This is a genomic window from Acidovorax sp. A1169, assembly GCF_030704685.1.
In the GTDB taxonomy this organism is placed as follows: Bacteria; Pseudomonadota; Gammaproteobacteria; order Burkholderiales; family Burkholderiaceae_C; genus Acidovorax.
The window spans coordinates 56,988-282,572 of sequence record NZ_JAUZDX010000001.1 but is presented as its reverse complement, the minus strand read 5'-3'; the positions used below and the strand labels follow the sequence as shown (position 1 = coordinate 282,572).

The window sequence follows — 225,585 nt, the reverse complement described above, 5'->3', positions numbered from 1 at the left end:
TGAAGTCGGGCAAGAGGATCAAGCCCAAGGATATCGCCCTGTTCACTCGCCAGTTGGCCACCATGATGAAGGCCGGTGTGCCTCTGCTGCAATCGTTCGACATTGTCGGCCGCGGCAACACCAATGCCAGCGTGACCAAGCTGCTCAACGACATCCGCACCGACGTGGAAACAGGGACCTCGCTGAATGCGGCGTTCCGCAAGCACCCGCTGTACTTCGATACCCTCTACTGCAACCTGGTGGAGGCAGGTGAAGCAGCCGGTATTCTGGAAGCTCTGCTGGACCGACTGGCCACCTATATGGAAAAGACGGAGGCCATCAAGTCCAAGATCAAGTCTGCGTTGATGTATCCCATCTCCGTGCTGATAGTGGCTTTTGTGGTGGTCACGGTGATCATGATTTTCGTGGTTCCAGCTTTCAAAGAGGTATTCTCGTCCTTCGGCGCCGACCTGCCAGCCCCCACCCTTGTTGTGATGGCCATCAGCGAAATCTTCGTCAAGTGGTGGTGGCTGATTTTTGGTGTCCTGGGGGGCGGTGTTTACTTTTTCATGGAAGCTTGGCGTCGAAATGAAAAGATGCAGAAGTTCATGGACCGCGCCTTGCTGAAAATGCCCATCTTTGGCGCATTGATTGACAAGTCCTGCGTGGCCCGCTGGACTCGGACCTTAGCCACCATGTTTGCGGCCGGCGTTCCTCTGGTGGAAGCCCTTGACTCCGTAGGTGGCGCTTCAGGCAACTCGGTTTACGTTGTGGCCACCGAAAAGATCCAGCAGGAAGTCTCCACCGGCACCAGTCTCACGGCGGCCATGGGCAACGCCAATATCTTTCCTTCTATGGTGCTGCAGATGTGCGCCATCGGTGAAGAATCTGGCTCCATCGACCACATGCTGGGCAAGGCCGCCGACTTTTATGAAGCCGAAGTGGACGAAATGGTGGCTGGCCTCTCCAGTCTGATGGAACCCATCATCATCGTGTTCCTCGGAACGTTGATCGGTGGCATTGTGGTTGCCATGTACCTGCCCATCTTCAAGCTCGGCCAGGTCGTTTAATGCTTCTTGATCCGTGGTGGAGCGCCGCGTTGGTCGGCGTCTTGGGTTTGTTGATCGGCAGTTTCCTGAACGTGGTCATTTACCGGCTGCCCAAAATGATGGAGCGGCAGTGGGATGCCGAAGTGGCCGCATACGCCACAGAGCAGGCGGCCCGGCAGACCCATGGCCCCAAGGTGGGAGAGGTCGCCGCAGGACAACAGCAGCCCGCAGCAGAACCATTCAATCTCATGGTTCCCCGGTCACGCTGCCAAGCCTGTGGGCACATGGTCCGTTGGCACGAAAACATTCCCGTCCTGAGCTATCTGTTCCTGCGCGGCAAATGCTCTTCCTGCGGGGTTCACATCAGTGTGCGCTACCCCTTGGTGGAACTGGGCACCGCAGCCCTGTTTGCCTTCCTGGGCCACTGGGGAGGGTTGTCGGCTCCGACCCTGGTCTGGTGCGTCTTTGCCGCTGCCATGGTGGCGCTTGCCCTGATCGACTGGGATACGACCCTGTTGCCCGATGACATCACCCTGCCCTTGCTCTGGGCTGGGCTGATTGCCTCCACTGTGGGGTGGACAGGCATACCGCCTGCGGCCTCGGTGGCAGGTGCTGCCGCCGGCTATCTGTCCCTGTGGCTCGTGTACTGGGGCTTCAAGCTGGTCACCGGCAAGGAAGGCATGGGCTACGGCGACTTCAAGCTGTTCGCCGCTCTCGGTGCCTGGTATGGCTGGCAGGCCCTGGTGCCCATCATCCTCATGGCCTCTGTGATCGGGGCCATCGTGGGCCTGGTCATGAAATTCAGAAACCGGTTGCGCGAAGGTGGCTACATTCCTTTCGGCCCCTTCCTGGTCGGCGCGGGCCTGGTGTCCATGGTATTTACCCCCGACGCCATCTTCCAGGCGGTGCTGGGCCTGATGGGGCTGTAGCCCGTGCGCATCGGTCTGACCGGGGGCATTGGCAGCGGCAAGAGTACCTTTGGCCAGTTGCTGGCGTCCATGGGCGCAGCACTGATCGATGCCGACCAGATCGCGCGCAGCGTCACAGGGCCCGGCGGTGCGGCCCTCCAAGCGATCCGGCAGGCGTTCGGCGCAGACTATGTCGATGCGACCGGAGCGCTCGACAGGGCCCGCATGCGCGCCCTGGCCTTCTCGGACGGCAATGCACGGGTGCGCCTGGAATCCATCGTGCACCCCCTGGTGACGCAACGCAGCGCCGACGAAGCCCGCCAGGCCCTGCAGGACGGCAGGCGGCTGATCGTTCACGACATCCCCTTGCTGGTGGAGTCGGGGCGCTGGGCCCGGCAGCTCGACGCCGTGGTGGTGATCGACTGCCCTCCCGAAACCCAGATCGAGCGGGTGGTGCAGCGCAGCGGCCTCACCAGGGAGGCCGTGCAGGCCATCCTCTCCCACCAGGCGAGCCGCCCAGTGCGCCGCGCAGCGGCCGATACCGTGGTGTTCAACGGCCCGCACTGCACATTGACGCAATTGCAGGCCCAGGCCGCGCAGCTTGGGCAGCTGTTCGGGCTATGATGCACGCACAGCCTGTTGCGCCCTGTTTTTGCCGGGTGCACGCCAACGGTGCCACAGAATACCCCTGAGAGCCCCGGGAACCCGCCAGCGTGATCCTTTACGAATACCCTTTCAACGAGCGCCTCAGAACGTACCTGCGTCTGGAGCAGCTGTTTCGCCGGCTCGGCGAACTGATCCCGCGCTCCCACGCACTGGACCACCATTTTGCGCTGGTCACGATCTTCGAGATCATGGACGTGGCCGCCCGGGCCGACCTGAAGTCGGATGTGCTCAAGGACATCGAAAAGCACAAGCACCAGCTCGACAGCTACCGCGGTAACCCCTCCATCTCCGAGGCAGCGCTGGACGCCGTGATCGCCCAGCTCGACCACTGCTTCACCGCCCTGAACACCCAGAACGGCAAGTCGGGCCATGCCCTCACCGAGAACGACTGGCTGATGAGCATCCGCAGCCGTGTCGGCATTCCAGGCGGAACCTGCGGCTTCGACCTGCCCGCCTACTACGCCTGGCAGCACCGGGACGTGGCCTACCGCCAGAACGCACTGCAGGAATGGGCCTCCACCCTTGCGCCCATGGCCGAATCCATCTACGTGCTGCTCAAGCTGCTACGCGACTCGGGCGTGCCGCAGAAGGTGGCTGCCGAGCGCGGCCAGTTCCAGCAGAACCTGCCCCAGGGTCGCACCTTCCAGTTGCTGCGCCTGCGCATGGACCCATCGCTGGGGCTCATTCCCGAGATCAGCGGCAACCGCCTGATCGTGTCGGTGCGGCTCATGCGCCAGGAGGCCGATGGCCGCCTGCACTCCTGCGCGGAGGATGCCGCGTTTGAACTGACCCTGTGCGCGTGAAGGAGACGCCCACCATGGCCCCCAAAACACCCCCTGGCAGCACCACTGCCCGCATCGTCGTCTGCCCCACCTGCGGGGGCGACAGCATCTACAGCCCCGCCAACGCCTACCGGCCGTTCTGCAGCCAACGCTGCAAGCAGGTGGACCTGGGCGCCTGGGCCAGCGAAGACTTCCGCATGCCCGCCGAAGCACCGCCAGCAGACGCGCAGTACGGCGACCCCAAGCTACAGCACTGAGCCGCGGGTCGGGGCCCTTGGCCTCAGGCTTTCGGAAGTTCCGGCGCCACGAACGCCAGGCCGCGCTCTTCGGACAGCCATTGCATCACCGGGTAGGCCCCTGGCAATACGGGGCTGACCTCCAGGGGCAACTGCTGCCAGGCCATCTCCTGGCCTTCGCGCATCTCGAATTCCCCGATCCATGCGTGCACCTTGCACCAGTGCAGGCGCACCAGCGCATGCGGGTAGTCATGCTCGGTAACCTTCCAGACCTCGGCAGGCCCGATGGTCACGCCCAGCTCCTCGACCAGCTCGCGCCTCAGTGCCTGCTCAACCGTCTCGCCAGCTTCCAGCTTGCCGCCTGGAAACTCCCAGTAGCCCGCATAGGGCTTGCCTGGCGGCCGGGTGGACAACAGCAGCGCGCCATCCGGGCGCACCAGGATGCCCACCGCCACGTCGGTGTGCTTGCGCACCGCCGCCTCGCCGGCCACGGCCTCAGCCACCCTGGCGCCCCGCATAGTCGCGCGCGAACTGGTAGGCCACGCGGCCGCTGCGCGAGCCGCGTTCCAGCGCCCACACCAGAGCCTGCGGACGCGCCGCAGCGATCTCGGCGGCGCCAACGTCCAGGGAGGACAGCCACTGTGCCACGATGGCCAGGTACTCGTCCTGGCTGAACGGGTAGAAGCTCACCCACAGGCCGAAGCGTTCCGACAGCGAGATCTTTTCCTCGACCACCTCGCCGGGGTGTACCTCGCCGTCCTCGCTGTGCGTGTAGGTCAGGTTCTCGGTCATGTACTCGGGCAGCAGGTGGCGGCGGTTGCTGGTGGCATAGATCAGCACGTTCGGCGTGGCAGCGGCCACCGATCCATCAAGGATGGACTTGAGCGCCTTGTAGCCCGGCTCGCCCTCCTCAAAGCTCAGGTCGTCACAGAAGACGATGAATTTCTCGGGCCGTGCCGAGACCACGTCCACAATGTCGGGCAGGTCCGTCAGGTCAGCCTTGTCCACCTCGATCAGGCGCAGGCCCTGTGGCGCATAGGCGTTCAGGCAGGCCTTGATCAGCGAAGACTTGCCCGTGCCGCGCGCGCCCGTGAGCAGCACATTGTTGGCCGGCTTGCCCTGCACGAACTGGCGCGTGTTGCGCTCGATCTTGTCCTTTTGTCCGTCGATCTCCTTGAGCTCATCAAGGGCCATGGCCGCCACATGGCGCACGGGCTCCAGCGTGCCGTGGCCGCTGCTGCGTTTGCGGTAGCGCCAGGCGATCGAGGCCGTCCAGTCTGGCGCGGACAGTGGCTGCGGCAAGGCCGCTTCAATGCGGGTGATCAGTTGCTCCGCGCGCGCGATCAGGTGTTCCAGTGCTTGGTGCATGTGCCAGAGGCTCGCGTGTTCAGGAGCGGTAATCCGCGTTGATGGTCACGTACTCGTGGCTGAAATCGCAGGTCCACACGGTGTCGGCCGCATCACCCCGGCCCAGCAGCACGCGCACGGTGATCTCGCTTTGCTTCATCACGCGCTGGCCATCTTCCTCGCGGTAGGCCGGGTTGCGCCCGCCCTTCACGGCCACGTGCACGTCGTCCAGGTACAGATCGATCCCGGTCTGGTCCAGGTCGTCGATGCCAGCATAGCCCACGGCTGCCAGGATGCGCCCCAGGTTCGGGTCGCTGGCGAAGAAAGCCGTCTTGACCAGGGGCGAATGCGCGATGGCATAGGCCACCTTGCGGCACTCGTCGCCGGTCTTGCCGCCTTCGACGCGAACGGTGATGAACTTGGTGGCGCCTTCGCCATCGCGCACGATGGCCTGGGCCAGCTTCTGCGCCACCTGCAGCATCGCGGCCTGCAAGGCCTTGCCTTCGGCACTGGCCAGGTCGGTGATGGGGGCGTGCGCCGCCTTGTTCGTGGCCACGACCACAAAGGAATCGTTGGTCGAGGTGTCGCCGTCGATGGTCACGCGGTTGAACGACCCATCGGCCAGCTCGCGCGCCAGCTGCTGCATCACCGAGGGGTGCACGCAGGCATCCGTGGCCATGAACCCCAGCATGGTCGCCATGTTCGGGCGGATCATGCCGGCGCCCTTGCTGATGCCGGTGATGGACACCGTCGTGCCCGCGATCTGCACCTGGGCCGAAAAGGCCTTGGGCAGCGTGTCGGTGGTCATGATGCCTTCGGCGGCGCGGGCCCAGTGGTCTGGCTGCGCATCGGCAATGGCAGCGGGCAGGCCGGCCTCGATGCGGTCCACCGGCAACGATTCCATGATCACGCCGGTGGAGAACGGCAGCACCTGCTCGGGCGCCACGTTCAGCTGGCGCGCCATCGCCACGCAGGTGGCACGCGCACGCGCCAGGCCGTCGGCACCGGTGCCGGCGTTGGCATTGCCGGTGTTGATCACCATCGCGCGGATGCCCTGCCCGCCAGCCAGGTGCTCGCGCCCGACCTGCACCGGCGCAGCGCAAAAGCGGTTCTGCGTGAACACGCCCGCCACGCTGGCGCCCTCGTCGAGCAGGAACACGGTGAGGTCCTTGCGGTTGGCCTTGCGGACACCGGCTTCGGCGACACCAATGCGGACACCGGCAATCGCATGCAGATCGGCGGCGACAGGGGCAAGAAGATGGACGGGCATGGGGGAAGCTCTTTCTTGAAGGAAAACTTGCGTCCGATTATGCGGAAAACCGTGGCGCGCCAATGAAAACACGGGCCGAAGCCCGTGTTGCAATCGTCAAAAGATCAGGCCAGCTTGCCGTGGCATGCCTTGTATTTTTTTCCGCTGCCGCAAGGGCAAGGGTCGTTGCGCGACACGCGCACGCCTTCGGGCAAAGGCAGCTCCTGGGCACCTGCGGCCTGGCGCTGCTCCTGCGTGGTTTCCACCTCGCCGGTTTCGGTGGGCGCCGTGTAGGTCACGTTGGCAATGCTTTCGGCGCGGCTTTCCATGTCCTGGGCCGCCTGCTCCAGCTGGGCCTGCGACTGCACCTGCACGGTCATCAGCACCTTGGTGACTTCGTTCTTGACCTGGTCGATCAACTGGCGGAACAGTTCGAAGGCTTCGCGCTTGTACTCCTGCTTGGGCTGCTTTTGCGCATAGCCGCGCAGGTGGATGCCCTGGCGCAGGTAATCGAGCGAACTCAGGTGGTCGCGCCAGTTGGAGTCGAAGTTCTGCAGCAGCACCACGCGTTCGAACTGCGTGAAGTTCTCGCGGCCGACCTGCTCCACCTTGGCATCGAACGCGGCCTGGGCGGCCTGCACGACCTTTTCCAGGATCTCGTCGTCGGTGATGGCGCTCGAGCCTTCCACCAGGGCCTTGAGATCGATATCGACCTGCCACTCGTCGGCCAGCACCTTCTGCAGCGTGGGGAGGTCCCACTGCTCTTCCACGGACTCGGCCGGCACGTACTGGCGCACCAGATCGGTCATGCAGTCGTCGCGCATGGCGGCAATCACGTCCGACAGCTCCGAGGCATCGAGGATGTCGTTGCGCTGCTGGTAGATCACCTTGCGCTGGTCGTTGGCCACGTCGTCGTATTCCAGCAACTGCTTGCGGATGTCGAAGTTGCGGGCCTCCACCTTGCGCTGGGCCGATTCGATGCTGCGGGTCACGATGCCCGCCTCGATGGCCTCGCCGTCGGGCATCTTCAGGCGGTCCATGATGGCCTTGACGCGATCGCCCGCGAAGATGCGCATCAGCGAATCGTCCAGACTCAGGTAAAAGCGCGAGGAACCAGGGTCGCCCTGGCGGCCCGAACGGCCACGCAGCTGGTTGTCGATGCGGCGCGACTCATGGCGTTCGGTGGCAATGATGCGCAGGCCGCCCAGGGCCTTGATCTTCTCGTGGTCCACGGACCAGTCGGCGCGCACCTGGGCAATCTGTGCCTCGCGTCCCGCTGCGTCCAGCGCCTCGTCGGCTTCAACAGCAGCGATCAGCTTTTCGATGTTGCCGCCCAGCACGATGTCGGTACCGCGCCCTGCCATGTTGGTGGCGATGGTGATCATGCCGGCACGCCCGGCCTGGGCCACGATGTCGGCCTCGCGGGCATGCTGCTTGGCATTGAGCACCTGGTGCGGCAGGCCTTCCTTGTTGAGCAACTGGTCGATGATTTCGGAGTTCTCGATCGACGTCGTGCCCACCAGCACCGGCTGGCCACGCTCGTGGCATTCGCGGATGTCCTTGATGGCGGCTTCGTACTTTTCGCGCGTGGTCTTGTACACGCGGTCGAGCTGGTCGTCGCGGCGGCTCGGGCGGTTCGGCGGGATCACCGTGGTTTCCAGGCCGTAGATTTCCTGGAACTCGTAGGCCTCGGTGTCGGCCGTACCGGTCATGCCGGCGAGCTTGTTGTACAGGCGGAAGTAGTTCTGGAAGGTGATCGAGGCCAGCGTCTGGTTCTCGGCCTGGATGTTCACGCCTTCCTTGGCTTCCACGGCCTGGTGCAGGCCTTCGCTCCAGCGGCGGCCCGACATCAGGCGGCCGGTGAACTCGTCCACGATCACGATCTCACCGTTTTGCACCACATAGTGCTGGTCGCGGTGGTACAGGTGGTTGGCACGCAGCGCTGCGTACAGGTGGTGCATCAACGTGATGTTGGCCGGGTCGTAGACCGAGGCGCCTTCGGCAATCAGGCCGTGGCTGGCGAGAATGCGCTCGGCGCTCTCATGGCCCTGCTCGGTCAGGAACACCTGGTGGGTCTTTTCGTCGAGCGTGAAGTCGCCCGGCTTGGTCACGCCCTCGCCGGTGCGGGCATCGGCTTCGCCTTCCTGGCGGATCAACAGCGGCACCACCTTGTTCATGGCGATGTACATGGCCGTGTGGTCCTCGGCCTGGCCGCTGATGATCAGGGGCGTGCGCGCCTCGTCGATCAGGATCGAGTCCACCTCGTCGACGATGGCGAAGTTCAGGCCCTGCTGCACGCGGTCTGCGGCCTCGTAGACCATGTTGTCGCGCAGGTAGTCGAAGCCGTATTCGTTGTTCGTGCCGTAGGTGATGTCCGAGCGGTAGGCGGCCTGCTTTTCCTCACGGGGCATGTTGGGCAGGTTGATACCCACAGACAGGCCCAGAAAGTTGTACAGCCGGCCCATCCACTGCGCATCGCGGTTGGCCAGGTAATCGTTCACGGTCACCACGTGCACGCCTTTGTCGGACAGTGCGTTCAGGTACACCGGCAGCGTGGCGGTCAGGGTCTTGCCTTCACCGGTGCGCATTTCGGCGATCTTGCCGAAGTGCAGCGCCATGCCGCCCAGCAGCTGCACGTCGAAGTGCCGCATCTTCATGATGCGCTTGGAGCCTTCGCGCACCACCGCAAACGCCTCGGGCAGGATGTCGTCCAGCGACTCGCCCTTGGCCACCCGGTCCTTGAACTCCTGCGTCTTGGCGCGGAGCTGCTCGTCCGTCAGCTTCTCGTAGTCGGGCTCCATCGCATTGATGTGAGTCACCGTCTTGCGGTATTGCTTGAGAAGCCGGTCATTGCGGCTGCCGAATATTTTGGTAAGGAAGTTGGTGGCCATGCGAACAGGACCGCTTAACCCGCTGCAACCAGCGCGCAAAGCGACCGAAACCCCTAAGATGAATTGTGATCAGGTGGGTCCGCCGCCGGGTATTGCAAGGACTGCACTACCCAGGGCTGCGAACGCCGGACCCGCGATTTTACCTGCCTGCCGCAGGGCTGCCGGAAGCAGCCACCAGACCCGGCCTTTGTGCCGTGGCAACCTGGCCTCCCGCAACGGCGCTGCCGGCACTGAGAAACTTCTGCGGGTCCTGGAAAACCCCTTGCACCAGCACTTCAAAGTGCAGGTGCGGGCCCGTGGAACGCCCGGTGGTGCCCACCTCGGCAATCTTCTGGCCACGCCGCACGATGTCCCCTTGTTTCACCAGGGTACGCGAGGCGTGGGCATAGCGCGTCACCAACTGGTTGCCATGGTCCACCTCGATCATGTTGCCGTAGGCCGGATGGTATTCCTGCGTCACGACCACGCCGCCGGCAGCGGCCAGGATGGCCGTACCCGTGTCGGCCTGGAAGTCGAGCCCCGTGTGCAGTGCCGACTGCCCGGTAATGGGGTCGATGCGCCAACCAAAGGACGACCCCGGCGCCTTGCCGGCCACGGGCGCATGCGTGGGAACCATCTTCTTGCGGATGTGCTGGTCGAACAGGCGCGATTCCATCACCGTCATCAGGTCCACGCGCTGGTTGGTCAGGCGCTCCAGGTCATCAAGCGTGGCCTGCAGCTCTTCCATGCTCAGGTTGTGGGCGCTCACCAGCGCACCGCCGCGCCCATCGCTGCGCAGCTCGGTGGCCGGCATGCCTGCCAGGCCCAGCACGCGCTCGCCCAGGGACTCCAGTTGCACCATGCGCGCCTGCATCTCGCCGACCCGCCGCGCCATGGCATCCAGGTTGGCGCGCATGAAGCGGTCGCGCTCGGCGAATTCATCCTTCACCACCAGGCGCACCAGGGTGCCGAACACCGGCCAGCCCTCGCGCGCGCCCTTGAGGAAGACCCAGTGGTACAGGCCGGCGGCCGTCACCATGAGTCCGAGGGAAAGAACCAGGCCCGCCAGCAGAAGGCGAACCCCGGAAAGGTGAATGGCGCGACTGCGCGCCAAACGAGCGTCCGTGATAATCAGGTGCACTACGACATCTCCACGCCCACCGGCGCATCCCCATGACCCGCCGCCACCACGCCGTCACCCTGCAGCAAGCCAGCGCGGAATCTCCCACGCTGCACATGCTCACCGCATTGACACGCGACTCCAGCGAACGGCTCAAGGCCATTGAATTGTTGATACCTGCCGGCCTGCGCCAGTCCGTCCAGGCCGGGCCCATCGATGGGTCCACCTGGTGCCTGCTGGTCAAGAGCAATGCCGCCGCAGCCAAGATCCGGCAACTGCTGCCTGCATTGCAGGCGCACTTGCGCAGCCGGGGGTGGGAGGTTAACTCCATTCGGCTGAAAGTTCAAACCTGAAAACAGGCGATAGGCCTGTCAGGTGCAGCGAATGGGCGAAAAAAGAGGCGAAAGATGGTGCCGGTTATCGGAATCGAACTGATGACCTACCGCTTACAAGGCGGGTGCTCTACCAACTGAGCTAAACCGGCGAAGGCTGGATTTTATCCTGCAAAAACAACCCGAAAAATGAACCGGGAAGGTGTGCGCTGGCTTATTTCACCCGCTTGAGCGCAGGGCGGCCACCGCCAGCGGGCGAAGGACGCGGCGGGTTGCCGTCTCCACCATCGGCGGCTGGGGACTCCCCTGGCACCAGATGCACCACCCGGTCGTCCGCAGGCGACGCCGACGGCACGGCCATCGGCACCTGGGACAGCTCGGCGGGCGCCGAGGACGGAAGGATCTGCGGCTGGGCACCGCCCGCCAGGTTGTCCACCGGCGGGGGAAACGCCATGCCCTGCCCGTTCTCGCGGGCGTAGATCGCGATCACCCGGCCCACAGGCACCAGGATCTCGCGCGGCTTGCCGCCAAAACGGGCCTTGAACTCGATGAAGTCATTGCCCAGCTGCAGCGAGCTGGTGGCGTCGTAACTGATGTTCAGCACGATCTCGCCATCGTTCACATACTCGCGCGGCACCTGCACGGAGTCGTCCACGCGCACCGCCACGTAAGGCGTGAGCCCATTGTCCGTGCACCACTCATAGAGGGCGCGGATCAGGTAGGGGCGTGTGGACGTGGATTCCGTGGCATTCATGGGCAAATGGCAATCAGGGACAGGCTAGGGACGCACACGCATTACTTGCGCATGACCTTTTCGGAGGGCGTCAGCGCTTCGATGTAGGCCGGGCGCGAGAAGATGCGCTCTGCGTACTTGAGCAGAGGGGCGGCATTCTTGCTCAGGTCGATGCCATAGTAGTCCAGGCGCCACAGCAGCGGGGCAATGGCCACGTCCAGCATGGAGAAGTTGTCGCCCAGCATGTACTTGTTCTTGAGGAACACGGGGGCCAGCTGCGTCAGGCGGTCGCGGATGTGGGCGCGGGCTTTTTCCAGCGCCTTCTCGTTGCCCTTGGTCGCGCGCGACTCCAGGATGTTCACGTGCACGAACAGTTCCTTCTCGAAGTTGAGCAGGAACAGGCGCACACGGGCGCGGTCCACCGGGTCACCGGGCATCAGCTGCGGGTGCGGGAAGCGCTCGTCGATGTACTCATTGATGATGTTCGACTCGTACAGGATCAGGTCGCGCTCGACCAGGATGGGCACCTGGCCGTAGGGGTTCATCACGCTGATGTCTTCGGGCTTGTTGTACAGGTCCACATCGCGGATCTCGAAGTCCATGCCCTTTTCGAACAGGACGAAGCGGCAGCGGTGGGAGAAGGGACAGGTCGTTCCCGAGTAAAGCACCATCATGGTGGGAGGCTCCTAAAAATCAAAAGAGTGGGGGCCTGAAGCACCCACTCTGTAAAGACCCCGCCCCACCCCGGCAAAGGGGCGTGGCATATGGATCTGGCGTGTTACTTGACGTCTTTCCAGAACGCTGCGTTCAGTCTCCAGGCGATGACCGTGAACACACCCAGGAAGAGCAGCACCCAGACACCGACACGGATGCGGGTGTTCTGCGCGGGCTCACCCATCCATTGCAGGTAGTTCACAAGATCGCCGATATTCTGTTCGAACTGCAAAGGCGTCACCGTTCCAGGGGTCACCTGCTGCCAGCCCTTGAAGACCTGGGTCTTGTGGCCATGGCTTTCATGTTCTTCGAACACCGGGCGGCGGTCGCCCTGCATTTCCCACAGCACGTGCGGCATGCCGACGCTCGGGAAAACCAGGTTGTTCCAGCCTGTGGCCTTGGTCTCGTCGCGGTAGAAGGTGCGCAGGAAGGTGTACAGGTAATCGGCACCGGTGCCGCCATGGCCGGCACGCGAGCGCGCGATCACGGTCAGGTCGGGCGGATTGGCGCCGAACCACTCCTTGGCCTGCTTGGGATCGATGGACGCCTTCATGGTCTCGCCGACCTTGTCGGTCGCGAACAGCAGGTTGTCCTTGATCTCCTGCTCGGTCAGGCCGATGTCGCGCAGGCGGTTGTAGCGCATGAAGGCCGCCGAATGGCAGCTCAGGCAGTAGTTGACGAAGATCTTGGCACCGTTTTGCAGCGATGCGAGGTCATTGGTCTTGTTGGGCGCCTTGTCCCATGCAATGCCGCCTTCAGCGGCCTGCGCCCCCGAAACAATGCCCAGGGCTGCGATCAGCGTGAGGATGAGTTTCTTCATTGTTCTTGTCTCCCGCTCAGTGCGCGGCAAAGGTCACACGGTCAGGCACCGGCTTGGGCGTACCCAGGCGACTCCACACCGGCATCAGGATGAAGAAGCCGAAGTAAAACAGCGTACCGACCTGCGAAACGCGCTCACCGATGGCCGATGGCGGCTGCACGCCCAGGTAACCGAGGATCAGGAAATTGATCACGAAGATACCGTACATGTACTTGTGCCAGTCGGGACGGTAGCGGATCGACTTGACCGGGCTGTAGTCCAGCCATGGCAGGAAGAACAGGATGATCACGGCACCGCCCATCACCACCACACCCCAGAACTTGGCGTCGATGGCCAGCATCAGCGCGGCGACCACCAGGGAGGCCACCACGGCACCGGCCTTGATGAAGCCCGGCAGCTTGAGCTTGACCGACGCCAGCACGGCGCCGCCCACCACGCACAGGATCAGCGCATACATCATCTCGCTGGTGATGGCACGCAGCATCGAGTAGAACGGCGTGAAGTACCAGACTGGCGCAATGTGCGCAGGCGTCTTCAGCGGATCTGCCGGGATGAAGTTGTTGTATTCGAGGAAGTAGCCGCCGAACTCGGGGGCGAAGAAGATCACCGCCGTGAAGGCCATCAGGAACACGCTGACGGCGAAGATGTCATGCACCGTGTAGTAAGGGTGGAAGGGCACGCCATCCAGGGGCTTGCCATTGGCATCCTTGGGCGCCTTGGGGCCCTTGATTTCCACACCGTCGGGGTTGTTCGAGCCTACGTCGTGCAGCGCCAGCAAGTGGGCGACCACCAGGCCCAGCAGCACCAGCGGCACCGCGATCACGTGGAAGCTGAAGAAGCGGTTCAGCGTTGCATCGCCCACCACGTAGTCGCCACGGATCAGCAGCGCCAAGTCGGGGCCGACAAAAGGAATCGCGGCAAACAGGTTCACGATCACCTGGGCGCCCCAGTACGACATCTGGCCCCAGGGCAGCAGGTAGCCCATGAAGGCCTCGGCCATCAGGCACAGGAAGATCGCACAGCCGAACACCCACACCAGCTCGCGCGGCTTGCGGTAGCTGCCGTAGATGAGCCCGCGGAACATGTGCAGGTAAACCACCACGAAGAAGGCCGAGGCCCCCGTGGAGTGCATGTAGCGGATCAGCCAGCCCCAGGGCACATCGCGCATGATGTACTCGACCGACTCGAAGGCCTTGGCGGCATCGGGCTTGTAGTGCATCACCAGGAAGATCCCGGTGACGATCTGGATCACCAGCACCAAGAGCGACAGCGAGCCGAAGATGTACCAGAAGTTGAAGTTCTTCGGAGCGTAGTACTCCGACATGTGCACGCGGTAGGCATCGAAAGCGGTCGGAAACCGGTTCTCGAACCAGTTGGTGACCTTCGCGCCTGCCGAGGCGTTGGGGGAGATGTCCTTGAATTCGTGGGCCATTTTTTATTTCCCTCAAGCCTTGTCTTCACCGATCAGGAGGCGGGTCTCCGACAGGTACATGTGGGGCGGCACTTCCAGGTTATCGGGAGCCGGCTTGTTCTTGAAGACACGGCCAGCCATGTCGAATGTGGAGCCATGGCATGGGCAAAGGAAACCGCCCTTCCAGTCATCGGGCAGCGAGGCCTGTGCGCCGGTCTGGAACTTGTCCGACGGCGAGCACCCCAGGTGCGAGCAAATGCCCACTGCCACCAGGATCTCGGGCTTGATGGAACGGCCTTCGTTGCGGGCGTACTCGGGCGTCAGCTCCGAGGGCTTGCGCTCGGACTTGGGATCCGCCAGCTGGCCATCGAGCTTGGGCAGCTCGGCGAGCTGCTCCGGCGTGCGCTTGACAATCCAGACGGGCTTGCCGCGCCACTCCACGGTGACTTTTTCTCCGGGCTTGAGCGCGGAAATGTCCACCTCTACGGCCGCACCTGCAGCCTTGGCCCGCTCGGAAGGCTGGAAGGTACTCACGAAAGGAACGGCGGTTGCCACGCCGCCCACCGCACCAGCACAGCCGGACGCAATCAGCCACGTCCGCTTGCTGGAGTCGATTGGGGTGTCACTCATGGGGATCCTCGATGTACATCGCTATTGGGGTCAACCGCGAATTGTAGCGGAGTGAAAAGGGGCATTGCAGGCGGACAGTCCGCCTTGACAGGGCACAGACCTGGGCAATACTCGGCATCTTGTCTATTATCAAGAGGGGTTATCCATGGGCATTGCACAAGAGTTCCGGGAATTTGCGGTCAAGGGCAACGTGATCGACCTGGCCGTGGGGGTCATCATCGGCGGCGCCTTCGGCAAGATCGTGGATTCGGTCGTGTCCGACCTGATCCTGCCCTTAGTAGGGCTGGTGTTTGGCAAGCTCGATTTTTCCAACCTGTTCATCGTGCTGGGCAATGTGCCGGCCGGCACGGCCATGACGCTCGATGCCCTGAAAAAGGCGGGTGTGCCGGTGTTCGCCTACGGCAACTTCATCACCGTGGCGGTGAACTTCATCATCCTCGCGTTCATCATCTTCATGATGATCAAGCAGATCAACCGCTTGAAGCGCGAAACCCCGGCCGCACCCGCTGCGCCCGCAGCACCACCCGAAGACATCGCCCTGCTGCGCGAAATCCGCGACAGCCTGAAAAACCGGCAGCCCTGACCGCCCCTGGCGCTACTGCGCCAGCTGCCGCGCCATGCGCACGGCCTCCACCAGACTGGAGGCATCTGCGATGCCCTGCCCTGCAATGTCGAAGGCCGTGCCGTGGTCAGGGCTGGTGCGCACCAGCGGCAGGCCCAGGGTCACGTTCACACCCTTGTCCACGCCCAGGTACTTCACGGGAATAAGGCCCTGGTCGTGGTACATGGCCACCACCACGTCGAACTCGCCTGGGTGGCCGGGGGCGTGGCGCGCGCGCATGAATACCGTGTCAGGCGCAAAAGGGCCATGCACGTCCATGCCCTGCGCCCTGGCCGCCGCGATGGCCGGGGCGATGGTGTCCATTTCCTCCCGGCCGAACAGGCCGCCCTCCCCCGCGTGCGGGTTGAGCCCCGCCACGCCGATGCGCGGCGCGCGGCCCAGGGTGCGCAGCAGGGCCGCATGGGTGATCTGAAGCGTCTGCGCCAGGTTGGCAGGCGTCACGGCCTCGATCGCATCGCGCAGCGACATGTGGATGCTGACCAGCACCGTGCGCAGTTCGTCGCTGGCCAGCATCATGCGCACCGGCATGGCGGCCAAAGGCACGCCCTGGTGCCGGGCTGCCTCGGCCTGCAGCAGCTCGGTATGGCCTGGATAGTCCACACCGGCGGCCGACAGCGCCTCCTTGTGCAGGGGGGCCGTCACCAGCGCCGCCACTTCGCCGTGCAGCGCGGCGCGCGCTGCCCACACCACGCAGTCCGCCGCAGCGCGACCGGCCTCGGCGCCTATCTGCCCCCAGGGCTGTAGCCCCGGCAGGCCCGGCAACGGCAACACAGGCACACAACGCGGCGGCGCCTGCAGGGCCTGCGCCGGTGTATCGATCACCGCCACCGGCAGGGTCGGCATGCCAGGGCGCTCGATGCACTGCGCAGCACGGCGCAGCGTGGCCACGTCACCCACCACGAAGCAGCCGCGCAGGTCGTCCGGCGCATCGCGAAAAGCCTTGGCAATGATTTCAGGACCGATCCCGGAGGGATCGCCCTGGGTAATGGCGATGGCGGTGCTCATGCGGGGTTGTCCACCTCAATGAAGACATGCTCCACACCCGCCTGCTGCGCCACATGCGCGGCCACCGCCGGGGCGCCGTAGCGCTCCGTCGCATGGTGCCCCGCCGCAATGAAACAGACACCCGTCTCACGCGCCAGATGCGCCTGGGGTTCGGAGATTTCGCCCGTGATGAAGGCATCGGCACCGGCAGCGATGGCCGGCTCGAAATAGCCCTGCGCCCCGCCTGTGCACCAGGCCACGCGACGGATGGGCCGCTGCAGGGTTTCTTCAGGCTGCACCAGGGTCACGGCACGGCCCAGCGCGCCGGCCACATGGTCGGCCAGGGCCTGGCCATCGGCAAACTGCGCGCTGGCCACACAGCCCAGCTCCTGCTCGCCAAAGCGCGCATCGGCCGCCAGGCCCAGCACGCGGCCCAACTGCGCGTTGTTGCCCAGTTCAGGGTGGGCATCGAGCGGCAGGTGGTAGGCAAACAGGTTGATATCGTGCGCCAGCAGCAGCTGCAGGCGCTGCTTCATCCAGCCGACCACGCGGCCGTCCTGCCCGCGCCAGAACAGGCCGTGGTGCACGAAGATCGCGTCCGCCCGCGCAACGATGGCGGCTTCGATCAGCGCGCGGCTGGCCGTGACGCCGCTCACGATGCGGGCGATGTCTGCCTTGCCCTCCACCTGCAGGCCATTGGGGCCGTAGTCCTTGAAACGCGCGGGCTGCAGCAGCGCATCGAACGCCTGCAGAAGTTGGGGCCGGGAAATGCTCATGCGCCTATTGTCGCGCGGGTGCGGAGCCCCCAGATCGCCACAGGCAGCGGGCATGGAGGACAATGTCAGCCCGGCACAGGCTGCACGCCCGTACCGCGAACGCCCCCGATCATTTTCCAGGCCCTCCCTCTCCGAACCCCATGAAGCGACTCTGGCTGCTGTTTTCCCAGACCGTGACAGTGCTTGTCGCGGCGTACTTTGTAGTGGCCACCCTACAGCCCGACTGGCTGCGGCGTGGTACCACCCGATCCGGCGCAGGCATCGCCCTCATCGAAGCACCCGCGAACACCGCCGCCACCGGTCAGCCAGCCGCCGGCAGCTTCAGCGCTGCGGCGCGCAAGGCCGCACCGGCCGTGGTGAGCATCAATACCAGCAAGGCCGTGCGCCACCCGCGCAGCAACGACCCCTGGTTCCAGTTCTTCTTTGGCGACCAAGGCAACAACAGCCAGCAGCAGGCGGGCCTGGGCAGCGGGGTGATCATCAGCCCCGATGGCTACATCCTTACCAACAACCATGTGGTGGAAGGCGCCGACGAGATCGAGGTCACCCTCACCGACAGCCGGCGCGCCCGCGCCCGCGTGATCGGCACCGACCCCGACACCGACCTGGCCATCCTCAGGATCGAACTCGACAAGCTGCCCGTGATCGTGCTGGGCAACTCGGACGCCCTGGACGTGGGTGACCAGGTGCTGGCCATCGGCAACCCCTTCGGTGTGGGCCAGACGGTGACCAGTGGCATCGTCAGCGCCCTGGGCCGCACCCAGCTAGGGATCAACACCTTCGAGAACTTCATCCAGACCGACGCAGCCATCAACCCCGGCAACTCGGGCGGCGCGCTGGTGGACGTCAATGGCAACCTCATGGGCATCAACACCGCCATCTACTCCCGTTCGGGCGGCAGCATGGGCATCGGCTTTGCCATCCCGGTCTCCACGGCGCGCCTGGTGCTGGACGGCATCGTCAAGGACGGCCAGGTCACGCGCGGCTGGATCGGTGTGGAGCCCAACGAGCTCTCGCCCGAATTGGCCGAAACCTTCGGCGTGAAGGCCTCCGAGGGCGTCATCATCACCGGCGTGCTGCAGGACGGCCCCGCCGCCCAGGCCGGCATGCGTCCTGGCGACGTGATCGTGAAGGTGGACGGCAAGAACGTGGGCAATGTCTCCGAACTGCTCACCGCCGTGGCGGCCCTCAAGCCCGGAGCGGCCGCCCCCTTCAACGTGAAGCGCGCCGATGCCCTGGTGGAACTGAACATCACACCGGGCCTGCGCCCCCGGCCGCAGCGCAACGTGAAGAGATAAGACCTTGAGGCGCCTCGCGCGCCCGACAGGGACCGCAGCCCGTGGCTTGGCAAGCCTGAATGCCGTTTTCTGGAAGCGCCTTTCGCTGGCGACCCCATGAAAAAAGCAACTGGCGCTTCGAGCGGCAGTTGCTTTTTAAACGGCCCTCAGGGGCGGCAGGTCGGTTTCCGATCAGGAAGACGATGAGGATGCAGCTTCGTCGGCATCTTCCGGCGCCTTGGTGTGCTTGATGAAGATCTGCGCGGCCCAGATGCCCACCTCGTACAGAATGCACATGGGCACGGCCAGCGCGAGCTGCGAGACCACGTCTGGCGGCGTCACGATGGCCGCGACGACGAACGCCGCCACGACGAAGTAGCCGCGAAAGCTCTTGAGCTTTTCCACGCTGACGATGTTCATGCGGGCCAGCACCACCACCGCGATAGGCACCTCGAATGCCATGCCGAAAGCCAGGAACATCGAGAGCACGAAGCTCAGGTAGGCCTCGATGTCAGGCGCGGCCGTGATGCTCTTGGGCGCAAAGCTCTGGATGAAGGCAAACACCTGCCCAAACACGAAGTAGTAGCAGAACGCCACGCCGATGAAGAACAGCAGCGTGCTGGACACCACCAGCGGCAGCACCAGCTTCTTCTCGTGAGAGTACAGGCCCGGCGCCACGAAGGCCCAGACCTGCCAAAGCACGACGGGCAGCGCCAGCAGGAAGGCCGACATCAAAAGGATCTTGAGCGGCACCATGAAGGGCGAGATCACCGAGGTGGCGATCAGCGTGGCGCCCTTGGGCAGGTGGGCCACCAGGGGCGCCGCCAGAAAGTCATAGAGCGCACCAGGGCCGGGAAAGAAGAACAGGATTGCCGCCGCAATGGCGATGGCAATGATGGCCTTGACCAGCCGGTCGCGCAGCTCCATCAGGTGCTGCACGAACGGCTGCTCGGTACCGGCCAGCTCGTCGTCTTTGGGGGGAGTTTCGGACATGTTGGATTTTCAGGGGCGTGGGGGCCGCCCATGCAGCGCGCACCAAAGGCTGCGCGGCATCGTCAATGGAATTTCTGGGGCCGGTACCGGGCGACGCGCGCCGCGCCGGACTGCGCCTTGGTGCGCACCCCGCTGCGCGACTTGTACCACTGGGGTGTGGCGCCACGCTTGAGGCGCCAGTTCTTGCCGGGGTTCTTGTAGGCGGGCACCACCACCGAGGTCTCGAAGGGCTCGGGGGTGGTCATGTCCGTCGCTGCAGCCCAGTCCTTTTCGAACTCGCTGGCACCGGTCTGGATGGACTGCTGCACGTCGCGTGCGGCGCCTTCCACCGTGTCCTTCATCTTGCGCAGCTCGTCGAGCTCCATGGACCGGTTGACCTCGGACTTGACGTCGGCCACGTAGCGCTGCGCCTTGCCCAGCAAGGTGCCCACCGTACGGGCCACGCGCGGCAGCTTTTCGGGGCCGATGACGATCAGCGCCACGGCGCCGATCAGCGCCATCTTGGACAGGCCAATATCAATCATGAAGCATGTGCCCGCTCAGCGGTCAGCTCTTTTGCTTGGCTTCGACATCGATGGTGGTCTTGTCGGCCGCCTGGCTGCTGGTCACCTGGCCAGCAGGAGGATTGACAGCACCGCTGTCGGTCGTGGAACCGTCCTTCACGCCGTCCTTGAAGCCCTTGACGGCGCCTCCGAGATCGGAGCCCATGTTCTTGAGCTTCTTGGTGCCAAACACCATGACGACGATCAGCAGCACGATCAGCCAGTGCCAGATGGAAAAAGAGCCCATGGAATATCTCCTAACGAATTGCAATCATTTTAGACCCCGGCCGTGACCGGAGTTCACACCCCCTGTAGCGAACCAGGGGTCTATCGGCCCTGAACGTCAGCCAGGGTCAGCCTTTGAGCCAAGGGCGGGGACCGCCCATCACGTGGATGTGCAGATGGTGGATTTCCTGGCCGCCTTCAAGCCCCGTGTTTACCACGATGCGAAAGCCGCCTTCCGGGTAGGGGTTGCAGCCCTGCTCCTGGGCCAGCTTCGGCGCCAGCGCCATCATGCGCCCCAGCACCCCGGCATCCGCCTCGGTGACCTGGGCCATGGAAGGGATATGCGCCTTGGGCACCATCAGGAAGTGCACCGGGGCCCAGGGGTGGATGTCATGGAAGACGAACATGTCATCGTCCTCGTGGACCTTCTTCGATGGAATCTGGCCCGCGATGATTTTGCAGAAAAGGCAGTTCGGATCGTGCATGGTGAGAAAAAAGGCGGTGTTGTCGTTGCCAGACGGCACATTCACGCATTGTCAGCGATCTTGATGCTCGGGCGCACGCCCACGTCCTTGCGGTGGGCCTTCATCCAGTTTTTACCCGCCTGGCGCCCCAGCTCGAACAGCTGGCGCACGAAGGCCGTGTCGGCACGCGCCTTGCTATCCGCACCCAAGGGTGCGAGCACCGCGCCCCCATCGATCCGGTGCATCAGCACGTTCTTGTAGCGGCGCGCGTCGAGCTTGCCCTCGGCCAGCAGCCGGCGAACGAACTCGATGGCCCTGAGCTCGGCCAGCAGGCTGGCATTGAAGGTGACCTCGTTCATGCGCTCCACGATTTCCTGCGCACTGTCGGGTACGGAGAAGTGCTCGATCGGGTTGATCTGCACCAGCAGGATGTCCGAGGTCTCGGTCTGGTAGATCAGTGGGTGCAGCGCCGGGTTGCCCGAGTAGCCGCCGTCCCAATAGTGCTCGCCATCGATCTCCACCGCCTTGAACACCATGGGCAGGCAGGCCGAGGCCATCACGGCGTCGGCACTCAGCCGCGGGCCCGAGAAGATCTCGCCGCGCCCCGTGCGCACGTTGGTCGCGCACACGAACACCTGCGGCACCACGCTCTCGATGCTGGAACGGGCCGAGCACAGCAGGCCGAAATCCACCTCTTTTTCGAGCAATGTGCGCAGCGGGTTGAACCCGAGCGGGTTGGTCTGGTAGGGCGAAAACCACTGGGCCATCATGCCCACCAGCGGGTTGGCTGCCGACAGCGGCGTGCCCCAGGTCAGGCTGCCGAGCGAGCCCACGCCCTCCCACAGCCGGGTGAGCGACGCGCGTGCCAGGGCGCAGCCGGCCTGGCGCGCCTCCTCGGGGTCCTTGTGGGCCCGCGCCGCCTGGGCAAAACCATGGGCCAAGGCCACGGCGTTCATCGCGCCAGCGCTGGTGCCGCTGATGCCGTCGATCTGCCAGCGCCCGTCTTCGAGCAGGGCGTCGAGCACGCCCCAGGTCAGCGCGCCATGCGAGCCCCCGCCTTGCAACGCCAGGTTCAGGCGCCGCAGTGCAGGCGGTTCAGCCATCCACCGCCTGGTTCTTGCTCATGGCCAGCATGCCGCGCACGATGCGGTACAGGAACCACAGCGAGATGATGCCCCAGGCGATCCAGCCGGGCAGCAGGAACAGCAGCCACAGCGGCGCAGTCACGGCGTACAGCGCGCCGGCCCAGAGGACGGAGCGGATGCGCCAGGAAAAATGGTTCTCCTGCCAGGTGCCCTGGGCATCGCCGCGCTTGACCAGGTCGAGCACCAGGGCAATCACCAGCAGCAACGCGCTGGCCTGCGTGCCCGGCAACACGGCGCCCAGCGCCACTATCAGGTGCAGCGCATAGCTGATCCAGCCGATGTTCTTGAGGCTTTCGGCCTTCTGGTCGTTGGTTCGCACGTCGATGATGTCGCTCATGGAGATCCTTCCTCGTGGGCTGCACGCGCAACGGCCTTGCGCAGGGCTTTTTCCTCGATGCCGCTGGTGCCCTCGCGGCGCTCCAGCTCGGCGACCACATCGGCGGGCGTCAGTCCATAGTGGGCCAGCGCGATCATGGAGTGGAACCACAGGTCGGCCACCTCGTAGACCAGCTTGCTGGCATCGGCCCCATGGTCCACGTCCTTGGCGGCCATGACCACCTCGGTGGCCTCCTCGCCGATCTTCTTGAGAAAGGTATCGGGCCCCTTGTGCAGCAGGCGCGATACGTAGCTCTTGTCGGGGTCGCCCCCGTTGGCGGGCTTGCGGCTTTCGATGACGGCCGCCAGGCGCGCCAGGGAATCGTTGGAACTCATGGTCTTACTTGTAGATGGATTCGGGGTCTTTCAAGACCGGATCGACGGCTTTCCAGGCGCCGTCCTTGAGCACGCTGAAGAAACAGCTGTGTCGGCCCGTGTGGCAGGCGATGCCGGGTTCATGGCCCAATTGGGTCACCTTGAGCAGCACCACGTCGTTGTCGCAGTCCAGGCGGATCTCGTGCACCGTCTGCACGTGGCCCGACTCCTCGCCCTTGAACCACAGCTTGCCACGCGAGCGGCTGAAGTACACGGCGCGGCCGAGTTCTGCGGTCTTTTCCAGCGCCTCGCGGTTCATCCACGCAAACATCAGCACGTCGCCCGTGCCCTGCTCCTGCGCGATCACGGGCACCAGGCCCTGCGCATCCCATTTCACTTCGTTGAGCCAGTTCATGGCCCGGATTGTCGGCGATTTGAATGACCGACCCCAGGCAGGGCATTGCGCGGGCCTCCCGACGCAAGCGGTCCACGCTCGCCCACACGGATGCGGGCGAAGGCGTGGACCGCGTGGAGGGAGGACCGCTCAGCGCAAGGTCAGCACGTTGGAGAAGCGGCCCGCGCGCAGCATCTCGTTCACGGCGGCCTGGGAATTCACCCCCAGGCCATAGCCCAGGAAGATGCTGCTGCCGACCAGCGCACTCAGGTCCATGCCGTTGATGTTGAGGATGGGCGCCGACACCGGCAGCGCCCCCACGTACAGCGCAGCGGTCGCGAAGGGGTTGTAGGGTATGAAGGTCGACTGCGCCCCGTCCAGCATGAGCACGCGGCCATCCGCCAGCGCCAGAACCACGAAGATCGCGCCCGGCTGGCCTGCGTGCGCCGCAGGCAGGGTCACGCCGGCCCGGGCCGTCAGGTTGTTCAGCGGGCCGCTCTGGGCGGTGCTGAAGGCGGGCTCGGTGCCCGGCGCGGGCGTGCCGGTGCCAGGGCCACCGGTTCCCGGAGTCCCTGGATTGCCGGTATTGCCCGGGTTGCTGCTGTTGTCCACCCCGGCGTTGAGCGCGATGGGCGTGGGTGTGCTCACGACGCCGTTGGAAGTGGTCACCCCATTGCCCAGCAGGCCACCATCGGTTCGGCCCCAGGTGTAGACCGCGCCATCGGGCATGAGCGCCGCCGCAGCAAAGGCACCCGTGAAAACGTACGACACCGGGCCGGGCAGGCCCTGCACCCGCACCGGACCCACCTTGGCGTTGGCGGGGACAGAATCCCAATTGGTGGAGACCGTCGTGCCATCGCCCAGCAGACCATTGCTGCCCTGACCGCAGGCAAACACGCTGCCGGCACCGTCGACGAACAGCGCGGAGCCCCCGCCCGCCGCGATCTGGCGCAGGTTGGACAGGTTCTTGATGGTGTAGGGCTGGGCCGCCGTCTGCGCGCTCTCCTGGCCACAGGTCAGCATGCCGCTGTTGGTGTCACCCCAGGCCAGCGCCTGGCCGTTCTTGATGCCGTAGTACAGACCGGCCGCGTTGCCCGTGGCCGTCGCGTCGATGAAGGCCAGGCCCGTGGGCTTGAGCGCCGTCACGCCCAGGGGGTCCGTGGCGGCCGCCACCGCCTGGATGGGGTTGTCGCGCACGGCGTTGCTGCCCCAGCCGATCAGGCTGCCGTCCTGGCGGCGGCCGATCATCTGGGTACCCGTCACGGCCAACTGCACGATGCCGGTAGCGCCGGCAACGGGTTGCGGCTGGCCCCGCTGCTGCGGCCCACCGGGGCCCAGGCCCAGGTTGCCGTAGCCATTGTCATAGCCCCAGGCCCAGATCTGGCCATTGCTGTCCGTGGCGTAGAGCGAATAGCCGTTGGTGGCGGCCAGCACCGAGACGATGCCCGACAGGCCCGGCACCTGGACGGGCTCGTAGCGGAACTGCCCGCCCGAAGTGTTGGAGCCGATCAGCCCGTCGGAGACATTGCCCCAGACCCATACGGTGCCGTCGCGCTTCACAGCTGCGGACAGTTGCCCCCCGGCGGTCAGGGCCACCACCTCCGTGCCCAGCGATGCGATCTTCGCTGGCGCGGGATTGCTGCGGTCGGCCTGGCCACGGCCCAGTTGCCCCGAATCGCCGCGCCCCCAGGAGGTGACGCTGCCATCGGCATGGAGCAGCAGCATGTGGTAGTCGCCGATGACGACATGCGGAATGGCGGCCATCGCCGGACAGGCCAGCCCGGCCAGGGCGCCTGCCAGCACGAGGGCCCGGCGCAAGAACCTGTTCAAGGAATCAGACATGGAGCAACTCCTGCGAGCAGTGAAGGTGCACGGATTCTTCCGCCACGCGCCGCGCCCGTCTGTCCCTCGAACACGGGACAAAACGGTTCATGTGCAAGCAGCTGTGACAGCAGGCCCCGCGTATCATGAAATCCACCGCCGCGCTTCCAAGGCCCGCCCCTCCATGTCCGCTCTGCTCTCCGTGCTCGTGATCGAGGACGACCCCCTGTTCAGGCAGCGCCTGTGCGACAGCATCGCCGCCGCGCCCGACCTGCGCCTGGTGGGCGCCGCCGGTGATGCAGCCTCGGGCCTGGCCCTGCTGGCCCGGCACCAGCCCCAGGTGCTGCTGCTGGACCTGGGCCTGCCCGACCTCAACGGCATCGAGGTGATCACGCGCAGCGCGGGCATCGCCCCGCACTGTGAGGTGGTGGTGGTCACCGTGTTCGGCGACGAGGCCCATGTCATGCTGGCGCTGGCAGCCGGCGCCACGGGCTACGTGCTCAAGGACACGCCGGCTCTGGACCTGGCCGAGATGGTGCGCGCCGTGCACGCAGGCGGCAGCCCCATCAGCCCCGTGATCGCCCGGCGCCTGCTGACCCGGCTGGCCCCTGCAGTCACCTCGCGCCAGCGCCCGCAGGCCAGCCCGTCGGACACCGTCGCCAGCGAGGCCGACGCAGGCCTGCTCAGCGAACGCGAATGCGAGATGCTCGGCATGGCCGCCAAGGGCTACAGCTACCGCGAGATCGCACAGATGATGGGCGTGACCCAGCAGACCGTGCTCACATACGTCAAGCGCAGCTATCGCAAGCTGCAGGTGCACTCCCGCTCCGAGGCGGTCTACGAAGCCCGCAAGCGCGGGCTGATGGGCGACTGAAGGCCCCCGCCCCGTGATTGCCGTGGCCCGCCCCCGCACCAGACCGATGTACCGACAGGGCCTGCGCTGGATGGCAGCCACCAGCCTGGTCCTGTGCCCCGTGCTGGCCCAGGCCAACACGGCCGCCTCCGAGACTGCCGAAACCATGGCCGTCACGCGCGTGGAGCACTGGGTGCAGGCGCCGGGGGCGGAGCCCTCCATCGGTCCGCCGGCGGACGCTGCGCAAGGCGCATGGCAGCCGGTTGACCTGCCACAGGCGGTGCGGCGCGACCCCACCACCCGCGCTGCCGTCAACCTGCCCCTGCCCACCGTCTGGTACCGCATGGCATGCCCGGCACCCGTGGCGCAGGAAACCCTGGCCCTTTACCTGCCGCGCGTCAACGGCGGCCCGCTGCAGGTCTGGATGCGCACCGCGCAGGGCACGCGGCAGTTGCTGGACAACAGCCCGGCATGGCCCTCGCAGTGGAACCAGCCCATCCTGCTGAGGCTGCCCAGCGCCGCCTCGCAACCGAACGGCAGTTGCCGGCTGTTCCTCGCGCTGCCGCCGCGCGCCGATGGCAGCTATGCCCTGAGCCGGCTGTGGATGGGGCCTGAGCCCGAGATTCAGGGCCTGTGGTCGGCGCGCCAGCGCTGGGTCGTCACCGTTCCCCTGGCAGCCAGCACCACGCTCGTCATGCTCGGGCTGTTCTCGCTGGCGTTCTGGTGGCGTCGCCGCAAGGACACGGCCTACCTGTACTTCGGCCTGGCATCGCTGGCTTGGTGGTTTCGCAACCTGCACTACGGCATCGATCTGCCGCAGAACCTCGACGCACTGCGCTGGTTCTGGTGGGCCACCGATGCCTCGATGACCTGGGTCATGCTGCTGGTCTATCTGTTTTCGCTGCGTTTTGCCACGCGCCGCTTCCCTTGGGTAGAACGCCTGCTGCTGGGCTTCGCTCTCCTGATCTCGGCCGTGTCCATGCCAGTGCTGCCCTGGGCCCTGGATACGCCGCTGCTGCTGCATACCGCCAACACCCTGGTGGCGATGGGCGTGACCCTGCTCATCGCCGGGTCGGCCTGGCGCGGCAGCCGCGAACTGCGGGTGCTGGCGCTGGCGCTGTGCATCTGCCTGGGCCTGGGCGTACACGACCTGGCGCTGCTGCAGCTGCGCATATCGCCCGAGAGCCTGTACCTCATGCCCTACGCCATGGTGCTGGTGCTGGGCGCCTTCCTGTACGCCGTGAACCGCCGCTACATCGGCGCGCTGGAGCACGCGGAAGGCGCGGCCCAGGTGCTGCAGGACAAGCTCTCGGAACAGCAGCGCGCGCTGCAAGGCAATTTTGCCCTGCTGGCCGAGGTGGAGAACGAGCGCGTGCGGCTGACAGAGCGCCAGCGGCTCACGCGCGACATGCACGATGGCCTGGGCGCCATGCTGGTGTCATCGCTCGGCCAGATCGAGCAGGGCCGCCTGTCGCAGCCCGAGGTGGCGCAGGTGCTGCGCGACTGCCTGGAAGACCTGCGCCTGACCATCGACTCCATGGAGCCCATCGACCAGGACCTGACCACTCTGCTGGCCACCCTTCGCCAGCGCGTGGGCCACCGGCTGGCGCAGGGCGGCATCACCCTGCACTGGCACATGGACGACCTGCCGCCGCTGCCCTGGCTGGATGCCCCCGCGGCGCTGCACGTGCTGCGCATCGTGCAGGAGGCACTGGCCAACGTGGTCAAGCACTCCGGGGCGGCCAACGTCACGCTGTCGGCCAGACTGGACGCAGGGCCGGGGGTGTGCGTGCAGATCGAGGACGACGGGCGCGGGCTGCAGGCCCGGCCGGATGGGCACCAGGGCCGCGGACTGGGCCACATCGAGGAGCGCGCACGGCAGTTGGGCGGCCATGCGCGGATCGTGCTGGGGGCCAGGGGCGGCACGGTGGTGCAGCTATGGCTGCCGCTGCAGGGCCCGCCCCCTTTGGCGGAGGGGTTCAGGCACTCGCGCTGGCCCGCACCCTGACCGTTCAGGGTTTCAGGGCTTGGCCACCGTCAGGAAGACCCGCTTGCGGTCCCAGTTCTTGCGGCCCAGGTACTTGATGGCGATCACGTAGCGGCCGGGCGGCAGGAAGTCCTGCGTCAGCGTCTCCTGCTGTGTGACCACGGGCTGGCCGTTGATGCGCACGCTCTGCTGCGCCACCATTTCGGTCTCACTCTCCAGATCCTGGCCATCAAGCCCGTAGATCGTGACGTCGGGCTCTTCCTTTTCTTCGCCCACGTGGGGCAGGCCCATGGCGTTGGGGCGGGTAAGCACGTCAAGCGCCACCTTGCCGTCCACCGGCTCGCGCACGATCCAGTAGACCTCGCGCACGTTGTCGTTGAGCTCGGCCAGGAGGGCCTTGAGCTTTTCGTACTCGGCCTTGTCGGCAATCACCTGCACCGCCTTGCCGCCGATGGTCGCGTCAAAGCAACGACCGATGCGGTCCACGCAGGGAATGCGGTCGAAATAGCCGCGCGCATAGGACGGCGCCGGCACCTGCTGTGCTGCGGCTGGCATGGCGGCAAAGCCGGCGCACAGGGCCATGGCAGCGGCCAGAGCCCGCAGGGAGCCCCTCATCACAGCCGCACGGGGATGCCGCGCCCCGCCATGTGCTGCTTGGACTGGCCCACGGTGTACTCGCCATAGTGGAAGATGCTGGCGGCCAGCACCGCGTCGGCGCCGCCGATCTGGATACCGTCGGCCAGGTGGTCGAGGTTGCCCACGCCGCCCGAGGCGATCACGGGCACGCTTACCGCGTCGCTCACGGCACGCGTGAGCGCCAGGTCGAAGCCGGCCTTGGTGCCGTCGCGGTCCATGCTGGTGAGCAGGATCTCGCCCGCGCCGCGGCGCGCCATTTCGGTGGCCCAGGCCACGGCGTCCAGGCCCGTGTTCTTGCGGCCGCCATGGCTGTAGACATCCCAGCCGGGGCCCACGGCCTTGCCGTCGGCACCGGTGCGCTGCGCATCCTCTTCGGAGCGGCGCTTGGCGTCGATGGCCACCACGATGCACTGCGCGCCGTACCGGTCCGATGCGGCATTGATCACGTCGGGGTCGGCAATCGCGGCCGAGTTGAAACTGGTCTTGTCGGCGCCCGCGTTGAGCAGGCGGCGCACATCGGCCACCGTGCGCACGCCGCCGCCGACGGTGAGCGGAATGAACACCTGGCTGGCCACCGCTTCGATGATGGGCAGGATCAGGTCGCGCCCATCGCTGGTGGCGGTGATGTCGAGAAAGGTCAGCTCGTCGGCGCCCTGCGCGTTGTAGCGCGCGGCGATCTCAACGGGGTCGCCCGCATCGCGCAGCTCGACGAAATTGACGCCTTTGACCACGCGGCCTCCGGTCACGTCCAGGCAGGGGATGATGCGTTTGGCAAGCATGGCAGTCAAAGGTAGTCGTTGGGGCGCGCTTTACGCGTCAGCCATTGAGCTCATCGGCACGCGCCTGCGCTGCCGCGAAATCGAGGTCGCCGCTGTAGATGGCGCGCCCGCAGATCACGCCTTCCACGCCCTCGCCTTCGACGGCGCAGAGCTTCTCGATGTCGGCCATGTTCGACAGGCCGCCCGAGGCGATCACCGGAATGCTCAGCGACTGCGCGAGCTTGACGGTGGCTTCGATGTTGATGCCCGAGAGCATGCCGTCGCGGCCGATGTCGGTGTAGATGATGGACTCGACGCCCCAGTCCTCGAACTTCTTGGCCAGGTCCACCACCTCGTGGCCCGTGAGCTTGCTCCAGCCATCGGTGGCGACCTTGCCGTCCTTGGCATCGAGGCCGACGATGATGTGGCCGCCGAAGGCGCTGCAGGCGTCCTTGAGGAAGCCGGGGTTCTTCACCGCCGCCGTGCCGATGATCACATAGCGCAGGCCGCCGTCGATGTACTTTTCGATGGTGTCCAGGTCACGGATGCCGCCACCGAGCTGCACCGGGATGTCCTCGCCCACTTCCTGGAGGATGGACTTGATCGCGGTGAAGTTCTTGGGCACGCCGGCAAAGGCGCCGTTCAGGTCCACCAGGTGCAGACGGCGTGCGCCGGCCTCCAACCACTTGCGCGCCATGGCGGCAGGGTCTTCACCGAAGGTGGTGGATTGGTCCATGTCGCCTTGCTTGAGGCGTACGCAGTGGCCGTCCTTGAGGTCGATGGCGGGAATGAGCAGCATGGTGGGTTCGGGTGAAAAAGGGCGAGGCCGGGCTCGGCCCGAACAGGGTTGGAAAATAAAGACTCAGGGGTTCCAGTGCAGGAAATTGCGGTACAGCGCCAGGCCGTGCTCCGCACTTTTCTCGGGGTGGAACTGCGTGGCAAAAATATTATCGCGTGCAATCGCTGCGGCGATCACACCGCCGTAGTCGGCCTCGCCCGCGCAGTGCGCTGGATTCTGCGGCCGGGCATAGAAACTGTGCACAAAATAGAAGTAGCTGCCGTCAGGCACACCGGCCCATACCGGATGTGCCGCACCGCCGTGCGCCACCTGGCGCACCTGGTTCCAGCCCATCTGCGGCACCTTGAAACGGCTGCCATCCGGCTGGGTGCGGCCGGCGAGGTCGAACTTGCGCACCTCGCCAGGGATCAGCGACAGTCCGGGCGTGTCGCCCTCGGCGCTGTGGTCCAGCAGCATCTGCATGCCCACGCACACGCCGAACATCGGTTTGCTGGCAGCCGCTTCGAGCACCGACTGCTGCAGGCCCGAATCGCGCAACTCGCGCATGCAGTCGGGCATGGCTCCTTGCCCCGGCAGCACGATGCGCTGTGCGGCGCGCACCTCTTCAGGGCGCGAGGTGACGACCACGGTCCAGCCCGAGCCCTCTGCCGCAGCCTGCACGGCCTGCGACACCGAGCGCAGGTTGCCCATGCCGTAATCAACCACGGCGACGGTTTTTGCTTCCATATTCATAGCTATCGGCGCTTGGCGAAAAATCGGTAGCGGCCTTTTTTCAGCGTGTGGGAATCAGAGACTGCCCTTGGTGGACGGAATGGTGCCGGCGGCGCGCGGGTCGCGCGTGAGGGCCGAGCGCAGCGCGCGGGCAAAAGCCTTGAACACCGTTTCGCACTGGTGGTGCGCATTGATGCCCTTGAGGTTGTCGATGTGCAGCGTCACACCCGCGTGGTTCACGAAGCCCTGGAAGAATTCGTAGGTGAGCTGCGTGTCGAAGCCGCCGATGCTGCCCGCCGTGAACGGGATGTGCAGGTGCAGCCCGGGGCGGCCCGAGAAATCGACCACCACGCGGCTCAGCGCCTCGTCCAGCGGCACATAGGCATGGCCGTAGCGGGTGATGCCCTTCTTGTCGCCCACGGCGCGCGCGAAGGCTTGGCCCAGGGTGATGCCCACGTCTTCCACCGTGTGGTGGCCGTCGATGTGCAGGTCGCCGTCGCAGTCGACCTCCAGGTCGATCAGCCCGTGGCGGGCGATCTGTTCGAGCATGTGGTCGAAAAAGCCGATGCCGGTGTGCAGCTTGGCCTGGCCGGTGCCGTCGAGGTTGATGCGCACAGTGATGTGCGTCTCGGCGGTGTTGCGGCTGACCTCGGCGGTGCGGTCGGCCTGGGGATCGGTCGAGGCGGAGGTTACGAGTGCAGAAGAAGTCATAGGGAGGCTTGGAGCGCAGCAAGCATCTGCGCGTTGTCGTCGGCGTTGCCCACCGTGAGGCGCAGGCAGTTCACCAGCATGGGGTGCATTGTAGAAACGTTCTTGACGAGGACCTTGCGCTTTTTCATGCCCTCGCAGGTTGTGGCGGAATCGGCCACACGCACAAGCACCATGTTGGCCTCGCTGTCCCAGCACTTTTCGATGCCCGGCAGGGCCTTGAGGGCCTGCACCAGCAGTGTGCGCTGGGCGCGCAGCTCGGCCGCCTGGTCGGCGAACACATCGGCATGCTCCAGCGCGAACAGCGCTGCCTCGCAGTTGAGCACGCTCACGTTGTAGGGCGGGCGCACCTTGTCGATCTCGGTGGTCACGGCCGCCGGCGCGATGAGGTAGCCCAGGCGCACCCCGGCCAGGCCGAACTTGCTGAGCGTGCGCATGAGCAGCACATGGGCGTTGCGCGCCGGTTCGGCGCGCATGCGGTCGATCCAGGTGCGGCTGGCGAAGGGCTGGTAGGCCTCGTCCATCACCACAAAACCGCCCTGCGCGCCCACGGCGTCGATGATGCGCTGCACCGCGCCCTCATCCCACAGCGTGGCCGTGGGGTTGTTGGGGTATGCGATGTAGGTGATGGACGGGCGGTGCTGGGCAATGGCGGCCAGCATGGCGGGCTCGTCGAGCTCGAAATCGGGCGTGAGCGGCACGCCCACGAAATCCAGGCCCTGCAGCTGTGCGCTCAGCGGGTACATCACAAAGCCGGGCATGGGCGCCAGCATGGTGGCGCGCTCGCCCGGCTGGGCGCAGGCCAGGGCCAGCAGGGTGATGAGCTCGTCCGAGCCGTTGCCCAGCACGATGCCATGGCCCTCGGGCATGCCGGCGTACTTCGCCAGCGCGGCCTTCAGGTCGTTCAGACGCTCGCCGGGGTAGCGGTTCAGCGCCAGCGCGCCCAGGCGCTGGCCCAGCGCGGCCTGCAGGTGGGCCGGCAGGCGAAACGGGTTCTCCATCGCATCCATCTTGAGCATGCCGGTGGACGGCTGCACGCCATAGGCGTGCATGGCGCGAACGTCGGCACGGATGCGGTTCAGGGCGGCCAAGGGCGGGGCAATGGTGGTCATTCTGCGGTATCCAGGTCGTGGGGGGCGACAAGAAAGGGGTTGATGCAGCGCACAGCGTCCAGCACTTGGTCGTGCGGCAGGGCTTCGGTGAGCAGGTAGCGGCAGCCCTGCTGGTGGGCCGAGGAGACGATGAGCGCATCCCAGTAGCCCAGACCGTAGCGGTCCTGCAGGTCCCAGGCGCCGTCCACGGTGTAGGCATCGAGGTGCGGCGGCAGCCACACGCGCAGGCGGCGCACCTGGGCGCGCACCAGCGGCACAGTGCGCGGACCCTCGAAGCGCTGGATGGCCTGGTTGTACAGCTCGTTGAGCACCTGCGAGCTGATGCGGCCGCTGCGCGTCTGCCAGCAGAAGCCGAGCCACTCGCGGGCTTGCGCCTGGCGCGCCGGGTCGCGGTCGTCCACGCTGGCGAGCAGCAACTCGGTGTCGACAAAGAGAGGGACGGTGGTACTCATCGCTTGAACAGAATCTCGCGCGGCACATAGGGGCCACTCGAGGCCCCCCAGCTCTCGAATCCCAGCGCCTCGCGCATGGCCTGGGCATAGGCATCTTCCTGGCGCATCTTCTCGGCCAGCCACTCACCCACCAGGCGCGACACGCTGCTGCCGCGCTTGGCGGCTTCGATGCGCACCCATTCGGCGGCGGCGTCGTCCATGGTGATGGTGACGTTTTTCATGGGAGCAATATTACACGAACTTCGTGTTCCACGAAGTTCGTGTGAAAAATTCAGGCTACTTTACGGCCGCTGGCCTCCAGCACGCGGCAGGCCATCTCGCCCACGGTGCGCAGGGCCACCAGATGCGCAGGGGTCCAGTCGCCGCCCACGCCGATGCGCAGGCAGTTGCGAAAACGCCCGCTGGCGCTGAACACGGTGCCGGGCGCAATCAGGATGTGCTCGGCCAGGCAGGCCTCGTGCAGCTGCACCGAGTCGAGCGCGCGAGGCAGCTCCACCCACAGCAGCATGCCGCCGGGCGGGTCGCTGACCCGCGTACCCGGTGGAAAGTGCGCGCCGATGGTGTGGCGCACCTCGTCGAGCCGGGCCGCCGCGGCCGCGCGCAGCTGGCGCATGGCGGCCGCATGGCCACTCTGGTTGATGAGGTCGGCCAGCGCCAGCTCCAGCACGGCCGACTGACCACCGGCCTGCATGTCCTTGATGCTGCGCAGCTGCTCCGTCCAGCGCCCGGCCTCGACCCAGCCCAGGCGCAGGCCGGGGGCCAGCGTCTTGGAGAACGAGTCGCAGAGCATCACATGGCCTGTGGTGTCGTAGGACTTGACGGTGCGGCGCATCTCGTCCGACTCGGCCAGGTCGGCGTAGATCGCGTCCTCGATCACCGCCATGCCGTGGCGCGAGGCCATCTGCGCCAAGCGCCGGCGCTCGGGCTGGGGCATGCAACTGCCCAGCGGGTTGCTCAACGTGGGCACCACCATCAGGGCCTTCACGGGCTGGGTATCGAGCGCCAGCTGCAGCGCATCGAGCGAGATGCCGTGGCGCGGGTGGGTGGGGATCTCCAGCGCCTTGAGGTGCAGGCCCTGCAGCACTTCGAGGAAGGAGAAATGCGTAGGCGACTCCAGTGCCACCACGTCGCCCGGCTGGGTGACGGCGCGCAGGCACAGGGCGATGCTGTCCATGCAGCCGCCAGTGATCACGATGTTCTCGGGGTCCAGGCTGCAGCCCAGGCCCACCGCATAACGCGCCAGGGCGCGCCGCGCCTCGTCCTGCCCGGCGGAGGACGGGTAGGTGCACAGCAGCTGGCGGTTGCGCTGCACGGATCGCACCACGGCGCGGCGCACGCGGTCGGGGTTGAGCATGTCGGGCCCCGGCGTACCGCTGCTGAAGGAGAGCATGTCCACCGGCTGGGCACGGCCCATGATGCGCTGGCCCAGCCAGTCCACCGACACTTCGCGCGGGCGGCGCAGCGGGCGTGGGGTGGTGGGCTCGGGCAGGTTGACCGGGCGCGCCGCCACAAAGAAGCCGGAGCGCGGACGGGCCGTGATCAGCCGCGCATCCTCCAGCCAGTGATAGGCCTGCACCACCGTGCTCTGGGCCACGCCGCGCTGGCGCGCCAGTTCGCGCACCGAGGGCATCTTCTCGCCACGCGCCAGGGTGCCGTTGCGCACCAGCTCGGCCAGCTGGGCCGCGATCTGCAGGTAGAGGGGGGTGGTTTCCACGGCGTCCATGGTTTCATTCTGTACTGGCATGGCCAGCGGTGACCAGTACAGATTGACCCCAGTCAATACGACACAGAGCCCCGCAGCGGGGGATCTGTACTGCACCAGCTCGCGCCGTGCTGTGGCTGGTGGCCCAGGGCGCGGGCGCGCACAGTGCAAGGCATGAACTCACTGCACACCCCCTCCCCCGCTTTGCCCACTGTCCCACCGCTGCGGCCACAGGCCCTGGCGCTGCAGTGGAACCGCCAACCCTTGCCGCCTCTGCAGGCCGTGCAGGCGCTCGAATTCCGCCTGGGCGAAACCGGCCTGCTCGAAGTCGAGCAGGGCCGGGTCTGGGTCACCTGCGATGGTCTGCTGGAGGACTACTTCCTCGATGCCGGCCAGCGCCTGTCGTTCGCAGGGCCAGTGCGGCTGCGCGTGAGCGCCGAGGGTAGCCGACCGGCGCGCCTGAGCTGGGCGCGGCACCGGAATTCGGATGTGTCGGACCGCTCAGCGGCGGCCGATGTGCCCGCGCCGGGCGCGCCTATCCGCTTGCAGGCGGCCTGAATGAAGGGTATCAGCCCCGGGCTGGCGGCACGGGCTTGAGCCGCAGCTCGGCAGCGCGCGCATGGGCCTGCAGGCCTTCGCCATAGGCGAGTTCGGCCGCAATGGTGCCCAGGGCCTGGGCGCCGGCCTCGCTCACCTCGATGAGGCTGCTGCGCTTTTGGAAGTCGTAGACGCCCAGGGGCGAACTGAAGCGTGCCGTGCCGCTGGTGGGCAGCACGTGGTTGGGGCCGGCGCAGTAGTCGCCCAGGCTTTCGCTGGTGTAGGCCCCGAGGAAGATGGCACCCGCATGGCGCAGCAGCGGCTCCCAGCGGTGCGGCTCGTTGCTGCTCACCTCCAGATGCTCGGGGGCGATGCGGTTGCTGATGGCGCAGGCCTCTTCCATGCTGCGCGTGTGGATCAGGGCGCCACGGCCGTTCAGGCTCTTGGCGATGATCTCGGCGCGGGGCATGGTGGGCAGCAGGCGGTCGATGGCCTCCTGCACGGCGTCGATGTAGGCGGCGTCGGGGCACAGCAGGATGCTCTGCGCCAGCTCGTCGTGCTCGGCCTGGGAGAACAGGTCCATCGCCACCCAGTCGGCCGGGGTGCTGCCGTCGGCCAGCACCAGGATTTCGCTGGGGCCGGCGATCATGTCGATGCCCACCGTGCCGAACACGCGCTTCTTGGCGCTGGCCACGTAGGCGTTGCCCGGGCCGGTGATCTTGTCGACCTTGGGCACGGTGTCGGTGCCATACGCCAGCGCGGCCACGGCCTGCGCCCCGCCGATGGTGAAGGCGCGCGTCACGCCGGCCACGTAGGCAGCGGCCAGCACCAGCTCATTGCGCTCGCCCTTGGTGGACGCCAGCTGCGCGCCCGAGCCCCCGGTGGCGACGCTGCCGCGCACGGGCGTGGGCACCACCATGATGATCTCCTGCACGCCGGCCACATGGGCGGGGATGGCGTTCATGAGCAGGCTCGACGGGTAGGCCGCCTTGCCGCCGGGCACGTAGATGCCCACGCGGTCGAGCGGGGTGACCTTCTGGCCCAGCAGGGTGCCGTCCTCGTCGCGGTAGCTCCAGCTCTCGCCCGAGGCCTTCTTCTGCGCCTCGTGGTAGCTGCGCACGCGCCTGGCGGCGGCCTGCAGGGCATCGCGCTGGGCCGCGGGGATGGCGTCGAACGCGGCCTTGAAATCTGCCTGCGTGAGCTCAAGCCCGGCCATGGATTCGGCAGCCAGCCCGTCGAAGCGGGCTGTGTAGTCGAGCACAGCGGCATCGCCGCGTTCCTGCACGTCGGCCAGAATGTCAGCCACGCGCTGCTCAATGGCCGCGTCGGTGTCGGCAGACCAATGCAGGCGCTCATGAAAGGCTGTTTCAAAATCGGCACTGTCGGTACGCAGGCGAACGGGCGTGGCTTTCATGGCTTTTTCTATCGCAGTGTGAAGACGGGAAGGCCCAAGCGTAAGCGCTTATTCGGTCTCTGCCGAAACCTCGCGCGTCTTGCGGTTGTATTTGAGCGTGATCTTGTCCAGCTCGCACAGGTTCAGGCCTTCCCACTCGATTTCCGAGGAGTCATCGGCGAAGACCACCTTGATGTCCTGCTCACAGTGCTTGGTGTCGCCAAAGCGGAATTTGCGTGCGGCACCATTGGCCAACTGGTTGCGGCCCAGGCGGTCCGAACCCCAGTTGTCCATCTTGGTTGGCGAGATGTAGACCTCATTGAGGGCGTAGCCCGTGCGGTTGACCAGGGTGAAGTCTGCATCGGCGGCAAAAGAAACCGTACAGCACAGTGCAAGCAAACCCAGCACCATCGACTTTTTGAACATGAAATCCCCAGAAATTAGATACAAAAGATGCACCTGGAAACAATTTTCCGGGCGCAGCCGGATTTTGCCGTGTGTTGGGGTTTCTGGGTAGCTCAGAAAGTCAGCAGGCCGGAGGGGGGTGCCGCATCAAGAGCGCGCTGCCGTGGCTGCGGCAAATGCATCGATGATGCGCCGCAGCGGCGCCTGCTTGAGCTTGAGCGCGGCCTGGTTGACGACCAGGTAGGAGCTGATGTCCATGATGCGCTCGACCTCCACGAGGTGGTTGGCCTTCAGAGTATTGCCCGTGGACACCAGGTCGACGATGGCGTCGGACAGGCCGATCAGCGGGGCCAGCTCCATGCTGCCGTAGAGCTTGACCATGTCCACGTGCACACCCTTGGTGGCGAAGAAGTCGCGCGCAATGGAGGTGTACTTGGTGGCCACCTTCAGGCGCGAGCCCTGCTTGACGGCGCGCTCGTAATCGAAGTCGTTGCGCACGGCCACGCTCACGCGGCACTTGGCGATCTGCAGGTCCAGCGGCTGGTACAGGCCCTGGCCGCCGTGCTCGATCAGGGTGTCCTTGCCGGTCACGCCGATGTCGGCACCGCCGTACTCCACGTAGGTGGGCACGTCGGTGGCGCGCACCAGCACCACGCGCACGTCGGGCTGGTTGGTCGGCAGGATGAGCTTGCGCGACTTTTCGGGGTCTTCGAGCACCTCGATGCCGGCCGCGGCCAGGAGCGGCAGGGTTTCGTCGAAAATGCGGCCCTTGGACAGGGCGAGGGTGATCATGGTCATAGGGGTTCTTTGAAGAGGGGTGGGCTCACCCTGTCAGGCCATGCGCTCGATGTCGGCGCCGATGCCGCGCAGCTTGGCTTCCATGCAATCGTAGCCACGGTCCAGATGGTAGATGCGGTCCACCACGGTCTCGCCATCGGCCACCAGACCGGCAATCACGAGGCTGGCAGACGCACGCAGGTCGGTGGCCATCACGGTGGCACCCGACAGGGGCGGATTCGCGGCCTCGGCGTTGCCCAGTCCCTCGATCACGGCCACCTTGCCATCGGTCTGGATGCGGGCGCCCAGGCGAACCAGCTCGTCCACGTGCATGAAGCGGTTCTCGAAAATGGTCTCGGTCACCGTGGAGGTGCCCTGCGCCACGCAGTTGAGGGCCATGAACTGGGCCTGCATGTCGGTGGGGAACCCGGGGTACTCGGTGGTGCGGAAACCCTGGGCGCGCAGCTTGCCGGCGCCGGGGCTCTGCACGCGGATGCCACCGTCCACAGCCTGCACCTGCACGCCGGCCTCGCGCAGCTTGTCGATCACCGTGTCCAGGTGATCAGCGCGGCCATGGCGCAGCAGCACGTCGCCGCCGGTGGCCGCCACCGCACACAGGAAGGTGCCGGCCTCGATGCGGTCGGCCACCACACGGTGCGTGCAGCCGTGCAGGCGCTCCACGCCCTGGATGCGGATGCGGCTGGTGCCGTGGCCCTCGATCTTCGCGCCCATGGCGATCAGCATCTCGGCCAGGTCGGTGATCTCGGGCTCCTGCGCGGCGTTTTCCAGCACCGTTTCGCCCTCGGCCAGCGACGCGGCCATGAGGAAGTTCTCGGTGCCGGTCACGGTGACCATGTCGGTGGTGATGCGCGCGCCCTTCAGGCGCGTGGCGCCGGCGGGCAGCTTGGCGATCATGTAGCCGTGCTCGACCACGATCCCGGCACCCATGGTGGCCAGGCCCTTGATGTGCTGGTCCACCGGGCGCGAGCCGATGGCGCAGCCGCCGGGCAGCGACACCGTGGCCTCGCCGAAACGCGCCAGCAGCGGGCCCAGGGCCAGAACCGAGGCACGCATGGTCTTGACCAGCTCGTACGGGGCCTCGGGCGTGTTCAGGCCGCTCGCGTCGATGCGCACCGTGCCGTCAGGGCTGCGCTCTGCCGCCACGCCCATGTTGCGGATCAGGGTGAGCATGGTGCTCACGTCCTGCAGCTGCGGCACGTTGAGCAGGGTGACGGGATCTGCCGTGAGCAGCGCGGCGCACAGTTCGGGCAGCGCGGCGTTCTTGGCGCCGGAGACCAGCACCTCGCCCTGCAGGGTGCGGCCACCACGGATGAGGAGTTTGTCCATCACGAAACCAGTGAAAAAGTAGTTGGAAGTGCAGGGGTTGCAGCCGATCAGCGCGGCTGCGCCGCCCATTCGGCGGGTGTGAAGGTCTTCATGGACAGGGCGTGCACTTCGTCTGTCTGCATGCGCGAGCCCAGCGTGGCGTACACGCGCTGGTGGCGCTGGATGAGGCGCTTGCCCTCGAACTCGGCCGAGACGATGGTGGCGTACCAGTGGCGGCCATCGCCCTGCAGGTCGATGTGCTCGCAGGCCAGTCCGGCGGCGATGAGGTCTTTGAGTTGGTCGGCGGTCATGGGTGGGGCGTGGTTGTCTGCATCCGGGGCGGGCGGCAAGGGTACCGCGAACCGCTCCCGGGCGGTTCAATATCGGTCAATGGCGGATCTTGTAGCCGGTGCGCAGCAGGTGCACGGCCAGCCAGCTGACCGCGAGCCAGGCCACGCCCACGATACCGAGGCTGAGCCAGGGCGAGGTGTCGCTCTGGCCGAAGAAACCGTAGCGGAAACCGTCGATCATGTAGAAGAACGGGTTCAGGTGGCTCACGGTCTGCCAGAACGGCGGCAGGGACTGGATGGAGTAGAACACGCCGGACAGGAAGGTCATCGGCACGATCACGAAGTTCTGGAACGCGGCCATCTGGTCGAACTTGTCGGCCCACAGCCCGGCGATGAGCCCCAGCGTGGCCAGAAGGCCCGCCCCCAGAACGGCAAATGCAATGATCCACAACGGCGCTGCGAACTCCGGTCGCGCGAAGGCGACGGTGACGATGAACACCCCCAGCCCCACGGCCAGCCCGCGCACGATGGAGGAGCCCACGTAGGCCACGAACCAGGCCCAGTGCGACAGGGGCGTGAGCAGCACGAACACCAGGCTGCCCATGATCTTGCTCTGGATCAGGCTCGACGAGCTGTTGGCGAAGGCGTTCTGCAGCACGCTCATCATCACCAGGCCAGGCACCAGGAAGGCGGTGTAGCTGATGCGGTCGTAGACCTTCACATGGTCTTCGAGCACATGGCCAAAGATCAGCAGGTAGAGCACGGCGGTGAGCACCGGCGCGGCCACGGTCTGGAAGCCCACCTTCCAGAAGCGCAGCAGTTCCTTGTAGAACAGGGTTTGCCAGCCGGTCATGCGTGGGCTCCCAGGGCTGCGGGAGCTGCAGAGGCCGCAGGCAGCGGGTGGGAGGCGGAGGTGCCGGCCATCACCTGCAGGAACACGTCCTCCAGGTCGGGGCGGCGGATCTCCATGTCATGCACCTCCACACCCGCCACGCGCAGCGCGGCCAGGTGCTCTTCGATCTCGCGCGCGTCGTGCGCCGGCATCTGCACGATCCGGCCGGTGACGCGCGCCAGGCGCGCGAGCGCAGGCGGCAGGGCCACATCGGCCTTGAACTGCAGCACATTGCCCGAGGCGGCCTTGAGCAGTTCGCTGGTATCGGCCAGGGCCACCACCTGCCCGGTCTTGAGCATGGCAATGCGGTTGCACAGGGCCTCGGCCTCTTCGAGGTAGTGCGTGGTGAGCAGCACGGTGTGCCCTTCCTTGTTCAGGCGGGCGATGAACTGCCACAGGGTCTGGCGCAGCTCCACGTCCACCCCGGCGGTGGGCTCGTCGAGCACGATGATGGGCGGCTTGTGCACCAGGGCCTGGGCCACGAGCACGCGGCGCTTCATGCCGCCCGACAGCTGGCGCATGTTGGCGTTGGCCTTGTCCGTGAGGCCCAGGTGGTGCAGCAGTTCGTCGATCCAGGCGTCGTTGTTCTTGACACCGAAGTAGCCGGACTGGATGCGCAGCGCCTCGCGCACGTTGAAGAAGGGGTCGAACACCAGCTCCTGCGGCACCACGCCCAGCTTGCGCCGGGCCTCGGCGAACTGCGCCTGCACGTCACTGCCCTGCACCAGCACACGGCCGCTGCTGGGCCGGGCCAGGCCGGCGAGGATGCTGATGAGAGTGGTCTTGCCGGCACCATTGGGGCCGAGGAGTCCGAAGAACTCCCCTTCCTCGATGTCCAGGCTGACCTGGTTGAGTGCCTGGAAAGGGCCTTTGGGCGTATCAAAGGTCTTGGAAACGGCTTGGAATGAGACTGCGGGCATGAGCCGCTGATTTTAAGGCCTGGTGCACAAACCTGCTGTGCCGGCCCCGTTAGCCCCCGCCAGATGGGTCAGGCTGCAGGCAGCAGATCTGCAACGCCGTACAGCCCGGCCATGCTCGTCAGCGCTGCGGGCAGTCCCTGCACGGCAAAGGTCTTGCGGTCGGAGAGCGCCTCGCGCCGGCATTCGAGCAGCACCGCCAGCGCGGAGGTGTCGAACACGGACAGCGCCTGGGCATCCACCACCACGCCCGGCTCCTTGTGCACCTTCAGGCCCTGCAGCAGCATGCGCAGGCACGCCGGTGCCTGGCGGTGCGTCAGCTCCTGCGGAAGGACCAGGACAGGCACGGTGGAAGGCCCTGTGTCAGCCCTTGGTGCCGGCATTGGATTTGTTGCGCGCTTCCAGCGAGGCAATCAGGCCATCCACGCCCTTGGCGTTGATTTCCTGCGCGAACTGGCCCTTGTAGGTTTCCACCAGCCACACGCCGAGCACGTTGAGGTTGTAGATCTTCCAGCCGGCGCCATCGCCCGGGGTCTTCTCCAGACGGTAGTCGAGCTGGATCGGGTCGCCGCGGCCCACGATCTCGGTGCGCACCAACACGTCCTTGTCGGCCGGATCGGCGCGCAGCGGCTTGACCATGATGGTCTGGTCGTTGACCTGGGCCAGTGCGCCCGCGTAAGTGCGCACCAGCAGGATCTTGAATTCGTCCTGGAGGCGCTTTTGCTGCTCGGGCGTGGCCTGCCGCCAGCCGGGGCCCACGGCGGCAGCGGTCATGCGGCGGAAGTTCACGTTGGGCATCACCGTCTTGTCCACGAGCGTGATCACCTTGCCGATGTCGCCGCCCTGGATGGACTTGTCGGCCTTGACCGTGTTGAGCACATCGGTGGACAGGCGCTTGATCAGGGCGTCGGGTGCTTCGTCGGCGGCCAGGGCCGACAGGGGCAGGCCCAGCGTTGCGGTGGCCGCCAGGGCCAGGGCGATATGGCCCACGAGTCGTCGATTCATCATCATGTCATCTGCTTTCATTGGGGCGGGCAAGGCACCCTTGATTTCATTGTGGGCCCGAGGGGCCATCCATATGCTTCGGCCAGGTTGCGGTTTGCAAGCAAGTGCAACACCCACCCAGCGGGAAAATCAGCGCTTCCTGGCGTCTGCAGGGGGCTCCTCGGGCAGCATGCCGTCCTTGGAGTCCTGGGCACCATCATCCTTGTCCTTGTCGTACGGCGCCTCGCCGGCCTGGCTGCGCACCTGCAGGAACACGTCGCGGGTGAAGCTGTACTTGTCGAGCGCGGCGCTGTCGAGCACGGAACCCGCACGCAGCAGGTTGGCACGCACATCCACCGCGCGCAAGGCATACAGCGAATTGCGGGCCGAGGTCGGGTCCACGTAGCGCACGGGGTTGCCCATCATGTCGACCGGCAGGGCAAAGGTATCGCGCACCGTAGAGGGCCCGAGAATGGGCAGCACCACATAGGGACCGGTGTCCACGCCCCAGCGGCCCAGCGTGAGGCCGAAGTCCTGGCGGTAACGGTCGATGCCCAGCTCGCTGGCGACATCCAGCACGCCACCCAGGCCGAGAAAGGTGTTCACGTTCACGCGCATGAAGCTGGAAGCGGCACCTTCGAGCCGGAACTGCAGCACGTTGTTCACGAAGGACCAGACGTCGGTCAGGTTGGCGAAGAAGTTGCTCACCCCGGTGCGCACCGGAGCGGGCGTGACTTCCTTGTAGGCCGTGGCCACGGGCTTGAGCAAGATGGCATCGACCTGCTCGTTGAACTTGGTGACGCCGCGGTTGTAGGGCTCCAGCGGGTCGCGCGGATCGTTGCGGGGGCCGCTCGCGCAGCCGACCAGCAAGGCGAGCCCCAGCACGGCCACCAGGGCTCGGCCGGTGCGCCGCAGCATTGCAGCGCCATCTGCGGGATGGCTTTCATCGTCGCGGGCCGTGCCCGCTTGCGTCCTGTTCATCATTTTTTGCTACCTGCCCCTGCGGGCTTACTGCCGTCTTCGGCTTTGCTGTAAAGAAATTGTCCAATCAGGTTTTCCAGCACCACGGCGGACTGCGTGGCGGTGATCATGTCGCCCGCCGCGAGGTTCTTCTCGTCGCCGCCGGCCTCGATGCCAATGTACTGCTCGCCCAGCAGGCCGCTGGTGAGGATCTTGAGCGAGCTGTCCTTGGGGAACGCATAGCGGTCCTGCATGGCCAGCGTGACGCGCGCCTGGTAGGTCTTGTCATCGAAGGCGATGGACTCGACCCGGCCCACGACCACGCCGGCGCTGCGCACGGCCGCCTGGGGCTTGAGGCCCCCAATGTTGTCAAAGCGCGCGGTGAGCTGGTAGCCGCGCTGGAAATTGAGGGTCAGCAGGTTGGCAGATTGCAGGGCCAGGAACACCAGCGCCGCAATGCCCAGCATCACGAACAGGCCTACCCAGACATCATTCTTGGAGCGTTGCATCGTTAAGGTCTCTTTTCTTCATCTGCCGGTCTTTGCCCGGCGTCAGATACTGAACATCATGGCGGTGAGGAGGAAGTCCAGCGCCAGCACTGCCAGCGAGGCCATCACCACGGTGCGCGTCGTGGCGCGAGACACCCCTTCAGGCGTGGGCTTGGCGGCATAGCCCTGCAGCAGTGCCACGAAGGTGACGGTGATGCCGAAGACAAAGCTCTTGGCGACGCCGTTGCCGACGTCCTTCCACACATCCACCCCACCCTGCATCTGGCTCCAGAAGGCGCCGGGGTCGATGCCGATGAGCACCACGCCGACCACCCAGCCGCCGATCACGCCCACGGCGCTGAACACGGCGGCCAGCAGCGGCATGGTGATGACGCCGGCCCAGAAACGCGGCGCCAAAATGCGGCGCACCGGGTCCACGGCCATCATCTCCATGGCGCTGAGCTGCTCGCCCGCGCGCATGAGGCCGATCTCGGCCGTCAGCGAGGTGCCCGCCCGGCCGGCGAACAGCAGCGCCGTGACCACGGGCCCCAGCTCGCGCACCAGCGACAGCGCCACCAGCATGCCCAGCGCCTCGGACGAGCCGTAGCGCTGCAGCGTGTAGTAGCCCTGCAGGCCGAGCACGAAGCCCACGAACAGGCCCGACACAGCGATGATGGCCAGCGAATAATTGCCCAGAAAGTGCACCTGGTCGCGCACCAGCGACGGCCGCATGAAGGTGGCACCGAACAGGCGCACCAGGCGCACGAACAGGTGCGCCGCAGCGCCGATGTCGGCCAGTTGCTGGCGCACGGCCAGGCCCACGTCAGAAGGTTGGTACCAGCTCACAGGCCTATCCCCCCGGCAGGGCCGAAGTCCTGCTCCGCAGTGGGCCCCGGGTAATGGAAGGGCACCGGCCCCGTGGGCAGCGCGTGCACGAACTGGTGCACCAGCGGATCCTTGCTGGCGCGCACCTCATCGGGCGTGCCCTGCGCGGCGACCACGCCTTCGCCGAGGATGATCACGTGGTCGGCTAGGCGGAAGGTTTCCTCCAGGTCGTGCGAGACCACGATGCTGGTCAGCCCCATGGCATCGTTGAGCTGGCGGATCAGTTGGGCGGCGGTGCCCAGCGAAATGGGATCGAGCCCGGCAAAGGGCTCGTCGTACATGACTAGCTCGGGGTCGAGCGCGATGGCACGGGCCAGCGCCACGCGCCGGGCCATGCCGCCCGAAATCTCGCTTGGCATGAGGTCGCGCGCACCGCGCAGGCCCACGGCATTGAGCTTCATGAGCACCACATCGCGCACCAGCGCCTCGGGCAGGTCGGTGTGCTCGCGCAGCGGAAAGGCGACGTTCTCGAACACATCGAGGTCGGTGAACAGGGCGCCGAACTGGAACAACATGCCCATGCGCCGCCGCGCCGTATAAAGGCCAGCCGCGTCCATCTTCCCCACATTCTGGCCATCGAACAGCACCTCGCCCTGCTGCGCTTGCTGCTGCCCACCAATCAGGCGCAGCACTGTCGTCTTGCCGCCGCCCGAGGCCCCCATGAGCGCCGTGACCTTGCCGCGCGGCACGGTCAGCGACACGTCGCGCAGGATGGCGCGGTCACCGTAGGAGAACGTGACGTTGCGCAATTCGGCAAAGGGCGAAGGCTCAGGCATGCAGAAGAAAAAGGGTGGTATGCAGAAACGATGGTCCGCGCACACGGCAAACCCTGCGCGCAACACAGCAGCGATGGTAGCCGAATCCACAAACATACATACATGTATGTTTGCACTTTCTCGATACGGGTTGTGCGAACCTGCCTAGGACATCAGTGTCTGGTATTCCCGGAGGGACATTGCTTCCAATTGTGCCTATATCCAGCGTCGCGCGTGCGCAACGGTCTTTCCCGGATGGGAACCCTGTTGCACGCCATGAAAAACGGCGCCACCAGGGCGCCGCTCTCAGCCTTGCCTTGCCAGCAATCAGCGCGGCAGATCCGAGTAGCCCATGAGGAACTCATCGACGGAGCGCGCAGCCTGGCGGCCCTCGCGGATGGCCCAGACCACCAGGGACTGGCCACGGCGGATGTCGCCTGCAGCAAACACCTTGGGGGCGCTGGTGGCGTAGCCGCCGTCGAACTCGGTGGTGGCGCGGGCGTTGCCACGGGCGTCCTTGTCGACACCGAAGGCTTCGAGCACGGCGGCCACGGGGCTCACGAAGCCCATGGCCAGCAGCACCAGGTCGGCCTTGAGGATCTGCTCGGAGCCGGCGACCTCGACCATCTTGCCGTCCTTCCACTCCACGCGCACGGTCTTGAGGCCGGTGACCTTGCCTTTCTCGCCGATGAACTCCTTGGTGGAGATGGCGAACTCGCGCTCGCAGCCTTCTTCATGGCTGGAGCTGGTGCGCAGCTTGATCGGCCAGTAGGGCCAGGTCATGGGGCGGTTCTCGACCTCGGGCGGCTGGGGCATGAGCTCGAACTGCGTGACGCTGACAGCGCCGTGGCGGTTGCTGGTGCCCACGCAGTCGCTGCCGGTGTCGCCGCCACCGATCACGATGACGTGCTTGCCATCGGCGCGCAGCTGGTTCTTGAGCTTGTCACCAGCGTTGACCTTGTTCTGCTGGGGCAGGAACTCCATGGCGAAGTGGATGCCGTCGAGATCGCGGCCGGGCACAGGCAGATCGCGGCTCTGCTCGGCGCCGCCGGTGAGCAGCACGGCGTCGAACTCGGCCTGCAGTTGCTCGGGGGTGATGGTTTCCTTGGCCCAGTTGGTGACCTTGGAGCCCTTGCCCAGACCGTCCTTGGCGGCACCGACGAAGACGCTGGTGCGGATGGTGACGCCTTCGGCCTTGAGCTGGTCGGCACGGCGGTCGATGTGCGCCTTCTCCATCTTGAAGTCGGGGATGCCGTAACGCAGCAGCCCGCCGATGCGGTCGTTCTTCTCGAACAAGGTCACGTCGTGGCCCACGCGCGCCAGCTGCTGGGCGGCGGCCATGCCGGCCGGGCCGGCGCCGATCACGGCAACCTTCTTGCCGGTCTTGTGCTTGGAAGGCAGGGGCTTGACCCAGCCTTCTTCCCAGGCGCGGTCGATGATGGCGTGCTCGATGGACTTGATGCCCACGGCATCGTCGTTCACGTTGAGCACGCAGGCCGCCTCGCAGGGTGCGGGGCAGATGCGGCCGGTGAACTCGGGGAAGTTGTTCGTGCTGTGCAGCACGGCGATGGCGCTCTTCCAGTCGGCCTGGTAGACCAGGTCGTTGAAGTCCGGAATGATGTTGTTCACCGGGCAGCCGCTGTTGCAGAACGGCGTGCCGCAGTCCATGCAGCGCGCGCCCTGCACCTTGGCCTGGGATTCATCCAGGCCGATGACGAATTCCTTGTAGTGCTTCAGGCGCTCGCCGACGGGCTTGTAGCCCTCTTCGATGCGCTCGTACTCCATGAAGCCGGTGGTCTTTCCCATGATTGCGTGTCCTTGTCTATGAATGCTGTGCAGGTGTGTGGTGGGGCCGCGCCTTACTTGGCGGGCACGGCCACGTTCTTGGAGGCCGGCGCCACCGCGGGGGTGGCAGGCTCCTCAAGCACCTTGCGTTCATAAATTTCGGCCAGCGCGCGCTTGTACTCGGTCGGGAAGACCTTGACGAACTTGCTGCGCGATGCCGCCCAGTTGTCGAGCAGTTCGCGCGCGCGCTTGCTGCCCGTCCAGCGGTTGTGGTCTTCCAGCAGCTTCTTGAGCTGGGCTTCGTCGGTCTGGCCGTTGTGCCAGATGGCGCGCGGCACGGTGGATTCCTGCTCGGACGAGGGCAGGATGCGTTCGAGCGTGACCATGGACATGTTGCAACGCGTGTCGAACTGGCCGTCTTCATCATAGACGTAGGCCACGCCGCCGCTCATGCCTGCCGCAAAGTTGCGGCCGGTCTTGCCCAGCACCATCACGGTGCCGCCGGTCATGTATTCGCAGCCATGGTCGCCCGTGCCTTCGACGACCGCCGTGGCCCCCGACAGGCGCACGGCAAAGCGCTCGCCGGCCACGCCGCTGAAGAAGGCTTCGCCCGTGGTGGCGCCATACATCACGGTGTTGCCCACGATGGTGTTGCGCACCGAGTCACCGCGGAAGTCGATGCTGGGGCGCACGACGACGCGGCCGCCCGACAGCCCCTTGCCCGTGTAGTCGTTGGCGTCGCCGATCAGGTACAGCGTGATGCCGCGCGTGAGGAAGGCGCCGAAGGACTGGCCGCCCGTGCCTTCGAGCTGGATGCGGATGGTGTCGTCTGGCAGGCCTTCGGGGTGGGCACGCGTCACGGCACCCGAGAGCATGGCGCCCACGGAGCGGTTGACGTTGCGCGCCACCTCGATGAACTGCACGCGCTCGCCCTTGTCGATGGCGGGGCGGCTGCGCTCGATAAGCTTGCGGTCGAGCGTGTTCTCGATGTTGTGGTCCTGCACGTCCACGTGGTAGCGCGGCACGTCGGCCGGCACGTTGGGCTGGGCGAACAGGCGGCCGAAATCGAGGCCGCGGGCCTTCCAGTGGGCGATGCCGGAACGCGTGTCGAGCAGGTCGGAGCGGCCGATCAGGTCGTCGAACTTGCGGATGCCCAGCTGGGCCATGATCTGGCGCACTTCTTCGGCTATGAAGAAGAAGTAGTTGACCACATGCTCGGGCTTGCCCGAGAACTTGGCGCGCAGCGCGGGGTCCTGCGTGGCCACGCCCACCGGGCAGGTGTTCAGGTGGCACTTGCGCATCATGATGCAACCCTCGACGACCAGGGGCGCCGTGGCAAAGCCGAACTCGTCGGCGCCGAGCAGCGCGCCGATGGCGACGTCGCGGCCGGTCTTCATCTGGCCATCGGCCTGCACGCGCACGCGGCCGCGCAGGCGGTTGAGCACCAGGGTCTGCTGGGTTTCGGCCAGGCCGATTTCCCAGGGGCCGCCCGCGTGCTTGATCGACGACCAGGGCGAAGCACCGGTGCCGCCGTCATGCCCGGCGATCACGATGTGATCGCTCTTGCACTTGGTGACGCCTGCGGCAATGGTGCCCACGCCGACTTCGGACACCAGCTTGGTGCTGATGCTGGCGTGCGGTGCCACGTTCTTCAGGTCGTGGATGAGCTGGGCCAGGTCTTCGATGGAGTAGATGTCATGGTGCGGCGGGGGCGAGATCAGGCCCACGCCGGGCACGCTGTGGCGCAGCTTGCCGATGTAGTTGGAGACCTTGCCGCCGGGCAGCTGGCCGCCTTCGCCAGGCTTGGCACCCTGGGCCATCTTGATCTGGATCTGGTCGGCCGAGGACAGGTACTCGGCCGTGACGCCGAAGCGGCCCGAGGCCACCTGCTTGATGCGGCTGCGCAGGGAGTCGCCGTCCTGCAGGGGCAGGTCGACCTCGACGTTCTCGGCGCCGATCACGCTCTTCAAGGTGTCCCCCAGCTTGATCGGGATACCCTTGAGTTCGTTGCGGTAGCGCGCGGCGTCCTCGCCGCCTTCGCCGGTGTTGCTCTTGCCGCCGATGCGGTTCATGGCCACGGCCAGCGTGGCATGCGCCTCGGTGGAGATGGAGCCCAGCGACATGGCGCCGGTGGCAAAGCGCTTGACGATCTCCTTGGCAGGCTCGACCTCGTCCACTGGGATGGCCTTGGCGGGGTCGATCTTGAACTCGAACAGGCCGCGCAGCGTCATGTGGCGCTTGCTCTGGTCGTTGATGAGCTGGGCGTATTCCTTGTACGTGTTCCAGTTGTTGGCACGCGTGGAGTGCTGCAGCTTGGCAATGGCGTCGGGGCTCCACATGTGCTCTTCGCCACGGGCGCGCCAGGCGTATTCGCCGCCGGCGTCGAGCATGGTTTCGAGCACGGGGTCGTCGCCGAAGGCGGCCTTGTGCATGCGGATGGCTTCCTCGGCGATCTCGAACACGCCGATGCCTTCCACGCGGCTGGCAGTGCCCGTGAAGTACTTGCCCACGGTGTCGGTGTTCAGGCCGATGGCCTCGAACAGCTGCGCACCGCAGTAGCTCATGTAGGTGCTCACGCCCATCTTGGACATGATCTTGGACAAGCCCTTGCCGATGGCCTTGACGTAGTTGTAGATGGCCTTGTCCGGCGACAGGTCGCCGGGCATGTTCTTGTGCATCTCGGTCAGGGTTTCCATCGCGAGGTAGGGGTGCACGGCTTCGGCCCCGTAGCCGCCCAGCACGGCGAAGTGGTGCACTTCACGCGCAGTGCCGGTCTCGACCACCAGGCCTGCCGTGGTGCGCAGGCCTGCGCCCACCAGGTGCTGGTGAATGGCCGACAGGGCCAGCAGCGCAGGGATGGCCACCTGGGTGGCGCTCACGGCGCGGTCGCTGACGATCAGGATGTTGGCGCCGCCCTTGATGGCGTCCACGGCCTGCGCGCACAGCGAGGCGAGCTTGGCTTCCACCCCCTCACGGCCCCAGTCCAGCGGGTAGGTGATGTCGATGGTGGCGCTCTTGAACTTGCCCTGCGTGTATTTTTCGATGTCGCGCAGCTTGGCCATGTCGGCAAAGTCGAGCACGGGCTGGCTCACTTCGAGCCGCATCGGCGGGTTGACCTGGTTGATGTCCAGCAGGTTGGGCTTGGGGCCGATGAAGCTGTTGAGCGACATCACGATGGCCTCGCGGATCGGGTCGATCGGCGGGTTCGTCACCTGGGCGAACAGCTGCTTGAAGTAGTTGAACAGCGGCTTGTTCTTGCCCGAGAGCACGGCCAGCGGGCTGTCGTTGCCCATGGAGCCGATGCCTTCCTCGCCATTGCGGGCCATGGGGGCCATCAGGAATTTGATGTCTTCCTGCGTGTAGCCGAAGGCCTGCTGGCGGTCGAGCAGCGGCAGCGTGGAAGCTTCGGGCGCGGGCGCCTCGGCCGCAGCGTCGATGCTGTCGAGCTTGATGCGCAGGTTCTCGATCCACTGCTTGTAGGGCTTGGTGTTGACGACGTTGGCCTTGAGCTCCTCGTCGTCGATCATGCGGCCCTGCTCCAGGTCGATCAGGAACATCTTGCCGGGCTGCAGGCGCCACTTGCGCACAATCTTGTTCTCGGGGATGGGCAGCACGCCCGATTCCGAGGCCATGATGACCAGGTCGTCATCGGTGATGCAGTAGCGGGAGGGGCGCAGGCCGTTGCGGTCCAGCGTGGCGCCGATCTGGCGGCCATCGGTGAAGACGATGGAGGCCGGGCCATCCCAGGGCTCCATCATCGCGGCATGGTATTCATAGAAGGCGCGGCGGCGCTCGTCCATGGTGGTGTGCTGCTCCCAGGGCTCGGGGATCATCATCATCACGGCCTGGCTGATGGGGTAGCCGGCCATGGTCAGCAACTCGAGGCAGTTGTCGAACGTGGCGGTGTCGGATTGATCGGCAAAGCTGATGGGGTAGAGCTTGTGCAGGTCGGCCGCGAGCACGGGCGAGGCCATCACGCCTTCGCGCGCCTTCATCCAGTTGTAGTTGCCCTTGACGGTGTTGATTTCACCGTTGTGCGCCACGTAGCGGTACGGGTGGGCCAGCGGCCACTCGGGGAAGGTGTTGGTGGAAAAGCGCTGGTGCACCAGGCCGATGGCCGAGACGCAGCGCTCGTCCTGCAAATCCATGTAGTAGGTGCCCACCTGGTCGGCCAGCAGCAGGCCCTTGTAGACCACGGTGCGGCTGGACATGCTGGGAACGTAGTATTCCTTGCTGTGCTTGAGCTTGAGGTTCTGGATGGCGGCGCTGGCGGTCTTGCGGATGACGTACAGCTTGCGCTCCAGCGCGTCCTGGACGATCACGTCGTTGCCACGGCCGATGAAGACCTGGCGCAGGATGGGCTCCTTTTTGCGCACGGTGGGCGACATGGGCATGTCGACGTTCACCGGCACGTCGCGCCAGCCGAGCAGCACCTGGCCTTCGGCCTTGATGGCGCGTTCCATCTCCTGCTCGCAGGCCAGGCGCGAGGCGTGCTCCTTGGGCAGGAAGATCATGCCCACGCCGTATTCACCAGCGGCAGGCAGCGTGATGCCCAACTTGGCCATTTCTTCGCGGTACAGCGCGTCGGGGATCTGGATCAGGATACCTGCGCCGTCGCCCATGAGCTTGTCGGCACCCACGGCGCCCCGGTGGTCGATGTTCTCCAGGATCTTCAAGGCCTGCGTCACGATGTCGTGGCGCTTGACGCCCTTGATGTGGGCGACGAAACCGAGCCCACAGGCGTCGTGTTCGTTGGACGATGAATACAAACCGTTTTGTTGGAGATGCTGGATCTCGGCAGCCGTGGTCATGGCGCACTCCTCATGAATTTTCGCAGGGAGTGCAAGATTAGTGCATTGCAACATGCAAGGCAAGCATATTAATTGGGGTCAGATTCTTATTAAATTATCCAACTGAATAAGTCGGATTTAATTGGGGACATGTTAAATCGAGGCGAGTTGCGGGCGCGAGCGCTTTGAAAACCCGTTCAGAACTCGATGGAGGGCGCGGGCATGGGTGGCCGGCCAGGCTTGGCCTTGGCCACCCGGCGGGGGGTCAGCTTCTGCAACTCGGCCACGAAGTCGGCTTCACCCAGAGCCCAGCCACTCAGGGCGGATTGCGTCAGCGCATGCAGTTGCCTCTCGCCAAGCCCTGATTGCACCAGTGCAGCATAGGCAGCCTCGCGCGCAAAAGGCGTGTTGCCCAGCGCCCAGTAAAACGCGTGGGTGGTGAGCAGCTTGTCGGTGCGCAGCCCCAGCCAGTGGCCATGGCTCGACCAGAGGTAATCTGCCGCGCGCGTGGCGATGCCGGCGCGTACAGGGTTGAGGTCGATATAGACCATACAGGCCAGCAGGTAGCGCTCGGCCTCTATCACGGTGGAGCGGTAGCGCCCTTCCCACAAGGTGCCCATGCGGCCATGGCGCTGGTTGAAGTAGCGCACGTAGCTGCGGCCGATGGACTGCATCATCTGTGGCAGACCATCGTCGGTGGACGGAGTGGCCAGCAGATGGAAGTGGTTGTCCATGAGCACGTAGGCATGCAGGGCCACCTGGAACTTGCGCGCGTTTTCATCCAGGAGTGCCAGCATGGACTCGAAGTCGGCTCGGTCCAGGAAGATCACCTGGCGGTTGTTGCCGCGCTGGATCACATGGTGGGGAAAGCCGGGCAGTGTCAGTCGGGGCAGGCGGGCCATGGCGAAGGCGGGTTGCTGGAGGGAACGGAGAGGCATGATATACCTGTCCCCCATTTCACCCAATGCGGTGCCCGCCGCCCACAGGCACCCAGAGTGGATTCTAGGGCGCGACGGCTTCGGCGCTGTCCGCTTGCGCCTCGGTCAGAGGCTGCAGTCCGAACCGCCCGGCCATCGCCTGCTCCAGCCCCATTTCGCGCAGGATGGCGCGCAGGCGCTCTGCGGCGCTGCGCTTCTTCTGGCCGGTGTAGCGCGCGATGATGAGCTCGTTCTTCATGCTGTGCTCCCAGCCCACGAGCTCGGTCACCGTGACCTGGTAGCCGCTGGCCTCCAGGTACAGGCAGCGCAGCACGTTCGTGACCTGGCTGCCCAGCTCGCGCGTGTGCAAGGGGTGGCGCCACAGCTCGGCCAGCGGCGTGCGCGCCAGCTGCAGCGCCTTGCCCTGGCGCAGGCAGGCGGCCATTTCGGCCTGGCAGCAGGGCACCAGGACCATGGCGCGGGCACGCTTTTGCAGGCCGAAGGCGATGGCATCGTCGGTGGCGGTATCGCAGGCATGCAGCGCGGTGACCACGTCGACCTGCGCTGGCAGCTCGGCGGCATCAGCGGATTCAGCCACCGACAGGTTCAAAAATGACATGCGGCCAAAGCCCAGCCGCTGGGCCAGCGCGCGCGACTTGTCCACCAGCTCGCTGCGCGTTTCGATGCCATAGATATGGCCGCGCGAGAGCGCCTTGAAATACAGGTCGTAGAGGATGAAACCCAGATAGGACTTGCCCGCGCCATGATCGGCCAGGCTGGGGCTGTGCCCTTCGGCCGACAACTCGGTGAGCAGGGGCTCGATGAAGTTGAACAGGTGGTACACCTGCTTGAGCTTGCGCCGCGAATCCTGGTTGAGCCGCCCTTCGCGGGTGAGGATGTGCAGCTCCTGCAGCAGCTCGATCGACTGGCCTGGCCGCAGTTCGGACAGCAGATCCGCTTGCGCAGGTGGGGCCCTCTTGCCCGCAGGCTTGGCGCTTTGCTTGTTGCGGGGCGCGTTCATGCAGCACCTCCCACCGCTGGGGCAGCGGCGCAGCCGGCACCAACCTGCAGAGCCCCCCAACCTGGCATGCCCAGCTTTTCAAGCACTTCGATATTGCGTTCGTAGATGGTCTCGGCCTCGGGGAAGACTTCCACCGCGCGGTCGATGCTTTCTTCTCGCAGCAGATGCAGCGTGGGGTACGGGGAGCGGTTGGTGCAGTTGGTCACGTCATCCTCACGGGTGCCAGCAAACTGGAACTGTGGATGGAAACTGGCGATCTGCAGCGTGCCGTCGAGTTCGAGTTCTTCCAGCAGAGCGTCTGCCTCGCCGAGAAAATCGTTGAAATCCAGGAAATCCGCCAGCAACGGCGTGGGCACGACCAGCAAGGTGGTGTCCCGGACGGCAGCCGCCATCCCCGCCAAAGCAAGCAGCTCTTCACGCAGATCGGCCAGCAGTTGCTGGGGATCGACGGCGGCACTCACCACGTAGTGGATCTGCCCCTTGGCGTGCACTCCCTTGGCAAAAGGGCACAGGTTCAGGCCGATGACGGCCCGCTCCAGCCATTGCACCGTGTCTCGAACGACCGGGTGCGCGGCAAGTGAGGAAGAGACCTCGGTTGATGGCAAGGCCGCAGAAGAAAGGGATTTCATGCAAAGGCGCTGGGCGCGCGCGTGGGGTGGCTGGCAATTTTAACGGGCGGGACCCAACCAGGTCTTTTGGCGCCCTTTCGACCGGAGTCGGCGCCCACCCGTCAGTCGAGCAGGCGTTGCCCCGTAAGGCGCTCGTGCTCCCGCGCGGCGAAGCGGTCCGTCATGCCTGCGATGAAGTCGGCAATCGCACGTGCCTTGACCGAGCCATCGCTGGTGTTGGCCTGCTGCGCAAATGCGGGTTTCATCTCGTGCGGCGCCTGCGCAAAGGCGGCAAAGAGATCCCGCACGATCTGCTGCGCTCGCCCGGTGGTCTCCATCACCTGGGGATGGCGGTACAGGTTCTTAAACAGAAAGCGCTTGAGCACCGTGGACTGCTCCCGCATGGCGTCGCTGAACATCACCAGCGGCGCAGACTGCCGCACCGCGTCGGCGCTGTCCGGCGCCGCCTGCACCAGCGCCGCCGAGGTGGCGTCGATCACGTCGTACACCTGGGCGCTGAGCATGAGGCGAATGGCCTCGAACAGCAGGCGGCGGTGCATGGCGGCATCGTTCAGGTGCGGGTGTGTGGCCTGGGCCGCATGGCGGTACTGGTCGAAGAGCGGCACCTCGCACAGTTGCGCCAGAGTGATGAGGCCAGAACGCACTCCGTCGTCGATGTCGTGGGCGTTGTAGGCGATCTCGTCGGCAAGGTTGCACAGCTGGGCCTCCAGGCTGGGCTGCTCGCGGCGCAGGAAGCGCCCACCAACCCCACCGGGTTCAGCGTCTTCGAGCTGTTGTGCGTGTGCGCGGGAGCAGTGCTTGAGGATGCCCTCGCGCGTCTCGAAGCTGAGGTTCAGGCCGTCGAACTGGGGGTAGCGCTCCTCCAACTTGTCCACGACCCGCAGGCTTTGCAGGTTGTGTTCGAATCCACCGTGGTCGGCCATGCAGCCGTGCAATGCGTCCTGCCCGGCATGGCCAAAGGGCGTGTGGCCCAGGTCATGGGCCAGCGAGATGGCCTCGACGAGGTCTTCATCGATGCGCAGCGAGCGCGCAATCGACCGGCCCAACTGCGCGACTTCCAGCGAATGGGTCAGGCGGGTGCGGAACAGATCGCCTTCGTGGTTGAGGAAGACCTGGGTCTTGTAGACCAGCCGGCGAAAGGCCGTGGAATGCACGATGCGGTCGCGGTCACGCTGGTACTCTGTCCGCGTGGGTGCCGGCGCTTCGGGATATCGCCGGCCCCTGCTCATGGCAGACAGGCTGGCGTAGACGGCAAGATCGGCTCTGCTGCTCACAATGCCAGCAGCTGTTCAGCGCAAGGCGGAACGCCGAAGCCGCAGCGCGCACAAGGCACCGACAACCCCGTCACGCGCAGCACGCATCAATAACATCCCGAACCAACTGGTCGGGAGCAGCACGGACGATCGCCTTGCCAGGACCATCAATGAGCACGAAGCGGATTTCACCCGCCTCGGACTTCTTGTCGATGCGCATGAGTTCCAGGTAGCGGCCTGCGTTGTCCGTCGCATCGAGGACAGGGCCCCTGATAGGCAGCCCCGCACGCTCGATGAGCGTGATGAGTCGCTGCACGAATGCACCATCGACCAAGCCCAGCCGACGCGAGAGTTCGGCTGCCATCACCATGCCTGCGCCCACGCCTTCGCCATGCAGCCACACGCCGTAGCCCATGCCCGCCTCAATGGCATGGCCAAAGGTATGGCCGAAATTCAGAATGGCCCGCAGGCCACCCTCGCGTTCGTCCTGGCTGACCACCCAGGCCTTGATCTCGCAGCTGCGGCGCACGGCATGGGCCAAGGCGGCCCGGTCACGGGAGCGCAGCGCGTCGATGGAGGATTCCAGCCACTGCATGAACTCCATGTCTGCGATGGGCCCGTACTTGAGCACTTCGGCCAGACCGGCGCTCATCTCGCGCGGGCTCAAGGTATCGAGCGTGGCCAGGTCACACACCACCAGCCGGGGTTGGTAGAACGCGCCCACCATGTTCTTGCCCAGCGGGTGGTTGATGGCTGTCTTGCCCCCCACCGAGGAATCCACCTGCGCGAGCAAGGTAGTGGGGATCTGCACGAAGGGAACGCCGCGCATGTAGGTCGCGGCGGCAAAGCCGGTCATGTCGCCGATGACGCCGCCACCGAGCGCAAACAGCACCGCCTTGCGGTCGCAGCCATGGGTCAGCAAGGCATCGAAGATGCGCTGCAGGGTCTCCCACCCTTTGAACTCCTCGCCATCCGGCAGTTGCACCGTGTGCACGACCGGGTAGCGCTTGCGCAATGCCTCCACCACCTGCGCCCCGTACAAAGGGCCCACCGTATCGTTGGTGACGACCAGTGCCGATGTACCGCTAGGGAGCTCCAAACCCTCTTGCAGGAGGCCGAGAAGGCCTGCACCGATTTCGATGCCGTAGCTGCGATCGCCCAAGTCGATGGAGACTCTGTACGAGGCAAACTCTGCCGGGGATGCAGACTGAGAAGTGGGGACCAGATCAACTACTGTTTCAGACATAGGGCCCTAGTTTACGAAGAATGGCGCAGGGACCGCCAAGGTGATGGCATGCAAGAGAGCACCCAAAAGGAAAAACCCCGAGGGTCCAAGACCCTCGGGGTTTTTTACTTCAGCTGAGATGCGCCCAGCAGGTCCGCGAACATCGAACCTTGCCGAACGCCCCCTGGCGGATTACGAAGCACAAGCCGCCGTGTTGGCACCAATCTGCACAGACACCTGCTGGGTCACGGTCACCGTACCACGGGTCGCAGTCACCAGGAACCTGGCGTTGCAAGATACAGTGGGGGTACCGCTGATCACACCGCTGTTGCCGGTGCTGCCACCCCTCAAGCCGGCTGGCAGGGGATTGGGAGCGTAGGTCCAGACCACGGGATCGGTTGAATTTCCACCGGAGACCGACATGCTGTACAAATAAGCTTCACCAACATTTGCTGCGGGCAGAGAGCATGTGGCGCTGCCGTTGCTCACACAGCCGTTGATCGTCAGGGGATTCGGGACTACCGCTCCGCCACTGCTGGCTACAGTGAACTTCACATTGCCAAATACCTTGGTGCCTACCGCATCGACCACGGTAATCACGCCACTGTACACACCAGCAGGTCCCTGAGGCGCGCCACTCACGATGCCATCATTGCTGATGCTCAGGCCCCCTGGCAAGGCCACTGCCGACCATGTATAGGGTGCAACGCCCCCTTGCACAGCGAAGGCGGTTGCAAACGGCAGACCGATAGTTACGTTCTGATCACCCAGTGCTGGCAACGCTAGCGGTGCCGCTGCGACCTGGTCGTTGACCTGAATCGATTGAAGCGACGTCACTGGATCCTGGATGCCGTTGGTGATGTCATTATCGAAGCGGTCGGTGACATACTCCAGCACGATCGGACCGCTAGTTGGGCCGCTGGAAAGCGAGAACAAACCCACGCCACCAATAGTGCGCACTTGCAACACGCTTCCCGACTGGTTGGCTTGGAGCAAGCGTGCGCCGACCGCAGCAGGACCCATAGGGCGGATACTTACTTGGAGGTTAGGAGCAGAAGGCGCAGGAATCGGCTGATTGGCATCATCCATGACAAATGCCTGAACGCTAATATTGTTGCGGTATGGCAGTCGCGCGCTGGCGTCTCGCGAGAGCAGCACGAAAGGCGAATTGGCGATACCCACCACGCTAGCAACCTTACCGGTGGCTGCGCCGACAACAATATCCACGCTCGCACTGTAAAGCTTGCGGTCGCGAGGATCGGTCACAGAGCAAACTATACGAGCCGTACCTGCTTGATCAGAAGAATGGAAGTGAAAGGAGGCGCCGCCAGAATTTGCATCGAGAACAACAGAACGGAATGCCGCCGCATTCCCATTGTCATCCTCATGCTCAGAATCGCCATCGAGATAATACAATGAACCAGAATCCAGGCCTTGAACAAGAGCACACTGGAAAATATCCGGTCCACCCGGGATGGGATTGGAACCGACTCGCGCATCCACATACAAAGTCGTAGTGTAGGGTGCAAATGCACCCTGACTGGCTCGCAAGTACTCGAGGTTAAGCGGCAACTGAGACTTTGCAGTAGTCAATGTAATACGGTACTGCAATGCCGCTTCACCACCGCTGCCGCCTCCACCGCCGCAAGCTGACAGAACTGCAGCCGATGCCAGAAGCAAACTTTTCCATAATTTTTTCATTGTCTTACCCATTTCAAAAAACTTCAACGGAATGCCGAGCGATCGGTAATAACCTTGGGCGTGATGAAAATCAACATTTCCTGCTTGTTGGCTGATTTCGTGCGTGTCTTGAACAAGTTGCCCACACCCGGAATATCACCCAACAAAGGAACCTTGGTTTCAGTATTGTCTTCAAACAGTTCGAAAATACCACCAATCACAACCGTTCCACCATTTTCCACCAGCACTTGTGTCTTGATGTGTTTGGTATTGATTGCTCGGACATTGTTCAGCACTTCGCCAGGGCTGTCTTTATTGACATCCAAATCAAGAATAATATTTCCCTCGGGAGTAATCTGAGGGAGCACTTCCAATTTGAGAACCGCCTTTTTGAACGCAATCACCGTACCGCCGTTCGGTGCCGTCACGGGATATGGAAACTCTGTGCCTTGCTCAATAGAGGCCTTCGTCTGATCTGCTGTAACAACCCGTGGGCTGGAAACAATCTTCCCCTTGCCGTCCGCTTCCAGGGCAGAAATCTCAAGATTCAGAAACCGATTGGCAGCCGAATTAAAAATAGAGATCGCGAAGCTGGATGGATCGTACCCGCCAATAGCAGTCGCAGGCAGGTTGACAAAGTTACCATTTGTGTTGATCGTGCCACCCGCAGACGTTGAGGCCACCGCGTTACTGTAGTTGGTTCCAAAGCCAATCCGATTGCCACTGGTACCCAACGAGTATCCACCATCTCCACCGCGTGCTGCGCGAAGATCTGTAGCGCCCAGCCGCACTCCAAGGGAACGTCCAAAGGTATCAGAGGCTTCCACGATGCGAGCTTCAATCATCACCTGCCGCACTGCCACATCCAAAGTCGCGAGAAGCTGGCGCACTTCTTCCAGCTTATTTGCGGTGTCAGTCACAAACAACTGGTTGGTACGAGGCTCTGCGATGGCGCTACCACGCTCACTTAGAAAACGATTGGAAGTACCGGCTCCGCCGGATGTAGCGGAAAGCTGTACCACCATATCCGTGGCCTTGGCATAGTTCATTTGAAATGCCTGCGTCCTCAATGGCTCCAGTTTCTGAATGGCCTGCGCTGCTTCAAAATCTTTCTTGGTCCTGTCGTCAATCTCGTCCTTCGGGGCAATCCAGAGCACTGAACCGTTCTTTCTCATGCCAAGGCCCTTGGCATCCATAATGATTTGCAGCGCTTGATCCCAGGGCACATCCTTCAACCGCAGAGTCAATGCACCCGTCACGGTGTCAGAGGTCACAATGTTGAAATTGGTGAAATCGGCAATCACCTGCAACAAAGAGCGCACTTCGATATTCTGGAAGTTCAGCGACAGTTTTTCGCCACTGTAGCCAGGCCCCTGCGTCAATTTGGTCAAATCGACCTTTTTCTGGCGTACTTCGATCACAAACTGGTTGTCGCTCTGGTAGGCACTGTGCTCCCAATCGCCCACCGGTTCGATCACCATGCGGACACGCTCACCCTGCTGGGTGGTCGATATGATCTGTACGGGGGTTCCAAAGTCCGTGACATCTAGGCGCCTACGCAAGCCTTCGGACAGGGAAGATTTCAGGAAATCAACTGTCAAGCCCTTGCCAACGGGCCGCAGATCCACACCGACCTGGTTGCTGGGCAGCGTGACGACCACCCTGCCAGAGCCATCCGCACCACGGCGAAAATCAACATCCTTGATGGCCATCACTTCGGCATTTGCGCTTTCTGCGAAACTCACCGGCTGCGAAGTGGTGGCGGCCACTGGGGTGGCAGTGGCATCCAGATAGACCAGCACAGACTTGCCCTGAAGCTCTGTGCGGTACGAAGACGCCTGCTTCAGATTCAGCACCACCCTCGATCGTCCAGGAGCCTGAACCAGATTGGCTGAACGGATATTTCCCTGGTTGATCTGGACTGTCGATTTGCTCAAGGCACTGGTCGTGTCCGGGAAATCCAAGGCAATGCGAGCGGGCGATTGAATCACAAAGCCGGTCGGCAATGCTGCCACAGGCTCTGAAAAGTCAATGCGGACAATCTCGACCCCCCCTTGCATCGCACCCGAGATATTTTCAATGGAGCCTTGCGCCCATGCCAGCGAAGACGCTGCAACCGACGCCGCAAAAAGTGCGCTTCGATTAAAAAATCGCACCATCCCAAAACTGTTCTGCTTCATTTTTTTACCCCTTCTTGCAACTCAAGCGACGTCGTACGTTCAATCCAGTCCCCAGTCGCATCCTGCACGATCTCACGCAGTTGAATGGCTGTTTCATTGATGGACGTGATTCGCCCATAACTCTGCCCAAGGTACTGGCCTACCGTGACCTGGTACAGCAACTTGTCGGCTGTGACCAAGGCGGCGGGCTGCCCTTTCTTTTGCAGGCTGCCAACCATCTTGATGGTGTCCAGCGGGTACGCCTCCAAGGGTTCTTTGCGGCGCGCCATCTCCGGCGCAATCAATGCCGCATTGGAGGCGAGTTGCGCCGAATCCCTGCGCAAAGCCTGAGTCAGCTTCAAGGGATTGAAAGGCTCCAACTGCGCATCAGCCGTATAGGCCTCGGGCTTGAACTGTTTGGGCTCCGTGATAGGTGTGACGCGGGATTTAGCCTGTGCGCGCTCTTCGCTGATCCACTGCCGCACCTCATCCTCACCCGAAGCCACACAGCCAGTCAGCACCGCAGCGCATGCAAATATCAGACCGCTTTTCAGAGCTCTCATTTTGCAGCCCCCTTCGCAGCCGTATTGCGCTGTGCTTGAATTTCCTCGTTGTCGAGATAGCGGAAGGTCCGCGCCGTGGCATCCATCACCAAAACACCATTGGCTAAATCCCGCTCCTTGCCTACCCCTTGGGGTGCGGCAATCGCCACATCGTTCAAAGTGACGATACGCGACAAATGCGCAATATCCGAGGCGAATGCCCCCATGTCATGGTAACGCCCAGTTACCCGAACTGCGATGGGCAACTCTGCATAGTATTCGCGAACGACAACCTGCCCTGGGCGGAAAAGTTCAAACTGCAAGCTACGCCCCAATCCAGACTGGTTGATATCGGAGAGAAGTGCAGCCATTTCCGCCTTACTTGGCAACTGCTTTTCCAATTGGATCACGTATTGCTGAACCTGCTCGCGCTGCTTCTTCAATGCATCCAGGCTCACTGCTTTTTGAAGCTTCTTTTTGTAATCCTCGCGCAGCGTCAGCTCGGTCGCCTTTTCCGTTTGCAATTCCGTCTCATAGTCCGTCAACTTGATGAACCAAAGCGCAGCAGCAACCGCTACAGCAATGAACAAACAAAGGATAGCCCGCGGAAGCGGCGGCCACAGCGAAGGGTCCTTGGTATCAAGATTGGTGAACTGGCGCTGCAGATTCGCAAACTGCTCAGATACATCGACTTTTTGAACTTTGTTTTTTGCCATGGGTCAGCCTTTAGCAGAACTTGCTGCTGCTTCCATCGCCTTGCGAGCTTCGCTGGATTTCACCAATTGGAAGCGAAGATTGAATGACGCGACCCGACGGGTATCCCGCGGAGTCAGCGCCACGTTGCTCGCCACAATCTCCACCAGTTCAGGCTTGGACAACCAGGGCGTGTTGTTGGAGAGATTGCGCAGCATTTCCGAGATGCGCTCATTGGATTGCGCAACGCCCTTGATTTCGATCGACTGGTTAGTCTGCTTCAAACTCGTCACATATACCCCGTCAGGCAGTTGCTTGACCAGCTCCGTCAACAAGTGAACCGGCAGATTGCGGTCTGCCTGCAGATCTTCCACGGCCTTCTGACGGGCGCGCAGCGCAGCGATTTCTTCTTCGATAGTGGCGATTTCCTTGATCTGGCCTTCAAGCACCTGAATTTCAGACTTGAGGACCCCATTCCTGGCCTGCTGGTCCGCAATCAGCGTCTGCAGAACCCAGTAAATCAGCCCAGCGATCAGCAGGCCAACTATGGCAGAAGCCACCATCGTCGCCTGAAATCCTTCGCGGCGGCGCTTTCTGGCGGCTTCCCGGTGGGGGAGTAAGTTAATCAATATCACTGCAGGAACCTCCGCATGGCAAGGCCGCACGATGTCAGATAGGACGGTGCCTCACGCACCATCTTCTTGAGCCGTACCGAGCTTCCGATTTCCATGCCATCAAAAGGATTGGCCAGACTGCAGGCGAAACCTGTTTGCTGGGTGACCGCTTCCGTCAAGCCGGGCAGCGGAGCAGAACCGCCTGCCAACACGATGTGATCGATGCGGTTGTGCGGCGTGCTGGTGAAGAAGAATTGCAATGCCCGGGCGATTTCCTGGGCCATGTTGTCCACGAAGGGCCGCAACACCGCCGCCTGGTAATCCTCGGGCAGATCGCCATTGCGCTTCTTGTTCTCAGCCTCTTCCACCGAGAAACCATACTGCCGGACAATCAGTTGGGTCAGTTGCGCACCGCCGAATGCCTGGTCGCGGTCATACACCACCTCGTCATTGCGAATGACCTGCATGCTGGTGGTCACGGCGCCCACCTCGAACAATGCCACGAGTGCGTCCGTACCCTTGTTGGGCAAGGCTTCGATCAGGCGGCTGGCGGCCAAGCGGGAGGCATTCGATTCAATGTCCACCACCACCGGCTTGAGTCCGGCGGCTTCTGCCAGCCCCTGCCGGTCCTGCACTTTTTCCTTGCGAGATGCGGCAATGAGCACTTCCACATCACCCGGGGAACTTTTGCTGGGGCCTATGACACAAAAATCCAGACTCACCTCGTCCAGAGAGAAAGGAATGTACTGATTTGCTTCAGACTCCACCTGCACTTCCAGCTCCTGCTCGGTCATGCCGCCAGGCAGCGTGATCTTCTTGGTGATCACGGCCGAGGGCGGCAAAGCGAGCGCCACATTTTTGGTGCGGGTGCCGCTTTTCTTGACGAGGCGACGCAGGGCTTCCGCCACTTCGTCGAATTTTTCAATATTGCCATCGGTGATCCAGCCGCGTTCGAGCGGCTCGATGGCGCAGCGCTCAAGGACCAGGCCTCCCGCCTTGTCCCGCCCCAACTCGACCAACTTGACGCTGGATGAGCTGATGTCGATACCCAGCAGAGGCGCAGCCTGGCGACTGAACAAAGATCCCGTTGAGATCAAGATGGGTCCCCTGTAACTTGTCTAAATGACGCAACAAAACTTAACACTTCACATGAATGCTATCAGCAAGATAGTTCACCGGCAAAGAATTTTCCCCATCTGATCCGTTCGAAGCGTTGCCAAAACCACACGATCTCCAGAGTGGCTTCAGCGCAATTGCAAGACCGCAAAGCGGCTGCCATGACCGCCGGTCGGGGCCTTTTGGTCGTTTGCACTGAAAGAGGCTCCGACATTTTTATAATGCAGGCTCCACCAATCGGAGCGATATGCCGCCGCCCTCTTCTCCTCAGCAAAAGCCAACCGACCCTTCGACTGCCGCTTCCGCGCCTTCCCGCCCCACCTGGCTTCGCTGGTTGATTCGCTTCGTGCTGTGGACCACGGGTCTTGCCGTCGCGGGCGCTCTCGGCCTGCTGCTGACCATTGCGGTGGCGCTGTCGGTGGCCTACCCCAACCTGCCGGACATCTCCGATCTGGCGGACTACCGCCCCAAACTGCCTCTGCGGGTCTACTCATCCGAGGGCGCGTTGCTGGGTGAATTCGGCGAAGAGCGGCGCAACCTCACGCCCATCCAGGAGATCCCCAAGGTCATGAAGGACGCGGTGCTGGCCATTGAAGATTCGCGCTTCTTCCAGCACGGCGGTGTGGACTACAAGGGTGTGATTCGCGCCGCTCTGGCCAATCTGGGCCGCGTCAAAAGCCAAGGGGCTTCGACTATCACAATGCAGGTGGCGCGCAATGTTTATCTGTCCTCAGAAAAAACATTTACTCGCAAAATTTACGAAATATTACTGACATTCAAGCTGGAACATATGTTGACCAAGGACCAGATCCTTGAGATTTACATGAACCAGATTTACCTAGGCAACCGCGCCTATGGATTTTCTGCGGCCGCAGAGGCTTACTTCGGTAAACCGCTCAAATCCATTTCGATTGCCGAAGCCGCCATGCTGGCCGGCCTGCCCAAGGCACCTTCGGCCTACAACCCCATCAGCAACCCCAAGCGTGCCCGCTCGCGCCAGCTGTACATCATCGAGCGGATGGAAGAAAACGGCTTCATCACCTCCCAGGAAGCCATCGCCGCCAAGAAGGAAGACCTCAAGATCCGCAGCGGCCCGGATGCCACCCGCATCCATGCCGAGTACGTGGCCGAAATGGCGCGCCAGCTCATTTTCACGCAGTATGGCAACGAGGCCTATACCCGGGGCCTGAACGTGTACACCACCCTGAATGCAGGGGAGCAGGAAGCTGCCTACACCGCGCTGCGCCGAGGCATCATGGACTATGAGCGCCGCCAGCAGTACCGCGGCCCCGAAAAGTTCGTGGCACTGCCCACCGCCGCCCAGGAAGTCGAAGATGCCGTGGACGATGCCTTGGCCAACCACCCCGACAACGGTGATGTGCTGGCAGCCGTGGTTCTGGAAGCCGGGCCGCGCAAGATCGTTGCTGCCCGGGCCAATGGCGACAACCTCGAGATCACGGGTGACGGTCTGAAGCCAGCCCAGTCCGGCCTGAGCGACAAGGCACCTCCCAATATCAAGATCCGCCGCGGCGCCGTGATCCGCGTGGTCAAGACCCCCAAGGGCGCCTGGGAGATCACCCAGTTGCCCGAAGTCGAGGGTGCGTTCGTCGCCCTCGACCCCCGCAATGGATCCATCCGCGCGCTGGTGGGTGGCTTTGACTTCGACAAGAACAAATTCAACCATGCGGCCCAGGCCTGGCGCCAGCCCGGCTCCAGCTTCAAGCCGTTCATCTACTCGGCGGCGCTGGAAAAGGGCTTCACCCCGGCCACGGTGATCAACGACGCTCCGCTGTTCTTCGACGCGGGCACCACCGGCGGCCAGCCCTGGGAACCCAAGAACTACGACGGCAAGTACGACGGCCCCATGACCATGCGCACGGGCCTGGCGAAGTCCAAGAACATGATCTCCATCCGCATCCTGCAGGCCGTAGGCCCCAAGACCGCGCAGGAATGGGTGTCGCGCTTTGGCTTCGATGCCGAGAAGCACCCCGCCTACCTGACCATGGCCTTGGGCGCGGGCTCGGTCACACCACTGCAGATGGCCTCAGCCTACTCGGTGTTCGCCAACGGCGGCTACCGCGTGAATCCCTGGCTGATCGCCAAGGTCACGGACCACAAGGGCCGCGTCATCTCCGAGGTCACGCCACCGACCGCTGCAGAACTGCCGCGCGCCATCGACGCGCGCAACGCCTTTGTGATGAACAGCCTGCTGCAGGAAGTCACCCGCTCCGGCACGGCCGCGCGTGCCCAGAGCACCTTGAAGCGGCCCGACCTTGCGGGCAAGACCGGCACCACCAATGACTCGGTGGACGCATGGTTTGCCGGCTACCAGCCGACCATCGCCGCCGTGACCTGGATCGGCTACGACACGCCACGCAACCTGGGCAGCCGCGAAACCGGCGGCGGCCTGAGCCTTCCGGTGTGGATCAGCTTCATGGAACGCGCGCTCAAGGGCGTTCCCGTGAGCGAGCCGGTCGTGCCGCCCGGCGTGGTCAACGTCGGCGGAGAATGGTTCTACGAGGAATATGCGCGCAACGCAGGCATTGCCAGCGTCGGACTGGAAGAGCAGCAGCGCACCAGCGGTGGCCCCGATGTGGCGCCGCACGCGCCGCCACCGACGGAAGAGCGCAACCGCATCCTCGACCTGTTCCGCAACTGAGCGCTACCGCTGGAGATCGAGGGCCGCCGCGTGCGGCCCTTTCCCATTGCGCGCCGCTGGCGCGCGTCAGGCGGAAAAGGCCAGCGGCATCCCCGACTGGGTGCGCGCATCCTCGGTCAGCCGCTCAAAGAACTCGCCGCCACCCTTCGTGTCCTGCCATGCCGAGCCATCGAACTTGTAGTGGTAGCCGCCGGACTTCGCAGCCATCCACACCTCGTGCAGCGGTTTTTGCAGGTTGATGACGATCTGGCTGCGGTTCGCAAAGCTCAGCGTAATCATGCCGCCCGAGCGCTGGTTGTCGATGTCGGCATCCGTGGTGTCATTGAGTTCGTCGCAACTGCGCTCAACGGCCGCCAGCAGTTTCTCGGCATGGTCCTGGAATTCAAGGTCAGTCATTACAATTCGCGCATGTTGAAAGCATCCCAAATTCTAGTCAGGACGCTTGTCCTTGCTGCCAGTGCGGCGGCCATCGTGGGTTGCGGTCAGCGCGGCCCGCTGTTCCTGCCCTCCGGTCCCGCGGCCGCCCAGCGCGCCACCCTTCCCGAAACCCTCACGCCTGGCGCCACTCCCTCGACGGCCACATCGGCGCCCCAGCCCCCCGCCTCTACGGCACGCTGACCCCGTCTTCGCCAACAGGGCATCCCCTGGCCCCTGATTGCCAATGGCTTGATTTCCATCAAGCCGCTTGGCCATGCGCCATCCTACAGTCGGTTTTTCACTGCACTGCGGCATTGCCATGGCCATCGAACTGTACCGAGACAAGAACCACGCCTGCCTGATGTTCACCGATCTGATCGAGGAGGATGGCCAGGCGGTACAGGCCAACCAGTTCCTGATCGTCGACGACGGCACCGGGGCCATCATCGACCCCGGCGGCAACCTCGCGTTCAACGAGCTGTTCATGGGCATGACCCAGCACTTCCCGCCGCACAAGCTGTCCTACCTGATCGCCTCGCACGCCGACCCGGACATCATCGCCTCGCTGGACCGCTGGATGACCATCACCAAGGCCTCGCTAGTGATCTCGCGCGTCTGGGAGCGCTTCGCACCGCACTTCACCAAGGTCGGCAAGACCGAGAACCGGGTGATCGGCGTGCCCGACAGCGGCGGCCGGCTGCCGCTGGGCCGCAGCGAGCTGGTGCTGCTGCCCGCGCATTTCCTGCACTCCGAAGGCAATTTCCACTTTTACGACCCCATCAGCCGCATCCTCTTCACGGGTGACCTGGCCGTGTCGATGACCTCGGGCGCGCAAGCGGGTATTCCGGTCACCGACCTGGCTGCGCACATTCCGCGCATGGAGGGCTTCCACCGCCGCTACATGGTCTCCAACAAGATCCTGCGGCTGTGGGTGCGCATGGCGCGGCAGCTGGACATTGCCATGCTCGTGCCGCAGCATGGCGCCCCCATCCTGGGCAAGAAGGCCATCAACGACTTCTTCGACTGGGTGGAGAACCTGATGTGCGGCATCGACCTCTTCGACGACCGCGCCTACCAGATCCCGACGGCCTTCATCGACCCCGTCACCCGCCAGATGCGGCCTGCGCTGCGTACCGTCGGCTGACGCCGCTAGCGCTGCGCCGCGGCACCTTGCCGCGTTGCTGCGACGCCGATAGCCGCCTTGGCTGCCCGCTTGCGCAAGGCCTGCCACACACGCCAGCCCAGCAGTACCGCCAGGATGGCCGCGTACACCGCCACCTCGCCGAAGTCGTTCTTGCCAGCGCGCATCCAGAAAAAGTGCAGGATCGCCAGGCCCGCCACGGCATACACCGTGCGGTGCAGCACCTGCCAGCGCTTGGCACCCAGCGCGCGGATGGCGCGGTTGAACGAGGTGGCCGCCATCAGGGTGAGCAGCACGAACGCCAGGAAACCCACCAGGATGAAAGGCCGCTTGGCAATGTCCACGGCAATGTCGTTCACCTCGAAGCCCATGTCGAACCAGCCATAGCTCAGCAGGTGCAGCAGTGCATAGAAGAACACGAACACCCCCAGCATGCGCCGAAAGCGCGCCAATTGGGGTGTGGACGTCATGACGCGGACAGGCGTCACCGCCAGCACCAGGCACAGCGCACGCAGGGTCCAGTCGCCCGTGGCGCGGATCAGCGCCTCGGCTGGATTCGCGCCCAGCTGGTTGGCCACCGTGGCATACACCAGCCACGCCAGCGGCAGCAGGCACAGCACGAACACCACAGGCTTGGCCAAGGGGTGGAGCAGGAACTTTCGCATGGCGGCGAAGGGGTCAGTTTCAGGCAGGCTCAGAAAAATTTCTTGAGGTCCATGCCCGCGTACAGCTGGCCGACCTGGGCCTCGTAGCCGTTGAACATCAGCGTCTTGCGCTTCTTGGCGAACAGCCCATCCTCGCCAATGCGCCGCTCGGTCGCCTGGCTCCAACGCGGGTGGTCCACGTTGGGGTTCACGTTGGAGTAAAAGCCGTACTCCTGCTGCGCCGCCTTGTTCCAGGCCGTACCCGGCTCCTTGTCGGTGAAGCGGATCTTGACGATGCTCTTGGCGCTCTTGAAGCCGTACTTCCACGGCACCACCAAGCGCACCGGTGCACCGTTCTGGTTGGGCAGCACCTCGCCGTACATGCCAAAGGCCAACATCGTCAGTGGATGCATGGCCTCATCCATGCGCAGGCCTTCCACGTAAGGCCAGTCCAGCACGCGCGAGCCCACGAAGGGCATGGTGGCCTTGTCCGCCAGAGTCACGAACTCCACATACTTGGCGCTGCCCTGCGGCTCCACCCGCTTGATGAGTTCGGCCAGCGAGTAACCCACCCACGGGATCACCATCGACCAGCCCTCCACGCAACGCAGGCGGTAGATGCGCTCTTCCTGCGCGCTCAGCTTGAGCAGGTCTTCGATACCGTACTTGCCCGGCTTCTTGACCAGCCCATCCACTTCCACTGTCCAGGGCGCGGTCTTGAGGGTGTGCGCATTGCGCGCCGGGTCGGCCTTGTCGGTACCGAACTCGTAGAAATTGTTGTAGGTGCTGGCGTCCTTGTAATCGGTCACCTTCTCCATCGACACCGCGCCCGCCACGGAAGATTTGCTGCCCGCCAGCGCCGCCAGCTTGCCGGGTCGGGCCGGTGCCTGCGCCAGGGCTTCGCGCCCGGCCCAGGAGGCCATGGCCGCACCGGCTGCGCCACCGGCCATCAGGCGCAGCATGTCGCGGCGCCCTTCGTAAGCCGCGCGCGGCGTGATGTCGGAGGAATGCGGGTGGTTGAAACCCGAGTCGCGGGAGTGAAATGGCATGGGGGGCTCCGGTCAGGCGGTGATGGAATCGTCTACGGGTAGAGCGATACCACCCCTAGTTCGTTCCAAATACGGATCAGGTTACACCGTGGATGCAATCTTTGCAGGACCCGCTCCCCGTATCCTCCGCCGTCGCGTGCTCGTCCTACAGCGTCCCGTAGCTGTGCAACCCGCTCAGAAACATGTTGACCCCGAGGAAGGCGAAGGTCGTGACCGCCAAGCCCACCAGAGCCCACCAGGCTGACACCGTGCCACGCAGGCCCTTCATGAGACGCATGTGCAGCCAGGCCGCATAGTTGAGCCAGACGATCAGCGCCCAGGTCTCCTTGGGGTCCCAGCTCCAATAGCCGCCCCAGGCCTCGGCCGCCCACAGCGCGCCCAGCACCGTGGCAATGGTGAAGAACGCAAAGCCCACGGCGATGGCCTTGTACATCACATCGTCCAGGATCTCGAACGAAGGCAGGCGCTCGGCGATGCGCCGGCGACCGAGCAGAATGCCCGCGACGATCAGCGCCGAAATGCCGAAATACACCATCCAGTAGCTGCCACCGTTCTCCGTCGCGCCCTGGCGGAACACGATGGGCTCGAAGCACAGTACCACGCCCAGCAGCCACAGCGGCGCCAGCTTGTACCAGCGCGTCTCCGTGGCCTGCTGCTTGATCAGGTAGGCAAATGCCACCATGGCCGACAGCGCGAACGTGCCGTAGCCGATGAAGTTGGCCGGCACGTGCAGCTTCATCCACCAGCTCTTGAGCGCAGGCACCAGCGGCTGGATCTCGTGCGCCTCGCGCACCACCGTGTACCACAGCAGAAAGCCCACCGCTGCACTCACCACCAGCATAACGAAGCCGCCCAGGGCGCGTGTCTTGTACTGGGCTTCGTAGTACAGGTAGAAGGCGGCCGTCATCCAGCAGAACAGCACGAACACCTCGTACAGGTTGCTCACCGGGATGTGGCCGATGTCGGGCCCGATCAGGTAGCTCTCGTACCAGCGCACCAGGGTGCCGATCAGCGCCATGCCGACGGCCACCCAGGCCAGGCGAGAGCCGATCAGATTCATGGTGTGGCCCTCGCCACGCGCGAACATGCCAATCCAGTAGAACGCCGTGCTCATGAAGAACAGCATGCTCATCCACAGAATGGCCGACTGGCTCGACAGGAAGTACTTGAGCCCGAACACCGTGTCGGCACGCGCCAGGCTGCCCACCCCATCGACCTGGTACAGGCCGATGGCCATCAGCGCCACTGCGGTCACCACCAGCATCAGCGTGCGCAGCGGGCGCCAGAACCAGCCCAGCCAGATGGTCGACGGAATGGCCCCGAGCAGGATTCCCTTTTCGTACACATCCATGAAGTTGCCATAGCGCTGCAGCGCATACAGCGCCCCCACAGCGACGATGGCCGCAAAGGCCCAGTCCAGCCAGTTGCGGCGGGAGAAAAACCCTTCGTTCAGGGTGATCGTGGTGTTGCGGGTGGCCGTGTTCATGGGTTGCCTTGCAGGGGCGGTGCCCCGATCAGTTTTTCTGCGAGCTCTACAAACTCCCGGTCGCCGTCCATGGTCTTGCGATTCGTCGAGAGCGCCATCATGGCATGCGTGCCATCCCCCTGCGGCGCCACCCAGACCCAGATGCGGCGTTCGCGGATGTAGAGCATGGCAAAAACGCCCAGAATGAGCAAGGCACAGCCCAGGTAGACGATGTTCCTGCCGGGCGCGCGGGCCACCTGGAACACGCTGGCCTGCACCTGCGTGAAGTCCTTGAGCTCGAAGGCCACCGGCGCCGGGTAGATCTGCGCATCGCTGAGCGACAGCACGGCCTGCGTCATGAAGCCGCGCGTCTTGTCGTCCGGCGGCAGGGGCTGCAGGCCCGCATTCTTGCGCGACAGTTGCGCCAACTCGAACAGGGTGCCGTTCAGGATGCGGATCAGCACTTCGCCTGCACGGCCCCGCTCGGCCTCCGGCACGTTGGATTCCATGAAGTCGGAAATCGCCTGCAGCCCGCCCGTGGGCTTGCCGTCCACAATGCCATTACCGGCAAACAGCGCCAGCGCGCGCAGGGCCGATTGCGCCAGTTGCTCGCCCACGTCGGGCCGCGAGGGGTCAATGGCCTGCGCCACATAGCTGCGCACCGCCTGCTCGCGCGCCGCCGGGTCGGCCAGTGCCACGCGCAGGCGCAGGAAACCGTCCATCCCGCCCTGGTCATCGGCAGGCACCCGCAGGTAGCGAAACGGGTCGGCCGGCATCTCGCGCACACCCAGCAGGTACACCGGCACGCCATCGCCCGTGTCCACGGGCAGCATGTAGTTGTGGAACTCTCGCGCCTGGCCTGCCGCATCGCGCAGCTTGTAGCTCACGCTCGGGCCCACGTTGCGCAGTTCCTTCTTGGTCACGGTCTTGTTGGCGGCGCCCAGGCGCGACTCTACGGCCTCGCGCAGGTCGACCTTGCGCACGTCCACACCCGTGGCGCCCGGGCCGGCACCACCGAAGTTCTCGACATTGATGGTGCGCAGCGCCGTGAACTCCAGCGTCATGGTGTCGCTGCCCGCCACACCGCCCTTGTTGGTCAGTTGGGTCGAATCACCCACCACCCCTTCGACGTCGAAGGCCTTGGCGCCCGGCGCCATGGGCACGGCGCGCAGCTTCAGGTGCGACCCGCCATCGTCGAAGCTCGACTGGTAGATCTCCACGCCCTTGTAACTGGCCGGGTGGTTCACCTCCACGCGGGCCGGCGTCTTCTCGCCCGTGGCCTTGTCGTGGATGATGATCTCGCTGGCAAACAGCTTGGGCATGCCCGTGGAATAGTGCTCCACGATGAATTTCTTGAGCTCGATGGCGAACGGCAGGTCCTGCAGCAGCACGCCATCGGACTGGTTCAGGAGGGCCGTGCTCGATTGCGTGCCCTCAGCCACCAGCAGGTTGCCGCGAAAGGTCGGATTGCGCTCGGACAGCCGGTGCTCGGGCTTCACGTCCGCGATCAGCCCGCCACCGGTATACGGCGTCTTGCCGCCCAGCAGCATCTGCGCACGCACGATCAGGTCCCCATCGAGCAGCCCGCCCACGCACACCAGCACGATGGCGCTGTGCGCAGCGATGTAGCCGATCTTGTTGGCCGCACCTGCCTTGGCCGCCACCATCCAGCCCGTGCCGGCACCGGCCGGCGTGTCGCGCTGCTGCAGGCGCACCTTCCAGCCGCCGCCGGCCAGCAGGGAGCCGATGCGCTTCGCCTCGGCCTCGGCGCCTTCGGGCAGATCGGCCTCGGCTTTGTGGTGGAAGGCCTTGAGACTCTGCTCACGGATGTTTTCCTTGTACACCCGGATGTCCACCAGGATCTTGGGCGTGTTGCGGGCGATGCACAGCGAGGTGCTCAGCACCAGAAAGGCCAGGATCAGCAGGAACCACCAGGCGCTGTACACCGCATTGAGCCGGATGGCGCCGAACAGCGCTGCCCAGAAGGGGCCGAACTGGTTCACATAGTTCGCCGCCGGCTCGTGCTGCTTGAGCACGGTGCCGATCACCGAGGCGATGCAGATCACCGTCAGCAGCGAGATCGCGAAACGCATCGAAGACAGCATCTCGATCACGGCGCGCAAGGCCTTGGAGCCGTACTGGACGCGAACGCCTTGGGTGTTGTCAGACATGGAGGAAAGAGGGGCGATGGGGCAGGCAAAGAAAAAGGACGGGACCATCTGTTCGATGGACCCGCCCTTTTTGGGTTTGTTATTGGCGGTTGGTTCCGGTCGGCCCGCGCTGTGTGGGCCTTGCTTGAGAAAGATCAGTCAGCCAGTCGATCCATCACCGCAGGCCGGCGATGTAGTCCGCCACAGCCTTGATCTCACGGTCGTTCAGCTTGGCCGCCACCTGCGTCATCTGCAGGCTGTTGGCGCGCTTGCCATCGCGGAAGGCGACGAGCTGCGTCGCGGTGTAGTCGGCATGCTGGCCGGACAGGCGCGGGTACTGGGCCGGGATGCCGGAGCCATTGGGGCTGTGGCAACCCGCACAGGCGGCGATCTGGCGGTCGGCAATGCCGCCGCGGTAAATGCGCTCGCCCAGGGAGACCAGGGCCTTGTCCTTGGCGAACCCGGGCTTGGCCGCCTTGGCCGTCACCCAGTACGCGATGTTCTTCATGTCCTCGTCGGACAGGGCCATGGCAAAGCCCTTCATCACAGGATCGTTGCGCTTGCCGGACTTGAACTCCTGCAGCTGCTTGACCAGGTACTCAGGATGCTGCTGCGACAGCTTGGGGTTGGCAGCGATGGCCGAGTTGCCGTCCGCCCCGTGGCAGGCCGCGCACACCGCCGTGAAGCTGGCTTCGCCCTTGACCAGGTCAGGCTTGGCAGCCGCCTTGGGCGGCGTCGCGGGTGTCTCGCCCGCAGAAAAAGCCGGAAAAGCAGGTGCTGCCAGCACGGCAGCCATCAGCATAGAGGCGAGCAACTTCATATCGAGGGTCTGTGTGTTTATGTGCGCAAAATCTCCGCGATTCTACAATGAGGCCCCACACGCATCTCAACTTCTCATGACGACCACCCCTATCGCGCCAGTTGCTGGCTCTCTTCCGCCTGCACCCGACGCCAAGATCGCCATGGGTTGGATGCACACGGCCAAATTCCTCACCACGGCTGCGCAACTGCACCACCTGCCACCCATCACGGTGCCTGAGATTGCTTTCGTGGGCCGTTCCAATGCCGGCAAATCCACCTGCATCAACACGCTGACACAGCAAAAGCAGCTTGCCTTCGCCTCCAAGAGGCCCGGCCGCACCCAGCACATCAACCTGTTTTCCCTGGGTAAACAGGGTGTGATGGACGCCGTGCTGGCCGATCTGCCCGGTTATGGCTACGCCGCCGTCTCGCGCTCGGACAAGGTGCGCTGGCAGCAGGTGATGGTCAATTACCTGGTCAGCCGCCCCGGCCTCACGGGCATCGTGCTGCTGTGCGATCCGCGCCTGGGCCTCACGGAACTCGACGAAGCCCTGCTCGAAGTGGTGCGCCCCCGGGTCGAGGAAGGGCTCAAGTTCCTCATCGTGCTGACCAAGGCCGACAAGCTCACCCGTGCCGAGCAGGCCAAGATACTGTCGATTACGCGACTGCACGCCGGCGGCGGCGACGTCAAGATGTTCTCTGCCCTCAAAAAGCAGGGGGTAGACGAGGTGGCCCAGCTGCTGTGGCAGTGGGCACACCCGGTGCCTGGTGCCGAGCTGGCGCAGGGCGACGAACCTGCGCCGGACGCCGACAGCGCCGACGACCAGGAACCCGAGGAAGATTGAACGCCAGTGCTGGACCCATGCGCGCTGGCAGCTACAAAAACGATAGCAATAGCGCCATGATCAGCAACCGCACCATTCCTTTACCCCACGGCACGACCCTGCAGTGCCGCGAAAGCGGCGCCACCGGGAGGCCCGTGCTGCTGTTCCTTCACGGGTTTCCCGAAGGCGCCTTCATCTGGGACGCCATGCTGTCGCACTTCGCGCAGCCCGAAAACGGCGGCTACCACTGCGTGGCCCCCTACCTGCGCGGGTTCGGCGAATCGAGCAGTCCCACTGCGGTGGATGCGTACCGCGCCAAGCACCTGGTACAGGACCTTGGCGCACTCATCGACACCATCAGCCCCGGCCAGCCACTCGAATGCCTGGTGGCCCACGACTGGGGTGGCGCCGTGGCCTGGAATCTGGCCAACCAGCAGCCGCAGCGGATGAAGCGCCTGGCCATCGTCAACTCCCCCCATCCCGGCACCTTTCTGCGCGAACTGCAGCACAACGCCGCGCAACAGGCCAGCAGCCAGTACATGCATTTCCTGTGCAGGCCGGATGCCGAAGCCCTGCTGGCCGAGAATGATTTCGCGCGCCTGTTCGCGTTTTTTGACAACCCCGAAGGCCGGGCGCCGCAGTGGCTGACCGACGAGGTGCGCGCGCAGTACCGCGCGCTGTGGCAGCAGGGCCTGACCGGCGCCTGCAACTACTACCGCGCAAGCCCGCTGCGCCCGCCGCGAGGGGACGACAACGCCATCGCCGGCATCACCTTGCCCGACAGCATGCTCAGCGTGTCGGTGCCCACCCTGGTGGTCTGGGCGATGGACGATCCCGCCCTGCTGCCCGGACTGCTCGATGGCCTGCCGGGCTGGATTCCACAATTGCAGATCGACAGGGTCGAAGGCGCATCGCACTGGGTCGTGAATGAGCAACCGGATCGGGTGGCGAGCGCGCTCGCGGGCTTTCTGCGCGGGAGCGGAGCCCCCGCTTCGCTTCAATAGATCGAAGGCTCGCCCTCAGGGCGGGTCTTGAAGCGCTTGTGCACCCAGTAGTACTGCCCCGGCGTCACATCGATGTACGACTGCAGGTGCTGGTTCATCAGCGCCGTGTCGGCCTCGGCGTCGTCCGTCGGATAGCCAGGCCAGGCGGGTGAGAGCTCGGCCACATAGCCCGTGGGCGTGATGCGCGTGACCATGGAGATCACCTTGGCGCGCCCCAGCCGGGCGAAGCGCGACAGCGAAGGCACCGTGGCCGCCGTCACGCCGTAGAAAGGCACGAACAGCGAGTCGTTGCGCCCGAAATCCATGTCGGGCAGCAGGTACAGCAGGCCGCCCTTGCGCAGCCCGCTCAGGATGGGTTTGACGCCATCGCCCCGGTTGAGCATGCGCACATTGCCAAAGCGCTGGCGCCCATTGCGGATCCAGACGTCGACCGCCGGATCGGGCTGGGGCGTGAAGATGGAGGTGAAGGCCCGGTCGGTGTGCAAGGTGAGGGCGGAGCCCCCTGCGTCCATGCCGTAGAAGTGCGGCGCGAAGATGATGGTGGGCGTGTCGCCCAGCAGCTCGTCCAGCGCGCCTTGCAGCTTCACACGGTCGAGCACCACCTCGCGCGGGGCGAACCACAGCCAGCTGCGGTCCAGCCAGGTCTGGCAGAAGCCCACGAAGCTTTCGCGCGCCCACTGGCGCCGCTGGGCCTCGGTGGCATCGGGAAAGCACAGCGCCAGATTGCGCAGCGCCACCTTGCGCCGCGGCGCCGCGAGCAGGTACAGCGCCTGGCCGATCAGCCAGCCCATGCCCCGCAGCACGCGCAGCGGCAGCAAGGCCAGCAGGCGCATGAACAACACCCCCAGGCGCCCGGTCATGCGGCACCTCCGGCAGGCGTTGCAGCAGTGGCAGCGGCTTCCACCCGGGGCTGCTTGTAGCGGCCATAGCCCCAGAGGTACTGGCCCGGGGATTGTCGTATCAGATGTTCCATGGCCTGGTTGATCTGCAGCAGTGCTGCGTCAGCGTCCTGCGCCAACGGGGCGGCGGGCAGGGGTTCAAAATGCACCACGTAGCCACGGCCCCAGGACAGGCGCTCGCAGCGCGCCAGGACGACCACCGCGCCCGTCTGGTGCGCCAGGCGCACGGCCAGCGTCATCGTGTAGGCGTCCTTGCCGAAGAAAGGGCTCCACTGGCCCTGGCCCTGTGGCGGCACCTGGTCGGGCAGCAGGCCCACGGCCTCGCCCCGGCGCAGCGCCTTGATCATCTGGCGCACGCCCGAGAGGTTGGTGGGCACGGCCTGCATGCCGGGCCGATTGCGAGCCGTCTCCATCACCTTGGCCAGCCAGGGCTGGCGCGCAGGGCGGTAGAGCACGGTGATGGGGCCGTGATCGGCACTCCAGCGCTGGGCGGCCGCCTGGGCCGAGAACTCGAAGCAGCCCAGGTGGGGCGTGAGGTACAGGATGCCGCGGCCCTGGGCATAGGCCGCCTCCACGCAGGCCCCGCCCTCGATGCGAAACGGCAGCGGCGCCCCCAGCCACAGGCGCGGCAACTCGGCCACCATGCGGCCCGCATGGCCCACGGCAGCGCTCACCTCGCCAAAGCGATAGCCGGCCCGCGCCGCATTGGCGCGAAAGCGCCCCCGGTAGGTCGCAGAGGCCAGAAAGGCCACCCAGCCCATGGCTGCGCCCAGGCCGTGGAGCAACCACAGTGGAAACACGGAAAAGAGACGGAACAAAGATGGCATTAAAATGACGGGGTCGCTGAGTTAAATGAGCAACTTGCAGGGCGACGTTAAATAAATCTGCTAAAGCGTTCGCCAAAGCTCCTTCGGGGTGAGGGCAACGCCCCAAATGCCGGAACACAGGAGTTTATTCAAATGGCGAACGATTTTCTTTTTACCTCGGAATCCGTCTCCGAAGGCCATCCCGACAAGGTGGCTGACCAGATCTCGGACGCGATCCTCGATGCGATCTTCAAGCAGGACCCCCGCAGCCGCGTCGCCGCCGAAACGCTGACCAACACCGGCCTGGTGGTGCTCGCAGGTGAAATCACCACCAACGCCCACGTGGACTACATCCAGGTGGCACGCGACACCATCAAGCGCATCGGCTACGACAACACCGACTACGGCATCGACTACAAGGGCTGCGCCGTGCTCGTGGCCTATGACAAGCAATCGAACGACATCGCCCAGGGCGTGGACCAGGCCAGCGACGACCACCTGAACACCGGCGCCGGCGACCAGGGCCTGATGTTCGGCTACGCCTGCGACGAAACGCCCGAGCTGATGCCCGCGCCCATCTACTACGCGCACCGCCTCGTGGAGCGCCAGGCCCAGTTGCGCAAGGACGGGCGCCTGCCCTTCCTGCGCCCCGATGCCAAGAGCCAGGTCACCATGCGCTATGTGGACGGCAAGCCCCACAGCATCGACACCGTGGTGCTCTCCACCCAGCACCACCCCGACCAGAGCGAAACCGCCAAGACGATGAAAGCCAGCTTCATCGAGGCCGTGATCGAAGAGATCATCAAGCCCGTGCTGCCCAGCGAGTGGCTCAAGGACACCAAATACCTGATCAACCCCACCGGCCGCTTCGTCATCGGCGGCCCGCAAGGCGACTGCGGGCTGACCGGCCGCAAGATCATTGTCGACACCTACGGCGGTGCCTGCCCCCACGGCGGCGGTGCCTTCAGCGGCAAGGACCCAACGAAGGTAGACCGCTCGGCCGCCTACGCCGCCCGCTACGTGGCCAAGAACATCGTCGCCGCCGGCCTGGCGCGCCAGTGCCAGATCCAGGTGGCCTACGCCATCGGCGTGGCACGCCCCATGAACGTGACCGTCTACACCGAAGGCACGGGCGTGATCCCCGACGACAAGATCGCCGCACTGGTGCAGGAACACTTCGACCTGCGCCCCAAGGGCATCATCCAGATGCTGGACCTGCTGCGCCCGATCTACGAAAAGACCGCCGCGTACGGCCACTTCGGCCGCGAAGAACCCGAGTTCACCTGGGAGAAGACCGACAAAGCTGCTGCGCTTCGCGCAGCAGCCGGGCTGTAAGCCCGCCACGCGAATAGCGCGGTTTTCGGTCTTCGGGCGAAGTTCATATCGCGTAAGCGATGTGAACGCAGACCAAAGTACGGACAAAGCTGCAGCACTGCGTGCTGCAGCCGGGCTGTAAGCCCGCCGCTCCCCCTCTTCGGGAAACTTCTGTAAAACAAGGCCGCAGCGTTCACCGCGCTGCGGCTTTGTCGTTTCCGGGCCCGCGCTCCATCGGATCGGCGCTCTCCTACACCCACACTCCGCACCTGCCGACGCTCCTCGCACGCCCACCCCGGTATCTTTCACTCACACCCATTCGCAGCAGATGCTGCCCCACTGCAAGGAACCAACATGCTCAAGTACGCCATCATTTTTGCCCTGATCTCGCTGGTCGCCGGTGCACTGGGCTTCACCGGCGTGGCGGCGGGCACGGCAGGCATTGCCAAGATCCTGTTCGTGCTGTTCCTGGTGTTGGCGGTGATTTTCGTGGTCCTGGCGGCCATCGGTGTCGGCGCGGCCCGCAAGGCCCTCAAGTAAGCCGCCCAGCCTGCAACACTCATCGCCAAGGATCCCCATGAGCCAACAGAATATCTTCGAAGCCCTGCGCGAAAGCCACGAACTGCAGCGCGACCTGTACCGCCGCCTGACCGAAACCAGTGGCGATAATCCTGAGCGGCAGGAGCTGTTCACGCAGCTCAAGACCGAGCTGGCTGCGCACGAGCTGGCGGAGGACCGGAATTTCTATGCGCCGCTGATGCAGCTCGACGCCGGCATGGACCTGTCGCGCCACGCGATTTCGGAGCACCACCAGATCGATGAGCTGGTGGAATCACTGGAAAAGGCCGATCCTGCCACCCCTGCCTGGCTTCCCCTCGCGAAAAAGCTCGCCGAAAAGGTGGAACACCATCTCCAGGAAGAGGAACACCGCTTCTTCCAGATGGCCGGCAAGCTGCTGACCGAAAAGCAGAAGACATCCCTGGCCGGCGACTACCTGACCGACTACGACGAAGCCAAGGCAGCCACGGCCTGATCGTTCCGTGGCGTTGCAGGCGGCAGGCTCAGACCGCGTCCTTGGCCTGCACCACGCAGTTGCGGCCGCTGGACTTGGCCACGTACAGGGCCGTGTCGGCGCGCTTGATCAGTGCATGCGCATCCTCCACTTGGTTCCAGGTGGCCACACCGAAGCTTGCGCTCACATGGCCCACCGCATCGAATGGCACGGTGGCGATGCGCGCGCGCACGGCTTCGGCCATGGCCATGGCGGCGTCGACCGGCGTCTCTTTGAGCAGCAGGATGAACTCTTCGCCACCGAAGCGCGCCGCGCAATCGGACGAGCGCAGCAGCTCGCGCACCCGCAAGGCCGTGGCCTTGAGCACCACGTCGCCCGAATCGTGGCCGAAGGTGTCATTGATGCGCTTGAAAAAGTCGATGTCGAACATCACCACCGACAGGCTGCTCTTCTTGATGCGCGTGTCGGCCATCTCGGCCTCCAGCCGTTCGAAGAATTTGCGGCGGTTCACCAGATCGGTCAGGAAATCCTTGGTGGCCAGGTCTTCGAGCTTGCGGTTCAGCCGCGCCATGGGTTCGATCACCAGCGACGACAGCGACAGGTTCAATATCGCGAACAGCAGCAAAAAGCTGCCCGCCAGCGCCGTCATCACCGTGTTGAAGGTCGTGCGCGCCTTCTCAAGCGGGTAGAACATGGGCACCCGCACCACCTGGATGCCGATGGTTTCGTTCATCTGCCAGCCAAAGCCGTTCTTGTCGCCGTAGATCTTGAGCATGGTCGGGGGCGCAGCGGCGGGCGTGCTGTGGCAGGCCAGGCATTGGGGCTGCTTGATCGTGATCGGGCGGGCCACGTAGAGCGTGCGGTGCATGCCCTCGCCGACCTCACCGGTCACTTCCTTCTTGAGATCGGCCCGGCCTTCGCGGAAGTCCTTGATGATGCGCTCCTCCCACTCGTTGGCACGGTCGCGCAGGTTGGTGGGGTTGAGCACCGCTTCCTTGTACTCATAGCCCGGAAAGCGGTTCTGCAGCCGGCGCAGCGTTTCGGTGGCGGCAAAGGCCGGCACCGTCTGCGGCAGGAACTGCTCGGCCAGCGTCACATCGAGGTGCGGCTTGACCAGTTCGGTCGTGTAGTCGCGGATGGCCATGGCGGCGTGCATCATGAGCTGCGAGTTGTGCTGCACCTCTTCGATGGCCGTCTTCTGCAGAAAGCGGTGCACGTACAGGCCCGTGCCTGCCGCCGCCACCAGCAGCACGCAGGCCAGCACCAGATTGAATTTGAGCCGCAATGACATGGATAACCCTCGTAGCCGACTGTAGCCAGCATGTGTGACGGATGGCAAGCAAGCTTTGGCAGCCCGCGGCGCACCCCATCGTGGTGGTGTCGTGCCCATCCCAGGACCCAAAGACCCATTGCAACAAGACACAAAGTTTTCGTTTGTGCCAGATTTTGCACGCCCGGTCCAATGAAATTCGCCCAGGGGCGCGCCGGGTGGAACTCCCTCTCCACCCTGGGGCGCGATCCGGTCATCCGGCCACGCATCCACCATTGGCTTCGAATAACTTAGTTGCACAGTTGAATTAACTGATTTACACTGGCGCCACCGACAGACAAGGACAAGAACCATGGCACACACCACCCAGCTTCTGGTGATCGACCCGCAAAACGATTTCTGCGACCTGCCCGCTGCCTGGCAACCCGCCGACCCGGTAACCGGCATGCGCACCGCCCCCTCGCTGCCGGTCGCGGGGGCCCATGCCGACATGCAGCGCACGGCCGCCTTCGTCCGTGCCTGCGGTGCACTGCTCGACGGCATCACCGTCACCCTCGATTCACACCAGCAGTTCGACATCGCCCACCCCGGCTACTGGCAGCAGATGGATGGGCGGGCCGTGGCGGCCTTCACACCCATCACCGCCGCCCAGGTACGCGCCGGCGCCTTCGCACCCCGCAACGCGGCCCTGCTCCCTCGCACCCTGCAGTACCTGGACGCGCTCGAACGGCAAGGCCGCTATACCCACATGGTGTGGCCCGTGCACTGCGAGATCGGCAGTTGGGGCCATGGCGTGCATGCCGAAGTGCTGGCCGCCTGCGGCGAGTGGCAGCTGCAACGCCAGCGCGCGGTGCGTAACGTCTTCAAGGGCACCAATCCCTTCACCGAGCACTACAGCGCCATCCAAGCCGAGGTGCCCGATGCGAGCGACCCGGACACGGCCCTGAACAGCCGCCTGCTTGCAGCGCTGGGCACTGCCGACCGGCTGCTCATCGCCGGCGAGGCCAGCAGCCACTGCGTGCGCGCCACCACCGAACACATCGTGCAGCACCTGCCTCAGCTGCAGCCGGGCTGGACGCCCGCGCGCATCACCCTCCTGACCGACTGCATGAGCCCCGTGGGCGGCTTCGAGGCGCAGCACACGGCTTTTCTCGATGCCATGCGCGCCCAGGGCGTGCGGCTGGCGCAGAGCACCGACGCCCTTTAGACCCCAGCGACCCCATTCACGAGGAACCACCATGAGCCACGTCATCCAAAGCCTGCTCGATACCGATCTCTACAAGTTCACCATGTGGCAGGCCCTGCTGCACGGCCACCCGCAGACGCAGAGCGAGTACCGCTTCGTCTGCCGCAACCAGAGCGCCTACCCGCTCACCGACCTGCTGGACGAGGTGAACGCCGAGCTCGACCACCTGTGCACGCTGCGCTTTGCGCCCGACGAACTGGCCTATGTGGGTGGGCTGCGCTACATCAAGAGCGATTTCATCGACTTTTTGCGCATCTTCCAGTTCCAGCGCAACTTCATCGAGGCCTCTGCAGTGAACGGCCAACTGCACATCGTGGCCCGCGGCCCGCAGGTGCACGTGATGGGCTTCGAGATCTTCGTGCTGGCCATCGTCAACGAGCTGTACTTCCGCCGCTTCGACCCGGCCTCGGCGCTGGCCGAAGGGCGCCGCCGCCTGGCCGCCAAGGTGCAGACACTCAAGGACCTGGCCCAGCAAGCCACGCTGCGCCACCCTTTCGAGCTGTTCGACTTCGGCCTGCGCCGGCGCTACAGCGGCGCCTGGCAGCGCGAGGTGGTGCAGACGTTTGCAAGAGAAACACCGCAGTGGTTCAAGGGCACGTCCAACGTGCTGCTGGCGCGCGACCTCGGCCTGGTGCCCATCGGCACCATGGCCCACGAGTACCTGCAGACCTACCAGGCCCTGGGCGTGCGGCTGCGCGACTTTCAGAACACCGCGCTGGAAGAGTGGGTGCAGGAGTACCGGGGCGACCTCGGTATCGCCTTGACCGACACCGTGGGCATGGACGCCTTCCTGGCCGACTTCGATCTGTACTTCGCCAAGCTGTTCGATGGCCTGCGCCACGACTCGGGCGACCCGGTGGCCTGGGGCGAGAAGGCGCTGGCGCACTATGCGCGGCTGCGCATCGATGCGCACACCAAGCGGCTGGTGTTCTCGGACGGCCTGAACCTGGAGCGTGCCCTCATGCTCTACCGCCATTTCGGCGACCGCACGCAGTTGGGCTTCGGCATCGGCACCAACCTCACCAACGACATGGGGCAGACGCCACTGAACATCGTGATGAAGCTCACGCGCGCCAACGGCCAGCCCGTGGCCAAGCTGTCGGACACGCCCGGCAAGACCCTGTGCGACGATGAGACCTTTCTGGCCTACCTGCGCCAAGTATTCAATGTCAAGGGATGAGCGACTGAGAAAACTCTCCTGGCGTCGTTGTTCCGTCTTGCCGTACTTTCAGTACTGTCTGCGACGAAACGCCTAGCCAGGACCGCTTCGCTGAGTTTTTCAGCGCTCTGCAAGCACATAGATTCGCCACAAGGAAAAGCACGCATGCTCCGCATCACCCTTGCCCAACTCAACTTCACCGTCGGCGACATCGAAGGCAATGTCGCGCGCATGGTGGCCGCCGCGCGCCAGGCCGCCAGCGAGCAGGCCGATCTGGCTGTCTTCACCGAACTCGCGCTGTGCGGCTACTACCCGAGCGACATGCTCGAGGAAAGCGCCTTTCAGCAGCGCGTGGCCGCCGGGCTGGCCGCGCTGCAGCAGGCATCGGCCGAGCTGCCCGGCCTGCACTGGGTGGTGGGCGCGCCCACGCCCGCGCAAGGGCCCGGCAAGCGGCTGCACAACAGCCTGCTGGTGCTGCAAGCCGGCGAGGTGCGCCTGCGCTATGCCAAGCAGCTCCTGCCCACCTACAACATCTTCGACGAGCGCCGCCATTTCGAGCCCGGGCCCGACGTGGCCAAGGTGCTGCGCATCGGCAATGCCCAGGTGGGCCTCTTGATCTGCGAGGACGGCTGGAACGACAGCGGCGCCGACTACGCGACCAACCCCTTCGACCGCATGCGCGACGCTGCCCCCGACCTGGTGGTGAGCATCAATGCCAGCCCCAGCCACATCGCCAAACGCGAGCAGCGCCACCAGATCTTCGGCGACGCCTCGCGCCGCAACGGCCTGCCCATCCTGTACGTGAACCAGATCGGTGGGCACGACCAGATTGTGTTCGACGGCGCCTCGTTCGCGGTGGAGCCCGAGGCCGGCATCGTCTTTGAGGCCCGGCGCTTCGTGGAAGACGTGTGCACCCTGCAGTTCGACAACGGCCGCTTTTCCACCGCCGAAGGTGAGACGCCCGAACCCGTGCCCGCGCAAGGCCTGCCCACCATGGAGTTCTACCGCCAGCAGATCGTGCTGGGCCTGGCGGACTATGCGCGGCGCTGCGGCTTCAAGCAGGTGGTAGTGGGCAGCTCGGGCGGCATCGACAGCGCGCTGACCCTGGCGCTGGCCGCCCAGGCGCTGGGGCCAGACAACGTGGTGGGCATCACCATGCCCTCGCGCTTTTCATCGAGCGGCTCGGTGGACGACTCGGTGGCCCTGTGCCGCAACCTGGGCGTGCAGTTGCTCACCCACCCCATCGCCGACCTGGTGGCGGTCTATGCGCAGCAGTTCGAGGCGAGCTTCGGCCAGGTGCTGCAAGGACTGCCGCTGGAAAACCTGCAGGCCCGCATCCGCGGCACGGTGCTGATGGAGTATTCCAACGCCTTCGGCCACTTGCTGCTGACCACGGGCAACAAGTCCGAAATCTCGGTGGGCTACTGCACACTGTACGGCGACACCAACGGCGGCCTGGGGCTGATTGGCGACCTGTACAAGACGGAGGTCTTCGCCCTCTCGCGCCACATCAACGCGCATGCCGGCCGTGAGCTGATCCCCGAGGCCATCATCGACAAGGAGCCCTCGGCCGAGCTGGCCCCGAACCAGCGCGATGTGGACAGCCTGCCACCCTACCCGGTGCTCGACGAGGTTCTGAAGATGCTGATCGAAGGCGACCGTCTGGCACCTGCCGAGTACGATGCCGCCCGGGCCTTCGTACAGCAGCTCGAACAGGGTGACGACGGCCGCACGCTGGTGCAGCGCGTGCGCATGATGGTCGCCCGCAACGAGTACAAGCGCCGCCAGGCGCCGCCCATCGTGCGCGTGCGCGCACGCGCTTTCGGCAGCGGCCGGCAGATGCCGATCGCGGCCCGCTATGTCTGATCCAATACACCCCATGTACGACACCGCCCTCTATATCGGCCGCTTCGAGCCGGTCCACCAGGGCCACATGGCCCTTTTGCAGCGTGCGCTGGACAGCGCGCACCGGGTCATCGTGGTCATGGGCTCGGCCTGGCAGGCCCGCTCGCCCAAGAACCCCTTCACCGCGGCCGAACGCGAGCAGATGCTGCGCGAGGCCCTGCCCGAGGCCGACCGAACCCGCGTGCAGGTGCTGCCCGTGCGCGACTATTACAACGAGGCCGTGTGGGTACAGGCCGTGCGCGAGGGCGTGGCCCGCATCGCGCCCGAGGCAGGCCGCATCGGCCTGGTCGGCCACTTCAAGGACGCGACCAGCAGCTACCTGGGTGCCTTCCCGGGCTGGGAGCTGATCCACATGGAGCGCCAGGGCCGCATCGACGCCACGGCCATCCGCGACGCCTACTTCGGTGCCACGCCGACCACCGTGCGCACGGCACTCGACGACCTGCGCGGCGAGATGCCCGCGAGCACGCTGGCCTTTCTCGAACGCTTTGCACAGACGCCGCACTTCGCGGCCCTGCAGGAAGAATGGCGCATGCTGCGCCGCTACCGCGAGGCCTGGTCCGCAGCACCCTACCCGCCCGTGTTCGTGACGGTCGACGCCGTGCTGCGCTGCCAGGACCATGTGCTGTTGATCCGCCGCGCCCATGCGCCCGGCAAGAGCCAACTGGCCGTGCCCGGCGGCTTCATCGAGCAGCGCGAGACGGTGTGGCAGTCCTGCCTGCGCGAGTTGGTGGAAGAAACCCACTGCAATCTGCCCGAGGCCACCATGCGTGCCGCGCTGCAGACCGTAGCCGTGTTCGACCACCCCGACCGCAGCCAGCGCGGGCGCACGCTCACGCATGCGCACTACTTCGATCTGGGCAAGGCCCCATTCCCCACCGTGCAGGCCGACGACGATGCCCAGCAGGTGCAGTGGACGCCGATTGCCGAGCTGGCGGGCATGGAAGAGGAATTCTTCGAAGACCACTTCCACATGCTGGACCACTTTCTGGGGCTGACCGGATCGGCCACGCAAACCGCATAGCGCCTGGAAGCGAAAAAGGCAGGGCGAGCCCTGCCTTTGGAGAGGCCCGACAGGGATCAAGCCACGCGGAACTGCCCCACGGTCTGCGCCAGCGCCACGGCCTGCTGGCTCAGCGACTGGGCGGCTGCCAAGGCCTCTTCGACCAGCGCGGCGTTCTGCTGCGTGCCCTGGTCCATCTGCGAGATGGCCTGGTTCACCTGGGCGATGCCCGCGCTCTGCTCGGCACTGGCAGCGCTGATTTCGGCCACCATGGTGGTCACGTTCTTCACGCCGTCGACCACCTCGCGCATGGTGGAGCCGGCCTGCTCGACGAGCTGGGTGCCCACACCGACCTTGGCCACGGAGTCGTCGATCAGGCCCTTGATCTCCTTGGCGGCAGCGGCGCTGCGCTGCGCCAGGCTGCGCACTTCGCTGGCTACCACGGCAAAGCCCCGGCCCTGTTCGCCTGCGCGTGCCGCTTCGACAGCCGCATTCAGGGCCAGGATGTTGGTCTGGAAAGCGATGCCGTCGATCACGCTGATGATGTCCACGATCTTGCGCGAGGACTGGTCGATGGAGCCCATGGTGCCCACCACCTGCTGCACCACGTCGCCACCACGCACGGCCATGTCGGAGGCGGCGCGCGCCAGCTCGTCGGCACGGCGCGCGTTGTTTGCATTCTGCTGCACGGTGGAGGTCAGCTGCTCCATCGATGCCGCAGTCTCCTGCAGGGCACTCGCCTGCGACTCGGTGCGGCCCGACAGGTCGCCGTTGCCGGCAGCGATCTCGGCCGAGGCGGTGTTGATCGAATCGGTGCTGTCGCGCACCTGGCGCACCAGGTGGGCCAGGTTGTCGCGCATGGCGCGGATGGCATGCAGGATGCTGGTCTGGTCGCCCGGCTGGGTAATCACCTCCACGGCCAGGTTGCCCTCGGCGATCTGCGTGACCACGTCGGCCGCGTACTGGGGCTCGCCGCCGAGCTGGTGCACCAGCGTGCGCAGCATCTGCCAGGCCATGAGCGCGATGACGAGCATCAGCACGGCGCCGATGGACAGCAGGATGGCCGTCTCGCGCCAGAAGGCGTGGTCGATGTCGTCGATGTAGTCGCCAAAGCCGATCGTCCAGTCCCACGGCTCGAACTTGATGACGGCGTAGAGCTTTTCCACCTCGTCCTTGGCACCTGGGCGCGTGCCCTTGGCGATCACGGTGCCGATGGTCTTGCCCTGCAGCGCCGCGCGGTAGCGCACGCCGGCTTCCTTGCCGCCCTTTTCATCGACGATGCCGATGCGCTTGGGGTTGGGATGCACGTAGTTCACGTCGTCGGTGAAGCCGCGGACGAAGAAGTACTTGTCCTTGTCGACGAAGCTGCCGATGTTGCGCTTGGCCTCCTTCTGCGCATCCTCCTTGGAGAGCGCCCCGCTTTTCTCCTGGTCATGGGCCTTTTGCGCCGCCGCATGGGCCAGCACCACCAGGTTGGACAGCTGCGCCGTGCGCTCCTTCATCATCGACTGGTACAGCGTGGTCAACGCCACGGCGGAGAGCACGACCAACCCTAGCAGGGTGGCCGCACACAGCCACAGGATTCGGGTTCGCAATTTCATGGGCGGGCTTTCTCTCTCAGGATACGGAACAAGACGTAACCAGAAGATACACCCGAGTTGCCCAATTTTTAATCAAAACCCGTGTTTGTCACGGTTTTGTCACATCTGAATGACGGGCGCAGCAGGCCGCAAAACCGCGTGTACAAACGCGGCGAGGCCAGGACAGCTTCTCAGGCTCAGCCAAAGCGCCAAATGTAAAACCCGCTCGGCGTGTCGCGCAGCCACAACGACGGCGAGGGTGGGCAGGCTCAGGTGCCTGCGCGCTCCAGCATGGCGTGCAGCAGCACATTGCAGCCCGCCGTGATGTGCTCGGGCTTGGCGTCCTCGATCTCGTTGTGGCTGATGCCGTCCTTGCAGGGGATGAAGACCATGCCGGCGGGCGCCAGGCGCGCCATGTAGACGGCGTCGTGCCCCGCGCCCGAAACGGCGGGCATGTTGGAGTAGCCCAGCTTGGCGGCAGCGCGCGCCACCGCGTCCACACAGTCGGCGTGGAACACCTGCGCCGGGTAGGCCGAAACCTGCTCGATCACGATCGGCAGGCCAGTGTCGGCGCTCAACTTAGCGGCCACGGCGCGGATGTCCTGGTCCATGCTCTCGCACAGCGCATCGGTGGCATTGCGCAGGTCGATGCTGAACTTGACCTGGCCCGGGATGACATTGCGGCTGTTGGGGTGCACGTGCACCATGCCCACCGTGCCGCGCCCGTGCGGCGGGTGGCGGTGGGCGCAGGCCACCACCTCCTGCATGAGGTGCGTGGCGACCTGCAGCGCATCCTTGCGCAGGGCCATGGGCGTCGGCCCGGCATGGGCCTCCATGCCGGTGACGGTGCAGTCGTACCAGCGGATGCCGAGCACGCCGGTCACCACGCCGATGGTCTTGTCGTGGTCCTCCAGCACCGGGCCCTGCTCGATGTGGGTCTCGAAGTACGCGCCGATGGGGTGGTCACCCGGCACCTGCTCGCCGATGTAGCCGATGCGTTCCAACTCTCCCTTGACGGTCTTGCCCTCGGTGTCGGTGGCGGCGTAGGCATGCTCCAGCGTGAAGGCCTTGGCGAACACGCCCGAGCCCATCATCACCGGCACGAAGCGCGAGCCTTCTTCGTTGGTCCAGAAGGCCACCTCGATCGGGGCCTCGGTCTCGATGCCGTGGTCGTTCAGGGTGCGCACCACCTCGATGCCGGCCAGCACCCCGTAGTTGCCGTCGAACTTGCCGCCCGTGGGCTGGGTGTCGATGTGGCTACCGGTCATGATGGGCGGCAGGCTGTTGTTGCGCCCGGGACGGCGCATGAAGCCGTTGCCGATCTGGTCGATGGTCACGCTCATGCCGGCCTCGCGCGCCCAGCGCGTGACCAGGTCCCGGCCCTGCTTGTCCAGGTCGGTCAGTGTCAGGCGGCACACGCCTCCCTTGGGCGTGGCGCCGATCTGGGCCAGCTCCATGAGTGAATCCCACAGGCGCTCGCCGTTGATGCGCAGGCTGTCGATGTCGGTCTTGACTTGGGTGTCCATGGTGTTCTCCGGAGTGCGGTTCTATCAGCGGGCGACCGCGGTGGGCGCCAGGTCCTGGGCGCGCTTTTGCACGGCCTGGAAGTTGGCGCCGAAGGCCGGGCGCTTGAGGTAGCGGCCCTGGCCCTGCTCGGCGCGCAGATCGCCGTTGGCGTACACCACGCGGCCCTGGCTCACGGTGTGGCTGGGGATGCCGCGCACGGTGCGGCCTTCGAAGATGTTGAAGTCGCCCTTGCTGTGCTGGGTCTTGGCCGAGAAGGTCTTGGTGCCCTCGGGGTCCCACAGCACCAGGTCGGCGTCGGCACCCTCGCCGATGAAGCCCTTGCGCGGGTAGATGTTGAACAGCTTGGCCGCATTGGCCGAGGTGATGGCCACAAACTCGCTGGGCGTGAGGCGCCCGGTGTTCACACCGCCATCCCAGATGGCGGCCATGCGCTCTTCCACACCGCCCGTGCCGTTGGGGATCTTGGCGAAACTTTCCTTGCCCATGGCCTTCTGCGCGGCGCAGAAGGTGCAGTGGTCCGTCGCCGTGGTATGCAACTGGCCCGACTGCAGGCCGCGCCACAGCGCCTCCTGGTGGCCCTTGGGGCGAAAGGGCGGGCTCATCACGTAGGCGGCGGCCTTGGCAAAGTCGGGGTCGCGGTACACGCTGTCGTCGATCAACAGATGGCCGGCCAGCACCTCGCCGTACACCCGCTGGCCGCGCGCGCGGGCACGGGCAATGGCGTCGGCCGATTCCATGCAGCTCACATGCACCACATAGATCGGCACGCCCAGCACGTCGGCAATGGCGATGGCGCGATTCGCGGCCTCGGCCTCGACCATGGGCGGGCGCGACAGCGGGTGGCCCTCGGGGCCGGTGATGCCCATCTTGGCCACCTCCTGCTGCAACAGGTACACCAGCTCACCGTTCTCGGCATGCACCGTGGGCATGGCGCCCAGCTCCAGCGCGCGCTTGAAGCTGTTCACCAGGGTTTCGTCGTCGCACATGATGGCGTTCTTGTAGGCCATGAAGTGCTTGAAGCTGTTCACGCCCTCTTCCTGCACCAGCGTGCCCATGTCGGCGCGCACCTGCTCGCTCCACCAGGTGATGGCGACGTGGAAGCTGTAGTCGGCCGCCGATTTTTCGGCCCAGCCGCGCCACTTGCGGTAGGCGTCCATGATGGGCTCCTGCGGGTCGGGGATCACGAAGTCGATGATGCTCGTGGTGCCGCCCGCCAGGGCCGCCGCCGTGCCGGTGAAGAAGTCGTCCATGGTGACAGTGCCCATGAACGGCAGCTGCATGTGGGTGTGCGGGTCGATGCCGCCGGGCAGCACGTACTGGCCGCTGGCGTCCAGCACCTGCGCGCCCGCAGGCGCCTGCCCGGCCGCCCCCTCCCCGACGGCCACGATGCGGCCATCCACACACAGCACGTCTGCGCGCTGCTCGCGGTCTGCATTGACCACGGTGCCACCGCGGATCACAAGGGCTTGGCTCATGGGGTTCTCCTTCAGGGGTTGCAGGGGTGGCCAGCCTGCAGCCGGCCGCAAAGTCCGGCTGCAGGGCGGGTCATCATTTCTTCTTCGCGGTCAGGTAGTAGTAGGTGCCGGCGACGGCCAGGCTGAAGAACCAGCCAAAGTCGAACAGCGACTGCAGCAGGCCCGGGACGGAGCCCTTGTCGAGCACGCCCGACACCGCCAGGTAGCCCGGCAGGCAGGGCAGCACGCCCAGGAAGAACGCCACCAGCGCATGGATGTTCCAGCCGTTGCTGTACTCGTACTCGCCACCACGGCGGTACAGGTCGTCCACCTTGAGCTCGCCCTTGCGCACCAGGTAGTAGTCCACCAGCAGGATGCCGGCGATGGCGCCCAGCAGCGTGCCGTAGCCGCCCAGCCAGGTGAACAGGTAGCCGCCCGAGGTGGCCAGCAGCTTCCAGGGCATGAACAGGAGGCCGATGAGCGCGGCGATCATGCCGCCCATGCGAAAGCTGATCTTCGATGGCGCGATCTGGCTGAAGTCGTACGAGGGCGAGACCAGGTTGGCCGCGACGTTGGTGGTGAGGTTGGCCAGCAGGATGACCAGCAGGCCGATGCCGGCGGCCAGGCTGCCCATCTGGGTGAGCAGTCCGTCAGGGAACAGCTGCGCCTTGCCGTAGAGGATGGCCGAGGCCGAGAAACCGATGACACCGACCATGGAGAACAACGCCATGGGAATGGGCAGGCCGATGGCCTGGCCGATGACCTGGTCCTTCTGCGAACGCGCAAAGCGTGTGAAGTCGGGAATGTTCAGCGCCAGCGTGGCCCAGAAGCCCACCAGCCCGGTCAGCGCCGCCCAGGTCTTGGGCCCGCCCTCCACCACCTTGGCGGGCAGGTTGAACAGCTGGCCAGCGGGCACCTTCATCATCAGCACCACGACCAGCAGCACCGAGGCGCCGACCATCAGCGGCGCAGCGATCACCTCCAGCAGGCGGATGGATTCCGGCCCCTTCCAGATGAACCAGAGGTGCACCGCCCAGAACGCCAAGAAGCACATGAACTGCGAGGTGCTGATGGTCTGCCCGTCGGCCGGCCCCGCGAGCCCCATGCCCAGGATGTTCAGGAAGCCGTGCAGCGCCAGTGCGCCGAAATAGCAGTTGATGGAGAACCAGCCGCAGGCCACCAGCCCGCGCAGCACGGCCGGCAGGTTGGCGCCCTTGACGCCGAAAGAGGCGCGCGCCAGCACCGGGAACGGCACGCCGTAGCGCGGCCCGACGCGGCCGATGAGCACCATGGGAATCAGCACGATGCAGTTGGCCAAAAACACCAGCCACACCGCCATCTGCCAGGTGAAACCCTGGTCCAGCATGGAACTGGCCATGGTGTAAGTGGGTACGCAGACCACCATGCCCACCCACAGGGCGGCATAGTCCTTCCACGCCCAGTGGCGCTGCGCCGGGGTGGTAGGGAGCAGATCTTCGTTGGCGAGCGAATTGGATGCTGCGCCGGGCAAATGCCCCGCCGCGTGGGCGGTGCTGCCGGTACTGTTGGTCATGCCTGTACTCCTGTGAAAGACTTCGTTGGGGTTGCACACAACCCGCTGTCTGGTTCGGCGCTCCGGTGCTGGCAGATGGCGGGCAGGAACATATTCACGTTCCGGGGGAAGCGAGCGATGCTATCGACCGGCGGGGCACTGCGCCAGATGCAGCGCAACACTGCGTTGCGATTGAGCACCGGTGGCCAGCCATTTCAAGCCACCACGCGCTGCGGGTTGTTGGCATGGGTGGTCCAGTTGGCGTACTCGCCGGTCACGACCTTGCCCGTGCGCACATCCACCTCCCCAGGCTCCAGGCTGCGCAGGGTGATGCACTCGGGCACCGGGCAGATGGAGACGCACAGGTTGCAGCCCACGCACTCGGCATCGTTGACCTCGAACTTGCGCACGCCGCCTTCCTTGGTGAAGGTGATGGCCTGGTGCGAGGTGTCCTCGCAGACCACGTGGCAGCGGCCGCACTGGATGCAGGCGTCCTGGTTGATGACGGCCTTGTCGATGTGGTTGAGGTTGAGGTTCTTCCAGTCCTTGACGGTGGGCACGGCCTGGCCCTTAAAGTCTTCAATGGTCTTGTAGCCGCGCTCGTCCATGAAGTTGGACAGGCCGTCGCACATGTCCTGCACGATCTTGAAGCCGTAGACCATGGCGGCGGTGCACACCTGCACCGTGCCGCAGCCCAGCGCGATGTACTCGGCCGCGTCGCGCCAGGTGGTGATGCCGCCGATGCCGCTGATGGGCAGGCCCGCGGTCTGCGCGTCGCGCGCGATCTCGGCCACCATGTTCAGGGCGATGGGTTTGACGGCCGGGCCGCAGTAGCCGCCGTGCGATCCCCAGCCGTCGGTGCTGGGGCTCATGGTCATGCGGTCCAGGTCCACGCCCATGATGGAGTTGATGGTGTTGATCAGCGACACCGCATCGGCCCCACCGGCCTTGGCCGCGCGCGCCGGCTGGCGCACGTCGGTGATGTTGGGCGTGAGCTTGACGATCACCGGCAGGCGGCTGTAGTGCTTGCACCAGGCCGTCACCATCTGGATGTACTCGGGCACCTGGCCCACGGCGGCGCCCATGCCGCGCTCGCTCATGCCGTGCGGGCAGCCGAAGTTCAGTTCGATGCCATCGGCCCCAGTGTCCTCGACCAGCGGCAGAATGTTCTTCCAGCTCTGCTCCTCGCAGGGCACCATGAGCGAGACGATCATGGCGCGGTCAGGCCAGTTGCGCTTGACGCGCTTGATCTCTTCGAGGTTGGTGTGCAGCGGCCGGTCGGTGATGAGCTCGATGTTGTTCAGCCCGATCACGTGCCGGTCCTGCGACATCAGCGTGGCGTAGCGCGGCCCGTTGACGTTGACGACCGAGGGGTCCTCGCCCAGGGTCTTCCAGACCACGCCACCCCAGCCGGCCTCGAAGGCGCGGGTGACGTTGACTTCCTTGTCGGTCGGCGGCGCTGAGGCCAGCCAGAAGGGGTTGGGGCTGCTGATGCCCAGGAAATTGCTGCGGATGTCGGCCATGGTGTGGTGCTCCGGTGTAGGGATGGTTGCGCAGTGGCGCGGGCTCAGGCGCCTTGCAGCGCGGCGTGGATGGACACGGCTGCCACCTTGCCGTGCTCCACGGCCTCCACGGTCAGGTCGCGCCCGCCGGCCCGGCAGTCGCCGCCGGCCCACACCCGGGCCAGGCTGGTGCGGCCGTCCGCGTCGGTAGCGATGCGACCGCCGGTGAGGGCGATGGCCTGGCCCACGGGCTCGGGCACATAGGTCTGGCCAATGGCCTTGAGCACCATGTCGGCCGGGATCACGAAGTTCTCACCGGTTTCAATGAGCCGGCCGCCTTCCAGGGCCGTGGCGGCAAAGCGCACGCCGGTCACAGCGCCATCGGCACTGAGCACCTCCTTGGGCGCAGCGAAGTGGCGGATGGTGACGCCGTTGGTCTGCGCCCACTCCTGCTCGACGTGCGAGGCGGACATGCTCTCGGCCCCGCGGCGGTAGGCAATCGTCACCTCTTCGGCACCCAGCTTGCGCGACTGCACCGCGGCATCCACCGCCGTCATGCCGCCGCCGATGACCACCACGCTGCGGCCCACGGGCAGGGTGGACAGGTCGCTGGTCTGGCGCAGCTCGGCAATGAAGTCCACGGCATTGCGCACACCGGTGGCCGTGGGCTCGGCGATGCCCAGAGCGTTCACGCCCGACAGGCCCACGCCTAGGAACACTGCATCATGGCTGGCCAGCAGGCTGTCGAGGGTCATGTCGCGGCCCAGCAGTTGGCGCGTGCGCACCTCGATACCGCCCACCGACAGCAGCCACTCGACCTCCTTCTGGGCGAAGTTGCCGGTGGTCTTGTAGCTGGCCAGCCCGTACTCGTTGAGGCCGCCGAGCTTGGGGCGGGCGTCGAACAGCACGACGTCGTGGCCGCGTACCGCCAGTCCGTGGGCGCAGGCCAGGCCTGCGGGCCCGGCACCGACCACGGCAACGCGCTTGCCGGTGGGCGCGGCACGCTGGAACAGCGGGGCACCGGGCTTGGCGAAGAAGGCGTCGGTCGCGTAGCGCTGCAGCGAGCCGATCTCGACCGGCTTGTCCTCATTGGTGTTGCGCACGCAGGCCTGTTCGCACAGCACCTCGGTGGGGCAGACGCGGGCGCACATGCCGCCCAGGGGGTTCGCCTCCAGGATGGCGCGGGCGGCGCCGCGGTTGTTGTCTTGCGCGATTCGGTGGATGAAGGAGGGGATGTCGATGCCCGTGGGGCAGGCCGTGGCGCAAGGTGCGTCGTGGCAGTAGTAGCAGCGCTCGGCCTCGATCAGCGCCTGCGGGCGGGTCAAGGGCGGGTGGGCGTCGCCAAAGCGGGTGGCGTAGTCGGCCAGGTTCAGGCGTGCGGCATGAATGCCGCAGGCGTGGCTTGCGGGTGTGTCCATCAGATTTCCTCCGGCAGGGTCAGGGTGGGGGCGGGGGCGCTGCACGCCGGCAACGCAGCGGCGTAGCCCGATCCGCACGGACGGCGGCAGGGGGCTGCGCAAACAGTGCATGCACAAGGGCATGCAGCCGCAAATTCCGGAGGTTTCATCGTGGGCCTCGCTAGGGGTTGCAGGTGCCCGGTGCTTTGGCTGCACCGGTGCCCTGCTGTCGTTGAATTTACCAACCAGTAAAAATTTACCAATAAGTAAAATCCCTACAGCAAGCCGCATGCCAGGCTTTTGCCAGCCACATTGACACACAATGGTGCAATGACCGACGCCCGACAGCCCTCCCCCGCCCCCACCCGGCGGCGCCCGGAAGCCCTCAGCCCCCCGACGGCCGCCCCTGCCGCGGAGACCGCCGCCAAGGCGCCCACCGCGTCGCGCCTGCTCAAGGAGCAGGGCATACTGACCGAGGCGGAAAACCATTTCGCGCAGTTCGGCTTCGAGGGCGCCTCTCTTGAGAGCATCGCGGCGGCCATCGGCATCAGCCGGCACAACCTGCTGTACTACTTTCCGAACAAGGAAGCGCTGTACCAGCGCGTGCTGGACGACGTGCTGACCCAATGGCTGGCCGGGATGGAAGACCTGTCGCACAGCGACGACCCGCAGCAGGCGCTGCGCCGCTACATCCGCGCCAAGCTGCGCTACTCGCGCGAGCGCCCCAATGGTGCAAAGGTATTCACCAAAGAGGTGATTGCCGGTGCACCACGCTATGGCAAGGCCATCGCCGCGCGGGTGGGGCCGCTGCTCAAGGCCGAGGTGCGCACCTTCGAGCGCTGGGCGCGCGAGGGCCGCATCGCGCGCGTGAACTTCACGCACCTGATGTTCATCATCTGGTCGGTGACCCAGGCCTATGCCGAGCAGGAGGCGCAGTTCGCGCTGCTGCTGGGCAAGCCCGCGCTGACCGAACGCGACTACGGCAAGGCCGAGGAGCTGATCTGCCGCATGGTGATCAAGGCACTGGAGCCTGACGCGGCGCTGGACAACCCGCCCGGGGCGGACTGAAGGACGGCATCAAGCGGCCTGTGCCACGTAGCGGGCCAGGCGTTCGCGGTCGAGCAGTTCGACCACGCGGTAGCCCACGCGCAGCATCCCCTCCTCTTCCCACTGCTTGAGCTGGCGGTTGATGCTCTGGCGCGAGACGCCGAGCATGAAGGCCAGATCCTCCTGCGACACGGCCAGCACCACCGTGGTGGATTCCGCGCTGGCGGGCCGGCTGTCCAGCGTCACGAGCCGGTGCGCCAGCCGCACGGACAGCGGCTGCAGAATGGCGTCGTCGATCCAGGCCAGGGCCTGGCGCAGCCGCAGGCACACCAGCCGCGTGAAGGCCATGTGCAGCGCCGGCTGCGTGGCGATCAGGTGGTGGAAATCTGCCGCCTGGACCACGGCCACCTCCGACGGCTCGACGGCGCAGGTGTCGTACACGCGCTGCTGGCCCACGAACAGCGAGACCTCGCCGAACCAGTGGCCCGGCTCCAGCACGGCGATGACGGCCTCGCGCCCGTCCGGCGCGGCCACGCTCACGCGCAGGGCGCCCTGCACCATGCCGAACAGCGCGTCGGGCGCCGAGCCCTTGAGGAACAGCGAGTCGCCGCGCTGCAGCTGCCGGCGGTGCGCCACCTGCAGCAGGGCGTCCTGCACCTCCTTCGGCAAGCGCAATCGCTCGTCGGCGCGGTGCCCGAGGTGGGCCGGAAGGTCGGTATCGGGTGCCGGTTCGGACTGGGAAGGCATGGCGTGCGCTCGGGGCGAGGTGGCTGGCGGCAGCCATTGTGTGGGCAAGGGGGGTAACCATGGCGACGCGCAGCGGACATCCCCGGGTTTGTACCAACCCCCAATTGCCAACACCGGACAGTCTCGCCGGGGCGGCCTGCGGATAGTGGACCGGTGCGCGGCAAGCCCCTCGGGTCGCCGCACTACTTGAACCGCCATCGACCTGAAGGACGCCCCCATGACCACCCCCACCACCGAACGCAATGCCCGCCGCGAGAAGACCGTGCTCGACCACTTCGCCGACGAGACCCGCCAGGATTTCGACGCCGTGCTCGGCACCTTCCCCCACCCGCACTACGAGCTGATCCCCACCGGCGAGGTGCACGACGGCAACGAGGACGTGCGCCGCTACTACACCGCCACGCGCCAGGCATTCCCAGACCAGCGGCACGAAATCATCGAGCTGCGGCATGCCGGTGACTCGGTCATCGTGGAGTTCTGGCTGCTGGGCACGCACGAGGGGCCGCTCGCTGCCCTGCCCGCCACGGGCAACACCTTCCGCTGCCGGATGATCGCGCTGTTCATCTTCGACGAGGCCGAAAACCTGGTCTGCGAGCGCGTGTACTTCGACACGCTGACCATGCTGCGCCAGCTGCTGGTGGGCGTGCCGCCGGCCGCGCTGCCCGGCATCATCGGCTCGCTGCTGGGCGGGCAGGCGGCCACCTCCGGCAAAGCACCGGTGCCCGAACAGGCCACGGCATGATGGGACGCCTGCAGGGCCACCACGCGGTGGTGACCGGCGGGGCCCAGGGCATCGGCCTGGCGATTGCGCGCCGCTTCCTGCACGAGAGCGCGAGCGTCTCGCTCTGGGACATCAGCGACCGCCAGTTGCAGGCCGCAGCGCAGGCGCTGGACGCGCCGGGCCGCGTGTTCACCGCCGCCGCCGACGTGCGCGATGAGACCGCCATATTGGCCGCCGCCCAGGCCAGCGCCGTAGCACTGGGCGCGGCCACCGTGCTCGTGAACAACGCCGGCGTGCTGGGCCCGCTGGTCCCCACCTGGGAGCACAGCGCGGCCCAGTGGCGTGAGGTGCTCGACATCAATCTCACGGGCGCCTTCCTGTGCTGCCGCGCGCTGGTGCCGCAGATGCTGGCCGACTTGGCCAGTCAGCGCGCACCCGCGCTCGGGCGGCGCGTGGTCAACATCGCCTCGGTCGCGGGCAAGGAGGGCAATGGCCTGAATGCTGCGTATTCGGCCTCCAAGGCCGGGCTGATCGCGCTGACCAAGTCGCTGGGCAAGGAGCTGGCCACCGCAGGCGTGCTGGTGAACTGCATCACCCCGTCGGCTGCCGAGACCGGCGTGTTCGACGGCGTTCCCGAAGAACACCGCGCCCAGTTGCACCAGGCCCTGCTGTCGCGCGTGCCCATGGCCCGCTTCGTCGAACCAGCCGAGGTGGCCGCCATGGCGGCCTGGCTGGCGTCAGCCGATTGCTCGTTCAGCACTGGGGCGGTCTTCGACATATCGGGCGGCCGCTCTTTGTATTGAGGAGACCCCATGAACATGATGACCGAACCCCTCTCGCCGGCCAGTCTGCTGCAGCCGGTGGCCGACTTCGACGGCGCACGCAGCGCCCCCACGCCGCAGGACCGACTGCGCGCGCTGCGCCGCGCGGGCGAGCAATTCCGCGAGCGCTTTCTCGGCGAACCGGCCGTGCGCTATGCGCGCAGCTTCGACCTGCTGCGCATCCCCTACCCGGCCTGGTACGCCTTCAACGGCGTGTATTCGCAGCAGTTGCTCAAGCCGCTCATGGTGCACCTGCTGGCGCGCACGGTGCTCGTGCAGTTCGAGGACTTTGAGGGGCAACTCAGAAACCTGCTGTTCACCCCCGCCGATTTCGAGACCGGCAGCGAGACGCCCTATTTCAAGCGCCTGAGCGAGCAGACCCCGAAGTTTCTGCACGGCGTGATCGCGCCGGTGCACGGCACGGTGCTGCAGGCCCTGGCCTCGGTGGGCGTGGCACCGGAGCAGATCGACTTCATCACCTACGACCATCTGCACACCCAGAACCTGCGCCGCTGGCTGGGCACGGGCAGCGAGCGCGGCCTGCTGCCCAACGCGCGCCTGCTGGTGCACCGCCAGGAGCTGGCCAGCGTGGCGGGCCTGTTGCCCACGCAGGCCGACTGGTACTGCCCCGAGGGGTTGCAAGGCGTGGCGCCCGAACGCATCGTGCCCTTCGACGGCAGCGTGCAACTGGGGCGCGGCATTGCACTGGTGCACACGCCGGGACACACCGAGGGCAACCACTCGCTGGTGTACCGCACGGGCGACGGTATCCGCGTGAGCAGCGAGAACGGCGTCAGCGCCGACAGCTGGGCGCCCGAGGCCTCGCGCCACAACGGCATACGCCGCTATGCGAAGGCCACCGGCTCCGAGGTGATCCTGAACGGCAACACGCAGGAGGGCAGCGTCGACCAGTACCTGTCGATGGTGCTGGAGAAGACCATCGCCGGCATGTCGGCCACGCACGGTTTCAGCAACGTGGTGCCGTCCAGCGAGTGCTCGCCGCACTGGCTGTTTCCGGGGGCGCCGACCAGCCACCTGTGGGGTGCCACCACGTCCGGCGCGCTGCAGCAGATCACCTGATCCGGCGCGCTGATTTCCCCCACATAAAACACACAACACGAGACAAACGCCATGAACTCCCCCGCCGCCCTCTTTCCCGCCGAGGCGGGCGCCTCGCCAACGCCCGCAACCGCCACCGACGACGCCACCTACCGCCAGATCGCCTGGCGCTTGATCCCGGTGCTGTTCGCGTGCTACGTGTTCAATTACCTGGACCGCACCAACATCGGCTATGCCCAGCTGCAGATGAAGAGCGACCTGGGCTTCAGCGACGCGGTGTTCGGTCTGGGGGCGGGCATCTTCTTCATCGGCTATGCGCTGTTCGAGATACCGAGCAACATGCTGCTGGCGCGCGTGGGCTTTCGGCTCACGCTGCTGCGCATCATGGGGCTGTGGGGCCTGGCCTCGGCCGCCACGCTGTGGGTGGCCACGCCGGCGCAGTTCTATGTGCTGCGCTTCCTGGTGGGGGTGTTCGAGGCGGGCTTTGCACCCGGCGTGCTGTTCTACCTCACGCTGTGGTTTCCCTCGCAGCGCCGGGCCAAGGTCACTGCGCTGTTCTTCATGGCCTACGGCGCGGCGCCCATCGTCGCCGGGCCGCTGGCGGGCGTGACCATGACCTACCTGGATGGATTGCTGTCGCTGCAAGGCTGGCAGTGGCTGTTCATCGTGGAGGGCCTGCCCTGCGTGCTGCTGGCCGTGCTCGCCTACCGCCTGCTTGACGACGGGCCGCAGGCCGCCCGCTGGCTCACGCCCGCGCAAAAGCGCCAGGTGCAGGACGACCTGGCGCGCGACCAGGCCGCCAGCGGCGCGGATGCGCGCAGCAGCTTCGGCAGCGCCTTGCGCAACGGGCAGGTGTGGCTGCTGGGCTTCGTCTCCTTCCTGGTGATCCTGGGCATCTACGCCATGTCGTTCTGGCAGCCCACCATGCTGCAGTCCATGGGCCTGTCGGTCATGCAGATCGGCCTGTACTCGGTGGTGCCGGCAGTCACGGGCATCGTGGCCACGCTGCTCATCGCCGGGCATTCCGACCGACGGCAGGAGCGGCGCTGGCACTTCGCGGTGACGGCCTGCATCGGCGCGGCGGGCCTGTCGCTCACCACCCTGTTCATGCACAGCCCGGTGGCCGCAGTGGCGTGCCTGTCGCTGGCCTCCATCGGCATCTCCAGCGCCTTCGCCATCCTCTGGGCCGTGCCCGGCAGCCTGCTGAGCCGCAACGCTGCGGCGATGGGCATCTCCCTCATCACCACCCTCGGCGGCACGGCCGGCGTGGTGGCGCCGGTGATGGTGGGCGCCATCAAGACGGCGACCGGCGGCTTCACGCTCAGCCTGTACCTGCTGAGCGGCGCCCTGGTGCTGGCGGCGGTGCTGATGGTGCTGGCCGTGGGGCGCGGGCGGCCGGCGACGCGCTGACTGCCCTGGACTACCCTGGACCGCCCTGTGGGGTGGGACAAATTGCCCCACCCCCACCCGCGCACAGGGGCCCGGGACGATAATGCGGCCATGCACGCGCTGCGCACCTCGTCACTGCTGGCCCGCCTGATCCTGGCGTGGTTCGTGTTGACCGTGGGCGCGGCCATCGCGTCGCCCATCGTCCACCCCCAGGCCCTGCAGGTGGTCTGCACCACGGGCAGCAGCGTCAAGCTGGTGGTGATGGGCGAAGATGGCGGCGCCACCGAACTGGGGCAGCACACCCTCGACTGCGCCATGTGCCTGGGCGCCAGTGCACCGCCGCCACCCGCGCAGCAGCATGCACAGCGCCATGAGCCCCTGGCGCACGCGCTCGCGCCCACTGTGGCTGCCACCATCGCCGCCATCGTTGGCGCCCCCCTGCCCGCCCGCGGGCCACCGACCTCCCTCGCCTGACACCTGCGCTGCTGCATGCCCACCAAGGGCATGCGCGTGCTTTGAGCGGTAGCCACCGCGCCTTGACGGCGCCGGTGCGCGCCCCGGCGGCAGCCCGCCGTCCGATCCTCCGATACGAGCCCCATGAACACCCCATCGACACCACCACGCCTGGCCGCTGCCGCAGCGCCGGGCCCCTACCACCACCGCCGCGGCCTGCTGGCCCTGGCGCTCGCGCCCCTGCTGGCTGCGACGCTCGCGGGCTGCAAAAAGGCCCCTGTGGCCTACAAGGGCATGGACATCACCGGCGCCGAGTACGCCCGCGATTTCCAGCTCAAGGATGCCCAGGGCCAGGTGCGCACGCTGGCCGACTACCGCGGCAAGGCGGTGATGCTGTTCTTCGGCTTCACGCAGTGCCCCGACGTGTGCCCCACGGCCCTCGCCCGCGCAACCGAGGTCCGCCGCCTGCTCGGCGACGACGGCCAGCGGCTGCAGGTGGTCTTCATCACCATCGACCCCGAGCGCGACAACCCGACCGTGCTGGGCGCCTACACGCAGGTGTTCGACGAGAGCTTCGTCGGCCTGTATGGCGACCTGGAGCAGACCGCCGCGACGGCCAGGGAGTTCAAGGTCTACTACAAGAAAGTGCCCACGGGCGCCTCCTACACCATGGACCACTCCGCGTTCAGCTATGTCTTCGACCCGCAAGGCAAGCCTCGCCTGGTGCTGCGCCACGAACAAAGCGCCAAGGACTGCGCCGACGACCTGCGCCAGTTGCTCCAGCAATCCGCCTGAACCCCATTCCACCCAAGGAGATTTTTCATGCCTTTCATCCACCGATCGCTCCTGGCCGCCGCTGCCATCGCCGCATTGCCCTTCGCAGCCCAGGCCCAGGTCACCGTCAAAGACGCCTGGGTGCGCGCCACCGTGCCCCAGCAGCAGGCCACGGGTGCCTTCATGCAGATCCAGGCCGCCAAGGACAGCAAACTGGTGTCTGCCAGCTCCCCGCTCACGAACGCCGTCGAGGTCCACGAGATGGCCATGCAGGACAACGTGATGCGCATGCGCCAGGTGCCCGCCGTCGAATTGCCCGCCGGCAAGGCGGTGGACCTCAAACCAGGCGGCTACCACGTGATGCTGATGAACCTCAGGCAGCAGGTGAAGGAAGGCGACACCGTGCCGATCACCCTGGTCTTCGAGGGCAAGGACGGCAAGCGCGAATCGGTGCAAGTCCAGGCGCCCGTGCGCCCACTCAACGCGACGGCTGCACCAGCGGCCCACGGTGCGCACAAGCACTGAACGCCATGGCGCAGCGGGCCCCGGGTCCGCCGCCGTTCCGGTACGGATTTGCATCCCATCGGACCGTCCGGCGGAAAGCCGCTGACGGCACTTTCCGCAGCCCCGCCAGGCGAACTCACGCGCGTGCCGCTCAGTTCAGCGTGTGCACGACCTTGTAGCGGCCTGCACGGACCATTTCCGCAGCGGCCGAGGCATCGTCTCCCACGCCGTAGCCCACCACCAGTTGAACGCCCTCCAGCCCGCTGAAGTTCAGGCCCGAAGCAATGCGCACGGGCACCGTGCGGGGCAGCGGGCCGCCCAGGTAGGCCGGCACGGCGCCGCCGGTGTAGGGCGTCCAGCCGTTCGGGCCGAGGAACAGCAAGATCGACCCCGCGAGCGCGGCCACGTAGACGCGGCCCGTCTTGCCGCGGTGCAGTGTGGAGACCGTGGCGCCCACGTCCACCGTCACATTGCTCAGGGGGCCGGTCTGCCCGCCGGCAAAGGTGCCGGCGGCGTCACCCACCCGACCGGCATCGAATGGGGCGCCGTTGCCCTGCATCACGCGAACGGCTGTGGTGGACTTGTCGGTACCGCCCAGGTTGCTGGTCTTGCCCCAGACCCAGACGCTGCCGTCCACGCCGATGGCAGCGGAATTGGCCGAACCGGCTGCAGCGGCCACCACGGGCGGCAGGCCCGCGACGCGGGCGATCTTGGGCGCTTCTCTGGAAGGATTCACCAAGGTGCCATCACCCAGCTGTCCAGCGCTGTTGACGCCGCAGGCATGCACGGCGCCATCGGCATCGACGAACAAGGTGTGGCCGTCGCCCGGCTCGATCTGCTGAATGCGCGACAGGCCCTGGATGGGCGAGATGTCGATCACCGCATACTGCGAGTTGAGTACACCCGGTTGACCGCAGAAGGGGGCATTGGTCAAGGCCTGACCCCAGGCCACCACAGTCCCGTCGTTCTTGAGCGCATAGTACTGGCCGGAGATGTTGATGGAGGTCGAGGCCACGGCCTGCACGGTGCCCAGGGCGTCGATCACGACCGGCGCCGTGGCGGTGCCGGCAACAGGGGCCAGAGCCCTGTTGCCGTTGGATCCCCAGGCAACCACCTTGCCGTCCTGGCGCAGCGCGAGCACGGCCGCGTCCGATGCGCTCACCGCCACAGCGCCCTGCGCGCCGGCCACCAGGCGGGGCACGGGGTTGCCGCCGCCACTGGTCTGGCCGGACCCCAGTTGCGCCGTGCTGTTGCTGCCCCACGCGAAGACCTGGCCAGACATGTCGGTGGCAAAAGCCGCCGCCGTGTTGGTCCCGGCATTGATGCTGACGATGTTCGACAGGCCGTTGATCTGCACCGGCACGCTGGTGCCACTGCCGCCGGTGCGGCCACCGGAGTTGTCGCCCCAGGCCCAGACGGTGCCATCGGCCTTGAGCGCCATCGAGAACGAGCCCCGTGCCACCACCTGGACCACGTTCTGCAGCGTGGGGATCTGCGTGGGCGACGTGCGGGTGCTGGAATTGCCAAGGCCCAGTTGCCCGCCATTGCCGTAACCCCACGACCAGACCGTGCCGTCGGCGCGCAACACGAGGGCGTGGTCGTAGCCCATGGAGATGGCGGGCTGCACAGCGTGGGCAGAAGTCATCGCGAAAGCACAGCACAGGGCAGCAGCACCCAGGGCAACGGCGGTGCTCATAGGCTTTTTTGTCATCAGATGTTTCATCGGTTCCCTCAAAAAATAAAAATGAAAGCTTGGCTGGAGCCTTGGCGCCTGATCGCGTTGGGTGGAAAAGCCGTACCGCAACCTCCGGGAGCCGGACCGTGGCGGGATGCGCCCCATGTGGCCCATCAGCCAGCCAGCGGCGCCAGGGGCGCGCAACGGCAAGCCGCAATGCGATGGCGACGAGCGTCAAGACAGCGCAAGGTACCCATGAATGGCTTCCTGCGCCCCACCCCGGCGGGGTGAGGGATTTCCCTGCTCCTGCGCAAAAATGGGATGGATCGGCCCGGCCCCTTGCAAGCCATTGGCACAACTGGAAGCGTGTTTGGCACCCTTCCAATCACCCCATGTCTTGAAACGGCAACAAATGCCCGTATCATTAGCACTCACCGCAATGGAGTGCTAACACTCCATTGCTGGATGGAGTTTGGTAGCGCCTGGCCCTGTTCAAGCGCTTCGTACTGTCGGTAATTTTTTGACCCAGGAGCAATGCAATGAATCTTCGCCCCCTGCACGATCGCGTGATCGTCAAGCGTATCGAAAGCGAAACCACGACCGCCTCCGGCATCGTGATCCCCGACAACGCCGCTGAAAAGCCCGATCAAGGTGAAGTGCTGGCCGTCGGCCCCGGCAAGAAGAACGACAAGGGCGAACTGCTCGCCCTGAACGTGAAGGTCGGCGACCGCGTTCTGTTCGGCAAGTACTCGGGCCAGACCGTCAAGATCAAGGGCGACGAGCTGCTGGTCATGAAGGAAGACGACCTGTTCGCAGTGGTGGAGAAGTAAAGCTACTGCGCAGGCGCCATGCGTCGTTGCGCGGTGCTCGCAATCCTCACGTACAGGAAGTACGTTCCGGTTGCTGTGCTCCGTGCGCCTAGCTTGGCACCTGCTCGCTACGCTTTCCCCTCTCCCCCAAGACAGTCGTAATTGATTCAGTTAATTTTCAGGAGCTCCAAATGGCAGCAAAAGACGTAGTTTTCGGCGGCGAAGCCCGCGCACGCATGGTTGAAGGCGTGAACATCCTGGCCAACGCGGTCAAGGTGACCCTGGGCCCCAAGGGCCGCAATGTGGTGCTGGAGCGCTCGTTCGGCGCCCCTACCGTGACCAAGGACGGTGTGTCCGTGGCCAAGGAAATCGAACTCAAGGACAAGCTGCAGAACATGGGCGCCCAGCTCGTGAAGGAAGTGGCCTCCAAGACCAGCGACAACGCTGGTGACGGCACCACCACCGCCACCGTGCTGGCCCAGGCCATCGTGCGCGAAGGCTTCAAGTACGTGGCCGCCGGCATCAATCCGATGGACCTGAAGCGCGGTATCGACAAGGCCGTGACGGCCCTGGTGGAAGAGCTGAAGAAGGCTTCCAAGCCCACCACCACCTCCAAGGAAATCGCCCAGGTCGGTTCGATCTCGGCCAACTCCGACGAAACCATCGGCAAGCTGATCGCTGACGCCATGGACAAGGTTGGCAAGGAAGGCGTGATCACCGTGGAAGACGGCAAGTCCCTCGACTCCGAACTGGACGTCGTGGAAGGCATGCAGTTCGACCGTGGCTACCTGTCGCCCTACTTCATCAACAACCCAGAAAAGCAATCCGCCATTCTGGACAACCCCTTCGTGCTGCTGTTCGACAAGAAGATCAGCAACATCCGCGACCTGCTGCCCACGCTGGAGCAAGTGGCCAAGGCCGGCCGTCCTCTGCTGATCGTGGCAGAAGAAGTCGAAGGCGAAGCCCTGGCGACGCTGGTGGTCAACACCATCCGCGGCATCCTGAAGGTCGTGGCTGTGAAGGCTCCTGGCTTCGGCGATCGCCGCAAGGCCATGCTGGAAGACATCGCCATCCTGACGGGCGGCAAGGTCATCGCTGAAGAAGTGGGCCTGACCCTCGAGAAGGTGACCCTGGCCGACCTGGGCCAGGCCAAGCGCATCGAAGTGGGCAAGGAAAACACCATCATCATCGACGGCGCTGGCGCTGCTGGTGACATCGAAGCCCGCGTCAAGCAAGTGCGCGTGCAGATCGAGGAAGCCACGTCCGACTACGACCGCGAAAAGCTGCAGGAACGCGTGGCCAAGCTGGCCGGCGGTGTGGCCGTGATCAAGGTCGGCGCTGCCACCGAAGTCGAAATGAAGGAAAAGAAGGCCCGCGTGGAAGACGCACTGCACGCTACCCGTGCCGCGGTGGAAGAAGGCGTTGTGGCCGGTGGTGGCGTGGCCCTGCTGCGTGCCAAGCAAGCCGTGGGCGACCGCGTCAAGGGTGACAACGCTGACCAGGAAGCCGGTATCAAGCTGGTGCTCAAGGCCATCGAAGCGCCTCTGCGCGAAATCGTGAACAACGCCGGCGGCGAAGCCTCGGTGGTGGTGAACGCCGTGTTGGCCGGTTCGGGCAACTTCGGTTTCAACGCTGCCAACGACAGCTACGGCGACATGCTCGAACTGGGCATTCTGGACCCCACGAAGGTGACCCGCACGGCCCTGCAAAACGCTGCCTCCGTGGCATCGCTGCTGCTGACGACCGAGTGCATGGTTGCTGAAGCCCCCAAGGATGAAGCCGGTGCCGGCGGCATGCCCGACATGGGCGGCATGGGTGGCATGGGCGGCATGGGCATGTAATTGCCCGGCCCGGCGCGGTGACCCGTTCACTGCGCTGCCAACCAGCAAAAAGCCCGCAGGCCTTACGGTCTGCGGGCTTTTTTCATGGTGCGCGGTTCTGGTACCGCGCGCTGACATCCCTCATGCGGAATCGATCACTCTCCGCTGGGCTGCACCCACCAGTACAGCAGCACCAGGCCGCCGATGCCAGTCAGCGACAGCAGTTGCCACCAGCCCGAACGGCCAATGTCATGCAGCCGGCGGGCGCCAACGGCCAGTACGGGAAGCAACAGCGCCAGCGCCGCGATGGCGTAGGCGATCTCGCTGATGAAGGCGGTAACCAGCAACACCAGAATCTGGAACAGGGCGAACCACCAGAACTCGGAGCGTGGCGCCCGGCCGGTGAAGCCCGCGTACTGGCTGAAGCACGACTTGATAGCTTGCGCAAAATCCATGGAGAAGCCCTCTCTTGGTGAAATATTGAGTACTTGCTGATTGCGGAGCGAATGCCCCCGCTCCATGATAAGCGGCAAGGATGACCTCCCCCAAGCACGCCTCGGGCAGCGATCGAAACCGGCTTGCTTCAGCTGGCTTGCCGCAGCGCCTGCGTGGCCTGCGCCAGCTGCGTGATGCGCGCCCAGTCGCCCGAGCGCACGGCGTCGGCCGGCGTGAGCCAGGAGCCGCCCACGCAGCGCACGTTGGGCAGCGCCAGGTAATTGGGCGCCGTGGCGTTGGTGATGCCGCCCGTGGGGCAAAAACTCACCTGGCCGAACGGGCTGGCCCAGGATTTGAGCAGCGGGATGCCGCCCACGGCCTCGGCCGGGAACAGCTTGAGGAACTGGAAGCCATCGGCCAGCGCCTGCATGATCTCGCTGGAGGTGGCCACGCCCGGTAGCAGCGGCAGGTTCAGCCCCTTGCAGGCCGAACCCACGGCCGAGGTATAGCCCGGACTCACCGCAAAACGGGCGCCAGCCTCGCTGGCGCGGCGCGCATCCTCGGCATTGAGCACGGTGCCCACGCCGACCACGGCCTCGGGCAACTGGCGCGCGATGGCCTCGATGGCGGGCAGGCCTGCGGGCGTGCGCAGCGTGACTTCGAGCACCTTGACGCCGCCAGCGAGCAAGGCTTCGGCCAGCGGAATCGCATCTTCGACACGGTCGATCACGATAACCGGGATCACCGGGCCGTAGCTGGCGATATCGAGGGGGTTCAGGACGGGGGCATTCACAGCCATGTGCAGGCTCCTTGTTCAGCGCCGCCCGCATGGCGGCGAAAGTTGGCAAACAGTTCCCGCCCGAAGCCGGTGGCCACGGGCGCCTTGCATTCGTCGGGGGTGCGCGCGGCCCATTCGGCCTCGTCCACCAGCACGTCGAGCGTACCCGCCACGGCGTCCACGCGCAGCAGGTCGCCGTCGCGCACCTTGGCCAGCGGGCCACCGCCCAGCGCCTCCGGCGTGACGTGAATGGCGGCCGGCACCTTGCCCGAGGCACCGCTCATGCGGCCGTCGGTCACCAGCGCCACCTTGAAGCCCTGGTTCTGCAGCACGGCCAGCGGCGGCGTGAGCTTGTGCAGCTCGGGCATGCCATTGGCACGCGGGCCCTGGAAGCGCACCACGGCCACCATGTCCTGCTGCACCTCGCCCGCGCTGAAGGCCGCGAGCAGCTCTTCCTGCGAGTCGAACACGCGCGCCGGCGCCTCGATGATGTGGCGGTCTTCCGGCACGGCCGACACCTTGATCACGGCGCGGCCCAGGCGGCCCTGCAGCAGGCGCAGGCCGCCCGTGGGCGAAAACGGCTGGGCAACGGGTCGCAGCACCGCCTCGTCGCCCGAGGTGGCGGGCGCAGGCGCGCCCCCGGCCGCGATGCCGCCCTCGTTCACGCTCAGCACGTCGGGGTGCATGAGGCCGTTGGCCAGCAACTCGCGCAGGATCCAGGGCGGGCCGCCCGCTGCCTGGAACTGGTTCACGTCGGCATCCCCATTGGGGTAGACGCGGGCCAGCAGCGGCACGACGGAGGACAGGTCGTCGAAATCGGTCCAGTCGATCAGGATGCCGGCGCTGCGCGCGATCGCCACCCAGTGGATCAGGTGGTTGGTGGACCCGCCCGTGGCCAGCAGCGCGGCCATGGCGTTGACGATGCAGCGCTCGTCCACCACATGGCCGATGGGGGAGAAGCGCTTGCCGCGCTTGCCGATGTCGAGCACGGTGCGCATGGCCTGGCGCGTGAATTCCTCGCGCTCGCCCGTGCCGGGCGGGGTGAAGGCGGCATCGGGCACGTGCAGGCCCATGGCCTCCAGCAGCATCTGGTTGCTGTTGGCCGTGCCGTAGAAGGTGCAGGTGCCGGGGCTGTGGTACGCGGCCGATTCGGCCTTGAGCAGTTCGTCGCGGCCGACCAGGCCCTGCGCGTAGAGCTCGCGCACCTTGGCCTTGTCCTTGTTGGGCAGGCCCGAGCCCATGGGGCCGGCGGGCACGAACACGCAGGGCAGGTGCCCGTAGTGCAGCGCGCCGATCAGCAGGCCCGGCACGATCTTGTCGCACACCCCGAGCAGCAGCACGCCGTCGAACACATCATGGGACAGCGCTACCGCAGTGGCCATGGCAATGGCGTCGCGGGAGAACAGCGACAGCTCCATGCCGGGCGTGCCCTGCGTCACGCCATCGCACATGGCGGGCACTCCGCCGGCCACCTGGGCCATGGCGCCGTGGCGCGCGGCCTCGTCGCGCAGCAGCGCCGGGTAACTCTGGTAGGGCTGGTGGGCCGACAGCATGTCGTTGTAAGCCGTGACGATGCCGATGTTGGGCGCCTTCTCGACCGTGACCTTGAACTTTTCGGAGCCCGGCAGCGCCGCGTAGGCATGGGCCAGGTTGGCGCAGCCCATGCGGTCCTGCGGCGGCTTGCGCTGGACCATGGCGTCGACCGCGGCCAGGTAGGCGGCGCGGGTGTCCTTGCTGCGCTCGATGATGCGGGCCGTCACGCGCGCTACGACTGAATGCATGGGATGCTCCATCGGGGGTGGACTTGGATAGTGGGGAAAAAGAGATTACAGCTCCAACGGGAGCCTCTAGAATGTAACTCGATAACCACCCCGGATCAAGCCAATGTCCCTGCAGACCCTGCCTTTGCCCCCCTCGGAACTGGGCGAATCGCCGTTCTGGCATCCCCATGAAACATCCCTTTACTGGTGTGACATCCAAGGAAAGCGGGTGAACGCCTGGGCGCCGGCCAGCGGGCAACTGCGTACTTGGGACATGCCCTCCGAACCAGGTTGCTGTGCCCCTGTGGCAGGCAAGAAACTAGTAATCGGGTTACGGGACGGTTTTTACCTGCTCGACACCACCAGCAGCGCCCTCACCTGCCTGGCGCTGCTGCCCGGCGACGCACACGATACCCGGGTACTGCGCCTGAACGACGGCCGCTGCGACTCGGCGGGCCGGTTCTGGGCCGGCTCGGTCATCAGCCCGCGCACGGCACCCGATGCCGCGCTTTGGCGTCTGGAGGCGGCACCCGGCGGCTTTCGGGTACAGAAGATGGCGGGTGACAACTTCACCGCCAACGGCCTGGCCTTCAGCCCGGACGACCGCTGGCTCTACTGGTCGAACACGCCCGAGCACCGCATCGACCGCTTTGCGTTCGATACCGCCACCGGCAACATCGAAAGCCGTGCGCCGTGGGCGACCTTCCCGCCCAAGGTGGCGGGCGAGCCCTATGGCGGCCGCCCCGATGGCGCGGCCGTGGACGTGCAGGGCAACTACTGGGTGGCCATGTACGAGGGCGGCTGCGTGCTGCAGCTCTCGCCCACGGGCCAAGTGCTGCAGCGCATTGCCGTGCCCGTGCAGTGCCCCACCATGGTCTGCTTTGGCGGCGACGACCTGCGCACGCTGTACATCACCTCGGCGCGCGCCGGCCGGCCGCAAGCGGAGCTGGATGCGGCCATTCCGGCGGGCTCGCTGTTCAGCCTGCCCGTGGAGGTGCCGGGCCTGCCCGTGAACTTCTTCCAGGCCAGCGCGGCGATGTGACCAGGAGAAGGCGGCGTCAGGGCGCGCGCTGCGCCCCCAAGGCCAGCAGCACGTCGTAGCAGGCGCCCATGTTGTGGTAATCGACCTTGCCTGCGTTGCTCTTTTCGCGCGTGTGGTTGAGGTTGCGCCCGTCGAGGATGCGGAACCAGGCACCGTGCTCGTGGTCCACGAAGTGCTGCCAGCAGTAGGCCCAGATGCGCTCGTACCAATCCCAGTAGCGCTGTTCGCCGGTGTGCAAGGCCAGCACGGCTGCGGCGGCCATGCTCTCGGCCTGCACCCAGTGGTACCTGCCGTCGTCGCAGATGCTGCCGTCGGGCGCCATGCCGTAGACGATGCCGCCATGGGCGGTGTCCCAGCCCTTGTCCATCGCGGCGTCGAACAGGAAGCGGGCACACGGCAGGTGCCAGGGCGCGGGCGCCAGCGCATCGAGCTGCAGCAGCAGCTTGGCCCATTCGGTCTGGTGGCCGATCTGGTAGCCCCAGGGGCGAAAGATGTTGCTGCGGTCGTGGCGGTTGTAGTCCCAGTCCACCGACCAGTCGGCGCGGAAATGCTCCCACACCCAGCCACCGGCCAGCGCGGCCTGGCGCTGGCAGATGTTCTGCGCAAGCAACTCGGCGCGCTCGATGTAGCGCCGCTCGCCCGTGGCGCGGAAGGCCGAGATCATGGCCTCGCAGGCATGCATGTTGGCGTTCTGCCCGCGGTAGTCCGACAGTGCCCAGTCGCGCGTGGCCTCGTCGGCATACAGGCCCTCGGCCGGTTGCCAGAAATGCCGCTCGGCGGTGTCGAAGGCCTCGGCCAGCCACTCGCGGGCCTCGGGCACGCCCGCTTCGTGCGCCTGGGCATAGGCCAGCATCACGAAGGCCATGCCATAGCAATGGCGCGTGGCGTCGAGCAAGGTGGCGTGGCCGCCATGCCAGTCGATCAGCCAGGCATAGCCGCCGGTGGCCGGGTCGAGGAAGGCGGTGCGCAGAAACTGCAGCGCATGCTCCATACCGTGGCGGTAGCGCGCCTCGCCGGTGGTCTTGAACAGCATGGCGTGCGTGACCACGAAGCGCGTGGCGCTCACCAGGTGGCGCGTGCGCTCGTCGTAGACGGTGCCATCGTCGAGGAAGAAATGGTACATGCCGCCCCCCGCATCGGTGGCCACGGGCTCGTAGAACGCCATGGTCTGGCGGATGTGCGCGTGCAGGAATTCGGGCGAGCGGAAATCGGGCGGCTGCGGTGCAGTCATGGGCTTGTCTCCTCGTTGGGCCGCAGGGGTGCGGCCTGGGCGCCTCAAGGCGCCTCGTTGCGAAATGCGATGAGCGCGGCGCTGCGGCTCAGCCGCCGCGCAGGCGCGCCAGCAGCCCCGCGGTGGAGCCATCGAGCCCCGTGGCGTCGCCCGAAGCCAGACGGGATTCGAGGTCGCGCGCCAGCACCTTGCCCAGCTCCACGCCCCACTGGTCGAAGCTGTTGATGCCCCACAGGCTGCCGCTCACGAAGACGCGGTGTTCCTGCAGCGCGATCAGCGCACCCAGCGAGGCCGGGGTAAGCGAGTCGAGCAACAGAAAGGTGCTGGGCCGGTTGCCCGGGAAGTGGCGGTGCCCGTCCTCAAGGCTGGCCTTGCCCACCATCAGCGCCTGGGCCTGGGCCAGGGCGTTGGCAAGCAGCTTGTCCTGATGGCCCGGCAGCGGGTGCGCCGCCTGGCGCACGGCCACGATCTCCAGCGGCAGCACGTCGGTGCCCTGGTGCAGCATCTGGAAGAAAGCGTGCTGGCCGTTGGTGCCGGGCTCGCCCCACAGCACGGGCGAGGTGGCATAGGGCAGTTCCTGTCCATCAGCCCCCACGCGCTTGCCGTTGCTCTCCATCTCCAGCTGCTGCAGATAGGCCGGCAAGCGCCCCAGTGCCGCATGGTAGGGCGCAATGCAGCGGCTGGTGAAACCGTGGAAATTGCGGTACCAGAGGTCGAGCAGACCCAGGCGAACCGGCAGGTTGGCAGCCAGCGGCGTGGTGCGGAAATGCTCGTCCATGGCATGCGCGCCGGACAGCAGCTCACGGAAGCCGGCAGCACCGATGGCGATGGCGATGGGCAGGCCGATGGCCGACCACAGCGAATAGCGCCCGCCCACCCAGTCCCAGAAGCCGAAAGTGGTGGTGATGCCCAGGGCACCTGCCGCTTCCACGTTGGTGGTCAGCGCCGCGAAATGGCGTGCCACGTCGCTGCCGCCCTGTGCGCCGAACCACGCCAGCGCCGAGCGCGCATTGGCCATGGTCTCGGCCGTGGTGAAGGTCTTGGAGGCGATCAGGAACAGCGTGCTCTCCGCCTTGAGCCCCTGAAGCACGCCATGCAGCTCGTGCCCGTCCACATTGGAAACGAAATGCAGGCGCTTGCCCGCAGCGCGAAAGGCATCGAGCGCGAGCACCGCCATGTGCGGCCCCAGGTCCGAGCCGCCGATGCCGATGTTCACCACGTCGGTGATGGCGGCATCGCCGCGCACCTGCTCGGCGTATTGCAGCATGGCATCGAGCGTGCCATGCACCTCGGCCAGCTTGTCCGAGATATCGGGACCGTCACCGGGCAGCGCCAGGCCCTCAGGGCGGCGCAGCAGCGTGTGCAGCACGGCGCGGCCCTCGGTGTGGTTGATGGGTTGGCCCGCCAACATGGCATCGCGCTGCGCAGCGAGGCCGCAGGCCTCGGCCATGCCCAGCAACAGGGACTCGGTGGGCCGGTCCCACAGGTTCTTGGAGAGGTCGGCGAACACCTCGGGGGCGGCCTGACTGAAGTGCGAGAAACGCTCTCCATCCTCGGCGAAGGCCTGCCGAAGGTCCAGTGCGCGCCCTTGCGCCTGGAACAAGGCCTGCAGCGCGGGCCACTGGGGAGTCTGGTCACAACGGAGGGGCATGAGAGAGCTACCTGGACAGGAAAATGGAAAACGGCGAAATAGTAACTTGATTACCAAAAAAGGCTGGTACTTTTTTGTTGCAGACACAGCTTGGAACGCCAGTTGCTCTGCAGTCCTACACAAATCGATGTAACGTGATTACAATTTCGAGGGAAACGCACGACGACCAATGCACTGAATACGGAGACCCCATGAGTTTTGACCTTGTCCTGTTTGGCGGAACCGGCGACCTGGCCTGGCGCAAGCTCATGCCGGCGCTGTTCCAGGCGTTCCGCCACGGAACGCTGCCCGAAGGGGGCCGCATCATCGCAGTGGCCCGTGACGAGCTCAGCCATGAACAATACCGCAGCCTGATCCAGTCGCGCTTCGATGGCGTGGACTTGGCCAAGCGCCCCACCCCCGACGAGTTCGCACGCTTCGGCGCCCTGCTGCACTATCTGCGCATGGACCTGTCGCAAACCCAGGACTATGCCCGCCTGGCCGACATGCTGCACGAGCGCAATGCTGAGTCGGTGGTGATGTACGTGGCCACGGCGCCGAGCCTGTTCACCAATGTCTGCGAGCAGATCGCCGCCGTGGGCCTGAACGGCCCGACCACCCGCGTGGTGCTCGAAAAGCCCCTGGGCCACGACCTGCGCTCCAACCAGGCCATCAACGACACGCTGCGCCGCGTGCTCAAGGAAGAGCAGGTCTTCCGCATCGACCACTACCTGGGCAAGCCCTCGGTGCAGAACCTGTTCGCCATGCGCTTTGGCAACGCATTGTTCGAGCCCCTGTGGCGGCGCGAAACCATCGCCAACATCCAGATCACCATTGCCGAGGAACTGGGCGTGGAGACGCGCGGCGCCTTCTACGACCAGACCGGCGCCCTGCGCGACATGGTGCAGAACCACGCTCTGCAGCTCTTGTGCGCCATCGGCATGGAGCCGCCCATCAACGCCAGCGCCAACGCCATCCGCGACGAGAAGCTCAAGGTGCTGCAGTCGCTCAAGCCCTGGAGCGTGGAGACCATCGGCCAGCATGTGATCCGCGGCCAGTACGTGGCCGGCAAGACGCACGGTGCCAGCGTGCCCGGCTACCTGCAGGAAAAAGGCGTGGCCGCCGGCAGCACCACCGAGACCTTCGTCGCTCTGCGCACCGAGATCTCCAACTGGCGCTGGGCCGGCGTGCCCTTCTACATCCGCACCGGCAAGCGGCTGGCGGGGCGCGACGCGCACATCGTGGTCAACTTCCGGCCCGTGCCGCACCCGATCTTCCGTACCTCGGCCGGCGCGGCCAACCGCCTGGTGATCAACCTGCAGCCCAAGGACGGGCTGGAGCTGCACCTGCTGGCCCAGGGCGCGGCCCAGCACCAGACCGAACCAGCCCTGTCGCAGGTGCACCTGAACCTGGACTTCGACCAGCGCTTCGGCACCGAGCGCGTGGGCGCCTACGAACGCCTCTTGCTCGACGTGATCGCCGGCCGCCTGAACCTGTTCGTGCGCAGCGACGAGCAGGAGGAAGCCTGGCGCTGGGTGGAACCCATCCTGCAGCACTGGCGCAACGATGCACTGGGCCCGCGGCCCTACACAGCCGGCAGCTGGGGCCCGAGCGCCGCCAGCGCGATGATCGCGCGCGACGGCTACTGCTGGAGTGAGGAGGTCTGACGCTCTTCGCGCGGCCCCACAACGAAAAAGGCTCCGGTTGGAGCCTTTTGTCATTCATGCCGGGTTACGGCATTGGGGGGAAACACTTCCACATGGTGGCGGCACCCACGACCGTGAGATACCACCACCATGGGAAGGCCCGCATTCTTTACATGGCGCTGATTTCGCCCGAAGGGATCTGGCCGGTGCGCACGGCTTCGGCAGCAGCGGCACGCACGGCAGCACGGTCAGCGGTGGACTTGTAGGTCACGACGCGCGAGCCAGCGGGTTCCAGGCTGCGGGTCTGTGCCACGGTAGCGGCTTCAGCAGCCACTTCGGCACGGGTGCGGTTCGTGTCGAACTTCAGGGCGAACTGCGAGCTGTCGGCTTCGTCAGCGTGGGCACCGAAAGCGGAGAAAGCAGCCACAGCGGCGATGGAGAGGAAACGTGCGGTCTTGTTCATGATGATCTCGATTCTTTATTGGGTTTGATGGGGGTCAGGTCAGTTCAATCCGGAGCGGCTTACAGAGCGCCGATTTCGCCGGAAGAGATCTGACCGGTGCGCACTGCATCGGCAGCCTGGGCACGCACAGCAGCGCGGTCGGCCGTGGACTTGTAGGTCACCACACGTGAACCAGCGGGTTCGATGCTGCGGGTCTGTGCCACGGTAGCGGCTTCAGCGGCCACTTCGGCGCGAGTGCGGTTGGTTTCGAACTTCGTGGCGAATTGCGAAGCATCGGCTTCGTCGGCCTGGGCACCGAAAGAAGCGAAAGCGGCAACAGCGGCGATGGAGAGGAAGCGTGCGGTCGTGTTCATGATGAAATCCTTGGAAGAAAAAAGTGACTCAAAAAAACCGGAGCAAAAACAACTCTGAACCGGGTTCGGTGAGTCGCCTTGCGGGATCGGCTCATCGATGGGTTGAACTGTACGCCGCAGGTGATCAAAGAAAAACCACCCAGTCGCGAACTGACTATTCCAGTTTTGAAAACAATGCGACGGCGGCTATGCATGCACCGCCATGAAAAATGCCGCCCAGGTTTCCCTGCGCGGCATCGCTCTCTCCAAAAAGACTGACTATGCCGGCCGCGGGCCTACCAGTTCGATAGGCAGGCCGTCGGGGTCCGCAATAAAGGTAAAAGGGCAGCCCGTGAACGGGTCCATGCGCACGGGCTCGGCAGCGACACCATGGCCGGCCAGGGCCTGCAGGCTGGCCTCAAGGTCGTCCACCCGCAGCGCGAGGTGCCTCAGCCCGCAGGCCTCAGGGTAGGAAGGTCTCGGCGGCGCCTCGGGAAACGAGAACAGCTCGATCTGCGTGCCATCGGGCAGCGCGAGGTCGAGCTTGTACGACTGGCGCTCGGCACGGTAGGTCTCGTGCACGATGACCAAGCCCAGCACCTCGGTATAGAAGCGCCTGGAGCGTGCGTAGTCCGAGCAGATGAGGGCCACATGGTGCACGCCCGCAAGCGCCAGCGGCGGCACGCTCGCCACTCAGACACCCGCGATGTCGAGCGCGCGCGAGGCCCCGTAGAGAGCCGGGGTGGCACTCGGGTCGATGATCCAGCACGGAATCGACGCCAGGTACGGCGCAAAGCGGCCCTTGGCTTCAAAGCGCTGGCGAAAGGAAGACTGGTCGAACCACTCGCCCAGGCGCGGCACCATGCCGCCGCCGATGTACACCCCGCCGCGCGCGCCCAGCGTGAGCGCCAGGTTGCCGGCCACACTGCCCAGAAAGCCGCAGAACAGGTCCAGCGCCTGCAGTGCCAGCGGGTCCTTGGCCTGCAGGGCCATCTCGGTCACCTGCGCGGCCGAGCTGACCTCGGTGCCACCGGCGTGCGCCACGGTGCGCACCGCGTGGTACAAGTCCACCAGGCCCGCGCCAGAGACGGCGCGCTCGGCCGACACATGGCCATAGCGCTCGTGCAGCACGCGCAGCACGTCGAACTCGTGCTGCGTATCGGCCGCCAGCGTGACGTGGCCCCCCTCTCCCGACAGCGGCACGCCGGCCGGCGAGTGGGGCGGGAAGACCAGGCCCGAGACACCGAGGCCGGTGCCTGCCCCCACGAGGCCAATGGCCTCGCCCGGCACGGGCTGGCCGCCGCCCACCTGACGCAGCAGGTCGGGCGTGAGCAGGGGCAGCGCCAGGGCCAGCGCGGTGAAGTCGTTGATGACCACCAGCCGCGCAAAACCAAAGGCCTCGCGCACCGCCTTCTGCGAAAAGCTCCAGCTGTGGTTGGTCATGCGGATGGCGTCACCCGTCACGGGGTTGGCAATGCCGAAGGCCGCCTCCTGCGGCGCGGCAATGCCCACCTCGGCCAGGTAGGTGCGGATGGCGGCATCCACCGTGGGGTACTGGGCACACTGCAGCACGCGCGTGTCGTGCAGCGTGTCGTCGCCCGGGGCCTGCCAGGCCAGGCGGATGTTGGTGCCGCCGATGTCGGCGAGAAGGCGTGTTGCGGGCATGGTCGAAGGGGCAATGCGTCCACCACAAGGCAGCGGACCGCTCACCCGGAATTGGATGGCTGAAAACGGCAGAGCCGACGCAAACAGGTTTTTAACCCAGAACGCCCACAGCAGCCGGGTCAAAGCCCCCATACAGCGAGGCCGAAGGCAGGCGGGGGTTGCCGCCTTGCGGGATCAGGCGATGCGCTGCTCGGTGCCGGTGTCGAACCAGTGCGCGTGCGCTGGCGCCACGGCCAGGCCCACGCGGTCACCGGGCTTCACGCGCGTCTGCGCGTCGGTGCGCAGCGTCATGCTGCCTGCGGCGGTGTCCACCATCACGTAGGTGTCGGGGCCGGTGGGCTCGACCACACTGACCTCGCCGCGCCAGGGCGAGCTGTCCTGCATCACCAGGTGCTCGGGGCGCACGCCCAGCAGCACCTCGGGGGCGGCCAGAGGGGCCGCCAGGTCCAGCGACACGCCCTGGATGGCGAAGTGACCGGCCGCCTGCGTACCGCGCAGCAGGTTCATGGTGGGCGAGCCGATGAAGGTCGCCACATAGGTGTTGGCCGGGTGGTTGTAGATCTCGTCGGGTGTGCCCAGTTGCTGCACGACGCCGCCCTTCATCACCGCGATGCGCGAACCCAGCGTCATGGCCTCGACCTGGTCGTGCGTCACGTAGACGCTGGTGATGCCGCTGGCCTGGTGCAGGCGCTTGATCTCGGCGCGCATCTCCACGCGCAGCTTGGCGTCGAGGTTGGACAGCGGCTCGTCGAACAGGAACAGCTGCGGCTGACGCGCCAGGGCCCGGCCCATGGCCACGCGCTGGCGCTGTCCGCCCGACAGCTGGCTGGGCCGACGGTCCAGCAGGTGGGTGATCTGCAGCATGGCGGCCACTTCGTCGATGCGCTTCTTGCGCTCGGGCTTGGGCATCTTGCGCATCTCCAGCGCAAAGCCGATGTTGTCCGCCACGCTCAGCGTGGGGTACAGCGCATAGCTCTGGAACACCATGGCGATGTCGCGGTCGCGCGGGGGCATGCCCACCACGTTCTTGTCGGCGATGCGGATCTCGCCCTCGGTCGGCTCATCGAGCCCCGCGATGATGTTCAGCAGGGTCGATTTGCCGCAGCCCGAGGGCCCGACCAGGATCAGGAACTCGCCCGGTGCCACATGGATGTCGATCTTGCGCAGCACCTCCACGCTTTTGTCACCCTTGCCGAAACGCTTGTTGATGCCCACTATGTCCAATGAAGACGCCATGATTCCTTATCCCTTCACCGCGCCGGCCGTCAGCCCGCGCACGAAAAATTTACCCGCCAGCACATAGATCACCATGGTTGGCAGACCCGCGATGATGGCGGCCGCCATGTCCACGTTGTATGCCTTCACGCTGGAGCTGGTGTTGGCCAGGTTGTTCAGGCCCACCGTCACGGGCTTGGAGTCGGTGCCCGAGAACACCACGCCGAACAGAAAGTCGTTCCAGATGTTGGTGAACTGCCAGATCAGCGTGACCATGATGATGGGCGTGGACAGCGGCAGCACGATGCGCCAGAAGATCTGGAAGAAGCTCGCGCCATCCATGCGCGCCGCGTTCACCAGCTCCTTCGGTATCGCCGCGTAGTAGTTGCGAAAGAACAGCGTGGTGCCGGCCAGGCCCGCCAGACAGTGCACCATCACCAGGCCCGTGATGGAGCTCGACAGCCCGAGCCAGCCCAGCACCTGGCTCATGGGCAGCAGCACCACCTGGAAGGGCATGAACACGCCGAACAGCAGCATGCCGAACAACGCGTCGCTGCCGCGGAACTTCCACAGGCTGAGCACATAGCCATTGAGCGCACCCCAGACGGTGGAGATCATCACGGCCGGCACGGCCATGGCCACCGAGTTCCAGAAGAAGGGGCGCAGGCCGTTGCAATCGACCCCCGTGCAGGCGCTGGACCAGGCCGTGCTCCAGGACGACAGGTTGAGCGCAGCGGGCAGCGCCAGCAGCGAACTGCTGCGGATCTCCTCGGCATCCTTGAACGAAGTGACCAGCATCGCGTACAGCGGCAGCAGAAAGAAGGCCGTGGCCAGGGCCAGCACCGCGTAGACCAGCAGGCGGCCCACCGAAGGGAAAATGGAGGGCTTAGCGGTCATGGGGTTTGCTGCGCAATTCGCTGTACAGGTAGGGGATGACCAGGGCTGCCACGGTGGCCAGCATCATGGTGGCGCTGGCCGCGCCCAGGCCGATCTGGCCGCGCGAGAACGACATGGTGTACATGAAGGTCGCGGGCACGTCGGTGGCATAGCCAGGCCCGCCGGCCGTGAGCGCCATCACCAGGTCGAAGCTCTTGATCGCCAGGTGCGACAGCACCATCAGCGTGGAAAAGAACACCGGCCGCAGCGCCGGCAGCACGATGCGCCAGTAGATGCGCGGCAGCGAGGCCCCATCGACCTGGGCGGCCTTGATGATGCTGTCGTCGATGCCGCGCAGGCCGGCCAGAAACAGCGCCATCGCAAAGCCTGCGCTCTGCCAGATGCCAGCGATCACCACGCAGTAGATGGCCATGTCGGTGTCCACCAGCCAGCCGAATTCAAAATTGGGAAAACCCCAGTCGCGCACCATTTTTTCGATGCCCAGGCCCGGGTTGAGCAGCCACTTCCATGCCGTGCCGGTGACCACGAACGACAGTGCCATGGGGTACAGGTAGATGGTGCGCAGCGCGCCCTCGGCGCGGATCTTCTGGTCCAGCAGCACGGCCAGCAATACGCCGATGGCAAGGGAGCCACCCACGTAGCCCACGCCGAAGATGCCCAAGTTCTTGAGGGCGACCCACCAGCGGTCCATCTCCCAGAGCTTTTCATACTGCGCCAGGCCCGCCCATTCGTAGTTGGGCAGCATGCGCGATGCGGAGAGGCTCAGCACCCCGTTCCACACCATCAGGCCGTAGATGAAGGCAAAACCCAGCACGAAGGCCGGTGCCACGACCAGCTTGGGCAGCCAGGATTCAAAGGAGTTCTTGGTCGTCATTGCAAAAGAGGAATCGGGTGCATACGCTGGCTGGGACATGGGCGACGGCCACGCCGACCATCAACACGTCAACAGGAAAAACAACAAGGAAAAAAGGGGGGCACACAGGGAGTGCCCCCCAAGAACAAAGTCACCTCTGACTTAACTCGCTTTCACTCTCCCTCCTTACCACCAGATCTCATACTGCACACCCACCAGAGTGCGCGAGGTCTTGCCATTGGCACCGAAGGTCGCGGCATTCGCCACGGCGGCGGCCTGGTTCCAGTTGGCCTTGGTCACGTACAGGCGCAGCTCGGGGCGCGACCAGAAGTCCTGGTTCATGGCCAGAGCGCCAGCCAGCGTCACCTTGCTCAGGCGCTGATCGGGACCGGTCCCCTTGCGCGTGGTGGTCGACACTTCGGCCAGGGCCTTGAAGTTCTGCGTGATGGCGTACGAGCCGCGTCCGCCCAGCGAGAAGTCCTTGGTCTCCACATTCGTCAGGTCGGTCTTGTTGGTCTGGTAACCAATCAGCGCCTGGCCGCCGAAGGGGCCGCTTTGCCAGTTGATGGAGTCGGCGATGCGCGTGGAGCGCCGGCCGGCACGGGTGCCGTCGATGGCCTCGAACTCGCCATCGATGCGGGCATGGCCGCGCGAACCTTGCAGGTACAGGGTATTACTCACGCCGGACAGCAGGAAGTCCTTTTGCGTGTGCATCAGCGAGACGCCCGAACCCGAGCCGCCGTTGACCTGGTTCTTGCCGCCCACCGCCGTCAGCAGTACCCGCAGCTTGCCGTTGGGGTTGGTGTTGATCTCGGACAGGTCGACGTTCAGGCGCTGGGCCTTGACGTTGTTGGGCAGGTTGGCATCGAACTTGTCGCCGCTGAACAGGCCCACGCCGAGCTTCATGCCGCCAATCGGCATGTCGGTCATGCCGGCACCGACGTTGTCGCCGTAGTTCAGCAGGAAGTAGTCGACGATGTGCACGTCCTGGATACGCAGGCGGCGCTGGCCGACCCAGAACTTGGCTTCGGGAGAGAACGAAAAGCCGCTCATTTCCACGTAGGCCTGCTCGGTGCTGATGTCGCCACTGCCCCACTTGGCGGGCATGTAGTTCAACTTCCACTTGATGCCGCCAGCCTCGAAGCTGCGGGCGAAGTTGACTTCGATGCCGTTGTCGCCTTCGTTGCCCAGGCGGTACTTCTGCAGCTCGCCGCCCAGGGCCAGGTTGCCCTTGACGCCGTCGGAGTGGTTGAACACCGGGCCACCCCGGGAGTAACCGTTGAACTCGAAGCCGGCAACATCCATTGCCATGGCACTACTCATCGCGCATGCGGCGGCCAAAGCCACCGCCGTGAGGCGGTTTCTTTTCATCATGATGGGATCCCTCAGTGGTGGTTTACTTGGTTTTCGCGGCGGTCGCGATCTTCTTCATGGCGTCGGCGACGCTCACCTTGTCGTCATTCCAGAACTGGCTGACGGCGTCCTTGATGGCGCCTTCCGTGGCGGGCGCAATCGCCATGCCGTGGGCCACGCTGGGCAGCAGGCTGCCGCTCTTGGCGGTGTCGGCGAAGTCCTTGGCGGAGGCCTTGGCGCAGTCGTCGAATTTGTCCATCTTCTGGCCGGCGCGCACCGGGATGGAACCCTTGTTGAGGTTGAACACCTCCTGGAACTCGGGGCTCATGATGGAGCTGGCCAGGTCGCTTTGCGCCTTCTGGGCGGAAGCATCCTTGAGCTTGAACAGGATGAACGAGTCCACGTTGAAGGTGTACGACGTGGTAGTGCCCGGTGCTGCGGCGCACATGAAGTCCTTGCCCGGCACCTTGTTGGCCGCCAGGAACTCGCCCTTGGCCCAGTCGCCCATCAGCTGAAAGCCCGCCTTGCCCTGGATCAGCATGGCCGTGGCCAGGTTCCAGTCGCGGCCGGGAGCGCCCGGGTCGGTGTACGACTTGATGCGGCGGAAGGTCTCCAGCGACTTCTTCATGGTGTCGCTGTTGAGGGCCTTGTCATCGAGCTTGACCAGGGCGTCCTGGTAGAACTTGGGACCGCCGACTCCGAGCACCACGGATTCGAAGGTGGTGAAATCCTGCCAGTTCTGGCCACCGTGGGCCACGGGCACCAGGCCTGCGGCCTTGAGCTTGTCGGCCGCAGCAAAGAACTCGTCCCAGGTCTTGGGCATGGCGGCAACGCCGGCCTTCTTCAGGGCCTCGGAGCTGCCCCACATCCAGTTGACGCGGTGCACGTTGACCGGGGCCGCCACGTAGGCGCCCTTGTACTTCATGATGTCGGCGACCACCTTGGGCAGCAGGTCGTCCCACTTCTCGGCCTTGGCCAGTGCGTCCATGTTGGCCAGCACACCTTCGGACGCCCATTCCTGGATCGCCGGGCCCTTGGTCTGGGCTGCGGACGGCGGGTTGCCCGAGATCACGCGGCTCTTGAGCACGGTCATGGCGCTGTCGCCACCGCCGCCGGCCACGGCGAAGTCACGCCAGGTGTGGCCCTTGCCCTGCATGATCTTCTTGAGTTCGGCCACCGACTTGGCTTCTCCGCCAGAAGTCCAGTAGTGCAGGACCTCCACTTCCCCGGCACCGGCGGACGCCGATGCCGCCAGGACCGCCGCGACGGCGGCGACTTTTGTCAACTTCCACATACCCTTGTCTCCTCGTTTGTGTGAATCCGTTTTGTGCGCCAGCTTACCGGTGGCGTTCAGCGCAGTCGGTACTTTAATTACAATAATTAATGAACATATCAGGGCTTTCCCGAGGGTGTGGGTTACGTGCCAATGGAATTTGGCTGTTATCGAATTACCACCCTGTTTTCCTGCGTCTCGGTGCTTTCCCTGCTGTGCACTCCTGCGACAGGCTCGCCGCAAAACCCTTTGTTATCCTCTATCCATGCCCACCATCCTGATAGTCGAAGACGATGCACTGCTGCTTGACGCACTGACGGGCCAACTCCAGCAACTGGAGTTCAGCGTGTACACCGCCTCCAGTGTGGCCGAGGCCACCACCTTGCTGCAGGGCCAGGCGGTGGACGGCATCATCCTCGACCTGGGTCTGCCGGGCGGTGCGGACGGCATGGAGCTGCTGACCTGGGCGCGCACCCACATTGCCGGCCTGCCGGTGCTGATTCTGACCGCACGCGACGGCATCGACGACCGCATCCACGGCCTGAACGCCGGGGCCGACGACTACATCACCAAGCCCTTCAACATGCAGGAGCTGCAGGCCCGCCTGCAGGCCATGCTGCGCCGCGCGCGGCAGCCCGCATTCACACAGGCCAGCAGCGCCTCCGGGGGGCCCAGCACCGCCATCGGCAGCCTGCAGATCGACCATGGCAACCGCAGCGCGGTGCTCGGCGGCGAGCCGCTGGAGCTCACGCAGCGCGAATGGGAGTTGCTGGAACTGCTGGTGAACCGCTGTGGCGAAGTGGTCACGCGCGACGATGTGCTCGCCGCCTGGCGCGCGGGCCCGCCCGAGCCCGGGCAGGCCGCAGCAGCCCCGCTCAACTCGAATGCGCTGGAGGTGTATGTGCACCGACTGCGCAGAAAACTCGACGCATCGAACCTGGTGATCCGCAACATCCGCGGGCTGGGCTACATGCTGGCCAAGCCTGCGGAATGAACGCGACCGCCGCGCTCCTTCCCGCCCCCGAATGACCTTGATGCGCCCGATTCCCGGCGTCTCCCTGCAACGCAAGCTGCTGCTGTGGCTGCTGTTGCCGCAGCTCGTGCTGTGGCTCTCGGGCGGCTTCCTGGCCTGGCGCATCGCGCTGCAGAACGGCGAGAAAGGGATCGACCAGACGTTGACCCAGTCGGTGCGCGCACTGGCGCGGCAGATCAAGCCCATCGGCGACGGCCTGCTGGTCGATTTCCCGAAGGCCGCGCAGGACATCCTGGAGCAGGACCCGGCCGACCGCATCACCTACATGGTGTCTTCGCCGCCCGGTCGCTTCCTGCTGGGCAATGCCCAGTTGCCCCCGCCCCCGCCGGTGAACGTGGACGTGGGCGAGCCCTTTCTGTACCAGGCGCGGGTGGACGACCGCCCGGTGCGCGTGGCCCTGCTCGACGTGGACTACGGCACGCCACAGACACGCCAGCGCCTGCGCGTGCAGGTGGCGCAAAGCCTCACGGTGCGCGAGCGCATCGCACAGGAACTGCTCGAACAGATGCTGCTGCCCATGGGCCTGATGGGTCTGGCGCTCAGCGCCGTGGTGTATGCCGGCGTGCTGCGCGGCCTGCAGCCTTTGAAGCGCCTGGAGGCGCAGATCGAGAAGGCCGGCGCGCGCAAACACAACACGGCCGACCCGCTACCGCCCATCGAGCTCACCTCGGCCCCGCAGGAAGTGCATTCGCTGGCCAGCACCATCAACGGCCTGCTGGAGACCGTGGCGCGCGGCCAGCAAAAGGAAAAGCGCTTTCTCAACGACGCGGCCCACCAGCTGCGCACGCCCCTGGCCGGCCTGATCGGCCAGACCGAGCTGGCGCTGCACGAGAGCCGCGAGCCAGCCGTGCAGGAGCGCCTGCACAAGGTGCTGTCGGCTGCGCGGCGCAGTGCCCACCTGGTGCACCAGTTGCTGCAGCTGGCACGCTCGGAAAGCAGTGTGGCCATGCAGACGCTGGACCTGCCGGCCCTGGCGCGAGAGGTGGCCCGCGACTGGGCCGCGCGCGCCGTGGCCAGCGGCGTGGACCTGGGCTACGAGGGCGAGGAACAACTGGCCGTGCAAGGACACCCGCTGCTGCTGCGCGAGGCCCTGAACAACCTGATCGACAACGCCCTGCACTACGCAGGCCACGGCGCCACCGTGACGGTGCGGGTGGACATTGCGGGTGCGGGCATGGCCACTCTGGCGGTAGAGGATGACGGACCCGGCATGGAGCCTGCCCACCTGCGCGACATGTTCGCGCGCTTCTGGCGCGGATCGGACAAACCCGGCGGCTGCGGCCTGGGCCTGTCCATCGTGGAGGAGATCGCGCTGCAGCACGCCGGCCAGACCTTCGTCGACCCGGTGCTGCCGCACGGCCTGCGCGTGGGCCTGAAGGTGCCGCTCAGCGCGGCGGCACCGCGCTCCTGACCTCAGCAGCGGCGCGACCCGGAATCAAGCCGACAGGATCAGCTTCTCGAGCTTGATCGCATCCACGGCAAACCCGCGAATGCCTTCTGCCAGCTTCTCGGTGGCCATGGCGTCTTCGTTGAGCGCGAAGCGGAAACCCGCCTCATCGTAGTTCACCGCCGGCAGGTCCATCGCCTTGGCGGCTGCGGCATCGAGCGCGGGGGCCAGAGGCGCATCGCTGGCGGCCAGTTGGGCCAGCAGGTCGGGGGCGATGGTGAGCAGGTCGCAGCCGGCCAGTGCGGTGATCTGGCCGGTGTTGCGAAAGCTCGCACCCATGACTTCGGTGGCAATGCCAAAGTGCTTGTAGTGGTGGTAGATTTGCGCGACGGACTGCACGCCGGGGTCGTTGGCGCCCGAGCGCGCGGCTTCGTCCCACTGGGCGCCGGCCTGCTTCTTGTACCAATCGTAGATGCGGCCCACGAAGGGGGAGATCAGCTGCACCTTGGCCTGGCCGCAGGCCACGGCCTGGCAGAACGAGAACAGCAGGGTGAGGTTGGTGTGGATGCCGCGCTGTTCAAGCTTCTCGGCGGCCTGGATACCCTCCCAGGTGGCAGCGACCTTGATCAGCACGCGGTCGATGGAGATGCCCTCGGCCTGGTACAGCTCGATGATGCGCTCGCCGCGGGTGATGGTGGCCTCTGTGTCGAAGCTCAGGCGTGCATCCACTTCGGTGGAGACCCGGCCGGGGATCGTGGCCAGGATCTCGCGGCCGAAGCGCACGATCAGGCGGTCGATGATCTCATCCATGGGGCGGCCACGGAACTGGTTCACCGTGTCGGTGAGCAGGGGGGCGTACTCGGGCTTTTGCACGGCCTTGAGGATCAACGACGGGTTGGTCGTCGCATCCTGGGGCTGGAACTGGGCCAGTTGCTTGAAGTCGCCAGTGTCGGCAACCACGGTGGTGAACTGTTTGAGGGCGTCGAGTTGGTTCATGCCCCCATTATTCCGTATCGCCGTGTCAGGCACCTGTACTTTCAACCACCGATACGCCATGCGCACCCAGGCCCAGTTGCACCTGGTCGCCCACGGTCAGCACGTCGTCGAGGTCCGACGAGGCGACGAAGATGCTGCCGAGCGCGGTGTCGAAGGTGTACTCATGCACCGCGCCCAGGTAGGCGCGCTTGCGCAGTGTGGCGGGCAGCAGCCCCTCGCCCTGGCGCCGGATGCTCCAGGCCTCGGGGCGCACCGCCACCTTCACCGGGCCCGGCGCGGCTGCCGTGCGCGGGCGCAGCGCCAGCGGGCCGAGCTGTACCGTTCCATCGGCCAGTGCGGTGCCCGGGAACAGCATGGCCTCGCCCATGAAGCCCGCGACGAACTCGGTGCGCGGCGTCTCGTACAGGGCCTGGGGCGTACCGGCCTGCGCGACCAGGCCCTGGTCCATGACGATGATCTGGTCGCTCACGGCCATGGCCTCGGCCTGGTCGTGCGTGACGTAGGCCACCGTGAGCGACAGACGCTGCTGCAGCGCGCGGATCTCCTCGCGCATCTCGCGGCGCAGCCGGGCGTCGAGGTTGGACAGCGGCTCGTCGAACAGCAGCACCTCGGGCTCCAGCACCAGGGCGCGCGCCAGGGCCACACGCTGCTGCTGGCCGCCCGAAAGCTCGCTGGGCAGGCGGTCGTCATAGCCCACAAGCCCCACGCCGCGCAGCGCCTCCACAGCCTTGCTGCGCGCCACGTCCTTCGCCAGGCCGGACATGCGCAGGCCGTAGGAGACGTTCTCCACCACGTTCATGTGCGGGAACAGCGCGTAGCTCTGGAACATCATGCTCACGTTGCGCTGGGCCGGGCCCAGGGTGGTGACGTCTTTGCCGCCAATGAAGATCTCGCCCGAGGTCGGGGACTCCAGCCCCGCGATCATGCGCAGGGTGGTGGTCTTGCCACAGCCCGAGGGCCCCAGGATGGTGGTCAGCGTGCCGCGCGGCACCTCGAAGCTGATGCCCTTGACGGCCAGGGGCGCAGATGCGTCGGCCCCGTAGCGCTTGGTGATGTGGCGAAACACGATGCCCGCGCCGCTGTTGTTCATGGTGTCGTTTCTCTCCGCATTCAGCGTGTGTTCAGTGGGGGGCGGGCATGGCGGCCGCGCCGGATCGCCGGCCCAGCTTGCGCTCGCCCACCAGCCACTGGATGAGGGCAATGGCCAGCGACATCAGCACGATGAGCACCGTGCAATAGGCCAGGGCCACGCCATAGTCACCGTTGCCCACGCGGCCGATGATGTAGGTGGTGGCCAGCTCGTTCTCGGCCGTGACCAGGAAGATCACCGCGCTCACGGTGGTGATGGCGCGCACGAAGCTGTAGACCAGCGCGGCCACCAGGGCCGGCTTGAGCAGCGGCAGCACCACGTGGCGCAGGGTCTGCACACTGCCGGCGCGCAGCATCAGCGAGGCTTCGTCGAGCGAGCGGTCGAGCTGCTTGAATGCGGCTGTGCCGGCGCGCACCCCCACCGGCAGGTTGCGGAACATGAAGCACAGCACGATGATCAGCGCCGTGCCCGTGAGCTCGAATGGCGGCACGTTGAAGGCCAGGATGTAGCTCACGCCCAGCACGGTGCCGGGGATGGCAAAGGCCAGCAGCGCCGAGAACTCGAACAGCCCCTGCCCCCGGAACTCGGTGCGCGCCAGCAGCCAGGCGATGCCGATGCCCAGCGTGGCCGTGAGCGGCGCCGACAGCGCGGCCAGCTTGATGGTGGTGAAGAACGAGTTCCAGGCCGTGCCGGCCCAGACCATGCCGAACTCGCCCCACTCCACATTGAACGCGGTGCGGAAGTGGTTCAGCGTGATGGTGTAGTCGCGGCCCCAGGTCTGCACGAAGCCGCCAGCCAGCGCGAACAGGTAGACGATGAGGGTGAAGGCCATCCACGGCAGCGCCACCGAATGCACCACGCGGCGCACGCCGGTGGGCAGCGGCATGGCAATGCCTGCATCGCCCTTGCCCGAAACCGTGGTGAAGTTCTGCCGTCCGAGCAGCGCGCGCTGGATGGCGAACACCGCCAGCGCGAACAGCGTGAGGATCCACGCCAGCGAGGCCGCGCGCCCCTGGTCGTACTGCGCCCCGACGATGGCAAAGAAGATCTCGGTGGACAGCACCGAGAACTGCCCGCCCACGACGATGGGGTTGCCGAAGTCGGCCATGCTCTCGATGAAGCCCACCAGGAAGGCGTTGGCCAGCCCGGGCTTGAGCAGCGGCAAGGTCACCGTCATGAAGGTCTGGTGCGGGCTGGCGCGCAGGGTCTGCGCCGCCTCTTCGAGGCTGGGCGCAACGCCCTGCACCACGCCGCGCATGATCATGAAGGCGATGGGGGTGAAGGCGAAGGTCTGCGCCACCCACACGCCGAGCCAGCCATAGAACCAGCGCGAAGGCGTGATGCCGAAGGCGTATTCCAGGAACTGGTTGAACACGCCCGCGCGGCCGAACAGCAGGATCAGCCCCAGCCCCACGACGAAGGGCGGCGTGATGATGGGCAACAGCGCCACGATGTTCAGTGGCCGTGCATAGCGGCGCGAGGCGCGCTCGGCCATCAGCGCCATGAAGGTACCGAGCAGCGTGGTGCTGGCCGCCGTCATGAGGCCCAGGAACAGCGTGTTCCAGGCCACGCCGCAGCGCTGCCCGCCGGCCAGGCACGCGAGGCCGAAGTTGCGCTCGTGCGCCACGCGCTCCCACAGCACGGCCAGCGAGAACGGACCATCCTCGAGGAAGAAGGCACCACTGAGTGCCTTGAGCACCGGAAACACGATGAACAGTGCCAGCAGGCTGCCCATGCCGAGCACAGCCGCTGCCACGAACAGGTCGCCCTTGAAGTAGCCGCGCCGCGCCACGCCGAACGCTGCCAGCACCAGCAGGGCCGTAAGCACCACGAAGCCGCCCCAGCCCACGCCGGGCTGGCGCATGGTGAGTTCGCCGAAGCTGGCATTGAGCCAATCGAAAGCCCAGCCGCGTGCGCCGATGGCAAAGCCGCTGACCAGCAGGGACACGAGGCCCAGGCCGCCACCCAGCACCAGGAAACCGCCCTGCCTGCGCCCGGCGGGCAGCAATGCGCCGAAGCCGGCGATCACCAGCCCCAGCAGCGCCAGCCAGAGCCAGGGCCGCCCGAAGGCAGCGGCCTGCATGAGGCCGCTGCCCGTCTGCGCCTGGCTGAAGACCTGGCCCAGCACGGTGAGGCCATTGGCGTCCTGCTGGGCATACCAGGGCAGCGCCACATAGCCCGCGAGGCCGAGGGCCAGCCACACCCACACAGGCTGGTTGACCGCAGGCCTGCCGGCCGGCGGTGACTGCAAAGCGTGCGCCGACATCAGCGCCCGGCGTTCTGGACGTCTTTTTCCCAGCGGGCGATCAGGCGGCGGCGCTCGGTGCTGGCGCCGTACTTGGCATAGTCGTAGTTGATGAGCTTGATCTTCAAGGGGTCCGTCATGCGCGGATCCTTGGGCACCAGCGTGTTGCTGGGCAACTGGAACTGCTTGGCCGCCAGGCCGAACTGCTGGCCTCCGGGTGTGAGCGCCCATTCATAGAACTTCTTGGCCGCCTCGGTGTTGGGGCCGTTCTTGACGATGCTCATGGAGCCCACTTCGGCGCCCGTGCCCTCGGAGGGCGTGACCGAGCCCACGGGGAAGCCGTTGACGGCTTCGGTGGTCACGTCGTGCACGAAGCTGATGGACACCGTGGTCTCGCCGCGCGCGGCGGCCTTTACCGGGGCCGTGCCGGAGCGGGTGTAGGCGCTGATGTTGGGGTGCAGTGCCTTGAGGTAGTCGAAGGCCTTTTCCTCGCCCATGATCTGCACCAGCGTGGCGATCATGCTGTAGGCCGTGCCGCTGGAGGCGGGGTTGGCCATCTGCACCTCGCCCTTGAACTCGGGCTTGAGCAGGTCGGCCCAGGACTGGGGTGGGTTGAGCTTGCGCTTGGCCAGCAGCTCCTTGTTGTAGCCAAAGCCCAGCGGGCCCAGGTACACGCCCACCGTGCGGTATTTGGAGTCTGCGGCCTGCTTCTGTGCCCAGGGGTACAGCTGCGTGAGCTGCTGCGACTTGTACTCGAGCGTCAGGCCCTGCTCGGCCGCCTGCAGGTGCGGGTCGCCCGTGCCGCCGAACCAGATGTCGGTCTTGGGGTTGGCCTTCTCGGCATTGAGCTGGGCGAGCGCCTCGCCGGAGCCCTTGGCCGTCATGTTGACCTTGGTGCCCGTGGTCTTGGCGTACACGGTGGACATCAGGTTGCACCACTCGGCCTGCACGGAGCAGATGATGTTGACCTGGCCCTGGGCCATGGCGCCGCAGGCCGCCAGGGCCAGCGCAGTACCCGCGATAAATTTCTGCATCGATGCTCTTTCTGTGATCGTCTGTTATGTGTCAATATGATGACAAACATCGTAGTGAACTCCCATGCCAACGGCCAGGGGGATAACGAGAAGTGCGATTCACATCCCGAGGGTGAACCGCAGTTACCAATATTGAAGGAACCCAGTTACCATCAATTGTTGTCACACAGGCATTCATGAACACACACGCTTCAACTCCCGCACCTGTGCGCCCTGCTGGACCATCCGGCACCGGGTGCCGTCCGGCCTGTGGCCGCGGGGGCTGCTGACATGCTGGACCGCATCACCGCCTCCCTGACCTCCCTGGCCCCGGCCGAGCAGCGCGTGGGCAAGCTCGTGCTGGCCGACCCACGCAGCTTTGCGCGCCTGCCCGTGCGCGAGCTGGCCGAGCGCGCCCATGTGAGCAAACCCACCGTGGTGCGGTTTTGCCGCAGCATGGGCTACGACGGCCTGGCCGACTTCAAGCTCAAGCTGGCGGGCAGCGTGAGCGAGGGCGTGCCCTTCATCCACCGCAGCGTGGATGCCGACGACAAGACCGGCGACGTGCTGGTGAAGGTGGTGGACAACGCCGTGGCTGCCTTTTTGCAGTACCGCAATGCCGCCAGCACCGTGGCGCTGGAGCGCGCCGCAGAAGCCATCGCCGCCACCTGGAAGACGGGGCGGCGCATCGAGTTCTATGGCGTGGGCAATTCGGGCATCGTGGCCCAGGATGCGCAGCACAAGTTCTTTCGCCTGGGCGTGACCTCGATTGCCACCAGCGATGGCCACATGCAGGTGATGAGCGCCACCCTGCTCGGCCCGGGTGACTGCCTGGTGATCATCTCCAACTCGGGCCGCACGCGCGACCTGATGGATTCGGCCGACATCGCGCGCAAGAACGGCGCCACCACCATCGCCATCACGGCCAGCGGCTCGCCACTGGCCAGCACCTGCCAGATCCACCTGGCCGCCGACCACCCCGAGGGCTACGACCGCTACAGCCCCATGGTGTCGCGGCTCATGCACCTGCTGATCATCGACGTGCTGGCCACCTGCGTGGCCCTGCGCATCGGCGCGCCGCTGCAACCCATCCTGCAGCAGATGAAAGAGAACCTGCGCGCCAAACGCTACGCGTAGGCAGCCCCTTGCCTTTTACGCAGCGACCGGTGCCCAGCGCTTGAGCACCAGGGTCGCGTTCACCCCGCCGAAGCCAAAACCGTTGAGCATGGCATGCTCCAGCGCCATGGGGCGGCTCTTGAGCGCCACCATGTCCAGCCCCTGGGCCAGCTCATCGGGCTGCTCCAGGTTCAGCGTGCCGGGCACGATCTGGTCGCGCAGGGCCAGCGTGGTGAAGATGGCCGCCACCGCACCGGCCGCGCCGAGCAGGTGGCCCGTGGCCGCCTTGGTGGAGGCGATGGCCACCGATTTGCCGGTGCCGAACACGCGCCGGATGGCAGCGAGCTCGCCCCGGTCACCCACATAGGTGGAGGTGGCATGGGCGTTGAGGTGCTGCACCTCGCTGGCCGCCAGGCCCGCCTGGGCCAGCGCGATCTCCATGGCACGGCGCGCGCCATCGCCGTCCTCCGGGCCGGAGGTGATGTGGTGGGCGTCGGCCGAGGTGCCATAGCCCACGACCTCGGCCAGCGGCGTGGCGCCACGCGCCAGCGCGTGCTCCAGCGATTCGATCACCAGCATTCCCGCGCCCTCGCCCATCACGAAGCCATCGCGGCCCGCATCGAAGGGGCGCGAGGCCTGCTCGGGATGCTCCGCGAAGCCGGTGGACAGCGCCTTGGCCGCCGCAAAACCGCCCAGGCTCACGCGGTCGATGGTGGCCTCGGTGCCGCCGCAGACGGCGATATCGGCCTCGCCGCAGCGGATCATGCGTGCGGCGTCGCCAATGGCCTGCACGCTGGCCGCGCAGGCCGTCACCGGTGCACCGATGGGCCCTTTGAGCCCATGGCGTATGGAGACCTGGCCGGCCGCCAGGTTGACCAGGAAGGACGGTATGGTGAACGGCGACAGGCGCTGCGGACCGCGCGTGTCGGTGGTGCGCACGGCCTCGGCAATGGCACCGAAGCCCCCGATGCCCGAGGCAATCACGGTGGCCGTGCGCTGCTGCTCCCTCTCTCCTGTCGGCGCCCAGCCGGCCTGCGCCAGAGCCTGCTGTGCGGCGCCCAGGGCGAAGGGGATGAAGCGGTCCATCTTGCGCTGGTCCTTGGAGCTAGCCACGGTGTCGGGGTCCCAGCCGCCTTCGGGGTCCTGCTCCTTCGTGGGCACAGCGCCACCGACCTTGGCCGCCAGCCCCTCCACCACCGCATCGGGCAGGCGGCGCAGGCCCGAGGCGCCCGCCAGCAGGCGGCGCCAGGCCAGTTCCACCCCGACCCCGAGGGGCGAAACCAGGCCCATGCCCGTGATCACCACGCGCGGCAGGCGCAGGCCCTGGCCCGGTTCCTGTGTTCCCTTGTGTTCATTCACCATCGCTTTACCCTTTCAGTGCGCGGCGCAGGCCACGCATTTATGATTGCGGGCGTCATCATAAGTGTGTTGGTGCATTTTGCGTACGACCATCATCAAAAAGAGGTTTCCACCATGAAAGTCTCGAAGGCGCAGGCCGCAGAAAACCGCCAGGGCATCCTGGATGCGGCGGCGCGCCTGTACCGCGAGCGCGGCCTGTCGGGCGTAGGCGTGGCCGATATCACGCGCGATGCGGGCCTGACCCACGGCGGCCTGTACCGGCACTTTGAAAACAAGGATGCGCTGGTGCGCGAAGCCTGCGCGCGCGCCTTCGACTGGTCGATTGCGCCGCTTGACGGCATGGATGCAGGCACCGCAGGCCTTGCGGCGCGGGTGACGAGCTACCTTTCCCCCCAGCACCGCGACCACCCGGGTGAAGGCTGCCCCGCAGCGGCACTGGCGGTGGATGCAGCGCGCGCGGGCAGCGATCTGTCGGAGGTGTTCGCCCAGGGCATCGAGCGCAACATCGAGCGCTTTGCGCGCGTGATCGAAGGCCTGGACCAGGGCGACGAGCCCAGCGCCGAGGGCCGCGTGCGCGCGATGCAGATGCTGGCCACCATGGTGGGCGGGCTGGTGCTGGCGCGTGCCACGGCGGCGGGACGGCCTGCGCTGTCCGACGAGATCCTGGCGACACTGCGCGAACACCTGACCGCACAACCCCAACACCGCTGAAACGCGGCGCCGTTGAATGGAGCAGCCCCATGGCAAAGGGCTCCCGAAGGAGCCCTTGCAGTGGTCATCCAGAGGCCCAGGCGTGCTTACTGGATGCGCCCCTCTTCCACCGCATGGCAGGCAATGCGGATACCGCCGATGTTGAGCAACTGGGGACGCTCGGTGCGGCAGCGGTCGTTCACATGCGGGCAGCGCGGGTTGAAGGCGCAACCGGGTGGCGGATTGAGCGGATTGGGCACCTCGCCCTGCACGGGGGTGCGCGCCTTGCCCGTGTCGTGCATCTTGGGGATGGCGTCGAGCAGCATGCGCGTATACGGATGGCGCGGGTGGTCGAACAAGGTGTGCTTGTCGGCCAGCTCCACCAGGCGGCCCAGGTACATCACGCCGACCTGGTCGCTCACGTGGCGCACCACGGCCAGGTTGTGCGAGATGAACAGGTAGGTCAGGTGGCGCTCGCGCTGCAGGTCCTTCATGATGTTGAGCACCTGCGCCTGCACCGACACGTCGAGCGCCGAGGTGGGCTCGTCGCACACCAGGAATTCGGGCTCGGTGGCCAGGGCGCGCGCGATCGAGATGCGCTGGCGCTGCCCGCCCGAGAACTGGTGCGGGTACTTGACCATGTCCAGCGGCGACAGGCCCACCGACTTCAGCAACTCGCCCACGCGCTGCTTGAGTTCGGCCTTGTCGGTGATCAGGCCATGCTCGCGCAGCGGCTCGCCAATGATGTCCTCGACCAGCCAGCGCGGGTTCAGGCTGGCGTACGGGTCCTGGAAGATCATCTGGATGCGCCGACGCATGGCGCGCGCATCGTTGCCCTTGAACGCGGCGTGGGCGTCCTGGTTGTCGAAGGTGAGGCCGCCGCGCGTGGGCTCGTACAGGCCCACCAGCAGGCGCGCCACGGTGCTCTTGCCGCAGCCCGACTCGCCCACCAGGGCCAGGGTTTTGCCCTTTTCGATCTCGAAGCTCACGCCGTCCACCGCATGCAGCAGGGTGCGCGGCTTGCGCTCGATCATGCGGTTGAGCCAGGGGGCAGAAACGTCGAAGGTCTTGGCCAGATCGTGCGCCTGCACGAGCGGCTTGCCGGGGCTTGCGGTGGAGGAAGGCACGGCGCTCATGCGGACACCTCCGCCGTGGCAGGGGCGTGCAGCCAGCAGGCGGCGCGGGTGGAGCCGGCAGGCATCAGGTCGGGGCGGTCGACCATGCAGCGGTCGAAGGTCTTGGGGCAGCGCGGGTTGTAGGCGCAGCCCTTGGGGATGGCGTTGAGGCGGGGCATGGCTCCGTCGATCTGGTTCAGGCGTTCACGGTCCACCGACATATCGGGGATGGAGGCCATCAGGCCGCTGGTATAGGGGTGGGAGGGCTTGTTGATGACATCGTGCACGGGGCCGATCTCGGCCACGCGGCCGGCGTACAGCACGGCCACGCGGTCGCAGGTCTCGGCGATCACGCCCATGTCGTGCGTGATCAGCATGACGGCGGCACCGCGCGATTTGCAGATGTTTTTCAGGAGCGTGATGATCTGCGCCTGGATGGAGACGTCCAGGGCCGTGGTCGGCTCGTCGGCGACGATGAGCTTGGGCTCGGCCGCCAGGGCCAGGGCGATCACCACGCGCTGGCGCATGCCGCCAGAGAACTGGTGCGGGTAGTGGTCGATGCGCTCGGCGGCCGCCGGGATGCCGGTGTCCTGCAGCAGCGAGATGGCGCGCTGGCGCGCTTCGGCGGCATTCACGGGCAGGTGGGCCAGGATGGTCTCGGTGAGCTGGCGGCCCACGGTGTACAGCGGGTTCAGCGAGGTCAGCGGGTCCTGGAAGATGGCGCCGATGCGCCGCCCCCGGATGTGCCGCATCTGGTCGTTGCTGAGGTTGTCGATGCGCTGGCCCTCCAGCAGGATCTGGCCCGAGGCCACGCGGCCCGGCGGTTCGAGCAGGCCGATGATGGCCGCGCCAGTGAGCGACTTGCCCGCGCCGGACTCTCCCACCACGCCCAGGATCTCGCCGGGCGCGATGGAAAAGGAGATGTCGTCCAGGGCGCGCAGGGTACCGCGGCGGCTCGGGAATTCGACTACGAGGTTTTTGACTTCTAGAAGACTCATGGGAATATCGCTTTTCTTGTTCTTGTTCAACGCAGACGCGGGTTGAGTGCGTCGCGCAGCCAGTCGCCCAGCAGGTTCACGGACAAGGCGATGAGCACCAGCATGGCGCCGGGGAACACCGTGATCCACCATTCGCCCGAGAACAGGTAATCGTTGCCGATGCGGATCAGCGTGCCCAGCGAGGGCGAGGTGGGCGGCGCACCCACGCCCAGGAAGGACAGCGTGGCCTCGGTGATGATGGCGGTGGCCACCTGGATGGTGGCCAGCACCATCACCGGGCCCATCACGTTGGGCAGCACGTGCTTGCGCATGATGCGCAGCGAGGACACGCCCGTGACGCGGGCGGCCTGCACGTATTCCTTGTTGCGCTCGACCAGGGTGGAGCCACGCACGGTGCGCGCGTACTGCACCCAGCCGGTCAGCGAGATCGAGATGATCAGCACCCCGAAGGCCAGCGACTCGTGCGCGTTGGGGAACAGTGCCCGGCCGACGCCGGCGATCAGCAGCGCCACCAGGATGGCGGGGAAGGACAGCATCACGTCGCACAGGCGCATGAGCACCGCGTCGATCCAGCCACCGCGAAAGCCGGCCAGCAGGCCGAAGGCCACGCCAACCACCACGGACAGCAGCACCGAGGCAAAGCCCACCACCAGGGAGATGCGTGCGCCGTAGATCAGTGCCGAGAGGATGTCGCGCCCCTGGTCGTCGGTGCCCAGTGGGTATTTCATGGAGCCCTCCGCGATCCAGGCAGGGGGCAACCGGGCGTCGCCGAGCTCCAGCGTCGCCAGGTCAAAGGGGTTGTGGGGGGCGACCCATCCTGCAAACAGGGAGCAGAACAGGCATATCAGGGCGATCACCGCCGCAACGATGGCCATGGGCGATGTGCGGAAGCTGTAGCCAACGTCGCTGTCAAACCAGCGGGCAAGGGTTGTTTTCATTGTGGGAAACCAGTGGGCAGACAGCACGCACGGCGCGGGTAGCGGTCGTGGTGGCTGTCTGCTGAAATGTCCGTCTCTAACTAACTCACTAACTCGGTCAACGGCAGTGGGCTTACTTGATGCTCATCCACTTGAAGGGCATGAAGTTGTCGGCCAGCTGGACCAGCGTGACCTTCTTGCTCACGCCCCAGGCCAGCGCCTGCTGGTGCAGGGGCAGCGTGCCCACGTCGGCGGCATGGATGTCGAAGGCTTCCTTGATCATGGCGTTGCGCTTGGTCTTGTCGGTCTCGGACTGGATCTTCTTGGTCAGCTCGTCCACCTTGGGGTTGCAGTACGAGCCCAGGTTGAACTGGCCCGTGCCCTTGTCGTCCACGCAGGCCACCAGCGCATTGAGGGCGTTGTGCGAGTCGTAGGTGGCAGGCGTCCAGCCCAGCATGTAAAAGCTGGTGTCGCGGCGCAGGATCTTGGGGAAGTAGGTGCCCTTGGTCTCGGCCTGCAGGTTGATCTTGACGTTGATACGCGAGAGGTTGGCGGCCACGGTCTGGCAGATGCGGCCGTCGTTCACGTAGCGGTCGTTGGGGCAGTTCATCGACACTTCGAAGCCGTTGGGATAGCCGGCCTCGGCCATGAGCTTCTTGGCGGCTTCCACGTCATACGGCAGGCGCTTGGATTCGGACTCGAAACCGTTGATGCCAGGGCCCACCAGCAGTGCGGATGGGTTGGACGCACCACGCATCACGGTCTTCTTGATGCCTTCGATGTCGATGGCCTGGTAGAAGGCCTGGCGCACGCGCTTGTCCTTGAAGGGGTTCTTGCCCTTGACGTTGGAATACAGCAGCTCGTCGCGCTTCTGGTCCATGCCCAGGAAGATGGTGCGCAGCTCGGGGCCGGTGATGGCACGGGTGTTGGCGCTGGTGTTGACGCGTTCGATGTCCTGCACGGGCACCGGCTCCATCACGTCCACTTCGCCCGACAGCAATGCCGCCACGCGCGTGGCGTCGTTGCCGATGGGGGTGAACACCACTTCGGTGGCGTTGCCTTCGATCTTGCCCCAGTAGCTACCGTTGCGCGTGAACACCGAACGCACGTTGGGCTGGCGCTCGCGCAGGCGGAAGGGACCCGTGCCGTTGGCCTTGAACGATGCGGCGTTCTCGACACCCTTGCGGCGGTCCACGGGGACGGTGGCCTGGTTGGTCTCGCACCACTTCTTGCTCATCATGTACACCAGCGAGACGACGTCGGGCAGGATGGGGAAGGGGCTCTTGGTTTCGATCTCGACGGTGTGGTCGTCGATCTTGCGCACTTCCTTGAAGTCGTTGGTGTAGCTCTTCATGTCCGAGCCTTCGACCTGGGTGCGGGCGAAGCTGAACAGCACGTCGTCGGCCGTGAAGGGGGTGCCGTCGTGGAATTGCACGCCCTTGCGCAGCTCGAAGCGCCACACGGTGGGGGAGGTTTGCTTCCAGCTGGTGGCCAGGGCCGGGGCCAGGCTCAGGTCCTTGTTGCGGCCGACCAGCGGCTCATAGACGTTGCCGGTGACGCTCAGCTGCAGCGATTCGTTGAGCGAATGCGGGTCCATGGACAGCGAGTCGCCCTGGTTGGCCACGCGGATGGTCTGCGCATGGGACACCACGCTGGATGCAGCCAGCGCGGCGAACAAGGCCGTCATGGCGATTTTTTTCTGGAATGTCATGCAATGCTCCTGGTGGGTGAAAGGGGGTGGCGGTACAAGAGGAAAAAAGGCGCCGGTACCTGGTGCTCCGTCAGAGCGTGGGCAGGGGCATGGCCTGCTCGATCAGGCTGGCGTGCAGTGCCGAGCCCAGCGGCAGGATGTCGTCGTTGAAGTCGTAGCGGCTGTTGTGCAGCGCGCTGCCGCTGGCGCCCGTGCCCTGCCCTATTCGCAGGTAGGCCCCGGGTTTGTCCTGCAGCATGAAGGAGAAGTCCTCGGCGCCCATGCTGGGCTCCAGGTCGCGCACCACATGGTCGGCGCCCAGCAGCGACTCGGCGACGTTGCCGGCGAAGAGCGCCTCGTCCTCGGAATTGATGGTGGCCGGGTAGATGCGTTCGTAGTGCACGGTGGCCGTGGCGCCGAAGCCCAGCGCAATCGCGCTGCACAGCTCCTTGAGGCGCTTTTCGACCATCTCCTGCACCAGCGGATTGAAGGTGCGCACGGTGCCCACCAGCGTGGCCGAGCCCGGCAGCACGCTGAAGGCCCCGAGGTCACCGGCCTGCATGGCGCACAGGCTGACCACCGCGCCATCGAGCGGGCGCACGTTGCGCGAGACGATGGTCTGCGCGGCGGTGATGATGTGCGCGGCCACCAGCATCACGTCCACCGTCTGGTAGGCGTGCGCGCCATGGCCGCCGCGGCCGGTGATCTCGATGGTGATGCGGTCGGCCGCCGCCATCATGGCGCCGGAGTTCAGGCCCACCGTGCCGGGCGCCATGGCCGGCCAGTTGTGCATGGCGAAGATCGACTGCACGGGAAAGCGCTCGAACAGGCCGTCTTCCATCATCACGCGGGCGCCGGCAAAGCCTTCCTCGCCAGGCTGGAAAACCAGCACGGCCTTGCCGTCGAAATTGCGGGTTTCGGCCAGGTAGCGGGCGGCGCCCACCAGCATGGCCGTGTGGCCGTCGTGGCCACAGCCGTGCATCAGGCCCTGCTTGCAGGACTTCCAGGAAAAGTCGTTGTGCTCGGTGAGCGGCAGCGCGTCCATGTCGGCACGCAGGCCTACCATGGAGCCGCTGGCTGTGCTGCGCCCGCGGATCACCGCCACCAGCCCGGTGCGGCCGATGCCGTCGTGGATCTCGTCCACGCCGCAGACCTTGAGCGCCTCCTTGACCCGGGCACTGGTGTAGACCTCTTCGAAGCCCAGCTCGGGGTGCGCGTGCAGGTCGCGGCGCAGGGCCGTCAGCTCCGGATGGAACTGGGCGATGTGCGCAAAGGCCCGGCCGCCCGCCTTGAGTCGGGGAGCCTGCATGTCAGTGGCCTCCGGCCTTGCCCACGCGCAGGCGGGGGTCCACCGCAAAATACAGCAGATCCACCACCAGGTTGATGACCACGAAGATCAGTGCGATAAGGCACAGGTAGGCGGCCATCACGGGGATGTCGGCAAAGGTCACTGCCTGGATGAACAAGAGGCCCATGCCTGGCCACTGGAACACGGTCTCGGTGATGATGGCGAAGGCGATCAGGCCACCGAGCTGCAGGCCGGTGATGGTCATCACGGGCACCAGCGTGTTCTTGAGCGCATGGCCGAAGTGGATGGCCCGGTTGGACAGGCCGCGGGCGCGCGCGAACTTGATGTAGTCGGTGCGCAGCACCTCCAGCATTTCCGCGCGCACCAGGCGCATGATCAGCGTGAGCTGGAAGATCGCCAGCGTCACCGCCGGCAGGATGATGTGGTGCCAGCCCTTGGCCTTGAGCAGGCCGGTGCTCCACCAGCCCATCTGCACCACCTCGCCTCGACCGAAGCTCGGGAACCAGCCCAGGTGCACGGCAAACACCAGGATCAGCAGGATGCCGATCAGGAAGGTGGGCAGCGAGACGCCCAGCAGCGACAGCGTCATGAACAGCTGGCTGGTGAAGGTGCCGCGCTTCAAGGCTGCGTACACGCCCATGGGCACGCCGATCGCCAGGGCCATCACGGCCGCTACCAGCGACAGCTCCAGTGTGGCGGGAAAGCGCTCGGCGATCAGGCGCGAAACCTTGGCGCCCTGGCGCAGGCTCAGGCCGAATTCGCCCTGGGCCGCATTCACGAGGAAGTGGCCGAACTGCACGAAGAAAGGTTTGTCCAGGCCCAGCGCCACGCGCAATTCGCGGATCTGGTCGGGGGTTGCGTCCTGGCCCAGCAAGAACACCACGGGGTCTCCGACGTACTGGAACAGCATGAAGGAGATGAAGGCCACGGCGACCATGACGATCACGGCCTGGATCAGGCGGCGCAAAATAAAGGCAAGCATCAGAGAGTCGAGTGTGTATTCGATGGGACGCCTTGGCCACTTTTGGTGGCGGGGCGCTCGTGGGGGTCGTGTCGAAAAAAAACCAGGGAGAGCAAAGGCCCTGAGGCCCTTGCCCTCCCTCTGCAAGGATAGATCAGTTCACCTTGACCAAACGCATGTCCACGCGGTTATCGGCGCGGTGGACGACCTCGACGTTCTTCTTCATGGCCCATGGGATCACCTGGTCATACAGAGGAATGTGCGAGACGGTGTCGTTGGACAGTTGCAGCGCCTCGGTCAGCATGCGGGTGCGGACGGGGGCATCGGTCTCAGCCTTGATGCGGTCCACCAGGTAGTCCATGCGCTGGTTGCTGTAGCGGCCCACGTTGTAGTTGCCGTCGCCACCCTGGCCCACGCTGCGCACCAGCGATTGCAGGCTGTACAGCGCATCGAAGGTCGGCACGCCCCAGCCGAGCATGTAGATGCTGGCTTCGTAGCGCTGGATCATGGGGAAGTAGGTCACCAGCGGCAACGTGCGCAGCTTGGCCTTCACGCCGATGCGTGACCACATGGCGGTCACGGCCTGGCAGATGGCTTCGTCGTTGATGTAGCGGTTGTTGGGGCAGGCAAAGTCCACCTCGAAGCCATCGGGGTAACCGGCTTCTGCCAGCAGCTTCTTGGAGGCATCGACGCTGTAGGGGAAGCGCTTGCCCACGGCTTCGGTGTAGCCAGCCACCTGCGGTGCCACGAGCGTGCCGGTGGGCTTGCCCAGGCCGCGCAGGGTGACGCGCTCCAGTGCGGCCGTGTCGATGGCCTGGTACAGCGCCTTGCGCACCTTGACATCCTTGAGCGGGTTCTTGCCCTTGATGTTGGAGCCGGGCAGCTCTTCGCGGAACTGGTCCATGCCCAGGAAGATGGTGCGGTTTTCGAGGCCGTCGATCACCTTCAGGTTGGTGTCCTGGCGCAGGCGGCCCAGGTCCTGGGGTGCGGGGTCGAGCACCATGTCCACCTCACCCGAGAGCAGCGCGGCGATGCGGGTCGCGGCCGACTTGATGGGGGTGTAGATGATCTCCGTCACGTTGCCGTCCATCTTGCCCCACCAGTTGGGGTTGCGCTTGAACACCATCTTCACGTCGGGCTGCCAGGAGTCGAGCGTGTAGGGGCCCGTGCCCATGGCGTTGCGGTGGGCAAAATTCTCGTCCGTGCCCTTGATGTCCTTGGGCTCCACGGACTTGTTCTTTTCAGCCCAGGCCTTGCTCATCATGCGCAGCTCGGTCATCTGGCGCAGCAGCACGGGGTTGGGCGCCGACAGAATGACGTCAACGGTCTGTGCATCGACCTTGTTGACCTTGCTGATGCCCTGGACATAGGGCGTGAAGTTGGAGGTCTTGGCCATGGCCCGCTGCAGCGAGTACACAGCATCGTCGGCAGTGAATGCCGAGCCATCATGGAACTTGACGCCCTGGCGCAGCGTGAAACGCACCTGCGTGGGGGTCACTTCCTTCCAGGCCGTGGCCAGGATGGGCTCCACCTCGAAGGTCTTGCTGTTGTAGTACACCAGGCTTTCATACACATTGGCATGGATGCCGTTTTGCAACGCGTTGTTTTGGGAATGAATATCCCACGTGGCGATTTCGCCCTGGCTCGCCCATTTGAATGGTTTGGCATGCGCTCCCGTGGCCATCAGCATGGCGGCAGCTGCGGCAATCGACAGCAGGCTGAGATTGAGTTTCATGAAACCTCTTCAACAATGTAAAAGTTTTACTATGCAGTAAATAGCGGCCATCGGCCAACGGGAAATCCCTGAATCCCGCCCCCTCGCGAGGGACTATTTGTGCCCCGGTGAAGCACATTGGCAAGCAAGTAAGGTGCCAGCCCCGTGCCGCCTCCACGACCACTGGGCTACCCGTCGGCAGGCCTTGCAGGGCCTGGATTTGGGCATTTGCACCACGGCGGCCCACGGCTTGGGATTTCGCCCTGCCGGGCCGGGGCCAAGCCGCCATCGCCCCCCTGCCGCAAGCCCATCCTCCACCCGCGCAATCTCCCTTGCGCCGCATGGCCAGGGAGAGTCGTATCGGACCCATTAAAAATGCCCGACCAGCGCGCTCCATTGGCCAATCGACGGCACCGCGCAATAAAGCCAATCGACGCCAGAAATAAAAAAAGCCGCCCGAAGGCGGCTTTTTTGTATTCATCCATTGATGGTTGGCATATAGCCAACCGTCAATATCAGAAGCTGTGGCGAATACCGAAGTCGTAACCGCTGGAGTTGCGGCCAGCTGCAGTCACGGAACCGTTCAGGGCTTGAGCAGCGCCGTTCTTGTTCTTCACAGCTGCAGCCGTTGCGTACACGGCGGTGCGCTTCGACAGGTTGTGCACGTAGCCCAGAGCAAACTTGTTGCTACGTGGGTCAGGACCAGCGACGTCCACTTCGTACGTGGAGTAAGCCAGGCGAATTTCACCAGCGCCCACGGGGATCAGACCACCGATGAGCCAGCCTTGGCCTTCAGCGCCGTTCTTGATGTCGTCGCTGTTGTAGTGAGCCATGACCTTGGCCATGCCGAAGTCATACTGACCACCCAGGTTCCAAGCCTTGATGTCGGCATTCAGGAACTTGGTTTGCGACACGGCCAGAGCCACATTGATGGGGCCGTTGGCCCAACCAGCGCGCAGTGCCAGGCCGTTGCCGTCCTTCTTGTTGGCAACGTTGCTCAGGTTTTCACCCATGTAGTACTGTGCCTGGCCGTAGAAACCGCCCAGGTTGCCTGGCAGGAAGTAGCCGATGGCGTTCGAAGCGCGGATGGTGGTTGGGCCACCCAGGCTGGAGTTCAGCGTTTGGGTCGTGCCAACACCGTTCGTGCCGAACGGATCGAACACGGTCAGGTTCCAGAATTGTGGGGTGTAATCACGGCCCAGACGCACTTCACCGAAGCCGCCGTTCAGGCTGACCGTCGAACGACGGTTGAACACCAGGCCGCCTTGGGTAGGAGCCGTGGTTTGGTTGTTCAGGGTGGTCGAACCGCCGGTACCGTTGTCGTTGTTCAGACCGGCTTCCAGCCAGAACGAAGCAGACAGGCCACCGCCCAGATCTTCAACGCCGCGGAAACCCAGACGGCTGCTGTTGTAGCCGGAGTTCGTCAGTTGCGACTTGTTAGCAACGCTGCCGTTGCCGTAGGCGTAGGTTGCGTCAACCACGCCGAACAGCGTCACGGACGATTGAGCCATTGCAGCGCCGGAAGCAGCCAGCACAGCCAGGGCAATCAGGGATTTTTTCATTGCGAGTTACTCCAAGGTTAAACATAGGGCGCCGGTACGGGGGGTCTAGGAGTGCCTTGCACCTGCTCAGTCCCGCCGGTTCCCCGGGCCAACCTCCTGGTGGGGAAGTTGTTCTTATTGCACCAGAGCCCGACCCGTTTCGCAAAGGAATTCACCCACAATTGGCCCGAAAGGGAGATTTCGTTGCAGTGTTGCAACATTTCAGTGCACCCCGGCAAAATCCCTCACCTGTGCACCAGCAAAGTGCCTTCCAGCCGTTTTGCGACCTGGCAGCATTTGTGTCCATGTGCAACACCTGTTTCCACATCCATCATCCCTTCACGCCCGCCATGGACGCCTTCCTGACCGCCGCCGACAACGCCTTGCGCACCCTTTTTGCCACACCCCGCGCATCACAGGCCTCACCCGCCGCCGCCCATGCCGAGGCCGCACTGACCCCGGCGCAGCGGAAGCTGGCGGGATCCCTGATGCGCGTCAACCACGTGGGCGAAGTCTGTGCGCAGGCGCTCTACACCGCCCAGGCCGCCGTCACCCGCGATGAACCGCTGCGCCAGCACCTGCTCGCGGCCGCGCGGGAGGAAACCGACCATCTGGCCTGGACCCAGGAGCGGCTGGACGCCCTGGGCGCTCGGCCGAGTGTGCTCAACCCCCTGTGGTTCGCAGGGGCATTCGCCCTGGGCCTCGTCGCGGCCAAGGTCAGCGACCGGGTCAGCCTGGGCTTTGTGGCGGAAACCGAGAACCAGGTGGCCGCCCACCTGCAGGGGCACCTGGCGCGCCTGCCTGCTGAGGACCTGGCCTCGCGCTCCGTGGTGGCGCGCATGAGGGACGATGAGGAGCGCCATGCGGCGCAGGCCCTGGCCGAAGGCGCCACCGTGCTGCCCCCGCCTGCCCGGGCCCTGATGCGGGCCGCCGCCAAGGTCATGACGACCACGGCACACCACATCTGACGCTGGCGTCTGCGCGGGCGCCCGAGGATGAGGTTTCAGCCCTCCACCACCTCGAAGCCGGTGGTGATCTCGGCCGTCTTGCCCAGCATGATGCTGGCCGAGCAGTACTTTTCGTGGCTCATGGCGATCGCGCGCTCCACGGCTGCGGGGGCAATGCCCTTGCCGGTGACGGTGAATTGCATATGAATCTTGGTGAACACCTTGGGATCGACCGGCGCGCGCTCCGTGGTCAGCTTGACGCTGCAGCCGCGCACGTCGTGGCGCCCGCGCTTCAAGATCAGCACCACGTCATAGGCGGTGCAGCCGCCCGTGCCGGCCAGCACGGTCTCCATGGGGCGGGGCGCCAGGTTCTGCCCGCCATTGGCCGGGTTGGCCGCATCGGGTGCGCCATCCATGGTCAAGACGTGGCCGCTGCCGGTTTCCGCCACAAACCCCATTCCCGAGCGGGTACCGGCGCCGCCGGTCCAGCTGACTGTGCATTCCATGTGTGTTTCTCCTCAGTAGTTCATCAAAAAAACGTGGCTTTTTTCACGAAATGGACGGGCCACTCCAAAAAATGCGTTGGATTTTGCTGCATCGCAGCATCCTCTGCGCTAATATTGCGCCATGCGTTGCCCTTTTATCGAAAAGGGACGGGGTCTGGAGAGTTATCTCCCCCACCTCCAACGCGCCGATTGTCTCCTCCATCTCCTCAAAGGATGGATTCAGCCCCGGGCTTTGCGGCCTGGGGCTTTTTTTTGCCCGGACGGGACCATCGGCACCGCCTGCATCCCGGGCGGCAAGGACGAACACCTATGATGTGTGCCCCGCCCGCATGGGCGGCGCGCGCCACAGCCTGCCCCTTGCCATGACCCACGACCTGACCCCCGCCGACTACCTCAAGAAAATCCTCACCGCCCGTGTGTACGACGTGGCGATCGAGTCGGACCTGGAGCCGGCCCGCGACCTCAGCCGCCGCTTGAAGAACCGCGTGCTGCTCAAGCGCGAGGACCAGCAGGCCGTGTTCAGCTTCAAGCTGCGCGGCGCCTACAACAAGATGGCGCACCTCACCCCCGGCCAGCTGCAGCGCGGCGTGATCTGCGCGTCGGCCGGCAACCATGCCCAGGGCGTGGCCATGAGCGCCAGCAAGCTCGGCGCGCGCGCCGTGATCGTGATGCCGACCACCACGCCCCAGGTCAAGGTGGATGCCGTGCGCACGCTGGGTGGCGAGGTGGTGCTGCATGGCGAGAGCTATTCCGACGCCTACCAGCACGCTGCCGAGTTGCAGGCCAAGGAAGGCCTGACTTTCGTGCACCCGTTCGACGACCCGGATGTGATTGCCGGCCAGGGCACGATTGCCATGGAGATCCTGCGCCAGTTGCAGCGCCTGGGCAGCAACCGCCTGGACGCGGTGTTCGTGGCCATCGGCGGCGGCGGCCTGGTGAGCGGCGTGGCCAACTACATCAAGGCCGTGCGCCCGGAGATCAAGGTCATCGGCGTGCAGATGAACGACTCGGACGCCATGATCCAGTCGGTGCGCGCGCACCAGCGCGTGACGCTGGCCGACGTGGGCCTGTTCTCCGACGGCACGGCCGTCAAGCTGGTGGGCGAAGAAACCTTCCGCATCGCCAGCGGCCTGGTGGACGAGTTCATCACCGTGGACACCGATGCCGTCTGCGCAGCCATCAAGGACGTGTTTGTGGACACGCGCAGCATCGTCGAGCCCTCGGGCGCGCTGGCCGTGGCGGCCATCAAGCAGTACGTGGAAACGCACCAGACCGAGGGCGAGACCTACGCCGCCATCCTGTGCGGCGCCAACATGAACTTCGACCGCCTGCGCTTCGTCGCCGAGCGCGCCGAGGTGGGCGAGGAGCGCGAGGCCCTGCTGGCCGTGAGCATCCCCGAAGAGCGCGGCAGCTTCCGGCGCTTTTGCGAGGTGGTGGGTGGGCTGCCCGGCGGCCCGCGCAACGTGACCGAGTTCAACTACCGCATCAGCGACTCGGCCGAGGCCCATGTGTTCGTGGGCCTCACGGCCCAGGGCAAGGGCGAGTCGAAAAAGCTCGCGCAGATCTTCACGGAGCATGGCTTCGGCGCGCTGGACCTCACGCACGACGAACTGGCCAAGGAGCACCTGCGCCACCTGGTGGGCGGGCACTCTTCGCTGGCGCAGGACGAGCGCCTGCTGCGCTTCGTGTTCCCCGAGCGGCCGGGCGCGCTGCTCAAGTTCCTGAGCCTGATGCAGCCGACCTGGAACATCAGCCTGTTCCACTACCGCAACCAGGGCGCGGACTACGGCCGCATTCTCGTGGGCATGCAGGTACCGCCCGAAGATTCGGCCACCTTCGACGCCTTCCTCGCCACCCTGGGCTACCCCTATGTGGAAGAAACGCTGAACCCGGCCTACCGCCTGTTCCTGCGCGCCAAATAGGCCCAGAGGGCCCGCACCGCGCCACCCCATGCAAGCCCTGCGCCACTACCTGCTGGCCGTGCAGTTCTTCACCCGCATCCCAATCACCGGGCGGCTGGCCGGCTGGGTGGGCTTCAGCCCCGCCATGCTGCGCGCCAGCGCCGCGCACCTGCCCGGCGTGGGCTGGCTCGCGGCGGCCGTGGCGGCGGGGGTGTATGCGGCCCTGGCATTGGCCCTGGCGCCCAACCCGCTGGCCCCGGCCGTGGCAGCCGTGTTCTGCACCGTGGCCACGGTGCTGCTCACCGGGGGCTTCCATGAGGATGGACTGGCCGACGTGGCCGATGGCCTGGGCGGCAGTTATGACCGCGAGCGGGCGCTGGACATCATGAAGGACTCGCGCGTCGGTGCCTTCGGTGCCATGGCGCTGGTGCTGGCCCTGCTGGCCAAGGTGAGCCTGCTGGCGCTGCTCGGCGTGCACGGCCTGGCCACGGCGCTGGCGGCCCTGGTGGGCGGCCATGTGCTGTCGCGCCTGTGGCCGCTGTTCATCGTGCGCCGCCTGCCGCATGTGGGCGACACCGCCCGCTCCAAGAGCAAGCCGCTGGCCGACCAGATCACCGGCGCGGCGCTGGTGGTGGCGGCGGCCTGGTGCCTGCCCCCGCTGGCGCTGGCCTGGTTCTGGAGCTCAACGGCCGTCACCCTCGCCGCCGTCACGCTGAGCGCGCTGGGCGCGGCCTGGATGGCCCGGTGGTTCGCACGGCGCCTGCAGGGCTTTACCGGCGACTGCCTGGGCGCCACGCAGCAGATCGGGGAGATCGGCTTTTACCTGGGTGCCGCGCTGGCCCTGGGGCCGGGCTGAGGGCCTGGCCGTGCAGCTCTGGCTGGTGCGGCATGCGCCGCCCGTGGTCGCCACCGGCACCTGCTACGGCATGCTCGACATGCCGGCAGAGAGTGCCCCCACCCTGGCCTGTGCACAGCGCCTGGGCCAGGCCCTGACCGGCCCGGCACTGGTCTGGCATTCGCCCCTGCAGCGGTGCGTGCAGCTCGCCCAGGCCGTGCAGGCCACCCGCCCCGACTGGCAACCCCGGCCCGACGCCCGGCTGCGCGAAATGGATTTCGGCGCCTGGGAGGGCCGCGCCTGGAGCAGCCTGGCCAAGGCCGACATCGATGCCTGGACCGCCGACTTCGCCCACCACCGCCCGGGCGGCGGCGAGCCGCTGGCGGAGATGCTGGAGCGCGTGGCCCAGGCCCTGCAGGACACGCGGGCAACGGCGCGGGCCGCCGGCCTGGCCCATGCGGTGTGGCTCACCCATGCGGGCGTGGCCCGCTGCGTGGACTGGCTGCTGCGCCATGGCGACAACGCCACGCCGTACGCCGACCAATGGCCCGTGCATGCCCCCGCCTGGGGTGAATGGGATACCGTCGACCTGGGATAAAGGCGCGCGCGCCCTCGATTGGCAAAATACCAACAGTCCGCAGGGTAAGCAGAAGCAAGCCCTGAAAACGCGGGCGTCCAAGCCCGAGGCCGGCTGCGCCCCGAAGGGGTCAGTTCTTGCGCGGCATGTCCAGCGTGAGCATGGCCGGGCCGCCCACATCGGCACCCAGTTGCGCCTGGCGCGGGCCGAGGGACTGCAGGACCATGCCGGAGTCCACCAGGGTGCCCACACGGAAGGTTTTGGGCGGCTTGCCATCCACCGCGATCAGCGCGGCGCCGCCCCCACTCTGGCGCCCGGACAGCACGCCAATCAGGGCAAAGCGGCTGGCCAGCGAGGCCACTGGCGCCGCCACGGCCGCCACCGCGCCGGCCGGCACGGCGCCCAGCACCCGGGCGACCGCCTGGGCATCGGGCACCGCCGCCATGGACGCCACCGCCGGAAAGGCTTGCGCGACCGGCCGGTTCGACAGGCGCAGGCCCCAATAGGCCACGCTGGCGCCCGCAGCGACCCAGAACGCCAGAGTCCCCAGGCGCACGCCCCATTTACTGTATGAATTGGTCACCATGCGGGGATTATGATTCACCCGATACGACCCTAGCGAGACCGCCTGCAGTGAACACTCTTTCTTTCCTGTCTTCCTCCGCCTCCCTGGGCTCCGCACGCCGCAGCCTGGCCCGGGGTTTCACCCTGATCGAGCTGATGGTGGTGGTGGTCATCATCGGCGTGCTGGCCGCGCTGATCGTGCCCAACGTGCTCGACCGCGCCGACGACGCGCGCAGCACTGCCGCCAAGACGGACATCACCAACATCATGCAGGCGCTCAAGCTGTACCGGCTGGACAACCAGCGCTACCCCACGCCCGAGCAGGGCCTGCAGGCGCTGGTCGCCAAGCCCACGTCCGGCCCGGTTCCCGGCAACTGGAAGCTGTACCTCGAAAAGCTCAACAACGACCCCTGGGGCCGCCCTTACCAGTACCTGAACCCCGGCATCAAGGGCGAGATCGACGTGATGTCCTTCGGTGCCGATGGGCAGTCGGGCGGCGAAGGCAAGGATGCCGATATCGGCAGCTGGCAGTGACCGTCGCCCCCACGCTCCCTCACTTCGTGTGGTCGCTGCCCCCCAGGGGGGCCGGGCCTTGCTTGGGGCGGCCCGGCGCGGCGGCCGCGCGCCCTGAGGGAGCACCGTGACCGTTGCAGCCACGCCCCGCCGTGACCGAGGGTCACTTGCGGACCGCTCGGTGGTGAAACCGTGACCCTCCTGACTGCGCTGTGCGCACCATTTGTGCCGCGTAACCTGATGACCCGCCGTACACGTGGATTCACCATGCTGGAGTTGCTGGTGGTCATCAGCATCATGGCGCTGGCGACGGCGGGTATTTCGCTGGCGCTGCGCGACAACGGGCAGACGCAGCTCGAGCGCGAGGCGGCGCGGCTGGCTGCCCTGCTGGAGTCGGGGCGGGCGCAGTCGCGGGCCAGTGGCGTGCCGGTGCGCTGGCGCGGCGGGCCTCAGGGTTTCAATTTCGATGGGCTGCCGCCCGATGCGCTGCCGCACCAGTGGCTGGCCACCGGCACCCTGGTGCGCGGCAATGCCGTTTTGCTGCTCGGGCCCGAGCCGGTGATCGGTGCGCAGCAGGTGCTGCTCACGCACCAGGACCACCCCGACCAGGCACTGCGCGTGGTGACGGACGGGTTGCGGCCTTTCAGTGTGGAGTCCGCGCAATGACCCGCACTTCCATGAACGCACGCCAGCAGGGGTTCACGCTGGTGGAGGTGCTGGTGGCCCTGAGCATCGTGGCGATCGCGCTGATGGCCGGGCTGCAGTCCACGAATGCCCTCACGCGCAATGCGCTGCGCCAGTCCGACATTGTGCTGGCACAGCTGTGCGCCGAGAACGAACTGGTGCGCGTGCGCCTGTCGCGCCAGATGCCCAGCGTGGGTGACAGCACCCAGCCCTGCGAGCAGGCGGGCCGGCGCCTGGACGTGCGCCTGATCGTGCGGCCCACGCCCAACCCGAGCTTTCGGCGGGTGGATGCGCAGGTGCTCGATGGCGAAAACTCCGTCCTGCGCATATCGACCATCCTGGGGCGCTATTGACAATGCTCTCCAGGCCCATGACCCACCCTGCGCGCCTCGCTGTGCCACCAGGCCGCGAGCGCAGCCCGTTGCCGGCGGCATCGGGCGGCTTCACGCTAATCGAACTGCTGGTCGCCATTGCGCTGATGTCCATTCTGGCCATCATGAGCTGGCGCGGCATTGACGGCATGGTGCGCGCGCAGGAGCAGACGCGCCTGCGCGCCGACGAGATGCTGGTGATCCAGTCGGCCCTGGGGCAGTGGGGCGCCGACCTCGATGCCATCCTGCCGCTGGCCAGCACCACGCCGATGGACTGGGACGGGCAGGTGCTGCGCATCACGCGCCGCACCACGGCCGTGCCCGACGAAGGCGCCCTGGTGGTGGCCTGGACCCGGCGCGACATGCCTGGCATGGAGGGCGCAGGCCAGTGGATGCGCTGGCAGTCCCCCCCCGTGCGCAACCGCACCGAATGGCAGCAGGCCTGGCAACAGGCCGAGCAGTGGGCGCGCACGCCCGACGAACAGGCGCGGCGCTACGAGATCAGCCTGGTGCCCATCACCAACTGGCAGCTGTTCTATTTCCGCGGCGGCGCATGGTCCAACCCGCTGTCGAGCGCCGGCCAGACCGCAGGCACCCCGGCCTCCACCCTGCCCGATGGGGTGCGGCTGCAGATCACGCTTTCACCCGGCCAGGCACTGAGCGGCGCCATCGTGCGCGACTGGGTCAACCCGACGCTGGGTGGGGGACGCACCTGATGCGCCGCACACCGAACATCCGGCAACGGCGAACGCTGGCCCAGCGCGGCGCCGCTCTGCTCGCAGCCATGCTCACCGTGACGCTGGTGGCCACGTTTGCCGCCGCCTCCCTGTGGCAGCAGTGGCGCGCCATCGAGGTCGAGACCGCCGAGCGCGCCCGGGTGCAGGCCGCCTGGATATTGGTGGGGGCGCTGGACTGGTCGCGCCTGATCCTGCGCGAAGATGGCCGTGCCGGCGGCGCCGACCACCTGGCCGAGCCCTGGGCGGTGCCGCTGCAGGAAGCCCGGCTGTCCAGCTTCCTCGCGGCCGAGCGCGGCGTGGCGCAGGTGGACGACGCCAGCACCGACACCACCGATGCCTTTCTTTCGGGGCAGATCACCGACTTGCAATCGCGCCTGAACATCACCAGCCTGGCCGAAGGCGGGCAGGTGCAGGCCGGTTCTCTCAAACAGTTCACCCGGCTGTTCGAGCGGCTGGGGCTGCCCTCGCAAGAGCTGGCGCTGCTGGTGGACAACCTGCGCAAGGCCCAGGCCCGCACGGGGGCCGATGGCAGCGCCCCGCTCATGCCGCAGACGGTCTCGCAGCTGGGCTGGCTGGGGCTGTCGCCGCCCACCGTGGCGGCGTTGCTGCCGCATGTCACCATCCTGCCGGTGCGCACGCCGGTCAACCTCAACACGGCGGGCATCGACGTGGTCTGGGCCAGCATCGACGGGCTGGACATGGCCGGTGCACAGAAGCTGGTGCAGGCCCGCGAATCGAAACATTTCCGTTCCATGGCCGAAGTGGTCGATGCGCTGGGCAAGGTCCCGTTCGAGACCAATGACCTGGCCATCGCCTCGGCCTATTTCGAGGTGCGCGGCCGGCTGCGCATGGACAACACCACCGTGGATGAGCGCTCCCTGGTCCGCAAGCTGGGCCTGGAAGTGACGACGCTGTGGCGGGAACGCGGCGCTTTCGACCGGGACACTGCCGCCCCGGCGCAACAGGGCCTGCGCTGAATGCGCGCAGCCCTCCCAGCACACCCTAAAATGGCCCGCACTACCCGCCCATGAGCACGCTGATACTTTCCCTGCCGCCCTCCCTTCCGGGGATATCGACCCAGTACGGCTATACGCTGACTGCGGACGGGCACACCGCACAGCGCCACGCGCTCACCGAGGCCGCCCTGCTGCCCGAGACCGCGCGCCCTGGTGAGGTCGTGGCCGTGGTGCCGATAGAGGCGCTGTCCTGGCAAAAGGTGCAGTTGCCGCCCGGCCTGCCCCTGGGGGCCAGCCAGCAGACACCGCGCCTGCGCTCGGTGCTGGACGGCCTGCTTGAAGACCGCCTGCTCGACGACACGGCCCAGCTGCACTTTGCGCTGCAGCCAGGCGCCCAGGCCGGCGTGCCGGTGTGGGTGGCCGTGTGCGACCGCGCCTGGCTGCGCGCCCACCTGCAGGCCCTGGAGGCCGCCGGCCGGCGCGTGTCGCGCGTGGTGCCCGAGTTCGCGCCCGGCCCCACGGCCAGTGGCGGCCCCGAGGTGTCGGCCATCGGCACTGCGGACGACCCCCAGCTGATCCTGTGCGGCCTGGGCGCAGATCAGGGCATTTCGGTGCTGCCCCTGACGCCGGCCACGCTGGCCTTGGCAGGCCTTGGCGCTGCCGGCAGCGATGCGCCGCCCACCCCCTTGCGCGCCGACCCGGCCGTGGCGGAACTGGCCGAACGCGCACTGGGTCACCCGGTGGACCTGCACACGGCCAGCGCCCGCGCCCTGGACGCCGCCCGCAGCGACTGGGACCTGGCGCAGTTCGACCTGTCCAGCACCAGCCGATCGCGCGCCCTGCGCAAGGCCGGCGGCGTTCTGAGCGCCCTGCTGTACGCCCCCCAGTGGCGCGCAGCGCGCTGGGCGCTGGGCGTGCTCGTCCTGGCGCACCTGGCGGGCCTGAACGTCTGGGCTTGGCAGGAGCGGCAGGCCCTGGCCGCCAAACAGACCAGCCTGCGCAGCACCTTCACGCAGACCTTCCCGCAGGTGCAGGCGGTGATAGCCCCCCTGGAGCAGATGGAGCGCGAGATGGCGCTTCTGCGCCAGGCGTCCGGCAGCTTCTCGCCGCGCGACCTGGAGCCCATGATGGCCGCTGCCGGCAGCGTGCTGCCCGATGGCCGCATCCCTACTGGCCTGGAATTCACCACCGGCGAGCTGCGCCTGCGCGGCCTGCCGCTTGCACCCCAAGAGGAACCCGTGCTCACAACCCGACTGCGGGCTGCCGGCTACACCGGCCGCCTGGACGATGGCAGCCTGGTGCTGCGTGCGGAGACCGCCCCATGAGCCAGCTCGCCCCCTTGAAAGCGCAATGGCAGGCCATGGCCCCGCGCGAACAGAACTTCGTGCTGGGTGCTGCCGCCCTGGTGGGCCTGGCCCTGGTGTGGTGGGTGGCCATTTCACCGGCCCTGCAGACCTTGCGCACCGCCCCCAAGCGTCACGCCGAACTGGACACGCAGCTGCAGCGCATGCGCAGCCTGCAGGCCGAGGCCCAGCAGTTGCAGGCCGCACCGCGCAGCAGCACGGGCGACCCCACCGGCGCCCTGCGCAACGGCCTGACCCAGCGCATGGGCACGGCCGCACAGCTCAACGTGACCGGCGACCGTGCCACCGTGACGCTCAAGGCCGCCCCTGCCGATGCCCTGGCGCAGTGGCTGGCCCTGGCGCGCAGCAATGCCCGGGCCGTGCCCATCGAGGCACGCCTGACCCGCACCGCCAACCCGACCACTACCGCAACGACAGGCAATGCCCGCCCGGGCCCGCAAGGCCCCGCCGCGGCGCCGGCCTTGCCGGCGGCGGGTGCGGGTGCGCCCCCTTCGGGCCCTCTGATGCCCCCTATTCCCGGCAGCATGCCGGCCATGGGTGCCAACCCTGTACAGGGCAACGCCCCCGAGGGCGCGGCCCCCGGGACCCCGCGCTGGGACGGCACGCTGGTGCTGGCCCTGCCTGCACGGTGAACCCCACGGAACGCCCTGTGTCCCCCGCCCGCAGCACACGCACCTCTTCGCGCACCACCGGTGCCGTACCGCGCTCGCCCTGGGGCTGGGCGGTGGGCGGTGCCCTGGCCGGCCTGCTGCCGGCGCTGGTGGTCTTTGCGCCGGCGCAATGGCTGGCCCAGGGCCTGGCCCGGGCCACGGGTGGGCAACTGCTGCTGTCCGAAGCGCGTGGCACCGTCTGGAACGGCTCGGCCCAATTGGTGCTGACCGGCGGCACCGCCAGCCAGGACCGCACCTCACTGCCCGGGCGCCTGCAATGGACATTGCGCCCCACCCTGAATGGCGTGCGCGCACAGGTGCAGGCCCCCTGCTGCACCGTGCAGCCGCTGCAGGCACGGCTGGCGCTGGGCCTCTCGCAACTGCGCCTGACGGTGGGCGACGGCCAGAGCAACTGGCCCGCCGCATTGCTCTCGGGCCTGGGCACGCCCTGGAACACGCTGCAGCCGCAAGGCCAGCTGGTGCTGCAGACCCAGGGGCTGCAAGCTGCCTGGCAGGCCGGCCGCATGGTGCTGGATGGTAAGGTGCAGCTCGATGCGCTGGACATGTCCTCGCGCCTGTCCACCCTGCGCCCCATGGGCAGCTACCGGCTGGCCGTGCAGGGCGGCGAGGTGCCCATCCTGACCTTGACCACCCTGAGCGGCCACCTGCAATTGAGCGGCACCGGCCAATGGGTAGGCCAGCGCCTGCGCTTTGCGGGCGAGGCCAGTGCAGCGCCCGACCGCGAAGCGGCGCTCACCAATCTTCTGAACATCATCGGACGGCGCAACGGCGCGCGCTCCCTCATCACCGTGGGTTGACCCTATGACGACTTCCGCATCCTCCCTTTCGCCGCACCTGCAATGCGCCGTCAGCTCGATCACCCTGGCTGCCATGCTGCTGACCAGCAGCCCGCTGGCGTTGGCGCAGACGGCCGTTGGCACGGGCACCAGCAGCGTGCGCGGGAACGAACCCGTCACGCTGAACTTCGCCAACGCCGAGATCGAAGCCGTGGCCCGCACCATGGCCACCATCACCGGGCGCAACGTGGTGGTCGACCCGCGCGTGAAGGGCCAGCTCACGTTGATCACCGAGCGCGCCGTGCCCCCCTCGGCCGCGTTCCAGCAGTTTCTGGCCGCACTGCGCCTGCAGGGCTTCACGGTGGTCGAATCGGCCGGCCTGTACAAGGTGGTGCCCGAGGCCGACGCCAAGCTGCAGAGCGGCAGCGTGGGCGTGAGCGAGTCGGGCTCTGCGCGCGGCACGCCCGGCGGCGGGCAGATCGTGACGCAGATCTTCAAGCTCAATTACGAAAACGCGGGCAACCTGGTGCCGGTGCTGCGCCCGCTGATCAGCCCCAACAACACCATCAACGTGAACCCCGGCAACAACTCGCTGGTGATCACCGACTACGCCGACAACCTGCAACGCCTGGGCCGCATCATCGCGGCGATGGACGTCTCCAACGCCAGCGATGTGGAGATCATCCCGCTGCGCAACGCCCTGGCGGTCGACCTCGCACCCCTGGTGGCACGCCTCATCGATGGCGGCAGTGGCGCCGCGCCCGCCGCTGCCCAGGGCCAGGCGGATACCTCGTTCAAGACCACGCTGCTGGCCGAGCCGCGCAGCAATTCGCTGATCCTGCGCGCAGCCAACCCTGCACGGGTGGCCATGGTGCGTGCCCTCGTCGACAAGCTCGACCAGCCCCCGGTGCCGGGCAGCAGCGCCTCCACGGGCAACATCCATGTGGTCTACCTCAAGAACGCCGATGCCACCAAGCTCGCCACCACCCTGCGCGCGGCCATGGCCAGCATGGGCGGCAACTCCAGTGGCGGTGCCGGCGCCAGCACGCCGGCGATTTCCGGTGGGGGTGCACCGTCCAGCTCACTGTCGGGCGGCGGCAGCAACAGCGGCGGCCTGAGCGGCGGCTCCAACAGCAGCAGCAACAGCAGCCTTGGCGGGCTGGGCAGCAGTTCCGGCATGGGCGCCGGCTCGGGCATGGGCAGCGCCAACAGCAACCAGCCCTCCACCGGCGGCCTGATCCAGGCCGACCCCACCACCAACTCGCTGATCATCACGGCGCCCGAGCCGCTGTTCCGCCAACTGCGCGCAGTGATCGACCAGCTCGATGGTCGACGGGCCCAGGTTCTGGTGGAAAGCATGATCGTAGAGGTCTCGGCTACCAAGCTGGCGGAGTTCGGCATCCAGTGGCAAGGGGTTTTGGGCAAGCAGGGCGATGGCACCGTCGGCGTCATCGGCACCAATTCGGTCCAAGGTGGAGGTGCGAACATCCTGAATGTCACAGGAGCACTGGCCAGTGGAAGCACCAGCGCCATCACCTCGGCAGCCAGCACGCTGAGCAAGGGCCTGAACCTGGCCCTTGCACCGCGCATCAATGGCCAGTACTACCTGGGCGCCCTGGCCAACTTCCTGCAGAACAGCGGTGATGCCAATGTGCTGTCCACCCCCAACCTGATGACGCTGGACAACGAGGAAGCGCGCATCGTGATCGGCAACAACGTGCCCTTCCCGACCGGCTCGTATGCCAACACCGGCGGCAGCAACACGGTGAACCCCTTCACCACGGTGGAGCGCAAGGACGTGGGCCTGATGCTCAAAGTGCGCCCGCAGATCAGCGAGAACGGCACCGTCAAGATGTCGATCTACCAGGAGGTCTCCAAGATCGACCGCGCGACCCTCTCTGACGTGAACGGCCCCACGACGAGCAAGCGCTCCATCGAGTCGAACGTGGTGGTGGACGATGGCAACATCATCGTTCTCGGCGGTCTGCTCGAAGACAGCTACTCCCAGGGCGAGGACAAGGTGCCGGTGATGGGCGATCTGCCCCTGGTTGGCGGCCTGTTCCGCAGCGAAAACCGCACGCGCAACAAGACCAACCTGATGGTCTTCCTGCGCCCCGTGGTGGTGCGTGATGCGGCCACCAGCGAAGCCCTGATGGCAGACCGCTACGACGCGATCCGCGGGCTGCAGCAGGTGACGCAACCCGCGTCGAGCCTGCCGCTGCGGTCGATATCGGGCGCTCCTGTCTTGCCGGAACTGCCCCAGCGTAGCGCCCCGGCAACGCGCGTACAGCCTGCCCCCCTGCAGGACCTGGTTACGCCTGTGCAGCCGGCGCCCCGGCTGACGCCTGCGGGCGTACCCATCAGCGAAGCACCTGTTCCCGCTGCGGCCACCGCACCGACCTACTACGTGCGTGCCGGCGTGTTCGGCGATGACTCGGCCTCGCAGGCTGCACTGGCCAGGCTGCGCAATTCGGCGCTCCCCATCTCGGAGCAGCCGGTGGACACCAGCCAGGGCCCCCGCACCAGCGTGCGTGTAGGCCCGTACCACAACCCGGCTTCGGCCGACTCCGCTGCCGCGATGGTGCGCGAGCTCGCGCCCGCCGCCACGGTGACCCGCCAGACGCTCTGACCCATGCGCCACCCCCTGCCCTACGCCTTTGCCCGCACCTCGCAGCTGCTGCTGGAGGACGATGGCCAGCAGCTCGTGCTGTGGCACGGCCCTGCACCCGACGTGACCGCGCTGTCGGAAGTGATGCGCAAGCACAAGATCCGCCACCTGCAGTCGCTGGCGGCCCCGGCCCTGGCCCAGCGCATCAGCGCCGCCTATGCCCAGGGCGAATCGAGCGCCGCCACCGTGGTGAGCGAAGTCGAGTCCGACGCCGACCTCTCGCGCATGATGCAGGACCTGCCGGCGGTGGAAGATTTGCTGGAAACGGCCGACGACGCGCCCATCATCCGCATGCTCAACGCCCTGCTCACGCAGGCCGCGCGCGATGGCGCGAGCGACATCCACATCGAGCCTTACGAGCGGCATTCGAGCGTGCGCTTTCGCGTCGACGGCTCGCTGCGCGAGGTAGTGCAGCCCAACCGCGCACTGCACGCCGCCCTGATCTCGCGCCTGAAGATCATGGCCGACCTCGACATTTCGGAAAAACGCCTTCCGCAGGACGGGCGCATCAGCCTGCGCCTGGGCACGCGCGCCATCGACGTGCGCGTCTCCACCCTGCCCAGCGCCCATGGCGAGCGGGCCGTGCTGCGCCTTTTGGACAAGAGCGAAAGCAAGCTAAGCCTGGAAGCCGTGGGCATGCAGGGCGACACGCTGCGCCGCTTCGAGGGCCTGATTGCCCAGCCGCACGGCATCATCCTCGTGACCGGGCCCACGGGCTCGGGCAAGACCACCACGCTGTACGCGGGCCTGGGGCGGCTGGACGCCTCGCGCAACAACATCATGACGGTGGAAGACCCCATCGAGTACGAGCTGCCCGGCGTGGGCCAGACCCAGGTCAACAGCAAGATCGAGCTGACTTTTGCCAAGGCCCTGCGCGCCATCCTGCGCCAGGACCCGGACATCATCATGATCGGCGAAATCCGCGATTTCGAGACCGCGCAGATTGCTATCCAGGCCTCGCTCACCGGCCACCTGGTGCTGGCCACGCTGCACACCAACGACGCGGCCAGCGCCGTGACGCGCCTGACCGACATGGGCGTGGAGCCCTTCCTGCTGTCGTCCTCATTGCTCGGCGTGCTGGCCCAGCGGCTGGTGCGCAAATACTGCAGCCACTGCCAGGGTACCGGCTGCGAGCACTGCGGCCAGACCGGCTACACCGGCCGTACCGGCCTGTTCGAGCTGCTGGTGACCAACGATGCCATCCGCGCGCAGATCCACAACCAGGCCTCCGAGGCGGACATCCGCACGGCGGCCCTCGCGGGAGGCATGGCGCTGATGCGCGAAGACGGCGAGCGCTTGATTGCCGCCGGCATCACCAGCCGCGAAGAAGTGCTGCGCGTCACAAGGGATTAGCAGACCTTCGCATCGTAAGCGCCCCAAGAAAAGAGCCCCCGTCACCAACCGGCGACAGGGGCTTTTTGCTGGGCGCAGCCGGTGGCTCTGCCAGCCGGCAGACCGTCAGCGGATCTGCAATGCCTGCTTGGGCGCGCGCACCGGAACGGCAGGCCGCTGGGCCGGCGCAGGGATGCCTTGGCGTGGGGTCGGCATGCTGCCACCTGCACCCGGGCTGGCGGCCCTGGCTCCCGGCTGCAGCTTGAACTGGCTCACGGCCTGGGTCAGCTGCAAAGCCTGCTCACGCAAGGATTCCGACGCTGCGGTGGACTGCTCGACCAGCGCGGCGTTCTGCTGGGTCATGTTGTCCAACTGGCTCACCGACTGGCTGATGTGGCCCACGTTGTCGCGCTGCTCGGCGGACGACGCCGTGATCTCGCTGATGATGTCCGAGACGCGGCGCACGCTGCCCACGATCTCGTTCATGGTGGCGCCCGCCTGGCTCACCAGGCGCGAGCCGTCTTCGACACGCTCCACCGAGGAGCCGATCAGGCCCTTGATCTCCTTGGCAGCCGCAGCCGAGCGCTGGGCCAGGCTGCGCACCTCGCTGGCCACCACGGCAAAGCCCCGGCCCTGCTCGCCGGCACGGGCGGCTTCCACCGCCGCATTGAGCGCCAGGATGTTGGTCTGGAAGGCAATGCCATCGATCACGCCGGTGATGTCGGCGATCTTGCGCGAGCTGGTGGTGATCTGGTCCATGGTGGTCACCACCTGCGAGACGACCACACCGCCGCGCCCGGCCACCTCGGCGGCCGACGAGGCGAAGTCGCTGGCCTGGCGTGACGATTGGGCGCTCTGGCCGATGGTGCTGGTGAGCAGCTCCATCGACGAAGCGGCCTCTTCGAGGTTGGCGGCCGTCTGTTCGGTGCGGTGGCTCAGGTCGTGGTTGCCCGAGGCGATCTCGGTGCTGGCCGTGGAGATGTTGCTTGCCGCCTCCTGCACCTGCTGGACCAGGCCACGCAAGGCGTCCTGCATGCGTGCCATGGAGGCCACGAGCTGGCCCACCTCGTCCTGCGAAGTCACCTGCACGTCCTGCGACAGGTCGCCGCCGGCAATGCGTTCAGCCAGCTCGCTGGCCTGCGCGATCGAGCGGGTGATGGAGCGCACGCTGAAGAAGGTCAGCGGGATGAGCACGGCCAGCGCCAGCACCAGCACTATGCCGATCAGGCCGGACATGGTGGTGGTCAACATGTTCACGCCTTCGCGCGCCTCGTCCATCTTGGTGCGTGCCGTCACGGAGAGGTCCGACAGCAGCTTGTCGGTGGCCTCCATGTGCTTTTTGAGGCGGTCGGCATAGGCACCGCCCACGGCGCCGTCGATCTGGGCGCGCTCGATCTGCTCGAACACGGGAGAGATACCGGCCTCGTATTCCTTGACCTCGGCCAGGGACTTGTCGATGGACTCGACGAAGGCCGCATCGCCCGACTGCACCTGGCGCACATCGGCCATGCCCTTGTTCAGCGCGGTGAGCGATTTCTTCCAGCTCTCGCGCAGGGCTGCGACCTCGACGGAGTTGTTGAAGCTGATGATGATGTCTTTTTCGGAGCGGCGCAGGTCACCCAGGGTGGTGCGCAACTCGGCCACATCGGTCAGGGTCTGCACCCGCTGGGAGAACAGCTGGTCCAGGGTGCTGCGGGTGCGCTCCAGCGCCAGATACCCCATGGCACCGATGACCACGAGCAGAACCAGGGAAAAGATCGTGCCGAAATAAAGACGTGCGCGGATGGAAAGACGGCTGAGCAGGTTCATCGCTCTTCCTTACATTTATTGACAACTACAGCATAGCAAATTTGGTGCCATAGGTTCTAGTTGTCCCTACGGGGCGTGTATGGGCGCGACTGTATGCGCCCCCGCTACCTCCGTCGCACAGGGTATGTACCGCCTCCACGGGCTCAGTAGCCATTCTATGAAGGCAGTAGCGACACTTATTTGACAGGCGTGAGCGGCACGTAAAGCTGCCCTCCTGCACGCTGAAACTCTACGGCCTTGGCCTGCATGCCGCTGGCGAGTGCCTCGCTGTCCGCCATACCCTTCTGCGCCGCGAATTCGCGCACTTCCTGCGTGATCTTCATCGAGCAGAACTTGGGCCCGCACATGGAGCAGAAATGCGCCACCTTGGCACTGTCCTTGGGCAGGGTTTCGTCGTGGTATTCCTTGGCGGTCTCGGGGTCCAGGCCCAGGTTGAACTGGTCCTGCCAGCGAAAATCGAAGCGCGCCTGGCTCAGTGCATCGTCGCGCGCGCGCGATCCCGGGTGCCCCTTGGCCACGTCGGCGGCATGCGCCGCGATCTTGTAGGCAATGATGCCCTGCTTGACGTCGTCGCGGTCGGGCAGGCCCAGGTGCTCCTTGGGGGTCACGTAGCACAGCATGGCGGTGCCCATCCAGCCGATCATGGCGGCGCCGATGGCCGAGGCGATGTGGTCGTAGCCGGGCGCGATGTCGATGGTCAGCGGGCCCAGGGTGTAGAACGGCGCCTCATGGCAGGTCTTGAGCTGCTCGGTCATGTTGGCCTGGATCATGTGCATGGGCACGTGGCCAGGGCCTTCGATCATGGTCTGCACGTCGTGCTTCCAGGCCACCTGGGTCAGCTCGCCCAGCGTGTGCAACTCGGCGAACTGCGCCTCATCGTTGGCGTCCGAGGCGCAGCCCGGTCGTAGCCCATCGCCCAGGCTGAAGGACACGTCGTAGGCCTTCAAGATGTCGCAGATGTCCTCGAAATGCTCGTACAGAAAGCTTTCGCGGTGGTGCGCCATGCACCACTTGGCCATGATGGAGCCGCCGCGCGAGACGATGCCCGTGCGCCGCGCCGCCGTGAGGTGGATGTAGGCCAGGCGCACGCCAGCGTGGATGGTGAAATAGTCCACGCCCTGCTCGGCCTGTTCGATCAGCGTGTCGCGGAAGATCGCCCAGGTCAGGTCCTCGGCCACGCCGCCGACCTTCTCGAGCGCCTGGTAGATGGGCACGGTGCCGATGGGCACCGGGCTGTTGCGCACGATCCAGTCGCGCGTGGTGTGGATGTTCTTGCCGGTGGACAGGTCCATCACGTTGTCGGCGCCCCAGCGGATGGCCCAGACGAGCTTTTCGACCTCCTCCTCGATGCTGGAGGTGACGGCCGAGTTGCCGATGTTGGCATTGATCTTGACCAGGAAGTTGCGCCCGATGGCCATGGGCTCCACTTCGGGGTGGTTGATGTTGGCCGGGATGATGGCGCGCCCGCGCGCCACTTCGTCGCGCACGAACTCGGGCGTGATGGTGGGCGGGATGCTCGCGCCCATCGGGTTGCCCGCCAGGCGCTGCTCGCGCCCGGCATCGGCCAGGTACTGCGCCATCCACTCGCGCTTGCCGTTCTCGCGGATGGCCACGTACTCCATCTCGGGGGTGACGATGCCCTTTCTGGCGTAGTGCATCTGTGTCACGTTGGCACCGCTGCGCGCGCGCAGGGGCTTGCGCTGCAGCGCGGCCGCTTCGGCGCGCAGTTGTGCCAGGCGCACGGCGTCCTCGCTCTTTTGGCCATCGTCGAGCGCCACGGGCGCGCGGCCCTCGTAGTGCTCCACGTCGCCACGGCCGGTGATCCAGCCGCCGCGCACGCTGGCCAGGCCGCGGCGCACGTCGATTACGGCGTCGGGATCGGTGTAGGGGCCGGAGGTGTCGTAGACGCTGACCTGCTCGCCATTGGTCAGCGCGATGTCGCGCACGGGCACGCGCAGGTCGGTGTGCAGGTGGCCTGGCAGGTAGGCCTTGCGCGAGGCCGGAAAGGGCTCGCGCGTGGCGGCCAGCAGCTCGGCGAATTTTTCACGGGCGAGGGGATCGGGTGCATTCATGGGGCAGGTCTCCAGTTCCGGTGGCAAAGGGAATTGCTCCGGAATGGACCTGCGCCCCGCACACGCGCCATGGCGCATGTACAGCACGCCCTGCGGGCCAGCAAGGGCGCGCAGGGGCATGGAGGTCGGCTCTTCTTCCGCCGGTATGAACCGGATCAAGTTCGTCGGGTTCGCAGGCAGCCTGATTGTTGGTCAGGCCCCATGCATCTCAGCGCTTTCGCACACCCCGGAGCAAGTGCCAGTATATCGATACCGGCCTGCAACACCGCCTTAGATGCGCCCGATGATCGCCACGGCGAAGAAGAACACGGCTGCGATGACGGTCCACTTGAGCACCACCAGCCCCCAGCGCTTGTAGTGCGCTTGGCCAGTGCCCGCGTAGAACGCGAACGATACGGCCGCTGCCAGCAGCAGCGCCATGACGGCCCAGCGAAAGAGCAGCATGGGGATGCGCCTACCAGGCGCGCGCCGGCTGGGCGAAGCCGCGCGGTGCCTGGCGCTCGTCCTCGAAGGTGACTTCTTCCCAGGCGTCGGGCTGGGACAGCAGCTCGCGCAGCAGCAGGTTGTTCATCGCGTGGCCCGAGCGGAAGGCGCTGTAGGCCGCCAGCAGGGGCTTGCCGATGATGTACAGGTCGCCCATGGCGTCGAGGATCTTGTGCTTGACGAACTCGTCGTCGTAGCGCAGCCCGTCGCTGTTGAGCACCTTGTAGTCGTCCATCACGATGGCGTTGTCCAGCCCGCCGCCCAGGGCCAGGCCGTTGGAGCGCATCATCTCCACGTCGCGCGTGAAACCAAAGGTGCGCGCGCGTGCGATGTCGCGGCTGTAGTTGCCCTCACCCAGGTCGAACTCCACGCGCTGGCCAGTGGAGTCCACCGCAGGGTGGTCGAAATCGATCTCGAAGCTCAGCTTGTAGCCATGGTAGGGCACGAGGCGCGCCCACTTGGCCTGGGCACCACTGCCCTCGCGCACCTCCACCGGGCGCTTCACACGGATGAAGCGCTTGGGGGCTTTCTGCAGTTCGATCCCCGCGCTTTGCAGCAGGAACACGAAGGAGGACGACGACCCATCGAGGATGGGCACCTCTTCGGCCGTGATGTCCACGTAGAGGTTGTCGAGCCCCAGGCCCGCGCACGCCGACATGAGATGCTCCACGGTGTGCACCTTGGCACTGCCGACCCCGATGGTGGAGGCCAGGCGCGTGTCCGTCACGGCGTCGGCACGGATCGGGATGTCCACGGGCTGGGGCAGATCAACCCGGCGGAACACGATGCCGGTGTCGGGCTGCGCAGGCCGCAGGGTCAGCTCGACCCTCTGGCCACTGTGCAGCCCCACGCCGACGGCGCGGGTCAAGGTCTTGAGGGTGCGTTGCTGGAGCATTCCCGCATTGTAAAAGGGTGGGCCCGTCCCTGCTCGCCGCAAGACCATGGCAAGGCCTTACGGCACCCGCCACAGTTTCCCGCAAAGGCCCCGGTAAACATAAGCGCTGGAGGGCGTTGCGGGGCTGCTGCCCTCTCGCTCCATGCTCACCGCCAGCTCCACCGCCTTGGCAAACACGGTTTCAGACGGGGCGCCCAGTTGCAGATGCACGAAAGCCCCTTGCGGCAGCGGCGCCACGGGGCTGGCCTTGCCCGCCGCATCCAGCGACCACAGGTACAGCACCTGGCCGGCGGGCACCGGCACTGCGGCTACGCGCTTGATGTCCACCGTGCGGCCCTGCCGCAGGCTGGAGACGATGAGGCCGGGGCGTCCATCCGCCAGCCCCAGCACGCCGACATAGCTTTCGGGCAACTGGGTGGATGCCGGTGCATCCGGCCCACCGTGCCGGGCTTGCCAGAGCGACGGCAGCAGCACCCCCACCATCAGGCCCAGTACCAACGCGCCCGCCGGGGCTGGCTGCAGCAACCGTTTCCACCACGGCACCCGCATCCCAGGGACTGGAAACCCCAGGCGCTGCTCGATGGCGCGCCAGGTAGCGGGTGACGGCGCCTGGGGTGGCAGGGCCAGCAGCGCGGGCGCCATGCGCTCGTTCCAGCGCGCCACGGCTTCGGCCAGATCGGGCCGCCGCGCAAGCAGCTTTTCGAAGCGGCGGCGGGCGCCACCCTGCAGCGTGCCCAGGGCGTACTCGCCTGCCAGCAGGTCCACGAGCCGGGGGTTCTGGTGCCATGTCATGCGCAGGACTCCATGCAGTCGCGCAGGCGCGCCAGGCTGCGGCGCATCCAGGCCTTGACCGTGCCAAGGGGGCGGGACAGGCGCTGGGCCAGCTCCGCATGGGTGAGCCCTTCGTAGTAGACCAGCAGCAGCGCGCTGCGCGGCTCGCTGTCGATCTGGCCCATGCAGCGGCCCAGGCGCGAGCCATCCTCCTCGGCCAGCAGCAGCTCCAGCGGCGAGCCGCCTTCGGCTGCGGCATCGTGCACCTGTTCCTGGCCATCGGCATCGCGCCAGTGCAGCGGCGTTTCGGGGCGGCGCTTGCGCAATGCGTCGATGGCGCGGTTGCGTGTGACCACGCACAGCCACGACAGGCTCAGCGCCTGCCCCTGCGCACCGGTCTGCGGCCGGTTCCACAGGTGCACGAAGACCTCCTGCAGCACGTCTTCGGCCAGGGCCCGGTCCTGCACCACGCGCACGGCCACCGCCAGCAGGCGGCTGGCCACCAGCTGGTACAGGCGCTGGAAGGCCGATGTGTCGCGCAGCACCACGCGCGACAGCAGCTGCGCCACGGCGTCGGGCAGCTCATCGGCGGGCAATGCAGCGGCAGTCATCGTGGCACCGCGAAGAGCTGCACAGGCATGCCCGAAGCCTGTGCGAAACCGGCACGGATCTCGTCAAACGTGCCGACGCGGATGTCCTCGAAATCACCCCAGCGCAGCGGCGGCGGCAGGTCGCCATAGACCTCGCTCGGCGCATGCAGGCAGGCGTATTCGGCCGCAGGGTTGAGCACGAAGCGCTCGTTGCCCGGCAGGCGCTGCGGCTTGCCCGGCACCATGCGCGGGTCGCGCGTGAAGCGGTTGGGAAAGATGCGCTGGATGCGCCGCGTCACCGGGTCTTGCGAGTAGCAGTACACATAACCGGGGCGCAGCACCGCAATGTCCAGGCTGGCGCTGCCGCGCTGCGGTGCCCCCAGCGCCACGGCAAGGGCCGCAACCTCGGGCGCTGCAACGGGTGCAGGCGGTGGCGGGGCCGCCGCTGCGCTGGCGTCGCCGGGCGTGGGTGTTGCGGCGGGCACGGCGGCCAATGCGGCGCCCGATGCGCGCGTGGAGGCATTGCGCGGCAGCGCCTTCAGCGGGCCGCGTGGCACCTTGGCGAGCACGAAGGAGCGAAAAAAACCCTCGTCCAACGCGCCCTGGGCAGGCAGGCCGAGCGCCTGGCGGTAGCTGCGCAGCGCCGTGGCGAAGGCGGCGTCGGCCTGGTCATCGATGGCGCCGTCGTAGTAGCGCCGCTCGCGCATGCGCTCCTTGTAGAAGGCGATGCGTTCGGCCTCGTCCATGGACAGGAACCAGTCGGCCAGTTCGCGCTGCACCTCGGCATCGCTGTCGGTGGTGCCCAGGCACTGCCAGTAGGGCGCGCGCAGCAGCTTGCCCACCAGTTCCACGGCGGCCAGCTCGACCATGTTGCGCGCCGCTTGCGAAGGGCCATCGGCGCGCGAGGTCGAGAACGAGAACACCACGCCAATGCCGGGATTGACCAGTTGCGCCTGGCCATCGGCCGCGCTGGCGTCGCGGCTGGCCAGCACGGTGGTGTTCTTGGACGACACGCCGGGCAGCAGCGTCATGCTCGCGGTCTCCACCACGGCGGCGTCCAGGCCCAGCACCGAGAACTTGGTCTCACTGCCAAAACGCACGCCGAACACAGACTGCGCGAGCGTGGCGCCAAAGGAGCTGCCGTTCTTGAGCACCGACTCGTCGAGCTGGCTCACCGTGCCGCGAATGTTGTAGGCCGGCACCACACCGAAGGCGCTGGTGCGCTGCGCCTGCGCCAGCACCTGGGCGAGGTTCTGCTGGTCGCTGCCGAAGACCGACAGGCGAACGCCGCGCGAGCGCCGCGTCATGTCCGACACGGCCGAGGTCAGCATGTCGCGCGCCGATATGGGCACCTTCTGCGTGGCATCGCGAAACTCTTCCATCATCATGGTCACGTCGCGCGTGCCCATGTCGAACATCATTTCGTCCATGCAGCGCAGCGCGGGCGTGAAGTTGGTGATGGTGCGCCGCGCCTTGTCCGTGGGGTTGGCCTGGGCGCGCACCTCGTTGAGGGCCGCGCGGTCGGGTGCCCCGGCACAGCCGGCCAGAGCCGCCGCCAGGGCCAGCACGGCGGCCGCAGCGGCCGCGCGGCGTGCACGGCTGTGCACGGGGGAGTGGTTGAAGGTCATGGCAATCTCGGCAAAGGGGATGGGCGTGCACAGGCCAGCCCGCAGTGCGCACCCAAGCCGGTGCACGCACAGCGCGGGCTGGTGCGGAAAGTCAGCGGCCTACGGGGCGGGTGTAGGACACGCGCACCCAGCGGTCCTCGTTGCCGACGGCGTCGGTGTCCAAGTCCCAGTCATTGCCTGGGCCGGCATGCTCGCCATCGGGCTTGGTCGGGCCTTCGGTGGGGCCCTGGCAGCGGTCTTCACCGCGCTTGACCTCCAGGCGCCAGCCAATGCCGTTGACGTTCTGGCACATGGGCCTTTTCTTCTCGATCTTTTCGCAGCCCAGGCTGTCCTGGCTGCGGCCGGTGACGTCGTTGTAGCCATTGGGGCAGCTGACGCCGTTGGCCGGGTTCTTGCCCAGGGTGTAGTGCACCGGGTAGCTGGCGGGCCACAGGTGAACGATCTTCTCGGCCACGAACTTGTCGGCGCCGCCGGGGTTGACGACGCGCTGGTAGCGCCCTTCGTCAGGCCCGAGCAGCGCGGCCGGGCCGACGGCAGTCAGGTAACCCATGATGTCGCCCGGCAGACCCGACTGGCCCTTGAGCTTGGGGGGCCCGGCCACCGGGTTCATGGCCGACGGCACGCTGACCACGTCACCCGTCACGGCGGGCAGGCATTTGTCGGCGCCCGCCATCTGGATGGTCACGTAGTTGGGTTTGTTGGCAGGCGGGCAGATCGAGCCGCGCTCGAACACCAGGGTGACGCTGCACTTGAGCACGCCGCCGGCGCGGTTGACCTCGGTGTTGGCGGGGCATTCAGCGCGCTCGGGCACGTTGCCGGTGGCGCGCAGCAGCGAGGCCTTGTCGGCCCAGGCGGAGGTGGAAACGGCGGCACCGGCCAGGGTGAGGCAGGCGATGGCGATGGAAGAGAACTTCATGGTGGTGTCCTTCGGGAAATGGGGGAATGCAATCGGTGAAAGGCGTTGGGTGGCAACAGGTCAGGGCTTGGGCACCACGTGCCATGCGCCGCCCATGCCGTCGCCCAGGCGGTCGCCGGCCTTGGCATCGCTGGCGTAGTAGTAAAGGGGCTTGCCCTTGAAGCTCCACTGGCGCGCACCACCGGCCTCGATGACGCCGAAGTCGCCCTCGGCCTTGGCACCGGCCTTGGCTGCAAAGGCCGGCCATGCGGCCACGCAGCCGCCGCTGCAGTTGCTTTTGCCAGCAGCGTCCTTGTCGAAGGTGTAGACCGTGCGGCCGGCGGCATCGGTAAGCACGCCCTGCTGAAAGACGGGCTGCGCCTGCGCGGTCAGCGTGGCCAGGCCCAGGAGCAGTGCGGGTGCGAAGTACTTGAGCTGTTTCATGTTGGTTCCTGTATCTCGGTAGGTCCGGTTGAAGAGCGCCACATGGCGTCCTGCTTGTGGAACGGCGCGGTGCAGCGTTTGGATGCAGGGGGCAGAAAACTTTTTCGTGATCTCGACCTGCACCCATGCCGAGGCCCTGTGGCTCCTGCAGCACCGGGAAAATCGTAGGTTCCGCGCGCTTTGCCCGCACCCCATGAACATGGGAGGGGCGCCGCCGCGAAGATGGGATGACGCAGCGCAGGCGGGCGCTAAGATGGCGCGACGCACCCCCACCGACCTCCCTACCCTGCCACTCATGAGCACACCCCGCTGGCGCGTCGCACTGATAGAGGACGATGCCGAGATGCGCAGATTCTTCGAAGGCTGCGTCACCGCCCACCCCGATCTGGAGCTGGCCGCTTCCTTTGGCATGCTGGCGCCTGCGCGCCGCTGGCTGGACGAGCACCCTGCCGACGTGCTGCTGACCGATCTGGCGTTGCCCGATGGCCATGGCCTGGCGCTGCTGCAGCATGTGGTGCGCACGCAGCCGGCATGCGAGGTGCTGGTGGTGTCGGTCTTCGGCGACGAGGACACCGTGATCGCCTGCGTGGAAGCCGGTGCCGTGGGCTATATCCAGAAGGACTCCACACCCGCGGACGTGGGCCGGATCATCGTCGGCGTGAAGCACGGCGAGTCGCCCATCTCGCCCATGATCGCGCGCAAGCTGCTGGCCCGGCTGCGCCAGCGGGGCGCGCGCGAGGAGCCTCAGCCCCAGCCTGTTGACCCGGCGTTGCCCAGCCTGGAACTCACGCCGCGCGAGTCGGACGTGCTGGAGCTGATCGCGCGCGGCTACTCGTACGCCGAGATCGCGCGCCTGCAGGACATTTCCAAGCACACGGTGCAAAGCCACATCAAGAACCTGTACAGCAAGCTGGCCGTGCACTCGCGTGGCGAAGCGGTCTTCGAGGCCAGCCGCATGGGCCTGCTGGACCGCCACCGTCGCGCTCCCTGACAGTTCACCGGCCATGCAGCGCACCCTCGGCCTGCCCGCGTCGTTCATCGGCCACCTGCTGTGCGGCCTGGTCCTTTGGAGCATGCAGGTTCTGCCGGCGCTGGCGCAGGACGCCGCCCCGCCCCCGGGCGTGCAGGTGCTGCGCGACGCCGAACTGACGGTGCGCCTGCGCCAGAGCGCCGCCCAGACCACGACGGCCCACACACTTCCGCTGCACTGGGACGTGCTGCACCGGCGCAAGGCCGGCTGGGCCACTGCCACGCTGCGCTTCGACGCCATGGATGCCCAGCGGCTGCAGCCCCAGGCCCTGCTGATTCCCCGGCTGGGCAATGCCTACCGCATCTCGCTCAACGGGATGGAACTGGCCACCGGCGGAGAACTGCTGCTGCCCAACGACGGCTGGACCGGTCGGCGCCCGCTGTGGATCCGGCTGCCGGGCACGCTGCTGCAGGCGCACAACGTGCTGGAGATCCACATCCGCGCGGACTACCTGCGGCGCGCCGGCATCTCACCCGTGCAGTTCGGACCCGAGGCGGCGCTGCAGGGCAGCTGGCACGCGCTGGAGTGGCAGCGCGTGACGCTGCCGCGCGCGGTCTCGCTGTTCAGCCTGGTGGTGGGCATCTTCTGCCTGCTGCTGTGGTGGCAGCAGCGCCAAGCGCTGTATGCGTTTGCGGCGCTGTGCGAGCTTGCATGGGCCTGCCGCATCACCGCAGCCTGGCTGGAGGAGATCTTTCTGGCCTGGCCCGCCTGGTTCCAGGCCGTGCAGGGCCTGTTCTGGGCCGGCTGCCTTGCCACCTACTGGCTCACGCGCACCGTGTGGGGGCCCCGGCCACGGGCAGAGCTGTATGTCGCGTCAGCGATCTTCGTGCTGTGCCCCTTTGCCGTGGCAGGCGGCGCCGACTGGGTGCTGGGCTGGACCGTGGTGCTGGTCGTGGCCTGGGCGGCACTGATCCTGCGCCTGGGCTGGGAGTGCAGGCACACCCGCGACAGCCCGCGGCTGTGGATGCTGGTGGCCCTCGGTGTCTGCTGGGCGGCCCTGGTACGCGATATCGCGGCGGCACGCCTGGCGCCTGCGCAGTACATGGATGGCGGCTGGACGCAATGGGCAGCCGCCTTCGCTGGCGTGGCCGTGCTGGCCATCGTGGGGCAACGCTTTCAGCAGGCGCGCAATGCGCTGATCGACCTCACGGCGTCGCTGGAGCAGCGCGTTCTGCAGCGCGAGGAGAAGCTGGCCGAGCAGCACCAGGCGCTGCGCAAGCTTGAGCGCATCAGCGCCAAATCCGAAGAACGCGCACGCATCCTGCGCGACATGCACGATGGCGCGGGCGCCCACCTGATCACGGCCATGCGCCAGCTCGAAGGCGGGGTGGCATCGCAGGCCGAGGTGATGCAGACGCTGCGCGAGTCGCTGGACCAGCTGCGCCTGTCGGTGGACGCGATGTCCTTGCCGAACGGCGACATCAACGCACTGCTGGCAAGCCTGCGTTTCCGCCTGGAGCAGCGCATCCGCGATTCGGGTCTGGAGCTGATGTGGGACGTGGCGCTGCTGCCCCTGTGGCCCGGCAGCAGCGAGGAGGCCATGCGCCACCTGCAGTACATCGTGTTCGAGGCCATCTCCAACGTGCTGCAGCACGCCCGCGCGCGGCAGCTGGCACTGACCGCCCGCGCCGACGGCCAGGCCATCACCATCCACCTGCGCGACGATGGCGTGGGCAGGCAGGACGGCGCCTGCGGCAATGGCCTGCGCACCATGCACGAGCGGGCGGGGCTGATCGGCGCGGCGCTGGAGCTGCGCCTTGAAGACAGCGGTGGCACCACGGTGTGCCTGTCATTGCCGCTGGATGCACCTGCCCTCGCGGCAGCCTGATATCTCCCGGGAGATCGGCCATGAAAAAGGGGCCCGAAGGCCCCTGAAGAATCCGGGCTTGGCGGCCCGGTACTCCATCATGCGGATTCGCCTTTGACCGTCTAGCTTTGTTGGTTCGCCTTGCCGTGCTACAGCACTGTCTGCGGCTTCCCGCCTAGCTATACGATCAAATGCAAATCCGTATCAATCGGCTTGCTTGCGCAGGAAGGCCGGGATTTCCAGGTCGTCCATGCCGCCCGAGGACAGCGCGTCCACGCGGGCGGCTGCCTGCGTGCGGTTGGTGCGCCACACGCTGGGCACCGACATGCTGCCGTAGTCGGCCTGCGAGCTGCCGCCGCCGCCATGGCCGGTCTGGCCCGAGGGCACGCCCATGGCACTGCCAATCGCACCGGCAACGCCTGCCACGGGGATCTGGTAGGCCATGTTGTCGGTGCCGGTGCGCAGGCCGCCCTGCACCACCGAGATGGGCTGGCGGCGGGCGTTCTGGCGCGACAGGCCGGTGGCGACCACGGTCACGCGGATCTCGTCGCCCAGGGTGTCGTCGTAGGCGGCACCGAAGATCACGTGCGCATCCTTGGACGCGTAGGCGTTGATGGTGTTCATCGCCAGGCGCGACTCGGACAGCTTGAGGCTGCCCTTGCTGGCCGTGACCAGCACCAGCACGCCCTTGGCGCCCGACAGGTCGATGCCTTCGAGCAGCGGGCAGGCGATGGCCTGCTCGGCTGCGATACGGGCGCGGTCGGGGCCGCTGGCCGTGGCCGTGCCCATCATGGCCTTGCCGGGCTCGCCCATCACGGTGCGCACGTCTTCGAAGTCGACGTTCACCTGGCCGTACTCGTTGATGATTTCGGCAATGCCGCCCACGGCGTTCTTGAGCACGTCGTTGGCGTGCGCGAAGGCTTCGTCCTGGGTGATGTCGTCGCCCAGCACTTCCAGCAGCTTCTCATTGAGTACGACGATCAGCGAATCGACGTTGGCTTCGAGTTCGGCCAGGCCGTTGTCGGCGTTGGTCATGCGTCGCCCGCCCTCCCAGTCGAAGGGCTTGGTGACCACGCCCACGGTGAGGATGCCCATTTCCTTGGCGATGCGCGCGATCACGGGCGCTGCGCCCGTGCCAGTGCCGCCGCCCATGCCGGCGGTGATGAACAGCATGTGCGCGCCGTCGATGGCCGCGCGGATGTCCTCGGCTGCGGCCTCGGCTGCATCACGGCCCTTGTCGGGCTTGCTGCCGGCTCCCAGGCCGCTGGCACCGAGCTGGATCACGCTGTGGGCGGAGCTACGCGTGAGGGCCTGCGCATCGGTATTGGCACAGACGAATTCCACGCCCTGCACACTGCGGGCGATCATGTGTTCGACGGCGTTGCTGCCGCCGCCGCCCACGCCGATCACCTTGATCTGCGTGCCCTGGTTGAATGTTTCGGCTTCGATCATTTCGATGGACATGTTGGAGCTCCTGGTTCTGTCTTCGTACGCAATTGCAAAATGGGGTTCGGTGTTGTCTGGTGGCGCGGGCGGCATGGCGGTCCTGTACATCGCCATCGCCCGCCGGACAATCGGGGGCCTGCGCGCGCAAATCGGTGGCATTGGTTCATGGTCATCAGAAGTTCCCCACGATGAAGTCCTTGAACCGGCCAAATGCGGTCTTCATGGAGCCGCTCTTCTGGGCCACCTTGAAGCCGCGCAGGCGCGCCAGGCGCGCCTCTTCGAGCAGGCCCATGACGGTGGAGGCACGGGGCTGGGCCACCATGTCCGACAGGGCACTCGAATACTTGGGGATGCCGCGGCGCACAGGCTTGAGGAAGATGTCCTCGCCCAGCTCGATCATGCCGGGCATGACGGCACTGCCGCCCGTGAGCACGATGCCCGAGGACAGCACTTCTTCATAGCCCGACTCGCGGATCACCTGCTGCACCAGCGAGAAGATCTCTTCCACCCGCGGCTCGATCACGCCGGCCAGGGCCTGCTTGCTCAGCATGCGGGGGCTGCGGTCACCGAGGCCCGGCACTTCCACCTGGCTCTCGGGGTCGGCCAGCAGCTGCTTGGCGTAGCCGCTCTCGACCTTGATGTCCTCGGCGTCCTTCGTTGGCGTGCGCAGTGCCATGGCGATGTCGCTGGTGATCAGGTCGCCTGCGATCGGGATCACCGCAGTGTGGCGGATGGCGCCTCCGGTGAAGATGGCTACGTCGGTCGTGCCGGCGCCGATGTCGACCACCACCACGCCGAGCTCGCGCTCGTCGTCGGTCAGCACGGCCTGGCTCGATGCGAGCGGGTTGAGCAGCAGTTGCTCGACCTCCAGCCCGCAGCGGCGCACGCACTTGATGATGTTCTCGGCCGCGCTCTGGGCACCGGTCACGATGTGGATCTTGGCCTCCAGGCGGATGCCGCTCATCCCGATGGGCTCTTTCACATCCTGCCCGTCGATCACGAACTCCTGCGGCTCCACCAGCAGCAAGCGCTGGTCGGACGAGATGTTGATGGCCTTGGCCGTCTCCACCACGCGGGCCACGTCGGCCGAGGTGACTTCCTTGTCCTTGACGGCCACCATGCCGCTGGAATTGAGGCCGCGGATGTGGCTGCCCGTGATGCCGGTGTACACGCGCTGGATCTTGCAGTCGGCCATCAGCTCGGCCTCCTTGAGCGCCTGCTGGATGCTCTGCACCGTGGCGTCGATATTGACCACCACGCCACGCTTCAGGCCATTGCTCGGGGCCACGCCCAGGCCCGCGAGCTTGAGCTCGCCATTGGGCAGGACTTCGGCAACCACCGCCATGATCTTGGCTGTGCCGATGTCCAGGCCGACCACCACGTCTTTGTATTCTCTAGCCATATTCAGTCACTGCCCTTCGTTGTTCTGTTGCGCCGGCTGCGGGTTCGTTCATGCATGGTGGCTACCTCCGGGGGGCGGCAACTGCGGCCGCCTCTGTGGTGGTCACGCCCTTGAGGCGCAGCGCATACCCCCCCGCGTGCCGCAGGTCCGCCGATTCGAGCGCGTCCACCCGGCGCTTGTACTGGGCCGCCACCTGGGTCAGCGTGCGCGCAAAGCGCTTGGCGCGGGCCACCACCTCTTGCGGTGTGCCGCCTCCCAGCTCCACCACCGCCCCGGTGTCCAGCGTGGCGCGCCAGCCGCCCCGGCCGGTCAATGCCAGCTCTTCCACGTCCATGCCCAGCGGTTCGAACACCGGCTGCAGCAGGCCGTACATCTGCAGCACCTCGCCCGAACTGCCGCCCGGCCCCTGCAGGCGCGGCAGGCCGTCCTGGTCCACGTCGCCGACATTGGCCTCGAACACCTCGCCCTGCGTATTGACCATGGCCGAGCCCGACTCGGGCCCCCAGTACGCCACGGCGTCGTGCTCTTCGAGCACCACATGCAGGCTGCCCGGAAACTCGCGCCGTACCGACGCCTTGCGCACCCAGGGCACCTGCTCGAAGGCCTCGCGCGCCTTGCGCAGGTCCACCGTGAAAAAGTTGCCCACCAGGTGCGGCGCCACATTCGCGCGCAGGGTGACGGCGTTGTTGTGCACCAACTCGCCCTGCACGACGATGCGCGCGATGGCAAAGCCCGGGTAGCGCAGCACCCACCAGGCACCCGCTGCCAGCACGAGCATGGCGCAGCCCACGAACAGGACCGATGCGGTCATGTTCATGAGCTTGACGTCCAGCGGTGCGGGCAGCGTGTTGTTCATCAGGTTCCCAGGGTGCTTCCGGCAGGCGTGTCCATGGTGGCCGTGGCCAGCACCCCCACGCACAGGTCTTCGTAGCTGATGCCCGATGCGCGTGCCGACATGGGCACGAGCGAGTGCCCGGTCATGCCGGGAGAGGTGTTGATCTCCAGCAGGAAGGGCTGGCGGTCGCTGGCGCGGATCATGATGTCCGCACGCGCCCAGCCGCGGCAGCCCAGCGAGCGGAATGCTGCCACCACCAGGCGCTGGATCTCGCACTCCTCGGCCTCGGGCAGGCCGCTCGGGCAGTGGTACTGGGTGACGTCGGTGAAATACTTGTTCTGGTAGTCGTAGTTGCCCTCGGGCGCCACGATGCGGATCACCGGCAGCGCATACGCGCTAGCACCCTCGCCCAGGATCGGGCAGGTGGTTTCCTCGCCCTCGATGAACTGCTCGCACAGCACCTCGGGGTCGTAGCGCGAAGCCAGGGCATAGGCCTGTGCACACTGCTCAGGCGAGGTGACCTTGGTCAGCCCGATGGTGGAGCCCTCGCGCGAGGGCTTGACGATCATCGGGGCGCCCAGCGCCGCCAGAGCGTCCGTGGTCTCGGCCACGCTGCCCACCAGGCGCCAGTCGGGCGTGGGCAGGCCTTCGGCGCGCCAGATGCGCTTGGTCATGATCTTGTCCACCGCGATGCTCGAGGCCATCACGCCCGGGCCGGTGTAAGGGATACGCAGCAACTCCAGCGCGCCCTGCACGGTGCCGTCCTCGCCATGGCGCCCATGCAGCGCGATGAAGCAGCGCGCATAGCCGTCTCGGCGCAACTCGCCCAGGTCGTTCTGCGAGGGATCGAAGGCATGCGCGTCCACCCCACGCGAGCGCAGCGCCTGCAGCACGCCGGTGCCGGACATCAGCGACACCTCGCGCTCGGCAGACGCGCCACCCATCAGCACGGCGACCTTGCCCAGTGCCTTCACATCCACGTTGGAACCCAGTTTCGTCGTCATGGTCATGTCGCGCTCCCCGCCAGCGCCTTGTGCTTGGATTGGTTGTTGTTCTGCAGCATGTCGACCACCTTGGCCGGCACGGCACCGATGGAGCCTGCGCCCATGCACATCACCACGTCGCCGTTGCGCGCGTTGTCGGCAATGGCCTGCGGCAGCTCGGCCACGTCGTCCACGAAGACCGGCTCCACACGGCCGGCCACACGCAGCGCGCGTGCCAGCGAGCGGCCATCGGCCGCCACCACGGGGGCTTCGCCAGCGGCGTAGACCTCGGTGAGCAGCACGGCGTCGGCGTTGCCGATGACCTTCACGAAGTCCTCGAAGCAGTCGCGCGTACGGCTGTAGCGGTGCGGCTGGAAGGCCAGCACCAGGCGCCGCCCGGGGAAGGCGCCACGCGCTGCCGCCAGCGTGGCTGCCATCTCCACCGGGTGGTGGCCGTAGTCGTCGATGACGGTGAAGCTGCCGCCGTCCCTGGCGGGCAGGTCGCCATAGCTCTGGAAACGCCGGCCCACGCCCTTGAAGCCGGCGAGCGCACGCTGCACGGCCTCGTCGGGGATATTGAGCTCCACCGCCACGGCAATCGCCGAGAGCGCGTTGAGCACGTTGTGCTCGCCCGCGAGGTTGAGCACGATCTCCATGTCGGGCAGGGTGACGCCGTTGCGCCGCTGCACGGTGAAGCGCATCTGGCCGGCCTCGGCACGCACATCGATGGCACGCACCTGGGCATCTTCGGAAAAGCCGTAGCTCGTGATCGGGCAGGTCACGCTCTGCAGGATGTCGCGCACGGCCGGGCTGTCCACACACAGGATGGCCGTGCCGTAGAACGGCATGCGGTGCAGGAAGTCGACGAAGGCCCCCTTGAGCCGGCCGAAGTCGTGCCCGTAGGTCTCCATGTGGTCGGCATCGATGTTGGTCACCACCGCCATCACGGGCAGCAGGTTCAGGAACGAGGCATCGGACTCGTCGGCCTCGACCACGATGTAGTCGCCGCTGCCCAGCTTGGCGTTGGCACCAGCGCTGTTCAGGCGCCCGCCGATCACGAAGGTGGGGTCCAGCCCCGCCTCGGCCAGCACGCTGGTGACCAGGCTGGTGGTGGTGGTCTTGCCGTGCGTGCCGGCAATGGCGATGCCCTGCTTGAGGCGCATCAGCTCGGCCAGCATCAGCGCGCGCGGCACCACGGGGATGCGCTTGTCGCGCGCGGCCAGCACCTCGGGGTTGTCGGCCGTGACGGCGGTGGAAGTGACCACGGCGTCGGCACCATCGATGTGCGCGGCCGCGTGGCCCAGGCAGGTCTTGATGCCCAGGCCCTGCAAGCGGCGCAAGGTTGCGCTGTCGGCCAGGTCCGAACCGGAGATGCGGTAGCCCAGGTTGAACAGCACCTCGGCGATGCCGCTCATGCCGGCGCCCCCCAGGCCTACGAAATGGATATGGCGAATGGCGTGCTTCATGGTGTTGCAAGCTCCTCGCAGGCAGTCACCACCTCATGGGTGGCGTTGGTTTTTTGCATCTTCTTGGCTTCTGTGGCCCGGCGCAGCAGCTCCGGGCGCTCTGTGTTGCGCAGCACCGCCGCCAGGCCCTGGGCCGTGAGCTCGCGCTGCGGCACCAGCCAGCCGCCCCCGGCATCCACGAGGAAACGGGCGTTGGTAGTCTGGTGGTCGTCCACCGCCGAGGGGAAAGGCACGAACAGGGCGGCGGCGCCCACGGCGGCGATCTCGGTCACGGTGCTGGCGCCCGCGCGGCAGACGATGATGTCGGCCTGCGCAAACGCGCTGGCGGTGTCGTCGATGAAGGGTGTCAGTTCGGCCTCGACGCCTGCGGCGGCATAGTTGGCGCGCAGCGCGTCGATCTGGGTGGCGCCGCTCTGGTGCGTCACCACGGGCCGGTTCTCGGCCGGGATGAGGGCCAGCGCCTGCGGCACGATCTCGTTGAGCGCACGTGCGCCCAGGCTGCCCCCTACCACCAAGAGGCGCAGCGGGCCGCTGCGGTCGGCAAACCGCTCGGCCGGCTCGCTCTGGCGGGTGAACGGGGCGCGCAGCGGGTTGCCCACCCACTGGCCCTTCTTGAAAACATGCGGGAAGGCGGTAAACACGCGGTCGGCCACGCCAGCCAGCACCTTGTTGGCCATGCCGGCCACGGAATTCTGCTCGTGCAGCACCAGCGGCTTGCCGCAGAGCACGGCTATCATGCCGCCCGGAAAGGTGATGTAGCCCCCCAGGCCCACCACCACGTCGGGCTTCACGCGGCGCACCACCTGCAGCGCCTGCCAGAAGGCGCGCAGCAAACGCAGCGGCAGCAAGGCAAGCGTGACCAGGCCCTTGCCCCGCACGCCCGAAAAGTCGATGGTCTCCAGCGCAAAGCCCTGCGCGGGCACGATGCGCGACTCCATGCTGCCGGGCGCGCCCAGCCAGTGCACGCGCCAGCCGCGCGCACGCAGTTCCTCGGCCACGGCCAGGCCGGGGAAGATGTGGCCGCCGGTGCCACCGGCCATGATGAGGGCGGTCTTGGGGGCACTCATATCCGCCCCCCCCTCATCATGTGTTTATTCTCATAGTCGACTCTCAACACCACCGCAATCGCCACCAGGTTCATCAGGATGGCCGAGCCGCCAAAACTCATCAGCGGCAGGGTGAGCCCCTTGGTGGGCAGCGCCCCCAGGTTCACGCCCATGTTGATGAAGGCCTGGAAGCCGATCCAGATCGCCACGCCCTGGGCAACCAGGCCGGCAAAAACGCGGTCCAGCGCGATCGCCTGGCGCCCGATGTGCATGATGCGGCGCGTCATCCACAGGAACAGCACGATGAGCACCAGCACGCCTACCAGGCCGAATTCCTCGCCAATCACGGCCAGCAGGAAGTCGGTGTGCGCCTCGGGCAGCCAGTGCAGCTTCTCGACGCTGCCGCCCAGGCCTACGCCGAAGATTTCGCCGCGCCCGATGGCGATCAGCGAGTGCGACAGCTGGTAACCCTTGCCCAGCGCATGCTGTTCGCTGAAGGGGTCGAGGTAGGCGAACACCCGCTCGCGGCGCCAGGGCGAGCTGGCGATCATCAGGGCGAAGGCGCCCACCAGCACGGCCGCAATCAGGAAGAACATGCGTGCGTTGACGCCGCCCAGGAACAGGATGCCCATGGCGATCACGGCCACCACCATGAAGGCACCCATGTCCGGCTCGGCCAGCAGCAGCACACCGACGATGGCCACGGCCGCCCCCATGGGCAGCACGGCGCGAAAGAAGCGCTCCTTGACCTCCATCTTGCGCACCATGTAGTCGGCGGCATAGATGAGCACGGCGAACTTGGCCACCTCGGACGGCTGAAAGCCCACCGGCCCGATGGACAGCCAGCGCCGGGCCCCGTTGACCACCTTGCCCACGCCCGGGATCAGCACGGCCACCAGCAGCAGCAGCGCCGCCACGAAGAGCCAGGGCGCCGCGCGCTCCCAGAGCTTCATGGGCACCTGGAAGGTCAGCAGGGCCGCGACGAAACCCACCACGAGGTACATCATGTGGCGGGTGAGGAAGTGCGTGGGCGCGTAGTTGGCGAAGCGCGGGTTGTCCGGCATGGCAATCGATGCCGAATACACCATCACCAGCCCCCAGGCGAGCAGTGCCACCACCACCCACAACAGGGCCTGGTCAAAGCCCAGCACGCTCGCGGGCGTGGTGGTCGACTGGCGGTATTCGGTGCCACCCACGCGCACGGGCAGCACCTCGCCGGCCTTGCCGGTGAGGCGGCCGAGCCAGCCGGCCAGGCGTTGCGGGAAGCTGATGGGGGCGCTGGCGCTGCTTGCAGCCATCACATGCCCTCCAGGGATTGGCCGGCGTCCTGCGCCATGGTCAGCACCGTGTCGCAGAACACGCGTGCGCGGTGTTCGTAGCCGGTGAACATATCGAAGCTTGCGCAGGCGGGCGACATCAGCACCGCATCGCCCGAACGCGCGCGCTGCGCGGCCTGGTGTACGGCCTCGGGCAGCGTGGCCGCATCCAGCAGCGGCACGCCGGCCTCCTGCAGGGCCGTGCGGATCAGCGGCGCATCGCGCCCGATGAGCACCACGGCGCGGGCATAGCGCGCCACGGGCGTCGCCAGGGGCGCGAAATCCTGGCCCTTGCCGTCGCCGCCCAGGATCAGCACGATGCGCCGGTCGGCCCCCAGGCCGTTGAGCGCGGCCACAGTGGCACCCACGTTGGTGCCCTTGCTGTCGTCGAAATACTCCACACCGTCGATCAAGGCCACGGGCTCGACGCGGTGCGGCTCGCCCCGGTACTCGCGCAGGCCGAACAGCATGGCCGACAGCGTGCAGCCTGCCGACGATGCGAGCGCCAGCGCCGCCAGCGCGTTGGATGCGTTGTGGCGCCCGCGGATGCGCAGTGCGTCGGCGGGCATCAGGCGCTGGATGTGCAGATCTTCCTCATCCATCGCAACAGCGGCGGCCGCTGCATCGCCCTGTGCCGGCACCACGGCACGGCGGCGCGTGCTGCGCTTGCGCGTTTCGTCGGCCTCCAGGGCACGCACCAGCCAGGGCATACCGCCCACGATCTCCATGCCGAAGTCGCCCGGACGCCGGGGCATGTCGATGCCGAAGCTCAGGTGCTCGCGCAGCGGCACCTTCGCAGGCTGCTTGCTGCGCGAGGTCGGGGCGGGCTTGCCGGATGCTGCCAGTGCAGCAGCCTGCGCTGCCTGGGCCGCAGCGGCGGACGCAGTGCCCAGCATCTCCATGACGGTGGGGTCGTCGCGGTTGAGCACCATCAGGGCCGTGTCGCCGAAGATGCGCGCCTTGGCACCGGCGTAGGCGGCAATGTCGCCATGCCAGTCCAGGTGGTCCTGCGTGATGTTGAGCACGGTGGCGGCCGTGGGCTCGAAGCCCGTGGCGCCATCGAGCTGGAAGCTCGAAAGCTCCAGCACCCAGACTTCGGGCAGGGTATCGGCGTCGATGTGCCCGGCCAGGGTGTCGAGCAGCGTGGGGCCGATGTTGCCGGCCACGGCCACGGTCTTGCCTGCGCGTTCCACCAGTTGCCCGGTGAGCGAGGTGACGGTGGTCTTGCCATTGGTGCCGGTGATGGCCAGCACCGCCGGCGCATAGCCGTGCGAGGTGCGCAGGTACTGCAGCGCCGCAGCATACAGGCCCAACTCGCCGCCCGTGACCAGGCCGATGGCCTGCGCCGCCGACCAGACAGGCGCCACGGTGGCCGGGCTCAGGCCGGGCGAGCGGTAGACGGCGTGCACGCCAGCGCCGCCTTCGACCAGACTGGCCTCGAACGGGCCGGCCACGAAAAGCACGCCAGGCAGTTCCTGCTGCAGCAACGACAGTTGAGGCGGCGCGGCGCGGGTATCGGCCACGGTGACGGTGGCGCCGCAGCGCACGCACCAGCGTGCCATGGCCAGTCCCGAGGCACCCAGGCCCAGCACCAGGAAGTGCTTGCCCTCAAAAGGCAGCATGCCCTCACCCGGCCGGCCCAGGGGTTCCGCTGGCTCGGCCTCGCCATCGGGCGCGTCCACGGGCACGGCCAACAGCGGCGATGGCTCTGTCGTGTCTGGCGCATTCACCTCGGCAAAGATCTGTGCCACGAAATCAGCGGCCGCCTTGGCGGCAGAAATGGCGGGGGCCACATAGCCATCGGCGGCGTGGGCGGTGACCGGCGGCGTGGGCGTCAGCTCAGCTGCCGGCTCTCCGCCGTGGACCTCTTCTACGGGTGCGTCGTCGGGCGAAGCCGTGGATTCGGCCCCGGTCACGTCCACGCCCTCTTCCTGCGCATCGGCCTCCGGCACCACCCCGGGCACGTGCTCAGCCTGCGCACCGGCCGGCACAGGCAGGTGATCGCCTACCGACGAAGGCAGGTGATCACCGCGCTCGATGCCGCTGGCGTGGGGATCGTGGGGCGTGGTCGTCATGGTCAGCGCAGCTTGAGCGTGGACAGGCCGATCAGGCACAGCAGCATGGTGATGATCCAGAAGCGCACGACCACCTGGGTCTCCTTCCAGCCGCTCTTCTCGAAGTGGTGGTGCAGGGGCGCCATCTTGAGCAGGCGGCGGCCTTCGCCGTAGCGCTTCTTGGTGTACTTGAACCAGACCACCTGCAACATCACCGACAGGGCCTCGACCACGAAGATGCCGCCCATGATGGCCAGCACGATCTCCTGGCGCACGATGACGGCGATGGTGCCCAGCGCCGCGCCCAGCGCCAGCGCGCCCACGTCGCCCATGAACACCTGCGCAGGATGGGCGTTGAACCACAGGAAGGCCAGGCCGGCACCGGCCATGGCAGCGCAGAAGATCAGCAATTCACCGGCCCCCGGGATGTTCGGGAAGAACAGGTACTTGGAATAGACCGAGCTGCCCGTGACATAGGCGAACACACCGAGGGCCGAGCCCACCATCACCACCGGCATGATGGCCAGCCCGTCCAGGCCGTCGGTCAGGTTCACGGCATTGCTCGAACCCACGATCACCAGGTAGGTCAGGATCACGAAGCCGAGCACGCCCAGCGGGTAGCTCACTTCCTTGAAGAAAGGCAGTTGCAGCCCGGCCTTGGGCGGCAGGTCCAGCGAGAAGCCAGACCGCACCCAGGTCATGAACAGCTCGAAGACCTTGGCGTTGGAGCTCTCGGAGATGCTGAATACCAGGTAGACAGCGGCGATCAGGCCGATGACGGACTGCCAGAAATACTTCTCGCGCGAGCGCATGCCCTCGGGGTCCTTGTTGACCACCTTGCGCCAGTCATCGACCCAGCCGATGGCGCCAAAGCCCAGCGTCACGATGAGCACGATCCAGACGAAGCGGTTGGACAGGTCGAACCACAGGATCGTGGAAATCGCGATCGACAGCAGGATAAGCACCCCACCCATGGTCGGCGTGCCGCTCTTGGACAGGTGCGACTGCATGGCGTAGCCCCGGATGGGCTGGCCGATCTTGAGCGAGGTGAGCACGCGGATCACCTTGGGGCCGGCCACCAGGCCGATCAGCAGCGCCGTGAGCGCCGCCATCACCGCGCGGAAGGTGAGGTACTGGAACACGCGGAAAAAGCCGAGCTCGGGCGACAGCCCCTGCAGCCATTGCGACAGGATCAGCAGCATGCGGCACCTCCCTGCAAGAGGCAACGCGCCCGGCGAGCGCTTGTCGATTCAGTGCGTTGCGTCATGGGTTCCCTCGGACTTTCCTTGTTGTTCTTGTTGTGTTGCTTGCGGGGCGGTGGCGGCGGCAATGGCCTGCACCACCCTTTCCATCTTCATGAACCGCGAACCCTTGACGAGCACGCTGCCCACCGTGGGCAAGGCGGCGCAGACCGCAGACTGCAGCTGCTCCATGCCTTCGAAATGCGTGGCGGCCCCATGGGCCCGCGCGGTGTGCGCCGACAGCGTTCCCAGCGCATACAGGGTGGCGATGCCGGCATCCCGGGCCTGGGTGCCCGCCTCGGTGTGGAACTGCGGACCTTGCTCGCCCACCTCGCCGATATCGCCCACCACCAGCAGGTGCGGGCCGGGCAAGGCCGCCAGCACGCAGATGGCGGCCTGCAGCGAATCGGGGTTGGAGTTGTAAGTGTCGTCCACCACGGTGATCTCACGCCCGGCGTGCTGCACGCTGAAGGCGCGCGAGCGGCCCTTGACCGGCACGAAGGCATCGAGCCCCCGGGCGATGGCGGCCAGCGGCGCACCGGCGGCCAGGGCGCAGGCGGTGGCCGCCAGCGCATTGGTCACGTTGTGGCGGCCGGCGATCTGCAGGCGGCAATCCATGGCGCCCGACGGTGTCTGCACCTGCACAACCCAAGCGCCCTGTGTCCATTCGGCAGACGCGCAGGCCACATCGCCGCCCTCGCCGAAAGTGAGGCTGCGGCGGGATTCGGCCAGTTCGCGCCACAGCGGCGTGAACGGGTCGGCAGCCGGAAACACCGCCACGCCATCGGCAGGCAGCGCCGCGAACACCGCGCCGTTCTCGCGCGCCACGGCTTCCACCGTGTGCATGAACTCCATGTGCTCGCGCTGCGCGTTGTTCACCAGGGCCACCGTGGGTTGGGCCATGGCGGCCAGCACAGCGATCTCGCCGGGGTGGTTCATGCCCATCTCGATCACGGCGGCGCGGTGCGATTCGCACAGGCGCAGCAGCATCAGCGGCACGCCGATGTCGTTGTTGAAATTGCCCTCGGTAGCAAAGGCGGCCTCGCCCTGCCAGGCGCGCAGGATGGAGGCGATCATCTGCGTCACGGTGGTCTTGCCGTTGCTGCCGGTCACACCGATCAGCGGCAGACCGAGCTGCGCGCGCCAGCCGGTGGCAAGCGCACCAAGTGCAGCCAGGCTGTCGGGCACCTCGATGCCTGGCAGGCCGGCCGCTTCGAGGCCGCCGTGCGCGATGGCAGCGGCAGCTCCGCCCGTGCGAGCCTGCTCCAGGAAGGCATTGGCGTCGAAGCGCTCACCCTTGAGCGCCACGAACAGATCGCCGGACTGCAGGCTGCGGGTATCGGTGTGCACACGCTGCAGCGCTATTTCGCCATCGCCCACCAGGCGCGCCGATGGGATGCGCGGGTGGATGAGGGCATGCGCCTGGCGCAGGTTCATCATCATGCCCATGTGCGGGCTCCTCGGGCCTGCAGCGCAGCCTGCGCATGGGCCATGTCGGAGAACGGCAGGCGCACACCGGCCGTCTCCTGGGTGTCTTCGTGTCCCTTGCCGGCGATCAGCACCACGTCCAGGGCATCGGCCTGGCCGATGGCAGCCGCGATGGCGGCAGCGCGGTCGGGCTCGGGCAGCACCGAGGCGCCAGCGATCGTGCCTTGCAGGATCTGGTGGATGATCAGGGCGGGGTCTTCGCTGCGCGGGTTGTCGCTGGTCACCAGCACGCGGTCGGCCTGTTGCTGCGCCACGGCACCCATCAGCGGGCGCTTGCCGGCGTCGCGGTCGCCGCCACAGCCGAACACACACCACAGCTGACCACCGCGTTCCTGCGCCAGGGGGCGCAGCGCGCGCAGCGCCTTGTCCAGCGCATCGGGGGTGTGGGCGTAGTCCACAGCCACCAGGGGCTGCCCTGGCGCCACCAGGCGCTGCATGCGCCCGGGCACCGGCTGCAGGCGGCTGCAGGCATCGACCGCATCGGCCAGGGGCACGCCCAGGCTGCGCAGCGTGGCCAACACACCCAGCAGGTTCAGAATGTTGTACTGGCCAATCACGCGGGTCTGCAGGACCTGCCGCTCTGCGCCCTCCACCACGGTGAAGCGCAGGCCCTGCTCTCCCAATGTGACGTCGCGGGCACGCAGGCGCGCGTCGGCCTCAAGCGCAATGCTCCAGAGGTCCAGGCCCGAGCCGACCAGTTCGGCATGCAACTGGGCACCGGCAGGGTCGTCCACGTTGAGCACCGCAGCCTGGAGACCGCTCCAGCCGAACAGTTCGCGCTTGGCCAGCCAGTAGTCGGCCATGCTGCCGTGGTAATCCAGGTGGTCCTGCGTGAAGTTGGTGAACACGGCCACGCGGATGCGCGTGCCATCCAGGCGCCGCTCTGCGATACCGATGGACGACGCCTCGATGGCGCAGGCGCTGAGGCCCTCGTCCGCGAACTGCGCGAAGGCGCGCTGCAGGCGCACGGGGTCGGGCGTGGTCATGCCGGTGTAGGTGAGTGCCGGTGGCCGCCCGAGCCCCAGGGTGCCTACGATGGCGCAGCCCTTGCCGTCCTGCGGGCCCGCCAGCAGGTTGAGCGCATCGGCCAGCCACGAGGCGGTGCTGGTCTTGCCGTTGGTGCCCGTCACGGCGAGCACGTCCAACCGCTTGGTGGGATAGTCGAACCACTCGGCCGCAATCGGACCCGTGGCGGCCTTGAGGCCCGGCAGGGCGGCGATGTGCTCACCCTCCAGCGCAAACGCCTCCACGCCCGCATGCTCCACCAGGCAGGCCGTGGCACCGCGCACCAGCGCATCGGCCACATGGGCACGCCCGTCGGTGGCCGCACCGGGCCAGGCAATGAAGCCGTCGCCCGGGCCGATCAGACGGCTGTCGGTCTGCAGCGTGCCGGTGACACGGCCGCGCAGCCACTGCACGGCGTCGCGGGGGGAGTTCAGCACCTGGGTCACAGGGACTCCTCCACGGGGTTGGCCACGATCTGGGGCTTGACGGCCATGTCGGGCTGCACGCCCATCATGCGCAGCGTCTGCTGCACCACCTCGCTGAACACCGGCGCGGCCACGGCGCCGCCGTAGAACACGCCGTTGCTGGGCTCGTCGATCATCACCGCGACGATGATGCGCGGCTTGTCGATGGGCGCCATGCCGGTGAACCAGGCGCGGTACTTGCCGGAGGCGTAGTTCTTGCCCACCTGCTTGCGCGCCGTGCCGGATTTGCCGCCCACCGAGTAGCCCAGGGTCTGCGCCTTCTGCCCGGTGCCGCCGGGTCCGGCGGCCATCTGCAGCATCTTGCGCACCTGATCGGCCGTGCGCTCGGAGAACACGGGCACGCCGATGGCGGGCTCATCGGTCTTGAACATGGTGGCCGGGATCACCTTGCCGCCGTTGGCAAACACGGTGTACGAGCGCGCCATCTGGAACAGGCTGGCCGACAGGCCATAGCCATAGGACATGGTGGCCTGCTCCACGGGGCGCCAGGTCTTGTAGGGACGCAGCTTGCCGGTGACGACCCCAGGAAAAGTGATTTGCGGCTTCTGGCCAAAGCCCGCGGCCGAGAAGGTCTCCCACATCTCGCGCGCAGGCATCTGCATGGCGATCTTGGTGGTGCCTACGTTGCTCGACTTCTGGATCACGCCCTCGACCGTGAGCAGGCCGTAGTTGTGCGTGTCCGAGATGGTGGAGCCGGTGATGGTGATGCGCCCGGGATTCGTGTCCACCGGCGTCTCGGGGCGCACGCGCCCGCTCTCGAGCGCCAGGCCGATGGTAAAGGGCTTCATGGTCGAGCCCGGCTCGAAGACGTCGGTCAGCGCGCGGTTGCGCAACTGCTCGCCGGTCAGGTTCTGGCGCTTGTCGGGCACATAGCTCGGGTAGTTGGCCAGGGCCAGCAGTTCGCCGGTGTGCGCGTCGAGCACCACCACGCTGCCAGCCTTGGCCTTGTGCAGGGCGACCTGGTCGCGCAGCTTCTGGTAGGCGAAGAACTGCACCTTGCTGTCTATGGACAGCTGCATGTCGCGCCCGTCCACGGGCGGCACGGTCTCGCCCACGCCCTCGACCACGCGGCCCAGGCGGTCCTTGATCACGCGGCGCGAGCCGGCCTTGCCGGCCAGCTCCTTGTTGAAGGCCAGCTCCATGCCCTCCTGGCCATGGTCCTCGACGTTGGTGAAGCCCACCACGTGGGCCGCAGCCTCGCCCTCGGGGTACTGGCGCCGGTATTCCTTGCGCTGGTAGATGCCCTTGATGCCCAGGGCGGCAATCTGCTGGCCCACGTCCCAGTCGAGCTGGCGTTTGATCCAGACGAAGGTCTTGTCCTCATCGGCCAGTTTGGCGTTGAGCTCGGACAGCGGCATCTCCAGCAGCTTGGCCAGTTGCTTCATCTTGGCCTTGACTTCGGGCTGGTCCTGCTCCACGTCCTCGGGGATGGCCCAGATGCTGGCGGCCGGCACGCTGGAGGCCAGGATCAGGCCGTTGCGGTCGAGGATCTTGCCGCGGTTGGCCGGCATCTCCAGGGTGCGGGCAAAGCGCACCTCGCCCTGGCGCTGAAAGAACGCGTTACCGAACACCTGGACGTAGGCCGCCCGCGCGCCCAGGCCCAGGAAGCCCAGCGCGATCATCGCCACGATGAACTTGCTGCGCCAGACCGGCGTCTTGCTGGCCAGCAGCGGGCTGGAGGTGTACAGAACGCTGCGGCTCATGGCTGCGTTCCTGCGGCGGGTGGTGTTGCCGGCGACGGCGAAGCGGCAACGGTGACACCGGCCGGGTCGGACACGTACTGGGTGATGGCCGGCGTGGCCGTGCGCATCTGCAGTTGTGCGCGCGCGAGCTTTTCCACGCGCAGCGGCGTGGCCTGGGCGCGCTTTTCCACCTGCAGGCGCTGGTGCTCGGTTTCCAGGCGGCGCGCCTCGGCCGTGGCCCGGTCGAGCTCGGTGAACAGGCGGCGCGACTGGTACTGGGTGTGCACCAGGAACAGCGCGCTGGCCAGCACCGCCAGCAGCAGCACCAGATTCAACCGGGTCATGCGGGCACCTCGGTGCGCTCGGCCACGCGCATGATGGCGCTGCGCGAACGGGGGTTGCCGGCCACTTCGGCCGCGCTGGGCTTGATGCGGTCCAGGGCCACCAGCTTCATCGCCTGGGGCACGGCAAAGGGCGCGCGGCGGTCGTAGACCTCCTTGGAGTGCTTGGCGATGAACTGCTTGACGATGCGGTCTTCCAGCGAATGGAAGCTGATCACCGCCAGGCGCCCGCCCGGCTGCAGCACCGAGAGGCTGGCCTCTAGCGCCTGTTGCAGCTCTTCAAGCTCGGCGTTGATGAAAATCCGAAGAGCCTGAAATGTGCGCGTTGCAGGGTTCTGGCCCTGCTCGCGGGTTTTGACCGTGCCAGCCACGAGACTGGCCAGTTCACCGGTGGTTGCAACAGGCCCCCGCTCTTCGCGCCGCGCAACAATCGCCTTTGCAATGGGGCCAGCAAACCGTTCTTCACCGTAGTCACGTATCACCTCCGCAATCTGTTGAACCTCGGCAGTTGCCAACCACTGGGCCACGCTTTCGCCGCGCGTGGTGTCCATGCGCATGTCCAGCGGGCCATCGAAACGGAAACTGAAACCCCGCTCGGGGCTGTCGATCTGGGGCGAGCTCACGCCCAGGTCCATCAGCACGCCTGCGGCACTGCCCGCAGGCAGTTCACCGAGGTGGCGAAATCCTTCGTGCCGAATGGAAAAACGCGCATCGTTGATGCGCGTTGCTTCGGCGATGGCTTCGGGGTCCTTGTCGAATGCCACAAGACGCCCCTCTGGCCCCAGCCGCAGCAGGATCCGGCGCGAGTGCCCCCCGCGCCCGAAGGTGGCATCCACAAAGGTGCCGGACGGCTCGGGGCCCGCGCCGCCGAGCAGCGCGTCCACCGCTTCTTCAAGCAGGACGGTCGTATGTTGCAAAGCCTCGGTCACCGCGCGCCTTTAGAAAGAGAAGTCCTTGAAGACGTCGGGCATCTCACCCTGCATGGCCTTGGCCTCCTGCTCGTCATAGGTGGCCTTGTCCCAGAGTTCGAAATGGTTGCCCATGCCCAGCAGCATGGTCTCGCGCGAGATCCCTGCGGCCTCGCGCAGTTCGGGCGACACCAGCACCCGGCCCGTGCCGTCCATCTCCACATCCTGGGCATTGCCCAGGAAAATGCGCTTCCACCACTGGGCGGACATGGGCAGCTCGGCGATGCGCTCGCGGAATTTTTCCCACTCGGGGCGGGGGAAGACCATCAGGCAGCCATGGGGGTGCTTGGTGATCGTGAGTTGCCCGGCGGCCGTCGCGGCGAGGACGTCACGATGCCGGGTCGGCACGGACAGCCGACCCTTCGCATCGAGACTCAGCGACGAGGCACCTTGGAACACGAAAAAAATCCCCACTCGGTATGGATCCACTCAACCCGTGCAAAGGGTCTTCGAGGGCACTTTTCACCACTTAATTGCACTTTTTTGCACTGTAGCAGGAAAAGCACACCGAGCAAGGGGGTGCACAACAAACTTTTGCAATGAAATCAAGGACTTAGGCGCGACTCCGAAGAAGCCAAACAAGCAAAAGTCGTTGAGAAAGAACCACTTAGAGCAGCCTATGCAAGTGATACCTCAAGGCAGCTCCCAAGGTCACAGGATGTAGCGCGAGAGATCCTCGTTCTGGCTCAGGGTCTGCAGCCGTGCGTCGACATAGGCCGCGTCGATGGTGACAGTCTGACCCGACAGGCGCGTGGCGTCGAAACTCACCTCATCGAGCAGCCGCTCCATCACGGTGGACAGGCGGCGCGCGCCGATGTTCTCGGTGCGCTCATTCACCTCGAACGCGATGTGCGCCAGGCGCGTGATGCCCTCGGGGGCAAATTCCAGCGTGACCCCCTCGGTGGCCAGCAGCGCCTGATACTGCTTGACCAGGGAGGCATGGGTCTGCACGAGGATGGCCTCGAAGTCCTGCACGGAGAGCGAGCCCAGCTCCACCCGGATCGGAAAGCGACCCTGCAGTTCGGGAATCAGGTCGCTGGGCTTGGCCAGGTGAAAGGCGCCCGAGGCGATGAACAGAATGTGGTCGGTCTTGACCATGCCGTACTTGGTGGACACGGTGGTGCCCTCCACCAGCGGCAGCAGATCGCGCTGCACCCCCTGGCGCGAAACATCGGCGCCACTTCTTTCCTGGCGCGATGCCACCTTGTCGATCTCGTCGATGAAGACGATGCCGTTCTGCTCGGCGTTGGCGATGGCGCGGGTCTTGATCTCTTCCTCGTTGACGAGCTTGGCGGCTTCTTCCTCGGTGAGCAGCTTGAGCGCCTCGGCGATCTTGAGCTTGCGCGTGCGCCGCTTGTCCTGGCCCATCTGGCTGAACATGCCACGCAACTGCTCGGTCATCTCCTCCATGCCCGAAGGGCCCATGATCTCCAGCGCCGGCCGGCTCTCGGCCACGTCGATCTCGATCTCCTTGTCGTCGAGCGAGCCTTCGCGCAGCTTCTTGCGGAACACCTGGCGCGCCGTGCTGTCGGTGGCCGGGGGTGCTGCTTCACTGCCTGCGGCCGACCGGGCCACGGGGATCAGCACGTCCAGGATGCGCTCCTCGGCCGCATCCTCGGCACGCGCGCGCACCTTGCGGGTCTCGGCATCGCGGGTCTGCTTGACGGCGATCTCGGCCAGGTCGCGGATGATGGAGTCGACATCCTTGCCCACATAGCCCACCTCGGTGAACTTGGTGGCCTCGACCTTGATGAAGGGCGCATCGGCCAGGCGCGCCAGGCGCCGGGCGATCTCGGTCTTGCCGACGCCCGTGGGGCCGATCATGAGGATGTTCTTGGGGGTGATCTCGTGGCGCAGCGCGCCCTCTACCTGCTGGCGGCGCCAGCGGTTGCGCAGCGCGATGGCCACCGCACGCTTGGCGCTGGCCTGGCCGACGATGTGGTGGTCGAGTTCGGAGACGATTTCTTGGGGGGTCATGGACGACATGGAGATCCGCCTGGGTTCGGTGGGGGAACCGGCCGCCGCATCACACTGCGGCCGGCACCATGAAAGGGAGGGCCCGGGTCGCGCGGCCGCGCACCGGGCAAAGCCATCAAAGCGTCTCGATGGTGTGGTGCATGTTGGTGTAGATGCACAGCTCACCCGCGATCTCGAGGGACTTCTTGACGATCTCCTGCGCCGGCAGGTCGGTGTGGTTGAGCAGCGCCTTGGCGGCCGAGTGGGCGTAAGCACCGCCCGATCCGATGGCCACGATGCCCTGCTCGGGCTCCAGGACGTCACCGTTGCCGGTGATGATGAGCGAAGCCTCCAGGTCGGCCACGGCCAGCATGGCCTCCAGACGGCGCAGCACGCGGTCGGTGCGCCAGTCCTTGGTCAGTTCGATGGCGGCACGCACCAGGTGGCCCTGGTGCTTGTCGAGCTTGGCTTCGAAGCGCTCGAACAGGGTGAACGCATCGGCCGTCGCGCCCGCAAAGCCGGCCAGCACCTTGCCGTGGTGCAGCTTGCGCACCTTGCGGGCGGTGCCTTTGACGACAATGTTGCCCAGGGTGACCTGGCCGTCGCCGCCAATGGCCACCTGCACGCCAGCAGGGGTCTGGCGGCGCACGCTCAGGATGGTGGTGCCGTGAAACACCGGGTGGTTGTTTGAGGAATCCATAACTGCCGCAGATGGGGGCGCCGGCACTGCTTTCAAGCCGGGCAGCACCCGCGCCCGGCACCGGCACGCAGGCCGTCAGTTCTTGCGGGGGATCACCCAGGCGTGCTCGTTGATACCGATCACGTTGAAGAAGATGGCCACCAGACGCTGCAGGTTGTGGAAATGCACCTCATGGCCTTGGCCCTGCTGCTCTGCGGCCCAGTTGAGCACCGAGCCGGCCGCAGCGAAGTCGACGCGGATCAGCTTGTCGCAGGACACCGTGAGCGGTACCCCGGGGCGCATCAGCGCCTGGAAGGGCTCGAGCAGCGGGGTGGCATCGCCATCGATGTGCCCGCTGAGCGAGGCCACAGGGGTCGCGTCCAGCGTAGCGGGAATGGACGCATCAAAACCGAAGTCCGACGCCAGCATGTCGCGCTCAGCGGGCGCCGCAGCCTGGCTGCTGGCCGCTGTGGCATCGTCCGAATAGCCCATCTTGGGCGCCACCCACGAGGGCGGCGACACCTCATAGGTCACGCAGTAGTCGAGCGCCACCAGTTCGAACTCGTCCGGCCGGCCCATCAGGCGAAGCGCTGCCATGCGCAGGCGCCACCACTCGGGGCCCGAGGCGCGGTCACCCGACTGGGTCATGATCTCCATCAGCGTCGTGAGCCGGTCCACGCCCGAGAACACGAACTGGCCCGCACGGTCCGCCCACTTGGTGAACTGGTCCGCCAGCAAGGGCACGGCGGCATCGTCGATGCCGGCGATGCGCGTCCAGGCCAGAGTCCAGGGCGCGGCAGAGCGCTCGATGGAGGCCTGCAGCGCCGCTACCGACGATACCGTAAGCCGTGGGGGCGCATTCCAGCTGAAATCCCGGCGGGCCGCACCCGCTGCGGGCGCCTGTTCCTGCACCAGGCCGAGTTGCTCGGGCATGGAGAACCACAGAGGGGCCGAGCGGCTGAAGCCGGCGGCAAAATCGATGGCCAGGGTGTCGAAGCGGTCGTGCTGGCCCGTCGCGCGGTACAGGTCGAACAGCGTCATCCAGATTTCCAGCTGCTGTGCCGGCTCGTCCTGCTGGTGCTGTGCCAGCACATCGAGCAAGCCGGACTCCGCCCCTGCGTGATCGCCGTTGGCGAAGCGGATGGCGGCCTCTTCAAGGTCGGGTTCGTGCACGAATTCCTCCGGTGCGGATGCGGTTTCGGGCGTTGGCGCCGGACTCGGGTCAAACGATGCCAGTACGTCCTGCCGCGGCGGCTCCCCCCGCATGGTCGCATCGGTGCCGCCAAACTGGCCGATCGCCATGCTGTCGTCGTCAAAAAGGGGCTTGACCGCCGCAGGGGCGGCGGCAATGGGCGCGGCCAGACTGACGGGCGCGGTGGGCGCGAAGGCACGTGCAGCGGCCTCGTCCTCCCCGCGAAAATCCGCAGGCTGGGTGGGGGCGTCGGCGTTGGCCTTGCTCTTCCACCACTGCTGCGACATCTGCGCCTCGATCTCATCGATCTTCTTGAGAGTCACGGCACGCTCGTCGGGCGAGGCCATGCTGCTCTGGAAGAACGAGGGGCGTGCGGTGGGGTCTTCGGTGCGCTGGCCTTGCAGCACTTCGCGCTGGCGCAACTTGCGCAGCTGATCGAACTCACGGCGGCGCACGAAATCGTTGCGGCGCTTGCGCTCGATCATCTCCTTGAGCATCTGCTTGCTGTACTGGCTCTCCCGGTCGTCCTGGAGCGAGTCGAGCTCGGTCCAGTTCGTCGTCGGGTTGCGCACAAACCGCACCATCTTGGACAGCAGGCCGCCGGGCGTGGTTTCTTCCTTGCTCATGGGGTAGGCGAGAGAGGGTGCGTGCGCATGGGTGCGTTCAGGCCGGGCGGCCTTCAGTCACCGAACATTTTCTGCTTGAGTTCGCGGCGCTGCTGCGCTTCGAGCGACAGCGTGGCCGTGGGGCGGGCGATGAGGCGGCCGACACCGATGGGCTCGCCCGTCTCGTCACAGTAGCCGTAGTCGCCGGCATCGATGCGGGCGATGGACTGCTCGATCTTCTTGAGCAGCTTGCGCTCGCGGTCGCGCGTGCGCAGCTCCAGGGCATGCTCTTCCTCGATGGTGGCGCGGTCGGCAGGGTCCGGCACCACCACGGTGTCTTCACGCAGGTGCTCGGTGGTTTCACCGGCACTGTTGTGAATGTCCTGCTTGAGCTGGACCAGCTTCAGGCGAAAGAACGCCATCTGCTTTTCGTTCATGTATTCGCTGTCAGGCATGGCCAGGACTTCAGCGTCGGTCAGCTCCTGGGCCGTCTTGGCTTTCCAGTTGTTGGCCAGCTTGGGGTCTTTTTTGGCAGCAGTGAAAGTGGGATGCACTTGCGCGGTCGTGGGCATGGTCTGTTGGTAGCTGGCTTTGGCAGCGGTGGAAGCCGTTGCCTGTGCCATGGATGGTACGGTCAATTGGGCCAATCGGGAAGAAGGCCGGGTCGTGCGCACGGGTACATGGGATCCCGCCTGCAGAACAGGTTCGGGGGCGACGGGCACCGGGGCGGCTGTCACCTTGGGAGCAGCCTTGGCAGAGGCCTTTGCAGCAGCTTTGGCTGCCGCTGGTGCGGCAGCGCTTTTACCCGCGCTCGGGGCTGCTTTCGCAGCCGCCTTGGATTTGCTGGTTTCGGCTTTCACTTCCTGGTCTCCTCGCTATACGGGCGGGCCCAGGCTGCGCTGGCAGCCAAGGGCGGATGGCAAGCCTTCCGGGGTTTTACCGGGGCGCGATTGTATCGACCTGGGCTGACGCAAACGGAAACGTTGCAGATACGACACATCTTGCCACCCATATCACCCTGTTCCCAGGGAAATCGGGGTGCCGGAACCATCTTTGACCATTCCGAACCCACTGCGCACGGACAGAGGCTGGGAATTTTTTGGCCGTGACCCAGGGGCGCGTCAAAACGCCTCGGATCTAGGCACAAAGCACAGCCATAGCTCGGGCTATGGCGAGCATTTGCAACGACGAACCGGGGTATTTTGGCGTGCAAGGCGGGCATGGACGAGAGATTCTCAGCCTCTCAGACCAGGCTCTGTTCCAGCCCTTGCAGAAGGATGTCCTTGGGCAGGTCGATGCCGATGAAGACCATCTTGCTCAGGCGTTCTTCGCCCTCGGCCCACTGCGGCCCCAGGTCACTGCCCATGAGCTGGTGCACGCCCTGGAAGATCACCTTGCGCTCGGTGCCCTTCATGTACAGCACGCCCTTGTAGCGCAGCATGCGCGGACCGTAGATGTTGACGATGGCGCCCAGGAAGTCCTCGAGCTTGGCAGGATCGAATGGGCGCGTCGAGCGGAAGACGAAGCTCTTGACGTCGTCATCGTGGTGGTGGTGGTGCCCGCCGCCTTCGTGGCCATGCTGGTGCGAAGGGTGGTCGCAGTGCTCGCCGTGTTCATGGCCAGAGTGGTCATGCCCATGGTCATGGTGGTCGTGATCGCCCTCTTCCTTGAGGAAGTCGGGGTCGATGTCGAGCTTGGCATTGAGGTTGAAGCCGCGCAGGTCCAGAACTTCCTTGAGCGGCACTTCGCCGAAGTGCACCGCCTTGATGGGCGCGCGCGGGTTCATGTGCTTCAAGCGGTGGATCAGGGCGTCGGTCTCCTCGGCGCTCACCAGGTCGGTCTTGGACAGGAAGATCTGGTCGGCAAAGCCCACCTGGCGGCGCGCCTCCTGGCGGTCGTTGAGCTGTTGGGGTGCGTGCTTGGCATCCACCAGCGTGATGATGGAGTCGATCAGGTAGGTCTCGGCAATCTCCTCGTCCATGAAGAAGGTCTGCGCCACGGGGCCAGGGTCGGCCAGACCCGTGGTCTCGATCACGATGCGGTCGAAATCGAGCAGGCCCTTGCGCTTCTTCGCGGCCAGCAGTTGCAACGTCTCGCGCAGATCCTCGCGGATGGTGCAGCAGATGCAGCCGTTGCTCATCTGCACGATCTGCTCCTTGGACTCGGTCACCAGGATGTCGTTGTCGATGTTCTCTTCGCCGAACTCGTTTTCGATCACGGCGATCTTCTGGCCGTGGGCTTCGCTGAGCAGGCGCTTGAGCAGGGTGGTCTTGCCCGAGCCCAGGAAGCCGGTGAGGATGGTGGCAGGTATGAGGGACATGGAAAAAAGCCTAGAAAAGGATGCGGGTGCCAAGGGGGACGACTTGCGGCAGTTTAGCCACGAAATCAAGACCACACCGCGCACCCGCACCGATGGGGATACCCCATTTTTGTGCCCCATCGAATACCAGTCGTTGACTTTCAGCTATGGATAGATGAGCAAAAAAGCATCCCTTGACGTAAGGAAGTTGCGTTAACACCCGTGCAAAGGGCTGCGGGCCTCAGGACTTGCGCATCACCACCAGCCCCTTGAGGTATTCGCCTTCGGGAAACTCCAGCGTCATCGGGTGGTCGGGCGCACCCGCCAGACGCTCGACGATGTAGCCGTCCACCCCGGCATCGGCCCCGGCCGAGGCCACGATCTTGTGGAACAGGTCAGCGCTGATGCCGCCCGAGCACGAGAAGGTAAACAGCACGCCGCCGGGCGTGAGCAGTTGCAGCGCCAGGCGGTTGATGTCCTTGTAGGCGCGCGCGGCACGCTCGGCATGCGCCGCAGTGGGCGCGAACTTGGGCGGATCGAGCACGATGGCGTCGAAACGCTGTCCTTCCTTGAGGAACTGGCGCAGCGAGGCGTTCACATCGGCATCGAGAAAACTCGCGCGGTTCACGTCGAAACCGTTGAGCGCCACATGGGCGCGCGCCCGCTCCAGCGCGGGGCCGGAGGAATCAATGGAAGTCACGTGGCCGCCGCCCGGCCCGCCCGCCGCCTCGGCCGCACGCATGCCGGCCAGCGCCGCCACACTGAAGCCGCCGGTGTAGCAAAAGCAGTTGAGCACATGCTGGAAGCCCAGCCGGCGTGCATAGTCGGCAAAGCGCTTGCGGCTGTCGCGCTGGTCCAGGTAGAAGCCGGTCTTGTGGCCTTCGGCGATGTTCAGCGTGAGCTGCCACTGGTGCTCGTGGATGGTCAGCTCGACCGGTGGCGCCTCGCCACCGGCCACCGGGCCGCCGCGCAGCCAGCCCGTGGCGGGCTCCAGCCCCTCCAGAGCGCGCACGCTCGCATCGGAGCGCTCGTACAGCCGGGTGAGGCCGGTCTCGCGCAGCAGGGCATCGGCCAGCACGTCTTTCCAGCGCTCGGTGCCGGCACTGGTGAACTGCGCCACCAGCGTATCGCCGTAGCGGTCCACGATCAGGCCGGGCAGGCCGTCGGACTCGCCATGCACGAGGCGGATGCCGTCGCTCTGCACGTCGAAGCGGGCGCGGGCGATGATGGCGCGCGCGCAGGCGGCGATGAAGAAGGGCTCGTCAATGCGCTGCGCCTCGTCAAAGCTCCACACCCGGGCACGGATGCGCGAGCTGGGGCTGAACGCGGCCCAGGCCAGGAACTGGCCCTCGTGCGACTCGACACGCACCGTCTCGCCGCTGTCTCCACCACCCTTGGCAATGGCCGACTCGAAGATCCAGGGGTGACGACGCAGGAGCGAGCGCTCCTTGCCAGGGCGTAGGCGAAGGGTTTTCATGGGTCCGATTGTGCAGGCTGGGGACCGCACCGCGTACCACGCCCCCCCCGTTCCCCCTGGTCACAAGGCCGCGCGCCCCAACACCACCTGATGGGACACAAGAAACGAGCTCCCACCCTTCGGGACTCTCACCCAAAAGGGTTGCCAATTTCCTTTCGCCAGCAAAGACCTTAAGTGGTACAAAACGCCGACGTTTCTACCGGAGTTTCTCTACACCGCCCCACCCCACGCGACGCAGGTCCCCTTTTCCACGCTGCGCACCACACCCGCTCCGGACCTCCGATCAACCAACCGGCCTGATGCCATGAACTTCCACCAGATGAAAGTGTCTACCCGCCTGTCGCTGCTGCTGGTGGTGCTGTGCGCGCTGACCGTCGTGATCGGCTGCGCCGGCTTGATGGGCATGCAACGGTCCAATGTCGGACTCGACACGGTCTACCAGGACCGTGTGGTCCCACTCAAGCAGATCAAGCTCGTATCGGACGCCTATGCGGTCAACATCGTGGATACGGCGCACAAGGTCCGTGACGGCGCGTTGACGGCCCAGCAGGGCCTCGATTCCATTGGCAAGGCGACCCAGGACATCAACGAGCACTGGAGTGCCTACCTCGCCACCAGCCTCGTGCCCCAGGAAACGCGCCTGGTCGAGCAGTTCCGGCAACTGCAGCCCACGGCGGACGCGGCCGTCGCAGCCCTGAAAGCCCACCTCCAGCGTGGCGATACAGCGGCCCTGACCGCGTTTGCAGCCAGGGACATGTACCCCGCGCTGGATCCATTGCAGAACGTGCTCGGGGACCTGGTGCAGGTGCAACTCGATACCGCGCGCAACGAATACGAGCGCGCCGTGGAGTCCTATCACGGCACCTGGCTTTTCGTGGCCAGCGCGATTGCCACGGGCCTGGCGTTCACCCTGGTATTGGGCTACCTGGTGACACGCAGCATCATCCGCCAGCTGGGCGCCGAGCCCAGCGCCGCCGTCCACCTGGCACGCAGCGTGGCACACGGTGACCTCACGGTGCCCATCGCGCTCAAGACCGGGGACACCACCAGCCTGATGGCACAACTCAAACGCATGCAGGACAGCCTGGCAGCCATGGTCTCCCTGGTGCACCAGAGCTCCGAAAGCGTTGCCAGTGCGGCCGAGCAGATCGCCCAGGGAAACACCGCCCTGTCCTCGCGCACGGAAGAACAGGCCAGCGCCCTGGAAGAGACTGCGGCCTCCATGGAACAATTGAACTCCGCCGTGCGCCAGAACGCCGACAGCGCCCGCCAGGCCAGCGCACTGGCGCTCTGCGCCTCCACGGTGGCAAGACAGGGCGGCACCGTGGTTGCCGAGGTGGTCGATACCATGAGGCGCATCAACGAGAGCTCGGCCCAGATCGCCGACATCATCGGCGTGATTGACTCGATTGCCTTCCAGACCAATATCCTGGCACTCAATGCGGCGGTAGAGGCCGCCCGCGCGGGCGATCAGGGCCGGGGCTTTGCAGTGGTGGCCACGGAAGTGCGCAACCTCGCCGGCCGGGCCGCAGCGGCGGCGCACGAGATCAAGACCCTGATCGGCGCGAGCGTGGAGCGCGTCGAGGCCGGAACGGCACTGGTTGATCGTGCGGGCCAGACAATGACCCAGGTGGTGGACTCCATCCGCGAGGTCACCGACATCATGGGAGAGATCAGTGCGGCCAGCAGCGAGCAAAGCACGGGCGTTGACCAGATCAACGAAGCCGTGATGCAGATGGACCAGGGTACCCAGCAGAATGCAGCGCTGGTCGAAGAGATGGCAGCAGCCGCCGCCGGCCTGAGCCACCGGGCCGACGGGCTGGTGGCGACGGTGGCGGTGTTCAAGCTGCCGGGAATGCGCGCCCCAACGTTGGCGCTGCCGGGCACAAGCGCTCGCCCAGCGCTCCTGAACGGCTGATGCCGCAGGAAGCGGCATGTGCGGATACCATCCGCAGCCAGTTTCAGCGGCCTGTCAAAGCGCCTTGCCAAAACGCTCGAAACGCGGCATGAAGTAGCGCTCGGTATCGGCCGACACCAGCACGCCCAGGGCCCGGCCGATCAGCAGGTGGCGCGGCACCAGGCCGATGTAGCGTGAATCGGCGCTGTTGTCGCGGTTGTCGCCCAGCACCAGGTACTCACCCTCGGGCACCGCCACGGGGGCGAAGCTGCTACGCGCCGTCACGCCATGCAGCCATTGCACGCGGCGCTCGTGGCCCTGCACCTGCTCCGTGAGGCGCGTGGCGTCGACCGTGCGGCCCAGGCCCGTGGCTTCCTGCAGCGCCTGCGGTGCCTCGTATCGGGCGGCTTCGCCATTGATGATGAGCACTTCGTCGCGCATCTCCACCGTATCGCCGGGCACTGCCACCAGGCGCTTGATGAGGCGCGTGCCGTCCAGCGGCGAAGAGAAGGTCACCACGTCACCGCGCTGAGGCTCACCCATCGGGGCCAGCACCACGTCGGTCAGCGGGATTTTCACGTTGTAGGCCAGGCGGTTGACGAACACCACGTCGCCCTCGACCAGGTTGGGCCGCATCGAGCCCGAGGGAATCGGATTCCAGTCCGCCACGGCCGTGCGAAACAGGCCGAAGCACATCAGCAGCACCAGAAATCCCTTGTTGGCCTTGATCCAGCGTCCCATCGTTTCTTCTCCTCGGGTTGTCCCTTGAACGGCTTTTCGTGTGGCCCTGCGCTGCACGGCCACAGCGCTCGGAGCCCGCCACGGCGCCAAAGGTTCCCGGCCAGCCATGCGCATGCAGCCCGCACGCCGTGCGGTCGGCGCAACGGACAGCTGCGGCCCCTGGTTTGACCCCTGGGCAGGGACACAGCCGAGGGTGCACAATGGTTGCAAAGTGTGTTTTGCCGAAACCTGTGTGATGACGCAGCCGCCCGAGCGCAGAGGGCCGGTGGCTGCACCAACGGACCCGCCTGCATGGCAGAACCCCGCCTTTTGACACTCCTGCCCGCGCGCGTGCAGCAATGGCTAGCCCCCTACGAGGCAGATGAACCGCTGGCCGCGAGCTTTCGCGCCCAGCAGTTGCAGGCCATGCTGCGCCTGACCCCGCTGGCCATGGCGGTCAATGTCTTCAACGGGTGCTTCATCACCTGGCGCCTCGCCACGGTGCCCCCCTGGCTCTGGGCCTGGATGCTGGCGCTGCTGTTTGTGGCGGCACAGGGACTGCGTGCCTGGCAGCGCGCACGCAACCACCCTCCCCGCCTGCTGGCGTCGAAGAAGGCGATCCAGCGCGCCGCCCGGCACGCCGGCGCGCTGGGCCTGCTGTGGGGCGCCATACCGGCGGCGCTCTTCGCCTCGGCCACGGCGCCAGACCAGATGATGATCCTGGCGATCAGTTGCGGAATGATCTGCGCGGGGGGCTTTGCGCTGGTGACGGTGCCCGAGGCGGCCCTGAGCTATGTGCTGCTGCTCGCGGGCGGCTCGGCCGTGGGGCTGGCACGGGCGGCGGACCAGCCGGGCACGCTGACACTGCTGGTGCTGCTGGTAACCTACGGCCTGGTGGTGATCGCCTCGGTGCGCGTGATGGCCCGGTCCTATGGGTCGCGCCTGGCGGCCGAGGCCGATGCCGCCCACCAGCAGCAGATCGTGGGCCTGCTGCTGCGCGATTTCGAGGAAAACACCAGCGACTTCCTCTGGGAGGTTTCCAGCGAAGGCACGCTGCGCCACTCATCCAACCGCCTGGACCAAGCCCTGCGCTACAGCCGCCAGGACGACCCGGACCTGGGCCTGGTGGAGCTGATCGCCCGCACCCACCAGGGCGCCACCCATGGCGTGGACCCGGCCGCCCACCTGCAGGCGCTGCAGGCCGCGCTCAGGGGCCCGCAGCCGTTTCGCGACCTGCCCGTACCCATCATGATCGAGGGCCAGCTGCGCTGGTGGGCGCTTACTGCCAAACCCACCTGGCGGCTGGACCAGAGCCTGCAGGACTGGCGCGGCGTGGGGGTGGACATCACCCACAAGAAGCACGCCGAGGACGAGATGCACCGCCTGGCGCACTTCGACTCGCTGACCGGTCTTGCCAACCGCCGCCACTTCCAGCATCGGCTGCAGCAGCAGTGTGCGCTGGACAGCGCCGGCACCGGCGCAGCAGCCCTGCTGTGCCTGGACATGGACAATTTCAAGCGCGTCAACGACGCCTATGGCCACGGCAACGGCGACCTGCTGCTCAAGACCGTGGCGCAGCGCATGGACCAGGAGATCCGCAGCCGCGACCTGGTGGCCCGACTGGGTGGGGACGAGTTCGCCATCCTGCTCGACGGTGCCAGCACACGGGCCGAAGTGCAGGTGTTCTGCGACCGGCTGATGCGCGCCGTAGAGCAGCCCTGCGACCTCTCGGGCCTGGCCACCACCCCGCACCTGAGCATCGGCGTGGCCTTCCTGCCGCGCGATGGCACCCACGTGGACGCCCTGCTGCACCATGCCGACCTGGCCCTGTACGAAGCCAAACAGCGCGGCCGCAGGCAGGTGCAGTTCTTTTCCATCGAGATGGACCAGCGCGCCCACCGGCGCATCGCGCTCGAGGACGGCCTTCGCTCTGCCCTGGCCCAGGGCGAACTGCACCTGGCCTTCCAGCCGCAATGGCACCTGGCCTCGGGCCGCATCGCGGGGCTGGAGGCCCTGCTGCGCTGGAACAGCACGCGCTTTGGCAGCGTGTCGCCCGTGGAATTCATCCCCGTGGCCGAAGAGGCGGGGTTGATCCGCGATATAGGCCTGTGGGTGCTGGAACACGCCTGCCTGGCGGCGCTCCAGTTGCCGGGCGAGCTGGTGATGTCGGTCAACCTCTCGGTGTGCCAGTTCGACGATGCCCTGCTGGCCGACAAGATCCTGGCGGTGGTGGAGCGCTGCGGCCTGCCGCCCGAGCGGCTGGAGCTGGAGATCACCGAATCTGTCTTCCTGCAGGACACGGACGATGTGATGGCCACGCTGCACCGGCTGCGCCATGCCGGGGTGCGCATTGCGCTGGACGACTTCGGCACGGGCTACTCCTCGCTGGCCTATCTGCGCAGCTTTCCGTTCGACCGGCTCAAGATCGACCGCTCCTTCATCGCCCCCATCCAGAGCAGCCCCGAGTCGGAGGCCATCGTGCACTCGGTGATCGAACTGGCGCAGGCGCTGCACATGGAGACCACGGCCGAGGGCATCGAAACCGCCGAGCAGGCCCACCTGCTGCAGGGCCTGGGCTGCGTGACGGGCCAGGGCTTCTACTTTGCCCGCCCGCTGGACCTGGCGGCGGTCACGGCCTTCATTGCAGCGCAGCCTGCGGCGCTCACCTGACCCGTTCTATTCAGAGCCCGCGCCTGGCTTGAGCCGAGCCCGCGGATGGGCCGCGTCGTACACCTTGGCCAGGTGCTGAAAATCCAGGCGCGTGTAGACCTGCGTGGTAGTGATGTTGGCGTGGCCGAGCAGCTCCTGCACGGCGCGCAGGTCGCCGCTGGACTGCAGCAGGTGGCTGGCGAACGAGTGGCGCAGCATGTGCGGGTGCACCGGCGTGGTCAGCCCCGCCTGCTGGCTGCGCTGGCGCAGCCGCAGCCAGATGGACTGTGCCGTGAGCCGCGCGCCGCGCTGACCCAGGAACAGTGCGGCATCCAGGCGCGCCGCCCCCTCGCCGCCGAACGGCCCGGCGCGCAGCGCCAGCCAGGCCTGCAGCGCATCCAGGGCCGAGCGACCCACGGGTACGCTGCGCCGCTTGCTGCCCTTGCCGAACACATGCGCCTCGCCCGCCTGCAGGTCGATCCAGCCGCGGCCCTGGCGCTGGGTTTCGGCACCGGGCACGGCATCAAGCCCCGCGAGCTCGCCCACGCGCAGGCCACAGCCGTAGAGCAGCTCCACCATGGCGGCGTCTCGCGCCTCCAGCCAGGGGTCGGCCCCGGTGTTGTCGAACTCGGCCAGGCGCACGGCGTCGTCCACGCCCAGGGCCTTGGGCAGGGGCTTAGGGGCCTTGGGAGCACGCACGTCCTGCACCGGGTTGTGCGGCACCAGGCCCTGGCGCCCGGCCCAGATGAAAAAGCCGCGCCAGCCCGAAAGGATGAGCGCTATGCCGCGCCCGCTGCGCCCGCTGCTGTGCATCTGCGCTACAAAGCGGCGGATGTGCGCCGTCTGCAGCTGCAGCAGGGGCAGGCCCACGCCGGCTGCAAACTGCGCCAGCTTCTCCAAGTCCAGCGTGTACAGCGTGAGCGTGCGCGCCGCCAGGCGCTTTTCCACGCGCACATGCTCCAGGTAGCGCAGCACCAGAGGATCCGGTGCCGGGGTGCCGACGTCAGGGGCGATGGGTGTGGCGGTGGTCACGAGGACAGCCGTCCGCTTGGCAGATCAGCGCAGGCGCACCAGCGCCGAGCTGGCCAGCTCGGCAATGCGCGAAAGGAATTCGGTGCCCATGGTGGCATCGAAGCGCTGGGGATCGTGCGAGCCCAGCACCAGCAGCCCGAAGGCTGGCGTGGCGCTGTCGATGGCGCCCTGGCGCAGCGGCAGCAGGGCCAGCGACTGGGCCTGCACCCCGTCCGGAGAGCTCAGCCAGCCGGCCGGCTCGAAGCCCAGGTTGGGGCCGCAAAAGGGCATGGTCAGCGACGAGGCGAAGGCCCGCGCGTCTTCACTGGCGCCCTGGGCGAAGTCGGCGTCCACATAGGGGCCGGCCACTTCCCACACGCGCACGGTGGCCTGGGGCACGTCGAACAGGGTGCGGATGCCCTCCACCACTGCTTCGGGCAGGTCGAACGGGTCCTTGACCTGCAGCAGTGCGCTGGTCCATTGGTGCACCTTGGCCGCAATGGCGGTGTTCTCGCCGCTGTTGCGCACCATGTCCATCACGCGGTGCTCCAGTCCCTTGATCTTCTCGCGCAGCATCTCGGCCTGGCGCTCCTGCAGGCTCACGGCACGGGCACCGTGGGGGCTGGTGATCTGCACGCTGGCCAGCACCTCGGCGTGGCGCTCGAAAAAGCCGGGCGTGTTCTCCAGGAACTGGGCGATGTCGTCTTCGGTGATGGGCGGGATGTGGGTGCTGGGGTTGGTCATGCTGCGTCCGGAATGTCGATCTGGCCTTCGAATACGGTGGTGGCCGGGCCGGTCATGAAAAGGGAATCGGTGCCCTCGCCGCTCCAGGCGATGGTCAGGCGCCCGCCGTGCATGTCCACATGCACCTCATTGTCGAGCAGCCCCAGGCAGATGCCGGCGGCCACGGCCGCGCAGGCGCCCGAGCCGCAGGCCAGGGTCTCGCCGGTGCCGCGCTCGAACACGCGCAGGCGCACATGGCCACGGTCCACGATCTGCATGAAGCCCGCGTTCACGCGCTCCGGAAAGCGCGAGTGGCTCTCGATCAGCGGGCCCCACAGACCCACCGGGGCCGTGTCCACGCTGTCCACCAGTTGCACCGCATGCGGGTTGCCCATGGAGACCACGGCCACCGGCACGGTGACGGGGATGCCCTGCACATCGAACGCCAGGGGCCAGGTGCGGCCGTTGCCCTGCACCGTGGGGGCCAGGGCAGTGGTATCGAAAGGCACGCGGGGCTCGTCGAGCACCGGCACGCCCATGTCTACCGTGACCCGGCCATCGGCATTGAGCCTGGGCGAGAGCACGCCGCTGAGCGTCTGCACGCGGATGGTGTCCTTGGTGGTCAGGCCCTTGTCGTAAACGTAGCGCGCAAAGCAGCGCGAGCCGTTGCCGCACTGGCCCACCTCGCCGCCGTCGGCGTTGTGGATCACGTATTCGAAGTCGATGCCCGCGGCGGGCGAGGGGCGCACGGTGAGGATCTGGTCGGCGCCCACGCCGAAATGGCGGTCCGCCAGGTAGCGGTACTGGCCGGCCGTGAGGTTCAGGCGCGAGCGGGTCTCGTCGAGCACGACGAAGTCGTTGCCCGCGCCCTGCATTTTGGTGAAGTGGATCTTCATGCTCCGGATTATCGTCGGTGGCGGGGCGGCCCTGCCAACCGCCGTGGCAATCGCAATGCCCCCATCCAGCACAGGGCGGCCAAGCGGTTTAGGCTCATGCGTCTTTGAAAACAACGAACGAGGAGCCCATGGCAGACATTTCCGCTTTCCCCATCACCCGCAAGTGGCCCGCCCAGCACCCGGACCGCATCCAGCTGTACTCGCTGCCCACGCCCAATGGCGTGAAGGCCTCGATCGCGCTGGAAGAGCTGGGCCTGCCCTACGAGCCGCACCTGGTGAGTTTCGAGACTAACGACCAGACCTCGCCCGAGTTCCTGTCGCTCAACCCCAACAACAAGATCCCCGCCATCCTCGACCCCGACGGCCCCGGCGGCAAACCACTGGCGCTGTTCGAGTCGGGCGCCATCCTCATCTACCTGGCGGACAAGACCGGCCAACTGGTGCCCCAGGACGCAGCGGCCCGCTATGAAACCCTGCAGTGGGTGATGTGGCAGATGGGCGGCGTGGGCCCGATGTTCGGCCAGCTCGGCTTCTTCCACAAGTTCGCCGGCAAGGACTTCGAGGACAAGCGCCCGCGCGACCGCTACGTGGCCGAGTCCAAGCGCCTGCTCGGCGTGCTGGACCAGCGCCTGGCCGGACGCCAGTGGGTGATGGGCGACACCTACACCATTGCCGACATCGCCATCCTGCCCTGGGTGCGCAACCTGGTGGGCTTCTATGGCGCGGGCGAGCTGGTGGCTTTCGACCAGTTCAAGGAAATAAAGCGCGTGCTGGAGGCTTTCGTAGCGCGCCCGGCCGTGGTCAAGGGCCTGAACATCCCGGCACGAGGCTAACCCATGCGCTCCTGGAGGAAATCCAGGAAGCACGCAATGCGCGCCGCCAGTTGCGTGTTGCGGTAGTAGACCGCATTGATGGGCTGGCGCACGTCCACCGTGTCGCGCGCCAGCACCTGCACCAGGCGGCCGGCATCGCGGTCGCCTGCGGTCATGAAATCCGACAGGCATACCAGCCCCACATGTTCCAGCGCCAGCTGGCGCAATGTTTCGCCGCTCGACGCGGTGAGGCTGGGCACGATCCGCCATTCGTCTCCGTGCGTGCCGCGCAGCGGCCAGCGGTTGAGCAACTCGGGTTCGTTGAAGCCCAGCAGCGTGTGCCCGGCCAGGTCGGCCACGCCCTTGGGCTTGCCGGCGCGCGCCAGGTACTCCGGGCTGGCCAGCACGCGCAGGCGGCTGGTGCACAGGGGGCGCGCATGCAGGGTCGAGTCCTGCAGCCGGCCTATGCGGATGGCCACGTCCGTGCGCTGCTCCAGCAGGTCGATGTACATCTCGTCCGTATTGAGCTCCAGCGTGATCTGCGGATAGGCCGCGCGGAACGCAGGTACCAGCGGCACCACGGCGTGCAGCATGAAGGGCGTGGCCGCATTCACGCGCAGCCGGCCGGCGGGCTGCTGGCGCCGCGCGGCCATGCTTTCCTCCGCATCGTCGATGGAGGCCAGGATGGCGCGCGTGCGCTGCAGGAAGGCCTGGCCCTCCTCGGTCAGCTCGGTGCGGCGCGTGGTGCGGCGCAGCAGTGTGGTCTCCAGCTTCTTTTCCAGGCGCCCAAGGGCCCGGCTGATGCCCGAGACCGTCTGACCCAACTGGTCCGCCGCCGCCGTGATGGAGCCGCCGTCGACCACGGCCACGAAGGCCTGCAACTCTTCCAGGGTGGATTTCATGGGCGCAATGCTCGCCGATTGTTGATTCCAAATCAACTATCTATGGCTTGTAACCGTCTTTTTCTGCAAGGCTGCAAATCCGACACTTCCCTGCATCCCCACAGGAGTGTTTCCATGCCCATTGCCTTGCTCGCGCTGACGCTCAGCGCTTTTGCCATCAGCACGACCGAGTTCGTGATCGTTGGCCTGCTGCCCACCGTGGCGGCCGACCTGTCCATCAGCATCCCCTCTGCGGGCCTGCTGGTGAGCCTGTATGCCCTGGGGGTCGCCGTCGGCGCCCCGGTGCTCACGGCCCTCACCGGCAAGCTGCCGCGCAAGGCGCTGCTGCTGTCGCTGATGGCCTTGTTCACCGCCGGCAACCTGCTGGCCTGGCAGGCACCGAGCTATGAATCGCTGGTGGCCGCGCGCATTCTCACCGGCCTGGCGCACGGGGTGTTCTTCTCCATCGGCTCGACCATCGCCACGGGCCTGGTGCCGCGCGAAAAAGCCGCCAGCGCCATTGCCATCATGTTCACCGGGCTCACCGTGGCGCTGGTCACCGGGGTGCCGCTGGGCACCTTCATCGGCCAGCACTTCGGCTGGCGCGAGACCTTTTTGGCCGTCTCGGCACTGGGCGTGGTCGCCTTCATCGGCAGCGCCCTCTTCGTGCCGCGCAATATCGCCCACACCCCACCGGCCTCGCTGCTGCAGCAGGCCAAGGTGCTGGCCGAGCCACGCCTGCTGCTGGTGTATGCCAAGACGGCCATCGGCTACGGTGGCACCTTCATTCCCTTCACCTTTCTTGCACCCATCCTGACCGACATTTCTGGTTTCAGCGCCGGTGCGGTGGGCTGGGTGATGCTGGTCTATGGCATATCGGTCGCGGTGGGCAACATCTGGGGCGGCAGGCTGGCCGACCGGCTGGGTCCGATCCCCGCGCTGCGCATCGTGTTCGCGCTGCTGGCCGCCGTATTGCTGCTGCTGCAGTTCACCGCGCCGCACCCCTGGTTGGCGCTGGTGACCGTGCTGCTCTGGGGCGCCGTGGCCTTCGGCAACGTGCCGGGGCTGCAGGTCTACGTGGTCAAGCAGGCCGAGCGTTTCACGCCCCAGGCGGTGGACGTGGCCTCGGGCCTGAACATCGCCGCCTTCAACCTGGGCATTGCCGGTGCCGCCTGGGCCGGTGGCCTGATCGTGACGCACTTGGGCCTGATGCACACGCCCTGGATAGGCGCCGTGGTGGTGCTGGGTTCGCTGGCCCTGACGCACTACAGCGGCGTGCTGGACCGCCGAGCCGGAATCCCCGTGCGCTCCAGTGGCCCGGTCCCCGTCGGCCACTGATCACCCTTTTTTCCTGCACATCCACACGGAGTCTTTCTTCATGCATTCTTCTTCCATCCCCGCCTTCGGCCTGGGTACCTTCCGCCTCAAGGACCAGGTCGTCGTCGACTCGGCGCGCAATGCGCTCGACCTGGGTTATCGCGCCATCGACACCGCGCAGATCTACGGCAACGAGGCCGAGGTCGGCCAGGCCATTGCCGAAAGCGGCGTGCCACGCAGCGCGCTGTTCCTCACCACCAAGGTCTGGACCGAGAACCTGGCGGCGGACAAGCTCATCCCCAGCCTGAAGGACAGCCTCGCCAAGCTGCGCACCGAGCAGGTGGACCTGGCCCTGATCCACTGGCCCTCCCCGGGTGGTGCCGTGCCCGTGGCCGAGTACATGGGCGCCCTGGCCGAAGCCAAGGCCCAGGGCCTGGCGCGGCACATCGGCGTCTCCAACTTCACCGTGGCGCTGATGCAGCAGGCCATTGCCGCCGTGGGCGCGGACACCATCGCTACCAATCAGATCGAGCTGCACCCCTACCTGCAGAACCGCAGCGTGGCGGATTTCGCGAAAAGCCAGGGCATCCCCATCACCTCGTACATGACCCTCGCCTACGGCAAGGTGCTGAACGAACCGGTGATCGAAGCCATTGCCCGCGCGCATGGGGCCACCGCGGCCCAGGTGGTACTGGCCTGGGCGCTGCAACTGGGCTACGCCGTGATCCCCTCGTCCACCCGGCGCGAGAACCTGGCCAGCAACCTGAAGGCGCAGCAGCTGCGCCTGACGGACACGGAGATGGCGCAGATCGCGACCCTGGACCGAGGCGGCCGGCTGGTCGACCCCGACGGCCTGGCTCCCGCCTGGGATTGACCGATCCTTTCAGCCGGCGACCACGCGCACGAAGGCCGGCACCACCCCCAGCAGGTCGCCGCGCCGCTGCAGCGCATGCACGTCGGCACGCGGTGCCTTGGCCCCCAGGGTCTTGAGCACCACGCGGGCACCGAACAGGCTGCCGAGCGACGACGGCACCAGCGCCACGCCCAGCCCTGCGGCCACCAGGCTCAGCAAGGCCGCCAGCTCCACCGTGGTCTGCGCCACCCGGGGCGCAAAGCCCGCCTGCACGCAGCACTGCACCATGTGCTCGGCATGGGCCGATGAATCGCGGCGCAGCATCACGAAGGCCTCACTGCGCAGGTCCTTCAGGGCCAGGGCCTTGCGCGCCGCCAGCGGGTGGCCGGGCGGCAAGGCGGCCACCACGGGGTCGGGCCACAGCAGGGTGCTGGAAAGCTGGTCGTCGTTGACCGCCGTGCGCGAAATGCCCACGTCGATGCGCTTGTCGCGCAGGGCCGCCTGCTGCAGCGAGGGCTGCATCTCGTGCAGCACCACGTCCACGCCCGGGTGGCTGTGCCGGTAGCGCGCCAGCGCTGCCGGAAACGGCCCGAGGAAATGCGAGCCCGACAGCCCCACCTCGATGCGCCCTGCCTGCCCCTGGCCGATGGCTGCCACGCGCTGGCGCGCCGTGTCCAGCCGCTCGAGCACCGCGCGCGCATCGACCAGGTAGGCCTGGCCCGCCAGCGTCAGCTCCACGCGCCGGCTGGTGCGCACGAACAGTTGCGCACCCAGTTCCTGCTCCAGCTGGGCGATCTGCAGGCTCAGCGGCGGCTGTGACACATGCAGGCGCTGCGCAGCGCGCGTGAAGCTCAGCTCTTCGGCCAGGGCGATGAAGTAACGCAGATGCCGCAGTTCCATTGATACTTTTCAAGTCTTGATCAAGACCAACAATATATTGGACTGTTGGTTCGCTTGTTTCCACAATACCCTGACTACAACATCCAGGCGGAGACAAACATGACGATCAAGCACAACCTGCTGGCTGCCACGCTGGCCCTTTCGGGCCTGGCCTCGGCGCAGGACAATTACCCCAGCAAGGCCATCACGCTCACCGTGCCCAACCCGCCCGGCGGTGTGGTGGACACCTCGGCCCGGTTGCTCAACGAACCCCTGGCGCGCGTGCTCGGCCAGCCGGTGGTGATCGACAACAAGGCAGGCGGCAGCGGCAACGTGGCCTACGGTGCCGTGGCCCGCAGCAAGGCCGACGGCTACAACCTGCTGATCTCGTACTCGGCCTACCATGTGGGCAACCCGGCACTGGCCCCCAGCCTGCCCTGGGAGGCCAAGGACTTCGCCCCCGTGGCCCTGCTCACCGTGGCCACCAACGTGATTGCGGCCCACCCTTCGGTGCCGGGCAACAACCTCAAGGAGTTCATCGCCTACCTCAAGGCGAACCCCGGCAAGGTCAACTACGCATCGCAAGGCAATGGCTCGCTCTCGCACATCGGCACCGAGATCTTCAAGCAGCAGAGCGGCACCTTCATGACCCACATCCCCTACCGCGGTTCGGGCCCGGCCGTGGCCGACGTGCTGGCCGGCCAGGTGCAGGTGTTCATCACCACGCCGCCCTCCGTCATGCAGCATGTGGTCAGCGGCAAGCTCAAGGCCTTTGCCGTGACCGGCACCAAGCGCCACCCGGGCCTGCCCAACGTGCCGACGGTGGCCGAGGCCGGGATGCCCGACTTCAAGCTCGAAGCCTGGGTGGGCCTGTTCGCCCCGGCGGCCACGCCACCGGCGGTGATCGCCAAGCTCACGGCCGACGTGAAGAAGGCCCTGGAGATGCCCGAGACGCGCCAGCGCGCCGACGCCGCTGGCATCGAGCTGCGCTACCTGGCGCCCGATGCGCTTGGTGACCTGGTGAAGACCGAGACCGCCTACTGGGCCAAGACCATCAAGGGCGCCGGCATCAAGGCCGACTGACCCGCCAGCACCCCGCCCCTGTGTGATCCCATTCCCGGCGCCCCGCGCGCCGGGCGGGGCAGCGCTTTGCCCATTTTTCGTGAAAGACCGCCATGCAACGCACCTACCGCATCGGGCAGATCGTGCCCAGCTCCAACACCACCATGGAGACCGAGATCCCCGCCATGCTGCGCGCCCGCGAGCAGATCCTGCCCGAGCGCTTCAGCTTCCATGCCAGCCGCATGCGCATGCAGAAGGTCACCCAGGAACAGCTGGCCGCCATGGACCGCGACTCCGACCGCTGCGCACTGGAACTTTCGGATGGAAAGATGGACGTGATGGGCTATGCCTGCCTGGTGGCCATCATGAGCATGGGCCTGGGCTACCACCGCACGTCCGAAAAGCGGTTGCACGAGGTCACGGTCGCCAACGGCAAGCCAGCGCCCGTGGTGTCGAGTGCCGGCGCCCTGGTCGAAGGCCTGAAGGCCATGGGCGCGAAGAAGGTCTCGGTTCTCACCCCTTACATGAAGCCGCTCACCCAGCTGGTGGTGGACTACATCGAGCACGAGGGCATCGCCGTGCACGACAGCCTGTCGCTGGAAATCGCCGACAACCTGGAGGTGGGCGCGCAGGACCCTGCGGCCCCGGCCCAGATCGTGCAGCGCCTGGACACGCGCGGGGTGGACGTGGTGGTGATCTCGGCCTGCGTGCAGATGCCCTCGCTGGCATCGGTGCAGGTGGCGCAGGACCGGCTGGGCATCCCCGTGGTGTCGGCGGCGGCTTGCACCACCTGGGCCATGCTCAGGCGCCTGGGGCTGGAGACCCGGGTGCCCCATGCCGGCGCCCTGCTCTCGGGCAAGTACTGATCTGCGGGAAAGCCCCGCGCTTTCCCGCATGGCGCGCCCGGCAGGCTGCGGTCAAAGCCGGATAATGGCCCCATGCCCCGCATCAGCCAGCAACTCCATCCCCACCGCGAACCCGTTCCCACCCGCCTGGCCGCCACCGTGCTGCTGCTGCGCGACGCCGAGGGCGACGGGGCGCTGGAGGTGCTGATGACGCGGCGCTCGCCGAACGCGAGCTTTGCCCCAGGGGCCTACGTCTTCCCGGGCGGCGGTATCGATGCGCTCGATGCCCAATCGCACGCCGTGGCGGACCGCCGCCCTGCGCAGAACGACCTGCACCTGACCCAGGCGATCGCCGCCATCCGCGAGAGCTTCGAGGAACTGGGCGTGCTGCTGGCGCGCCACGCCGACGGCCGCATGGCCGATGCCGCCGACATTGCCGCGCTGGACCGCAGCGCGCCGTTTGCCGCGCAGTGCGAAGCCCGGGGCCTGCGCCTGGCGACCGACAGCGTGTACCTGCTGGCCTACTGGACGGCCGACCGCGACCTGCCGCGCCGCTTCGAGGTGCCCTTCCTGGCCGCACGCATGCCCGAAGGCCAGACCCCGGTGGCCGACGAGGCCGAGCAGTTCGAGCCCGTGTGGGTGCGCCCGGCCGATGCGCTGGCGCGGCACGAGGCAGGCCAGTTCTTCATGATCTTCCCGACCATCCGAACGCTGCAGCGGCTGGCGAAATTCAAGAACACCGACGCCGTGCTCGGCGCCCTGGCCAACGAACAGCCCCTGTGGGTGAGCTGCCCGCGCGCTGGCCTGCTGGGCGGCAAAGAGGCGCGCTACATGGAAGACGAGATGCCCTTCGGCGAACTGGCGCTGGTCTGCCCCGACGGGCAGATCATTCACCCGCTCGACTGGCAGACCGACCACCCCGTACCCCTGCTCAAGAACGTGCAGCGCCTCACGGCCCCCAATTCGGGCGTGATGACCGGCCCGGGGACCAACAGCTACCTGGTGGGCGACCCGGCCACGGGTTATATCGCCATTGACCCTGGGCCGGCCGACCCCGAGCACCTGGAAAAGCTCTGGCGCGCCGCCGGTGGCGACATCCGCTCCATCGTCTGCACGCACTCGCACCCCGACCACTCTCCCGGCGCGGCGCCGCTGCAGGCGCTGTGCGTGCAGGCCGGCCAGCCAGCGCCCGCCATCCTGGGCCTGCGCTCGGCCCCCACAGCCCGCGTGGCCAGCGCCTTCACGCCCGAGCGCGAGCTGGCCCATGGCGAGCGCTTGGTGCTGTCTGCCCAAGTGGCCGATGCCGCCACCAGCCACACCCTGCAGGTGATCCACACCCCCGGCCATGCGGCCAACCACCTGTGCCTGCTGCTGGAGGAGGATGGCCTGCTGTTCAGCGGTGACCACATCCTCAACGGCAGCACCACGGTGGTCGACCCACCGGACGGCAACATGGCCGACTACCTCGATTCGCTGGACGCGCTGGACGCGGCCTGCGAGAAGCAGGGCGTGAACTTCATCCTGCCCGCGCACGGCTACGTATTGGGCGAGGCGCGCAGCGCGATCGCCCGCCTGAAGGCCCACCGCCTGGCGCGCGAGGCCAAGGTACTGGCCGCCATGCAGGCCCTGCCCCAGGGCAGCATGGACGACTGGGTGCGGCACGCCTACGACGACGTGCCCCCGCGCATGTGGCCTGTGGCCCAGCGTTCGCTGCTTGCACATGTAGAGCGCATCCGCGCCATGGAACCCGGTAATGACTGAAAAAAACCCTGAAGCCGGCCATGTCCGGCTGGCCAAGCGCGTGGCCGAGCAACTCAACTGCTCGCGCAGCACGGCCGAACAATTCATCGAGGGCGGCTTCGTGAGCGTGGAGGGCGCCGTGGTCGAGGTGCCCGGCGCGCGCGTGGCGCCGCACCAGAGCGTGGCCGTGGACCCGGACGCGAGCCTGCTGGAGCTGACCCCCGTCACCCTGCTGCTGCACAAGCCCGCCGGTTTCGAGGCGGGCCTGGGTGCGCCAGGGCAGGCTGGTGCCGCCCATGCGAGCCGTAGCCAGGGTGCAACGCCCGCCGTCACGCTGCTGGCTCTCGCCTCTCACCTGCCCGAGGATGCCTCGGGCATTCGCGTGCTGCAGCGCCATTTCCGCCAGCTCGAATGCTTCACCCCCCTGCCCACCGAGGCCAGCGGCCTGGTGGTCTACACCCAGGACAAGCGCATTGCGCGCAAGCTGGCCGAGGACATCGAATCGCTGGAGCAGGAGTGCATCGTGGAGGTGGCTGGCGAAATCGCGCCCAACGGCCTGCAGCGCCTGTGCCACGGCCTGTCATTCAATGGCCGCGCGCTGCCGCCCATCAAGGTGAGCTGGCAGAACGAGACGCGGCTGCGCTTTGCGCTCAAGGGCATACGCCCGGGGCAGATTCCGGCGATGTGCGAGGCCGTGGGCCTGCGCGTGGTGGCCGTCAAGCGCATCCGCATCGGCCGCGTGCCACTGTCCAAGGTGCCTGAGGGACAGTGGCGCTACCTGCAGCCCTGGGAGCGTTTCTGAGCAGCACTCGACAGCTATTAAAAGGTGAGCAATCACCATTTCGAGGGATGGCGATACGCCACAGGCCGCTGATACACTGCCCTCCATAACAGGAGGGAGTCCATGGACTATCAGCAATCAGGGGCCGATGCGGCGCCCGTCTCGGCCTTCGCGGCGCAGGACATCAACGCGCACCCGCTTGAATTCACCGGCAGCGGCGGCGAATACTTCCGGGTATGGATCGTCAACGTGCTGCTGACCATCCTCACCCTGGGCATCTACACGCCCTGGGCGCGGCGGCGCACTGCGCAGTATTTCTACGGCCACACCGTGGTCGCCGGCAGCCCGCTCGAATTCACGGCCCAGCAAGGTCGCATGGTCAAGGGCTTCATCGTGCTGGTGATGATCAGCATCGCCTACCAGATCGCCGTCAATACCGGGCAGGACACGGCTGTCGGGGTCTTTCTGCTCGCCGGGGCACTGCTGTCCCCCTTCATCTGGGGCAGCGCCATGCGCTTTCGCCTGGGCTCCACGCGCTGGCGCGGCCTGCGCCTGCAGTTCACCGCCTCGTGGCGCGAGGTGTACAAGGCCAGCTGGCCAGTTTTCGCCATTGCTCTGGTGTGGTTCGGCGTGTTCTTCGGCATCCAGTACCTGGCGCCCGAATCGGCCAGCGCCCTGCAGGAACTGGCTGCCGACGAGAGCGGCGACGCCGACCTGCCAACCATGACGGCCGGCATCTGGGGCCTGCTGGTGCTGGGGCTGCTGCTGTCGGTGATGTGCTTCATCCGCCTCGAATACAACTACAAAAGCCTGCTGGTGCTGCGCACCCAGGTGGGCGCCGAGGCCGGCCGCTGGAAACCGGTGTACCTGGATTTCATCAAGGTCTGGCTGGCCACGGTCGCCGTGTTCCTGCTGTTCGTGCTGGGGGTCTCCCTGCTGCTGGGCGTGCTGGCCGGCGGGACTGCGGCATTGTTCATCGACGATGCCAAGGACCGCTCGTTCGCCTTGATCATGGTGGCCATCGTCGTGGGCATATTCGGCGGTATCTTCATGCTGCTCCTGACCTCGGCGCCTGCACGCGCCTACCGCGAAGCCCGCATGTTCCAACTGATGTGGGACAACATCGGCCTGAGCCAGGTAGCGCGCTTCAAGTGCCAGTTGCGCACTGGGCGTTTCGTGCTGCTGCGCGTCAAGAACCTGTTCCTGACCCTGCTCACGCTGGGCCTGTACCGCCCGTTCGCACGGGTCAGCGAGTACCGCATGAAGGCCGAGTCCGTAACCCTGCACGTCAAGGGCAGCGTGGACCAGGTCACCAGTGCCATGGTGCGCCAGCAGAAAGAAGGCGGTATTGGTGATGCGCTGGCTGATGCGGCCGGGCTGGACCTGATCGGCTGATGAACGCCCCCCTCTCCCCTGCTGCAACACCCAGCACCCTGGTGCCAGGGCGCTGGTTCGATGGGCTGAGCAGCCAGGCCAGGCCGGTGCTCGTGGGCCTGCAGCCCACGCCCAGGGGCCCGTCGCTGGCGCTGCACCCGCTGTCACAGCCTGGTGCGGCCCCCACCGTATTCCCCTGGGGCGAGGTGGGTTGGCCCGAAGCCTGGAGCGAGCGCCGCCCGCAGCAGCGGGTGGTGGTGGACTTGCGCGACCACGGCAGCCTGGAGATCGATGCCGTGGCGCAGTGGCACGCAGCCCTTGCCGCCGCAGGCGCACGCCCCAGCCTGGCGGGGCGCATGCAGACCCGCTGGCCCGTGCTGCTTGGCGTGACGGCAGTCGCCATTGTCGGGCTGACCCTCTTCTACCGCTACGGTACGCCCTGGGCGGCCACGGAGCTCACGCGCTTCGTGCCCGTGTCCTGGGAGAACAGCGTGGCCAGCAATGTGCTCACGCAGATGGACAAGGGCACGCTCAAACCCAGCAAGCTGCCCCAGGAGCGCCAGGCCGAGCTGAAAGCACGCTTTGATACGCTGGTGCAGCAGTTGCCCACCCAGTTGCAGCGCTACCCTGGCTACGCGCCCACCTACACGCTGTCGTTCCGCTCCGGCATGGGGGCGAACGCCTTCGCCCTGCCCGGCGGCACGGTGGTGATGACCGATGGCCTGGCCAAGGCGGCAGAGAAAAAAGGGCTCAGCGACGACGCCCTCATCGGCGTGCTGGCCCATGAGATCGGCCACGTGGCCCACCGCCACACCACACGCATGGTGGTGCAGCAAGGCGTGCTGCAGATGGGCATGGGCCTGGCGCTCGGCGATGTATCGGGCATCGTCTCCACCGGCGCATCGGTGCTCACCGGCCTGGCCTACAGCCGCAACCACGAGCGCGAGGCCGACTGCTTTGCCATCGCCGTCATGTCCCATGCGAAGCTGCCCACGGCGCCCATGGGCAAGCTGCTGCTGGCCATTGCGCAGGACGAGGACGATGAGGAAAAGGCGGCCAGGAAGAAGGCCGCCACAGCCGCCAAGGAAAGCGCCAGCGCACCGGCCGAAGGCTCTGCATCCACCACCGCAGAACCCAAGGCGCCGGAGGCACTGGGCCCCGTGTGGTCCTTGCTCAGCAGCCACCCAGATACCGTGGAGCGCGCTACCGAACTGGAACAAGGGCATGCCTTGCACTGCCCCAAGCGGGGTTGATCAGCGTGTCGCCCGCACAGGGCAGGCCTGCGCGGCATTGACGACTGCCGTCGCCGCGGATTTGAATTCGATCGGATGGCTAGGCGGGGAACCGCAGACAGTGCTGTAGCACGGCAAGGCTCCCCAACGACGCTAGCCGGTCGAAGGCAAAACCGCATGAAAAGTGTGAAGCGCGCCGATAAGCCGGATTCTGTGCACCACGGTTGCCCGCGGCGTGACCGCCATTACTCTGGGCCGGGTGTCGCCACCACGGCTCGATGCTACCTACCCGCCAACTCTGCGGAACCACATCAACGTTGGCCTACTTGGTATTGCTGCGCGTAGAGATTGCCCGTTTCATCCGAACTTAATCGGCTCGTCTCTGTTGCTCTAATCCTCACCTCACGGTGGGCAGCCGTTAGCTGCTACGCTGTCCTGTGCAGTCCGGACGTTCCTCCAGTGCCTGGTTTCCCAGATTGCACCAGCGGCGGTCTGGCGCGCTTCACAGGGCGATTATCGTTCACTGCGGATGACCGACTCCCAATCCAGGCCAAACCGGGCCAGATATTTGCGCAAGCGGTCGGCGTCATTGATCACCGTGCGCTGCGCGCGCGAGGCCTGGAACAGCTGGCGCCCCGAATCGGACAGGGTTCGCGCCTGGCGGCACACGCGCAGCACGGCGGCCAGCTGAAGCTGGTCGAACAGGTCCATGGCGTCCACGGCTTCTTCGCCCAACAGGGCAGTCAGATCAATCGCATCAGCAGCCCTCGCGCCTAAGAGCCCATCGCGTGCATCCTTGGCCGGTTGCCACAGCCACTGCAGCCGCGCGATCTCGGCCTCCACCAGGGGCAGCCCGATGCGCCCGCTGTCCGCCAGAGTGGCCAGGCGCGTGGCGCTGGCCGAGAGGTCGCGGAAGTTGCCGCTCCACAGCGCATTGGGCGACTGGGCGTAGCGCAGATAGGCCGTGCGCGCCTCGGCCGACAGGCGCACCGTGCGGCCCAGCTCCGTGCCGGTGCGCGCGAGCAGGTGATCGAGGTTGGGCTCGATGTCCTCGGGGCGCTGGGCCAGGCCCGGTAGCTGGTAACTCCAGAGGTTGATGCGTGCGTACAGGTCTTCGCGGAAGCGCCCCGCCGCCACCTCGGTGCGCAGGTCGCGGTTGGTGCCAGCGATCAACTCGAAATCACTGGCCACCTCGCGGTCGCTGCCCATGGGGTAGAAGCGCTTTTCCTCCACCGCCTTGAGCAGCATGGCCTGCTCGTCCAGGCCCAACTCGCCGATCTCGTCGAGGAACAGCACGCCCTTGTGTGCCGTGCGCAGCAGGCCCGCGCGGTCGGCGGCGGCCCCCGTGAAGGCGCCCTTCTTGTGCCCGAACAGCGTAGACGCCGCCCCATCGCCATGCAGGGTGGCGCAGTTCACTTCGACGAATTCGCCCTCCACCTGGTGCCGGGCCTTCTTGAGTTCGTACATGCGCCGCGCCAGGTGCGACTTGCCCGCACCCGTGGGCCCGGTGAACAGGATGGGCGCACGCGAGCGCACCGCCACACGCTCCACCTCGTCGATCAGCGCGTTGAAGCGCGCATTGCGCGTGGCGATGCCGCTCTTGAGGAAGTCCACCGCATCGCGCTGCTCGGCGCCGAATCGCTGGGCGATGACGTCATAGCGCGACAGGTCCAGGTCGATCAGCGCATAGCTGCCCGCATCGCCCATCTGCTGGCGCCGGGGCGGCGAGGTCTGCGCGAGCACGCCCGGGATGCGCCGCGACTCCACCAGCAAAAACAGGCAGATCTGCGCCACGTGCGTGCCGGTGGTGATGTGGGTCCAGTACTCCTCACGTTCGGTGTCGAAGCGGTAGGTCTGCACCCAATCGAACAGCCGGGCATAGACCTCGCCGAAGTCCCAGGGGTCGGCGATCTCCATGGGCACCAGCCGCACCGTGGTCTCCGGCGAGGCAATGGCGATGTCGTTGCGCACCTGGTGCGCCAGCTCCTGGTGGGCCGGCGTGTACAGCAGCTCCATGCGGTGCACCACCATGTCCTCGTGCTGCACCAGCGAGACGGTGGGCCGCCACTTCTCCCAGCGGCCCGCGCCCTTGCCGGAATCTAGCTGGGTACCGATGAAGCCCATCACCACAACACTCTTCATGGATAAATTACTAGCTCAAAAAATAATTTCTCATTTTAAACACTCCATCAATCAAACAGTACCTGTCAGAAACATTCGAAAATTCCTCAATCAAATCAATTGCTTGCGAATTTCCTCACGCCACACCGGCGAGCTGGCACACCCATTGCGATCACAGTACCGAGATCGACAAAAAGACAACATCAGAGGAGTTCCACATGGTCAACACCCAACTGTTCCAGACGCTGCGCGGCACGCTGATGCCCACCGCCAACGCACTGAACGAAGCCGGCGGCGCGGCCTTTCTGCTATCGCCCAAGCACCAACTGGCTCAGTTGGCCGCCACCGGTTGCCTGAGCCACACCTTCTACGCCAAGGCCGAAAGTCAACTCGACACCGTTCTGGCCCTGGCCAGCGAGGTGGATCCTGTGTTCGTGGCCAAGACTGCGGTGTATGCACGTCGCGCTGGCCATATGAAGGACATGCCGGCGCTATTGGCCGCTTCGCTGGCCCAGCGTGACGTGGGACTGCTGACGCAGGTGTTTGGCCGGGTGATAGACAACGGCAAGATGCTGCGCAACTTCGTGCAGATGCTGCGCTCCGGCGCGGTGGGTCGAAAGTCGCTGGGAACCCGCCCGAAGAAGCTGGTGCAGCAATGGCTGCTGTCGGCTACCGAAGCGCAGTTGCTCAACGCATCGGTGGGTACCACGCCGTCGCTGGCGGATGTGGTGAAGATGGTTCACCCCAAGCCTGCTGAAGCATGGCGCGCAGCCTGGTTTGCCTGGCTGATCGGCCGTCCCTACGACACCGCAGCCCTGCCTCCGCTGACGCTGTCCTTCGAGTGCTACAAGCGCAACCGGGCCGCCGAGGTGCCGGACGTCCCCTTCCAGATGCTGACCGCTCTCGACCTGGATACGCAGGCCTGGGCACGCATCGCAGAGCGCGGCTCGTGGCAGATGGTGCGCCAGAACCTGAACACCTTTGCCCGCCACGGCGTGTTCGCACTGCCCGGGGTGGCGGATACGGTGGCCGCGAAGCTGCGCGATCCGCAGGCCGTGGCCAAGGCACGGGTGCTGCCGTACCAGTTGATGGCGGCCTACACCGCTGCCGGCCCTGAGGTGCCGACGGTGGTGAAGGAAGCGTTGCAGGATGCGATGGAACTGGCACTTGCCAACGTACCGCAGTTCGCGGGCCGTGTGGTGGTTTGCCCCGACGTGTCCGGCTCCATGGGCTCGCCAGTCACGGGTTACCGCAAGGGCGCCACGACGGCGGTGCGTTGCATCGACGTCGCAGCCCTGGTGGCTGCTGCGGTCTTGCGCAAGAACGCCGATGCCCGTGTGCTGCCGTTCGAAACGAAAGTGGTTGCACTGCGACTCAATCCGCGGGACTCGGTGATGACCAATGCGTCCAAGCTGGCTGCGATCGGCGGCGGCGGTACTGCATGCAGCGCTCCGTTGGCCTTGCTGAACCAGGAGAAGGCACGCGCCGATCTGGTGGTGCTGGTGTCCGACAACGAGTCGTGGGCCGATGCGGCGCGTGGCCGCTCGACGGCAACGATGCACGAATGGGCCCAGTTCAAGTCGCGCAATCCGGCGGCACGACTCGTGTGCATCGATATCCAGCCCTGTGCGACCACCCAGGCGCAGGAGCGCGACGATGTGCTGAACATCGGCGGCTTCAGCGACGAGGTGTTCACCCTGCTGGCCCTGTATGCGGCTGGCGGGCTGGGCGCTGACCACTGGGTGGGAGTGATCGAGGAAACCGCGATCTGAAGTGAGAGGGAGCCGCGGACCAGCGTCTGCGGCTCCCGATTCGGAGGAATGATTGAACGTCGTCGTTCGGCGAATGCAGGTGTGACTACATCCAAAGCCAGTCACACCAACCGTTTGTCGCCGAACGGGGACCCAGGTTATGTGCGAATGCAGGCAGGACTACATCTGGTTGGACCGGGGTTCGAATCCCAGCGCCGCTTCGGTGGCGTGGTCGATGTCTTGCCGTTCTTGTCGCACTGTTTTTTGCAGCGAATGCTGGTGGAACTACAGACTATTAATCTCGGGGTCGCAGGTTCGAATCCTGCCGGCTGCAAAGCCGTAGCTCAGTGGATAGAGCACGTAAAACGTTTCACCGATCTTGTCGCTGCTCTTCATCAACCGAGGAGTTTGGCGTTTCTTTGACGAATGCAGATGGAACTACTGTGTCGCGGGTTCGATCCCCGTCCGCCCGCTGGCTACAGCGGTGGTAGCTCAGTTGGTAGAGCAAGCCGTTCCATCCCCCCTTGTCGCAAAGAGATGGCCAGGATGCAGTTTATGGGGTGAATGCAGGTAGGTTTACAGGTAGAGCGTCGTGGCCTCGGTCACGGAGGTCCCGGGTCCGAATCCCGGTCTGCTTTGGCAGATAGCTCAGTTCACAACCCTCCGCTCCTCGTCACCTCTCTTTTTTACGGGCGCGCTGGCACAGAAGGGAGCGCCACTGCCAAAAATGTTGTTATTGCCGGCAGGTCGGGTAACACCGAGTGCAGCGGGAGAGTCGGTGAGCGGGCAAGGTTGAGGATGCAGGTGCTGGCTCTGATGACGGGTCTGCCACTGGCGCGCGTTTCCAACCGTTCACTGGGCCAGCGGAGTAAAGCACCCTGGTCGCTGCAAAGATGCGGGTTCGCTCAGAGCTGCGAAGCGGCGCTGGACGTGGCAAAGCCACGGGCCGAAGGCCGAGGGCGCAGCCCGAGCAATCCCGTCGCGTCCACCAGATAGGAAAAGAAAGAAGAACAAGAGGAACACCATGAAACAGACCGCACGCGAGAAGCGCCTGGCAAGGCAGGCACCGTCGCCGCTCACACCCGAGTCCATCGGACTCGATGCCACGCTGTATGCCGATGCCGTGCGCTACCTCTTCGATCGCCCTGTACCGGGCAAGAAGGAGCAGGAGTGGTACTGGGACAACGATGAACCGGAATTCAAGGTAACGCCCCTGCAATGGACCCACATCCAGACCGCGCTGTTCGCCAACGCGGGCGCCGACCTGGCGCCCTACAGCGACGAGCAGGTGGGCATGGGCCTGAACTGCGTGATGAGTACCAATGCCGGCGACATCCCCCTGCAGGTGCTCGACCCCTCGGTGCCACTGGCGGATGCGGTGCGCATGCTGCAGGCCTTTCCCCGGTTGTGGAGCGACTGCATCGGCCCGCGCAGGGCCCACGTGTACGAGACCATCGGCACCAGCAGCGGCCGCCTGGGCTTTGTCTGCTACATGTGGTTCGACGTCTGGCCGACCTTCTGGAACGCCAGGCACATCCCCGAATGGCGGGATGCGATGTGGCAGGTGTTCTGCCAGATGCTGGACGTGCCCTGCCGCGACGTGCAGGTCTCGGCCCTGCACGGCATCGGCCACGAAGGCCGCGCCCTGCTGCGCCCCCGGGAGCTGCAGGAGCGGGTGGAGCAATTCATCCGCAGCGTGCCGGCGCATGACGAGGAGCTGAGGAACTATGCGCGCGCCGCGGCCCAGGGAATGGTGCAGTAGCCGCGCCATACGAAGGACGGAACGGCGCACAACGCGCCATGGAGAGAACGAAGATGAAAGCACAAGCAACCGCGAGCGGAACCGTACTGCCCCCTGCCCTGCGCACCGTGGTGGAAGCTGCGTACGCCGCTTTCCAGCACTACGGAGCCCCCACGGGCACGCTGGACGTATGCCTGGCCTGCTGCATGGACGAGGCGATGGAGCGCGAGATGCGCCGCCTGCCGCTGCGCCAGATCTCGACCCGGCACTTCTACGAGTACAACGGCTCTGCCAAGAGCAGCGAGCAACCCGCAGAGGAACTGGCTTACTTCCTGCCCCGGATGCTGGAACTGCTGGCCCAGGGCGATGAACTGCACCATTCGACCGAGCTGTACCTGGACCGGCTGGGCAACTGCGGCGCCCATGCGCTGTCGCCCCGTGAGCGGGCTGCCGTGGATGCGTTCGCGCTGGCTTTCTTCCGCGAAGGACTGGGCCAGGTCGGGCGCGAGCCCAGCCCGTTCAATGGCGCGAACGCTTTCGACATCCTGCTGATGTTCCACAAGGGCGGCGTGTCCATCGCTCCCCTGCTGGCACATTGGCTGCAGGACGATCGGGAAAGCGCTGTGCTGCACTACGCCAATGCCAGCTACTGGGATTTCTGGGGCCAGCGTGAAATACAGAATGCCTTCGCAGAAGACCAGCCGGAGTTTCGCGAAACGATGAAGGCCTGGCTGCTCGACGCGGGCAACCGGCAGCGCTTTGCGAAGAAGATCCTAGCGATGGATACGAGCGCCATGGGCCCGCCCGCGCACTGCACCTGCGGCAACTGCATGGGCCCGCGCCAGGTGCTGGAATCGGTGTTTGACATGATCAGCGAATGAACATCAACCAACAGAACAACAACGAATAGAAGGAAAAAGAAATGAGCTACCTGCAACGCAACGTGGAAAACGGCGTCCCCATCAAGATGTGGACCCAGGGCGTCCCTGTGGAAGAAGAGGCCCAGAAGCAACTGGAAAACGCGGCACGCCTGCCCATCGTGTTCAAGCACGTGGCGGCCATGCCTGACGTGCACTACGGCATCGGCGCCACGGTGGGCTCGGTGATCCCCACCTTCAAGGCCATCATCCCGGCCGCAGTGGGCGTGGACATCGGCTGCGGCATGATGGCCTGCAAGACCACGCTGCATGCCAACGACCTGCCCGACAACCTGGCGCCCCTGCGCTCGGCGATCGAGAAGGCCGTGCCGCACGGCAGCAACCCGCGCCGCATGGGCCGCGACAAGGGCGCGTGGGAAACGCCGCCCGACGAGACCGATGTGGCATGGGCAGCGCTCAAGGGCGAGTTCGATGCGATCTGCGAGGACTACCCGCGCTTTCGCAACACCAACAACCACAAGCACCTGGGTACGCTCGGTACCGGCAACCACTTCATCGAGGTGTGCCTGGATGAGCACGGCAGCGTGTGGTTCATGCTGCACTCGGGCTCGCGCGGCGTGGGCAATGCCATCGGCACCCACTTCATCGAGCTGGCCAAGAAGGATGCCGAGCTGCACCAGCGCAACCTGCCCGACCAGGACCTGGCCTACTTCGAGGAAGGCGCCCAATACTTCGGCGACTACGTGCGCGCCGTGGGCTGGGCGCAGAAGTTCGC

At 66.3% G+C, this 225,585-nt stretch carries 210 protein-coding genes, 1 tRNA gene, 1 other RNA gene and 1 riboswitch (2 of these 213 running past the window's edge); of the genes, 71 read left to right on the top strand and 141 right to left on the bottom strand.

Annotated elements, in window-relative coordinates:
- From QYL93_RS01310 to QYL93_RS01290, 5 genes are all read left to right on the top strand, one after another.
- Positions 1–1,049: the 3' portion of a type II secretion system F family protein gene (locus QYL93_RS01310; protein WP_305741962.1), read on the top strand. The gene continues 172 nt to the left of window position 1, outside the view; only the last 1,049 of its 1,221 coding nucleotides appear in the window; its start codon lies beyond the left edge, outside the window; it ends in the stop codon at positions 1,047–1,049.
- Complete coding sequence (locus QYL93_RS01305) at positions 1,049–1,957, top strand: A24 family peptidase (protein WP_305741961.1); 909 nt, start codon at positions 1,049–1,051, stop codon at positions 1,955–1,957. Before QYL93_RS01310 ends, QYL93_RS01305 begins: the two co-directional genes overlap by 1 nt.
- Before the next feature lie 3 nt (positions 1,958–1,960).
- Positions 1,961–2,560 (top strand): dephospho-CoA kinase, encoded by a 600-nt coding sequence (gene coaE, locus QYL93_RS01300; protein ID WP_305741960.1) that lies wholly within the window; start codon positions 1,961–1,963, stop codon positions 2,558–2,560.
- A gap of 89 nt (positions 2,561–2,649) precedes the next feature.
- A complete protein-coding gene (zapD, locus tag QYL93_RS01295) occupies positions 2,650–3,405 on the top strand; it encodes a cell division protein ZapD (protein ID WP_057204989.1) in 756 nt (251 codons plus the stop codon).
- A 14-nt stretch (positions 3,406–3,419) separates the two neighbouring features.
- The gene (locus tag QYL93_RS01290; protein WP_305741959.1) at positions 3,420–3,641 is read left to right on the top strand and encodes a DNA gyrase inhibitor YacG; all 222 of its coding nucleotides are present in this window, start codon (positions 3,420–3,422) and stop codon (positions 3,639–3,641) included.
- A gap of 23 nt (positions 3,642–3,664) precedes the next feature.
- On the opposite strand, the gene QYL93_RS01285 is transcribed toward QYL93_RS01290, so the two are convergent.
- The 5 genes from QYL93_RS01285 to QYL93_RS01265 form a co-directional block, all read right to left on the bottom strand.
- Complete coding sequence (locus QYL93_RS01285) at positions 3,665–4,138, bottom strand: NUDIX domain-containing protein (protein ID WP_305741958.1); 474 nt, start codon at positions 4,136–4,138, stop codon at positions 3,665–3,667.
- Positions 4,116–4,988 (bottom strand): ATP-binding protein, encoded by an 873-nt coding sequence (locus QYL93_RS01280; protein WP_305741957.1) that lies wholly within the window; start codon positions 4,986–4,988, stop codon positions 4,116–4,118. The genes QYL93_RS01285 and QYL93_RS01280 overlap by 23 nt, the downstream gene beginning before the upstream one ends.
- A 19-nt stretch (positions 4,989–5,007) precedes the next feature.
- Positions 5,008–6,237, bottom strand: coding sequence for a bifunctional glutamate N-acetyltransferase/amino-acid acetyltransferase ArgJ (gene argJ / locus QYL93_RS01275; protein WP_305741956.1), 1,230 nt, complete (start codon positions 6,235–6,237; stop codon positions 5,008–5,010).
- Positions 6,238–6,341: 104 nt separating this feature from the next.
- Positions 6,342–9,107: a preprotein translocase subunit SecA gene (gene secA / locus QYL93_RS01270; protein ID WP_305741955.1), complete on the bottom strand. Its 2,766-nt coding sequence runs from the start codon at positions 9,105–9,107 to the stop codon at positions 6,342–6,344.
- Positions 9,108–9,246: 139 nt separating this feature from the next.
- Complete coding sequence (locus QYL93_RS01265; RefSeq protein WP_305741954.1) at positions 9,247–10,227, bottom strand: M23 family metallopeptidase; 981 nt, start codon at positions 10,225–10,227, stop codon at positions 9,247–9,249.
- A 32-nt stretch (positions 10,228–10,259) separates the two neighbouring features.
- On the opposite strand from QYL93_RS01265, the gene QYL93_RS01260 reads away from it, so the two are divergent.
- The gene (locus QYL93_RS01260; RefSeq protein ID WP_057205002.1) at positions 10,260–10,559 is read left to right on the top strand and encodes a hypothetical protein; all 300 of its coding nucleotides are present in this window, start codon (positions 10,260–10,262) and stop codon (positions 10,557–10,559) included.
- A 55-nt stretch (positions 10,560–10,614) separates the two neighbouring features.
- On the opposite strand, the gene QYL93_RS01255 is transcribed toward QYL93_RS01260, so the two are convergent.
- The 6 genes from QYL93_RS01255 to petA all read right to left on the bottom strand — a co-directional run bounded on the left by QYL93_RS01255 (position 10,615) and on the right by petA (position 14,846).
- Positions 10,615–10,690: transfer RNA gene (locus tag QYL93_RS01255), tRNA-Thr, on the bottom strand.
- 62 nt (positions 10,691–10,752) lie between these two features.
- Entirely contained in the window at positions 10,753–11,292 is a 540-nt protein-coding gene (locus QYL93_RS01250) for a ClpXP protease specificity-enhancing factor (protein WP_057205238.1), read from the bottom strand.
- A 41-nt stretch (positions 11,293–11,333) separates the two neighbouring features.
- Complete coding sequence (locus QYL93_RS01245; protein WP_007854512.1) at positions 11,334–11,945, bottom strand: glutathione S-transferase N-terminal domain-containing protein; 612 nt, start codon at positions 11,943–11,945, stop codon at positions 11,334–11,336.
- 104 nt (positions 11,946–12,049) lie between these two features.
- Positions 12,050–12,805, bottom strand: coding sequence for a cytochrome c1 (locus tag QYL93_RS01240; RefSeq protein WP_305741953.1), 756 nt, complete (start codon positions 12,803–12,805; stop codon positions 12,050–12,052).
- A gap of 16 nt (positions 12,806–12,821) precedes the next feature.
- Positions 12,822–14,237, bottom strand: coding sequence for a cytochrome bc complex cytochrome b subunit (locus QYL93_RS01235; RefSeq protein WP_305741952.1), 1,416 nt, complete (start codon positions 14,235–14,237; stop codon positions 12,822–12,824).
- A 12-nt stretch (positions 14,238–14,249) separates the two neighbouring features.
- Positions 14,250–14,846 (bottom strand): ubiquinol-cytochrome c reductase iron-sulfur subunit, encoded by a 597-nt coding sequence (gene petA, locus QYL93_RS01230; protein ID WP_057205009.1) that lies wholly within the window; start codon positions 14,844–14,846, stop codon positions 14,250–14,252.
- 145 nt (positions 14,847–14,991) lie between these two features.
- Between petA and mscL the strand changes: the two genes are divergently transcribed.
- Positions 14,992–15,429, top strand: a complete 438-nt coding sequence (mscL, locus tag QYL93_RS01225; RefSeq protein ID WP_305741951.1) for a large conductance mechanosensitive channel protein MscL — start codon at positions 14,992–14,994, stop codon at positions 15,427–15,429.
- 12 nt (positions 15,430–15,441) lie between these two features.
- Here mscL and pdxA read toward each other — a convergent pair whose 3' ends face one another.
- Positions 15,442–16,473 (bottom strand): 4-hydroxythreonine-4-phosphate dehydrogenase PdxA, encoded by a 1,032-nt coding sequence (gene pdxA / locus QYL93_RS01220; protein WP_305741950.1) that lies wholly within the window; start codon positions 16,471–16,473, stop codon positions 15,442–15,444.
- Positions 16,470–17,228, bottom strand: a complete 759-nt coding sequence (locus QYL93_RS01215; RefSeq protein WP_305741949.1) for a Nif3-like dinuclear metal center hexameric protein — start codon at positions 17,226–17,228, stop codon at positions 16,470–16,472. The genes pdxA and QYL93_RS01215 overlap by 4 nt, the downstream gene beginning before the upstream one ends.
- Positions 17,229–17,368: 140 nt before the next feature.
- Here QYL93_RS01215 and QYL93_RS01210 point away from each other — a divergent pair, with 140 nt between their 5' ends.
- Positions 17,369–18,526 carry a S1C family serine protease gene (locus QYL93_RS01210; protein ID WP_305741948.1) on the top strand — a complete coding sequence of 386 codons (1,158 nt, stop codon included), beginning with the start codon at positions 17,369–17,371 and terminating at the stop codon, positions 18,524–18,526.
- Positions 18,527–18,697: 171 nt separating this feature from the next.
- Here QYL93_RS01210 and tatC read toward each other — a convergent pair whose 3' ends face one another.
- The 9 genes from tatC to QYL93_RS01165 form a co-directional block, all read right to left on the bottom strand.
- On the bottom strand, positions 18,698–19,498 hold the full coding sequence (gene tatC, locus QYL93_RS01205; RefSeq protein ID WP_305741947.1) for a twin-arginine translocase subunit TatC: 801 nt from the start codon (positions 19,496–19,498) through the stop codon (positions 18,698–18,700).
- 62 nt (positions 19,499–19,560) lie between these two features.
- A complete protein-coding gene (gene tatB / locus QYL93_RS01200; RefSeq protein WP_305741946.1) occupies positions 19,561–20,022 on the bottom strand; it encodes a Sec-independent protein translocase protein TatB in 462 nt (153 codons plus the stop codon).
- 22 nt (positions 20,023–20,044) lie between these two features.
- Positions 20,045–20,287, bottom strand: coding sequence for a Sec-independent protein translocase subunit TatA (gene tatA / locus QYL93_RS01195; RefSeq protein WP_305741945.1), 243 nt, complete (start codon positions 20,285–20,287; stop codon positions 20,045–20,047).
- Positions 20,288–20,393: 106 nt separating this feature from the next.
- The gene (locus QYL93_RS01190; RefSeq protein ID WP_305741944.1) at positions 20,394–20,750 is read right to left on the bottom strand and encodes a histidine triad nucleotide-binding protein; all 357 of its coding nucleotides are present in this window, start codon (positions 20,748–20,750) and stop codon (positions 20,394–20,396) included.
- Between the two features lie 41 nt (positions 20,751–20,791).
- A complete protein-coding gene (locus QYL93_RS01185; protein WP_305741943.1) occupies positions 20,792–21,832 on the bottom strand; it encodes a patatin-like phospholipase family protein in 1,041 nt (346 codons plus the stop codon).
- Positions 21,825–22,211 (bottom strand): hypothetical protein, encoded by a 387-nt coding sequence (locus tag QYL93_RS01180; protein ID WP_057205033.1) that lies wholly within the window; start codon positions 22,209–22,211, stop codon positions 21,825–21,827. The genes QYL93_RS01185 and QYL93_RS01180 overlap by 8 nt, the downstream gene beginning before the upstream one ends.
- A complete protein-coding gene (locus tag QYL93_RS01175) occupies positions 22,208–22,585 on the bottom strand; it encodes a phosphoribosyl-ATP diphosphatase (protein WP_305741942.1) in 378 nt (125 codons plus the stop codon). Before QYL93_RS01175 ends, QYL93_RS01180 begins: the two co-directional genes overlap by 4 nt.
- A gap of 4 nt (positions 22,586–22,589) precedes the next feature.
- Positions 22,590–22,988 carry a phosphoribosyl-AMP cyclohydrolase gene (gene hisI, locus QYL93_RS01170; protein ID WP_305742295.1) on the bottom strand — a complete coding sequence of 133 codons (399 nt, stop codon included), beginning with the start codon at positions 22,986–22,988 and terminating at the stop codon, positions 22,590–22,592.
- Positions 22,989–23,108: 120 nt separating this feature from the next.
- Positions 23,109–24,800, bottom strand: a complete 1,692-nt coding sequence (locus QYL93_RS01165; protein WP_305741941.1) for a hypothetical protein — start codon at positions 24,798–24,800, stop codon at positions 23,109–23,111.
- Between the two features lie 163 nt (positions 24,801–24,963).
- Between QYL93_RS01165 and QYL93_RS01160 the strand changes: the two genes are divergently transcribed.
- Together QYL93_RS01160 and QYL93_RS01155 are read left to right on the top strand one after the other, a co-directional pair.
- Positions 24,964–25,653 (top strand): response regulator transcription factor, encoded by a 690-nt coding sequence (locus tag QYL93_RS01160; RefSeq protein WP_305741940.1) that lies wholly within the window; start codon positions 24,964–24,966, stop codon positions 25,651–25,653.
- A 70-nt stretch (positions 25,654–25,723) separates the two neighbouring features.
- Entirely contained in the window at positions 25,724–27,640 is a 1,917-nt protein-coding gene (locus QYL93_RS01155; protein ID WP_305741939.1) for a sensor histidine kinase, read from the top strand.
- Between the two features lie 12 nt (positions 27,641–27,652).
- On the opposite strand, the gene QYL93_RS01150 is transcribed toward QYL93_RS01155, so the two are convergent.
- The 9 genes from QYL93_RS01150 to QYL93_RS01110 form a co-directional block, all read right to left on the bottom strand.
- On the bottom strand, positions 27,653–28,234 hold the full coding sequence (locus tag QYL93_RS01150) for a hypothetical protein (RefSeq protein WP_305741938.1): 582 nt from the start codon (positions 28,232–28,234) through the stop codon (positions 27,653–27,655).
- Positions 28,234–29,034, bottom strand: coding sequence for an imidazole glycerol phosphate synthase subunit HisF (hisF, locus tag QYL93_RS01145; RefSeq protein WP_305741937.1), 801 nt, complete (start codon positions 29,032–29,034; stop codon positions 28,234–28,236). The genes QYL93_RS01150 and hisF overlap by 1 nt, the downstream gene beginning before the upstream one ends.
- Before the next feature lie 37 nt (positions 29,035–29,071).
- The gene (gene hisA / locus QYL93_RS01140) at positions 29,072–29,812 is read right to left on the bottom strand and encodes a 1-(5-phosphoribosyl)-5-[(5-phosphoribosylamino)methylideneamino]imidazole-4-carboxamide isomerase (RefSeq protein WP_057265164.1); all 741 of its coding nucleotides are present in this window, start codon (positions 29,810–29,812) and stop codon (positions 29,072–29,074) included.
- 63 nt (positions 29,813–29,875) lie between these two features.
- Positions 29,876–30,544 (bottom strand): imidazole glycerol phosphate synthase subunit HisH, encoded by a 669-nt coding sequence (gene hisH, locus QYL93_RS01135; protein ID WP_305741936.1) that lies wholly within the window; start codon positions 30,542–30,544, stop codon positions 29,876–29,878.
- A gap of 54 nt (positions 30,545–30,598) precedes the next feature.
- The gene (gene hisB / locus QYL93_RS01130; RefSeq protein ID WP_305741935.1) at positions 30,599–31,234 is read right to left on the bottom strand and encodes an imidazoleglycerol-phosphate dehydratase HisB; all 636 of its coding nucleotides are present in this window, start codon (positions 31,232–31,234) and stop codon (positions 30,599–30,601) included.
- Positions 31,231–32,343 carry a histidinol-phosphate transaminase gene (hisC, locus tag QYL93_RS01125; protein WP_305741934.1) on the bottom strand — a complete coding sequence of 371 codons (1,113 nt, stop codon included), beginning with the start codon at positions 32,341–32,343 and terminating at the stop codon, positions 31,231–31,233. The genes hisB and hisC overlap by 4 nt, the downstream gene beginning before the upstream one ends.
- On the bottom strand, positions 32,340–32,795 hold the full coding sequence (locus tag QYL93_RS01120) for a PIN domain-containing protein (protein ID WP_305741933.1): 456 nt from the start codon (positions 32,793–32,795) through the stop codon (positions 32,340–32,342). The genes hisC and QYL93_RS01120 overlap by 4 nt, the downstream gene beginning before the upstream one ends.
- Positions 32,792–33,016, bottom strand: coding sequence for a CopG family transcriptional regulator (locus tag QYL93_RS01115; RefSeq protein WP_179681935.1), 225 nt, complete (start codon positions 33,014–33,016; stop codon positions 32,792–32,794). The genes QYL93_RS01120 and QYL93_RS01115 overlap by 4 nt, the downstream gene beginning before the upstream one ends.
- 50 nt (positions 33,017–33,066) lie before the next feature.
- Positions 33,067–34,518 carry a PLP-dependent aminotransferase family protein gene (locus tag QYL93_RS01110; RefSeq protein ID WP_305741932.1) on the bottom strand — a complete coding sequence of 484 codons (1,452 nt, stop codon included), beginning with the start codon at positions 34,516–34,518 and terminating at the stop codon, positions 33,067–33,069.
- Positions 34,519–34,671: 153 nt separating this feature from the next.
- Between QYL93_RS01110 and QYL93_RS01105 the strand changes: the two genes are divergently transcribed.
- Positions 34,672–35,055 carry a DUF2917 domain-containing protein gene (locus QYL93_RS01105; RefSeq protein ID WP_305741931.1) on the top strand — a complete coding sequence of 128 codons (384 nt, stop codon included), beginning with the start codon at positions 34,672–34,674 and terminating at the stop codon, positions 35,053–35,055.
- A gap of 10 nt (positions 35,056–35,065) precedes the next feature.
- Here QYL93_RS01105 and hisD read toward each other — a convergent pair whose 3' ends face one another.
- From hisD to QYL93_RS00975, 26 genes are all read right to left on the bottom strand, one after another.
- The gene (hisD, locus tag QYL93_RS01100; protein ID WP_305741930.1) at positions 35,066–36,448 is read right to left on the bottom strand and encodes a histidinol dehydrogenase; all 1,383 of its coding nucleotides are present in this window, start codon (positions 36,446–36,448) and stop codon (positions 35,066–35,068) included.
- A 48-nt stretch (positions 36,449–36,496) separates the two neighbouring features.
- The gene (locus tag QYL93_RS01095) at positions 36,497–36,853 is read right to left on the bottom strand and encodes a hypothetical protein (protein ID WP_305741929.1); all 357 of its coding nucleotides are present in this window, start codon (positions 36,851–36,853) and stop codon (positions 36,497–36,499) included.
- 126 nt (positions 36,854–36,979) lie between these two features.
- Positions 36,980–37,624, bottom strand: a complete 645-nt coding sequence (gene hisG / locus QYL93_RS01090; protein ID WP_370876928.1) for an ATP phosphoribosyltransferase — start codon at positions 37,622–37,624, stop codon at positions 36,980–36,982.
- Between the two features lie 39 nt (positions 37,625–37,663).
- Entirely contained in the window at positions 37,664–38,956 is a 1,293-nt protein-coding gene (gene murA / locus QYL93_RS01085) for a UDP-N-acetylglucosamine 1-carboxyvinyltransferase (RefSeq protein ID WP_305741928.1), read from the bottom strand.
- 47 nt (positions 38,957–39,003) lie between these two features.
- On the bottom strand, positions 39,004–39,246 hold the full coding sequence (locus QYL93_RS01080) for a BolA family protein (RefSeq protein ID WP_305741927.1): 243 nt from the start codon (positions 39,244–39,246) through the stop codon (positions 39,004–39,006).
- 76 nt (positions 39,247–39,322) lie between these two features.
- Positions 39,323–40,078 carry an ABC transporter permease gene (locus tag QYL93_RS01075; protein WP_057205075.1) on the bottom strand — a complete coding sequence of 252 codons (756 nt, stop codon included), beginning with the start codon at positions 40,076–40,078 and terminating at the stop codon, positions 39,323–39,325.
- Positions 40,075–41,037 (bottom strand): ABC transporter ATP-binding protein, encoded by a 963-nt coding sequence (locus tag QYL93_RS01070; RefSeq protein WP_305741926.1) that lies wholly within the window; start codon positions 41,035–41,037, stop codon positions 40,075–40,077. The genes QYL93_RS01075 and QYL93_RS01070 overlap by 4 nt, the downstream gene beginning before the upstream one ends.
- A gap of 68 nt (positions 41,038–41,105) precedes the next feature.
- On the bottom strand, positions 41,106–41,417 hold the full coding sequence (locus tag QYL93_RS01065; RefSeq protein ID WP_057205081.1) for a lipid asymmetry maintenance protein MlaB: 312 nt from the start codon (positions 41,415–41,417) through the stop codon (positions 41,106–41,108).
- Positions 41,398–42,045, bottom strand: coding sequence for a phospholipid-binding protein MlaC (locus tag QYL93_RS01060; protein WP_305741925.1), 648 nt, complete (start codon positions 42,043–42,045; stop codon positions 41,398–41,400). Before QYL93_RS01060 ends, QYL93_RS01065 begins: the two co-directional genes overlap by 20 nt.
- A 123-nt stretch (positions 42,046–42,168) precedes the next feature.
- The gene (locus tag QYL93_RS01055; protein ID WP_370876924.1) at positions 42,169–43,002 is read right to left on the bottom strand and encodes a VacJ family lipoprotein; all 834 of its coding nucleotides are present in this window, start codon (positions 43,000–43,002) and stop codon (positions 42,169–42,171) included.
- On the bottom strand, positions 42,999–43,487 hold the full coding sequence (mlaD, locus tag QYL93_RS01050; RefSeq protein ID WP_057265185.1) for an outer membrane lipid asymmetry maintenance protein MlaD: 489 nt from the start codon (positions 43,485–43,487) through the stop codon (positions 42,999–43,001). The genes QYL93_RS01055 and mlaD overlap by 4 nt, the downstream gene beginning before the upstream one ends.
- A gap of 42 nt (positions 43,488–43,529) precedes the next feature.
- Positions 43,530–44,312, bottom strand: coding sequence for a lipid asymmetry maintenance ABC transporter permease subunit MlaE (gene mlaE / locus QYL93_RS01045; RefSeq protein ID WP_305741924.1), 783 nt, complete (start codon positions 44,310–44,312; stop codon positions 43,530–43,532).
- A complete protein-coding gene (locus tag QYL93_RS01040; RefSeq protein WP_057205258.1) occupies positions 44,309–45,127 on the bottom strand; it encodes an ABC transporter ATP-binding protein in 819 nt (272 codons plus the stop codon). The genes mlaE and QYL93_RS01040 overlap by 4 nt, the downstream gene beginning before the upstream one ends.
- A 306-nt stretch (positions 45,128–45,433) precedes the next feature.
- The gene (locus QYL93_RS01035; RefSeq protein ID WP_305741923.1) at positions 45,434–46,912 is read right to left on the bottom strand and encodes a glutamate synthase subunit beta; all 1,479 of its coding nucleotides are present in this window, start codon (positions 46,910–46,912) and stop codon (positions 45,434–45,436) included.
- A gap of 53 nt (positions 46,913–46,965) precedes the next feature.
- Positions 46,966–51,702, bottom strand: coding sequence for a glutamate synthase-related protein (locus QYL93_RS01030; protein ID WP_305741922.1), 4,737 nt, complete (start codon positions 51,700–51,702; stop codon positions 46,966–46,968).
- A gap of 176 nt (positions 51,703–51,878) precedes the next feature.
- Positions 51,879–52,583: a transposase gene (locus QYL93_RS01025; protein WP_305742293.1), complete on the bottom strand. Its 705-nt coding sequence runs from the start codon at positions 52,581–52,583 to the stop codon at positions 51,879–51,881.
- Positions 52,584–52,683: 100 nt separating this feature from the next.
- Positions 52,684–53,619: an SAM-dependent methyltransferase gene (locus QYL93_RS01020; RefSeq protein WP_305741921.1), complete on the bottom strand. Its 936-nt coding sequence runs from the start codon at positions 53,617–53,619 to the stop codon at positions 52,684–52,686.
- Positions 53,616–54,248, bottom strand: coding sequence for a DUF1415 domain-containing protein (locus QYL93_RS01015; protein ID WP_305741920.1), 633 nt, complete (start codon positions 54,246–54,248; stop codon positions 53,616–53,618). The genes QYL93_RS01020 and QYL93_RS01015 overlap by 4 nt, the downstream gene beginning before the upstream one ends.
- Positions 54,249–54,349: 101 nt before the next feature.
- Positions 54,350–55,477, bottom strand: a complete 1,128-nt coding sequence (locus QYL93_RS01010; RefSeq protein ID WP_370876923.1) for a deoxyguanosinetriphosphate triphosphohydrolase — start codon at positions 55,475–55,477, stop codon at positions 54,350–54,352.
- Positions 55,478–55,592: 115 nt separating this feature from the next.
- Positions 55,593–56,747, bottom strand: coding sequence for a 3-dehydroquinate synthase (aroB, locus tag QYL93_RS01005; protein WP_305741918.1), 1,155 nt, complete (start codon positions 56,745–56,747; stop codon positions 55,593–55,595).
- A gap of 171 nt (positions 56,748–56,918) precedes the next feature.
- Positions 56,919–58,454, bottom strand: a complete 1,536-nt coding sequence (locus QYL93_RS01000; RefSeq protein ID WP_305741917.1) for a hypothetical protein — start codon at positions 58,452–58,454, stop codon at positions 56,919–56,921.
- Complete coding sequence (gene pilQ, locus QYL93_RS00995; protein WP_370876922.1) at positions 58,451–60,586, bottom strand: type IV pilus secretin PilQ; 2,136 nt, start codon at positions 60,584–60,586, stop codon at positions 58,451–58,453. Before pilQ ends, QYL93_RS01000 begins: the two co-directional genes overlap by 4 nt.
- Positions 60,583–61,128 (bottom strand): pilus assembly protein PilP, encoded by a 546-nt coding sequence (locus tag QYL93_RS00990; protein WP_305741916.1) that lies wholly within the window; start codon positions 61,126–61,128, stop codon positions 60,583–60,585. The genes pilQ and QYL93_RS00990 overlap by 4 nt, the downstream gene beginning before the upstream one ends.
- The gene (locus QYL93_RS00985) at positions 61,125–61,823 is read right to left on the bottom strand and encodes a type 4a pilus biogenesis protein PilO (protein WP_305741915.1); all 699 of its coding nucleotides are present in this window, start codon (positions 61,821–61,823) and stop codon (positions 61,125–61,127) included. Before QYL93_RS00985 ends, QYL93_RS00990 begins: the two co-directional genes overlap by 4 nt.
- Before the next feature lie 3 nt (positions 61,824–61,826).
- Positions 61,827–62,435: a PilN domain-containing protein gene (locus QYL93_RS00980; RefSeq protein WP_305741914.1), complete on the bottom strand. Its 609-nt coding sequence runs from the start codon at positions 62,433–62,435 to the stop codon at positions 61,827–61,829.
- Positions 62,432–63,511 carry a pilus assembly protein PilM gene (locus QYL93_RS00975; protein WP_057205121.1) on the bottom strand — a complete coding sequence of 360 codons (1,080 nt, stop codon included), beginning with the start codon at positions 63,509–63,511 and terminating at the stop codon, positions 62,432–62,434. Before QYL93_RS00975 ends, QYL93_RS00980 begins: the two co-directional genes overlap by 4 nt.
- A 266-nt stretch (positions 63,512–63,777) precedes the next feature.
- On the opposite strand from QYL93_RS00975, the gene QYL93_RS00970 reads away from it, so the two are divergent.
- On the top strand, positions 63,778–66,189 hold the full coding sequence (locus QYL93_RS00970; RefSeq protein WP_305741913.1) for a penicillin-binding protein 1A: 2,412 nt from the start codon (positions 63,778–63,780) through the stop codon (positions 66,187–66,189).
- A 66-nt stretch (positions 66,190–66,255) separates the two neighbouring features.
- Here QYL93_RS00970 and cyaY read toward each other — a convergent pair whose 3' ends face one another.
- Positions 66,256–66,585, bottom strand: coding sequence for an iron donor protein CyaY (gene cyaY / locus QYL93_RS00965; protein WP_305741912.1), 330 nt, complete (start codon positions 66,583–66,585; stop codon positions 66,256–66,258).
- Here cyaY and QYL93_RS00960 point away from each other — a divergent pair.
- Together QYL93_RS00960 and QYL93_RS00955 are read left to right on the top strand one after the other, a co-directional pair.
- Positions 66,559–66,807, top strand: a complete 249-nt coding sequence (locus QYL93_RS00960) for a lipoprotein (RefSeq protein ID WP_370876921.1) — start codon at positions 66,559–66,561, stop codon at positions 66,805–66,807. The genes cyaY and QYL93_RS00960 overlap by 27 nt on opposite strands.
- Before the next feature lie 118 nt (positions 66,808–66,925).
- On the top strand, positions 66,926–67,750 hold the full coding sequence (locus QYL93_RS00955) for an MBL fold metallo-hydrolase (protein ID WP_305742291.1): 825 nt from the start codon (positions 66,926–66,928) through the stop codon (positions 67,748–67,750).
- A 5-nt stretch (positions 67,751–67,755) separates the two neighbouring features.
- On the opposite strand, the gene QYL93_RS00950 is transcribed toward QYL93_RS00955, so the two are convergent.
- The 5 genes from QYL93_RS00950 to QYL93_RS00930 form a co-directional block, all read right to left on the bottom strand.
- Positions 67,756–68,412, bottom strand: coding sequence for a sulfite oxidase heme-binding subunit YedZ (locus QYL93_RS00950; RefSeq protein ID WP_305741910.1), 657 nt, complete (start codon positions 68,410–68,412; stop codon positions 67,756–67,758).
- A 29-nt stretch (positions 68,413–68,441) separates the two neighbouring features.
- Positions 68,442–69,440 carry a protein-methionine-sulfoxide reductase catalytic subunit MsrP gene (gene msrP / locus QYL93_RS00945; RefSeq protein ID WP_305741909.1) on the bottom strand — a complete coding sequence of 333 codons (999 nt, stop codon included), beginning with the start codon at positions 69,438–69,440 and terminating at the stop codon, positions 68,442–68,444.
- 145 nt (positions 69,441–69,585) lie between these two features.
- Positions 69,586–70,926, bottom strand: coding sequence for a c-type cytochrome biogenesis protein CcsB (gene ccsB, locus QYL93_RS00940; RefSeq protein WP_179681965.1), 1,341 nt, complete (start codon positions 70,924–70,926; stop codon positions 69,586–69,588).
- A complete protein-coding gene (locus QYL93_RS00935; protein ID WP_305741908.1) occupies positions 70,923–73,076 on the bottom strand; it encodes a cytochrome c biogenesis protein ResB in 2,154 nt (717 codons plus the stop codon). The genes ccsB and QYL93_RS00935 overlap by 4 nt, the downstream gene beginning before the upstream one ends.
- Positions 73,077–73,230: 154 nt before the next feature.
- Positions 73,231–73,875 (bottom strand): cytochrome c, encoded by a 645-nt coding sequence (locus QYL93_RS00930; RefSeq protein ID WP_305741907.1) that lies wholly within the window; start codon positions 73,873–73,875, stop codon positions 73,231–73,233.
- Between the two features lie 76 nt (positions 73,876–73,951).
- On the opposite strand from QYL93_RS00930, the gene yihA reads away from it, so the two are divergent.
- Both yihA and QYL93_RS00920 read left to right on the top strand, forming a co-directional pair.
- Entirely contained in the window at positions 73,952–74,701 is a 750-nt protein-coding gene (yihA, locus tag QYL93_RS00925) for a ribosome biogenesis GTP-binding protein YihA/YsxC (protein ID WP_305741906.1), read from the top strand.
- Positions 74,702–74,757: 56 nt separating this feature from the next.
- Entirely contained in the window at positions 74,758–75,684 is a 927-nt protein-coding gene (locus QYL93_RS00920; RefSeq protein ID WP_305741905.1) for an alpha/beta fold hydrolase, read from the top strand.
- On the opposite strand, the gene QYL93_RS00915 is transcribed toward QYL93_RS00920, so the two are convergent.
- A complete protein-coding gene (locus QYL93_RS00915; protein WP_305741904.1) occupies positions 75,678–76,544 on the bottom strand; it encodes a lysophospholipid acyltransferase family protein in 867 nt (288 codons plus the stop codon). The genes QYL93_RS00920 and QYL93_RS00915 overlap by 7 nt on opposite strands.
- Entirely contained in the window at positions 76,541–77,410 is an 870-nt protein-coding gene (locus QYL93_RS00910; protein WP_305741903.1) for a lysophospholipid acyltransferase family protein, read from the bottom strand. The genes QYL93_RS00915 and QYL93_RS00910 overlap by 4 nt, the downstream gene beginning before the upstream one ends.
- A gap of 132 nt (positions 77,411–77,542) precedes the next feature.
- Here QYL93_RS00910 and metK point away from each other — a divergent pair, with 132 nt between their 5' ends.
- The 3 genes from metK to QYL93_RS00895 all read left to right on the top strand — a co-directional run bounded on the left by metK (position 77,543) and on the right by QYL93_RS00895 (position 79,736).
- Positions 77,543–78,724 carry a methionine adenosyltransferase gene (gene metK, locus QYL93_RS00905; RefSeq protein ID WP_305741902.1) on the top strand — a complete coding sequence of 394 codons (1,182 nt, stop codon included), beginning with the start codon at positions 77,543–77,545 and terminating at the stop codon, positions 78,722–78,724.
- Positions 78,725–79,057: 333 nt separating this feature from the next.
- Positions 79,058–79,243, top strand: a complete 186-nt coding sequence (locus tag QYL93_RS00900; RefSeq protein ID WP_305741901.1) for a DUF1328 domain-containing protein — start codon at positions 79,058–79,060, stop codon at positions 79,241–79,243.
- Positions 79,244–79,280: 37 nt separating this feature from the next.
- A complete protein-coding gene (locus QYL93_RS00895; RefSeq protein WP_305741900.1) occupies positions 79,281–79,736 on the top strand; it encodes a hemerythrin domain-containing protein in 456 nt (151 codons plus the stop codon).
- A 28-nt stretch (positions 79,737–79,764) separates the two neighbouring features.
- On the opposite strand, the gene QYL93_RS00890 is transcribed toward QYL93_RS00895, so the two are convergent.
- Positions 79,765–81,006, bottom strand: coding sequence for a diguanylate cyclase (locus QYL93_RS00890; protein WP_305741899.1), 1,242 nt, complete (start codon positions 81,004–81,006; stop codon positions 79,765–79,767).
- Between the two features lie 331 nt (positions 81,007–81,337).
- Here QYL93_RS00890 and QYL93_RS00885 point away from each other — a divergent pair, with 331 nt between their 5' ends.
- The 4 genes from QYL93_RS00885 (at position 81,338) to QYL93_RS00870 (ending at position 86,319) form a co-directional block, all read left to right on the top strand.
- A complete protein-coding gene (locus QYL93_RS00885; RefSeq protein ID WP_305741898.1) occupies positions 81,338–82,192 on the top strand; it encodes a cysteine hydrolase in 855 nt (284 codons plus the stop codon).
- A gap of 31 nt (positions 82,193–82,223) precedes the next feature.
- Positions 82,224–83,411 (top strand): nicotinate phosphoribosyltransferase, encoded by a 1,188-nt coding sequence (gene pncB / locus QYL93_RS00880; RefSeq protein ID WP_305741897.1) that lies wholly within the window; start codon positions 82,224–82,226, stop codon positions 83,409–83,411.
- Between the two features lie 144 nt (positions 83,412–83,555).
- Positions 83,556–85,256, top strand: a complete 1,701-nt coding sequence (locus QYL93_RS00875; RefSeq protein WP_305741896.1) for an NAD+ synthase — start codon at positions 83,556–83,558, stop codon at positions 85,254–85,256.
- 13 nt (positions 85,257–85,269) lie between these two features.
- Positions 85,270–86,319 (top strand): bifunctional nicotinamide-nucleotide adenylyltransferase/Nudix hydroxylase, encoded by a 1,050-nt coding sequence (locus QYL93_RS00870; RefSeq protein ID WP_305741895.1) that lies wholly within the window; start codon positions 85,270–85,272, stop codon positions 86,317–86,319.
- Between the two features lie 56 nt (positions 86,320–86,375).
- Here QYL93_RS00870 and QYL93_RS00865 read toward each other — a convergent pair whose 3' ends face one another.
- The 6 genes from QYL93_RS00865 to QYL93_RS00840 all read right to left on the bottom strand — a co-directional run bounded on the left by QYL93_RS00865 (position 86,376) and on the right by QYL93_RS00840 (position 95,310).
- Entirely contained in the window at positions 86,376–87,899 is a 1,524-nt protein-coding gene (locus QYL93_RS00865; protein ID WP_305741894.1) for a methyl-accepting chemotaxis protein, read from the bottom strand.
- Positions 87,900–88,147: 248 nt separating this feature from the next.
- A complete protein-coding gene (locus QYL93_RS00860; RefSeq protein ID WP_305741893.1) occupies positions 88,148–89,404 on the bottom strand; it encodes a Zn-dependent hydrolase in 1,257 nt (418 codons plus the stop codon).
- 24 nt (positions 89,405–89,428) lie between these two features.
- Complete coding sequence (gene hydA, locus QYL93_RS00855; protein WP_305741892.1) at positions 89,429–90,880, bottom strand: dihydropyrimidinase; 1,452 nt, start codon at positions 90,878–90,880, stop codon at positions 89,429–89,431.
- A gap of 73 nt (positions 90,881–90,953) precedes the next feature.
- On the bottom strand, positions 90,954–92,411 hold the full coding sequence (locus tag QYL93_RS00850) for an NCS1 family nucleobase:cation symporter-1 (protein WP_305741891.1): 1,458 nt from the start codon (positions 92,409–92,411) through the stop codon (positions 90,954–90,956).
- Between the two features lie 194 nt (positions 92,412–92,605).
- Positions 92,606–93,913, bottom strand: coding sequence for an NAD-dependent dihydropyrimidine dehydrogenase subunit PreA (preA, locus tag QYL93_RS00845; RefSeq protein WP_305741890.1), 1,308 nt, complete (start codon positions 93,911–93,913; stop codon positions 92,606–92,608).
- A gap of 44 nt (positions 93,914–93,957) precedes the next feature.
- Positions 93,958–95,310 carry an NAD(P)-dependent oxidoreductase gene (locus QYL93_RS00840; RefSeq protein WP_305741889.1) on the bottom strand — a complete coding sequence of 451 codons (1,353 nt, stop codon included), beginning with the start codon at positions 95,308–95,310 and terminating at the stop codon, positions 93,958–93,960.
- Positions 95,311–95,619: 309 nt separating this feature from the next.
- On the opposite strand from QYL93_RS00840, the gene QYL93_RS00835 reads away from it, so the two are divergent.
- Positions 95,620–96,357 carry a TetR/AcrR family transcriptional regulator gene (locus QYL93_RS00835; protein ID WP_305741888.1) on the top strand — a complete coding sequence of 246 codons (738 nt, stop codon included), beginning with the start codon at positions 95,620–95,622 and terminating at the stop codon, positions 96,355–96,357.
- 9 nt (positions 96,358–96,366) lie between these two features.
- On the opposite strand, the gene QYL93_RS00830 is transcribed toward QYL93_RS00835, so the two are convergent.
- The gene (locus QYL93_RS00830) at positions 96,367–97,083 is read right to left on the bottom strand and encodes a Crp/Fnr family transcriptional regulator (protein WP_305741887.1); all 717 of its coding nucleotides are present in this window, start codon (positions 97,081–97,083) and stop codon (positions 96,367–96,369) included.
- Positions 97,084–97,300: 217 nt separating this feature from the next.
- On the opposite strand from QYL93_RS00830, the gene QYL93_RS00825 reads away from it, so the two are divergent.
- The 7 genes from QYL93_RS00825 (at position 97,301) to QYL93_RS00795 (ending at position 102,825) form a co-directional block, all read left to right on the top strand.
- On the top strand, positions 97,301–97,825 hold the full coding sequence (locus QYL93_RS00825) for an ester cyclase (RefSeq protein ID WP_305741886.1): 525 nt from the start codon (positions 97,301–97,303) through the stop codon (positions 97,823–97,825).
- Positions 97,822–98,607 (top strand): SDR family NAD(P)-dependent oxidoreductase, encoded by a 786-nt coding sequence (locus QYL93_RS00820; protein WP_305741885.1) that lies wholly within the window; start codon positions 97,822–97,824, stop codon positions 98,605–98,607. Before QYL93_RS00825 ends, QYL93_RS00820 begins: the two co-directional genes overlap by 4 nt.
- Positions 98,608–98,616: 9 nt before the next feature.
- Complete coding sequence (locus QYL93_RS00815) at positions 98,617–99,705, top strand: hypothetical protein (RefSeq protein ID WP_370876920.1); 1,089 nt, start codon at positions 98,617–98,619, stop codon at positions 99,703–99,705.
- A 51-nt stretch (positions 99,706–99,756) separates the two neighbouring features.
- Positions 99,757–101,094: an MFS transporter gene (locus tag QYL93_RS00810; RefSeq protein WP_305741884.1), complete on the top strand. Its 1,338-nt coding sequence runs from the start codon at positions 99,757–99,759 to the stop codon at positions 101,092–101,094.
- Positions 101,095–101,184: 90 nt separating this feature from the next.
- On the top strand, positions 101,185–101,547 hold the full coding sequence (locus QYL93_RS00805) for a hypothetical protein (RefSeq protein ID WP_305741883.1): 363 nt from the start codon (positions 101,185–101,187) through the stop codon (positions 101,545–101,547).
- Between the two features lie 123 nt (positions 101,548–101,670).
- On the top strand, positions 101,671–102,321 hold the full coding sequence (locus QYL93_RS00800; RefSeq protein WP_305741882.1) for an SCO family protein: 651 nt from the start codon (positions 101,671–101,673) through the stop codon (positions 102,319–102,321).
- Between the two features lie 27 nt (positions 102,322–102,348).
- Positions 102,349–102,825 (top strand): copper chaperone PCu(A)C, encoded by a 477-nt coding sequence (locus QYL93_RS00795; protein WP_305741881.1) that lies wholly within the window; start codon positions 102,349–102,351, stop codon positions 102,823–102,825.
- A gap of 130 nt (positions 102,826–102,955) precedes the next feature.
- Here QYL93_RS00795 and QYL93_RS00790 read toward each other — a convergent pair whose 3' ends face one another.
- Positions 102,956–104,500 carry a hypothetical protein gene (locus QYL93_RS00790; RefSeq protein ID WP_305741880.1) on the bottom strand — a complete coding sequence of 515 codons (1,545 nt, stop codon included), beginning with the start codon at positions 104,498–104,500 and terminating at the stop codon, positions 102,956–102,958.
- A 518-nt stretch (positions 104,501–105,018) separates the two neighbouring features.
- Between QYL93_RS00790 and QYL93_RS00785 the strand changes: the two genes are divergently transcribed.
- Entirely contained in the window at positions 105,019–105,309 is a 291-nt protein-coding gene (locus QYL93_RS00785) for a co-chaperone GroES (RefSeq protein WP_057200209.1), read from the top strand.
- A 170-nt stretch (positions 105,310–105,479) separates the two neighbouring features.
- Positions 105,480–107,129 carry a chaperonin GroEL gene (groL, locus tag QYL93_RS00780; protein WP_305741879.1) on the top strand — a complete coding sequence of 550 codons (1,650 nt, stop codon included), beginning with the start codon at positions 105,480–105,482 and terminating at the stop codon, positions 107,127–107,129.
- Between the two features lie 134 nt (positions 107,130–107,263).
- Here groL and QYL93_RS00775 read toward each other — a convergent pair whose 3' ends face one another.
- From QYL93_RS00775 to edd, 3 genes are all read right to left on the bottom strand, one after another.
- Complete coding sequence (locus QYL93_RS00775; RefSeq protein WP_305741878.1) at positions 107,264–107,563, bottom strand: DUF805 domain-containing protein; 300 nt, start codon at positions 107,561–107,563, stop codon at positions 107,264–107,266.
- 128 nt (positions 107,564–107,691) lie between these two features.
- Positions 107,692–108,342 carry a bifunctional 4-hydroxy-2-oxoglutarate aldolase/2-dehydro-3-deoxy-phosphogluconate aldolase gene (locus tag QYL93_RS00770; RefSeq protein WP_305741877.1) on the bottom strand — a complete coding sequence of 217 codons (651 nt, stop codon included), beginning with the start codon at positions 108,340–108,342 and terminating at the stop codon, positions 107,692–107,694.
- Positions 108,333–110,102: a phosphogluconate dehydratase gene (gene edd, locus QYL93_RS00765; RefSeq protein ID WP_305741876.1), complete on the bottom strand. Its 1,770-nt coding sequence runs from the start codon at positions 110,100–110,102 to the stop codon at positions 108,333–108,335. Before edd ends, QYL93_RS00770 begins: the two co-directional genes overlap by 10 nt.
- Before the next feature lie 103 nt (positions 110,103–110,205).
- Here edd and QYL93_RS00760 point away from each other — a divergent pair, with 103 nt between their 5' ends.
- A complete protein-coding gene (locus QYL93_RS00760; RefSeq protein ID WP_305741875.1) occupies positions 110,206–111,123 on the top strand; it encodes an SMP-30/gluconolactonase/LRE family protein in 918 nt (305 codons plus the stop codon).
- 16 nt (positions 111,124–111,139) lie between these two features.
- Here QYL93_RS00760 and QYL93_RS00755 read toward each other — a convergent pair whose 3' ends face one another.
- Together QYL93_RS00755 and pgi are read right to left on the bottom strand one after the other, a co-directional pair.
- Positions 111,140–112,354, bottom strand: a complete 1,215-nt coding sequence (locus QYL93_RS00755; protein WP_305741874.1) for an AGE family epimerase/isomerase — start codon at positions 112,352–112,354, stop codon at positions 111,140–111,142.
- Positions 112,355–112,442: 88 nt separating this feature from the next.
- Positions 112,443–114,005, bottom strand: a complete 1,563-nt coding sequence (gene pgi, locus QYL93_RS00750) for a glucose-6-phosphate isomerase (RefSeq protein ID WP_305741873.1) — start codon at positions 114,003–114,005, stop codon at positions 112,443–112,445.
- A gap of 191 nt (positions 114,006–114,196) precedes the next feature.
- Here pgi and zwf point away from each other — a divergent pair, with 191 nt between their 5' ends.
- Complete coding sequence (gene zwf / locus QYL93_RS00745) at positions 114,197–115,651, top strand: glucose-6-phosphate dehydrogenase (RefSeq protein ID WP_305741872.1); 1,455 nt, start codon at positions 114,197–114,199, stop codon at positions 115,649–115,651.
- 148 nt (positions 115,652–115,799) lie between these two features.
- Here the strand turns inward: zwf and QYL93_RS00740 are convergent, their stop codons facing one another.
- The 9 genes from QYL93_RS00740 to QYL93_RS00700 all read right to left on the bottom strand — a co-directional run bounded on the left by QYL93_RS00740 (position 115,800) and on the right by QYL93_RS00700 (position 123,702).
- Positions 115,800–116,093, bottom strand: a complete 294-nt coding sequence (locus tag QYL93_RS00740) for a DUF4148 domain-containing protein (protein WP_305741871.1) — start codon at positions 116,091–116,093, stop codon at positions 115,800–115,802.
- A gap of 59 nt (positions 116,094–116,152) precedes the next feature.
- Positions 116,153–116,446 carry a DUF4148 domain-containing protein gene (locus QYL93_RS00735; protein WP_145699468.1) on the bottom strand — a complete coding sequence of 98 codons (294 nt, stop codon included), beginning with the start codon at positions 116,444–116,446 and terminating at the stop codon, positions 116,153–116,155.
- Between the two features lie 258 nt (positions 116,447–116,704).
- Complete coding sequence (locus QYL93_RS00730) at positions 116,705–117,118, bottom strand: VOC family protein (protein ID WP_305741870.1); 414 nt, start codon at positions 117,116–117,118, stop codon at positions 116,705–116,707.
- Positions 117,119–118,090 carry a glucokinase gene (gene glk / locus QYL93_RS00725; RefSeq protein ID WP_305741869.1) on the bottom strand — a complete coding sequence of 324 codons (972 nt, stop codon included), beginning with the start codon at positions 118,088–118,090 and terminating at the stop codon, positions 117,119–117,121.
- Positions 118,091–118,264: 174 nt separating this feature from the next.
- A complete protein-coding gene (locus QYL93_RS00720; protein WP_057266197.1) occupies positions 118,265–119,326 on the bottom strand; it encodes an ABC transporter ATP-binding protein in 1,062 nt (353 codons plus the stop codon).
- Positions 119,327–119,332: 6 nt separating this feature from the next.
- The gene (locus tag QYL93_RS00715; RefSeq protein WP_305741868.1) at positions 119,333–120,202 is read right to left on the bottom strand and encodes a carbohydrate ABC transporter permease; all 870 of its coding nucleotides are present in this window, start codon (positions 120,200–120,202) and stop codon (positions 119,333–119,335) included.
- Complete coding sequence (locus QYL93_RS00710; RefSeq protein WP_057200199.1) at positions 120,192–121,076, bottom strand: carbohydrate ABC transporter permease; 885 nt, start codon at positions 121,074–121,076, stop codon at positions 120,192–120,194. The genes QYL93_RS00715 and QYL93_RS00710 overlap by 11 nt, the downstream gene beginning before the upstream one ends.
- A 165-nt stretch (positions 121,077–121,241) precedes the next feature.
- Positions 121,242–122,360, bottom strand: a complete 1,119-nt coding sequence (locus QYL93_RS00705; RefSeq protein WP_305742289.1) for a carbohydrate porin — start codon at positions 122,358–122,360, stop codon at positions 121,242–121,244.
- Between the two features lie 91 nt (positions 122,361–122,451).
- A complete protein-coding gene (locus QYL93_RS00700) occupies positions 122,452–123,702 on the bottom strand; it encodes an ABC transporter substrate-binding protein (RefSeq protein ID WP_057200197.1) in 1,251 nt (416 codons plus the stop codon).
- A 244-nt stretch (positions 123,703–123,946) separates the two neighbouring features.
- On the opposite strand from QYL93_RS00700, the gene QYL93_RS00695 reads away from it, so the two are divergent.
- Positions 123,947–124,675 carry a response regulator transcription factor gene (locus tag QYL93_RS00695; protein WP_057200196.1) on the top strand — a complete coding sequence of 243 codons (729 nt, stop codon included), beginning with the start codon at positions 123,947–123,949 and terminating at the stop codon, positions 124,673–124,675.
- Between the two features lie 40 nt (positions 124,676–124,715).
- A complete protein-coding gene (locus QYL93_RS00690) occupies positions 124,716–126,125 on the top strand; it encodes a sensor histidine kinase (RefSeq protein WP_305741867.1) in 1,410 nt (469 codons plus the stop codon).
- Positions 126,126–126,149: 24 nt separating this feature from the next.
- Here QYL93_RS00690 and tal read toward each other — a convergent pair whose 3' ends face one another.
- The 4 genes from tal to QYL93_RS00670 are packed head-to-tail and all read right to left on the bottom strand — an operon-like array spanning position 126,150 to position 131,466.
- Positions 126,150–127,097, bottom strand: a complete 948-nt coding sequence (tal, locus tag QYL93_RS00685; RefSeq protein ID WP_305741866.1) for a transaldolase — start codon at positions 127,095–127,097, stop codon at positions 126,150–126,152.
- Positions 127,098–127,122: 25 nt separating this feature from the next.
- Positions 127,123–128,187, bottom strand: a complete 1,065-nt coding sequence (locus QYL93_RS00680; protein ID WP_305741865.1) for an ABC transporter ATP-binding protein — start codon at positions 128,185–128,187, stop codon at positions 127,123–127,125.
- Positions 128,188–128,218: 31 nt separating this feature from the next.
- Complete coding sequence (locus QYL93_RS00675; RefSeq protein ID WP_305741864.1) at positions 128,219–130,453, bottom strand: iron ABC transporter permease; 2,235 nt, start codon at positions 130,451–130,453, stop codon at positions 128,219–128,221.
- Positions 130,453–131,466, bottom strand: coding sequence for an ABC transporter substrate-binding protein (locus tag QYL93_RS00670; RefSeq protein WP_305741863.1), 1,014 nt, complete (start codon positions 131,464–131,466; stop codon positions 130,453–130,455). The genes QYL93_RS00675 and QYL93_RS00670 overlap by 1 nt, the downstream gene beginning before the upstream one ends.
- Before the next feature lie 270 nt (positions 131,467–131,736).
- Between QYL93_RS00670 and QYL93_RS00665 the strand changes: the two genes are divergently transcribed.
- Complete coding sequence (locus QYL93_RS00665) at positions 131,737–132,582, top strand: MurR/RpiR family transcriptional regulator (RefSeq protein ID WP_057200264.1); 846 nt, start codon at positions 131,737–131,739, stop codon at positions 132,580–132,582.
- 15 nt (positions 132,583–132,597) lie between these two features.
- On the opposite strand, the gene fabF is transcribed toward QYL93_RS00665, so the two are convergent.
- Complete coding sequence (fabF, locus tag QYL93_RS00660) at positions 132,598–133,923, bottom strand: beta-ketoacyl-ACP synthase II (protein WP_305741862.1); 1,326 nt, start codon at positions 133,921–133,923, stop codon at positions 132,598–132,600.
- 111 nt (positions 133,924–134,034) lie between these two features.
- Between fabF and QYL93_RS00655 the strand changes: the two genes are divergently transcribed.
- Positions 134,035–134,631, top strand: a complete 597-nt coding sequence (locus tag QYL93_RS00655; RefSeq protein ID WP_305741861.1) for a TetR/AcrR family transcriptional regulator — start codon at positions 134,035–134,037, stop codon at positions 134,629–134,631.
- Between the two features lie 86 nt (positions 134,632–134,717).
- Here QYL93_RS00655 and QYL93_RS00650 read toward each other — a convergent pair whose 3' ends face one another.
- From QYL93_RS00650 to QYL93_RS00615, 8 genes are all read right to left on the bottom strand, one after another.
- Positions 134,718–135,746: an ABC transporter ATP-binding protein gene (locus QYL93_RS00650; protein WP_305741860.1), complete on the bottom strand. Its 1,029-nt coding sequence runs from the start codon at positions 135,744–135,746 to the stop codon at positions 134,718–134,720.
- Complete coding sequence (locus QYL93_RS00645; protein WP_305741859.1) at positions 135,743–136,723, bottom strand: ABC transporter ATP-binding protein; 981 nt, start codon at positions 136,721–136,723, stop codon at positions 135,743–135,745. The genes QYL93_RS00650 and QYL93_RS00645 overlap by 4 nt, the downstream gene beginning before the upstream one ends.
- A gap of 26 nt (positions 136,724–136,749) precedes the next feature.
- Positions 136,750–137,661, bottom strand: coding sequence for an ABC transporter permease (locus QYL93_RS00640; RefSeq protein ID WP_007856606.1), 912 nt, complete (start codon positions 137,659–137,661; stop codon positions 136,750–136,752).
- Between the two features lie 112 nt (positions 137,662–137,773).
- A complete protein-coding gene (locus QYL93_RS00635) occupies positions 137,774–139,351 on the bottom strand; it encodes an ABC transporter substrate-binding protein (RefSeq protein ID WP_305741858.1) in 1,578 nt (525 codons plus the stop codon).
- A 70-nt stretch (positions 139,352–139,421) separates the two neighbouring features.
- Positions 139,422–140,639, bottom strand: coding sequence for a M20 aminoacylase family protein (locus QYL93_RS00630; protein ID WP_305741857.1), 1,218 nt, complete (start codon positions 140,637–140,639; stop codon positions 139,422–139,424).
- A gap of 1 nt (position 140,640) precedes the next feature.
- Positions 140,641–141,621 carry an ABC transporter permease gene (locus tag QYL93_RS00625; protein WP_179682018.1) on the bottom strand — a complete coding sequence of 327 codons (981 nt, stop codon included), beginning with the start codon at positions 141,619–141,621 and terminating at the stop codon, positions 140,641–140,643.
- 133 nt (positions 141,622–141,754) lie between these two features.
- On the bottom strand, positions 141,755–143,335 hold the full coding sequence (locus tag QYL93_RS00620; RefSeq protein ID WP_305741856.1) for an ABC transporter substrate-binding protein: 1,581 nt from the start codon (positions 143,333–143,335) through the stop codon (positions 141,755–141,757).
- Between the two features lie 494 nt (positions 143,336–143,829).
- Complete coding sequence (locus tag QYL93_RS00615; protein WP_305741855.1) at positions 143,830–144,876, bottom strand: porin; 1,047 nt, start codon at positions 144,874–144,876, stop codon at positions 143,830–143,832.
- 329 nt (positions 144,877–145,205) lie between these two features.
- Here QYL93_RS00615 and coq7 point away from each other — a divergent pair, with 329 nt between their 5' ends.
- Positions 145,206–145,823, top strand: coding sequence for a 2-polyprenyl-3-methyl-6-methoxy-1,4-benzoquinone monooxygenase (gene coq7, locus QYL93_RS00610; RefSeq protein WP_305742288.1), 618 nt, complete (start codon positions 145,206–145,208; stop codon positions 145,821–145,823).
- 35 nt (positions 145,824–145,858) lie between these two features.
- Here coq7 and QYL93_RS00605 read toward each other — a convergent pair whose 3' ends face one another.
- Positions 145,859–146,308: an OsmC family protein gene (locus QYL93_RS00605; protein WP_305741854.1), complete on the bottom strand. Its 450-nt coding sequence runs from the start codon at positions 146,306–146,308 to the stop codon at positions 145,859–145,861.
- A 362-nt stretch (positions 146,309–146,670) separates the two neighbouring features.
- Between QYL93_RS00605 and ilvA the strand changes: the two genes are divergently transcribed.
- The 3 genes from ilvA to QYL93_RS00590 are packed head-to-tail and all read left to right on the top strand — an operon-like array spanning position 146,671 to position 149,642.
- Entirely contained in the window at positions 146,671–148,230 is a 1,560-nt protein-coding gene (gene ilvA, locus QYL93_RS00600; protein ID WP_305741853.1) for a threonine ammonia-lyase, biosynthetic, read from the top strand.
- Between the two features lie 28 nt (positions 148,231–148,258).
- On the top strand, positions 148,259–149,065 hold the full coding sequence (locus QYL93_RS00595; RefSeq protein ID WP_305741852.1) for an adenosylcobinamide-GDP ribazoletransferase: 807 nt from the start codon (positions 148,259–148,261) through the stop codon (positions 149,063–149,065).
- 10 nt (positions 149,066–149,075) lie between these two features.
- Positions 149,076–149,642: a histidine phosphatase family protein gene (locus tag QYL93_RS00590; protein WP_305741851.1), complete on the top strand. Its 567-nt coding sequence runs from the start codon at positions 149,076–149,078 to the stop codon at positions 149,640–149,642.
- Between the two features lie 109 nt (positions 149,643–149,751).
- On the opposite strand, the gene QYL93_RS00585 is transcribed toward QYL93_RS00590, so the two are convergent.
- Positions 149,752–150,207, bottom strand: coding sequence for a type II secretion system protein N (locus tag QYL93_RS00585; protein WP_305741850.1), 456 nt, complete (start codon positions 150,205–150,207; stop codon positions 149,752–149,754).
- 47 nt (positions 150,208–150,254) lie between these two features.
- Here QYL93_RS00585 and gspG point away from each other — a divergent pair, with 47 nt between their 5' ends.
- The 10 genes from gspG (at position 150,255) to QYL93_RS00535 (ending at position 160,278) form a co-directional block, all read left to right on the top strand.
- Positions 150,255–150,719, top strand: coding sequence for a type II secretion system major pseudopilin GspG (gene gspG, locus QYL93_RS00580; protein WP_057200181.1), 465 nt, complete (start codon positions 150,255–150,257; stop codon positions 150,717–150,719).
- A gap of 219 nt (positions 150,720–150,938) precedes the next feature.
- Complete coding sequence (locus QYL93_RS00575) at positions 150,939–151,364, top strand: prepilin-type N-terminal cleavage/methylation domain-containing protein (RefSeq protein WP_305741849.1); 426 nt, start codon at positions 150,939–150,941, stop codon at positions 151,362–151,364.
- A complete protein-coding gene (gspI, locus tag QYL93_RS00570; protein ID WP_305741848.1) occupies positions 151,361–151,735 on the top strand; it encodes a type II secretion system minor pseudopilin GspI in 375 nt (124 codons plus the stop codon). The genes QYL93_RS00575 and gspI overlap by 4 nt, the downstream gene beginning before the upstream one ends.
- A gap of 17 nt (positions 151,736–151,752) precedes the next feature.
- Positions 151,753–152,469, top strand: a complete 717-nt coding sequence (locus QYL93_RS00565; RefSeq protein ID WP_305741847.1) for a prepilin-type N-terminal cleavage/methylation domain-containing protein — start codon at positions 151,753–151,755, stop codon at positions 152,467–152,469.
- Positions 152,469–153,467 carry a type II secretion system minor pseudopilin GspK gene (gene gspK / locus QYL93_RS00560; RefSeq protein ID WP_305741846.1) on the top strand — a complete coding sequence of 333 codons (999 nt, stop codon included), beginning with the start codon at positions 152,469–152,471 and terminating at the stop codon, positions 153,465–153,467. Before QYL93_RS00565 ends, gspK begins: the two co-directional genes overlap by 1 nt.
- Before the next feature lie 50 nt (positions 153,468–153,517).
- Positions 153,518–154,771, top strand: coding sequence for a type II secretion system protein GspL (gene gspL / locus QYL93_RS00555; RefSeq protein ID WP_305741845.1), 1,254 nt, complete (start codon positions 153,518–153,520; stop codon positions 154,769–154,771).
- Positions 154,768–155,442 carry a type II secretion system protein GspM gene (gene gspM / locus QYL93_RS00550; protein WP_305741844.1) on the top strand — a complete coding sequence of 225 codons (675 nt, stop codon included), beginning with the start codon at positions 154,768–154,770 and terminating at the stop codon, positions 155,440–155,442. The genes gspL and gspM overlap by 4 nt, the downstream gene beginning before the upstream one ends.
- Positions 155,443–155,459: 17 nt before the next feature.
- Positions 155,460–156,278 carry a type II secretion system protein N gene (gspN, locus tag QYL93_RS00545; RefSeq protein WP_305741843.1) on the top strand — a complete coding sequence of 273 codons (819 nt, stop codon included), beginning with the start codon at positions 155,460–155,462 and terminating at the stop codon, positions 156,276–156,278.
- A gap of 4 nt (positions 156,279–156,282) precedes the next feature.
- Positions 156,283–158,886 carry a type II secretion system secretin GspD gene (gene gspD, locus QYL93_RS00540; protein WP_305741842.1) on the top strand — a complete coding sequence of 868 codons (2,604 nt, stop codon included), beginning with the start codon at positions 156,283–156,285 and terminating at the stop codon, positions 158,884–158,886.
- A gap of 3 nt (positions 158,887–158,889) precedes the next feature.
- Positions 158,890–160,278, top strand: coding sequence for a GspE/PulE family protein (locus tag QYL93_RS00535; protein WP_305741841.1), 1,389 nt, complete (start codon positions 158,890–158,892; stop codon positions 160,276–160,278).
- Between the two features lie 105 nt (positions 160,279–160,383).
- Here QYL93_RS00535 and QYL93_RS00530 read toward each other — a convergent pair whose 3' ends face one another.
- The 9 genes from QYL93_RS00530 to QYL93_RS00490 all read right to left on the bottom strand — a co-directional run bounded on the left by QYL93_RS00530 (position 160,384) and on the right by QYL93_RS00490 (position 169,844).
- Positions 160,384–162,066: a methyl-accepting chemotaxis protein gene (locus tag QYL93_RS00530; RefSeq protein ID WP_305741840.1), complete on the bottom strand. Its 1,683-nt coding sequence runs from the start codon at positions 162,064–162,066 to the stop codon at positions 160,384–160,386.
- Between the two features lie 176 nt (positions 162,067–162,242).
- Complete coding sequence (thiC, locus tag QYL93_RS00525) at positions 162,243–164,138, bottom strand: phosphomethylpyrimidine synthase ThiC (protein WP_305741839.1); 1,896 nt, start codon at positions 164,136–164,138, stop codon at positions 162,243–162,245.
- A 115-nt stretch (positions 164,139–164,253) separates the two neighbouring features.
- A riboswitch (TPP riboswitch) is annotated at positions 164,254–164,377 on the bottom strand.
- Positions 164,378–164,408: 31 nt separating this feature from the next.
- On the bottom strand, positions 164,409–164,582 hold the full coding sequence (locus QYL93_RS00520) for a hypothetical protein (protein WP_305741838.1): 174 nt from the start codon (positions 164,580–164,582) through the stop codon (positions 164,409–164,411).
- A 10-nt stretch (positions 164,583–164,592) separates the two neighbouring features.
- Positions 164,593–165,516 carry a UDP-3-O-acyl-N-acetylglucosamine deacetylase gene (lpxC, locus tag QYL93_RS00515; protein WP_057266235.1) on the bottom strand — a complete coding sequence of 308 codons (924 nt, stop codon included), beginning with the start codon at positions 165,514–165,516 and terminating at the stop codon, positions 164,593–164,595.
- Between the two features lie 57 nt (positions 165,517–165,573).
- Positions 165,574–166,308, bottom strand: a complete 735-nt coding sequence (locus tag QYL93_RS00510; protein WP_305741837.1) for an anti-sigma factor domain-containing protein — start codon at positions 166,306–166,308, stop codon at positions 165,574–165,576.
- Complete coding sequence (locus QYL93_RS00505; RefSeq protein ID WP_305741836.1) at positions 166,305–166,898, bottom strand: sigma-70 family RNA polymerase sigma factor; 594 nt, start codon at positions 166,896–166,898, stop codon at positions 166,305–166,307. The genes QYL93_RS00510 and QYL93_RS00505 overlap by 4 nt, the downstream gene beginning before the upstream one ends.
- Positions 166,895–168,505: a DUF4384 domain-containing protein gene (locus QYL93_RS00500; protein WP_305741835.1), complete on the bottom strand. Its 1,611-nt coding sequence runs from the start codon at positions 168,503–168,505 to the stop codon at positions 166,895–166,897. Before QYL93_RS00500 ends, QYL93_RS00505 begins: the two co-directional genes overlap by 4 nt.
- A gap of 91 nt (positions 168,506–168,596) precedes the next feature.
- Positions 168,597–169,421: a hypothetical protein gene (locus tag QYL93_RS00495; RefSeq protein ID WP_305741834.1), complete on the bottom strand. Its 825-nt coding sequence runs from the start codon at positions 169,419–169,421 to the stop codon at positions 168,597–168,599.
- Positions 169,422–169,481: 60 nt separating this feature from the next.
- Positions 169,482–169,844 (bottom strand): hypothetical protein, encoded by a 363-nt coding sequence (locus QYL93_RS00490; RefSeq protein ID WP_305741833.1) that lies wholly within the window; start codon positions 169,842–169,844, stop codon positions 169,482–169,484.
- 295 nt (positions 169,845–170,139) lie between these two features.
- Here QYL93_RS00490 and QYL93_RS00485 point away from each other — a divergent pair, with 295 nt between their 5' ends.
- Positions 170,140–170,835, top strand: a complete 696-nt coding sequence (locus tag QYL93_RS00485) for a response regulator transcription factor (protein ID WP_305741832.1) — start codon at positions 170,140–170,142, stop codon at positions 170,833–170,835.
- Between the two features lie 13 nt (positions 170,836–170,848).
- Complete coding sequence (locus tag QYL93_RS00480) at positions 170,849–172,702, top strand: sensor histidine kinase (RefSeq protein ID WP_305741831.1); 1,854 nt, start codon at positions 170,849–170,851, stop codon at positions 172,700–172,702.
- A gap of 183 nt (positions 172,703–172,885) precedes the next feature.
- Here the strand turns inward: QYL93_RS00480 and ftsZ are convergent, their stop codons facing one another.
- From ftsZ to QYL93_RS00375, 21 genes are all read right to left on the bottom strand, one after another.
- Complete coding sequence (ftsZ, locus tag QYL93_RS00475; protein WP_305741830.1) at positions 172,886–174,145, bottom strand: cell division protein FtsZ; 1,260 nt, start codon at positions 174,143–174,145, stop codon at positions 172,886–172,888.
- Positions 174,146–174,299: 154 nt separating this feature from the next.
- The gene (ftsA, locus tag QYL93_RS00470; RefSeq protein WP_057200162.1) at positions 174,300–175,529 is read right to left on the bottom strand and encodes a cell division protein FtsA; all 1,230 of its coding nucleotides are present in this window, start codon (positions 175,527–175,529) and stop codon (positions 174,300–174,302) included.
- Positions 175,530–175,590: 61 nt separating this feature from the next.
- Entirely contained in the window at positions 175,591–176,385 is a 795-nt protein-coding gene (locus tag QYL93_RS00465; RefSeq protein WP_305741829.1) for a cell division protein FtsQ/DivIB, read from the bottom strand.
- Entirely contained in the window at positions 176,385–177,374 is a 990-nt protein-coding gene (locus QYL93_RS00460) for a D-alanine--D-alanine ligase (protein ID WP_305741828.1), read from the bottom strand. Before QYL93_RS00460 ends, QYL93_RS00465 begins: the two co-directional genes overlap by 1 nt.
- The gene (gene murC / locus QYL93_RS00455) at positions 177,371–178,813 is read right to left on the bottom strand and encodes a UDP-N-acetylmuramate--L-alanine ligase (protein ID WP_305741827.1); all 1,443 of its coding nucleotides are present in this window, start codon (positions 178,811–178,813) and stop codon (positions 177,371–177,373) included. Before murC ends, QYL93_RS00460 begins: the two co-directional genes overlap by 4 nt.
- Entirely contained in the window at positions 178,810–179,880 is a 1,071-nt protein-coding gene (gene murG, locus QYL93_RS00450; RefSeq protein ID WP_305741826.1) for an undecaprenyldiphospho-muramoylpentapeptide beta-N-acetylglucosaminyltransferase, read from the bottom strand. The genes murC and murG overlap by 4 nt, the downstream gene beginning before the upstream one ends.
- Complete coding sequence (gene ftsW, locus QYL93_RS00445; RefSeq protein WP_305741825.1) at positions 179,877–181,157, bottom strand: putative lipid II flippase FtsW; 1,281 nt, start codon at positions 181,155–181,157, stop codon at positions 179,877–179,879. The genes murG and ftsW overlap by 4 nt, the downstream gene beginning before the upstream one ends.
- Positions 181,157–183,250 carry a UDP-N-acetylmuramoyl-L-alanine--D-glutamate ligase gene (gene murD / locus QYL93_RS00440; RefSeq protein ID WP_305741824.1) on the bottom strand — a complete coding sequence of 698 codons (2,094 nt, stop codon included), beginning with the start codon at positions 183,248–183,250 and terminating at the stop codon, positions 181,157–181,159. The genes ftsW and murD overlap by 1 nt, the downstream gene beginning before the upstream one ends.
- A 2-nt stretch (positions 183,251–183,252) precedes the next feature.
- Positions 183,253–184,431 carry a phospho-N-acetylmuramoyl-pentapeptide-transferase gene (mraY, locus tag QYL93_RS00435; RefSeq protein WP_305741823.1) on the bottom strand — a complete coding sequence of 393 codons (1,179 nt, stop codon included), beginning with the start codon at positions 184,429–184,431 and terminating at the stop codon, positions 183,253–183,255.
- Positions 184,432–184,479: 48 nt separating this feature from the next.
- A complete protein-coding gene (gene murF, locus QYL93_RS00430; protein WP_305741822.1) occupies positions 184,480–185,919 on the bottom strand; it encodes a UDP-N-acetylmuramoyl-tripeptide--D-alanyl-D-alanine ligase in 1,440 nt (479 codons plus the stop codon).
- Positions 185,910–187,409 carry a UDP-N-acetylmuramoyl-L-alanyl-D-glutamate--2,6-diaminopimelate ligase gene (locus QYL93_RS00425; protein WP_305741821.1) on the bottom strand — a complete coding sequence of 500 codons (1,500 nt, stop codon included), beginning with the start codon at positions 187,407–187,409 and terminating at the stop codon, positions 185,910–185,912. Before QYL93_RS00425 ends, murF begins: the two co-directional genes overlap by 10 nt.
- On the bottom strand, positions 187,406–189,151 hold the full coding sequence (locus QYL93_RS00420; protein ID WP_305741820.1) for a penicillin-binding protein 2: 1,746 nt from the start codon (positions 189,149–189,151) through the stop codon (positions 187,406–187,408). Before QYL93_RS00420 ends, QYL93_RS00425 begins: the two co-directional genes overlap by 4 nt.
- Positions 189,148–189,474 carry a cell division protein FtsL gene (ftsL, locus tag QYL93_RS00415; protein WP_305741819.1) on the bottom strand — a complete coding sequence of 109 codons (327 nt, stop codon included), beginning with the start codon at positions 189,472–189,474 and terminating at the stop codon, positions 189,148–189,150. Before ftsL ends, QYL93_RS00420 begins: the two co-directional genes overlap by 4 nt.
- Complete coding sequence (gene rsmH, locus QYL93_RS00410) at positions 189,471–190,400, bottom strand: 16S rRNA (cytosine(1402)-N(4))-methyltransferase RsmH (protein WP_305741818.1); 930 nt, start codon at positions 190,398–190,400, stop codon at positions 189,471–189,473. The genes ftsL and rsmH overlap by 4 nt, the downstream gene beginning before the upstream one ends.
- Before the next feature lie 9 nt (positions 190,401–190,409).
- Positions 190,410–190,838 (bottom strand): division/cell wall cluster transcriptional repressor MraZ, encoded by a 429-nt coding sequence (mraZ, locus tag QYL93_RS00405; RefSeq protein ID WP_057200254.1) that lies wholly within the window; start codon positions 190,836–190,838, stop codon positions 190,410–190,412.
- 252 nt (positions 190,839–191,090) lie between these two features.
- Positions 191,091–192,425 carry an ATP-dependent protease ATPase subunit HslU gene (gene hslU, locus QYL93_RS00400; protein WP_305741817.1) on the bottom strand — a complete coding sequence of 445 codons (1,335 nt, stop codon included), beginning with the start codon at positions 192,423–192,425 and terminating at the stop codon, positions 191,091–191,093.
- A gap of 106 nt (positions 192,426–192,531) precedes the next feature.
- Complete coding sequence (hslV, locus tag QYL93_RS00395; RefSeq protein ID WP_057200150.1) at positions 192,532–193,095, bottom strand: ATP-dependent protease subunit HslV; 564 nt, start codon at positions 193,093–193,095, stop codon at positions 192,532–192,534.
- Positions 193,096–193,170: 75 nt separating this feature from the next.
- Entirely contained in the window at positions 193,171–194,892 is a 1,722-nt protein-coding gene (locus QYL93_RS00390; protein WP_305741816.1) for an STAS domain-containing protein, read from the bottom strand.
- Between the two features lie 53 nt (positions 194,893–194,945).
- Positions 194,946–195,443, bottom strand: a complete 498-nt coding sequence (dksA, locus tag QYL93_RS00385; RefSeq protein ID WP_057200253.1) for an RNA polymerase-binding protein DksA — start codon at positions 195,441–195,443, stop codon at positions 194,946–194,948.
- Positions 195,444–196,114: 671 nt separating this feature from the next.
- The gene (locus QYL93_RS00380; protein WP_305741815.1) at positions 196,115–197,191 is read right to left on the bottom strand and encodes a GTP-binding protein; all 1,077 of its coding nucleotides are present in this window, start codon (positions 197,189–197,191) and stop codon (positions 196,115–196,117) included.
- Between the two features lie 220 nt (positions 197,192–197,411).
- Positions 197,412–198,647, bottom strand: a complete 1,236-nt coding sequence (locus tag QYL93_RS00375) for a class I SAM-dependent rRNA methyltransferase (protein ID WP_305741814.1) — start codon at positions 198,645–198,647, stop codon at positions 197,412–197,414.
- A 304-nt stretch (positions 198,648–198,951) separates the two neighbouring features.
- Here QYL93_RS00375 and QYL93_RS00370 point away from each other — a divergent pair, with 304 nt between their 5' ends.
- A complete protein-coding gene (locus QYL93_RS00370; protein WP_305741813.1) occupies positions 198,952–200,565 on the top strand; it encodes a methyl-accepting chemotaxis protein in 1,614 nt (537 codons plus the stop codon).
- 54 nt (positions 200,566–200,619) lie between these two features.
- Here QYL93_RS00370 and lepB read toward each other — a convergent pair whose 3' ends face one another.
- On the bottom strand, positions 200,620–201,285 hold the full coding sequence (lepB, locus tag QYL93_RS00365) for a signal peptidase I (RefSeq protein ID WP_305741812.1): 666 nt from the start codon (positions 201,283–201,285) through the stop codon (positions 200,620–200,622).
- A gap of 291 nt (positions 201,286–201,576) precedes the next feature.
- On the opposite strand from lepB, the gene QYL93_RS00360 reads away from it, so the two are divergent.
- Positions 201,577–203,934 (top strand): bifunctional diguanylate cyclase/phosphodiesterase, encoded by a 2,358-nt coding sequence (locus QYL93_RS00360; protein ID WP_305741811.1) that lies wholly within the window; start codon positions 201,577–201,579, stop codon positions 203,932–203,934.
- Between the two features lie 6 nt (positions 203,935–203,940).
- On the opposite strand, the gene QYL93_RS00355 is transcribed toward QYL93_RS00360, so the two are convergent.
- Genes QYL93_RS00355 through dapF form a run of 3 tightly spaced genes read right to left on the bottom strand, consistent with a single transcriptional unit; the run spans position 203,941 to position 206,543 of the window.
- Positions 203,941–204,945 (bottom strand): tyrosine recombinase XerC, encoded by a 1,005-nt coding sequence (locus QYL93_RS00355; protein WP_305741810.1) that lies wholly within the window; start codon positions 204,943–204,945, stop codon positions 203,941–203,943.
- Positions 204,946–204,969: 24 nt separating this feature from the next.
- Positions 204,970–205,668 (bottom strand): DUF484 family protein, encoded by a 699-nt coding sequence (locus QYL93_RS00350; protein WP_179682061.1) that lies wholly within the window; start codon positions 205,666–205,668, stop codon positions 204,970–204,972.
- The gene (gene dapF, locus QYL93_RS00345) at positions 205,665–206,543 is read right to left on the bottom strand and encodes a diaminopimelate epimerase (protein ID WP_305741809.1); all 879 of its coding nucleotides are present in this window, start codon (positions 206,541–206,543) and stop codon (positions 205,665–205,667) included. Before dapF ends, QYL93_RS00350 begins: the two co-directional genes overlap by 4 nt.
- A 128-nt stretch (positions 206,544–206,671) precedes the next feature.
- Between dapF and QYL93_RS00340 the strand changes: the two genes are divergently transcribed.
- On the top strand, positions 206,672–207,376 hold the full coding sequence (locus tag QYL93_RS00340) for a glutathione S-transferase N-terminal domain-containing protein (protein ID WP_305741808.1): 705 nt from the start codon (positions 206,672–206,674) through the stop codon (positions 207,374–207,376).
- On the opposite strand, the gene QYL93_RS00335 is transcribed toward QYL93_RS00340, so the two are convergent.
- Positions 207,373–208,257 (bottom strand): LysR family transcriptional regulator, encoded by an 885-nt coding sequence (locus QYL93_RS00335; RefSeq protein WP_305741807.1) that lies wholly within the window; start codon positions 208,255–208,257, stop codon positions 207,373–207,375. The genes QYL93_RS00340 and QYL93_RS00335 overlap by 4 nt on opposite strands.
- Before the next feature lie 114 nt (positions 208,258–208,371).
- On the opposite strand from QYL93_RS00335, the gene QYL93_RS00330 reads away from it, so the two are divergent.
- Both QYL93_RS00330 and dkgB read left to right on the top strand, forming a co-directional pair.
- Complete coding sequence (locus QYL93_RS00330) at positions 208,372–209,574, top strand: MFS transporter (protein ID WP_305741806.1); 1,203 nt, start codon at positions 208,372–208,374, stop codon at positions 209,572–209,574.
- 40 nt (positions 209,575–209,614) lie between these two features.
- Entirely contained in the window at positions 209,615–210,427 is an 813-nt protein-coding gene (dkgB, locus tag QYL93_RS00325) for a 2,5-didehydrogluconate reductase DkgB (RefSeq protein ID WP_305741805.1), read from the top strand.
- A 9-nt stretch (positions 210,428–210,436) separates the two neighbouring features.
- On the opposite strand, the gene QYL93_RS00320 is transcribed toward dkgB, so the two are convergent.
- Positions 210,437–211,306 carry a LysR substrate-binding domain-containing protein gene (locus QYL93_RS00320; RefSeq protein WP_305741804.1) on the bottom strand — a complete coding sequence of 290 codons (870 nt, stop codon included), beginning with the start codon at positions 211,304–211,306 and terminating at the stop codon, positions 210,437–210,439.
- Positions 211,307–211,405: 99 nt separating this feature from the next.
- On the opposite strand from QYL93_RS00320, the gene QYL93_RS00315 reads away from it, so the two are divergent.
- The 6 genes from QYL93_RS00315 to QYL93_RS00290 all read left to right on the top strand — a co-directional run bounded on the left by QYL93_RS00315 (position 211,406) and on the right by QYL93_RS00290 (position 218,340).
- Positions 211,406–212,368 carry a tripartite tricarboxylate transporter substrate binding protein gene (locus QYL93_RS00315; protein ID WP_305741803.1) on the top strand — a complete coding sequence of 321 codons (963 nt, stop codon included), beginning with the start codon at positions 211,406–211,408 and terminating at the stop codon, positions 212,366–212,368.
- A 92-nt stretch (positions 212,369–212,460) separates the two neighbouring features.
- A complete protein-coding gene (locus QYL93_RS00310) occupies positions 212,461–213,213 on the top strand; it encodes an Asp/Glu racemase (protein WP_305741802.1) in 753 nt (250 codons plus the stop codon).
- A gap of 72 nt (positions 213,214–213,285) precedes the next feature.
- Complete coding sequence (locus tag QYL93_RS00305; protein ID WP_305741801.1) at positions 213,286–214,953, top strand: MBL fold metallo-hydrolase; 1,668 nt, start codon at positions 213,286–213,288, stop codon at positions 214,951–214,953.
- Positions 214,946–215,734 (top strand): rRNA pseudouridine synthase, encoded by a 789-nt coding sequence (locus tag QYL93_RS00300; protein WP_305741800.1) that lies wholly within the window; start codon positions 214,946–214,948, stop codon positions 215,732–215,734. Before QYL93_RS00305 ends, QYL93_RS00300 begins: the two co-directional genes overlap by 8 nt.
- A 102-nt stretch (positions 215,735–215,836) precedes the next feature.
- The gene (locus QYL93_RS00295) at positions 215,837–217,108 is read left to right on the top strand and encodes a YjgN family protein (protein WP_305741799.1); all 1,272 of its coding nucleotides are present in this window, start codon (positions 215,837–215,839) and stop codon (positions 217,106–217,108) included.
- Entirely contained in the window at positions 217,108–218,340 is a 1,233-nt protein-coding gene (locus QYL93_RS00290; protein ID WP_305741798.1) for a M48 family metallopeptidase, read from the top strand. The genes QYL93_RS00295 and QYL93_RS00290 overlap by 1 nt, the downstream gene beginning before the upstream one ends.
- 163 nt (positions 218,341–218,503) lie before the next feature.
- On the opposite strand, the gene rnpB is transcribed toward QYL93_RS00290, so the two are convergent.
- Together rnpB and rtcR are read right to left on the bottom strand one after the other, a co-directional pair.
- Positions 218,504–218,823: RNase P RNA component class A (rnpB, locus tag QYL93_RS00285), an RNA gene on the bottom strand.
- Between the two features lie 9 nt (positions 218,824–218,832).
- Positions 218,833–220,461: an RNA repair transcriptional activator RtcR gene (gene rtcR / locus QYL93_RS00280; RefSeq protein WP_305741797.1), complete on the bottom strand. Its 1,629-nt coding sequence runs from the start codon at positions 220,459–220,461 to the stop codon at positions 218,833–218,835.
- A gap of 197 nt (positions 220,462–220,658) precedes the next feature.
- On the opposite strand from rtcR, the gene QYL93_RS00275 reads away from it, so the two are divergent.
- The 5 genes from QYL93_RS00275 to QYL93_RS00255 form a co-directional block, all read left to right on the top strand.
- The gene (locus QYL93_RS00275; RefSeq protein ID WP_305741796.1) at positions 220,659–222,212 is read left to right on the top strand and encodes an RNA-binding protein; all 1,554 of its coding nucleotides are present in this window, start codon (positions 220,659–220,661) and stop codon (positions 222,210–222,212) included.
- A 48-nt stretch (positions 222,213–222,260) separates the two neighbouring features.
- Positions 222,261–222,614: a hypothetical protein gene (locus QYL93_RS00270; protein ID WP_305741795.1), complete on the top strand. Its 354-nt coding sequence runs from the start codon at positions 222,261–222,263 to the stop codon at positions 222,612–222,614.
- A 601-nt stretch (positions 222,615–223,215) separates the two neighbouring features.
- Positions 223,216–223,953 (top strand): hypothetical protein, encoded by a 738-nt coding sequence (locus QYL93_RS00265; RefSeq protein WP_305741794.1) that lies wholly within the window; start codon positions 223,216–223,218, stop codon positions 223,951–223,953.
- A 53-nt stretch (positions 223,954–224,006) separates the two neighbouring features.
- A complete protein-coding gene (locus tag QYL93_RS00260) occupies positions 224,007–224,813 on the top strand; it encodes a hypothetical protein (RefSeq protein ID WP_305741793.1) in 807 nt (268 codons plus the stop codon).
- A 41-nt stretch (positions 224,814–224,854) separates the two neighbouring features.
- On the top strand, positions 224,855–225,585 hold the 5' portion of the coding sequence (locus QYL93_RS00255) for an RtcB family protein (protein WP_305741792.1). It continues 487 nt past the right edge of the window; 731 of the gene's 1,218 nt are visible here — the first part of the coding sequence; it begins with the start codon at positions 224,855–224,857; its stop codon lies beyond the right edge, outside the window.

Excerpts from the sequence above, each read along its gene's own strand:
- QYL93_RS01305 (WP_305741961.1), top strand. The coding sequence starts at position 1,049 with ATGCTTCTTGATCCGTGGTGGAGCGCCGCGTTGGTCGGCGTCTTGGGT.
- QYL93_RS01290 (WP_305741959.1), top strand. The coding sequence starts at position 3,420 with ATGGCCCCCAAAACACCCCCTGGCAGCACCACTGCCCGCATCGTCGTC.
- QYL93_RS01285 (WP_305741958.1), bottom strand. The coding sequence starts at position 4,138 with ATGCGGGGCGCCAGGGTGGCTGAGGCCGTGGCCGGCGAGGCGGCGGTG.
- QYL93_RS01280 (WP_305741957.1), bottom strand. The coding sequence starts at position 4,988 with ATGCACCAAGCACTGGAACACCTGATCGCGCGCGCGGAGCAACTGATC.
- argJ (WP_305741956.1), bottom strand. The coding sequence starts at position 6,237 with ATGCCCGTCCATCTTCTTGCCCCTGTCGCCGCCGATCTGCATGCGATT.
- secA (WP_305741955.1), bottom strand. The coding sequence starts at position 9,107 with ATGGCCACCAACTTCCTTACCAAAATATTCGGCAGCCGCAATGACCGG.
- QYL93_RS01260 (WP_057205002.1), top strand. The coding sequence starts at position 10,260 with ATGACCCGCCGCCACCACGCCGTCACCCTGCAGCAAGCCAGCGCGGAA.
- QYL93_RS01250 (WP_057205238.1), bottom strand. The coding sequence starts at position 11,292 with ATGAATGCCACGGAATCCACGTCCACACGCCCCTACCTGATCCGCGCC.
- QYL93_RS01245 (WP_007854512.1), bottom strand. The coding sequence starts at position 11,945 with ATGATGGTGCTTTACTCGGGAACGACCTGTCCCTTCTCCCACCGCTGC.
- QYL93_RS01240 (WP_305741953.1), bottom strand. The coding sequence starts at position 12,805 with ATGAAGAAACTCATCCTCACGCTGATCGCAGCCCTGGGCATTGTTTCG.
- QYL93_RS01235 (WP_305741952.1), bottom strand. The coding sequence starts at position 14,237 with ATGGCCCACGAATTCAAGGACATCTCCCCCAACGCCTCGGCAGGCGCG.
- petA (WP_057205009.1), bottom strand. The coding sequence starts at position 14,846 with ATGAGTGACACCCCAATCGACTCCAGCAAGCGGACGTGGCTGATTGCG.
- mscL (WP_305741951.1), top strand. The coding sequence starts at position 14,992 with ATGGGCATTGCACAAGAGTTCCGGGAATTTGCGGTCAAGGGCAACGTG.
- pdxA (WP_305741950.1), bottom strand. The coding sequence starts at position 16,473 with ATGAGCACCGCCATCGCCATTACCCAGGGCGATCCCTCCGGGATCGGT.
- QYL93_RS01215 (WP_305741949.1), bottom strand. The coding sequence starts at position 17,228 with ATGAGCATTTCCCGGCCCCAACTTCTGCAGGCGTTCGATGCGCTGCTG.
- QYL93_RS01210 (WP_305741948.1), top strand. The coding sequence starts at position 17,369 with ATGAAGCGACTCTGGCTGCTGTTTTCCCAGACCGTGACAGTGCTTGTC.
- tatC (WP_305741947.1), bottom strand. The coding sequence starts at position 19,498 with ATGTCCGAAACTCCCCCCAAAGACGACGAGCTGGCCGGTACCGAGCAG.
- tatB (WP_305741946.1), bottom strand. The coding sequence starts at position 20,022 with ATGATTGATATTGGCCTGTCCAAGATGGCGCTGATCGGCGCCGTGGCG.
- tatA (WP_305741945.1), bottom strand. The coding sequence starts at position 20,287 with ATGGGCTCTTTTTCCATCTGGCACTGGCTGATCGTGCTGCTGATCGTC.
- QYL93_RS01190 (WP_305741944.1), bottom strand. The coding sequence starts at position 20,750 with ATGCACGATCCGAACTGCCTTTTCTGCAAAATCATCGCGGGCCAGATT.
- QYL93_RS01185 (WP_305741943.1), bottom strand. The coding sequence starts at position 21,832 with ATGGCTGAACCGCCTGCACTGCGGCGCCTGAACCTGGCGTTGCAAGGC.
- QYL93_RS01180 (WP_057205033.1), bottom strand. The coding sequence starts at position 22,211 with ATGAGCGACATCATCGACGTGCGAACCAACGACCAGAAGGCCGAAAGC.
- QYL93_RS01175 (WP_305741942.1), bottom strand. The coding sequence starts at position 22,585 with ATGAGTTCCAACGATTCCCTGGCGCGCCTGGCGGCCGTCATCGAAAGC.
- QYL93_RS01165 (WP_305741941.1), bottom strand. The coding sequence starts at position 24,800 with ATGTCTGATTCCTTGAACAGGTTCTTGCGCCGGGCCCTCGTGCTGGCA.
- QYL93_RS01160 (WP_305741940.1), top strand. The coding sequence starts at position 24,964 with ATGTCCGCTCTGCTCTCCGTGCTCGTGATCGAGGACGACCCCCTGTTC.
- QYL93_RS01155 (WP_305741939.1), top strand. The coding sequence starts at position 25,724 with ATGGCAGCCACCAGCCTGGTCCTGTGCCCCGTGCTGGCCCAGGCCAAC.
- QYL93_RS01150 (WP_305741938.1), bottom strand. The coding sequence starts at position 28,234 with ATGAGGGGCTCCCTGCGGGCTCTGGCCGCTGCCATGGCCCTGTGCGCC.
- hisF (WP_305741937.1), bottom strand. The coding sequence starts at position 29,034 with ATGCTTGCCAAACGCATCATCCCCTGCCTGGACGTGACCGGAGGCCGC.
- hisA (WP_057265164.1), bottom strand. The coding sequence starts at position 29,812 with ATGCTGCTCATTCCCGCCATCGACCTCAAGGACGGCCACTGCGTACGC.
- hisH (WP_305741936.1), bottom strand. The coding sequence starts at position 30,544 with ATGAATATGGAAGCAAAAACCGTCGCCGTGGTTGATTACGGCATGGGC.
- hisB (WP_305741935.1), bottom strand. The coding sequence starts at position 31,234 with ATGACTTCTTCTGCACTCGTAACCTCCGCCTCGACCGATCCCCAGGCC.
- hisC (WP_305741934.1), bottom strand. The coding sequence starts at position 32,343 with ATGACCACCATTGCCCCGCCCTTGGCCGCCCTGAACCGCATCCGTGCC.
- QYL93_RS01120 (WP_305741933.1), bottom strand. The coding sequence starts at position 32,795 with ATGAGTACCACCGTCCCTCTCTTTGTCGACACCGAGTTGCTGCTCGCC.
- QYL93_RS01115 (WP_179681935.1), bottom strand. The coding sequence starts at position 33,016 with ATGAAAAACGTCACCATCACCATGGACGACGCCGCCGCCGAATGGGTG.
- QYL93_RS01110 (WP_305741932.1), bottom strand. The coding sequence starts at position 34,518 with ATGGACGCCGTGGAAACCACCCCCCTCTACCTGCAGATCGCGGCCCAG.
- QYL93_RS01105 (WP_305741931.1), top strand. The coding sequence starts at position 34,672 with ATGAACTCACTGCACACCCCCTCCCCCGCTTTGCCCACTGTCCCACCG.
- hisD (WP_305741930.1), bottom strand. The coding sequence starts at position 36,448 with ATGAAAGCCACGCCCGTTCGCCTGCGTACCGACAGTGCCGATTTTGAA.
- QYL93_RS01095 (WP_305741929.1), bottom strand. The coding sequence starts at position 36,853 with ATGTTCAAAAAGTCGATGGTGCTGGGTTTGCTTGCACTGTGCTGTACG.
- hisG (WP_370876928.1), bottom strand. The coding sequence starts at position 37,624 with ATGATCACCCTCGCCCTGTCCAAGGGCCGCATTTTCGACGAAACCCTG.
- murA (WP_305741928.1), bottom strand. The coding sequence starts at position 38,956 with ATGGACAAACTCCTCATCCGTGGTGGCCGCACCCTGCAGGGCGAGGTG.
- QYL93_RS01080 (WP_305741927.1), bottom strand. The coding sequence starts at position 39,246 with ATGACCGCCGACCAACTCAAAGACCTCATCGCCGCCGGACTGGCCTGC.
- QYL93_RS01075 (WP_057205075.1), bottom strand. The coding sequence starts at position 40,078 with ATGACCGGCTGGCAAACCCTGTTCTACAAGGAACTGCTGCGCTTCTGG.
- QYL93_RS01070 (WP_305741926.1), bottom strand. The coding sequence starts at position 41,037 with ATGCCCGCAGTCTCATTCCAAGCCGTTTCCAAGACCTTTGATACGCCC.
- QYL93_RS01065 (WP_057205081.1), bottom strand. The coding sequence starts at position 41,417 with ATGCCGGCACCAAGGGCTGACACAGGGCCTTCCACCGTGCCTGTCCTG.
- QYL93_RS01060 (WP_305741925.1), bottom strand. The coding sequence starts at position 42,045 with ATGATGATGAATCGACGACTCGTGGGCCATATCGCCCTGGCCCTGGCG.
- QYL93_RS01055 (WP_370876924.1), bottom strand. The coding sequence starts at position 43,002 with ATGATGAACAGGACGCAAGCGGGCACGGCCCGCGACGATGAAAGCCAT.
- mlaD (WP_057265185.1), bottom strand. The coding sequence starts at position 43,487 with ATGCAACGCTCCAAGAATGATGTCTGGGTAGGCCTGTTCGTGATGCTG.
- QYL93_RS01040 (WP_057205258.1), bottom strand. The coding sequence starts at position 45,127 with ATGCCTGAGCCTTCGCCCTTTGCCGAATTGCGCAACGTCACGTTCTCC.
- QYL93_RS01035 (WP_305741923.1), bottom strand. The coding sequence starts at position 46,912 with ATGGGAAAGACCACCGGCTTCATGGAGTACGAGCGCATCGAAGAGGGC.
- QYL93_RS01030 (WP_305741922.1), bottom strand. The coding sequence starts at position 51,702 with ATGACCACGGCTGCCGAGATCCAGCATCTCCAACAAAACGGTTTGTAT.
- QYL93_RS01025 (WP_305742293.1), bottom strand. The coding sequence starts at position 52,583 with ATGGCCCGCCTGCCCCGACTGACACTGCCCGGCTTTCCCCACCATGTG.
- QYL93_RS01020 (WP_305741921.1), bottom strand. The coding sequence starts at position 53,619 with ATGAACGCGCCCCGCAACAAGCAAAGCGCCAAGCCTGCGGGCAAGAGG.
- QYL93_RS01015 (WP_305741920.1), bottom strand. The coding sequence starts at position 54,248 with ATGAAATCCCTTTCTTCTGCGGCCTTGCCATCAACCGAGGTCTCTTCC.
- QYL93_RS01010 (WP_370876923.1), bottom strand. The coding sequence starts at position 55,477 with ATGAGCAGGGGCCGGCGATATCCCGAAGCGCCGGCACCCACGCGGACA.
- aroB (WP_305741918.1), bottom strand. The coding sequence starts at position 56,747 with ATGTCTGAAACAGTAGTTGATCTGGTCCCCACTTCTCAGTCTGCATCC.
- pilQ (WP_370876922.1), bottom strand. The coding sequence starts at position 60,586 with ATGAAGCAGAACAGTTTTGGGATGGTGCGATTTTTTAATCGAAGCGCA.
- QYL93_RS00990 (WP_305741916.1), bottom strand. The coding sequence starts at position 61,128 with ATGAGAGCTCTGAAAAGCGGTCTGATATTTGCATGCGCTGCGGTGCTG.
- QYL93_RS00985 (WP_305741915.1), bottom strand. The coding sequence starts at position 61,823 with ATGGCAAAAAACAAAGTTCAAAAAGTCGATGTATCTGAGCAGTTTGCG.
- QYL93_RS00970 (WP_305741913.1), top strand. The coding sequence starts at position 63,778 with ATGCCGCCGCCCTCTTCTCCTCAGCAAAAGCCAACCGACCCTTCGACT.
- QYL93_RS00960 (WP_370876921.1), top strand. The coding sequence starts at position 66,559 with ATGGTCCTGGAATTCAAGGTCAGTCATTACAATTCGCGCATGTTGAAA.
- cyaY (WP_305741912.1), bottom strand. The coding sequence starts at position 66,585 with ATGACTGACCTTGAATTCCAGGACCATGCCGAGAAACTGCTGGCGGCC.
- QYL93_RS00955 (WP_305742291.1), top strand. The coding sequence starts at position 66,926 with ATGGCCATCGAACTGTACCGAGACAAGAACCACGCCTGCCTGATGTTC.
- QYL93_RS00950 (WP_305741910.1), bottom strand. The coding sequence starts at position 68,412 with ATGCGAAAGTTCCTGCTCCACCCCTTGGCCAAGCCTGTGGTGTTCGTG.
- msrP (WP_305741909.1), bottom strand. The coding sequence starts at position 69,440 with ATGCCATTTCACTCCCGCGACTCGGGTTTCAACCACCCGCATTCCTCC.
- ccsB (WP_179681965.1), bottom strand. The coding sequence starts at position 70,926 with ATGAACACGGCCACCCGCAACACCACGATCACCCTGAACGAAGGGTTT.
- QYL93_RS00935 (WP_305741908.1), bottom strand. The coding sequence starts at position 73,076 with ATGTCTGACAACACCCAAGGCGTTCGCGTCCAGTACGGCTCCAAGGCC.
- QYL93_RS00930 (WP_305741907.1), bottom strand. The coding sequence starts at position 73,875 with ATGAAGTTGCTCGCCTCTATGCTGATGGCTGCCGTGCTGGCAGCACCT.
- yihA (WP_305741906.1), top strand. The coding sequence starts at position 73,952 with ATGACGACCACCCCTATCGCGCCAGTTGCTGGCTCTCTTCCGCCTGCA.
- QYL93_RS00920 (WP_305741905.1), top strand. The coding sequence starts at position 74,758 with ATGATCAGCAACCGCACCATTCCTTTACCCCACGGCACGACCCTGCAG.
- QYL93_RS00915 (WP_305741904.1), bottom strand. The coding sequence starts at position 76,544 with ATGACCGGGCGCCTGGGGGTGTTGTTCATGCGCCTGCTGGCCTTGCTG.
- QYL93_RS00910 (WP_305741903.1), bottom strand. The coding sequence starts at position 77,410 with ATGCCATCTTTGTTCCGTCTCTTTTCCGTGTTTCCACTGTGGTTGCTC.
- metK (WP_305741902.1), top strand. The coding sequence starts at position 77,543 with ATGGCGAACGATTTTCTTTTTACCTCGGAATCCGTCTCCGAAGGCCAT.
- QYL93_RS00900 (WP_305741901.1), top strand. The coding sequence starts at position 79,058 with ATGCTCAAGTACGCCATCATTTTTGCCCTGATCTCGCTGGTCGCCGGT.
- QYL93_RS00895 (WP_305741900.1), top strand. The coding sequence starts at position 79,281 with ATGAGCCAACAGAATATCTTCGAAGCCCTGCGCGAAAGCCACGAACTG.
- QYL93_RS00890 (WP_305741899.1), bottom strand. The coding sequence starts at position 81,006 with ATGTCATTGCGGCTCAAATTCAATCTGGTGCTGGCCTGCGTGCTGCTG.
- QYL93_RS00885 (WP_305741898.1), top strand. The coding sequence starts at position 81,338 with ATGGCACACACCACCCAGCTTCTGGTGATCGACCCGCAAAACGATTTC.
- pncB (WP_305741897.1), top strand. The coding sequence starts at position 82,224 with ATGAGCCACGTCATCCAAAGCCTGCTCGATACCGATCTCTACAAGTTC.
- QYL93_RS00875 (WP_305741896.1), top strand. The coding sequence starts at position 83,556 with ATGCTCCGCATCACCCTTGCCCAACTCAACTTCACCGTCGGCGACATC.
- QYL93_RS00870 (WP_305741895.1), top strand. The coding sequence starts at position 85,270 with ATGTACGACACCGCCCTCTATATCGGCCGCTTCGAGCCGGTCCACCAG.
- QYL93_RS00865 (WP_305741894.1), bottom strand. The coding sequence starts at position 87,899 with ATGAAATTGCGAACCCGAATCCTGTGGCTGTGTGCGGCCACCCTGCTA.
- QYL93_RS00860 (WP_305741893.1), bottom strand. The coding sequence starts at position 89,404 with ATGGACACCCAAGTCAAGACCGACATCGACAGCCTGCGCATCAACGGC.
- hydA (WP_305741892.1), bottom strand. The coding sequence starts at position 90,880 with ATGAGCCAAGCCCTTGTGATCCGCGGTGGCACCGTGGTCAATGCAGAC.
- QYL93_RS00850 (WP_305741891.1), bottom strand. The coding sequence starts at position 92,411 with ATGACCAACAGTACCGGCAGCACCGCCCACGCGGCGGGGCATTTGCCC.
- preA (WP_305741890.1), bottom strand. The coding sequence starts at position 93,913 with ATGGCCGACATCCGCAGCAATTTCCTGGGCATCAGCAGCCCCAACCCC.
- QYL93_RS00840 (WP_305741889.1), bottom strand. The coding sequence starts at position 95,310 with ATGGACACACCCGCAAGCCACGCCTGCGGCATTCATGCCGCACGCCTG.
- QYL93_RS00835 (WP_305741888.1), top strand. The coding sequence starts at position 95,620 with ATGACCGACGCCCGACAGCCCTCCCCCGCCCCCACCCGGCGGCGCCCG.
- QYL93_RS00830 (WP_305741887.1), bottom strand. The coding sequence starts at position 97,083 with ATGCCTTCCCAGTCCGAACCGGCACCCGATACCGACCTTCCGGCCCAC.
- QYL93_RS00825 (WP_305741886.1), top strand. The coding sequence starts at position 97,301 with ATGACCACCCCCACCACCGAACGCAATGCCCGCCGCGAGAAGACCGTG.
- QYL93_RS00820 (WP_305741885.1), top strand. The coding sequence starts at position 97,822 with ATGATGGGACGCCTGCAGGGCCACCACGCGGTGGTGACCGGCGGGGCC.
- QYL93_RS00815 (WP_370876920.1), top strand. The coding sequence starts at position 98,617 with ATGAACATGATGACCGAACCCCTCTCGCCGGCCAGTCTGCTGCAGCCG.
- QYL93_RS00810 (WP_305741884.1), top strand. The coding sequence starts at position 99,757 with ATGAACTCCCCCGCCGCCCTCTTTCCCGCCGAGGCGGGCGCCTCGCCA.
- QYL93_RS00805 (WP_305741883.1), top strand. The coding sequence starts at position 101,185 with ATGCACGCGCTGCGCACCTCGTCACTGCTGGCCCGCCTGATCCTGGCG.
- QYL93_RS00800 (WP_305741882.1), top strand. The coding sequence starts at position 101,671 with ATGAACACCCCATCGACACCACCACGCCTGGCCGCTGCCGCAGCGCCG.
- QYL93_RS00795 (WP_305741881.1), top strand. The coding sequence starts at position 102,349 with ATGCCTTTCATCCACCGATCGCTCCTGGCCGCCGCTGCCATCGCCGCA.
- QYL93_RS00790 (WP_305741880.1), bottom strand. The coding sequence starts at position 104,500 with ATGAGCACCGCCGTTGCCCTGGGTGCTGCTGCCCTGTGCTGTGCTTTC.
- QYL93_RS00785 (WP_057200209.1), top strand. The coding sequence starts at position 105,019 with ATGAATCTTCGCCCCCTGCACGATCGCGTGATCGTCAAGCGTATCGAA.
- groL (WP_305741879.1), top strand. The coding sequence starts at position 105,480 with ATGGCAGCAAAAGACGTAGTTTTCGGCGGCGAAGCCCGCGCACGCATG.
- QYL93_RS00775 (WP_305741878.1), bottom strand. The coding sequence starts at position 107,563 with ATGGATTTTGCGCAAGCTATCAAGTCGTGCTTCAGCCAGTACGCGGGC.
- QYL93_RS00770 (WP_305741877.1), bottom strand. The coding sequence starts at position 108,342 with ATGGCTGTGAATGCCCCCGTCCTGAACCCCCTCGATATCGCCAGCTAC.
- edd (WP_305741876.1), bottom strand. The coding sequence starts at position 110,102 with ATGCATTCAGTCGTAGCGCGCGTGACGGCCCGCATCATCGAGCGCAGC.
- QYL93_RS00760 (WP_305741875.1), top strand. The coding sequence starts at position 110,206 with ATGTCCCTGCAGACCCTGCCTTTGCCCCCCTCGGAACTGGGCGAATCG.
- QYL93_RS00755 (WP_305741874.1), bottom strand. The coding sequence starts at position 112,354 with ATGACTGCACCGCAGCCGCCCGATTTCCGCTCGCCCGAATTCCTGCAC.
- pgi (WP_305741873.1), bottom strand. The coding sequence starts at position 114,005 with ATGCCCCTCCGTTGTGACCAGACTCCCCAGTGGCCCGCGCTGCAGGCC.
- zwf (WP_305741872.1), top strand. The coding sequence starts at position 114,197 with ATGAGTTTTGACCTTGTCCTGTTTGGCGGAACCGGCGACCTGGCCTGG.
- QYL93_RS00740 (WP_305741871.1), bottom strand. The coding sequence starts at position 116,093 with ATGAACAAGACCGCACGTTTCCTCTCCATCGCCGCTGTGGCTGCTTTC.
- QYL93_RS00735 (WP_145699468.1), bottom strand. The coding sequence starts at position 116,446 with ATGAACACGACCGCACGCTTCCTCTCCATCGCCGCTGTTGCCGCTTTC.
- glk (WP_305741869.1), bottom strand. The coding sequence starts at position 118,090 with ATGCCCGCAACACGCCTTCTCGCCGACATCGGCGGCACCAACATCCGC.
- QYL93_RS00720 (WP_057266197.1), bottom strand. The coding sequence starts at position 119,326 with ATGGCGTCTTCATTGGACATAGTGGGCATCAACAAGCGTTTCGGCAAG.
- QYL93_RS00715 (WP_305741868.1), bottom strand. The coding sequence starts at position 120,202 with ATGACCGCTAAGCCCTCCATTTTCCCTTCGGTGGGCCGCCTGCTGGTC.
- QYL93_RS00710 (WP_057200199.1), bottom strand. The coding sequence starts at position 121,076 with ATGACGACCAAGAACTCCTTTGAATCCTGGCTGCCCAAGCTGGTCGTG.
- QYL93_RS00705 (WP_305742289.1), bottom strand. The coding sequence starts at position 122,360 with ATGGATGTTGCCGGCTTCGAGTTCAACGGTTACTCCCGGGGTGGCCCG.
- QYL93_RS00700 (WP_057200197.1), bottom strand. The coding sequence starts at position 123,702 with ATGTGGAAGTTGACAAAAGTCGCCGCCGTCGCGGCGGTCCTGGCGGCA.
- QYL93_RS00695 (WP_057200196.1), top strand. The coding sequence starts at position 123,947 with ATGCCCACCATCCTGATAGTCGAAGACGATGCACTGCTGCTTGACGCA.
- QYL93_RS00690 (WP_305741867.1), top strand. The coding sequence starts at position 124,716 with ATGCGCCCGATTCCCGGCGTCTCCCTGCAACGCAAGCTGCTGCTGTGG.
- tal (WP_305741866.1), bottom strand. The coding sequence starts at position 127,097 with ATGAACCAACTCGACGCCCTCAAACAGTTCACCACCGTGGTTGCCGAC.
- QYL93_RS00680 (WP_305741865.1), bottom strand. The coding sequence starts at position 128,187 with ATGAACAACAGCGGCGCGGGCATCGTGTTTCGCCACATCACCAAGCGC.
- QYL93_RS00675 (WP_305741864.1), bottom strand. The coding sequence starts at position 130,453 with ATGTCGGCGCACGCTTTGCAGTCACCGCCGGCCGGCAGGCCTGCGGTC.
- QYL93_RS00670 (WP_305741863.1), bottom strand. The coding sequence starts at position 131,466 with ATGCAGAAATTTATCGCGGGTACTGCGCTGGCCCTGGCGGCCTGCGGC.
- QYL93_RS00665 (WP_057200264.1), top strand. The coding sequence starts at position 131,737 with ATGCTGGACCGCATCACCGCCTCCCTGACCTCCCTGGCCCCGGCCGAG.
- fabF (WP_305741862.1), bottom strand. The coding sequence starts at position 133,923 with ATGGTGAATGAACACAAGGGAACACAGGAACCGGGCCAGGGCCTGCGC.
- QYL93_RS00655 (WP_305741861.1), top strand. The coding sequence starts at position 134,035 with ATGAAAGTCTCGAAGGCGCAGGCCGCAGAAAACCGCCAGGGCATCCTG.
- QYL93_RS00650 (WP_305741860.1), bottom strand. The coding sequence starts at position 135,746 with ATGAGCGCCGTGCCTTCCTCCACCGCAAGCCCCGGCAAGCCGCTCGTG.
- QYL93_RS00645 (WP_305741859.1), bottom strand. The coding sequence starts at position 136,723 with ATGAGTCTTCTAGAAGTCAAAAACCTCGTAGTCGAATTCCCGAGCCGC.
- QYL93_RS00640 (WP_007856606.1), bottom strand. The coding sequence starts at position 137,661 with ATGAAAACAACCCTTGCCCGCTGGTTTGACAGCGACGTTGGCTACAGC.
- QYL93_RS00635 (WP_305741858.1), bottom strand. The coding sequence starts at position 139,351 with ATGACATTCCAGAAAAAAATCGCCATGACGGCCTTGTTCGCCGCGCTG.
- QYL93_RS00630 (WP_305741857.1), bottom strand. The coding sequence starts at position 140,639 with ATGCAGGCTCCCCGACTCAAGGCGGGCGGCCGGGCCTTTGCGCACATC.
- QYL93_RS00625 (WP_179682018.1), bottom strand. The coding sequence starts at position 141,621 with ATGCTTGCCTTTATTTTGCGCCGCCTGATCCAGGCCGTGATCGTCATG.
- QYL93_RS00620 (WP_305741856.1), bottom strand. The coding sequence starts at position 143,335 with ATGAAACTCAATCTCAGCCTGCTGTCGATTGCCGCAGCTGCCGCCATG.
- QYL93_RS00615 (WP_305741855.1), bottom strand. The coding sequence starts at position 144,876 with ATGAAAAAATCCCTGATTGCCCTGGCTGTGCTGGCTGCTTCCGGCGCT.
- coq7 (WP_305742288.1), top strand. The coding sequence starts at position 145,206 with ATGGACGCCTTCCTGACCGCCGCCGACAACGCCTTGCGCACCCTTTTT.
- QYL93_RS00605 (WP_305741854.1), bottom strand. The coding sequence starts at position 146,308 with ATGGAATGCACAGTCAGCTGGACCGGCGGCGCCGGTACCCGCTCGGGA.
- ilvA (WP_305741853.1), top strand. The coding sequence starts at position 146,671 with ATGACCCACGACCTGACCCCCGCCGACTACCTCAAGAAAATCCTCACC.
- QYL93_RS00595 (WP_305741852.1), top strand. The coding sequence starts at position 148,259 with ATGCAAGCCCTGCGCCACTACCTGCTGGCCGTGCAGTTCTTCACCCGC.
- QYL93_RS00585 (WP_305741850.1), bottom strand. The coding sequence starts at position 150,207 with ATGGTGACCAATTCATACAGTAAATGGGGCGTGCGCCTGGGGACTCTG.
- QYL93_RS00575 (WP_305741849.1), top strand. The coding sequence starts at position 150,939 with ATGACCCGCCGTACACGTGGATTCACCATGCTGGAGTTGCTGGTGGTC.
- gspI (WP_305741848.1), top strand. The coding sequence starts at position 151,361 with ATGACCCGCACTTCCATGAACGCACGCCAGCAGGGGTTCACGCTGGTG.
- QYL93_RS00565 (WP_305741847.1), top strand. The coding sequence starts at position 151,753 with ATGACCCACCCTGCGCGCCTCGCTGTGCCACCAGGCCGCGAGCGCAGC.
- gspK (WP_305741846.1), top strand. The coding sequence starts at position 152,469 with ATGCGCCGCACACCGAACATCCGGCAACGGCGAACGCTGGCCCAGCGC.
- gspL (WP_305741845.1), top strand. The coding sequence starts at position 153,518 with ATGAGCACGCTGATACTTTCCCTGCCGCCCTCCCTTCCGGGGATATCG.
- gspM (WP_305741844.1), top strand. The coding sequence starts at position 154,768 with ATGAGCCAGCTCGCCCCCTTGAAAGCGCAATGGCAGGCCATGGCCCCG.
- gspD (WP_305741842.1), top strand. The coding sequence starts at position 156,283 with ATGACGACTTCCGCATCCTCCCTTTCGCCGCACCTGCAATGCGCCGTC.
- QYL93_RS00535 (WP_305741841.1), top strand. The coding sequence starts at position 158,890 with ATGCGCCACCCCCTGCCCTACGCCTTTGCCCGCACCTCGCAGCTGCTG.
- QYL93_RS00530 (WP_305741840.1), bottom strand. The coding sequence starts at position 162,066 with ATGAACCTGCTCAGCCGTCTTTCCATCCGCGCACGTCTTTATTTCGGC.
- thiC (WP_305741839.1), bottom strand. The coding sequence starts at position 164,138 with ATGAATGCACCCGATCCCCTCGCCCGTGAAAAATTCGCCGAGCTGCTG.
- QYL93_RS00520 (WP_305741838.1), bottom strand. The coding sequence starts at position 164,582 with ATGCTGCTCTTTCGCTGGGCCGTCATGGCGCTGCTGCTGGCAGCGGCC.
- lpxC (WP_057266235.1), bottom strand. The coding sequence starts at position 165,516 with ATGCTCCAGCAACGCACCCTCAAGACCTTGACCCGCGCCGTCGGCGTG.
- QYL93_RS00510 (WP_305741837.1), bottom strand. The coding sequence starts at position 166,308 with ATGACATGGCACCAGAACCCCCGGCTCGTGGACCTGCTGGCAGGCGAG.
- QYL93_RS00505 (WP_305741836.1), bottom strand. The coding sequence starts at position 166,898 with ATGACTGCCGCTGCATTGCCCGCCGATGAGCTGCCCGACGCCGTGGCG.
- QYL93_RS00500 (WP_305741835.1), bottom strand. The coding sequence starts at position 168,505 with ATGACCTTCAACCACTCCCCCGTGCACAGCCGTGCACGCCGCGCGGCC.
- QYL93_RS00495 (WP_305741834.1), bottom strand. The coding sequence starts at position 169,421 with ATGAAGTTCTCTTCCATCGCCATCGCCTGCCTCACCCTGGCCGGTGCC.
- QYL93_RS00490 (WP_305741833.1), bottom strand. The coding sequence starts at position 169,844 with ATGAAACAGCTCAAGTACTTCGCACCCGCACTGCTCCTGGGCCTGGCC.
- QYL93_RS00485 (WP_305741832.1), top strand. The coding sequence starts at position 170,140 with ATGAGCACACCCCGCTGGCGCGTCGCACTGATAGAGGACGATGCCGAG.
- QYL93_RS00480 (WP_305741831.1), top strand. The coding sequence starts at position 170,849 with ATGCAGCGCACCCTCGGCCTGCCCGCGTCGTTCATCGGCCACCTGCTG.
- ftsZ (WP_305741830.1), bottom strand. The coding sequence starts at position 174,145 with ATGTCCATCGAAATGATCGAAGCCGAAACATTCAACCAGGGCACGCAG.
- ftsA (WP_057200162.1), bottom strand. The coding sequence starts at position 175,529 with ATGGCTAGAGAATACAAAGACGTGGTGGTCGGCCTGGACATCGGCACA.
- QYL93_RS00465 (WP_305741829.1), bottom strand. The coding sequence starts at position 176,385 with ATGAACAACACGCTGCCCGCACCGCTGGACGTCAAGCTCATGAACATG.
- QYL93_RS00460 (WP_305741828.1), bottom strand. The coding sequence starts at position 177,374 with ATGACCATGACGACGAAACTGGGTTCCAACGTGGATGTGAAGGCACTG.
- murC (WP_305741827.1), bottom strand. The coding sequence starts at position 178,813 with ATGAAGCACGCCATTCGCCATATCCATTTCGTAGGCCTGGGGGGCGCC.
- murG (WP_305741826.1), bottom strand. The coding sequence starts at position 179,880 with ATGAGTGCCCCCAAGACCGCCCTCATCATGGCCGGTGGCACCGGCGGC.
- ftsW (WP_305741825.1), bottom strand. The coding sequence starts at position 181,157 with ATGGCTGCAAGCAGCGCCAGCGCCCCCATCAGCTTCCCGCAACGCCTG.
- murD (WP_305741824.1), bottom strand. The coding sequence starts at position 183,250 with ATGACGACCACGCCCCACGATCCCCACGCCAGCGGCATCGAGCGCGGT.
- mraY (WP_305741823.1), bottom strand. The coding sequence starts at position 184,431 with ATGCTGCTGATCCTGTCGCAATGGCTGCAGGGGCTGTCGCCCGAGCTC.
- murF (WP_305741822.1), bottom strand. The coding sequence starts at position 185,919 with ATGGGCATGATGATGAACCTGCGCCAGGCGCATGCCCTCATCCACCCG.
- QYL93_RS00420 (WP_305741820.1), bottom strand. The coding sequence starts at position 189,151 with ATGAGCCGCAGCGTTCTGTACACCTCCAGCCCGCTGCTGGCCAGCAAG.
- ftsL (WP_305741819.1), bottom strand. The coding sequence starts at position 189,474 with ATGACCCGGTTGAATCTGGTGCTGCTGCTGGCGGTGCTGGCCAGCGCG.
- hslU (WP_305741817.1), bottom strand. The coding sequence starts at position 192,425 with ATGTCGTCCATGACCCCCCAAGAAATCGTCTCCGAACTCGACCACCAC.
- hslV (WP_057200150.1), bottom strand. The coding sequence starts at position 193,095 with ATGGATTCCTCAAACAACCACCCGGTGTTTCACGGCACCACCATCCTG.
- QYL93_RS00390 (WP_305741816.1), bottom strand. The coding sequence starts at position 194,892 with ATGAGCAAGGAAGAAACCACGCCCGGCGGCCTGCTGTCCAAGATGGTG.
- dksA (WP_057200253.1), bottom strand. The coding sequence starts at position 195,443 with ATGCCCACGACCGCGCAAGTGCATCCCACTTTCACTGCTGCCAAAAAA.
- QYL93_RS00380 (WP_305741815.1), bottom strand. The coding sequence starts at position 197,191 with ATGTCCCTCATACCTGCCACCATCCTCACCGGCTTCCTGGGCTCGGGC.
- QYL93_RS00375 (WP_305741814.1), bottom strand. The coding sequence starts at position 198,647 with ATGAAAACCCTTCGCCTACGCCCTGGCAAGGAGCGCTCGCTCCTGCGT.
- QYL93_RS00370 (WP_305741813.1), top strand. The coding sequence starts at position 198,952 with ATGAACTTCCACCAGATGAAAGTGTCTACCCGCCTGTCGCTGCTGCTG.
- lepB (WP_305741812.1), bottom strand. The coding sequence starts at position 201,285 with ATGGGACGCTGGATCAAGGCCAACAAGGGATTTCTGGTGCTGCTGATG.
- QYL93_RS00360 (WP_305741811.1), top strand. The coding sequence starts at position 201,577 with ATGGCAGAACCCCGCCTTTTGACACTCCTGCCCGCGCGCGTGCAGCAA.
- QYL93_RS00350 (WP_179682061.1), bottom strand. The coding sequence starts at position 205,668 with ATGACCAACCCCAGCACCCACATCCCGCCCATCACCGAAGACGACATC.
- dapF (WP_305741809.1), bottom strand. The coding sequence starts at position 206,543 with ATGAAGATCCACTTCACCAAAATGCAGGGCGCGGGCAACGACTTCGTC.
- QYL93_RS00340 (WP_305741808.1), top strand. The coding sequence starts at position 206,672 with ATGGCAGACATTTCCGCTTTCCCCATCACCCGCAAGTGGCCCGCCCAG.
- QYL93_RS00335 (WP_305741807.1), bottom strand. The coding sequence starts at position 208,257 with ATGAAATCCACCCTGGAAGAGTTGCAGGCCTTCGTGGCCGTGGTCGAC.
- QYL93_RS00330 (WP_305741806.1), top strand. The coding sequence starts at position 208,372 with ATGCCCATTGCCTTGCTCGCGCTGACGCTCAGCGCTTTTGCCATCAGC.
- dkgB (WP_305741805.1), top strand. The coding sequence starts at position 209,615 with ATGCATTCTTCTTCCATCCCCGCCTTCGGCCTGGGTACCTTCCGCCTC.
- QYL93_RS00320 (WP_305741804.1), bottom strand. The coding sequence starts at position 211,306 with ATGGAACTGCGGCATCTGCGTTACTTCATCGCCCTGGCCGAAGAGCTG.
- QYL93_RS00315 (WP_305741803.1), top strand. The coding sequence starts at position 211,406 with ATGACGATCAAGCACAACCTGCTGGCTGCCACGCTGGCCCTTTCGGGC.
- QYL93_RS00310 (WP_305741802.1), top strand. The coding sequence starts at position 212,461 with ATGCAACGCACCTACCGCATCGGGCAGATCGTGCCCAGCTCCAACACC.
- QYL93_RS00305 (WP_305741801.1), top strand. The coding sequence starts at position 213,286 with ATGCCCCGCATCAGCCAGCAACTCCATCCCCACCGCGAACCCGTTCCC.
- QYL93_RS00300 (WP_305741800.1), top strand. The coding sequence starts at position 214,946 with ATGACTGAAAAAAACCCTGAAGCCGGCCATGTCCGGCTGGCCAAGCGC.
- QYL93_RS00295 (WP_305741799.1), top strand. The coding sequence starts at position 215,837 with ATGGACTATCAGCAATCAGGGGCCGATGCGGCGCCCGTCTCGGCCTTC.
- QYL93_RS00290 (WP_305741798.1), top strand. The coding sequence starts at position 217,108 with ATGAACGCCCCCCTCTCCCCTGCTGCAACACCCAGCACCCTGGTGCCA.
- rtcR (WP_305741797.1), bottom strand. The coding sequence starts at position 220,461 with ATGAAGAGTGTTGTGGTGATGGGCTTCATCGGTACCCAGCTAGATTCC.
- QYL93_RS00275 (WP_305741796.1), top strand. The coding sequence starts at position 220,659 with ATGGTCAACACCCAACTGTTCCAGACGCTGCGCGGCACGCTGATGCCC.
- QYL93_RS00270 (WP_305741795.1), top strand. The coding sequence starts at position 222,261 with ATGATTGAACGTCGTCGTTCGGCGAATGCAGGTGTGACTACATCCAAA.
- QYL93_RS00265 (WP_305741794.1), top strand. The coding sequence starts at position 223,216 with ATGAAACAGACCGCACGCGAGAAGCGCCTGGCAAGGCAGGCACCGTCG.
- QYL93_RS00260 (WP_305741793.1), top strand. The coding sequence starts at position 224,007 with ATGAAAGCACAAGCAACCGCGAGCGGAACCGTACTGCCCCCTGCCCTG.